This window comes from Micromonospora okii (genome assembly GCF_020884795.1).
Classification (GTDB): domain Bacteria; phylum Actinomycetota; class Actinomycetes; order Mycobacteriales; family Micromonosporaceae; genus Micromonospora; species Micromonospora okii.
This window is the reverse complement of the sequence record NZ_BBZF01000014.1, coordinates 340,624-568,510: the sequence shown is the minus strand read 5'-3', so window position 1 is coordinate 568,510 and position 227,887 is coordinate 340,624. Positions and strand designations below refer to the sequence as shown.

Below are 227,887 nucleotides of genomic sequence, written 5' to 3'. Positions count from 1 at the left end.
GCAGGAGATCGCGTTCACCCTGGCCAACGGCGTCGAGTACGTCCGCGCCGCGCTGGCCGCCGGGCTGGCCGTGGACGACTTCGCGCCCCGGCTGTCGTTCTTCTTCGTGGCCCGGACCACCCTGCTGGAGGAGGTCGCGAAGTTCCGCGCGGCCCGGCGGATCTGGGCCCGCCTCATGCGCGACGAGTTCGGGGCGAAGAACCCGAAGTCGATGATGCTGCGCTTCCACACCCAGACCGCGGGCGTGCAGCTCACCGCCCAGCAGCCCGAGGTGAACCTGGTCCGGGTCGCGATCCAGGGGCTCGGCGCGGTGCTCGGCGGCACCCAGTCGCTGCACACCAACAGCTTCGACGAGGCCATCGCGCTGCCCACCGAGAAGGCCGCCCGGCTGGCGCTGCGCACCCAGCAGGTCCTGGCGTACGAGACGGACCTGACCGCGACCGTCGACCCGTTCGCCGGGTCGTACGTGGTGGAGGCGATGACCGCCGAGATCGAGGCGGCGACGGTGGAGCTGATGGAGCGGGTGGCCGACCACGGCTCCGTCGTGGACGCCATCGAGGCGGGCTTCCAGAAGCGGGAGATCGAGCAGTCGGCGTACCGGATCGCCCAGGAGATCGACTCGGGCGAGCGGGTGGTGGTCGGGCTCAACCGGTTCACGATCGACGCCGAGGAGCCGTACGAGCCGCTGCGGGTGGACCCGACGATCGAGGCGGCCCAGGCCGAGCGGCTGGCCAAGCTGCGCGCGGAGCGCGACAACGGCGCCGTCGAGCGGGCCCTCGGCGAGCTGCGCGCCGCCGCCGAGGGCGCCGCGAACGTGCTGTACCCGATGCGGGAGGCGCTGCGGGCCCGCGCCACGGTGGGCGAGGTCTGCGGCACCCTGCGCCAGGTCTGGGGCACGTACCGCCCGAGCGACCGGTTCTGATCACATCCCCTGTTCCTCAGCCGCCGCGACCCCGGTTCCGCCCCTCGGAACCGGGGTCGCGCGCCGTTGCGCCCCGGACTACTGTCGGCGGCGGCGCGGGAGGCGCGGGCCCGGGTGGCCGCGAGGGGGCGCCCTCGACAGGTGTGTGCCACCCCGGGCGGTGGGTAAGCCAGTCCGGATGAACGGGACGGACAGCGTGTGCGGAGGCGTCCCGGCCCGTCGTGTCACCGTCGGGGATCGCCGGCCGCCGCGTGCGTCGGTTAATTGTCCGAGCGGCAGTTCGTTGAAGCGACCAATGCGACAATTCGGGTAGCGACGGCCCCGAATCGACGGCGATTTCGTGACCGCCGATCGGTTACGGGTTGTAGGAGGTGTGGGGCGGATGATGGCGTTCGACCGCGATCTACCTGCTGCCGCGCAGGTTGTCGGGACCGCCGACCAGGGCTTTCGTGACTCTGCGCGGTCCGATCACTACACGAATGATGTTGCACAGCGTCACCGGCGAAGGTCTAGGCTGTCTGCTGTCCTGCCCGATGATCCATCCATTCCTAGTGATCGAGAATTCGACGTGACGAGTGCGTTGACGCTGCCGCACGGCAGCCAACTGGCGCCGCCGGCCTGGCCGGATGCGCCCCCCGGGTCCGAGCCCCTGCCCTTCGAGCTGGACCATCTGCTCGCCCTACGGGTACCCGGCCTCGTCGCCACCCGCCGGCACCTGCACTCCCACCCGGAGCTCTCCGGCGAGGAGTTCGAGACAGCGGCCCTGATCGCCCGCGAGCTGTCGCTCGCCGGGCTGCACCCGCGCCTGCTGCCCAAGGGCAACGGGGTCATCTGCGACGTCAACGGCCGCCCGGACGGCCCCGTGGTCGCCCTCCGCGCCGACATCGACGCGCTGCCGCTGACCGACGTCAAGGACGTGTCGTACCGCTCCACGAAGGACGGCGTCTGCCACGCCTGCGGCCACGACGTGCACACCACGGTGCTGCTCGGCGTCGGGATGCTGCTGGCCCAGCTCGCCGACCTCGGCAAGCTGGACGGCCGGGTCCGGCTGATCTTCCAGCCGGCCGAGGAGATCCTGCCCTGCGGCTCGCTGGAGGTCATCGAGGCCGGCGGCCTGGACGACGTCGTGCAGATCTTCGCCCTGCACTGCGACCCCAACCAGCCGGTCGGCAAGGTCGGCCTGCGTGTCGGCCCGATCACCGCCGCCGCCGACAACGTCACGGTCCGGCTGACCGGCCCCGGCGGGCACACCGCCCGCCCGCACCTGACCGTCGACCTGGTCGACGCGCTCGGCCGGCTGGTCACCGAGGTCCCCGCCCTGGTCAGTCGCCGGGTGCCGGCCAACAGCGGGCTGCTGCTGGTGTTCGGCCACGCCTCGGCCGGCACCCAGTACAACGTCATCCCGTCCGAGGCGTGCGCCTCCGGCACCCTGCGGGTGATGGACCGCGCCACCTGGGACCAGGCACCCAAGATCGTCGCTCAGGTGGTCCGGGACGTCATCGCCCCGACCGGCGCCACGGTCGATCTGGAATACCTGCGCGGCCGGCCGCCGGTCACCAACGACGCCCTGGCGATCCAGGTGCTGACCGCCGCCACCCAGGCCGCGCTCGGCCCGGGCGGCGTCGCCGAGACGCCGCAGAGCATGGGCGGCGAGGACTTCTCCTGGTACCTGGAGCACGTCCCCGGCGCGCTGGCCCGGCTCGGCGTCGGCCGGTCCGGCCCCAACGTCGACCTGCACCGCGCGTCGTTCGACGTGGACGAGCGGGCCATCGGCGTCGGGGTCCGGCTCATGGTGCAGACCGCGTTGCGGGCACTCGCGGCGGCTCGCTGACGGTCGGCGGCACCGGCCGCCGCCGGCGCCGCCGACGCAGCACCACGAGCAGGACCGCCACCGGCAGGCCGAGCGCCACCGCGAAGGGCAGCAGCGCCCCGAGCGCGGTGAGCAGGACACCCACCGAAGCGACGAAGGCCGCCCAGCCGCCCCGCAGGCCCGCCAGGAAGCCGGTGCCGTCCTCGTCGCCCTGGGTCTCCGCCTGCGGCCCGACCAGGGTGAGGGTGATGGTGGAGAGCGCCGTCAGGTCCGCCAGGCGGCGCTTCTTCGCCTCCAGCGAGGCGAGGTCGGCCTCCCGCCGGGCCAGCTCCCGCTCGATCGTCACCAGGTCGGTGATCGAGTCGGCCTGGGACAGCAGCTTGCGGCCACTGTCGACCCGGGCCCGCTGGGTGGCGATCCGGGCGTCCAGGTCCACGGTCTCCTCGGTCACGTCCTCCGTACGGATCGACCGGAGCTCCTGCCGGCCCAGCTTCGCCAGCTCCTCCAGCACGGGGGCGAACCGGGCCGCCGGCACCCGCAGCTCCAGCTCCGCGCGGGCGTCGGCGCTGGAGCTGCTGCGCCGCTCGTCGCCGCCCACGAAGCCGCCGGCCCCGGTGGCCACGGCGACGGCCGACGCGGCGGCGGCGTCCACCTCGTCCACCCGCACGCGCATCGTTCCGGTGTAGACGATCGAGCGCTGGTCGACCCGCAGGTCGGGCGACCCGCCCCCGGCGCCGGCCTCGGCCGCGTCCTTCCCGGCGGCACCCTCCGGTCGGGCCTCGGGCGCGCCGGCCGGCGCCTCCTTCTGGGCCCGCACCCCCGCCGAGTCGTGCGCGCCGTCCCCGCCGTCCGAGCCACTGCACCCGCTCACCGCCAGCAACGCCACCAGGCCCGCCACCGCGAGCAGCCGGCCTCTCGAGTATCCGTGCATTCCCGCTCCGATCCTCCGCGCCCTCGTCGGGCGATACGTCAGACGTGGCGCGGCACCGCGCCGGTTCCGGCAGACTGCGCTGAAGGACATCACGATTCAGTCAATCGAGGAGTCACGATGCAGCTCACCAAGTACGCCCACTCCTGCCTCCGGGTCGAGCACGACGGCGGGGTCCTGGTCGTCGATCCGGGCGGGTTCAGCGACCCGGCGGCGCTGGACGGGGCGGACGCGGTGCTGATCACCCACGAGCACCCGGACCACCTCGACGTCGAGGCGGTCACCCGGCAGCTCGACCGCCGGCCGTTCCGCGTCCACGGCCCGGCGTCGCTGGCCCGCGCCCTCGGCGACGCGGCCGAGGTCCTCGACCCGGTCGCCGCCGGGCAGGCGTTCACCGCCGCGGGCGTGGCGGTGCGCGCGTACGGTGGGCGGCACGCCGTCATCCACCCCGACATCCCGGTGGTGGACAACCTGGGGTACCTGATCGGCGACGCCGTCTACCACCCGGGCGACGCGCTCGTGGTGCCCGACGACGTCCAGGTGGACACCCTCTTCGCGCCGATCCACGCCCCCTGGTCGAAGTTCTCCGAGGTGCTCGACTTCATCCGCGCGGTCGCCCCGCGCCGCGCCTACGCCCTGCACGACGGGCTGCTCAACGACAACGGGCTCGCCGTGCTCAACCGCCAGTACGCGGCCCTGTCCCGCACCGACTACCGGCGTCTCGAGCCGGGCAGCCGGCTCGACGCCTGACCGTGCCGCCCCCGCCGGACCTGGTCCGGCGGCTCTACTCCGAGCCGCCCGACCGGTTCGTCGCCACCCGGGACGCCGCCGTCGCCGACGCCCGCCGGGCGGGCGACCCCGCCGCCGCCCGGGAGATCGCCCGGCTGCGCCGCCCGACCGTCGCCGCCTGGCTGGTGAACCTCCTCGCCCTGCGCCGCCCCGAGCTGGTCGCCGACCTGACCTCGCTCGCCGAGGCCCTGCGCACGGCCCAGCGCGACCTGCGCGGCCCCCGGCTGCGGGAGCTCTCCGCCCAGCGGCGGGCGGTGGTCGCCGCCCTGGTCGCCGAGGCGCGCCGGCTGGCCGGGGAGGTCGAGGGCGCCCCGCCCCCCGGGAAGCTGCCGCTGGCCGAGGTGGAGGCGACGCTCAACGCCGCGCTCTCCGACGCCGACGTGGCCGAGCGGGTGCGCGCCGGCCGGCTGCTGCGGGCCACCAGCTACGCGGGCTTCGGCGAGGTGCCCCGCCCCCAGCTCCGGCTGGTCACCGGCGGCGACGAGGCCCCGCCGAGAGCCGGGCGGCCGGGCCGCGAGCAGGCTCCGCCGACGGCCGGGCGGCGCGACCGCGAACGGGCCGCCGGCAGGAAGGCCGACCGGGGGGCGGTTGCGGAGGAGAAGGCGGGGCGAAGGCCGGTTGCCGAGGAGAAGGCCGGCCCGGGGCCGGTTGCGGGGGAGAAGGCGGGGCGGGGCCGCGCCGCCGAACGGGAGGCCGAACCGAAGGCCGCGCGGGAGGAACGGCGGGCCGCCGAGCGCGACCGGGCGCGGCGCGAGCGCGCCGAGCGGGCCGCCCGCGCCGAGCGGGGCCGGCAGCGCAGGGCGCTGGAGCGGGAGCTGGCGAAGGCGCGTACCGGCCAGGAGCGGGCCGAGGCGGAGCTGGACGGTGCGGCGCGGGCCGAGCACGACGGCGCCGGGGAACTGGCCGACCTCGAACGGTCGCTGGCGGAGCTGGAGCGGCGGCGGGCCGACGCCGAGCAGGAACTCAGCCGGCGCAAGCTGGCCCGGCGCGCGGCGGAGCGGGCCCTCACCGCCGCCCGCCGGCGCACCGGGGAGGTGGAGGCGGCCATCGAGGCGGTCGACGCCGAGGAGGGGGCCGCGGACGGCGGTGCCGGCGGGACGCCGCCCCGACACCCGCCCGAGGCGTAAAAATGGGCGGCGCGCGACGAAGCGGGCTGTCAAGATCGGCCGGTGACCCTTCCCGTTGGCTGGAGCGCCCGCCGCCCCACTCTCGACGACGTGCCGGCGATCCTCGCGGTGGTGCACGCCGCCGACACCTTCGCCATCGGCCACCCCGACTTCGACGCCGACGATGTGCGCCTGGCCCTGACCGCGCCGTACGTCGACCCGGCCCAGGACTCCTGGCTCGGCCTGAACCCGCTGGGCGAGGTGGTCGCCTGGGCGATCCTGGACAACCACACCGGCACCGGGCGGGAGCTCGTCGACGTCTTCGTCGACCCGGAGACGGGGCGCGCCGCCCAGGCCCCGCTGCTGGACCGGCAGCTCGCCCGGGTCGCCGACCGCGCCGCCGAGCGGGGGCTGCCTGCACTCACCGTCCGCTGTCTCGTGTGCCCGCCGGAGCGGGAGTGGCTGGCCATCCTCACCGACCGGGGCTTCACCCACGCCAAGCGGTACGTCCGCATGCGCCGACCGCTGGCCGACCTGCCGGCGGAGCCGCCCGCCCCGCCCGCCGGGGTGACGATCCGCGAGGTGCGCGCGGGCGACGAGGCGGACCTGCGCACGTTCCACCGGATCTACGACGCGGCGTTCCAGAGCGTTCCCGACTACCAGCCGCTGCCGTACGAGCGGTGGCGGGCCCGCCTCGGCGACGGCTCCGCCTGGGACGAGTGGTTCGTGGCCGAGGTCGACGGCGCGCCGGCCGGCGTCCTCCAATCCTCCGACCAGGCGCGCGACCGGGACGAGGGGTTCGTCAAGAACCTGGCCGTGCTGCCCGGGCAGCGTCGGCGCGGGGTGGGCGGGGCGCTGCTGCGCCGGGCCTTCCACCGGTACGCCGCCAAGGGCCTCTCCTTCGCCGGCCTCGGCGTCGACCTGGCCAACCCGACCGCCCCGCTCTCCCTCTACCGCTCGGTGGGCCTGCGCGAGGTGCACAGCGTCGACATGTACGAGCTGGTCGTCCCCGCCCGCTGAGCCGCCGGGCGACCCGGTCGCCGTGTGGGATGGGCGACCCGGGGCGGGGCCGCCGGGCGGCCCGCTGGGCGGGCGGGTCAGACTGGGGGCGTGGGAGACGCGTTACGCCGAGGCGGTGCCGGTCGGGCGGGACCGCAGCTCGCTGACGTAGTCGTCGGGCGCGCCCGCCTTCTCGGCGGCATTCGCGATCTCCGACAGGTACCACGCCGTCGGCAGGCCGCCCTCGTACCCGTCGAAGACGTAGACCCACGCGGTGACGTCGCCGTCGAGGGTGGAGACCCGGACGTGCAGCTTCCGGTACGTCCCGGCGGTCACCCCCTCGATCTCGTCGAGCTGGGCGGCGTCGTACGGGTGGATGTCGTAGAGGGCCACGAAGACCCGGTCGCCGGGGGACTCGACGACGGTGCTGACCGCGCCCTCCCAGCCGATCGCGCCCTCGCCCGCGAAGGTGAGGCGCCAGCCTTCCAGCCAGCCGATGCCCACCATCGGCGAATGCGGACAGTAGGCGCGCATCCGGGCGGGGTCCAGGTTTGAGCCGTAGGCGGCGTAATGACGCACGGCGATGACGATAGCCCGGCGAGCGGGTGGGGGAGAATACGACGGTGCGTGTCGGACGCGCGGGAGAGAAGAAAGTCACCATGAGCATGGACGAGGGGCGGGAGCTGTGAGCCAGATCGTGATCATCGGCGGGGGGCCGGCCGGGTACGAGGCGGCCCTGGTCGCCGCCCAGCTTGACGCTGATGTCACCGTGGTGGAGGCCGAGGGGGCCGGCGGCGCCTGCGTGCTGTCCGACTGCGTGCCGTCGAAGACCTTCATCGCCAGCTCCGAGGTGGTGACCGGGTACCGGGACACCGAGGAGTTCGGGGTGCACTCCGACGGGCTGGAGGCGGTCACGGTCGACGCCCCCGCCGTGCACGAGCGGGTCAAGCGCCTGGCCCTGGCCCAGTCCGCCGACATCCACGCCAAGCTGGTGAAGGCCGGCGTCACCTTCGTCGCCGGCCGCGCCCGCCTCGGCGACGACATGCTCGGTCACACCCACCGGGTGCTCGTCACCCCGGCCGACGGGGCGGAGGAGTACTCGGTCGACGCCTCGACCGTGCTGGTCGCCACCGGCGCCACCCCGCGCCAGCTCCCCACCGCCCTGCCCGACGGCGAGCGCATCCTGACCTGGCGTCAGGTGTACGACCTGCCCGACCTGCCCGAGCACCTGGTCGTGGTCGGGTCGGGCGTCACCGGCGCCGAGTTCGCCAGCGCGTACCTGGCGATGGGGGTCCAGGTCACCCTGGTCTCCAGCCGGGACCGGGTGATGCCGCACGAGGACGCCGACGCGGCGATGGCGATCGAGCGGGTCTTCCGCTCCCGGGGCATGACGATTCTCAACAACTCCCGCGCCGAGGGCGTGCGGCGCACCGCCGACGGGGTCGAGGTCGAGCTGGCCGACGGCCGGCTGGTGCACGGCTCGCACGCGCTGATCGCGGTCGGCTCGATCCCGAACACCGCCGGCCTCGGCCTCGCCGAGTACGGCGTCGGGCTGGGCCGGGGCGGCTACGTCACCGTCGACCGGGTGTCCCGGACCAACGTCCCCGGCATCTACGCCGCCGGCGACTGCACCGGGGTGCTGCCGCTGGCCAGCGTCGCCGCGATGCAGGGCCGCATCGCGATGTGGCACGCCCTCGGCGAGGCGGTCCGGCCGCTGCGGCTGCGCACCGTCGCGGCGAACGTCTTCACCGACCCGGAGCTGGCCACCGTCGGCGTCTCCCAGGACGAGGTGGACGCCGGCCGCACCCCGGCCCGCCAGGTGATGCTGCCGCTGTCCGGCAACGCCCGCGCCAAGATGGACGACCTGGCCGACGGCTTCGTGAAGCTCTTCTGCCGGCCGGCCAGCGGCCAGGTGATCGGCGGCGTCGTGGTGGCCCCGAAGGCCAGCGAGCTGATCCTGCCGATCACCATGGCCGTGGAGAACAACCTCACGGTCAACGAGCTGGCGCAGACCATCACCATCTACCCGAGCCTCTCCGGCTCGATCACGGAGGCCGCCCGCCAGCTCATGCTGCACGAGCTGGAGTAGCCGGCGGCGGAGGTCAGCGGAAGGCGTCGGCGTGGTCGGCCGCCCACTGCCCGTACGGGCGGGCGGGGTGGCCGGTCACCGACTCGACCGTGGTGGTGACCTGCTCGGGGCGGTCGACGAAGGCGGCCCAGCCGTCGAGGGCGGCGTCGGCGAAGGCGGCGTCGCCGAACGCCCCCGCCAGCATGGCGTGAGCCTCGTCGCGGGGCATCTCCGCCCAGCGCAGCTCGCGGCCGATCACCCGGCCGATGGCGCGTACCTGCTCCTCCTGGATGACCGTCGCCGGGCCGCTGAGCAGGTGGCGGGCGCCGAGATGGCCGTCTGTGGTCAGCGCGGCGGCGGCCACCTCGGCGATGTCCCGTTCGTGGATCAGCGATCGGGCCGCGCCCCCGTACGGCCAGCGGACCACGTCGCCGGCGCGGATCTGATCCGCCCACGCCAGGGTGTTGGCGGCGAAGCCGGTCGGGCGCAGGAAGGCCCAGTCCGCCCCGGACTCCTCGACGGCCCGCTCGACGATTCCCCAGAACGACTCCGGCTGCTCGGCACCGGGCGCGGAGAGGTAGACGATCCGGGGCACCCGGGCGGCGAGCGTCCGGGCCACCTCGGGGGCGAGGCGGCGGGCCAGAACCGGGTCGGTGGAGGGCCAGATCAGGAAGGCCGCGTGGACACCGGTCAGGTGCGGGGCGAGCGACGCGGGTTCGGTGAGGTCGGCGGCCACCACCTCCACGCCGGCCGGCAGGCCGGCGGCGGCGGGATTCCGGCTGACCGCCCGGACCGGTTCGCCGCGGGCCGCCAGGATCGACACCAGCTCCCGCCCGACCGTGCCGGTCGCCCCCGTTACCAGGATCATCGTCGCCTCCCCGTCCGATCGGGCGTCGCTCGCCCGCTGTCCTGAGACGGTAGGACTTGAAGCGCGCTTCAGGTCAAGACGGAGAGTTCGATCAGTCGGTGGGGGCGTCGGCGCGGGTGTTGCGGGTGCCGAAGGCCGTCATCGCCCAGCCGGCCGCCGCGAAGCCGGCCGCCGCCGCCCCCGCGATCACCAGGAGCTGCCAGGCCGACTCGGTGAGCGCCCGGCCGCCCAGGTGCCCCACGAGCGCGCCGTACGCGGCCCAGGCCGACGCCGCCAGCGCCTCGTAGCCGAGGAAGAGCCGGTACGGGTAGCGGCTGCGGCCGGCGGCGAAGCAGGCGGCCATCCGGCCGCCGGGCACGAAGCGGCAGAGCAGGATCACCAGCGGCCCCGGGCGGCGCAGCCCCCGGGTGACCCGGCCGGCCATCCGGCGGGCCCGGCCCGGCTCGGCGCGCGGGGGCCGTCGGCGGTCCGGTACGCGCCGGCTGATCAGGTAGCAGGCCAGGTCCCCGACGAAGACGCCGAGCGCGCCGACGCCGATGGTCAGCGGCAGGCTCAGCCCGCCGTACACGGTGAGGGCCCCGCCGGTGATCATCACGGCCTGGGTGGGGATGACCGGGACGAACGCGTCGGCCGCGAGCAGCCCGAGCAGCACCAGGTACGCCCAGAGCGGCGACGCGACCCCGGTGAGGAGTTCAAGCACGACTGCCACCTCGCCGGATCCTGCTGCACGGGCGTACCGAGCCTGACGGCGTGTCCCGCGTCACCGGAGGCCGCCCCGGCCGGCGGTGACGGGCGCCACGGCGCGGCCACCGCGACGCGGGCCGGCGCATCCACCGGGACGCGGGCCGGCGCGGCCGAGGCCGATTTCCCTTCTCGACCTCGGCGTACGGGTGGGTGCGGGCGGCGGATCGGCGCGGTCCGGCGTACCGTTGTCGGCGCGCGGCCCCGAGCGCGTCGGGCCCCCCGTTCCCGACGACAGGGCCGCCATGGGCCGCCGGCAGGTCCCGTGCCGGCGGCCCACCCATCCTGGGCGCGGGAGCCCGTCCCGCATGACGGTCAGGCCTGGGCCGGCGCGGGCTGCGCCTCGGCGTCGAGCGCGACGACCGGGTCGGGCTGGGTGAACTGGGACTGGTAGAGGCGGTGGTACGCGCCCCGGGCGGCCAGCAGCTCCTCGTGGGTGCCCTGCTCGACGATCCGGCCGCTCTCCATCATCAGGATCAGGTCCGCGTCGCGGATGGTGGAGAGGCGGTGGGCGATGACGAAGCTGGTCCGGTCCGAGCGCAGGGCCGCCATCGCCCGCTGGAGCAGCACCTCCGTGCGGGTGTCCACCGAGCTGGTCGCCTCGTCGAGGATCAGCAGCGACGGCTCGGCCAGGAACGCCCGGGCGATGGTGATGAGCTGCTTCTCGCCCGCGCTGACGTTGCTGCCCTCCTCGTCGATCACGGTGTCGTAGCCGTCGGGGAGGCTGCGGACGAACCGGTCCACGAAGGTGGCCCGAGCGGCGGCGACGATTTCCTCCTCGCTGGCCCCCGGCTGGCCGTAGGCGATGTTGTCGCGGATCGTGCCGCCGAACAGCCAGGTGTCCTGGAGCACCATGCCGATCCGGCCGCGCAGGTCGTCGCGGGTCAGCGTGGTGACGTCGACGCCGTCGAGGGTGATCCGACCGGCGTCCAGCTCGTAGAAGCGCATGATCAGGTTGACCAGGGTCGTCTTGCCGGCCCCGGTCGGCCCGACGATGGCCACCGTGTGCCCCGGCTCGGCGACCAGCGACAGGTCGTCGATCAGCGGCTTGTCCGGCTCGTACCGGAAGCTGACGTGCTCGAACTCGACGCGGCCGTGCGGGTCGGTGACCCGGGCCGGCGTGGCCGGGTCCGGGCTCTGCTCGTCGGCGTCGAGGACGGCGAACACCCGCTCGGCGGAGGCCACGCCGGACTGGAGCAGGTTGGCCACCGCGGCGATCTGGGTGAGCGGCTGGGTGAACTGCCGGGAGTAGGCGATGAACGCCTGCACGTCGCCGAGGCTCATCGTGCCGGAGGCCACCCGCAGCCCGCCGACCACGGCGATCGCGACGTAGCTGAGGTTCCCGATGAACATCATCGCCGGCATGATGATCCCGGAGATGAACTGGGCGCCGAAGCTGGCCCGGAACAACTCCTCGTTCTTCTCGGCGAAGGCGGCCTGCACCTCGCGCTGCCGACCGAAGACCTTGACCAGCTCGTGGCCGGTGAACGCCTCCTCGATCTGGCCGTTCAGCTCGCCGGTGTGCGCCCACTGGGCGACGAACTTCTTCTGCGACCGCTTGGCGATCGCCCCGGTCACCACCACCGACAGCGGCACCGCGACCAGGGCGACCAGCGCCAGCAGCGGCGAGATCCAGAACATCATGGCCAGCACACCGACCACGGTGAGCACCGAGGTGAGGAGCTGGCTCAGCGTCTGCTGGAGGGTCTGCGAGATGTTGTCGATGTCGTTGGTGACCCGGCTGAGCAGCTCGCCCCGGGGCTGCCGGTCGAAGTACGGCAGCGGCAGCCGGTTGAGCTTGTCCTCCACGTCGGCGCGCAGCCGCAGCACGGTGCGCTGCACCAGGCTGTTGAGCAGCCAGCCCTGCCACCACATCAGGAGGCTGGCCGCCAGGTAGAGCCCGAGGGCCAGCAGCAGCGCCCGGGTCAGGGCGGTGAAGTCGATGCCCGCGCCGGGCACCACGTCCATCCGGGCCAGCATGTCGGCGAAGTTGTCGTTGCCGGCGGCCCGTGCCGCCGCGACGGCCTGCTCGGTGGTGGTGCCGGCCGGCAACTGCCGACCGATGACGCCGCTGAAGATCACGTCGGTGGCCTGGCCGAGCACCTTCGGCCCGTACACGCTGAACCCGACGCTGACCACCGCGAGGGCGATGATGACCACCAGCGCGAGCCGGTGCGGGCGCAGCCGGCCCATCAGCCGGCGGGCGGACGGGCCGAAGTTCATCGACTTCTCGGTCGGCATTCCGACCGGCATGCCGCCGCCGCGCTGGGCGCGCGTGGGCAGCCGCTCGGGCATCCGGTCGTCCGCCGCCGGCCGCGGGCCCGCCCCGGCGGGCTTCTGGTTCGGTACGGCGGTCACGCCGGCACCCCCGTCGTCTGCTGGGAGGCCACGATCTCCGCGTACGTCGGGCAGTCCTCCAGTAGTTCGGCGTGTCTGCCCATCCCGACGATTCCCCCGCCCTCGAGCACGATGATCTGGTCGGCGTCGATGATCGTGGAGACCCGCTGGGCCACGATCACCACGGCCGCGTCGGCGGTGACCGGCCGCAGCGCCGCCCGCAGCCGGGCGTCGGTGCCGAGGTCGAGCGCCGAGAACGAGTCGTCGAACAGGTAGATCTCCGGCCGGCGGACCAGGGCCCGGGCGATGGCCAGGCGCTGCCGCTGGCCGCCGGAGACGTTGGTGCCGCCCTGCGCGATCGGCGCGTCCAGCCCCTCGGGCAGCTCGGCGACGAAGTCGCGCGCCTGGGCGATCTCCAGGGCCGTCCACAACTCCGCGTCGGTGGCGTCCGGGTTGCCGTACCGCAGGTTGCTGGCGATCGTGCCGCTGAACAGGTACGGCCGCTGCGGCACCAGCCCGATCCGCCGCCACAGCTCGTCGGGGGCCAGGTGCCGCACGTCCACCCCGTCGACCAGCACCGCGCCGTCGGTGGCGTCGACCAGCCGGGGCACCAGCGACAGCAGCGTGGTCTTGCCCGATCCGGTGCTGCCGATGACGGCGGTGGTGCTGCCGGCCGTGGCTCGGAAGGAGATGGCGTGCAGCACCGGCGCGCTCGCCCCCGGGTACTGGAAACGGACGTCGCGCAGCTCCAGATCGCCCCGGGCGGCCACCTCGGTGACCGGGCTCGTGGGGGGGACCACCGAGGAGTCGGTGTCCAGCACCTCGACGATCCGCTCGGCGCAGACCGACGCGCGGGGGACGATCATCAGCATGAAGGTGGCCATCATGACGGCCATCAGGATCTGCATCAGGTACTGCAGGAAGGCGGTGAGCGCGCCGACCTGGATCTCGCCGGCGTCCACCCGCTGCGCGCCGAACCACAGCACGGCGACGCTGGAGACGTTGAGCACCAGCATGACCACCGGGAAGATCAGGGCCATCAGCCGGCCGGTGCGCAGGGCGGTCTCGGTCAGGTCGGCGTTCGCGGTGGCGAAGCGCCGCGTCTCGTACGGCTCCCGGACGAACGCCCGGACGACCCGGATGCCCGTGATCTGCTCGCGCAGCACCCGGTTGACCGTGTCGATGCGGGTCTGCATCAGCCGGAACCCGGGCACCATCCGGCGGATGATCAGCCCGAGCGCGACGGCCAGCGCCGGGACGCTGACCAGCAGCAGCCAGGACAGCCCGGCGTCCTCGCGCAGGGCCATCACCACCCCGCCGACGCTCATGATCGGCGCGGCGACGAGCATGGTGCAGCTCATCAGCACGAGCATCTGCACCTGCTGGACGTCGTTGGTGTTGCGGGTGATCAGCGACGGCGCGCCGAAGCGCGCCACCTCCCGGGCGGAGAAGCTGTTGACCCGGCCGAACACCGCCGCGCGCACGTCCCGGCCGAAGCCCATCGCGGTGCGCGCGCCGAGGTAGACCGCGGCGATCGAGCAGGCGATCTGCACCAGGCTGACCAGCAGCATCCAGCCGCCGATGCGCATGATGTAGCCCGTGTCGCCCCGGGCCACGCCCCGGTCGATGATGTCGGCGTTGAGGCTCGGCAGGTAGAGGGAGGCCATCGTGCCGACGAACTGGAGCGCCACCACCGCCGCCAGGGGTCGACCGTACGGGCGCAGGTGGGTGCGGAGGAGCCGGATCAGCACGCCCGACCCTCCGGCCTCGCGTCGGGACTCGTCACGTGTGGCTCCTCTCCGGTGCCGATGACCTCCAGCAGGAACTGCCGGATCACCTCGGCCTTCGCCGGGTCGGCGTCGACGGAGGTCATCGGGGCTCTGGCCTGCATGAGGGTGGTGAGTTCGGCGACTCGTGCCCGACCCGCCGGGGTCAGGGCGAGCCGTACACTACGCCGGTCGGCGTCGTCGCGGTGCCGCTCGACCAGGCCGTCGCGCTCGAGGGTGTCGACGATGCCCGTCAGGGTCGCCGGCCGGATGAAACAGCGCTCGGCGACCACGCGGTGGGGCAGCTCGCCGTGCCGGGCGAGGGTTATCAGCGTGCCCATGCCGGCCTGGGTGAGGCCGTGTTCGGCCAGGAGACGGTTCCAGCGCTGGCTGACGATGTGGCCGGCGGTGACCAGCAGCCGACCGAGCGGCACGTCCGCCAGCACGACAAGGTCCATGAATGGCATGTTAGCCCCCTGATGGTCAGGGCCCAAACGATTTGCCGACCGTCCGATGGAATCCGGCGGGAGGGGTGGCGGAGTCCCGGCCCGGCCTCCGTCGCTCCTTCCGGTCAGTGGGGCGAGCGCGACGGCCACGGCGGCGGCAACGAAGACCACCTGGAGTGCCGTCCGGAGGCCGAGCGGCGTCACCGGCCGGCCGGCGAACGTGAGCCGCCGGCGCGCGGCCGAGACGTTGGCCGGGAACATGGTCAGCATCAGCAGCACCAGCCCGGCCGCCGACCAGGGCGCGGTGGCCGGCACGAGCAGCGCGAGCGCGCCGACCAGTTCGAGCACGCCGGTCACGGTGACCAGCAGGCCGGGGCGGGGAAGCCAGGGCGGAACCATCGCGATCAGGTCGCCCCGGCGGGACGCGAAGTGCGCCAGGCCGGTCACCACGAACATCAGCGCCAGGCCGACCCGCAGGGCCGGGTGCCAGCCGTCGAGGGCGGCGACGCCGAGCAGGCCGGCGATCCGGGCCGCTGCGGCGCCGGCCAGCAGGGCGAACAGGGGTGCCATGAGCGTTCCTTCAGAAGAAAATCTTGTCAGTGGCAAGAATCGCCCCGGAGGTCACATCTTGTCAATGGCAAGTTAAAATGCCGGCATGACCCGTCCCTCCGCGTACCACCATGGCGACCTCCGCCGGGCCCTGCTCGACGCGGCGGCGGAGGCGATCGGCGAGTCGGGCCCCGCCGCCCTGAGCCTGCGCGACCTGGCCCGCCGCGCCGGTGTGTCGCACGCCGCTCCCGCCTACCACTTCGGCGACAAGGCGGGACTGCTCACCGCGCTCGCCGCCCAGGGCTTCGACCTGCTGACCCGGGCGCTGAGGGCCGCCGGGGACGACCTGCTCGAAGCCGGCGTGGCGTACGTGGGCTTCGCCGTCCGGCACCGTGCCCACTTCGAGGTGATGTTCCGGCCCGACCTGCACCGCGCCGACGACCCGGAACTCGTGGCCGCCCGAGCCCGGGCCGGCGGGGTGCTGCGCGGCGGCGTCGCCCGCCGCACGGACCGGGACCCGGACGCGGACGCCCTCGCGGCCTGGTCGATCGTGCACGGCTTCGCCACGCTCTGGCTCTCCGGCGCCCTGCCGCCCCGGGTCGGCACCGACCCCGAGGCCGCCGCCCGCGCCATCGCCGGCCGGCTCTTCCCCTGACCACCGCCGAGGGCGCGCCCCTCACCAGCTCGTCGGCAGGGGCATCCCCTCGGTGTAGCCGGCCGTGCTCTGCACCCCGACCAGCGCCCGCTCCGCGAACTCGTCCAGGTCGCGCGCGCCCGCGTACGTGAAGGCGCTGCGCACCCCGGCGATGATCTCGTCGATCAGGTCCTCCACGCCGGGGCGCTCCGGGTCCAGGTACATCCGCGCCGAGGAGATGCCCTCCTCGAAGACCGCCTTGCGGGCCCGGTCGAACGGGCTGTCGTCGGCCGTCCGGGCGCTGACCGCCCGCGACGAGGCCATGCCGAAGCTCTCCTTGTACCGCCGGCCGTCCGCGTCGGCGTACAGGTCGCCCGGGGACTCGTAGGTGCCGGCGAACCAGGAGCCGATCATCACGTTCGACGCGCCGGCCGCCAGGGCCAGCGCCACGTCGCGCGGGTGCCGCACCCCGCCGTCGGCCCAGACGTGCCGGCCCAGCTCCCGGGCCGCCGCCGCACAGTCGAGCACCGCCGAGAACTGCGGCCGGCCCACCCCCGTCATCATCCGGGTGGTGCACATGGCACCCGGCCCGACGCCCACCTTGACGATGTCCGCGCCGGCCGCCACGAGGTCGCGTACCCCCTCGGCCGTGACCACGTTGCCGGCCGCGACCGGGACGCCCGGGTCGAGCGCGCGGACCGCCCGCAGCGCGGCGAGCATCCGCTCCTGGTGGCCGTGCGCGGTGTCCACCACGAGGGTGTCCACCCCCGCCTCCAGCAGCGCGGCGGCCTTGCCGGTGACGTCGCCGTTGATGCCGACGGCCGCCGCGATCCGCAGCCGCCCCCGGTCGTCCACCGCCGGCCGGTACAGGGTGGCGCGCAGCGCGCCCTTGCGGGTCAGCACCCCGACCAGCCGACCCTCGCCGTCCACCACCGGCGCGAGCCGCCGCCGGCCCGCCGAGAGCCGGTCGAATCCGGTACGCGGGTCCGCGTCCGCCGGCACCGTGTGCAACTCGGTCGACATCACGTGCCGGAGCTGGGCGAACCGGTCCACCCCGACGGTGTCCGCCTCGGTCACCACGCCCAGCGGACGTCCGGCCTCGTCGACCACGACCACCGCGCCGTGCGACCGCTTCGGCAGCAGGTGGATCGCGTCGCCCACGGTCTCGGTCGGCCCGAGCGTGATCGCGGTGTCGTGCACCAGGTGCCGCTGCTTCACCCACGCGACGACGTTGGCCACCACCTCGATCGGGATGTCCTGCGGGATCACCGTGATGGCGCCGCGCCGGGCCACGGTCTCGGCCATCCGCCGGCCGGCCACCGCCGTCATGTTCGCCACCACCAGCGGGATCGTGGTGCCCGTGCCGTCCGAGGTGGCCAGGTCGACGTCCAGCCGGGAGCCCACCTCGGAACGGTTGGGCGCCATGAAGACGTCGTTGTAGGTCAGGTCGTGCGCGGGGACCGCGCCATGAAGGAACCGCACCCGGCCATCATTCCCTGCCCCGACCGCCTCCGGCCCCCGCAGCCGATGTAAGGAAGGGCACCTTATTAACGTTTCCGGTAGAGGAGGGGCCCCTTCCTAACGCCGGCCACGGACGAACCGCTCAGGAACCGGCCAGCAGCGTCACCGCCACCGCCGCCATCACGGCCGCGATCACGCCGTCGAGGATTCGCCAGGCGGTGGGACGCGCGAGCAGCGGCGCCAGCCGGTGCGCCCCGGCCCCCAGGGCGGTGAACCAGGCGATGCTGGCGACGATCGCGCCCGCCGCGAAGACCCACCGCTGCTCGTGCTGCTGCGCCACCCCGCCGAGCAGCAGCACGGTGTCCAGGTACACGTGCGGGTTGAGGTAGGTGAAGGCGAGGCAGGCCAGCAGGGTGGCCCGCAGCGTGGCCGGCGGCCGGTCGGTCGGCACGAGCACGTCGGGGCGCAGCGCGCGGCGGGCCGCCAGCACCGCGTAGCAGAGCAGGAAGGCGGCACCGCCCCAGCGGATCGCGGTCAGCAGCGCCGGCCGGCCGGCGACCACCGAACCGAGCCCGGCCACGCCGGCCGTGATCAGCAGCGCGTCCGAGGCCGCGCAGGTCACGACGACCTGGGCCACGTGTTCCCGGCGTAGGCCCTGGCGCAGCACGAACGCGTTCTGCGCCCCGATGGCGACGATCAGGGCGACGGCGACGGCGAAACCGGTCGCCGCAGAGGTGAGCACATCTGGCACGACGAAGACGCTACGAGCGAGGTCGCAACCGGTCCAACTAAACTTTCACGCCTTCCATAAGCTGACCTGATGGAGGGACTCGACGCCACCCAGCTCCGTACGCTCGCCGCCGTGGTCGGGGAGGGCAGCTTCGAGGCGGCGGCCCGGCTGCTGCACGTCACGCAGTCGGCGGTGAGCCAGCGCATCAGGGCGTTGGAGGAGAGCGTCGGCCAGGTGCTCGTACGCCGGAGCCGGCCCTGCGGGGTGACCGAGGCCGGTCGGCCGCTGCTGCGCCTCGCCGGCCAGCTCGTCCTGCTGGAACGCGAGGCGCTGGCCGAGGCGCGCGGCCCGCTCGCGGGGACGCGCACCCGTACCCGAATGGCCGTGGTCGTCAACGCCGACTCGCTCGCCACCTGGTTCGTCGGCGCGCTGGCCCGGCTGCCGGCGGACCTGGCGCTCTGCTTCGACATCCGGCAGGACGACCAGGACCACACCGCCGACCTGCTCCGCGACGGGACCGTGACGGCCGCGGTGACCGCGCGGCGCGAGGCCGTCCAGGGGTGCCGGGTACGTCGGCTCGGCGCGATGCGGTACCGCGCGCTGGCGACCCCGGCTCTCGCCGGGCGCTGGTTCAGCGAGGGGCTGTCCGCCTCGGCCCTGGCCGCCGCGCCGGTGGTCGTCTTCGACCGTAAGGACCGGTTGCAGCATCGTTTCCTGCGCGCGGTGACCGGGCGGGACCTCGATCCGCCGGTGCACTACGTGCCGTCCGTGCCGGCGTTCAGCGAGGCCGTCCGGCGCGGCCTCGGCTGGGGCCTGGTGCCCGAGCAGCTCGCCGGTGTCGACCTCGCCGCCGGGACATGCGTTGACCTCGATGTCGGTCGGGCGATCGACGTGCCGCTGTACTGGCAGCACTGGCGGCTGGACTCGGCGATGCTGGGCGCGCTGACCGAGGCGGTCCACGCTTCGGCGGCCGAGGCGCTGCGCTGACGGCACCCGCACCCGCCCCCGCCTTGCCGACGCCTGCTCCCGCGCGTGCCGGCGGTTAGGAAGGGGCCCTTCCTATACCGAAAGCGTTAACAAGGTGCCCTTCCTTGCTCAGGCGATGGTGCAGATGGGGGCCCCGGCGGTGATCACCGCGCCGACCTCGGCGGCCAGGCCGCTCACCGTGCCCGCCTTGTGGGCGTGCAACGGCTGCTCCATCTTCATCGCCTCCAGCACGACCACCAGGTCGCCCTCGGCGACGGTGTCCCCGTCCGCGACGGCGATCTTGACGATCGTGCCCTGCATCGGGGAGGTGAGCGCGTCGCCGCCGGCCGCCGCGCCGGCCCTGGCCCCGCCGCCCCGGCGGGCCGACCTCCGCGCGGCGGGCGCCGCAGCGGTCGTACCCGCGCCGAGGCCGGCGGGGAGGGTGACCTCCAGCCGCTTGCCGCCCACCTCGACCACGACGGTCTCGCGCTCCGCCGGCGCCTCGGCGGTGCCGGCGAGCGCGGTGAACGGCGCGACGGTGTTGTCGAACTCCGTTTCGATCCACCGGGTGTGCACGGTGAACGGCTCGGCGGTGAACGCCGGGTCGCGCACCACCAGGCGGTGGAACGGCAGCGCGGTGGCCATGCCGTCGACGACCATCTCGTCCAGCGCCCGGCGGGCCCGCTCCAGGGCCTCGGTGCGGGTCTCGCCGGTGACGATCACCTTCGCCAGCAGCGAGTCGAAGTTGCCGCCGACCACGTCGCCGGCCGAGATGCCGGTGTCCACGCGCACGCCCGGGCCGGTGGGCAGCCGCAGCGCGGCGACCGTGCCGGGGGCGGGAAGGAAGCTGCGGCCCGGGTCCTCGCCGTTGATCCGGAACTCGATGGAGTGCCCGCGCGGGGTCGGATCCTCGCTGAAGCGCAGCTTCTCGCCGTCGGCGATGCGGAACTGCTCGCGGACCAGGTCGATGCCGGCGGTCTCCTCGGTGACCGGGTGCTCGACCTGGAGCCGCGTGTTGACCTCCAGGAAGGAGATGGTGCCGTCCGCGCCGACCAGGTACTCCACGGTGCCGGCGCCGTGGTAGCCGGCCTCCCGGCAGATCGCCTTGGCGCTGTCGTGGATCTGGGCGCGCTGGGCGTCGGTGAGGAACGGGGCGGGAGCCTCCTCGACCAGCTTCTGGTGCCGGCGCTGCAGCGAGCAGTCCCGGGTGCCGACCACGATCACGTTGCCGTGCTGGTCGGCCAGGACCTGCGCCTCGACGTGCCGGGGCCGGTCCAGGTACCGCTCGACGAAGCACTCGCCCCGGCCGAACGCGGCGACCGCCTCGCGGGTCGCCGACTCGAAGAGCTGCGGGATCTCCTCCATCGTGCGGGCGACCTTGAGGCCGCGCCCGCCGCCGCCGAAGGCGGCCTTGATGGCCACCGGCAGGCCGTGGTCGACCGCGAACGCGATCACCTCGTCCGGGCCGCCGACCGGGTCCGGGGTGCCGGGGACCAGCGGAGCGCCGGCCCGCTGCGCGATGTGCCGGGCGGTCACCTTGTCGCCGAGGTCGCGGATCGCCTGCGGGGTCGGGCCGATCCAGGTGAGCCCGGCGTCCATGACGGCCTGGGCGAAGTCGGCGTTCTCCGACAGGAAGCCGTAGCCGGGGTGCACGGCGTCCGCGCCGGACTTCGCCGCCACGTCGATCAGCTTGTCGATCCGCAGGTACGTGTCGGCGGCGCTGTCCCCGGAGAGGGCGTACGCCTCGTCGGCGAGGGTGGCGTGCAGGGCGTCCCGGTCGGAGTCCGCGTAGACGGCGACGCTGCCCAGGCCGGCGTCGCGGCAGGCGCGGATGACGCGGACGGCGATCTCGCCCCGGTTGGCGATGAGTACCTTGCGCACCTTGTGACTCCTCCCCGGAGGTTACTGACCGGGAGTTTATCGGCCGACGCCGGCACCTTAACGACCGCTCAGTGTGGCATGGGGCACTGCCCACGTGCCCCGACAGCCAAACTCGTCCGAGTGAGCGGACCCGTTCGGGCAGCCGGCTTCGACCGGTATCTGCCTGTTTGCCGCCGTGCCGCCGTGCCGCCGCATCCTCTGCGTCGCCGTGCCGCCGCATCCGCCGTGTCGCCTTGCCTCTGCGGGTGTCTGCGGTCCGCCCTCAGCACACCCGGGCGAGCGTCAACCCGTCCGCGATCGGCAGCATCACCGTCTCCACCCGGACGTCGGCCATGATCTCGTCGTTGAATGCCGCGATGGCCCGGTCGTCGGCGCTCTGCGGGGCGAGCACCCGGCCCCCGCGCAGCGTGTTGTCCACCGCGATGATCCCGCCCGGGCGCATCCGGGGCACCAGCTCCGCCCAGTAGACCGGGTACCCCACCTTGTCCGCGTCGATGAATGCGAAGTCCAGGTGCCGCTCGTACGGCAGCTCGCGCAGCGTCTCCCCGGCCGGCCCGATGCGCAGCTCGATCCGGTCGGCCACGCCGGCCCGCGCCCAGTACCGCCGGGCGATGCCCGTGTACTCCTCCGAGATGTCGAAGCAGGTCAGCCGGCCGTCCTCGGCCATCCCGCGCGCGATGGCCAGGGACGATAGCCCGGTGAACGTGCCCACCTCCACGGCCCGCCGAGCCCCGACCAGACGGGTGAGGAAGGTCAGGAGTGCGGCCTGCTCCGGGGCGACCTGCATACTCGCCCGGGTGGGCAACGTCGCCAGGGTCTCCTCGGCCAGGTCGCGCATCACCTCGTCGGGGGCGGAACCATGGGCCACCACGTACGCGTGTAGTTCCGGCGTCAGAGGCAGGGGCTTGGTCGTCACGGCTGGACCGCCCCGAGGGCCTCGACCGCCTGACCCCCCGGCGTCACCTTCGCCCACAGGTCGATGATCCGCAGGTCCAGCTCGGCGAGGAGGCGGCGCAGCAGCGGCAGGGACAACCCGACCACCGTCCCCGGGTCGCCCTCGATGCCGTCGAGGAAGGCCCCACCCAGCCCGTCGATCGTGAACGCCCCGGCCACGGCGAGCGGCTCGCCCGTCGACACGTACGCGGCGATCTCGTCGTCGCTGATGTCGGCGAAGCGCACGGTGGTCGAGGCGACCGCCTCGGCCCGCGACCCACCCTCGATGTCGATCAGGCAGTGCCCGGTGTGCAGCACGCCGCTGCGCCCCCGCATCCGACCCCACCGCGCGACGGCGTCCGCCTCGTCGGCCGGCTTGCCGAGGATCTCCCCGTCGAAGGCGAGCACCGAGTCGCAGCCGAGCACGAGCGTCCGCTCGTCCGGGGAGGGCCGCAGGCGCCCGACGACCGCCTGCGCCTTGAGTCGGGCCAGCTCCAGGCACAGATCCTCGGCCCGGTCGCTGACCACCTGGGACTCGTCGACCCCGCTCACCAGCACATCGGGTTCGATGCCGGCGGCGTGGAGAAGCTTGCGTCGGGCTGGGCTCGCCGAGGCGAGCACGAGTCGAAGTGGAATCGAGTTCGGCACCCCGCCGACGCTACCGGCTGCGCCGTCGCTTGACCCGCGCCCCGGGCTGGTCACCGCCGTGTCGCCCACCCGCTCGTCCTGCTCCTCCTGCCCGGTTTGCTCGGGCTGGTCGGCTTGCTGGGGCTTGGCTTGCTGGGGCTTGGCTTGATCGACTCCGTGCCGGCGGCATGGCGGTATCCCACCGCTGTGAAGCCGCAATGTCGCCGACATGGTGAAACGCTCGCTCGGCTTACCGGCTGATCCGCGGCGGTGGGTCATCGCCGAGACGCCGACGTCGGGCGATCCACGCCCAGACGCCTGCGCCGGCAACGATCACCCCTAGCGTGGCCAGCCCCCGAACCGTTGCCCCACCGTCACCCTCATCGGCGGGCTCCGCGACCGCCGTCGTGGTCGGCCCCGGATCGGCGGGAACATCCGGTGTCGCCGACTCGAAACCCAATGGCGGTACGTCTGCCGTCAGCGCGGCCACCAGGTCGATGACGCCGTAGCCGTACTCGTCGTCACGACCGGGCGGCCCTTTGTCGACGGCGGTGGCAGTCAGGCGGTGCACCACTTCCGAGGCGGGGAGGTGAGGGTACTTGGACCGGACCAGAGCAGCGGCTCCAGCAACGATCGCCGTCGCATCGGAGGTGCCAGTACCTTTTCGATACTTGCCGCCGATACTAGTGCTGTAAATATCGACGGCCGGCGCAACAACATCAACTTCCGGGCCACTTACAGATACTTGGGCATGATATCCGTTCCTGCCTATTCCACCGACTGCTAAAACTGCTGACTCGCGGGCGGGGTATCCTACGATCTGCTCTAGCGGTTTATTTCCTGATCCGGCTACCACTACAATATTTGACGCCACTGCCGTGCTGATGGCTTGATTGAGTCGGGAGCTTGTTCCGCCGCTGCTGGATATGCTGATTATGTCGGCTCCGTGGGAAGTCGCAAACTCGACTCCTGCTGCCAAATCGTCGGCATCTCCGAGATTGCTGGCAGGGGAGGACATTATGGGAAGAATCTTCGCCTTTGGTGCAATTCCAAGAGCACCCAAATCCTTGCCACGCCCGTGGGCGGCAATCAGTCCGGCCATTCCGGTGCCATGGCTATTGCGATCACCTTGACCGCTTCCGTTGCCGCCCGGAACTATGTCTATCCCTGAAAGGATGTTTCTTCTGAGGTCCGGGTGTGGTGCCACCCCGGTGTCTGGAACGGCAACGGTTACCCCCTCACCCTGGCTGATTTGGTGTGCATCAGGGACAGCTAGATAGCGCAAATGCCATTGGTCGCCTCGCACTCGGGACGCCTCGACCAGCTCGCGATCCACATGGGCTGAATTGAGGTTCCTTACTGTCGATGCTGTGTTGAGTGGCATCGCCATGATTGACAAGACGGCGAGCAGGAGTGAGGCTTTCCTCAGCTTCACCGGTTGAAGCCGATGACAGGTCCAGGGTCGATCGGACCATCGCCTTCTGATGGTCGAACGATGGGGTCGACGCCTTCCTTCACCTGCCAGGGATGGTCCGGATCCCAAGAGTTTGCATCGTCGCAAGTGTTGTCTCGACAACCGTTTCGGTTTCCGATGTTCCCAAGAGCGTCCGGAACTGACGGGCCATGGCGGCCGGCGAGTTGAGGGGTTCGGCCGATTCTTGGGCGTGAACCGGCTGCACCAGATGGCGTCGTACCAGCCCCCCCGCCGGGGATTACTCCACCCACGGGGTTGACCCGACGTGGCGGTACACTGCCCGGCTGCCCAGTGAGGGCACCCGGCGAGCCTCCGATGAGCCCGCTGAATGGCGTTGGTCTAGCTGGGATCGGAGGGGTGGAGCTAGGGGGCACATTGCTGCCGATGACTGGAGGTTGGGCAGGTCGGCCGAATGGGTTTACTTTAGCTCCTGTTCCGCTGCCTTGGCCAGACGGATATGGCATTGGCGGAATTATTGACGGCATCCCGGCGGAGCTGCTACCTGAGCTGACAGATGGCAAAGCGGTCGCCGGTGAGCTGGTCCCGGAAGGCGTAAAGCTGCTCCCAATTCCACCTAAGATAGGGCCACCTCCACCTCCTATGACCGAACCAGTAGTCGGGGCGGTCGGAGCGGCCACTGGCTGAATAGTTGCTGGTCGTTGAGGTGAAGGCAACGTGTTGTTGCTGAACAAGGGGACTGGGGTGATTGGAGGAATGACTGGCGTGGCATTGCCATTGCTGTAGATATCCGGATCGGCTGGGTCGGTTCCCGGCCTCGCAGAGCGTGGTGGCTGGCGGAGCATTACTTGGGCCTGTTGGAGTTCGCCGCTGAGGCCGTACATCAGGTTTCGGGCTCGGGCGTTGATGCGCTCCAGGTCGGCGTCCGTCACCGGCTTGTCCGGCACCCGGCTGCCCATCGCGGCCTTCGGGTCGGCGAGCGTCGCCTCGTACGTCCGCTTCTGCTGGAGCTTGCCCACGTACTCGTCGTAGAGCGGCTTCAGCTCCGTGCGGGCGCTGCTGATGGCGCGGGTGGCGGCGGCCAGGGCGTCGTAGTTCGCGGCGGCGGCGTCGTGGGTGCGCTGCACCTTGTCGATGAGGTCGTCCAGCTCGGCCACGTATGCCCGCGCGGCGGCGTTGGTCGCCGGGGACCACGCCTCGCTCAGGCCGCGACGGTACTCCTTGAGCCGGCCCAGGTGCGCCTGGGCGAGCTCGCAGACCTTGCGCCAGCCGGCGACCTGCTTCCAGTGCCCGGTGGTGTCGTGGTCCTGGATGCAGGCCCACATGCTGAGCAGGTCCATCAGCCGCCAGTCGGTGAGGCCGGAGGTCCGGCCGCTGCCCCGCTCGATCACGGCAGCACCACCCGCCCGGGGCCGCTGTCGGGGCCGGTGGGGTCGGGCAGGGTCGGTGTGGGGCGGGTCGGGGCGACGGCGCCGGGGCCGGCGAGGGCGCGTTCCACGTCGGAGACGCGGGCGGCGGAGAAGGCGTCGGCGTCGGCGTACTGGGTGGCGATCCGCCCGGCTGCGGCGGCCAGGCGGCCGGTGGCGCCGCCGACGGACCAGACCATCGTGGCGGTGGCCTGCTGGGTCTCGTTGTGGGCCTTGAGGAAGTGCACCAGCTCGATGAAGGCGTCCGCCGGGTTGGGGATCTGGGCCTTCATGTCGTCCGCGATGTACGACAGGTGGGGCGCGTAGTTCCGCTCCACCTCGGCGTGGAGCTTGTCGGCGAACTCGCGCATCTGCCGGATGTCGGCCTCGATGGCGCCGTAGCCGCTCAGCCAGGGCGCTGGCCGGTCCTCCTCGGGGATCATCGGGCCTCCCTACCGTCACGGCACCGTTTCCCTGAGTGAGGTTAGCGGTTGTCCGTGCCTCCGGCAGCCCCGTCCGGGCCGTGCGTCAGCGGGGCAGCCCGGAGGCGCGCCACGCGCCGGGACCGGAAACCGCGGCGGCGCCGGCGGGGCGACCGCTGCGTGCCCAGGTCGACGGGGCGGGCCGCGTGGGGGCGGCGGCGGGGCGGGTGCGGGCGACGATGACGCCGACCAGCGCGGCCAACTCCTCCGCGGTCGGCGTGCCCCGGACCACCCGGAAAGCCGGCTCTTCGGCAGACATGACCCCCAGAGTACGCGCCCCGAACTTGATCTACGCCGCACAGTGGCGTGCCGGCGGTGTGCGACGCGCCGTCGCCGGGTACCGTCTCCCCCGATGTCGAACGCGCTTCCCCAACTCGTCGCCGACCGGTACCGGCTCATCTCGCCGCTCGGCCAGGGCGGCATGGGTCGGGTGTGGAAGGCGCGCGACGAGGTGCTGCACCGCGACGTGGCGATCAAGGAACTCGTCCCGCCGCCCAGTCTCACCCCGGAGGAGCGCCGCGAGATGCGGGAACGCTCCCTGCGGGAGGCCCGCGCCATCGCGCGGCTCAACCACATCAACGTGGTCCGTATCTTCGACGTGCTGCGCACCGACGGCGACCCGTGGATCGTCATGGAGTACGTCCCGTCGAAGTCCCTCCAGGACATTCTCGCCGAGGACGGGCCGGTCTCCCCGGCGAAGGCAGTCGAGATCGGTCTCGGCATGCTGGGCGCGCTGAAGGCGGCGCACAAGGCCGGCGTCATGCACCGCGACGTCAAGCCGGGCAACGTGCTGATCGGCACCGACGGCCGGGTCGTGCTGACCGACTTCGGCCTGGCCACGATCCCGGGCGACCCGAACGTCACGCGCACCGGCATGGTGCTCGGCTCCCCGGCGTACATCGCGCCGGAGCGGGCGCGGGACGGCACCGCCGGGCCGGAGGCCGACCTCTGGTCGCTGGGCGCGACGCTCTACGCGGCCGTGGAGGGCAAGTCGCCGTACGCCCGGCCGTCGGCGATCGCCACGCTGGCGGCGCTGGCCACCGAGCCGATGCCGCCGCCGAAGAACGCCGGCCCGCTCAAGGCGGTGCTGACCGGCCTGCTGCAGAAGGACCCGGCGCAGCGGATGGACGCCGGCACGGCGGAGCGGCTGCTGCGCCGGGCCGCCGGGCGCCGGTCGAAGAGCATTCCGCTGCTCGACGGCGTACGCCGGCCGGGGCCCAACGGGCCGCGCGAGCCGCGCCCCGCCGTGGTGCCCGCCCCGCGCCCGGCCGAGCAGCGCCCGGAAGGGACGGCCACGCCGCCCGCGCCCCGGGCCCCGCTGGCGGCGGCGGGCGCGACCGGTGCCGAGGACGCGACCGCGAAGGTGGCGGACGCCGCCCCGACGGCGAGGGTGGAGCCGCCGACGGCGCGCGTCGACGCCGACCCGACCGCGAAGGTGGCCGGGCCCGCGCCGGCCAACGAGACCCGTACCGAGGCCGGGGCCGGCGACCCGGTCCCGCCGGTCAACCCCACGTCGGTGCTGCCGGCCCCCGCCGGGTCGCCGGCGTCGTCCGGCCGGGCCACGGTCGTCGCGGGTACGAAGCCCGACAACCGCCGCCGCAACCTGCTCGTCGGCGCGCTGGTCGCGGTGCTGCTGATCGGCCTGCTGGTGGCGGTGCCGCTGCTCACCGGCGGCGGGGACGACGAGGACCCGGCCCCGGGAGGCGTCCCGCAGGGCGCGTCCACCACGGTCTCGTCGGCGCCGTCGGCCGCGCCGACCTCGGCCGCGCCGGCGCCCACCAGCGCCGCGCCGCCCAGCCCGACGCCCTCGGCCAGCCCGTCCGCCGACCCGAACGCCCTGCCGGAGGGCTGGGTGCTGCACAGGGACCCGGCCGGCTTCTCGCTGCCGATGCCGAAGGGCTGGGTTCGTCGCGGCGTCGGGAACAACACGGTGATCTTCGACGAGCGCAACGGCGTGGGCGAGCTGCTCATCCAGTGGACCAGCACCCCGAAGGACGACGCCTACGCCGACTGGAAGGAACAGGAGCCGAACCGGAAGAACCGGGTCAACGGCTACGAGTACCTCAGCATCAAGCGCTGCGACTACTACAAGACGTGCGCCGACTGGGAGTGGCGGGAGAACCGCGACGGCACCCGCATCCACGTCCGCAACCGGGGCTTCGTGACCGCCCGCAACCGGGGGTACGCCTTCCGCTGGGAGGTCGCCGAGCGGGACTGGCAGAAGCGGCTGCCCGACTTCGACCGGATCGCCAAGGGCTTCAAGCCGGACCGGGTCGACTGAGCACGGAAATCCCGCCGCGGCGAAATCGATTCGCATGGCCCTCCCTCGTACGGGGTATCTGAACCTCGTACGACGGAGGGAGGTACGACATGGGACACCGACGCAGGGACGGCAGGCCCCGGATGGCACTGTGGATGCTGGTCGCGCTCGGCGACGTGGTGCTGCTGCTGGTCAGCGCGGGCCTTCCGGCGCTCTTTGCACTCTTCGCGGTCGTGGCCGTCACCGTCGCCGGGGTGGCCGGGTGGCGGATGACCCGCCGGGCCGCGCTGGCCCGGGAGAACGAGCTGGCGGCGGCCGGAGCGAAGGTGACCGTACGGTCGTAGCCGGTCCCACCGCCGCAGGCGTTGCCGGCGCGGCGCGACCGTCCGCGCAGGTGGCCCGGCCGGGCCGGGGCCGGTAGGCTCGCGCCCCATGGTGTCGACCGCCGGGCTGACCGCGCTCTGGGACAGGCTCTTCTCCGCCCAGCCCGACCCGCCGCCACTGCTCGTCCTCGCCACCGCGGCGGTGGCGCTGGCGGTCGTCGCGACCCGGCTGCCCTGGCGGATCGCCCGCAACGCGGTCACCATCGCCCACGAGGGCGGGCACGCCCTGGCGGCCCTGCTCACCGGCCGCCGGCTGCACGGCATCCGGCTGCACTCGGACACCTCCGGCCTGACCCTGTCGGCCGGCCGGCCCACCGGCCCGGGCATGATCCTCACCCTGCTCGCCGGGTACGTCGCGCCGTCGCTGGTCGGCCTGGCCGGGGCCTGGCTGCTCGGCGGCAACCGGATCACGCTGCTGCTCTGGGTCGCCGTGGCGCTGCTGCTGGCCATGCTGGTCATGGTCCGCAACGTGTTCGGCGCGCTCTCCCTGCTGGTCACCGGCGGGGTGGTGCTCGCCGTCTCCTGGTACGCCTCCCCGCAGGTCCAGGCCGCGTTCGCCTGGACGGGCGTGTGGTTCCTGCTGCTCGGCGGCGTACGGCCGGTGGTCGAACTGCAGCGGCTGCGCTCCCGGGGCCGGATGCCGGAGTCGGACGCCGACCAGCTCGCCCGGCTCACCGGGTTCCCGCCGCTGTCCTGGGTGGCGCTCTTCGCGCTGGTCAACCTGCTGGCCCTGGTCGTCGGCGCGGCGCTGCTCGCCGGCGGAATCCTCACCGACGCCGGCCTGACCCCCTGACGACGACCGCGTGTCGGCCTGACCGCCCGACCCGACCGCGCGCCGGCCTGACCATCCGACCCGACCGCGTGTCGGCGAAACCCGGCGAGAGCCCTCGCCCGGTGCGGGCAACCGGAGCCCCCCTCCCGCGCGTGTCCCCTGCGACCGGGGCGGGGAGGTGGCGGATGCCGGACGTCGAGGAGTTCGACGAGTTCTACCGGGGCAGTCGACAGCGGCTGCTCGGCTTCGTCTACGCGCTCACCGGCAACCTCGCCGAGGCGCAGGACGCGGTGCAGGAGGCGTACATCCGGGCGTGGCAGCGCTGGTCGACGGTGCGCGGCTACGACGACCCGGAGGCGTGGGTCCGGGTCGTCGCCTCCCGCATCGCGGTCAGCCGCTGGCGCAGCCTGCGCAGCCGGGCCAGGGCGTACCTGCGGCACGGCGTCGCCGACAGCACGCCCGCGCCGAGCACCGACACCGTCGCCGTGGTGGCCGCGATGCGCCGGCTCCCCGAGGAACAGCGCACGGCCCTCGCCCTGTACTACCTGCTCGGCATGCCGGTCGCCGAGGTGGCGCGGGAGACTGCGGCCCCGGTGGGCACGGTGAAGGCCCGACTCTCCCGGGGGCGCGCCGCGCTCGCCGGGCTGCTCGCCGTCTCTGACCTGGAGGAGGCCGCCGATGCGTGAGGACCTGACGTTCGCCGAACGGATGCGCCGGGACCTGCTGGACGTCCGCTGGCCCGAGCCGGCGGAGCTCCGGGCGCGGGCGCGCCGCCGCAGCCGGCGTACGGCGATGGTGGCGGCGACCGCCGTGCTGGCCGTCACCTCGGTCGCCGCCGTGCTCGCCGGTCGCCCCGCCGCGCCACCCACGACGTCCTGGCCCGACCGGTGGCTGTCGGCGGCCGCGCCGGAGCCGTCCGGTCGCGTCGCGATGTCGGCGGCCGCGCCGGAGCCGTCCGGTCGCGCCGAGATGTCGGCGGTCGCGCCGGAGCGGTCCGGTCGCGCCGAGATTCCGCCGGAGGCCCTGCTGGCGTCGACCGACGTCCGCGTGTCGAGCAACGTGGTCCTGAGCGACACCGGGCTGCGGGAGCCGGTGCGGGTGGACCCGCTGCTGGAAGCCTGCGCCAACGCCAGGGGGCTCCGGGCCGTGCAGGCAGTGTCCCGCTACTCCCGCTCGCAGACCCTGCTCCAGGACGACACGCCCGGTTCGGACGGGCCGTCGGGCGTCATGGTCCTCACCCAGGACATCTACCGCCTCGCCGACGGGGCGGCCGCCGGGCTCTTCTCCGACCTGGACCGGGCGGTGACCGGCTGCGCAGGCTGGCGCGGCTCCGCACCGAGGGGCGGCGGCACCGGCACGACGGCGGTGTCGGTGGCGCACACCTGGGCGGCGGTCGCCCGCGACTTCGCCGGTGACCAGGCAGTCCTACTACGGCAGACCCTGTCGGAGCCGCTCGACGCGACGACGGGGAGGCCCGTCGACCGGCGCCTCGGCACCTGGACCTGGCTGCTGATCCGGGTCGGCGACCTGGTCACGGTCATCGTGCCGGCGAGCGGGCTCGGCGCCGACGGGCCGGGGGACATCGCGCGCCGGACCAGCGACGCGGAGCTGCTCGAACTGGGACAGGTGGCCGCCCGCCGGATGTGCTTCGCCGCCAACCCCTCCTGCTGACTCCGGCCCCGCGACCGGCGGGCCTGAGCCCGGCCCCGCCACGGCCCGGGTGCCGCCGCCCGGGGTGTTGAGAAGGGCACCCCGCTCTACCGAATGCGTTAACAGGGTGCCCTTGCACCGGCTACAGGGGGATGTTGCCGTGCTTCTTCGGAGGGAGGGTCTCGCGCTTGGTGCGCAGCACGCGCAGGGCGCGCACGATCTGCGTGCGCGTCTCGTGCGGCGGGATGACCGAGTCGACGTATCCGCGCTCGGCGGCGATGTACGGGTTGGCCAGCGTGTCCTCGTACTCGGCGATCTTCTCGGCCCGCACGGCCGCCGGGTCGTCGGCCGCCGCCAGCTCCTGCCGGTACAGGATGTTCACCGCGCCCTGCGCGCCCATCACCGCGATCTGCGCGGTCGGCCAGGCGAAGTTCAGGTCCGCGCCGAGGTGCTTGGAGCCCATCACGTCGTACGCCCCGCCGTACGCCTTGCGGGTGATCACGGTGACCTTGGGGACGGTCGCCTCGGCGTACGCGTAGATCAGCTTCGCGCCCCGGCGGATGATGCCGTCCCACTCCTGGCCGGTGCCGGGGAGGAACCCGGGAACGTCCACGAAGGTCAGCACCGGCACGTTGAACGCGTCGCAGGTGCGCACGAACCGGGCCGCCTTCTCCGACGCGGCGATGTCCAGCGTGCCCGCGAAGTGCATCGGCTGGTTGGCCACCACGCCGACCGGGCGGCCCTCGACCCGGCCGAAGCCGACCACGAGGTTCTGCGCGTAGAGGGGCTGGACCTCCAGGAACTCCCCGTCGTCGAGGACGTGCTCGATCACCCGGTGCATGTCGTACGGCTGGTTGGCCGAGTCCGGGATCAGGTTGTCCAGCTCCCGGTCCTCCTCGGTGACGTCGAGATCCACGTCGACGGGGAGGACCGGCGGCTCGTCCAGGTTGTTCGACGGCAGGTACGACAGCAGCGCCTTGACGTACTCGACCGCGTCGTCCTCGTCGGTGCCGAGGTAGTGCGCGTTGCCGCTGCGCGTGTTGTGGGTCCGCGCGCCGCCCAGCTCCTCCATGCCGACGTCCTCGCCCGTGACCGTCTTGATCACGTCGGGGCCGGTGATGAACATGTGCGAGGTCTGGTCGACCATCACGGTGAAGTCGGTGACCGCCGGGGAGTACACCGCGCCGCCCGCGCACGGGCCCATGATCAACGAGATCTGCGGGATGACGCCGCTGGCCCGCACGTTGCGGAAGAAGATCTCCCCGTAGAGGCCGAGGGAAGCCACGCCCTCCTGGATGCGGGCCCCGCCCGAGTCGTTGATGCCGACGACCGGGCAGCCGATCTTCATGGCCAGGTCCATCACCTTGACGATCTTCTCGCCGAAGACCTCGCCGAGGGAGCCGCCGAAGACCGTGAAGTCCTGCGCGAAGACGCAGACCTGCCGGCCGTCGACGGTGCCGTAGCCGGTGATCACCCCGTCGCCGTACGGGCGGGTGCGCTCCATCCCGAAGTTGGTGGACCGGTGCCGGGCCAGCCCGTCCAGCTCGACGAAGGACCCCTCGTCGAGCAGCAGCTCGATCCGCTCCCGCGCGGTCCGCTTGCCCCTGGCGTGCTGCTTGGAGACCGCGCGCGCCGACCCGGCGTGCACCGCCTCGTCGACCCGACGCTCCAGGTCCGCCAGCTTGCCCGCCGTGCTGTGGATGTTGATCCCGGTCTCGGTAGTCACCCCCGGAATATAACGATGGTTCAGGTGCCGCGCCGCTGTGCCGTGCGCCTCAGTCCCGCCCCCGCCCGGGGCCGTAGGCTGGCGCAATGCCCGGCTCGCCGTACACCGACCTGGACCGCCCGCCGCTGTCGGCGGCCCGGCTGCGCCGCGCGCTGGTCGCCCCGCACGGCCCCTGGCGCCGCCTCGACCTGCGGGCCGAGACCGGCTCCACCAACGCCGACGCCGGCGAGGCGGCCCGGCTGGGCGAGCCGGAGGGGCTCGTCGTGGTCGCCGAGCGGCAGACCGCCGGCCGGGGCCGACGCGGCCGGGCCTGGCAGTCGCCGCCCCGGGCGGGCATCGCGGCGAGCGTGCTGCTGCGCCCCGGCGAGGCGGACGACGACCGGGGCTGGCCGCCGGCCCCCGCCGCCGGGTACGGCTGGCTGCCGCTGCTCGCCGGGGTGGCCCTGGTCGAGGCGGTGGCCCGGCTGGCGGAGCTGGACGCCGCCCTGAAGTGGCCCAACGACCTGCTGATCGGCGACGCGAAGTGCGCCGGCATCCTGGCCGAGGCGATGCCCGGCCCGTCGCCGGACCGGCCGCCGGCCATCGTGCTCGGCATCGGCCTGAACGTCACGCTGCGCGCCGAGGAACTGCCCGCGAACCCGACCGGCCTGCCGGCCACCTCGCTCCAGCTCGCCGGGGCCACCGCCACCGACCGGGATCCGCTGCTGCGCGCCCTGCTCCGCTCGCTCGCCGACTGGTACGACCGCTGGCGCTCGGCCGGCGGGGACGCGGTGGCCGCCGGCCTGCGTGACGCCTACCTCGCCGCCTGCGCCACGGTCGGCCGCCGGGTGCGGGTGCTGATCCCCGGCGGGGAGGAGCTGACGGGCACGGCGACGGGCGTGGACGCGGACGGCCGGCTCGTCGTGGACACCCCGGCGGGCCCCCGCAGCCTCGCGGCCGGCGACGTGCTGCACCTGCGGTAAGGAAGGGCACCTTCCTAACGCCTGCGGTAGAGAAGGGTTCCCCTCTCACCACCGCGACGGCGGAGCGCGGCGTGGCGGACGGGCGACGGGCCTCGACCGGTTACCGTCAGCGCGTCCGGTTCTGCGAGGAGGTTCCCGTGGCGTTTCCCGAAGACGTGCTCACCGAGGACGAGCACGTCGTGCTGCACCTGCACCCGCACTGGAAGGCCGTGGTGCGGCCGGCCGTGGTGCTGGTGCTCGCCGTCGCGATGGTGGTGACGGGCTGGATCCTGCTGCCGGACGGCGAGGCCGCGACCATCGGCCTCTACGTCCTCGCGGGGCTCGCACTGCTGCTGGTGCTCTGGTTCGGGCTCTGGCCGTTCCTGGTCTGGCGCAGCACGCACTACCTGTTCACGAACGAGCGGGTGCTGCTCCAGCAGGGGGTGCTGGCCCGGGACCGGCGGGACATCCCGCTCAGCCGGATCAACGACCACGCCATGAGCCAGCGCTTCGTCGAGCGGCTGCTCGGCTGCGGCACCCTCACCATCGAGTCGGCGGGGGAGCGCGGCCAGTCGGTGCTCACCGACGTCCCGGGCGTGGACCGGGTGCAGACCAAGCTGTACGAGCTGGTCGAGGCGCACCACGACCGGCACTCCCTCGGCGACGGGGAGATGCGCGACATCCTCGCCGACATGCGCGAGGGGCGACCCCTCCGCGACCCCTCCGCCTGATGACCGGCGACCGACGCCCGGCAGCCTGACCCCCGAGGGCCCGGACGCGACGCCCGACATCCGAGCGCCGGGCGGGACAGGTCACCGTCCGGGAGGTTCGCGTCACCGGCGACCCGAACCTCCCCGGCGACTCACTCCTGGCCGGGGTCGACCGGGCGGAGCGCGAACCAGCCGCGGAAGCGGGTGCGCAGCACCTCCTGCTCCGGCTCGCCGTCCGGGCCGAGGCGGAACATCGTGCCGGTGAGGCTGACCGTGCCCAGCCCGGGGCGGGCGGTGGACGGGCGGCTGCCCATCACGTCCAGGCGGACGGCCAGGCGGTCGCCGGCCCGCACGGGGGCCAGCCAGCGCAGCTCCTCCAGGCCGGGAGAGGCGTCGGCCGCCGCCCGGGCGAGCACGTGGTCGACGTACGCGCGCATGAAGAGGCTGACCGTGTAGAAGCCGCTGGCGATCAGCCCGCCGTGGTGGCTCGCGGCGGCCCGCTCGGGGTCGACGTGGTACCACTGCGGGTCGAACCGACGGGCGAAGGCGACCATCTCGTCGCCGTCGACCCGCACCAGGCCCAGGTCGAAGGTGAGCCCGGGGGTCAGGTCCTCGAAGAAGAGCTCGGCCGGCGCGCCCGTGCCCGAGCGGACCGGGCCGGCGACCGCCCCACCGGTGCGGGGCCCGGGCACGGCCGGTGCGCCTCCTGCGGGGGTTGCCGGCAGCGCACCGCCCGCCTCGGCCGCTGGCGGGGCCGGCACGGCCCCTGCGGTCGCCCCGGCCGTCGGCTGAACGGGTACGGCGCCTCCGGCCGCCTCGGCCGATGAAGGGGCCGGTACGGCTCCTCCGGTCGTGCCGGCCAACGGCGGGGCCAGCACGGCTCCTGCGGTCACCTCGGCCGCTGGCAGGGCCAGCACGGCTCCTGCGCCCGCCTCGGCCGGTGCGCCTCCTCTGGCCGCGTCCGCCGCCGCTGGCGGGGCCGGTGCGCTCACGCCGGCCGGCGGCGGCCCGCCCGGCGCAGTCCTCGCCTCGGTCTCGATCTCCGGCATCGCCTTCACCTCCGGTGGTGCTGCCGCCTGCGCGTGGGGCCGCGCCGGTGACGCAGCCACGCCGCCTGCGGCGTGCGGGTTGTCCGGCGTCGCGACGCCGGTCTCCACGGCGCTCACCGCCGGCGTCGGCGGGTGCCGGCGTGCAGTTCGTCGGCGAGCTCCGCCGACAGCTCACCGTGGAGCGCGTCGCCGAGCCCGGCGTCGGCCGGGGCGGGCCGGCCCTGCACGGGCGTCGGACGGTACGCCCGGCCGCCGCGCCGTGCCGGTCGCTGCTTGCCCGGCCGCTGCTTGCCCGGCCGCCGCTCGTCCGCTCGGCGCTCGCCCGGCGGTGGCTGGGCCTCCTCCAGCTCGGTGACGGACTCGGCCAGCTCGGCGACCGGGTCCATCTCGGCCATCGTGTCCCACTCGTCGCGGGGGATGGTGTGCCAGGTGTCCGCCTCCGGCTGGGCCGGGGCGGGCTGGAAGACGAACGTCCGGTAGGACCAGAAGCGGAACAGGGTGGCCAGGAGCACGCCGCCGGTCTTCGCCACGTTCAGGGCGAGCAGGCTCGTCATGCCGAGGCCGTACTTGGCTGCGGCCAGGACGCCGAGTTCGATGAGCAGCCCGGTGGCGTTGAACAGGAAGAACAGGGCGTATTCGCGGCGCAGGGCCGCTTTTGGGCGATCCCGGTACGTCCAGTGCCGATTCATCAGATACGACGTGATCGTCGCCACGATGGTGGCGATGACCGTCGCCTTGAGCTGACCGTCCCGGAACACGGTGAGTGCCAGAGCGTTGAACACGGCGTAATTGATGACCGTGTTGATGCCACCGACGATGCCGAACTTGAGCGCCTCGTGGATGAACTTCTGCCAGCGCTCAGGCAGCAGACGGACAAGACGCATGCGGAACACCTTAGGCTCGGTGGGCGGACCGGTCGGCCCGGCCGTACGGGATGGGCGACGGGTCACGCGGGAGGGTCCCGGTCGGGTGTCGCCTCCGGAGCGGACTGCGTTCCCGCTGCGACGAAGACGAACCGCCGGTACGACCAGAACCGGAACAGCGTGCCGAGGCCGGTGCCCACGAGGTAGCTGGCGATGTTGTCGGCGACGGTGGTCTGGAACACCTCGGGCCAGATGGCGCCGAGGCCGTACCGGCTGATGGCGAGACAGGCCACCGCGATGCCCAGGCCGACGCCGTTGAAGAGGAAGAAGAGCGCGTACTCGCGGGCGGGGTTGGAGCGCTGGCGGTGCCGCCAGGTCCAGAACCGGTTGCCGAGGAAGGCGAGGGTCGCGGCGACCACCGTGGAGACGGTCTTCGCGGTCACCTGCTCGACGCCGCGCGCGTGCGTGAGGTAGTTGAAGAGGGCGAAGTCGACGACGAAGGCGATGCCGCCCACGGTGGCGAACTTGCTCAGCTCGCGGACCAGGTGGCCGAAGCGGTCGATCAGGGCACGGATCAGGCCCGGGCGGGTCGGCGGGAGCCCTGCCTGGTCCCCGGTCATCGTCGCGGCCACTCGCAGAGCGTACCGGTTGCGGGCACCCCGGAAGGGGATCCGCGGCCTCTGGCGCGGCCCCCGGAGGCCGCGTGAACGGATCGTAACCCGGAGTGCGCGAATTGCGGACAGTTTCGAAAATGCGCGTCCCCGCTCAGCTTCGCGCATTCCAGAATGGTTCCCTGCGGCCCCCGTCGCCGTTCGCCCCCGTCGGCGGGCCCGGGCCGCGCGGCCGTTCCCCCGACCCGCGCGCACCTCGGCGAACGGCGCGGTGACCCCGGTGAAGGTTCGTCGAAGGATTTGCGTGAAACTGCGCGCCAAAGCGGGTATCAGGTCGTGATGCCGCAGCGTACCCGTAGCTTGTGCAGTTCTTCACAACCTATCCCACTGACTTGCGACGTCGCCCGGTTTACGCTGAGGCCAATCCCAGGTTTCCACGAAGGCGACGCATCGCGCCGTCCCCACTCGTGCATCCCATAGATCGGTCAGCGTCGACCTCAAGGAGATGTGTCATGGTTGCTCCGGCTACCGTTCGGGGTATCGATCAGGCCCCGACGTCCCACCCCAAGCTGCTCGCCTGGGTCCGAGAAGTGGCGGAACTGACCACGCCGGACCGGGTCGTCTGGGTGGACGGGTCCGACGAGGAGTGGCGCCGCCTCACCGACGAGCTCGTCGACAACGGCACCCTGATCCGGCTCAACCCGGAGAAGAAGCCGAACTCGTTCTACGCCCGCACCGACCCGTCCGACGTCGCCCGGGTCGAGGAGCGCACCTTCATCTGCTCCGTCGACGAGGCGGACGCCGGCCCCACCAACAACTGGATGGCGCCGGACGAGATGAAGCGGACGATGACCGAGCTGTACCGCGGCTCCATGCGCGGGCGCACCATGTACGTCATCCCGTTCTGCATGGGCCCCGTCGAGGCCGAGAGCCCCATGTTCGGCGTCGAGATCACCGACAGCCCGTACGTGGTCGCCTCGATGCGGATCATGACCCGGATGGGCGCGAGGATCCTGGAGGCGATGGGCGACGACGCGGACTTCGTGCACGCCCTGCACTCCATCGGCGCCCCGCTCGCCCCCGGCCAGTCCGACGTGGCCTGGCCGTGCAACGAGACCAAGTACATCTCCCACTTCCCCGAGACCCGGGAGATCTGGTCGTACGGCTCCGGCTACGGCGGCAACTCCCTGCTCGGCAAGAAGTGCTACTCGCTGCGCATCGCCAGCGTCATGGGGCGCGACGAGGGCTGGCTCGCCGAGCACATGCTGATCCTCAAGATCACCTCCCCGGAGGGGCGGGTCTACCACGTCGCGGGGGCGTTCCCGTCGGCGTGCGGCAAGACCAACCTGGCCATGCTGGAGCCGACCATCCCGGGCTGGAAGGTCGAGACCATCGGCGACGACATCGCCTGGATGCGCTTCGGCCCCGACGGCCGGCTCTACGCGGTCAACCCCGAGTACGGCCTCTTCGGCGTCGCGCCGGGCACCGACTGGAAGACCAACGCCAACGCGATGCGGACGCTGGACCGGGGCAACTCCATCTTCACCAACGTCGCCCTCACCGACGACGGCGACATCTGGTGGGAGGGGATGGGCGAGCCGCCGGCGCACCTGCTCGACTGGAAGGGCAACGACTGGACGCCCGAGAGCGACAGCCTCTCCTCGCACGCGAACAGCCGCTTCTGCACCCCGATCACCCAGTGCCCGATCCTCGCCGAGGACTACTACGACCCCAAGGGCGTGCCGATCGACGCGATCCTCTTCGGCGGCCGGCGCCGGGACACGATCCCGCTGGTCACCGAGGCCCGTGACTGGGTGCACGGCGTGTACATGGGGGCGACGCTCTCCTCGGAGACCACCGCCGCCGCGTCCGGCGCGGTGGGCGTGGTGCGCCGCGACCCGATGGCCATGCTGCCGTTCATCGGCTACCACGCCGGCGACTACTTCCGGCACTGGATCGAGATGGGCAAGGGCGCCGACGGCGACGAGTCCAAGCTGCCCAAGGTCTACTACGTCAACTGGTTCCGCAAGGACGCCGAGGGCAACTTCCTCTGGCCCGGCTTCGGCGAGAACTCCCGGGTGCTCAAGTGGGTCATCGAGCGGCTGGAGGGCCGGGCCGACGCGGTCGAGACCCCGATCGGCATGGTCCCGGCGCAGGACGCCCTCGACGTCGAGGGCCTGGACATGACCCCGGAGGACGTCCGGATCGCGCTGAAGGTCGACCCGGAGGAGTGGCGGGCAGAGCTTCCGCTGGTCACCGAGTGGTTCGAGAAGATCGGCGACAAGCTCCCCGGCGTGCTCTGGGCCGAGCTGGACGCGCTGCGCGCCCGCCTCGACGCGGAAGCGCCGCGCCGGTAGGTGTGAGGCCCGCCCGCATCGGGCACCATCGGATTCCATGAGGACGGCCGCCGAGACCACGCAGGTCCGGCGGCCGTCCGCCGTCCGGGCGCTGACCACCCTGCTGGCCGTCACGGCGGCGGCCACCGTCGCCGTCGAGCTGCTCAACTGGTGGTACGCCCCGGAGCGCGGCTTCGGCCTGGCGGTACGCACCGGCTGGGCGATGCTCCGCTCGCTCGGCTTCCTGCTGCTGATCGGGCACGTCGACCGGGGCCGCGCCGTCGCCAAGCCGCTCGGGCTGATCCTCGCCGTCACCACCGTCTTCGCCGTGGGTCGGCTGATCGTGCCCCGGCAGGGCGTCCCGCCGCTGCCCGGCCTGCTCGGCTTCGCCCTGCTCACCGCGCTCTGCGGTGCCGTGGTCTGGCTGCTGTACCGCTCCGGCGTCGTCGCCGGCCACCTGGTCCGGCACCGCAAGGGGCTCGTCATCTCCGGCGGCACGATCTCCTGGCGCGAGGTCGCGCCGAAGCGCCCGCCGGTCACCGGGTGGCTGCTCACGAGCCGGGTCGCCGCGTTCACGTACAGCCCGCTCATGCTGGTGCCGGCCCTGGCGGCCGGCGGGGCCGTCCTGGACGGCCGGCCAGGCGCGGTGCCGGGGGTGCTGTTCTGGTTCGTCGCCGGGATCGCGGTCAGCTACCTGGTGCTGTTCTGCACCGCCTTCCTCATGCGCGGCAAGCTGTGGGCCCGCCGCCTGCTGGTGGCGATCACCCTGGGCGTGCTCGCCGTCGACCTGCCGCTGTGCTGGTGGCTCCTCGGCGTCGACGGCCTGATCCGCGACGGCGCCCCGTTGCTCGCCGCCGCCCTCCTGGCGTTGTACGGGTTGTGGCGCGCCGGCCGGGCCGAGGCCGCGACGACGCCGGGCTGAGCCGCGAGGGACCCGGGAGGCGGCATGACCGACGAGTACGACGTGGCCGTGGTGGGGGCGGGCCCGGCCGGGGCCGCCGCCGCGCTGGCCGCCCGCCGGGCCGGGGCCCGGGTGCTGCTGCTGGACCGGGCCGACTTCCCCCGGGACAAGGCGTGCGGGGACGGCGTCGCCGCGCACGCGCTGGACGTCCTCGCCCGGCTGGGCGTCACCGGCGCGGTCGACGGGTACGCCCCGCTGCCCCGCATCCGGCTGGTCGGGCCCGGCGGCGGCGCGGTGGCCCGGGCGCTGCCCCGCCCGGCGTACACGGTGCCCCGGGAGGTCTTCGACGCCCGGCTGGTGGCGGCGGCGGTCGCGGCCGGCGCGGAGCTGCGCCGGCACACGGTGCGCCGGGTCGAGGCCCGCGACGGCCGGGTGGTGCTCGACGGCGACCTCGCCGCGCGGGCGGTGGTCGGCGCGGACGGTGCCGGCTCGGTGGTCCGCCGGGCGCTCGGCGAGCCGGCGAACCCGGACCGCCACCTCGCGCTGGCCATCCGCGGCTACGCCCCGGCCCGGCCGGGCCCGCCCGAGCAGCTCATCGTCACCTCAAGGCCGCGCTGGCCGGCGTACGCCTGGTCGTTTCCCATCGGCGACGGGCGGGCGAACGTCGGGTACGGGGAGGTGCTGCGCGGCGAGCCGCTGACCCGCGCGCACCTGCTGGACCGGCTGGCCGCGCTGCTGCCCGGCACCGATCCGGCGGTGGTGACCGCGCTGCGCGCCCACCACCTGCCGCTCTCCACCCACCGCCCCGTGTCGGGGCGGGGCCGGCTGGTGCTCGCCGGGGACGCCCTGTCGCTGATCAACCCGTTCACCGGGGAGGGGATCTTCTACGCGCTGCTCTCCGGCGCGCTGGCCGGCGCTGCGGCGGCCGGCGACCCCGCCCACGCCGCCGGGCGGTACGCCGCCGCGCTGCGCCGCCGTCTCGGCACCCACCTGCGGCACAGCTCGGTCGCGGCCTGGCTGGCCCGCCGCCGGTGGGTGGTCGACGGCGCGGTGCGGGCGGCCCGCCGCGACGACCGGGTCTTCGGCACCGTCGTCGAGCTGGGTCTCGGCGACGGCCGGCTGGACGCGCGCACCCTCGCGATGATCGGCATCGGTCTCGCGGCGCGGGATCGGCCTCCGCGGGACTGAATCCCCGCCGGGGTCGCTACTCTGCAAGGTGATGACTGTGCGGAATCTCCTCTACTCCGTGTACGAGCGGCGGCTGACGGCCAAGCTCGCGGGCAAGCCGGTGCCCCGGCACGTGGGCGTGATGTGCGACGGCAACCGCCGCTGGGCGCGGGAGATGGGCTTTGTCGACCCCAACGACGGCCACCGCATGGGGGCGGAGCGCATCAAGGAGCTGCTGCGCTGGTGCGACGCCGCCGGCGTCGGCCACGTCACACTCTGGCTGCTCTCCACCGACAACCTCTCCCGCCCGGCGGAGGAGCTGGACCCGCTGCTCCAGATCATCGAGGACCTGTCGACCGAGCTGGCCGAGGAGGGCAACCCCTGGCGGCTGCGGATGGTCGGCGCGCTCGACGTCCTCCCGGCGCGCCACGCGGTCGCGCTCAAGGCGGCGGAGGAGCGCACCCGGGGGCGCACCGGCGGGGCCCAGGTCAACATCGCGGTCGGGTACGGGGGCCGGCGCGAGATAGCCGACGCGGTCCGCTCGCTGCTGCTGGAGCACGCGGCGGCCGGCGGCACGATCGAGGAGCTGGCCGAGACGCTGGACGTCGACGACATCTCCGAGCACCTCTACACCCGGGGCCTGCCGGACCCGGACCTGATCATCCGAACCAGCGGCGAGCAGCGCCTGTCGGGCTTCATGCTCTGGCAGTCGGCCCACTCGGAGTTCTACTTCTGCGAGCTGAACTGGCCCGACTTCCGCCGGGTGGACTTCCTCCGCGCGCTGCGCTCGTACGCCAACCGCCAGCGACGCTTCGGCGCCTGAGCCGGCCGGGCCGGGCCCGGCGGCTCACCGCAGGTGGGGGACCGCCTCGGTCAGGAAGGCGCCGAGCGCGGCGGGGGACTCGATGGTGAGGTCGGCGGCCTCGGCGACCTCGTGGCCGGTCTCCGGGTTGGCCACCGCCACGCAGACGGCGAGGAAGTCCGGGTCCCCCGCGCAGCGGGCGCGCAGCGCCGTGAACGCCTTGATGTCCGACACGTCGTCCCCGAAGTACCACGCGCCGGCGGCGTCGCGGATCACCTCGTCGATCACCATGCCCTTGTCCCGGTCGACGGGGGGCTTGATCTCCAGCACCATCCGGCCGGCCTGCACCCGCAGCCCGAGCCGCTCCGCCTGGGCCCGGCCCCACTCCTGCACCGCCGCGCCGAGCTGCGGGGCGGTGCGCCAGTGCAGCGCCACGGAGAGCCGCTTGAACTCGACCAGCGCGCCGGGCGGCAGCTCGGCGCGGGCGAGGTCGGCCAGCTCCTGCATGGTCGGCACCCACGGCAGGGCGGCCGGCTCGGTGACGGTCTCGCCGCCGGAGTGGCTGTGCTCCAGGCCGTAGAGGCCGTAGAGATCCACGCCCGCCAGCCCGCCGAGGTGGTCGCGGAGGAACTCCACCGGGCGGGCGGAGACGATGGCGACCCGGCGCACCAGCGGGGCGAGGGCCTCGATGGCGGCCAGCACCTTCGGCGCGGGCTGCACCGCCGTCGGGTCGTCGTCGACCGGCGCGAGCGTCCCGTCGAAGTCGAAGAAGAGGACGGTGTCGGCCGCCCGGTCGGCGGTCGCCCGCCAGGCGCGGTCGGCGTCCAGCGGGGTCCTCGGCTGCTGGTTGCCCAGATTCAACGGCGGCACGCGCGACAGCGTACCCCGGCGGGGGCGGGTCATTCGCCGGTCGAGACGTGACTCTCCTCCGGGCCCGGGTCAGCGTTCGGCGGCCCCCCGCCCGCGGCGGCCGAACGGGACGACGTCGGCGTCCCGGCCGTGGCTGAGCAGGTATCCCTCCACGAATCCCGCGTTCCGGTCGCCGGTGCGCGTCTCGATCTCGTCGAGTCGGGCGACCAGGAACTCGGAGAGCGCGCTGAGCCGCTCGTTGAGCCGCTCGTTCAGCTCGGCGACGACGGCCAGGACGACCGCGGTGCCGGCGGTGGTCAACGCGAGGAGGTTGGCGACCACGGGGAGCTGCCCGCCGCCGACCACGCCGATCACCACGTTGCCGGTCACGGCGGAGGTCAGCGCCACCGCCGCGACCAGGACTGCCAACCACTTCAGGGTCATGGACAGACCCCTCCTTCTGTCCCGCAGGGCTGGGTTCGGCCTTGTCCCGTCCCCCGCCGACGACGAGCCCAAGCAGTACGAGAGGGACGCTAGCGCGCCCGCCGCGCCCCGGAAGCGGAACAGGCGGACCCGTCCAGCCGTTCTTTCGCCATCTGAGGAACTACCCCGCCCGATTACCCCTTTTTCGGACATCGGCGGGGAGGGTTGGGCGATAAGCGAGGTAACGAATGGTTTCCCGAATGTGGAACTTTTCCGTGTCCGAGACGTTCGGATCCACCAGCCTGCGCAGCAGCGCCTCCACGTCCGGGTCCATCGGCGGCGGGGCGGTCGCCACCCGGGGGCCCGCGGTCCGGTCCCAGCCGAGCGCCGCGAAGGCCGCCGTGGGGTGGAGGCCCAGCCCCTCGCAGAAGGCCACCACCCGCTCGGCCTCGGGGTCGCTGGCCCAGTCGCCCCGCACCCAACGGTTGATGGTCTGCCGGGAGACGCCGGTGCGTCGGGAGACCTCCGTGCCGCTCCAGGCTCGCATGGCGCGGGCGTCGTCGAGGGCACGACGGACGAAGGCGGCGAAGGCGATCTTCCGGGAGGGGGCGCTCTCGGTCACCCCGTGACGGTACGACCACTCGGCCCCTCGGCGGGTGCCCGACGGGCTTATGTCACGTGAGCGGTATACACGTACGCTCTTGTGGTGGAGCTTCTGCAAGGCTTTGACCAGCGGATTTGACTGCGGATGATAGGTGGGCGTGAGTGCCGCTGTAATCAGACGAAAAGCTGATACTGTCACGTTCATGGGACAACTTACCGTGTGTCACGTGCTTGAGACGACTGGTGCTCGCGTGCGTCCCTCACCTGGTGCGAGGGGGGCGCGGTGACCGAACTCGCCACCCGCGCGCAGGCGTTCGGCCTGGTGGCGGAGGGGGTGGCCGCCGGCCTGAGCGCCCCGTGGCGCCTCTACCTCGCCCGGGGCTGCCGCCACCTGTCGCTGAGCGTCGGCGACCGCGCCGAGTGGAACGCCTGGCGGACCCACCTCGGCTGCCCGGAGCTGAGCGTCCGGGTCTACGACGCCGGCGGCGAGATCCGCCGCTCCTCCGTCGCCGAGGTGCTCCACGACGGCTGCCGGATCAGCGTCGAACTGATCGAGGAGGTCAGCACCGACGACCTGGACCGGCTGCCGGTCGCCGACCCCGCCTCCCCCGAGCCGGGGGAGCGGTGAACGCCCGGCCGCGCCGGCCCGACGCCGGCAGCGGGCGTCGTGCTGCTCCCGGCGGTGCCGGGCCTCGCCCGGGCCTCGGCGGGACACGGCGGTGCCCGGCTCCCGGCGGGACGCGGCGGTGCCCGGGAGGGGTGGCATGAGCCCCTTCCTCGCGGTCGTCCTCGTCCTCGTCCTCGGCTCGGCCAGCTACGCCGCCGGGCGGCTGCACGGCCAGCTCAGCTACCGCATCGGCTACCGGTTCGGCTACCGGCAGGGCTACTTCGACGGCGACCGGGGCGCCTGGAACCGGCGTCGCCGGGAGGCGCAGGCGGCCATCGCCTCGGCGCTGGCCGGCCCGCCGCCGGTCTCCCCGGGCGGCCGGGCCACGCGGCAGGGCACCACCTACACCGGCTCCTCCTTCGCCGCGCCCTCCTCCCTGGCCGCCGCGGCCTCCGCGCCGGGCTCCTCCCTGACCGCCGCGCCGCGCTCCTCCCTGGCCGCCCCGGCCGGCGTCGGCGTCGTCGCGGCCCGTGGCGGTGTCGTCGCGGCCTCGGCCCCGGCCACCGCCAGCGGCCGGCACCCCGCCGGCACCCTGGTCCGGTGGCGGAGCTGACCGGCCCGCCGACCCCCGCCGGCCGGCGGGCGGACCCGACCGCCGCCCCCGCCACGGGGGCACCACGAGCACGGTGCGCCGTCCGCGGCGGACGCGCACCGTCGGGGCCACGTCAGACCGGTGACGCGGGCCCCGCCGGCCGGGATGCGCGCAGGGGGCATGCATCCCGGCCGGTCCGCCGCGCCCGTCCACCCGTCGACTCCGGCATCCGACCTGGCGCGCCGGGCCCCGTTCGCCGGCCGGTTCCGGGCATCCCACCGGGCCGCCGCGCCCCGTCCACCGGCCCGCTCCGGAGATCCGCGAGCGAACCTCTAGCCGGGACGCCGTGGCGCGGCTAGCGTCTAGTCATGGCGCGGGGTTCTCCCGGGCCAGCCGGCAAGCCCGGATCTGCGACCTCGCGCACGGGGCCCGCATCCGACCCCGTGTCCCCGGGCACCGGACGAGGCGGAACGCGGATGGCCGGGTGCCCATCCGTCGGAGCAGGCCTGTGACGACTCGCCGTACCCTCGCCGGTGCCGACCAGAGCCCGGCCGCGACTGCCACGACCCGCCGCGCCACCCGGGGCCGCCGCACGGCCGCCCCGGTCGAGCCCGAGGAGCCCCGACCAGCCGGCCAGACGTTCGTCCTGGACACGTCGGTCCTGCTGTCGGACCCGGCGGCCTTCCACCGGTTCGCCGAGCACGAGGTGGTCCTGCCCCTCGTGGTGATCACCGAGCTGGAGGGCAAGCGGCACCATCCGGAGCTGGGCTGGTTCGCCCGGCAGTCCCTGCGGATGCTCGACGAGCTGCGCGTCCGCCACGACCGGCTGGACCGGCCGGTGCCCGCCAACGACGTCGGCGGCACCCTGCGGGTGGAGCTGAACCACACCGACGACGGCGTCCTGCCGCCCGGTTTCCGCACCGAGTCCAACGACGCCCGCATCCTCGCCGTGGCGCTCAACCTGGCGGCCGAGGGGCGCGACGTCACCCTGGTCAGCAAGGACATGCCGCTGCGGGTGAAGGCGGCCTCGGTCGGACTGCGCGCCGACGAGTACCGGCACGGCCAGGCCAGCGACCCCACCTGGACGGGGATGGCCGAGCTGGACCTGGGCGAGGACGAGATCGGCGCGCTCTACGCCGGCGAGACCCTCGACCTGGACGGTGCGGCCGGGCTGCCCTGCCACACCGGGCTGGTGCTGCACTCCGGGCGCGGCTCGGCGCTGGGGCGGGTGCTGCCCGACAAGACGGTCCGGCTGGTCCGGGGCGACCGGGAGGCGTTCGGCGTGCACGGGCGCTCCGCCGAGCAGCGGATCGCGCTGGACCTGCTGCTGGACGAGTCGGTCGGGATCGTCTCGCTGGGCGGCCGGGCCGGCACCGGCAAGTCCGCGCTCGCGCTCTGCGCCGGCCTGGAGGCGGTGATGGAGCGCCGCCGGCACAAGAAGGTGGTGGTCTTCCGCCCCCTCTACGCGGTCGGTGGGCAGGAGCTGGGCTACCTGCCCGGCTCCGAGACGGAGAAGATGTCCCCCTGGGCGCAGGCCGTCTTCGACACCCTCGGCGCGGTGGTGCACGAGAACGTCCTGGAGGAGGTCATGGCCCGGGGCGCCCTGGAGGTCCTCCCGCTCACCCACATCCGGGGCCGCAGCCTCCACGACGCCTTCGTCATCGTGGACGAGGCCCAGTCGCTGGAGCGCGGTGTGCTGTTGACCGTGCTCTCCCGGATCGGCCAGGGCTCGCGGGTGGTGCTCACCCACGACGTGGCCCAGCGGGACAACCTGCGGGTGGGGCGGCACGACGGGGTGACGGCGGTCATCGAGACGTTGAAGGGCCATCCCCTGTTCGCACACGTCACGCTCACCCGCTCGGAGCGTTCGCCCATCGCCGCCATGGTCACGGATCTGTTGGAGGACGCACCGCTCTGACCCAGCAATTGTGTCTACTATGAGGCCATTCATCCCGATTTCACCTGTGTCGCAGGTCACAAATTGCGCCGCTCGTTTCCCATCCGCCCCACTGTGCGCAATCGTGTCCAACGAGCGTCCACGCGCCGGAAAGATCGTCTGCCGTCGTTCGCCGTGCATCGGCGGAGGGCGGGCGGGCTCGGAGCGTCGGCTGCGACCGGCAGGGTCGGGGCGCTCGCGGCGCGGGCCGTGGCCCTCCTCGGGCCGGGGTCGCGCCGCGTCCGTGCCCCCGACGAAAGGGACCACTACGTGAGTCGGCTGTGGAGCCGGTTCGGTGCCCGTACCGCCGCCGTAGCACTGCTCTCCGTGGGCGTTGCCGGCGGCTTCTATCTGGGCGAGGACCGGGAAACCCAGCAACAGGGTCCGATTGCGCAGGTCGGCCGCGAGGCCGCCCTGGTCGACCAGGCCGAGTACGAGTACCAGCGCGAGCGGCAGGCCCAGCACCGGGTCACCTCCGCCAAGCAGCGCGCCGCCGAGCACCAGGCCCGGCAGCGCGCCGCCGAGGCGGCGAAGGAGGCCGCCGAGCGGGCCCGCGAGGCCGAGGCGGCGTCCCGCAAGCGCGACCGCGAGGCGAAGGAGAAGGAGGCCGCCGAGAAGAAGGCGGCGGCCAAGGCGTCGAAGCCGTACGACGGCCCGATCCCCGCCTCGTGCAGCGAGTACAGCGGCAACCGGAAGACCGGCTGCGCGCTGATGCTCGACGCGGGCTTCGGGATCGACCAGTTCCCGTGCCTGAACAAGCTCTGGAACAAGGAGAGCGGCTGGAACCACAAGGCCCGCAACCCCTCCTCCGGGGCGTACGGCATCCCCCAGTCCCTGCCCGGCAGCAAGATGGGCTCGGTGGCCGACGACTGGGAGACCAACCCGGCGACCCAGATCAAGTGGGGCCTCGGCTACATCAAGGGCCGGTACGGCAACCCGTGCGGCGCGTGGAGCCACTCGCAGAGCACCGGCTGGTACTGATCCCCTGACGCCGCGACGGCGGGGTGGGCGCGCCCACCCCGCCGTCGTCGTACCCGCCGTTGCACGCCGCCGGGTGGCGGACGCCCGCTTTTGCTGATAGCTGTTTGGGGCATGACCCTGCGCGACGGCCCCCGGGGCGACCCGCGACGCTTCGGCACCGAGGCCTTCTACGCCTCGATCGGCCGCGCCTTCGTCGCCATGTGCGCCGTCGTGCCGGCGCTCTTCCTGGTCGAGGCCCTCGACGTCGGGCTCGGCATCGACCTCGACCTGGCCGGCGGCATCATCCCCCGGCGGATCGAGGGGCTGGACGGGGTGATCTTCTCCCCGCTGCTGCACGCCGACTTCGACCACCTCTACAGCAACAGCGTGCCGCTGATCCTGCTCGGCACCTTCGTGCTCGCCGCCGGGTTCCGGCGGTTCCTCTGGTCCACCCTGGTCATCGTGCTGGTCAGCGGCCTGGGCGTGTGGTTCACCGGCGCGCCGAACTCGGTCGTGGTCGGCGCCAGCGGCGTCATCTTCGGATACCTCGGGGTCCTGCTCACCCGGGGCGTCGTCGAGCGGAGCTGGTGGAACTTCGGGGTCGTGCTGCTGGTCGGCCTGCTCTACGGCTGGCAGTTGCTCGGCATCCTCCCCACCGACGAGCGGATCTCCTGGCAGGGGCACCTGTTCGGGCTGCTCGGCGGCGTGGTCGCCGCGATCCTCTTCCGCCGCCGCGCCGACGCCGACCCGTACGACACGGAACCCGGGCTCACCCTGCCCTGACGCGCCGTTCGGCCGCGCGACTCGGGGCACGTTCGAGGCACTCTCGCGCCGCCCCGGTGCTTCGGTGGGATGTGCTTGCCCCGGGCGGACGGCCCGCCTACGGTCGGCATCAGCACGCGTTGATCCGTGAGCGGAAGGCGACAATACGTCATGCCCGAGGTCGATGTCGCAGTGATCGGTGCCGGCCCGACGGGGCTGTTCGCCGCGTACTACGCCGGGTTCCGGGGGCTCTCCGTGGCGGTGGTCGACGCGCTGCCCGAGGCCGGTGGCCAGATCACCGCCATGTACCCGGAGAAGCTCATCCTCGACGTGGCCGGGTTCCCCGCGGTCAAGGGCCGCGACCTGGTGGCCAACCTGGTCGCCCAGGCCGCCCCGTTCCACCCTCGGTACCTGCTCGGCACCCGGGCCGAGAAGCTCTCGCACGTCGACGGGCGGCCGGTGCTCGGCCTGGCCGGCGGCGAGGAGATCGCCTGCGGCGCGGTGGTCGTCACCGGCGGGCTCGGCAGCTTCACCCCGCGCCCGCTGCCGGTGGCCGACAGCTTCACCGGCGGCGGCATCGTCTACTTCGTCCCGGAGCCGACCGCGCTGGCCGACCGGGACGTGCTCATCGTCGGCGGCGGGGACTCGGCCTTCGACTGGGCGCTGGCGCTGCAACCGCTGGCCCGCTCGGTGACCCTGGTGCACCGGCGGGACAAGTTCCGCGCGCACGCGGCCACCGTCGCCCGGGTGCAGCAGCTTCCCGTCCGGGTCATCGTCAACGCCGAGGTCACCCGCCTGCACGGCGAGAGCACCGTGACCGGCGCGGAGATCACGGGGCGGGGCGGCGAGGCCGAGACGCTGCCGGTCGACACGGTGGTGGCCGCGCTCGGCTTCACGGCCGACCTCGGCCCGATCGCCGAGTGGGGGCTGCGGCTCGACCGCCGGCACATCGTGGTCGACAGCGCGATGGCGACGAACCTGCCCAGGGTCTTCGCCGCCGGGGACATCACCGAGTACCCGGGCAAGGTCCGGCTGATCGCCACGGGCTTCGGAGAGGCCGCCACGGCGGTCAACAACGCCGCCGTGGCGATCGACCCGTCGGCCCACCTCTTCCCCGGCCACTCCTCCGACGCCGGCTGAGGGGTGCAAGGAAGGGCACCTTGTTAACGCTTTCGGTAGAGGAGGGGCCCCCTCCTAACCCGAGGTGTCAGGAGGGGGCCCTGCCTTCCGGCGGGGCGGTGGGCCGAGGGCGGCGATCAGCACGGCGACCAGGGTGAGCGCGGCGCCCAGCAGGGTGGTCACGCCCGGGTGCGAGGCGGCGGTCGGCAGCACCAGGTCCAGCAGGACGGCCCCGACGACCTGCCCGGCGATGGTGGCCAGGCCGAGCAGCAGCACGCCGGTGAACCGCACGACGGCGGCGGCGATCGCGATGAAGACGATGCCGATGGGGCCGCCGAGGTAGAGCCACGGCTCGGCCGGGAAGCCCCCGCCGGGGCGGCCCCGGACGGCGACCTCGACCGCGAACGCGGCGAGCAGCGCCACCGTGCCGACGGCGAAGTTGACCAGCGTGGCGGCCAGGGCGCTGCCGGCGGCCACCCGTACCCGCCCGTTCACCGCCTGCTGCCAGGCGATGCCCAGCCCGGCCACGAGCGGCAGCAGCGCCAGGCCCAGCGTGCCGGGGTCGGCGAGCCGGTCGCCGACCGCCAGCAGCACGGCGAGCACGGTCAGCACCGCGCCGACCAGGCGGTTCGGGGTGACCGCCTGGCGGCCGGTGGGGCCGATCCCGGCCCGGTCGACCAGCAGGCTGCTGCCGGACTGCCCGGCGACCACCGCCACGGTGAAGACCGCCACGCCGAGCGTGCCGATGGTCAACCCCTGGGTGGCCACCAGGATCGCGCCGCACGCCCCGCCGAGGCACTGCCACGGCCGCAGCGAGCCGTCGGCGAGGGCCGCCCGCAGCGCGGCCAGGCCCCGCCGCCCGCCAGGGGTCGCGGGGACCAGCACCAGCAGCACCAGCAGGCCGACGCCGAACGAGACCACCGCGGCGGCGATCCCGTCGGCCAGCCGTACGCCCAGCTCGCCGTTGATCCGGGACTGCACGGCGACGGCGACCCCGGAGGCGGTGGCCAGCCCGACGCCCGCGATCCGGCGGGCGAGCGGCAGGGTCGGTGGGGCCGGAGCCTCGGTGGTGATCACTCCTGCTCGGCGAGGGGCCGGCCGTCGAAGTCGACCGCCGAGTAGAGGGCGAGCTTCTCCAGCCGGTGGTAGGAGTCGATGACCCGGATGGTGCCGCTCTTCGACCGCATGACGATCGACTGCGTGTACGCCCCGCCGGAGCGGTAGCGCACGCCGTGCAGCAGGTCGCCGGAGGTGACCCCGGTGGCCACGAAGAAGCAGTTGTCGCCGGTGACCAGGTCGTCGGTGGTGAGCACCCGGTCCAGGTCGTGCCCGGCGGCGAGCGCCCTCTCGCGCTCGGCGGCGTCGTGCGGCCAGAGCTTGGCCTGCAGCATCCCGCCCATGCACTTGAGGGCGCAGGCGGCCGTGATTCCCTCCGGGGTGCCGCCGATGCCCATCAGCACGTCGACGCCCGACTCGCCCCGGGCGGCGGCGATGGCGCCGGCGATGTCGCCGTCGGAGATGAACCGGATGCCCGCGCCGGCCCGGCGGATCTGGGCGACCAGGTCGTCGTGGCGGGGGCGGTCCAGTACGCAGACGGTTACCTCGGACACGTCCGTGCCCTTGACCTTGGCGATCCGGCGCAGGTTGTCGGCGACCCCGGCGTTGATGTCGACCACGTCGGCGTACGCCGGGCCGACCGCCAGCTTCTCCATGTAGAAGACCGCGCTCGGGTCGAACATCGCGCCCCGCTCGGCCACCGCGAGCACGGCGAGCGCGTTCGGCATGCCCTTACTCATCAGCGTGGTGCCGTCGATGGGGTCGACCGCGACGTCCACCTCGGGGCCGGTGCCGTCGCCGACCTCCTCGCCGTTGAACAGCATGGGCGCGTTGTCCTTCTCGCCCTCGCCGATGACCACGACGCCCCGCATCGGGATCGAGTTGATCAGCTTGCGCATGGCGTCGACGGCGGCCCCGTCGCCGCCCTCCTTGTCGCCCCGGCCGACCCACCGGCCGGCGGCCATCGCGGCGGCCTCGGTGACCCGGACCAGGTCGAGGGCGAGGTTACGGTCGAGGTTCTGGGGGTTCCGCGTGCTGCTGTTCGTCATGACGGCTTCCTCCTCGCGACGTTGCGGGGTGGACCGGCGGCATGCGGCCGTCGCCGCCGCCAGCTTTGTCGCTGATCCTCACACGATCGCCAACCTATCGTCGGTTCGGGGCCGCGAGGGCCTCCTTCCCGCCAACGGGGCGTGGGACGGATCACCACCGTGGCCCCGGCGGGACGACGTCGCCCGGCGGCGGAGGCGCGCGTTGTCGAACGGTGGGAGGGGACGGCCGGGGCGCAACGGGCAGGGACGCCGCGCGGCGGTGGCGACGCGCCGACCCTCGCCGGTGGTGGCCCGCCCGGCTCCGCGATCCGGGCTGGAAGAATGGAGAGGTGGAAGCCGCGCAGCCCGCCGATCGCACCCCCGTCGAGCCGACCCCGCCGACGCCCGTACCGCCGACGTCTGCGCCGGCGGCGTCCGCCCCGACACCGCCGGCGGCTCCCGGCCCCGAGGTGCCCGGCCCGGCGGCTCCCGGCCCCGAGGTGCCCGGTTCGGCGCAGCCCGCCGCGCCCGGCCCGACGGCGTCCGTCGTGCCGCCCGTCGGCGGCAAGAAGGCCCGGTCGGAGCGCTCGCCGAAGGACATGGCGATCTCGCTGCTGGTGTTGCTGGTCCCGATCGCCCTGCTGCTGGCCCTCTACCGGGGTTTCCTCGGCGGCGACCAGCCGAACGTCGTCGACCCGGCCCCCGCGCTGGAGCACGCCCGCGCGGCCAGCGCGTTCCCGGTGAGCCAGCCGGCCGGGCTCGGCTCCGACTGGAAGGCCGTCAGCGCCGGCTACCGCGACGTGGAGGGCGGCGGCTCCGCCCTGCGGATCGGCTACGTCACGCCGGAGGGGCGGGGCGCCCAGCTCGTGCAGAGCAACGTGCCGCCGGAGCGGCTGCTGCCCGCCGAGCTGACCGCCGAGGCGCGGCCCCAGGGCCCGACCGAGCTGGGCGGCCGTAGCTGGCAGCGGTACACCGCGCGGGGCAACGAGCAGGCGCTGGTGCTGCTCGAACCGACCCGCACGGTGATCGTCGTCGGCGACGCCCGGGAGAACGAGCTGCGCCGCCTCGCCGACGCGCTCCGCTAGGGCGGACGGGACGGCCGGTCGACGGGCCTCCGCCCCGACCCTCGCCGAGACCGGCAGTTGGTGAAGGTCGACGTGGCCGCCGCCGGGGGCCGGCTTCGTCCGGACCCCCGGCATCGGGGGCCTACTCGGCCGCCGGGCGCAGCCGCACCCGGCGCAGGAGTTGGGCGTTGAGCGCGACGACGATGGTGGAGGCGGACATCAGCACCGCCGCGACGGCGGGGCTGAGGGCGACACCGGTCCAGGCGAGCGCGCCTGCGGCCAGGGGCAGGGCTACCACGTTGTAGCCGGTGGCCCAGGCCAGGTTCTGGATCATCTTGCGGTAGGAGGCCCGGGACAGCCGGATGACCCCGGTGACCCCGCGCGGGTCGGAGGAGGCCAGGACCACCCCGGCCGACTCGATCGCGACGTCGGTGCCGGCGCCGATGGCGATGCCGACGTCGGCGCGGGCCAGCGCGGGGGCGTCGTTGACGCCGTCGCCGACCATCGCCACCCGCAGGCCCCGTTTCTGCAGCTCCGCGACGGCGTCGTCCTTGTCGGCGGGCAGCACCTCGGCGAACACCTCGTCCTCACCGGGGCGGAACCCCAGGTCGGCGGCGACCGCCTCAGCGACCGGCCGGGCGTCGCCCGTGATTATCACGATCTTGCGGACCCCCTGCTCGCGTAGCTCGGCGATGGCCTGCCGGGCCTCGGGGCGGACCTGGTCCTCCAGGGCCAGGGCACCGACCACGGTCGCCCTGTCGCCGTCGAGGCGCAGGAGGTGGAGCACCGCCGCTCCGCGCCGCGACCAGTCGTCCTGCCGCTGCCGCAGTTCGTCGGGGACGGTCGCCCGCAGCTCGCGCAGCAGGGCGGGGCCGCCCACGGCGTACGTGGTGCCGTCGACGTCGGCGCGCACGCCGCGTCCGGTCAGCGACCGGAAGCCGGTGGCCCGGCGGGTGGTGCCCCGGCCGGTGGCGGCGGTGACGATCGCGCGGGCCAGTGGGTGTTCGCTGTCCGCCTCGACCGCCGCGGCGGTGGCCAGGACCTCGTCGTCGCTGGCGGCGCCGGTCGCGGCCACGCCGGTGACGACGTGTTCGCCACGGGTCAGGGTGCCGGTCTTGTCGAACAGCACCGCGTCGACGGTGCGCATCCGCTCCAGCGCGAGCCGGTCCTTGACGAGGATTCCGCCCTTGGCCGCCACTGCGGTGGAGAGGGCGATCACCAGGGGGATGGCCAGGCCGAGGGCGTGCGGGCAGGCGACCACCAACACCGTGATGGTACGGACGACGGCCTGGTCGACATCGCCCAGCGCCGTCCAGGCCAGCACGGTCACCACGGCGGTCGCGGTGGCGATGTAGAACAGCCACGCGGCGAACCGGTCGGCGAGCACCTGCGCCCGGCCGCTGGACTGCTGCGCCTGCGTCACCAGGCGCTGAATGCCGGCCAGGGCGGTGTCCTCCCCGACCGCGTCGATGCGGACCCGGATCGCCGCGTCGGTGGCCACCGTGCCGGCGACCACCCGGTCGCCAGTGGTGCGGGGGACCGGCCGGGACTCCCCGGTGATCATCGACTCGTCCATCTCGGCGTCGCCGTCGACGACCGTGCCGTCGGCCGGCACCCGTCCGCCCGGGCGGACGAGGACCAGGTCCCCGACTGCCAGCTCGGCCACGGACACCCGCTGCGGCCGGCCCTGCGCGTCGAGGCGTTCGGCGTCGTCGGGCAGCAGCGCGGCCAGGGCCGACAGCGCGCCCCGGGCCTGGCCGATCGCCTTCATCTCCTGCCAGTGCCCCAGCAGCATGATCGTGACCAGGGCGGCCAGCTCCCACCAGAAGTCCAGGCCGAACGCGCCCAGCGAGGTGGCCAGCGACGCCACGTACGCCACGCTGATCGCCATCGCGATCAGCAGCATCATCCCCGGCACCCGGTCCCGGACCTCCCGCACCGCGCCCTGCAGGAACGGCCACCCGCCCCAGGCGAACACGACCGTGCCCAGCACCGGCGCGACCCAGCCGACGCCGGGGAAGTCGAGCCGGTAGCCGAACCAGTCCATCACCATGTGGCTGGTCGCCACGACCGGCACCGTCAGGACCAGGCTCAGCCAGAACCTGCGGCGGAACATCTCCGGATCGTGCCCGGCGTGCTTGTCGTGCTTGTCGTGCCCGCCGTGACCGGAGCTGTGGTGGACCCGGTGGTCGTGGTGGTCGCCGTGGCGCTCCTGCGGCCCGTCGGTGCCCGGGTGACTGCCTGCCGGCGTCGGCATGGCGTGGTGTTCGTGCGACATCGTCATCGCCTCCCTCAGGGCAATGAACATACCCCCTGGGGGTATCGGTCGGCTAGGTGTGTCGATGTCTCGTGGATCACTACGACTCGATCAGGTGGCCGCGCGGGCTCGGACCGCCTGCGGCTACCCTCCGTGCCGGGCTCCATGCGCCGTCGCAGCCGAAAAACCGCGGTGGGTGGCCAGCCGCCCTTCGCACGCGCGGAGTGTTCAGCCGTTTCGGTCGATGCTGCCGAGCAGGTCGGTGACTCGGATCTTGATGTCGTCGCGGATCGGGCGTACGGCGTCGAGGCCCTTGCCTGCGGGGTCTTCGAGCCTCCAGTCTTCGTAGCGCTTACCGGGGAAGACGGGGCAGGAGTCGCCGCAGCCCATGGTGACCACGACGTCGGAGGTTTCGACGGCGTCGTACTCAAGGAGCCTGGGGGTCTGGTCGGTGATGTCGATGCCGACCTCGCGCATGGCCTCGACGGCGGCGGGATTGATGCTGTCGGCGGGGGCGGAGCCTGCGGAGCGGACCTCGACGCGGTCGCCGGCGAGGTGGCGTAGCCAGCCGGCGGCCATCTGGGAGCGGCCGGCGTTGTGGACGCAGACGAACAGGACGGTGGGCTTGTCGGACACGAGGGTCTCCTATCCGCCGGCGGGCAGGGTGGTGGTTACGGTTCGGAAGAGGCGTCGGCGTAGGGCGAGGCTGACGTAGACCAGGGCGACGAGCACGGGCACCTCGATGAGGGGGCCGACGACGCCGGCGAGGGCCTGGCCGCTGGTGACGCCGAAGGTGCCGATGGCGACGGCGATGGCGAGTTCGAAGTTGTTGCCGGCGGCGGTGAACGCGAGGGTGGTGGTGCGTTCGTAGTTCAGGCCGATGGCCCGGCCGAGGGCGTAGGAGCCGGCCCACATGATCGCGAAGTAGGCCAGCAGCGGTACGGCGATCAGCACGACGTCCCACGGCTTCGAGGTGATGGCATCGCCCTGAAGGGCGAACAGGATGACGATGGTGAACAGCAGCCCGTAGAGGGCGACCGGCCCGATCTTCGGCAGGAGGCGGCTCTCGTACCAGGTGCGGCCCTTCGCGCGTTCGCCGAGGCGGCGGGTGAGGTAGCCGGCGAGCAGGGGGATGCCGAGGAAGATCAGTACGTTGACCGCGATGTCCCACCCGGACACCTGCAACCGCGCGCCGGAGAGGTTCAGCCAGTCCGGCAGCACGGACAGGTAGAACCAGCCGAGCAGGCCGAAGGCGAGGACCTGGAACACGGAGTTGAGGGCGACCAGCACGGCGGCGGCCTCGCGGTCGCCGCAGGCCAGGTCGTTCCAGATGATGACCATGGCGATGCAGCGGGCCAGGCCGACGATGATCAGGCCGGCGCGGTACTCGGCGTGGTCGGCGAGGAAGATCCAGGCGAGGGCGAACATCAGTGCCGGGCCGAGGATCCAGTTGAGCAGCAGCGAGGAGAGCAGCAGCCGCCGGTCGCCGGTGACGGTGTCGAGCCGGTCGTAGCGGACCTTGGCGAGCACCGGATACATCATGACGAGCAGGCCGAGGGCGATCGGCAGGGAGACGCCGCCGATCTTCACCGCTTCCAGGGCGGTGTTCAGGCCGGGGACGAGCCGGCCGAGCAGCAGGCCGGCGGCCATGGCCAGGCCGATCCACAGCGGGAGGAAGCGGTCGAGGCGTGACAGGCGCGCGACGACCGCTGGCGGTGCGTCGTCGGCGGGGGCGGTGTGCGTCATGTCAGCAGATCCTGAAGTTCTCGGAGTGGGCCCGGGCTCGCGCGGCGAGGTCGGCCAGGTGCAGCGCCGCACCCTGCAGGGCGTCGGGGATGAGCCGGTAGTAGGTGAAGCGGCCCCGTGACTCGGCGGCCACGACGCCGGCCTCGCGCAGCAGCTTGAGATGCCCGGACACGTTGGGCTGCTTCGCCCCGGTCTCCGCGACCAGGTGCGACGTCGTCGTGGGGCCCTCGGCGAGGATCCGCACGATCTGTGCCCGCAACGGGTCCGCCAACAACCGCACCACATCAGGATTCGCTGATGTCACCGTACCCCGATGTGATTCGGGACGGGCCTCCGTCGGCGACGAGGTGCCCGGCGTGGTGGCATCTCTGCTGGTCAGCAGGTTTCCCAGCAGGTCCAGCGCCTCCCTGCGCACCCAGTAGTACACCCAGGTGCCACGGCGCTCGCAGTCGACCAGGCCGGTTTCGCGCAGGACCCGCAGGTGATGCGAGATGGTCGCCCCGGTGACGTCGAAGGCGTCGGTCAGATCGCAGACGCAGATCTCCGTGGTGGAGGCGATCAGCGACAGCAGCCGCAGCCTGACCGGGTCACCCAACGCCTTGAACAGCGGTGCCAGCTCACCGGCGACCTGGGGTGCGAGAGCCTGCACCGACAGGGGAGGGCAGCAGCCCTGCGCCGCTGTGGCGTCCAGCACGGTTAGAACAGACATGCGTCTAGCTTGACAGGCATCTAATCTGGGTGCAAGGTGGGGGCGTTCGGTTCGACGCAGGTCGAGACACCGATCAGTCGGCGTTGATGCCGGTCGGCGCGACGCGGGACCGGGGGGCGTCGACCGGCGTGCGTGAGCGACGCGGGCACGTGCGCCCCGCGCCACGCGCCACGCGTTTGCCCACATCAGGAACTAACAGGGGGTCGTCACATGAGCGAGGACCAGAGCGCCGCACCGTGCTGCGGCACCGCCCAGGCCGCCGAGCGGGCCGACGCCTGCTGCGATCCGGGCGCGAGGACCGAGGCGGTCGCTACGGGCGGAGGCTGCGGCGGTGCCATCGACGCATCATCCGTAGCTGATGAAAGCGCGGCGGCGCTACCGCCCGGGGTGACCGACCGGGCCGGGCGGGTCGACGGACCGCACCCGGTCGTGGTCATCGGCGCCGGGCCGGTGGGGCTGGCCGCGGCGGCGCACCTGCACGAGCGGGGCCTGCCGTTCACCGTGCTGGAGGCCGGGCCGTCGGCGGGAGCGGCCGTGGCCGAGTGGGGGCACGTGCGGCTGTTCTCGCCGTGGCGGTACAACGTCGACCACGCCGCGCGCCGGCTGCTGGAGGCCGCCGGCTGGGCCGCCCCCGACGCTGAGGCACTGCCCACCGGCGCGGACCTGGTCGAGGCGTACCTGCGACCCCTCGCCGAGCTGCCGCAGCTCGCTCCGCACGTCCGCTACGACGCCCCCGTCGCGGCGATCGGCCGCGTGGGCGTGGACCGGATCAGGACCGCCGGCCGCGAGAACGCCCCGTTCGTCGTGCGGCTCGCCACCGGCGAGGACGTGCTCGCCGCAGCGGTGATCGACGCCTCCGGCACCTGGCGTACCGCGAACGTGCTCGGCGCCACCGGGCTGCCCGCGCACGGCGAGACCGACCCGCAGACCGCGACGCTGATCGACGGCGCGCTGCCCGACGTGCTCGGCGCCGACCGCGACCGCTTCGCCGGCCGGCACACCGTCGTCGTCGGCGCGGGACACTCCGCCGCGAACACACTGCTCGCGCTCGCCGAACTCGCCGAGCAGGAGCCCGGCACGACCATCACCTGGGCCACCCGCGGCGGCTCGATCGACCGCGCGCTCGGCGGCGGGGACGCCGACGCGTTGCCCGGCCGCGGGGCGCTGGGCACCGGGATCAAGCTGCTCGTCGACTCCGGCCGCGTCCGCTTGGTCACCGGCTTCGCCGTACACGCGGTTGCCGCCGTCGACGGGCACGCCGACCTGACCGCCGCTGACGGGCACGCCGACCTGACCGCCGCTGACGGGCGCACCCTGAGCGCCGACCGGATCGTCGCCGCCACCGGCTTCCGACCCGACCACACCATCGCCGCCGAACTGCGTCTCGACCTCGACCCCGTGCTGGGCTGCACCCGGGCCCTCGCGCCGCTGATCGACCCGAACGACCACTCCTGCGGCACCGTCCGCCCGCACGGCATCGACGAACTCACCCAGCCCGAGCCCGGCTACTTCGCCGTCGGCATGAAGTCCTACGGCCGCGCCCCGACCTTCCTCATGGCTACCGGCTACGAGCAGGTCCGCTCCATCACCGCAGCCCTCGCCGGGGACTGGACCGCCGCCCGCGACGTGCAGCTCGACCTGCCCGAAACCGGCGTCTGCTCCTCCGCGCAGGGCTACCAGGCGATGCTCGACGACGCCGCCGCCCGCCACGGCCTTGCCCCGGACGTCCCGGGCCGGCTCATCTCCGCGGCCCTGCGTCACCTGCCCACCGCCGGCACCGTCGCCGCCGCCACCCGCGCCGCCGCCGACGAACTCGGCGTCGACCCCGGCGTCGCGCTGCAACTCGCCGCCCTCGCCGGCAACCAGTTCGACACCACCGACCGGGGCGCGGCGGACGGCGACCTCCCGCCCGCCGAACTCGGCCTGGTCACCGTCTCCTCCGGCGGCGGCTGCTGCGGGTGACCACCCGCCCCACCATCGGCGTCCCCGCCGGCCCCACCAGGGCCGGCGGGGACCACCCGATGACGCGAGTCGGCTCACCCATCCAGATTGGCCGTTGCTTTCCGGAGTTGGCTCAGCCACTCGATGCCGATTCGCCGGCCGTCGGGGAACTGGTCGTCGCGATCCCAGCGCCACGCTGTGATCATTGCCAGCATGAGGGCCCGGCAATTCCGGAGCAGCTGGTGATCGGCACCCGGGTAGTGGTCCCCGACATCGTCGGGCGCGTGGGCCAGGTCGAACTCGATCGGCCCCCGGCAGCACGTCTCGAAGTCGATGAAAAGAGGGCCGGTCCGGGTCGAGATCAGGTTGCCGGGGTGGGGTTCGCCATGCAGGAGTTGCTCGGGCCGACCGCTCTCGGTGACCGCTCGTCGCATGCGGTGCAACGTGCTGGCGAGGAGGACCCGGTCCGAGGCGGCCAGTGCCGGCGTCCGGGCGTGGTCGGCCACCAGCGTCTGGGCTGCGGAAACCCGGTCCGTGAAGTGTGGGGCGGGCAAGTCGATCTCGCGCATTCCGGCGTGCAGACGTTCGAGCGCGGCCACGTATTCCGCGTTGGCGATCGGCTGATCAGTCGCCGGTTCGTAGTAGGTCCACAGGGTGACAACGTAGTCGCCTCGGACAAAGACTTGAGGTGATTCGAGCGCGGCCACCGGGCTTCCGGCCTTGGCCAGCCGGTGAGCGACATCCACTTCGAGCTGGGCGCATTGGTGCGCTGCCGGAGCCACCCGGGCGAGCACGTCGCAGGGCTGCAAACGCAGGGTGAGCGTGTTGGAGTTGTGCAGGACAGCGGCGTCGTGGGCGGTTAGGCCGAGAGAGGAGGCGCTCGAAATTGCTGCCCGTGTTGCCCGCTCAGTCTCATATGCCTGCATCGGAGCACCGTAGTCCAGTGTTCGTGGCGTAACAGCCGTACTTCGTGCCCTGTTCGCCACCCGCCACCGGCCGTGGATCCGCGATCACCGTGCTCTCGGCTCCCTCGGTCTCAACATGGACAGACTTCGAAAGCGCGTTGTCCAGACCGTGCCGCCGTGCCTCTGGCCGCAGCCGCCCCGGCTCCGGCCAGCCGTGACGACGGCTCGCCGTCGCTCCGGTGCGGAACCCGCGAACCCGGAGAACGGGCCAACCAGACCGGTCGATCGCGGGTGGCGAGTCGACGGGACCGGACAGGGATTGCGGAACACGGTCACAGGGAACAGAAGGGGTACGAGGCTCGCCGGGGCACTCCGCCAGTCGGTCGGGACTCGTGCGTCGGAGCCGGCACGGGGCTGCGGCGCCACGCCTCCGGCGCCCTCGCGGACCGGAACGACCCACCTGAGAGGTTCATGTGATCATTCGACGCTTCAGTGCGGCGGTCTTCGCGGCGACGCTGCTCACTCCCGCTCTGGCCGCCTGCGAGAACACCGGGACCGGCGAGGCGGGGGCCTCCGCGTCCCCGACGGCCTCCGGCAGCGCCGCCCCGGGGAGCGCGTCGCCCGGCACGGGCGACGCCAAGCAGGCCCTCCTGAACTCGACCAACGAGATCCGCAACGGCAACTTCCGGTTCACCATGGCCGGCGTCGGCACCACCGCCGAGGGGCAGGTGCACGAGCCCAGCCAGAGCGCTCAGATGAAGCTGAGCGTCGGCGACGCCTCCTCGGACGTCTCGATGAAGCTGGACGTGGTCCACTTCAAGCCGGACAGCTGGGTGAAGATCGACCTCGGCGGCCAGGCCGCCAAGCTGCCCGGCGTGCAGAACCTCAACCTCGGCAAGTACCAGCACCTCGACCAGACCCGGATCAAGGGCAACCGCAGCCTCGGCTTCGACTTCGAGAAGGTCGACCCGGCCGGCAGCGAGGTGCTGACCCAGGGCGTCACCGAGGTGCGGCAGACCGGCGAGGGCGCGTACGCGGGCACGATCGACGTCTCCAAGGCGGCCGAGGCCGGCTCCCTCAACGCCGAGATCATCAAGGCGCTCGGCCAGCAGGCCCGGTCGCTGCCGTTCACCGCGAAGCTGGACCCGCAGGGCCGGCTCAGCGAGCTGGTCATCCAGATCCCGGCGTCCGGCCAGACCAAGGCCCAGGACATCCGGATGACGTACTCCGACTACGGCGCGGCCACCGCCGCCCAGAAGCCCCCGGCCGACCAGGTCGTCGAGGCCCCGAAGGAGCTGTACAACCTGTTCAACTGAGCGCGTCCGGGTGCGGGGCGGCGACCGTCGCCCCGCACCCGCCGTAGAAGGTCACGCCCTCAGGCGTCGGACTGCTGCCGGCGGGCCGCGTCGATGCGGGCGCGGGCCCCGTCGAGCCAGCGCTGGCAGACCTCGGCCAGCTTCTCGCCGCGCTCCCAGAGCGCCAGCGACTCCTCCAGCGAGGTGCCGCCCGCCTCCAGCCGCTCCACCACCGAGGCCAGCTCGGCCCGTGCCTGCTCGTAGCTGAGCCGCTCGTCCGGCCCGGCCTTCTTCTCGTCACTCATCGGCCCCATCCCAGCACATCCCCGCCCGTCCGCCCCGCCGGGCTCAGCCGTCGACCGTGGCGGCCAGCTCGCCGTCGGCGAGGCGTACCCGCAGGGGGTCGCCCGCGTCCACCTCGCCGGCCGCCCGGACGACGTGCCCGTCGGCGCGCTGGACGATCGCGTAGCCGCGCTCCAGCGTCGCGGCGGGGGAGAGGGCGCGCAGCCGGGCCAGCGTGTGTCGCAGCTCGTCGGCCGCGGCGCCGAGCCGGTGGTCCAGGCAGCGGCTGGCCCGCTGGCGCAGGCCGGTCACGTCGGTGGCCCGCTGCTCGATCATCACCTGCGGCCGGGCCAGCACTGGCCGGGACCGCAGCCCGTCGAGGCGGTGCGACTCCCGGTCGACCAGGTTGCGCACCGCCCGCTCCACCCGGTGCCGGGCCTGCTGGATCAGGCGCAGCTCCTCGGCCAGGTCGGGCACCACCCGCTTCGCGGCGTCCGTCGGCGTGGAGGCCCGCACGTCGGCGACGTAGTCGACCAGCGGCGCGTCCGTCTCGTGGCCGATGGCGCTGACCACCGGCGTACGGCAGGCGAAGACCGCCCGGCACAGCGCCTCGTCGGAGAAGGGCAGCAGGTCCTCGATGCCGCCGCCGCCCCGGGCGATGACGATCACGTCGACGGTCGGGTCGGCGTCGAGCACCTTCAGCGCGTCGACGATCTGCGGCACGGCGCCCGTCCCCTGCACCGCCACGTTGATCGTGCGGAACTCCACGGCCGGCCAGCGCCGGCGGGCGTTGGTCAGCACGTCCCGCTCGGCGGCCGAGGCGCGGCCGGTGATCAACCCGATCCGGCCCGGCAGGAACGGCAGCCGGCGCTTGCGGGCCCGGTCGAACAGCCCCTCGGCGGCCAGCAGCTTCTTGAGCTTCTCCAGCCGGGCCAGCAGCTCGCCGAGCCCCACCTGGCGGATCTCGTCGGCGCGCAGGCTCAGCGTGCCCCGCGCCGCGTAGAACTCGGGCTTGGCGTGCAGCACGACCCGCGCGCCCTCCCGCAGCTCGGGCGCGCCCGCGTCCAGCACGTCCCGGTTGGTGGTGACGGTGAGGCTCAGGTCGGCCGAGGGGTCGCGCAGGGTGATGAAGACGGTGCCCGCCCCGGGGCGCCGGCTGATCTGCGCCACCTGCCCGTCCACCCAGACCCAGCCGAGCCGCGCGATCCAGGCCCCCACCTTCTGGCTGACGACCCGCACGGGCCACGGCTCCTCGGAGCTGCTCCGCCCACCCTCATCCGTACTCACGCCACCACCCTACGGACGCCGGGCGGGCGACCCGCGCAGCCGGTGCCGCCTGTCGGGGCGGCAGTACGATGGGCGGGTGACTCAGGCTGAGGCGACCCCCCCGACCGGCAAGCGCGTGCTCCTGGCCAAGCCCCGCGGCTACTGCGCGGGCGTCGACCGGGCGGTGCAGACCGTCGAGGAAGCGCTGCGGCTCTACGGGGCCCCGATCTACGTGCGCAAGGAGATCGTGCACAACAAGCACGTGGTGCGGACCCTGGAGGCCGAGGGCGCGATCTTCGTGGAGGAGAACGAGGAGGTGCCCGAGGGCGCCACCGTGATCTTCTCCGCCCACGGCGTCGCCCCGGAGGTTTACGAGCAGGCGCGGGCCCGCTCCCTCAAGGCCATCGACGCGACCTGCCCCCTGGTGACGAAGGTGCACCAGGAGGCGAAGCGGTTCGCCGCCGAGGACTACGACATCCTGCTGATCGGCCACGAGGGCCACGAGGAGGTCATCGGCACCGCCGGCGAGGCCCCCGAGCACATCCAGCTCGTCGACGGCCCGGACGGCGCCGACAAGGTCACCGTGCGGGACCCGAGCAAGGTGGTCTGGCTCTCCCAGACCACGCTGTCGGTCGACGAGACGCTGGAGACGGTGGCCCGGCTCAAGACGCGGCTGCCGCTGCTCCAGTCGCCCCCCAGCGACGACATCTGCTACGCCACCTCCAACCGGCAGCACGTGGTCAAGGAGATCGCCCCCGAGTGCGACGTGGTGCTCGTCGTCGGGTCGCGCAACTCCTCCAACTCCGTCCGGCTGGTCGAGGTCGCCCTGGACGCCGGTGCCCGCGCCGGCCACCTGGTCGACTTCGCGACCGAGATCGACGACGCCTGGCTGGAGGGGGCCCGCACGGTCGGCCTGACCTCCGGCGCGAGCGTCCCCGACGAGCTGGTCCAGGACGTGCTGGCGCACCTCGCCGCGCGGGGCTTCGCCGACGTGGAGGAGGTGGTTACCGCCAACGAGCGGCTCACCTTCTCCCTGCCCCAGGAGCTCAAGCGCGACATGAAGGCGGCGGCTGCCGCCGCCCGCGCCTGACCCGGGGCCGGGGAACGGATCATCGGGCCGCCGCGTCAGATGGGCATGAGAACTGTTCGGACCGCCCTCGTCGCGCTGGTCGCCGGCGCCGCCCTGAGCGCGTGCGCCGGCCAGGGCGCCGGTGACGGCACCCCCGCCCCCAGCCCCTCGGGAGGTTCTCCGGTGACCGACGCGCCCAGCACCGGCCCAGCCGACCCGACCGCCGTCGCCCCCTCCTCCACCTTCCCCCCGAAGGACCGCCCCGGCCGCCCGAGCCGCCCGCCGGGCCCTGGCGCGACCACGCTCACCGGCACGGTCGAGGCGGGGGTCGAGCCCGGCTGCCGCCTGCTGGACGGCTACCAGCTCATCGGCGGCCCGACCGACGTCCTGACCGCCGGCGCGAAGGTCACCGTCACCGGCCAGGCCAAGCCGGACATGATGACCACCTGCCAGCAGGGCACCCCCTTCGTCGTGGAGTCCGCCCGCCGCGCCTGACCCGCCGCGCCCGCCGTACCGGCCGGGCCGGGACGACGGGAGCCCGCCCCCGCGATGGGCGGGGACGGGCTCCCGGTGGTGGTGCTGGTCAGTCAGGCGGGTGCGATCAGTTGACCGCGCCGATCGCCACGGAGCCGACGCCGACGACCGCGCCCTCGGTGGTGGTGACGGCCAGGTCGCCGTAGAGCGACCGGCCGGCGGCCGGGGCGGACTGGGCGGTCACCGTGCCCGTGAGGGTGGCCCTGGCGCCGTTGGCCAGGGCGACCGGGGTGCTCGGGGAGGTCAGCGTGCCCAGCGACGCGGCCGAGAACGAGTCCCGGTAGTCGTAGGCGGTGCTGGTGCCCGGCCCGTTCACGCCGTACCCGTCGACCACCACACGGTAGGTGCCGGCCGCCGGGTTGGTCAGGGTCACCGCCTCCTCCGAGTCGCCGTCGGCCGACCGGCCCACCCGGGTCGTACCGAGGAAGACCGACAGGTCCAGGTCGGCGCCGACGTCCTCCGTGTTGCCGATCCGGGCCGTGAAGGTGGCGGCGCCGGCCGGGACCTCGACCAGGTACTCCTGGCTGGTGCCCTCGGCGATGGTCGGCCGCTGCGCGCGCACGCTGGCCAGCGGGCCACCCTGGCCGGTCACCGCGACCGGGCCGAAGGTGTTGGTGAGGCCCCAGTTGACGGCGGTCGGGGTGCCGGCGGTCACCGACGGCAGCTCGATCACGGCCGGCTCGACCGTGACGCCCTGCACCCGCACCTGGAGCTGGAACGGGTTGTCCAGCGCCGGCGAGGTGCGCCGCGCCTCCACCTCGAACTCCCAGACCCCGGCGATGGGGTTCCGGTAGTCCCGCTCCTGCGGCTTGCAGGCCGCCACGTTGGAGAAGTTGGTAAAGCAGGCGGTGCTCGCGGTGCTCTCGGCCGGCAGGCCGTACGGGTTGATCGCGATGAACCGGGTCTGCGAGCCGGTCGCGATGCCGGACAGGTCGACCTGGATCGCGCCCGTCCCCGGCGGCACCTCCACGAAGTACGAGCGGGAGGAGTTCCGCTCGACCGAGCCCTCGACGGTCGACGAGTACGCCGGCTTCGTCACCTGGTCGGCGGCGACCACGACGGTGGAGACCTCGAAGTCGACCACCGAGGTGGCCGGGTCGTCGACCAGCAGCAGCGCGCTGTGCGCCCCGGCGGTCTTCGGCTTGGCCTTGACCGGGATGGTGACGGTCTTGTTCAGCGGCAGCCACACCTCCTTCTTCGCGCTGAAGGTGCCGTCGTCGCCGCGCAGCGACAGGTCGTGCCGGATGCTCTTGTTCGGGCCGCTGGTCCGGGTGACCTCGATCTCGTACGTCTTGGACTTCTTCACCGGCTGCCCGCCCTGCAAGACGGCGCAGCGGTTGTACACGCCCGCGCCCCGGTGCGGGTTCGCCACGAAGGTGCCGGTGGCCCTGTCGTACCGGGTGAGGTTCTTCGACAGCTCCGTGCAGACGGGCGCGTCGGAGACGTACGACCGGGTCTGCACGCCCTGCTCCAGCAGCCGCCACGCGCCCGGCACGTCGAACATGCCGTAGCCCTGCGCGTACGTCGCCACGCCGGGGATCGGCTTGGCCGACGTGTAGACGGCCCGGCGCAGCGCGGCCGGGGTGACGCCCCGGTCGGTCGCCTTGGCGGCGGAGAGCAGCAGGGCGGCGGCGCCGGTGGCCTGCGGGGCGGCCATCGAGGTGCCGTTGAGCATCTGGTAGCCCGGCGGCAGCGGGTAGCCGGCCTCGGGGACCGCGTTGCCGGCCTGCCAGGTCGGCGCGGTGGAGATCGCCGAGCCGGGGGCCGCGATGTTCGGCTTGAAGCCGCCGTCCTCACGCGGGCCGCGCGAGGAGAAGTTGAACAGCGCGTTGTCCCGGCGGACGACCGAGCCGTAGTTCGCCAGCCAGGTGTCGTCGCTGATGCTGGCGGCGACGCTGACCACGTTCTCCGCCACCGACGGGTCGCCGACGGTGTTGACGCCGGGGCCGGAGTTGCCGGCCGAGATGAACAACTGCACGCCGTAGACGCTGATCAGCTCGTTGTAGAGCTGGGCGCGGGCGTTGGAGCCGTCGTTGAGCGCCGGCAGGCCGCCGATCGACATGTTGACCACGTCGACCTTGCGGTTGATCACCAGGTCGGCCATGCCGGTGGTGAGCGCCGCGGCGGTGCAGCCGCCGCCCCAGGAGCAGGCGCGGGCGGAGACGAGCCTAGCGCCGGGGGCCGCGCCGTCGAACGCGCTGTTGCCCAGCATGTCGTTGGCGGCGGTGATGCCGGCCACGTGCGTGCCGTGCGTGGACTCGACGATGCCGATGTTGACGAAGTCGTAGTACGGCCCCGGCTGGTTGTCGCCCGGGTTGGCGTCGACGTCCTCGCGGTACTCGACGACGAACGGGATCTGCTCGCGCACCGGGGTGGCCGGGTTGTCCGTGCCGAAGTGCCCGACCTGGAACTTCTCCCGGTACGGGCGCATCACCTCGTCGTCGGTGAAGTCCCGGTTCTGGTTGGCGTCGACCCGGATGTCGTGGGTCGTGGCGTCGTAGAGGATGCCGAAGACGTCGGTGGTGTCGCCGTCGCGGTTGACGTCACCGGCCGGGTCGCTGCCGGCCGTGGTCGACTCGCGGAAGGTCGAGAAGCGGTAGCTGCCGGCCGGGGCGGTCCAGGTCGCGCCGCCCACGGTGAAGCTGGGGCCGGCGACCTCGGTGATCATGGCGCGCCAGGTGGCGTCCTCCAGCGGGTCCGTGGCGGTGACCCAGTCGACGATCTTGCGCTCGCCGGTGGTGGTCCGCTGGAGCGCCGGCTGGTCGAGGTCCACGCCGGAGTCCATGATGCCGATGGTCACGCCGCGACCGTCCCACTCGGGGTGGGTGGCCTTGAACGCCTCCGCGCCGGTCTCGCTGGTCGGCATGTACGGGTTGACCGCGCCGGTGTCGGCGCCCGGCCCGGCCAGGGTCCGTCCCTGGGCGGCGGCCTTCGCGCCCGAGGGCGCCGCCTCCGGGGTCGGGTCGGGGAGCTGGATCGTCTCGTCGAGGTCGACCGCGGCGACGCCGGGCAGGGTCGCCGCCCGGAGCACCTGCGCGGTGGGGACCTTCGCCAGCACGTACCCGATGGTGTCGAAGCGCCGGCTCACCGTGCCGCCGAGGCGCTGCACGGCGTCCGCGACGTCCTTCGCCTCGCCCTTGTCGGTGGCGACGATCAGGGTGACGGTGCTGGCCTTCTTCGCCTCGGCCTCGGCCAGCAGCTTCGCGTCGTGCGCGCCCAGGGTCTCCACGGCGGTGGACTGTGGAGCCTCGGGCTCGGCGGGGGCGGCGCTCGCGGTGGCGGCGCCGCCCGCGCCGGTCATGGCACCGGCGGCCACGACCGACGCGAGGAGCCCGGCCGACGTGCGCCGGCTCCGGTTGCGGGGTGTCGTCACGTCTTTGATTCCTCCGGAGAACAGGCCCTCAGAGGCAGGGCGCGGGTGTGACCAGATCCTTGGCTTCGGGAAGGGTCGATGTCACTAGCGCCGGATCAGTTGTGACCACCTCGTGACGTGTTGGGTCAACGTGGACACGCCGCAGGTGCTATTGGTCGCTCCGCGTCGACCGTTCGGCCACTGTGCTGCCCGGCTCCACCAGCTCCGGGGCCTGCGGCTGCCGGGGCGCGACCTCCACCTGCGCCGGCGTGGTCAGCTCCCGGTCGGAGACGCCCAGCTCCGCGAGCTTGCGGGCGCTGACGAGGACCCGCGCCTCCAGCGAGCCGACCGCCCGGTTGTACGCCGTCACCGCCCCGCCCAGCGACGCGCCGAGCTTGCCGACGTGGTCGCCCAGGGTGGACAGCCGTCCGTACAGCTCGCGGGCCAGCGAGTGCACCGCTACCGCGTTGCGGGCCAGCACCTCCTGCCGCCACGAGTACGCCACCGTGCGCAGCAGCGCCACCAGGGTCGCCGGGGTGGCCAGCACCACGTTGCGGGCGAACGCGTGCTCCAGCAGCGTCGGGTCGCGCTGCAACGCCACGTCGAGGAACGGGTCGGCCGGCACGAAGAGCACCACGAACTCGGGCGTCGAGTCGAACGCCGCCCAGTAGGTCTTCGCGGCCAGCGCGTCGACGTGCGCCCGCAGGTGCCGGGCGTGGGCGTCGAGGTGGGTGTCCCGGCCCCGCTCGTCGCGCGCCTCCATCGCCGTCAGGTAAGCGTCGAAGGGCGCCTTCGCGTCCACCACCACCGTCCGGCCGCCGTGCAGCCGGACCACCAGGTCGGGGCGTACCCCCTGGTGGTCCGTCGCGGCCGTGACCTGCTCGTTGAAGTCGCAGTGCTCCACCATGCCGGCGGCCTCGACGATCCGGCGGAGCTGGTGCTCGCCCCAGCGGCCCCGCACCTGGGGCGCGCGCAGCGCCGCCACGAGCTGCTTGGTCTCGGTACGCAGCTCGCCCGAGACCGCCCCCATCGCCCGGACCTGCTCGCGCAGCTCGGCGTACGCGTCGACCCGGGCGTGCTCCAGCTCCGCCACCCGGGCCTCGTAGCGGCGCAGGGTGTCGTGCAGCGGCGCCACCGCCCGCGCGACCGCCTCCTGGGACTGCGCGGTCGCCTCGTAGCTCAGCGCCCGCATCGACTGCTCCAGCCGCCCCTCGCCCTCCCGGGTGGCGGCGAGCGTGGCCTCCAGCCGGGCGATCTCCGTCGCCGACCGGGACCGGGCGGCGAACCAGCCCAGCGCGCCGCCCGCGGCGAGGCAGAGCAGCACCACGGCCAGGGTCGAGAAGCTCATCACCTGAGCTTGCCAAACGCGTATGACGTGCGCTCGCTGGGTACGTTCGGCGGCATGGAACTTCTGCTCGTGGTCGTCCTCGTCGCGGTGCTGGTCGGTGGCCTGATCTGGTGGCGTCGGGACAGCGCGGCGCGGGAGGCACGCAGCCTGGCCGACGCGCGCGCCGACGCCCAGCGCTGGTACGAGCGCCTCGGCGGCCAGGTGATGAACCTGCACGGCGACGCCCCGGCCGTGCGGCAGGCCCTGGTCGACGCCGGCGAGCGGTACAACGCGGCGGGCAGCCAGTTGGAGCAGGCCCGCACGGCGCACCAGTACCGGCTGGCCCGGGAGACCGCGCTGGAGGGGCTGGCGTACGCGCGGGCGGCCCGGGTGGCGCTGGGCCTCGACCCCGGCCCCGAGCTGCCGCCGCTGGCCTCCGCGCAGGGCGCCGGCCAGCTCACCCGGGAGCGCGAGGTCAACGTGCAGGGGCAGACCTTCCGGGCCGGCCCCCGGCCGGGCCAGGGCACGCCCTACTACTACCCGGGTGGGCGGTACCAGGGGCGGCCGGTGCCGGCCGGCTGGTACTCGACGCCGTGGTGGAAGACGGCGCTCGGGGCGGGCGCGGGCGTGCTCGGCGGCATGCTGATCGCCGACGCGCTCTTCTCCCCGGCGTTCGCCGACCCCGGATACGGGTACGGGGCCGGCTACCAGGAGGGCTTCGGCGATGGCGCGGAGTACGGCGAGGGCTTCGGCGGCGACCAGGCCGGCGACTTCGGCGGCGGTGGAGACTTCGGCGGCGGGGATTTCGGCGGCGGCGACTTCGGTGGGGGTGACTTCGGCGGCGGCGACTGGTGACCGCCGCCGCCCGCCACGCTGCTGCCCCGCCGTGCGCTGCTGCCCCGCCGCTGCCGCACCGTGCGCCGCCCGGCGCGCTGCCGCCGGTTTGGGGCGTTAGGAGGGGGCCCCTGCTATGCGGAAAGCGTTAACAGGGGTCCCCTCCTTACACCTCAGCCCGTGTTGCGCATACCGGCGGCGATGCCGTTGACCGTGGTGAGCAGCGCCCGCTCCAGCGCCGTGCCGTCGTTGGGGGCGCGCCGGCCGCCCGGGGCGGTCACCACGGCCCGACCGGCCGCGCCCGACTCCCGGTACTGCCGCAGCAGCGCCACCTGGAGGTGGTGCAGCGGCTCCAGGTAGGTGTCGCGCACCGCTAGGGTGCGCTGGAGCACCGGCGAGTTCTCCAGCAGGGCCGGCGAGGCGGTGACCGCCAGTACCTCCCGCTTGGTCAGCTCGTACTCCTCCTCGATCGTCGAGAAGATCGGGTGCAGCTTCTTCGGCACCAGCGTCTCGACGTACCGGCGGGCGATGCTCAGGTCGGTCTTGGTCAGCATCATCTCGACGTTCGACAGGAACGTGCGGAAAAAGTGCCAGTTGCGGTGCATCTCGGCGAGCACGTCCTCCAGGCCGGCCTCGCGGGCCGCCGCCAGGCCGGAGCCCACCCCGAACCAGCCGGGCACGATCTGCCGGGTCTGCGTCCAGCCGAAGACCCACGGGATGGCCCGCAGCCCGGCCAGCCCGGCCCCGGTGTTCGGGCGCTTCGCCGGCCGGGAGCCGATGTTCAGCGCGCCGAGCAGCTCGGTCGGCGTGGACGCCCAGAAGTACTCCGGCAGGTCCGGGTTCTCCACCAGCGAGCGGTAGGAGCGGAACGCCGAGTCGGAGACCACGTCCATCGCCGCGTCCCAGCGCTCCAGCATCTCGGCGGGCTGCCGGGGCGCGGTGTGCAGCAGGGTCGCCTGGAGCACGGCGGCCATCGTCAGCTCCAGGTTCTCCCGGGCCAGCGCCGGCAGCGTGTACTTGTCGGAGATGACCTCGCCCTGCTCGGTGACCTTGATCGCGCCGTCCAGCGTGCCGTACGGCTGGGCCAGGATCGCCTCGTGGGTGGGGCCGCCGCCGCGCCCGACGGTGCCGCCCCGGCCGTGGAACAGCCGCAGGTGCACCCCGTGCCGGGCGGCCACGTCGCGCAGCGCCCGCTGGGCCCGGTGGATCGACCACTGGCTGGTGGTGATGCCCGCCTCCTTGTTCGAGTCGGAGTAGCCCAGCATCACCTCCTGCACGTCGCCCCGGGCCGCCACGAGCGCCCGGTACGCGGGCAGCGACAGCAGCTCGTCGAGCAGTTCGCCGCCGGAGTTCAGCTCGGCCGGGGTCTCCAGCAGCGGCACGAAGCCGACCCGGGCCCGGCCGCTGTGCACGTCCACCAGCCCGGCCTCGCGGGCCAGCAACACGGCGGCGAGCACGTCGTCCACGCCGAGGGTCATCGAGATGATGTACGACTCGATGACCTCGGAACCGAAGCGGTCCTGCGCCTCGCGGATCGTGGTGAACACGTCGAACGTCTTGCGGGCGCTCTCGGTCAGCGGCGTGTCCAGCGTCGACAGCGGCCGGCGGCCGGTCAGCTCGTCGGCGAGCAGCTTCGTGCGCTCCAGGCGGGTCAGCGCCGGGTAGTCGGAGACCTCGCCGACCGCCGCGTACAACTGGGTGAGCACCTCGTGGTGCTTCTCGGCGTGCTCGCGCACGTCCATCGTCGCCAGGTGCAGGCCGAACGCGGACACCGTACGGATGGTGGAGGCGAGCCGGCCCACGGCGGTGAGCTGGCCGGCGTTGCGGGCCAGCGAGGCGCGCAGCAGCTCCAGGTCGGCGATCAGCTCGGCGGAGCCCTGGTAGTCCCGCCCGGGCACGTGCGGGGTGCCCAGGCGCAGCCGCTCCCGGGTGTTGGCCAGCTTCGCCTTCACGCATCGGGCCTTGAGCCGGTACGGCTCCTCGGCGTTGACCCGGCGGAACCGGGGGGCCACGTCGGGCAGCGCGTCCAGGTCGGCGGCGAGGCTCGCGGAGAGGTCCAGCGACACCCCGCGCAGCCGGCGGGAGACGGACACCTCGGTGATCAGGTGGTCCATCGCCGCCTCGGTGGCCGAGATGCCGTGCTCGTGCTGGATGCGCAGCACCTCGCCGGTCACCTGCGGGGTGACGAACGGGTTGCCGTCCCGGTCGCCGCCGATCCAGGTGCCGAAGGTCAGCGGGCGGGAGGTCGGCGACGTCTCCACCCCGAGGGTGCGCAGCGTGTCGGCGAGGTCGTCGAGCACCTGCGGGGCGGCCTCGGCGTACAGGTCGCGCAGGTAGTAGATGGCGTTGCGGGCCTCGTCGGTGGGGTCGGGCCGGTCGAGCCGCAGCTCGTCGGTCTGCCACATCAGGTCCAGCAGCTCGGCCAGGCGCCGGTTCGCCGGCCCCTCGTCGCTGGCCCCGTAGAGGATCGCGTTGGCGGTCTCGGCGTCCAGTTGGTCGGCGACCGCGCGCAGCTTCGACAGGATCGACCGGCGGGCCGCCTCGGTCGGGTGGGCGGTGAAGACCGGCCGTACGGCGAGCCGGCGGGCCACCGCCGCGATCTCCTCGGCGGGCACCCCGCGCTCGGCGATCATCTTGGCCGCCTGGTCGAGCCAGCCGCCCTGGGCCGCCCGGCGGCGGCGCAGGTCCCGGGCCCGGTGCACCTGCTCGGTGATGTTGGCCAGGTGGAAGTAGGTGGAGAAGGCGCGGGCCAGCTTGGTGCCGGTGGTGACGTCCAGCCCGCCGAGCCGCTGGGCGGCGGTGGGGGCGTCGGAGCGCACCAGGGCGCGGATCTCCTCGACCAGGTCGAGCAGGGGGCGGCCCTCCTGCCGGGCGAGGGTCTGCCCGAGCAGGGTGCCGAGGCGGCGGATGTCGGCCCGCAGTGCGGCGTCGGGGCCGTCGTGGTCGTGGTGGTCGGTCACGGGTGCGCTCCTTGCGCCGAGGGACGAAGGACCGCGCTGTCCGACTCCCTGGATCGTATCCGCGCCGACCCCTTCGAAAGGAGGGGCCCCTTGTTATCGCTTTTTGTCGTACAGGGGGCCCCTGCAAACGCCCGTCACCCGGCCCGGCGCGCATCTTCCCTGGTGGGAGGCGTGCGCCGGGCGGCGGCCCGCCGGCTGCGGAACAGGGTGGCCGTGAGCAATCCCACGACGCCGAGCACCGTCCAGAGGGCGAGGGCGCCCAGCGGCCAGCGGACCGACCGGCGGTCGAAGTAGACCGCCGACTTGATCAGATCGGTGGCCAGCCCGGGCACGTTCCACCGGTGCATCCCGCGCAGCCAGCCGGGCAGGAACTCCGGGGCGTAGACGCCGCCGGAGCCGGGGTTGCCGAGCACCACGAGCAGCAGGATGACGAGCCCGGTGCCGAGCAGGCCGAGCCACCCCTGCACGGCGGCGGCGACCATCCCGGCGGCGAAGACCACGAGCGCCCCGACCGCCGCGACCGCCGGCACGTCGTGGTCGTACACGTCCAGCACCGGGCCGACGATCAGCGCGCCCACCACGCCGAGCACCACCGCGTACGCGGCGAGGGCGGCGATCCGCAGCCCGGCGCGTGCCAGGCTGCGGGGCGCGGTGCCGGTCTTCAGCCCCAGCGCCGTGGACGCGAGGTAGCCGCCGAGCACGTAGCCGACCGCGAGGTAGAACGGGACGAGGCCGCGCGGGTCGCCCGCCGCCACGGGCACCTCGTCGGTCACCTCCAGCGGCAGGTTCGCCTCCCGGGCGGCCTGGCCGAGCACCTGCTCGATCAGCTCGGTGGCGGCCGGCGCGGAGGCGCTCGCGGCGGCCAGGCGCAACCCGCCCTGCGGCGTGGAGGTGAGCACCCCGTACACGTCCCGGGTGAGCAGGCCGTCGTCGGCGGCTGCGGCGTCGTCGTACTCGACGGCTTCGATCGCGTCGGTCCGGCCGCGCACGGCGGCCAGGACCGCCTCGGCGCGCTGGTCGCCGAAGACCACCCCGACCGGTACGTCGCGGGGGGTGGGCTGGTGCAGCGCTCCCACGTACGCGGCGATGAACGCGGCTGCCAGCGCCAGCGTGCCGACCAGCAGGGCGGCGGTGCGGGGCAGCCAGTCGCGCAGCGGAAGATCCGCCTCCTCGTCCACGTGGCCAGCCTAGGGGGCGTTATGCCTGGCTTGCGGCGTTTCGCGGGTGCGCGGTCGGGCGCGTTCAGGCGCGGTCGTGCGTGGTCGGGCGGGGCCGGGCGTGGTCGGGCGCGGAAAAGCGGTTGGGGCCGCCGGTAGCGTCGGACCATGGAGTCGTTGAGGTATCCGCCCAAGCCGAGGCCGGGGGACCGGGTCGCGGTCGTCTCACCCTCCGCCGGGCTGCCGGCGATCTTCCCCCACGTGTACGAGATGGGCCTGCGCCGGCTGCGCGACGAGTTCGGCCTGGAGCCGGTCGAGTACCCGACCACCCGGGTCATGGGAGCCGACCCGCGCCACCGGGCCCGGGACCTCACCGCCGCCTTCGCGGACCCGTCGATCACCGCCGTCCTCGCCACGATCGGCGGGGACGACCAGATCACCGTCACCCCGCACCTGGACGACGCCGTCCTCCGGGCCAACCCGAAGCCCTTTTTCGGCTACTCCGACAACACGAACCTGCTCCATCACCTGCACCGGCTGGGGATCGTGGCGTACCACGGCGGGTCCGTGCTGGTGCACCTCGGCCGGCCGGGCGCGCTCCACCCGCTGACCGCCGACTCGCTGCGCGCCGCCCTGTTCACCTCCGACTGGTACGACCTCGTCCCCGCCCCCGAGTGGGGCGACCAGCCGAACGACTGGCGCGACCCGGCCACCCTCGCCGACGAGCCGGTCATGTTCCCCGGAGCGGGCTGGCGCTGGCAGGGTCCGGCGACGGTGGTGCGGGGCCGGACCTGGGGCGGCAACCTGGAGATCCTGCACTGGCTGCTGGCCGCCGACCGGGTCGGGGCGGTCGCCGACCACGCGGGCGAGGTGCTGATCGTCGAGACCTCGCAGGAGCTGCCGTCGGGCACCGAGGTGTACCGGATGCTGCGCAACCTGGGGGAGCGCGGGCTGCTCGCCGGCTTCCCGGCCGTGCTCGTCGGCCGGGCCAAGGCGTGGGACTTCGCCCACCCGCACACCTCTGAGCAGCGGCGGGCGTACGCGGACGAGCAGCGGGCGGCGGTGACCCGGGCGCTGGCGGAGTACGCCCCGGATGCGGTGGCCGTCTTCGACGTCGACCTCGGCCACACCGACCCGCAGGTGGTCGTTCCGTACGGCGGCGAGGTGATCGTGGACGCGGTGGAACGCCGCATCACCGTCCGCTACTGACCGCCGGCGTGCTCATCGGGCGTCCTGGTCCCGCACGAAGACGCCGGCGCCCGGGACGCCCTCCAGCAGGCCCCGGGCCTTCAGCCAGTCGATGGCCGAGCGGACCACCTGGCGGGAGACGCCGAACTCGGCGCACAGCTGGGTGCCGGAGGGCAGCTTGCCTCCCGGCGGGTACTCGCCGGACTCGATGCGGCCGGTCAGGGTGTCGATGAGTCGCTGTTTCTTCGTGTACGCAGGCATGGGCCTACTTCCGCCGATCGCGTCCTACTGGCCGTCCCGACTGCGTACGAAGACCCCCTCGCCCTGCCTGCCCTCGATGAGCCCTTCGGCCTTGAGGATGAGCAGGGCGGTGCGGACCGACCCGTAGGAGACCGAGTACTGCTCGATCAGGCCCTGGGTGGTGGGGAGCTGGTCGCCGGGTTTGAGCACTCCGCTCCGGATCTGTTCGCGGATCGCCGAGGCGACCTGCTCGTATTTGGGTGTGTTCATGGTGTCTCCCTGGCTCGCGGAACCAAGTAGATCACCAGAGATTGACACTGTCTATAACGGCGACAATGTCGAAACCGAACCCCGCCCATCCACCCTGGTGTCTGCGCGGCCCGGACTGCGCCGCGCCGAACGACCTGCACCTGTCCCGCCTGACGAGCGTGGCTGTCCGAGGTGACGAGGTGATCCAGGTCGGAATCGGCCTGTGGCGGATGGACGTCGGCCCGACTCCGCCGTCCGGCCTGCTGCTGGAGCTCTCCGCAGGGGCGGACGTCGAGCGGTGGCCGATCGACCTGGCGCAGTCCCGTGCCCTGGCACACCTGGCCCCGCGGTTGCTGCGTCAGCTCGACCCGGGCTCGCTTCGCGTCGCCTGATCGGGGTCGCGCCGCCCGGGCCGCCTCCAGGTCGCCGACATGGCGGTGTCCGGGGCCCTGGGATACCGCCATGTCGGGGACCTGGTGTTGATCTTGGCCGCGCGGCGCCGCGCCGCGAACGTGCCCCGTCCGGCCCGCCCGGCCCCGCCCCCGTCGGCCCGCCGTCTCCAGGTCGCCGACATGGCGGGGTCCGGGGCGCTGGGATGCCGCCATGTCGGGGACCTGGTGTCGATCTTGCCGCGCGCCGGGCAGGATCAGTGGTGGGCGGAGATAGGCTGGCGGGGTGCACCCCCGTGTCCCGCCGGACGCGGGGTCGTCGTCGTGCGTCGACCCGCTGGAAGTGATCTCGAATGCTCACCGGACTCTTCGCCGCCGCCCTGGCCGACCCCGGGCTGGCCCGGGCGCGTGACCTGGCACGCTCCGGTGCCGCGCAGGTCGACGGGCTGGACCTGACCGCCCCGGCGGCGCTGCGCCCGTTCGCCGTCGCCGCCGTGGCCGCCGACCCCACGGGCGAGGGAGTCGACGGCGCGCCCGGCGGGGGCGCGGGGCGGCCCGTGCTGGCGGTCACCGCCACCAGCCGGGAGGCCGACGACCTGGCCTCGGCGCTGGGCAGCCTCCTGCCGGCCGAGCAGGTCGCCGTCTTCCCCTCCTGGGAGACGCTGCCGCACGAGCGGCTCTCGCCCCGGTCCGACACCGTCGGCCGGCGGCTGGCCGTGCTGCGCCGGCTCGCCCACCCCGACGCCGCCGACGCCCGGGGGCGCACCGGGCCGCTGCGGGTGGTCGTCGCGCCGGTCCGGTCGCTGCTTCAGCCGCAGCTCAAGGGGCTCGGCGACCTGGAGCCGGTGCGGCTGGCCGCCGGGGACGAGGCCGACCTGGAGGAGGTCGCCCGCCGGCTCACCGACATGGCGTACGCCCGGGTGGACCTGGTCACCAAGCGCGGCGAGTTCGCGGTGCGCGGCGGCATCCTCGACGTCTTCCCGCCCACCGACGAGCACCCGTCCCGGGTCGAGTTCTGGGGCGACGAGGTGGAGGAGATCCGCACCTTCGCCGTCGCCGACCAGCGGACCATCGAGGCCGTACCGCTGCTCTGGGCGCCCCCGTGCCGGGAGCTGCTGCTGACCCCGGCCGTGCGGCGGCGGGCCGCCGCGCTCGCGGCCGAGCACCCCGAGCTGGCCGAGATCCTGGACAAGCTGGCCGAGGGCATCCCCGTCGAGGGGATGGAGTCCCTGGCCCCCGCGCTGGTCGGCGCGGACTCGCTGGAGCTGCTGCCGGACTGCATGCCGGCCGGCACCCACGTGCTGCTCTGCGACCCCGAGCGCATCCGCACCCGCGCACACGACCTGGTCCGTACCTCGGAGGAGTTCCTCCAGGCGAGCTGGGCCGCCGCCGCCGTCGGCGGCCAGGCCCCGGTGGACCTCGGGGCCGCCGCCTTCAAGACCCTGGCCGACGTACGGGCGCACGCCCGCGCCCTGGGCCAGCCCTGGTGGACCCTCGCGCCGTTCGGCCTGGTCGAGGCGGACGCGGCGGCTTCGGCGCGGCAGCCCTGGGAGGACGCGCCCGCCGAGGTCGACGTCACGCCCGACGACGCCATCGCGGTGACCCTGGCCGCCCAGCCGGCCCCGCTCTACCACGGCGAGACCGACCGCGTGGTCGAGGACCTGAAGCGGTGGGCCGGCGAGGGCTGGTCGGTGGCGCTGGTCTTCGAGGGCCACGGCCCCGCCCAGCGGGCCGTCGAGGTGCTGCACGACGCGGGCCTCGGCGCGCGGTTCGCCGAGCGGGTGCCGACCGCGCCCGAGCCGGGCGTGCCGCTGGTCACCTGCGGCGGCCTGACCAGCGGGTTCGTGGACGAGGCGTCCCGGTTCGCGCTGCTCACCGGCAACGACGTCACCGGCGGGCGGGGCACCTCGACCCGGGACATGCGCAAGATGCCGAGCCGGCGGCGCAACACCATCGACCCGCTGGAGCTGCGGGCCGGCGACCACGTGGTGCACGAGCAGCACGGCATCGGCCGGTACGTCGAGCTGGTCCAGCGCACCGTCAACGGCGCGTCCCGCGAGTACCTGGTCATCGAGTACGCCGCGAGCAAGCGCGGCCAGCCCGGCGACCGGCTCTTCGTCCCCACCGACCAGCTCGACCAGCTCTCCCGGTACGTCGGCGGCGAGCAGCCGACCCTGCACAAGATGGGCGGCGCGGACTGGCAGAAGTCGAAGGCCCGCGCCCGCAAGGCGGTCCGGGAGATCGCCGCCCAGCTCATCCAGCTCTACGCCGCCCGAAAGGCGTCCAAGGGGCACCCGTTCGGGCCGGACACCCCGTGGCAGCGGGAGCTGGAGGACGCCTTCCCCTGGCAGGAGACGCCCGACCAGCTCGCCGCCATCGAAGAGGTCAAGCGGGACATGGAGCAGACCGTCCCGATGGACCGGCTGATCTGCGGCGACGTCGGGTACGGCAAGACCGAGATCGCGGTGCGGGCGGCGTTCAAGGCGGTGCAGGACGGCAAGCAGGTCGCCGTGCTGGTGCCGACGACCCTGCTCGTGCAGCAGCACTACAACACGTTCGCCGAGCGGATGAGCCAGTTCCCGGTGACCATCCGGCAGCTCTCCCGCTTCCAGACGCCGAAGGAGTCCGAGCGGACGATGGAGATGGTCGCCGACGGCACCGTGGACATCGTCATCGGCACCCACCGGCTGCTCCAGTCGGCCACCCGGTTCAAGTCCCTCGGGCTGGTCATCATCGACGAGGAGCAGCGCTTCGGCGTCGAGCACAAGGAGCACCTGAAGACGCTGCGCGCCTCGGTCGACGTGCTCGCCATGTCGGCCACCCCGATCCCGCGCACGCTGGAGATGGCGATCACCGGCATCCGCGAGATGTCGACCATCGCCACCCCGCCGGAGGAGCGGCACCCGGTGCTGACCTTCGTCGGCGCGCACGACGAGCGGCAGGTGGCCGCCTCCATCCACCGCGAGCTGCTCCGCGACGGCCAGGTCTTCTACCTGCACAACCGGGTCGAGTCGATCGACCGGACGGCGCGGAAGCTCCGCGAGCTGGTGCCCGAGGCGAGGGTGGCGGTGGCGCACGGCCAGATGGGCGAGGAGGCCCTGGAGAAGGTGATGGTCGGCTTCTGGGAGAAGGAGTTCGACGTCCTGGTCTGCACCACCATCGTGGAGTCCGGCATCGACATCCCGAACGCCAACACCCTGATCGTGGAGCGGGCCGACCTGCTCGGCCTGGCCCAGCTCCACCAGATCCGCGGCCGGGTCGGCCGGGGCCGGGAGCGGGCGTACGCGTACTTCCTCTACCCGCCGGAGAAGCCGCTCACCGAGCACGCCCACGAGCGGCTCGCCACCATCGCGCAGCACACCGAGCTGGGCGCGGGCATGTACGTGGCCATGAAGGACCTGGAGATCCGGGGCGCGGGCAACCTGCTCGGCGGCGAGCAGTCGGGCCACATCGAGGGCGTCGGCTTCGACCTGTACGTCCGCATGGTCGGCGAGGCCGTGCAGGCGTTCAAGGGGGAGCGGCCCGAGGAGGAGGCCGACGTCAAAATCGACCTGCCGGTGGACGCGCACCTGCCGCACGACTACGTCGGGGTGGAGCGGCTGCGCCTGGAGATGTACCGCAAGCTCGCCGAGGCCCGCGACGAGGAGCGGCTGCGCGAGGTCGTGGCCGAGATGACCGACCGGTACGGCGAGCCGCCCGCCCCGGTGCAGAACCTCGTGGCGGTGGCGCGGTTTCGGCTGCTGGCCCGCCGGTACGGCCTCACCGACGTCTCCATGCAGGGCAAGCACCTGCGGTTCGGCCCGCTGCCGCTGCCCGACTCCAAGCAGCTCCGCCTCAAGCGGTACCACCCGGACTCGGTCTACAAGGCCGCGCTCGACCAGGTCAGCGTGCCCCGCCCGAGCACCCGTCGGATCGGTGGCGAGCCCCTGCGCGACCAGGCCCTTCTGGAGTGGTGCGCGCAGCTCCTCTCCGACGTCCTCGGCGCACCTGCGGAGCCGGCCGGGGCGGGTGCCCGGTGAGGGGTAGCGCCCGGTGGGCGGCGTCGCCGCCGGTGGGGACGCATGAGAGAGTGACAATCATGCGTACTCGCCGTCTCATCGCCGCCGCCAGCGTCGCGGCCCTCGGTGTCCTCTCCCTCGGTGCGTGCGGGAAGTCCGCGCCGGACGTCGCCGCCTACGTGGGCGACGCGAAGTTCTCCGTGGACCGGGTGGACGAGATCTACGACAACGCCCAGGGGTTGTACGCCGCCGCGGTGAGCGCCGAGGCCGCGCAGGCCGGGGCCACCCCGGGGCCGGCGCAGCTGCGCTCGGACGTGACCCGGCAGGACGTGCTGGACCTGCTGGTCAGCGTCGAGTTGGGCAAGCGGGTGGTGGCCGCGCAGGGCATCCAGGTGCCCGACGAGGTCAAGCCGGAGCAGTTGGAGCGGCAGCTCCGGGTGCCGGCCGCCGCCGAGTACACCCGGCTGTGGAGCGAGTGGGTGGACATCTCCGCCGCGTTGGGCGCGCGGCTGCCCACGGCCGAGGTGAACGACGAGGCGGTCATGGCCGTCTACCGGGCCATCGAGAAGACCGGGGCGATCCAGTCCGGAATGACCGTGTCGCAGGTGCGGCAGGCGTTCGGCGAGAGCGGCGGCGCGGGCACCCCGGGCGGCTTCGTGCGCGGTGCCACCGCGCTCAGCGCGGCCCTCCAGGCGGAGGCGGAGAAGGCCGGGTCGTCGGTCAACCCCCGCTACCGGCCGGTCGGCGTGCCGTCGGTGGTCAGCACCGGCCAGTCGCTGATCTTCTACTCGCTGCCCTTCATCGACGAGGACGGCCCGGTCACCGACATCTCCACCCCGCAGGCCCCGTCGGGCGAGCCGAGCGCCCCGGCTGCTCCCGGGGTATGACCGCCCGGATCGTCCTGCTGGTCACCTCGCCCCGGCTCCCGGCCGGGCTGCTGACCGCCGCCGCCTGGGACGCCGTACGCGCGCACCCGGTGCTGGCCGGGGCGGAGAGCGAGCTGGCGACGGCCGTGCGGGCGACGGGCGCCGAGGTGACCGTGCCGGACGGCCCGGCGGTGCCGGCGCTGCTGGCCACGGCGGCGGCGCACGGCGCGGCGGTCTGGCTGGCCGGGCCGGCCGGCGACGAGGCGCTGGCCCGGGAGCTGGGGCTGCGGCTGGCCCGGGAGCCGGGGCTGGCCGAGCTGGAGCTGATGCACGGCTCGTGGGACCCGCCGGGTGCCCGGCTGCTCGACGCGGTCGAGGTGATGGACCGGCTGGTCTCGCCCGGCGGTGACCCGTGGAAGCGGGCGCAGACCCACCGCAGCCTCGCCGGCTACCTGATCGAGGAGTGCTACGAGGCGTACGACGCGATCGACGCCGACGACACCGACGCGCTCCGCGAGGAGCTGGGTGACGTGCTGCTCCAGGTGGTGCTGCACGCCCGGCTGGCCGAGGGGCTGCCGGAGGGCGAGCGGTGGAACGTCGACGACGTGGCCGGTGGCCTGGTCGACAAGATGATCCGGCGCAACCCGCACGTCTTCGCCGGCGACCAGGCCACCACCCTGGACGAGATCACCGCCAACTGGGACCGGATCAAGCGGGCCGAGAAGGCCCGGGCCTCGGTGCTGGACGGCATCGCGCCGAGCCTGCCCGCGCTGGCCCTGGCGGCCAAGATCCTGGAGCGCGCCGGCCGCGCCGGGCTGGCCGTCCCGCCCCCGCTGGCGCAGACGCAGGTCGACCCGGAGGCGCGCCTGGGCGCGAGCCTGCTGGCCACGGTCGCGGCGGCCCGCGAGGCGGGCATCGACCCGGAGGCCGCCCTCCGCCGCGCTGCCCGCGCCTATGCCGAGGCGGTCCGCGCCGCCGAACGGGCCGCCGACGCCGGCTGACCCGCCGTCCACGGGGCCGGCCGGGTGCCACGGGCCGACCCGCGCCCCGGGTCGGTTCCGGCGAGGCCGACCCGCGCCCCCGGATCGGTTCCGGCGAGGCCGTTCCGCGTCCCGGGTCGGTTCCGGTGGGAACCCGCCCCGGCGAGCGGACAGAGAAGGGTGTGGACAGTTCATATCGGGCCCGGCTGCGGGCCGGCGACGCGGCGGCGTTCGGGCAGCTGTTCGACGACCACGCCCGCGCCGTGCACCGGCACGCGTACCGTTCGACGAGCTGCTGGGGCACCGCCGAGGACGTGGTGTCGCTGACCTTCCTGGAGGCCTGGCGGCTGCGCGGCAGGCTGCGGCCCGACGGTGACAGCGTCCTGCCGTGGCTGTTGGGGATCGCCACGAACGTGCTGCGCAACACGAACCGGGCGGCCCGGCGGCACCGGGCCGCGCTGGCCCGCGTCCCGCGCGCCGACACCGTCCCCGACTTCGCCGACGAGCTGAGCGACCGGATGGACGACGTCGGCCGGGTGGCGGCGGCCGAGGCGGCGCTGGCCGCCCTGCGCCCGGCGGAACGGGAGGTCTTCACCCTCTGCGTCTGGTCGGGGCTGGACTACGCCGCCGCAGCGGAGGCGCTCGGTCTGCCGATCGGCACGGTCCGGTCCCGGTTGTCGCGGGCCCGGACGAAACTGCGTGCCCTCGCCGAGCGGGCGCTCAGCGCGGGGCCGCCGGACCGGGAACCCGCTCCGCCTCATGGACAGGTACAGGGTGGCCGCGCGACCGCGGCCCGGTCGAACCAGGAGATGAACCGATGATCCCACGGCTTGATCCTGCCGAGCGCGCCGCCCTCGCCCGGTCGGTGCCCCCACCGCCCGGTGGGGAGCTTCCCGCCGACCGCCATCGCGTCCTGAAGGAAGCCTTCATGAACGAGATCACCCCCACCCCGGCGGCGGCGTCCGCCCGCCCGGCGGCCCGGTTCCGCCGCCGGCTGGCCTGGATCGCCGCGCCGGTGGCCGCCACCGCCCTGGCCGCCGCGCTGGTCGCCACCGTCGGGCTGCCCGGCTCGGACCCCGCAGCGGGCACCCGCGCGCAGCAGTACGTCACCGTGCTGGCCGGGGACGCCGCCGGCGTGGCCCCGCTGATGGAGCGGGCCGCCCTGGTGGCCGCCGCGAAGCCGGTGACGCCGGTGGTCGGCGGCGGCTTCGTCTACGTCCGCAGCAAGGTCGCCTGGCTCACCTTCCCCGAGGGCGGCGACGGCCCGAAGGAGGCCGGGGTGAACGCACAGGTGCTCGACGAGGTGCACGACCGCGAGATCTGGGTGCCCCAGAACGGCGGCGACGCGCTCGTCCGCGAGCGGGGCGAGACGTTCAAAAGTGTGGGCGGCCCCCCCAACGCCAGGTACGCGAACCTGCCGACGGACCCGGAGGCGCTGCTGCGGCACGCCTACGCGGTGGCGGATCGGGAGGACCAGCCTCGCGACTACGGCGCTTTCGACTTCATTGGCGGGGCGTTGCGGGAGAGCCTGCTGCCGCCCGAGGTCAACGCCGCCCTCTACCGCGCGGCGGCGAAGATCCCGGGGGCGGTCCTGGTGCCGGAGTCCGTCGACGCTGCCGGGCGGACCGGGGTGGCCGTGGGCTTCACCGACGAGTTCGGCCAGCGTACGGAGTGGATCTTCGACCGGAGCACCTACGAGTACCTCGGCGAGCGCTCCTACCTCGTCCGGGACAACGAGACCGGCAAGGCCGGGATGCTCACCGCCACCACCGCCGTGCTGACCCGTGCCGTGGTGGACGAGGCGGGCAAGCGCCCCGCCTGACGCCCGACGCGGGTGCCGGCTCCCCGCTAGGGTCGTCGCATGTCATCCTTCGCACCCCGTGCCGAACGGATCGTCGACGCCCTGCTGGAGAGCCGGCCCGGCCTCGCCTCGTCCGCCGGCGACCACCGGTACGACGACCGGTTGCCGGACCTGTCGGCCGACGCCGTCGCCGCCGACCGGGCGATGCTCCGGGACGCCGCCGACGCCCTCTCCGAGGTCGACCCGGACGCGCTCGACGTCGAGGAGCGGGTCGACCACGCCCTGCTCAGCGCCCTGGTCGACCGGGGGCTGTTCGAGGCCGACGAGATCCGGGCGCACGAGTGGGACCCGCTGCGGCACAACCCGGCCCCGCTGCTGCACGCCCTGGTGGCCCGCCCGTTCGCCGCGGCGGAGGTGCGGCTGACCGCCCTGGCGGGTCGGCTCGCGGCCGTACCGGACGCCCTGGCGACCGCCCGCGCGACGCTGCGTGACATGCCCCGGGTCCACGCCGAGACGGCGGTCGGGCAGTTCACCGGCGCGGCGGCCCTGGTCCGCGACGAGGTGCCCCGGCTGCTCGCCGAGGCGCCCGCCCTGGCCGACCGGGTGGAGCCCGCCGCGACGGCGGCGATCGCCGCGCTGGAGGAGTTCGTGGGCTGGCTGCGCGCCGGCCTGGCCGCCGACGGCGGCGCGGGGCGCGACCCCCGGCTGGGCCGGCGGCGCTGGGAGGCCCGGCTCTGGCACACCCTCGACACCGAGCTGGGCGCCGCCGAGGTGCAGCGTCGCGCCTGGGCCAACCTGGAGCGGGTCACCGCCGAGATCCGCGAGGCGGCCGTCGAGCTGGTCGGCGGTCCGGCCGACGACGAGACGGTACGCCGGGCGCTGGACCTGCTGGCCGCCGAGCACCCCGACGACGCCACCGTCGTGGAGCTCGCCTCGATCACCCTCGACGAGGCGACCGGCTTCGTCCGGGCGCACGACCTGGTCACGCTGGTCGACGACCCGTGCGTGATCCAGGAGATGCCGGAGTTCGCCCGGGGCGTGGCGGTGGCGTACTGCGACGCGCCGGGCCCGCTGGAGACGGCGGCGTTGCCGACGTTCTACTGCATCGCCCCCACCCCGCGGGACTGGCCGGCGACGCGGGTGGACTCGTTCTACCGCGAGTACAACGACCACATGATCCGCAACCTCACCGTCCACGAGGCGGTGCCCGGGCACTTCCTCCAGCTCGCCCACGCCCGCCGGTACGTCGGCCCCACCCGGGTCCGGGCGCTCGCCCGGTCCGGGCCGTTCGTGGAGGGCTGGGCGGTCTACACCGAGGAGCTGATGGCCGGCCTCGGCTTCGGTGGCCTGCCGGTGCGGTTGCAGCAGCTCAAGATGCAGCTCCGGATGACCATCAACGCGCTGCTCGACCAGCTCGTGCACTGCGACGACCTGCCCGAGGCCGAGGCGATGGCGCTGATGACCGGCCGGGGCTTCCAGGAGGAGGGCGAGGCGGCCGGCAAGTGGCGGCGGGCGCTGCTCACCTCCACGCAGCTCTCCACGTACTTCGTCGGGTACAGCGAGGTCGCCGAGATCGCCGCGCTGCGCCCGTCGGGGGTGCCGCTGCGCGAGTGGCACGACGCGATGCTGGCCCACGACTGCCCGCCCCCGCGCCACCTCCGCACCCTGCTGGGGGTGTAAGGAGGGGCCCCCTGTTAACGCATTCCGTTGTACAGGGGCCCCTTCCTAACCCGCCGGGGCGGGGCCCGTCGCCGGGGCGGGGCCCGTCGGCGGGGCGGAAGTCGTCGGGCGGGCGGTCAGGAGCCGGCGGAGCGGCGGTCCACCACGCCGGCCCCGGCCGGCAGCTCGAAGCTCGCCCCGTCGACGGTGTCGGCGTACCGGCTCAGCGCCAGCTCCGTCGGGGTGCCGTCCAGCTCGCCCGTGAAGCTGCCGAGCACGCCCTCGTTGGTCACGCAGGCGGTGAAGTCGTCGCCCGCGCGGCGCACCTCGACGCAGGTGGCGAGCCGGCCGGCGACGGTGGTGTCGCTCTGCCGGATCTCCGCGTCCGGGTCCAGGGCGGCCTCGGTGAGCAGCCCCACCACCACCGGCGGGGTGACCAGGCCGCGCCGCTTCGCCGCGGTGAACAGCTCCACCGAGGGGCGCGCGTTCGGCGGGGGCGGGGCGAGCAGCGTGCAGACGGTCTTCGCCGCGCCGGTCTCGCACCGGGCGGTGGCCTCGGTGGTGACGGTCAGCCGCCCGCCCGGCCACGTGTACGCCGAGCGGTCCGGGTCCTGGGCCTGCACGATGGAGGCGGTCCGGCCGCCGGGAAGCTGGTAGTCGGCCGAGTAGGTCAGTTCCAGCGCCCGGTCCAGTCGGGCGGCGAGGTCGTTGACCAGCTCCGACCGCCCGATCGCCCGTCCGGCGTCGTCGAGGGCCTGGCAGCCGGTGACCGAGAGCGACGCGATGACGGCCAGTGCGAGCGCGCGGAACGTGGTCGAGGCGGCGGGCATGGCGACCAGCCTTGTCGATCGGGTCCACGTCACGCAAACCGGTTGCCGGTTGCGGGGGCGAGAATCCGGGAATGTCCGACGTGCGCCCCGGTGGACCGGGCGACGCGGTGCGTCGGGGCGCGGCCCGATACGCTGCGTTCAACGCCTGCCTCAGCCGCACCGTCGCGGCCCATGCCGGACCGGAAACACACAAACGAGGAGCGACTCAGTGGCAACCATCGAGGGAATCGTCGCCCGGGAGATTCTCGACTCGCGGGGCAACCCGACGGTCGAGGTCGAGGTCGGGCTCGACGACGGCACGATCGCCCGCGCCGCGGTGCCGTCCGGCGCCTCCACCGGCGCCTTCGAGGCGGTCGAGCTGCGCGACGGTGACAAGGACCGCTACCTGGGCAAGGGTGTCGAGAAGGCCGTCGCCAACATCGAGGACAAGATCGTCGACCAGCTCATCGGCTACGAGGCCAGCGAGCAGCGGCTCATCGACCAGAAGATGCTGGACCTCGACGGCTCGGACAACAAGGGCGAGCTGGGCGCGAACGCGATCCTGGGCGTCTCCCTGGCCGTGGCCAAGGCCGCCGCCGGCAGCGCCGAGCTGAGCCTGTTCCGCTACCTGGGCGGCCCGAACGCGCACCTGCTCCCGGTGCCGATGATGAACATCCTCAACGGTGGGGCGCACGCCGACTCCAACGTCGACATCCAGGAGTTCATGATCGCGCCGATCGGCGCGCCCAGCTTCCGCGAGGCGCTGCGCTCCGGTGCGGAGGTCTACCACGCGCTGAAGTCCGTGCTGAAGAAGAAGGGCCTCTCCACCGGCCTCGGCGACGAGGGCGGCTTCGCGCCGAACCTGCCCACCAACGCCGCCGCGCTGGACCTGATCGGCGAGGCGGTCGAGAAGGCCGGCTACCGGCTGGGCAGCGACATCGTCTTCGCGCTCGACGTGGCGGCCACCGAGTTCTTCGACAACGGCACGTACACCTTCGAGGGCGCGTCGAAGTCCGCCGAGGAGATGAGCAACTACTACACCAAGCTCATCGGCGACTACCCGATCGTCTCGATCGAGGACCCGCTCTCCGAGGACGACTGGAGCGGCTGGGCCACCCTGACCGCCGCCGTCGGCGACCGCATCCAGATCGTCGGCGACGACCTGTTCGTCACCAACCCGCAGCGCATCGCCCGGGGCATCGCCGAGAAGTCCGCCAACGCCGTGCTGGTGAAGGTCAACCAGATCGGCTCGCTGACCGAGACCTTCGACGCGGTCGAGCTGGCCCACCGCGCGGGCTTCTCCTGCATGATGAGCCACCGTTCCGGCGAGACCGAGGACACCACGATCGCCGACCTGGCGGTGGCCACCGGTTGCGGCCAGATCAAGACCGGCGCCCCGGCCCGCTCGGACCGGGTGGCCAAGTACAACCAGCTCCTGCGCATCGAGGAGGAGCTGGCCGACGCGGCACGGTACGCCGGCGCGGGCGCCTTCCCGCGCTACCGTTCCGCCTGAGTCCACAGCGAGCCTCCCAGGAGGGTGTGACGATGCAGCAGCGCCGCACACCGGGTGGTCAGCGCCCCGTCCGCCGGCCGGGTCAGTCCGGCCGGCCGGGCGGGGCCCGCGCCCGGGTCTCGGTCCGCGACGGCGTCCGCGCGGAGGCGCGCGCCGCCGGCCGCTCGCCCGGCTCGGCGCGGCCCACCGATCCGGTACGCTCCGCGAACCGTCCCGCCGCGGCCCGCCGCGCGGCGGCCGGCGGCACGGTCAAGCGGCTCTCCGCACCCCGCCCCCGACGCATCACGGGGCGGGCCACCGTGCTCTTCGCCGTGCTGATCGCGCTCGCCCTCGCGTACACCTATCCCGTCCGGGTCTACCTGGACCAGCAGGCCGACATCGAGCGGATGGAGGCGTCCCAGGCGGCGCAGCGCGAGCTCATCGCCGAACGCGCCGCCGAGGCGGCGAAGTGGCGGGACAACGAGTACATCAGCATCCAGGCGCGGGAGCGGTTCTACATGGTCTACCCGGGTGAGGTCCCGGTGATCGTGCTGAACGACCCGGCCGGCGCGGCCCGGGACGCGGGCGGCGACGCGCCCCCCGCCCAGCCGCCGGCCCCCGACCCGTGGTACGACACCCTGTGGTCGAGCGTGCGGGCCGCGAACGGCGACCGCCCCGGCCAGTGAGCCCCCCGCCGAGCACCGACGAGAGATGAGCACCGTGACTGTCGTACCCCCACCGGACCCGGCGGCCGACTCCGTACCCCCGCCGGTGCGGGAACCGGCCACCGAGCGTGACCTGGCGGCGGTGGCCGCCCAGCTCGGGCGCGCCCCGCGCGGCACCCGGGCGGTGGCCCACCGCTGCCCCTGCGGCCTGCCCGACGTGGTGGAGACGACCCCGCGCCTGGCCGACGGTACGCCCTTCCCGACGCTGTTCTACCTGACCTGCCCCCGGGCGACCGCCGCGTGCAGCCGGCTGGAGTCGGCCGGGCTGATGAAGGAGATGGCCGAGCGGCTGGCCGCCGACCCGGAGCTGGCCGCCCGCTACCGGGCCGCGCACGAGGACTACCTGGCCCGCCGGGAGGCGATCGGCGAGGTGCCGGAGATCGCCGGCATCTCGGCCGGCGGCATGCCCGGCCGGGTGAAGTGCCTGCACGTGCACCTCGGCCACGCGCTCGGAGCCGGTCCGGGGGTCAACCCGTTCGGCGACGAGACCCTCGCGCTGGTGGAGCAGTGGTGGGCGGCCGGCCCCTGCGTCGACGTGCCGGCGGGCGAGTGACCACGCCGGACGAGGTCGTGGTGCGCCGCGCCCGCACCGCCGACGTGCGCGGCATCCGGCGGCTGGTGGACACCTACACCGACGACCGGCGGCTGCTCGGCAAGGCCACCGTCACCCTGTACGAGGACGTGCAGGAGTTCCGGGTCGCGGCCGACGGCGACGCCGTCGTCGGCTGCGGGGCGCTGCACGTGATGTGGGAGGACCTGGCCGAGATCCGCACCGTGGCCGTGGACCCGGCGTACCGGGGGCGCAGGCTCGGGCACCGGATCGTCGGCGAGCTGATCGACGCGGCCCGGGAGATCGGGGTGGCCCGCATCTTCGTGCTCACCTTCGAGACCCGGTTCTTCGGCTCCTTCGGCTTCACCGAAATCGACGGCGCGCCCGTGCCGCATCCCGTCTACGAGCAGCTCCTGCGCTCGTACGACGAGGGCGTGGCCGAGTTCCTGGACCTGGAGCGGGTCAAGCCGAACACCCTGGGCAACACCCGGATGCTGCTGCGCCTCTAGCCCGGCCGCGACCGGGGAGCCCGGCCGCTCGGGAAGCCCGACCTGGAGCGGGGAGCCCGGCCCGGCCCGGGGAGCCCGCCTCCGGTCGGGAGCCCGGTCCCGGGCGCGTGGCCGGTCTTGATCGCGGTTGCGACGCTGGCGCGATGAGGACCGCCCGCCGCGTCTGCGCGGTGCTGCTGACCGCCGTCGCCCTCCTCGGGGCGGTACGCCTCGTCGCCCCGGCCACCGGCGGCGTCGACGGCGAGCCGCCGGGGGTGGCCCGGCAGCTCGCCTTCCTGCGCGCCGCCCTGGCCGACGGGGCGGGCACCGACGCCCAGGGGCTCTTCCCCGAGGGGTACTTCTTCGCCCACGCCCTGTACGGGCTGGCCCGGGTCGAGCTGGGCCTGCGCCGGCCCGCCGGCGAGCGGGCGGAGGAGCTGCGGGAGGCCCGCCGGGCGCTGGCCCGGCTGGAGTCGCCGGCCGGCACCGGCGTGTTCGACCCCGGCCTGACACCCGCGTACGGGATCTTCTGGCAGGGCTGGACGAACTGGCTGCGCGGCGGAATCCTCGCCCTGCAACTGGCCGACCGGCGCGACCCGGCGGAGGTGGCCCGGTTCGTCGAGGCGTCGGCCGGGATCGGGGCGGCGTTCGACGGCTCCGCCTCGCCGTACCTGCCCGCGTACCCGGGGCAGGCGTGGCCGGTGGACTCGACGGTGGCGGTCGCCTCCCTGCGGCTGCACGACGCGCTGCTGCCGCCCCGCTTCGGCGGCACCGTGACCCGCTGGCTGGACGGCGTGCGGCAGCGCCTCGACCCGCGTACCGGGCTGATGCCGCACCGGGTCGACCTGGCCACCGGCGCGCCGGCCGAGGTGGCGCGGGCCACCTCGCAGAGCATGATCCAGCGCTTCCTGGTCGACGTCGACCCGGCGTTCGCCCGCGAGCAGTACCTCCGCTTCCGGGCCGCCTTCGTCGCCACGCCGCTGGGGCTCGGCCCGGCCGTGCGCGAGTACCCGGACGGGATGGACGGGCCGGGCGACGTGGACTCGGGCCCGCTGCTGCTCGGGGTGAGCCTCTCCGCCACCGTGGTCACCCTCGGCGCGGCGCAGGTCCAGGGCGACGACGCCCTGGCCGGGGCGCTGGCCAACTACGGCGACCTCGCCGGCGTGCCCGTCGACACCCCGTGGACCCGTCGGTACGCCCTCGGGGTCCTCCCGGTCGGCGACGCGTTCCTCGCCTGGTCGAAGACCGCGCGCCCGTGGGTGGCCGACGCGCCGCCCCCGCCCCCGGCGACCGTGCGTTGGTGGTGGCGGCTGCCCCTGCTGTCGCTGCTGCTCCTCGCCGGTGCCGTCCTGTGGCTGCCGGACCTGCGCCGTCGCCGGGGCCGCCTGGCCGCCCTCGCCACCGCCCCGCCGCCTCCGGCCGGGCGGGGCGGGCGGCCCGGCCGAGCCGACGCGCCCCCGGCTGAACAGGCCGGGTCGCGTCGGCTGCCGTAGGGTTGCTGCCGTGACGACGCGCGTGGCCGCCATCGACTGCGGCACCAACTCGATCCGCCTGCTGGTCGCCGACCTGCCCGACGCCTCAGCCGGGCCGGACGCGCCGCTGGTCGACCTGGCCCGCCGGATGGAGATCGTCCGGCTCGGCCAGGGCGTCGACCGCACGGGCCGGCTCGCCCCGGAGGCGATCGAGCGGACCCGGGTCGCGCTGGCGTCCTACGCCGCCGAGATCGAGGAGCTGGGCGCGGAGCGGGTGCGGATGTGCGCCACCTCGGCGTCCCGGGACGCCTCCAACGCCGCGGAATTCCGGGCGATGGTCGAGCGGACCCTCGGCGTCGCACCCGAGGTGGTCACCGGCGACGAGGAGGCCCGGCTCTCCTTCACGGGGGCGGTGCGCGGCCTGCCCGCCGACGCGAAGGAGCCGTACCTGGTGATCGACATCGGCGGCGGGTCGACCGAGTTCGTGGTCGGCACCCGCTCCGGCGGCGTCGAGGCCGCGATCTCGATGGACATCGGCTGCGTCCGGATGACCGAGCGGCACCTGCACGGCGACCCGCCCGGGGCGGACCAGGTCGCCGCCGCGCAGGCCGACATCACGGCGGCCGTGGACCGCGCGCTGGAGGCCGTGCCGGGGCGGCAGGCCGCCACCCTGGTCGGGCTCGCCGGCTCGGTCACCACCGTCGTGGCGCTGGCCGAGGGCCTCACCGGGTACGACCCGAGCCGCATCCACCACGCCCGGGTGTCGTACGACGCCGTGGCGCAGGTGACCGCCGACCTGCTCGGCAAGACCCGCGAGCAGCGGCTGGCGATTCCGGTCATGCACCCGGGCCGGGCCGACGTGATCGGCGCGGGCGCCCTCGTGCTCCGGGTGATCATGGAGCGCGCGGGCATGCCCTCGGTGGTCGCCTCCGAGCACGACATCCTCGACGGCATCGCCTGGAGCCTCCTGCCCACTGCCGGCTGACCGGTCCCCGGCCTCGCCGCCACCCCTCCGTCGCCAGATTCTCGGCGTCGTCGCCTCCCCGGGCCCGGCGTCCGCCGGCTGTCGCCGGTGTGATCAACCGGGCCCGTCGTTCCGGCGTCAGCGACTCAGGCGCTGGTAGCGGCGCACCGCCAGCGGAGCGAACGTCGCGATCAGGAGCACCGGCCACGCCACCGCCAACAGCAACGCGTGCTCCGCCGGCCACGAGTCGGCGCCCAGGCCCGGATTGCCGAAGAGTTGGCGGGTCGCGGCGACGGTCGCCGACAGCGGGTTCCACTCCGAGATCGCACCGAGCCAGCGCGGCATCAGGTCGGGGGAGACGAAGACGTTGGAGAGCGCGGTGAGCGGGAAGACCGCCGGGAAGACGATCACGCTGACCGTGTCCGGGTTCGGGACCAGCAGCGCCAGGTAGATCCCCAGCCAGGTGATCGCGACCCGCAGCAGCAGGAGGAGCCCGACGGCGAGCAGTGCCCGTCCCACGCCGTCGCGCCACTGCCAGCCGACCAGCAGGCCGCAGACCAGCAGGGTGGACATCTCCAGCAGGGCGCGCAGCAGGTCCGCGGCGCTGCGCCCGGTCATCAGGGCGGAACGCGCCATCGACATCGACCGGAACCGGTCGACGACGCCCCGGCTGAGGTCGAACGCCACGCCGCTCGCGGTGGCGCCGAGGCCGTTCAGCATCGTCATCACGAAGATCCCGGGCAACAGGAACTCGCGGTAGTTGCCGCCGCCCGGCACCTGCATACCGCTGCCGAACACGTACCCGAAGACGAGCACGAACATGATCGGCAGCGAGAAGTAGAGGATCAGCTCCTCGGGCGCGCGGACCACGTGGGTCATGTTCCGCCTCGTCATCGTCCAGCCGTCGACGATCGCGCGGCGCAACCGCGCCAGCGGCGTCCGCGCGGAGACCGGCGGAGCCGGGACGGCCGACCGGGTTGCGGTCGTCATGCCGGCACCACCTTCCGCACCGCGCCGACGGGCTCGCCGGCTTCCTCGGGACGGCGTCCGGTGAGATGCAGGAACGCCTCGTCGAGCGTCGCGCGGCGCAGGCCGATGTCCTCGACCGCGATCCCCGCGTCCCTGAGCGCCTGCACCACGCCGATCAACCCGGCGACCCGGTCGGCCACCGGCGCGCTGATCCGCCGCAGCTCCGGATCGCACTCCGGCTTCCCGGCACAGATCCGCGCGAAGATCCCTTCGGCCCGGGGCAGATCGGCCGCGTCGCGCACGACCACCTCGATCCGGTCACCGTCGATCATGGACTTCAGCTCGTCCGGGGTGCCCTCGGCCACCACCCGACCGGCGTCGATCATCGAGATCCGGTCGGCGAGCTGATCGGCCTCCTCCAGGTACTGCGTGGTGAGCAGCACCGTGGCCCCGTCCGCCACCAGGGCGCGGACGATGTCCCACACCTGGTTGCGGCTGCGCGGGTCCAGGCCGGTGGTCGGCTCGTCGAGGAAGAGCACGCGCGGCGGGCGGACCAGGCTGGCGGCCAGGTCCAGCCGGCGGCGCATCCCACCCGAGTACCCACCCGCGGACCGGTTCGCCGCCCCGTCGAGCCCGAACTGTCCCAGCAGTTCGGTGGCGCGTCGGCGGGCCGCCCGACCGCCGAGTCCGGACAGCCGGCCGAACATCTCCAGGTTCTGCCGGCCGCTGAGGGTCTCGTCGACCGCGGCGTACTGCCCGGTCAGCCCGATGCGGGCGCGCACCTCGTCCGGCTGGCGCGCCACGTCGAATCCGGCCACGGTGGCCCGGCCGGCGTCGAAGCGCAGCAGCGTGGCCAGGATCCGCACGGCCGTGGTCTTCCCGGCGCCGTTCGGCCCCAGCAGCCCGTGCACCGTGCCCGTCGGCACGGCCAGGTCGAAACTGTCGAGCGCGCGGGTCGGGCCGTACCGCTTGCCCAGTCCCTCCGCGCGCACCTCGAATGCGGTCATGCCCCCACGGTGCGCGCGGGCGCTGACGGGTCACGCACCGGCCGCTGACGGCGGCGCACCGCCCGCTGCGGTCCGGGCCGCGACCCGCTCCGCCTCGGCGATCTGATCGAGGACGAGGACGATCTCCGAACGCATGGTCTCGCCGAGGTACCAGCCGGAGAGCCCGCCGGTCGACGCCGCCTCGCACAGCCGCCGGGCCTCGACGAGATCTCCGCCCAGCCGCGCCACCTGGGCGAGGCCGAGGCGGGCACCGGACACGAACTCCGGTGCGCCGCCGCGCTGAGCGAGCAGCAGCGCGCGGGTGAAGTCGTCCTGCGCCGCCGCGAGGTCACCGGCGCGCAGCCTGATCTCGCCCCGGGTACGCCGCATGTCGGCCTCGTCGACGGCCGATCCGAGTTCCTCGGCCAACTCCATCGCCCGGTCCAGGAACGCGCCCGCCGCTGTCAGATCACCCTGCCAGGCGGCGACTTCGCCGATCGCGCCGAGCGTGATCATCGACCCCCAGCGGTCGCCGATGCACTGGAAGCCGGCGAGCGCGGCGAGCAGCGCGGTCCTCGCCTGGTCCCACTCGCCACGCCACATCCGCGCGGAGCCGAGCCCCATCGCGCCGAGGGCGTCGATCCACGGGTCCGGGCCGACCAGCAGCCTCAGCTCCCGCAACAGCTCGCCAATGTCCTCGGTGACCCCGGTCGGCGGTCCGATCGAGATCCCCGACAGGTACAGCAGGAAGGGCTGTCGAGGGGGCCGGTCGAGGCTGTCGATCAGGGAGCGCTGCGATGCGAAAGGCGGCGGACGGCCGGAACCGTCGAGCGAGGCGTTGTAGGCGCAGAGGGCGAACTCCTCGCGCAGACCGGGTGACGCCTCGGTGCCGAGCACGTCGAGGACGTCGCCGGCCAGCCTGGCCCCTTCGCCGCGCATACCACGCAGCCACCAGTAGAACGACAGAGCCGCGACCAGCCCGGCCGCGTCAGGCGCGTCACCGGGCACGGTGGCGCGACGCAGCGCCGCGTGCAGGTTGTCCCGCTCGGCGTCGAGCCGGCGCAGCCACTCCAGCTGCTCCGCGCGGCGAAGGTGGCCGTCGGCGGTCCAGGCGAACTCCAGGAAGTACGCGGCGTGCGCGCGGCGCAGCCGGTCGGCCTCGCCGGCTTCGGTGAGTCGCTCGGCGCAGAAGGCGCGCACCGTCTCGAGCATCCGGTACCGGCCGGCACTCAACTCGACGAAGGACTTGTCGGCCAGGCCGGTCAGCGCGTCGACGAACTCGACGGTCGGCAGGCCACAGATGCGCTCGGCCGCCTCCAGGGTGGTGCCACCGACGAACACGGTCAGCCGTCGGGCCAGCTTCCGCTCGGCGTCGTCGAGCAGGTCCCAGCTCCACTCGACCACCGCGCGGAGCGTCCGGTGCCGGGGCGTCGCCGCCCGGCTGCCCATCGACAGCAGCCGGAGCCGGTCGTTGAGACGGGCGGCCACCTCGGCGACCGGCAGCGCCCGCAGCCGCGCGGCGGCGAGCTCGATCGCCAGCGGCAGACCGTCGAGGGTGCGGCAGATCCGCAGCACCATCCCGACGTTGGCCGACGTGACCGTGAAGTCCGGGGCGACGTCGGCGGCCCGCCGGGCGAACAGCTCCACCGCGGCGTAGGCGCGGGCCTGCGGCACCGACGCGTCGGGCGGCGGCAGGCTGAGCCCGGACACCGGGCACAACGCCTCGCCGGGCAGCCCGAGCGGCTCGCGGCTCGTGGTGAGCACGCGCAGCGCCGGACACGCGCTGAGCAACCGGGCGACCAGCCGGGCCGCGTCGGCGACGACGTGCTCACAGTTGTCGAGCACGAGCAGCAGCCGCCGCTCGGCCAGGGCCGCGACCAGCCGGTCGGTGGGGCTCCGGCCCGCCTCGGCCGGGGCGCGCAGGCCCGCGTCGCGCAGGCCGAGCGCGCTCAGCACCGCCTGCGGTACGTCCGAACCGTGGGCCAGCGAGGCCAGCTCGACGAGGCGGACGCGGCCGTCGAGGCGGCCGGCGGCCTCGATCGCCAACCGCGTCTTGCCCACTCCTCCGGGGCCGACCAGAGTGGTCAGCCTTCGCTCGCCGAGCAGCTCGCCGACGCGCCTGAGCTCCTCCTCCCGCCCGACGAAGGTGGTGAGCTGGCTCGGCAGCCCGTGCCCGGGTTCGTCGCGCCCCTGCGGGTGTGCCTCGCCACGCAGCACGGCCAGGTGGAGCGCGGCCAGCGCGGGCGACGGGTCGACGCCGAGTTCCCCGGCCAGCGTGCGCCGGGCCTCCTCGAACTCGGCGAGCGCCTCGGCCGGCCGGCCCGAGGCGGACAGGGCGCGTATGAGCTGGCCCCGGAGCCGCTCCCGCAACGGATGCGCGGCGACCACCTGCCGCAGCTCCGCGACCAGGGCGGTGTGCCCGCCCAGCGCCAGCTCCGCCTCGATGCGGTCCTCGACGGCGACCAGCCGCACCTCGTCCAGCCGGGCCGCCTGCGGGTGGGCGCCGGTCACGTCGATCACGTCGGCCAGGGCCGGGCCGCGCCACAGGTCCAGCGCCTCACGCAGCACGGCGGTGGTCCGCGGCCAGTCGCCGTCGGCGAGGGCGCGGTGCCCCGCCTCGGCGAGGCTCTGGAACCGGTGGGCATCGACGTCGGCGGGATTCACGGCGAGGCGGTAACCGGCCGGGTGGAATTCGACCGGGTGCTCCGGGGGCAGGGTCTGACGCAGCCGGGACACCTGGGACTGAAGCGCGTTGGCCGCGCCGCGCGGCGGTTGCTCGCCGTACAGGCCCGCGATCAGGCGATCTGCGGACACCACCCGGCCCGGGTCGAGCAGGAGCAGCGTCAGCAGGACGCGAAGGCGTGGACCGCCCAGGCGGAGCTCGCGCCCGTCGGTCAGCAGCACCTGGGTCGGGCCCAGGATGCGGAAACGCATGACGCGATTGTCGCCTACGGCCGGGCCGTTCCTTTGACGGTACTGCGCATTGCGTACTAGTGTGCGGTGCGTGGATACCACGCAGCTTCTGAAAGGCGTGCTGGACCTCGCGGTCCTGGCCGTGCTCCGCGAGGAGGACGGCTACGGCTACGACATCCTGCGCCGCCTGCGCGAGGCCGGCCTGGACGAGGTCGGGGACGCCTCCGTGTACGGCACGCTGCGCCGGCTCTTCGCCGCCGGCCTGCTGACCACGTACGTCGTGCCGAGCGAGTCCGGCCCGCACCGGAAGTACTACTCGCTCAACACCGCCGGCCGGGAGCACCTGACCCGCTCCGGCAAGCTCTGGCGCTCGTTCGCCACGACCATGGACGCTCTGCTCGACGATCGGGGGGTGGCGGCGTGACCGTCATGGAGCAGGAGATCGCGGACTACACGGCCCGGGTCCGGGCCGCCCTGGCGGACCTACCGCCGACCGTCCGGGACGAGTTGACCGAGGACCTGCCCGAGCACCTGGCCGAGGTCGCCGCCGAGGGGGACGGGCCGCTGGCCGACCGGCTGGGCACGCCCGAGGCGTACGCGGCGGAGCTGCGGGTGGCGGCCGGCGCGGGTGGCCCGGCCACCGTCCGCAACCTGGACCAGCGGGCCGCCGCCGTCGCCGCCGCGCTCCGCACCCGGCTGAGCGCGGCCGACGCCCGGATCGGCCCGATCCTCGGGTACGCCTCGGCGAGCGAGTACCTGCGCCTGCTCCGCCCGGCGTGGTGGGTCCTGCGCGGCTACCTGGCCGCCATGCTGATCACGGTGGTCACCACGGGCGCGCCGATCGGGCTGCTGCCGAGGCTGGGCGGCAGCACGCTCGCCGCGCTGCTGCTCCTGGGCGTCTGCGTCATCGCCTCGGTGTGGCTGGGCCGGCGCACCCCGACCCTGCGGCGCTGGCCCCGGATCGCGCTGCGCGCCGGCACGGCGGTCCTCGCGATCTTCGCGTTCGCCGGCTTCGTCGACGCGGACGACCGGCTCGGCTGGAACGAGTCCGGCTACCAGCCGACCTCGGTGGAGGAGACGTACATCAGCGACGTCTTCGTCTACGACGCCGACGGCCGGCTGGTGCAGAACGCCCGCCTCTTCGACCAGGACGGCAACCCGATCCGGCTCGGGTACCCGGAGTGCGAGCGCGACGGGCCGGTCGAGCCGAAGCCGGTTGCGCCGGTGTACCCGTACTGCCCGGAGCACGCGCCGTTCCGCGCCGCACCGGGCGGGCAGCCCCCGGCCCCCGCCGCGCCGACGCCCGGCCTGACGCCGCCGACCGCGCCGAGCCCCAACCCGACCCTCTCGGCCGCCCCGGCCCCCGCTCCCACGCCGCCGCCGGGCCCGACGCCGTCGACCGCGTCGACGCCCGTCCCGCCCCCCTCGCCTGCACCGACGCCCACCCCGACCTCCTGACCCGACCTCCTGACCCGAGCCCTCCGAGCACGCCCAAGGGCCTCATGATCCGCTCAACTTCAGGGAAGTTGTCGCCTCCCCGCGCTTGGAGGCCGCAACTTCCCTGAAGTTGCGAGAACCGGTGCGGCCCATGAGGTCGCGGAAATTGGCTGAACGGACGAGCCTTCCGGGACAACGTCTTTCGATCATGGTCGCTACGGTGTCGCCTGCTCGTTGACTCGCCCGGAAGGAACCTCAGTGCCAGAGCAGGTCGCCCCGCCCCCCGCCCCGCAGTCCCCGGACGCGCCGCGACCCACCGACCCGCCCGCCGCCGAGGGAGCCGAGGAGCCAGCGACCGAGAAGCCAGCGAGCGAGAAGCCAGCGAGCGAGGAGCCGACGAGCGACAAACCGACCTCCGAGGAGCCGACGAGCGGCAAGCCGGCGACCGAGAAGCCGACGAGCGCGGAACCGGCGGCCGACGAGGCGACGTGCGCGGAACCGGCGGCCGAGGGTCCGGCGGCCGACGAGGCGACGAGCGCGGAACCGGCGGCCGAGGGGCCGGTGGCCGGCGCGACGCCACCGGCGGGGGAGGACGACCCCGAGGCCGACGGGTCCCAGGCGGATACCGGCGAGGCCGAGCAGCCCGAGACGGAGCAGCCCGAGACGGAGCAGGCGGAGGCGGAGGAGCCCGAGCCCCGGCGCTCGGCGGCCCGCAAGGTGCTCGGGGTCGTCGCCGCGCTGCTCGCCGTCGGGGTGGTGGCGGCGCTCAAGTTCGGCCTCGGCGCGAGCGTGGCGAACGCGCTGACCCCGGACGGCACGGCCAAGGCGAAGGCCGGCGACTGCCTCGCCGAGCTGCCGGACGTGGCGCAGGGCGAGAGCAGGGACGCCCGTGGGGCCGAGGTGGTCGCCTGCACGTCGACCGAGGCGGTGTACACGGTGGTCGGACGGGTGGACGGGCAGACCGAGGCCGAGGCGCGCACGGGCCGCTCCTGCGAGCAGTTCCTCAAGCCGGAGCAGGAGGGCTACTTCTTCTACAACATCAAGCCGGGCAGCACCGGCTACCTGCTCTGTCTCATCCGGCGGGCCTGACCGGCCCGGTACGACGTGCCGGGCCCGGACCCGAACGGGCCCGGCGCCGGGTGCCGGCGGCGGCGGGGAGGCAACCGCGCCGCCGCCGGCCTGCCCGGGGCGGGTCGGCGACCGCGCCAGGTGGGCAGCCTGGCGACCGCGCCAAGTGTGGCGGCCCGTCGACCGCGCCAGGTGGGCAGCCCGGCGATCGCGCCGAGCGGGCAGCCCGGCGACCGCGCCAAGCGGGCAGCCCGGCGGGACAGACGGCGACATACCAGCAGTGACCGGTCGGGAAACAGGAGGTGAAGGCCACTGTTCCGGCGTCTTCCCGGCGGCGGGCGCGGCGTGGCAGGCTACCGGCACGTAGGAACACCCTGCGACCAGCCAACGATGACTGACCGCTAGGAGGACGGGCCGATGGGCGAGATGGTGAGCTTCGCCAGCAACGGAGGGACGAGCGAGGGGTATCTCGCGATACCCTCCAGCGGTGCGGCCAGCCCGGCGGTCATCGTCATCCAGGACTGGTGGGGCCTCGTCCCCCACATCCGGTCGGTCGTCGACCGGTTCGCCGACGCGGGCTTCGTCGCCCTCGCCCCGGACTTCCGGCACGGCCAGCCGGCCAGCCGGCCCAGTGAGCCCCGGCAGATGTTGAACAGCGGGCAGATGGACGAGGCGGCGGCGGACATCGCCGTCGCGGCGGAGTACCTGGCCGGGCGGCCCGAGGTCGCCGACAAGGTCGGCTGCGCCGGGTTCTGCGCCGGCGCCAGCCTGGCCCTCTGGGCGGCCGGCCGCTCCGAGCGGATCGTCGCCACCGCCGCCTTCTACCCCCGGCTGCCCTGGGACGGGATGACCCCCGAGTGGGACGGGTACGCGGGCAAGGCCGCCGTCATCCACTGCTCGGAGGCGGACGGCACCTCCACGGCCGACGGCGTGCAGACCGTCCGCCGGGCCGTCGAGAACGCGGGCGGCACCTGCCAGACGTACGACTACGCGGGCACCGCGCACGCCTTCTTCAACGAGGACCGGCCGGAGAACTACGACCAGCGGGCCGCCGCCACGGCCTGGGCCCGCACCCTCGAACTGTTCCGGGCGAAACTTGGCTGAGCCCCGTACCCCCGGTGAGGTGGTCGCCCGCGCCGCGCGGGCGACCGACCTGGCCGACCTCGACGGCGCGGTCAGCGACTGCTTCGCCTGCCCCCGCCTGGTCGCCTGGCGGGAGGAGGTGGCCCGGACGAAGCGGGCGGCCTTCCGCGACCAGGAGTACTGGGGGCGGCCGGTGCCCGGCCTCGGCACCTCCGACGCGCGCATCGGCATCCTCGGGCTGGCCCCCGCCGCGCACGGCGGCAACCGCACCGGGCGCATCTTCACCGGCGACCGCTCCGGCGACGTGCTCTTCGCCGCGCTGCACCGCGCCGGCCTGGCCAACCAGCCGACCAGCGTGGCCGCCGACGACGGGCTCGCCCTGCGCGACACCCGGATCTTCGCCGCCGTGCGCTGCGCGCCGCCGGACAACAAGCCCACCCCGGCCGAGCGGGACACCTGCGCGCCGTGGCTGCACCGCGAGGTGGCGCTGATCCGGCCCACGCTGCGCGTCGTGGTCGCCCTGGGCGCGTTCGCCTGGGCGGCGTGGTGGCCGACGCTGCGCGAGGTGTACGGCGTCCGGCCGCCCAGCCCGCGACCGGCGTTCGGCCATGGGGCACACTGGTCCGGCACGACCGCACCGGCGCTGCTGGGGTGTTACCACGTCAGCCAGCAGAACACGTTCACCGGGCGGTTGACCCCGGGGATGCTGGACGACGTGTTCGCCCGGGCGAAGCAGTTGGCCGGAGTGGACTGACGCGTGGGGCGGTGGCGATGGACCTCGGCGTGCTGCGCAGGTGGTGGCCCGTCGGCGCGGTGACCGCCCTGCTCGCCGTCGCCGCGTTGGCCGCTGGCCACTCCTCGATCGGTGCCAGCCGTATCCCGCCGGCCGCCAAGAACATTCCGTACGCGCCGGAGTATCCGCCGGACGCTCCGCCGTCCATCCCGGTCGAGCCGCGCGACGCCGGGGAGGCCACCCGGTGGCAGTTCCCCGACTGGCTCGGCACCGCCGCGCTGGTCCTGCTCGGCCTCGCCGTCGCCGTCGCGCTCGGCTACGTGGGCTGGACGCTGCTGCGGGGCGCGGCCCGCCGCACGACCCGGGCGCTGCCGGTGGACCGGGCCCGGCGCACCGCCGAGGGCACCGCCCGCGAGGTGGTCGCGGCCCTGGACGCCGGCCTGGTCGAGCTGGACGACGCCGACGTCGACCCGCGCACCGCCGTCATCGCCTGCTGGGTGCGCCTCGAGGAGGCCGCCGCCGCGGCCGGGGTGGCCCGGAAGGTCGGCGACACCCCGACCGACCTGGTCACCCGCCTGCTGCGGGGCGACGCCGAGGCGGGCGTCCCCGCGATCGTGAGCGCCGACGTGCTGGCCGAGTTCGCCCACGTCTACCGGGAGGCCCGGTACGCCACCCGGCCCGTCGACGAGCGCACCCGCGACCAGGCCCGTGCCGCCCTGCGCCGGCTGCGCGGCGAGCTGACCGCCGTGGCCGCCGGCGCACCGTCGGGGGAGGCGTCGGCGTGAGCAGCAGCATCGAGGACCTGCTCGCCTTCGACGAGGAGCCCGCCGCGCGGGAGGGGGCCCGCCGGGGCGGGCGGGTCAAGGCCCTGCTGAAGACCCTCGCGGTCGCCGGCGCGCTGGCGGCGGTGGTGCTCGCCGGGCTGCGCGCAGTCGGGCTCCAGGTCTCGGTGTGGGTGGTCGTCGCCGGGGCGCTCGCCCTGCTCGCCGTCCGCCGGGTCACCGCCGCGCTCTCCCCGCCGCCCCCGCCCCGGGCCGGGGCCCGGACGCCCACGGGCGAGGAGGACGGCCAGTACCACTGGGGCGCCCGGGACGCGCTGCGCGCCGCGATCAACGGCTGGGAACGGCCGCTGGACTGGTCGGGAGGCAACCCGGAGCGGTTCGCCGAACGCATCCTGCCCCGCCTCGGCGAGCTGGCCGACGAGCGCCTGCGCCAGCGGCACGGCGTGACCCGCGAGACCGAGCCGGCCCGCGCCCGGGCGCTGCTGGGGGACCGGCTCTGGACCTTCCTCGACACCCCACCCCGCCGCACCCCGTCGCCGCGCGACCTCGCGGCGATCGTCGCCGAACTGGAGAAGATCTGATGAAGGACGTGGACCCGACCGTGCCCGCCGCCGAGGTCGGCCGCCTGGCCCGGGCGGTGCTGGACGCGGTCGGCTCGGTCGTGGTCGGCAAGCGGGACGCCCTGGAGCTGGTCCTCGCCGGCATCCTGGCCGGCGGCCACGTGCTGCTGGAGGACCTGCCCGGGCTGGGCAAGACGCTGACCGCCCGCTCCTTCGCCCAGGCCCTCGGGCTGGACTTCCGCCGGCTCCAGTTCACCCCCGACCTGCTGCCCGCCGACGTGACCGGCTCCTTCCTGTACGACCAGCGCAGCGGCGACTTCTCGTTCCGCGCCGGCCCGCTCTTCACCAACCTGCTGCTCGCCGACGAGATCAACCGGACGCCGCCGAAGACCCAGTCGGCGCTGCTGGAGGCGATGCAGGAGAAGCAGGTCTCGGTGGAGGGCGTCACGTACCGGCTGGACGAGCCGTTCCACGTCCTGGCCACCGCCAACCCGATCGAGTACGAGGGGACGTACCCGCTGCCGGAGGCGCAGCTCGACCGCTTCCTGCTGCGGGTGTCGTTCGGCTACCCCGACCACGACGAGGAGTGGGAGGTGCTGCGCCGGCGGATCGGCCGCCGCCGCGAGGAGGCCGAGATCAAGCCGGTCGTCGACGCCGCCACCCTGCGGGGGATGCAGGCGGCGCTGGAGGACGTGGTGGTGGAGGACTCCGTCGGCCGGTACATCGTGGCGCTCACGGCGGCCACCCGGGAGCACCCGTCGGTGCTGGTCGGTGCGTCGCCGCGCGGCTCGCTGGCGCTGCTGCTGCTGGCCCGCGCCCGCGCGGTCCTCGCCGGCCGGGAGTACGTGGTGCCGGAGGACGTCAAGGACGTGGCCGCGCCCGCCCTGGCGCACCGGATCACGCTGCGCCCCGAGATGTGGCTGCGGCGGGTCGACCCGTCCTTCGTGGTCGGTGAGGTGCTCGACCAGACGCCGGCCCCGGCCAGCGGCGCCCTGCCGAGCCACGCCGCCGGTCGACCGGGGCACTGACGGCCGTGCCCACCTCCGAGGGGCAGGGGCCCGCGACGGGCTGGGCGCCCACCCGGGCGCTCGGCCGGGCGGTGCTGCTCACCGGCGTGCTGCTGATCGCCGGGGTGCTGCTCGGCCGGGTCGACCTGGTCGTCCTGGCCGTCCCGTTCGCGCTGGGCACCGCGTACGCGCTGCGCCGCCGGCCGACCGCCGGTCCGCAGCTCTGGGTCGCCGCCGACGACGGGCACCTCGTCGAGGGCGGCGAGTTCACGGGCACGGTCACGGTCGGCAACCCGGACACGGTCGGCTACGACGTGGCGGTGGTGCGCACCCGCGTCTCGCCCTGGCTGCCGGTGGAGCGGGCCAACATCGGCGGGGCCCGGGTGGACCTGTCGGGCAGCGGGGTGGACCGGCCGTTCGTGACCGTGGTCGACGCCGGCACCGCCGTCGACCTGGAGCTGGCCGGGAAGGCCCGGCGCTGGGGCCGGCACCCGGTCGGCCCGGCGGGCGCGCGGGTGGCCGCCGCCGGCGGCCTGCTGGTCTCCCGGGCCGCGTACGCCGAGCCGCTCCGGGTGCGGGTCTACCCGAGGACGGAGCCGTTCGAGGCGGTGGAGGCGATGCCCCGGGCGGCCGGCCTGGTCGGCGCGCACCACTCCCGCCGGCCGGGCGAGGGCGGCGAGCTGGCCGGCGTGCGGGTCTTCGGCCCCGGCGACCGGCTGCGCCGCATCGACTGGCGGGTGTCGCTGCGGGCCCGGCAACTGCACGTCGCGGCGACCCTCTCCGACCGGGACGCCGAGGTGGTGGTCCTGCTCGACGTGCTCGCCGAGGCGGGCCACTCCGGCGGCGTCGGCGGGGCCGCGTCGGTGCTGGACACCACCGTCCGGGCCGCCGCCGCGATCGGCGAGCACTACCTGCACCGGGGCGACCGGGTGTCGCTGCTGGAGTACGGGCCGGCGGCCCGCCGGCTGCGCCCCGCCACCGGCCGGCGGCAGTACCTGACGCTGCTGGAGTGGCTGCTCGACGTGCGCGCCGAGGCGTCCACGCACGAGCCGTACGACCAGGTCTTCGGCCCGCACCTGCTCTCCTCGGACGCGCTCGTGGTGGTGCTCACGCCGCTGCTGGACGAGCGGTCCGCCCAGATGTTGGCCCGGATGGCCCGGTCCGGGCGGTTCGTGGTGGCCGTGGACACGCTCCCGGCCGACCTCCCGCCGCCCGGCCGGCAGGGCTGGGCCGAGGTGGCCTTCCGGCTGTGGCGGCTGGACCGGGACACGATGATCGGGCAGCTCCGCGAGCACGGCGTGCCCGTGGTCCGCTGGGCGGGCGCGGGCAGCCTGGACCAGGTGCTGCGCGACGTGGCCCGCCTCGCCACCGCCCCGAGGGCGGGCACGCGATGAGCGTCGGGCGCGCGGTGACGGGCGGGCACGCGGTGAGCGGCGGGCACGCGGTGACGGGCGGGCAAACGGTGACGGAAACGGCGACGGGAGGGCGGAACCGGTGAACCCGGTCGAGGCGGTGACCGAACGCGCCCGCGCCGCACGCTCGGCGGTGCACCGGGTCAGCGCGGTGCCGCTGCTGGTGCGCGGTGGGGTCTTCGTCACGGTGCTGGCGGGGCTGCTGCTGGCGTACCCGGCGCAGGTGCTCACCGGGCGGCCCCTGGCCGCCCTCGCGGTGGTGGCGCTGCTGCCGTCGCTGGGACCGGGCCGGGTGTGGTCCACCTTCGCGGCCCTGGTCACGGTGGGCGGCTGGCTGCTCGCCACCGAGGGGTACGACCGGCCGATCGCGCTGTGGCGGCTGCTCGCCGTGGCGGCGGCGCTCTACCTGGCCCACTCGCTGGCCGCGCTGGCGGCGCTGCTGCCGTACGACGCGGTGGTCGACCCGGAGCTGGTCGTGCGCTGGCTCACCCGGGCCGGCGCGGTGCTGCTCGCCTCGGCGGTGCTGGGGGTGCTGCTGATGCTGGTGGCCACCGTCGGTGGGGACCGCGGTTTCCTCGCCGCGACGATCGCGGGGCTGCTCGTCGCGGTCGCGCTCAGCGCGCTGCTGGGCTGGTTGTTCCGTCGCAGATAGCGGGACAAGGGTCACGTTGTGCAGCTCACAGCGCTTGTGCTCGGTCACAGAAGGGGGTCTCGGACGGGATTAGCCGAGCCGCCCGGGGAAAGATGGGAGACGTGAATCCGAAGCGGATCCTTGTCGTCGGTGCCGGGCACGTCGGTCTCTACGCCGCCCTGCGCCTGTCGAAGAAGCTCTCCTCGCGTGAGGCCGAGGTCGTCGTCGTCGACCCGCAGCCCCACATGACGTACCAGCCGTTCCTCCCGGAGGCGGCGGCCGGCAACATCTCCCCCCGGCACTCCGTGGTGCCGCTGCGGCGGGAGTTGCGGCGGTGCAAGGTGGTGGCGGGCACGGTCACGCGGATCGAGCACGACCGCAAGGTGGCCACGGTGCAGCCGATCAGCGGCCCGGCCCGGGAGATCCCCTACGACCACGTCGTGGTGGCCCCCGGCTCGGTGTCCCGCACGCTGCCGATCCCCGGCCTGCACGAGCAGGGCATCGGGTTCAAGACCATCGGCGAGGCCATCTACCTGCGCAACCACGTGCTGGACCGGCTCGACGTGGCGGCCGCCACGGCCGACCCGGTGGTCCGGCGCAGCGCACTGACCTTCACCTTCGTCGGCGGCGGCTACGCCGGCATCGAGGCGCTCGCCGAGATGGAGGACATGGCCCGGGACGCGCTGCGGTACTACCCGGAGCTGAAGCCGGAGGACATGCGCTGGGTGCTGGTCGAGGCCACCCAGCGGGTGCTTCCCGAGGTCGATCGGGACATGGGCGCCTACACGGTGCAGCAGTTGCTGAAGCGGAACATGGACGTCCGGCTGGACACCCGGCTGGAGTCCTGCGTGGACGGCGTGGTCACGCTCTCCGACGGCGACAGCTTCCGCTCCGACACCATCGTCTGGACGGCCGGCGTGAAGCCGTCGCCGATGCTGGACGCCACGGACTTCCCGCGCGACGAGCGCCGCCGGGTCACCTGCCTGCCGACGCTCCAGGTCGTCGACGGCGACCGGGTGGTCGAGGGCGCGTGGAGCGCGGGGGACTGCGCGGCGGTTCCGGACCTGACGAAGGAGCCGGGCAACTACTGCTCGCCGAGCGCCCAGCACGCGGTGCGCCAGGCCGCCCGGATGGCCGACAACATCGCCAACGTGATCCGCGGGCGGGAGCCGGTCGCCTACAAGCACAAGCACTCGGGCAGCGTCGCCAGCCTCGGCCTGCACAAGGGCGTCGCCCAGGTGTACGGCATCAAGATGACCGGCTGGCCGGCGTGGTTCATGCACCGGACGTACCACATGTCGCGCATCCCGTCGTTCAACCGCAAGGTCCGGGTCGTGGTCGACTGGACGCTGGCGTTCGTCCTCAAGCGCGAGGTGGTCGCCCTCGGCCAGCTCCACGACCCGCGCGAGGAGTTCGTGGAGGCCTCCCGGTAAGGAAGGGCCCCTTCCTAACCGTTTCGGTAGAGGAAGGGCCCCTTCCTAACAGGGCGTCCGCCGGGGCGCGGCGGCCGGCTCAGGCGGGCCGACGCCAGACCCAGGCGTCGGCGATCCGCTCGGACGGGCCGTAGAGCTGGTCCAGGACGGCCCGCAGGTCGTCGACGTACGGCGTGTTGTCGGCCACCACGAAGCAGGACGCGCCCCAGCTCTCGGCGTCCTGCGTCGCCTGCCACCGCTCCTGGTCCCCCACCACCGGCCGGCCGCCGCGCGTCGCCACCTCGGTGAGCAGGGCGGACGTGGGCCGTTTCCAGGTGCCCATGGCGGCGGTCCCGTCCTGGCCGTACGGGCCGATGAAGAAGCCCTCCGGCAGGCCGAAGGCCGCGTCGGCGGCGGCGGCCCAGCGCATCGGCCACGGCTCCTGGGGCGTGGGCAGCGGCACCGGCACCAGCACCCCGCCGGGCCGGACGCACTGCCGCCAGTGGCCGCCCGCGATGAACTCCGGCAGCGCCGGACGGGGGGCGGTGGGCAGCGGCGCGGGCAGGATCGGCAGCAGCGCGAGCCCCACCGCCGCCGGGACCAGCCAGCGGGCCGGCCCGGTGTGGCGCAGCGCCCGGTCGACGGCGAGCACGAGCAGCGTCGCGACGAGCGGCAGCACCGCCAGAGCGAACCGCATCGGCAGCGCGCCGTCGACCACGGGCACGCCGTCGAGCAGGGCGTACGGGCCGGACACGGTGGTCCGCTCACCATTGACGATCAGCTCGGGGCCGAGCGAGAGCGCCCCCATCGCCAGCGCCCCCACCGCACAGGCGACGGCCAGCGGGCGGCGGCCCAGCCAGACCGCGCAGCCGACGGCGACCACGAGCAGCGGCCAGCCGAAGAACGTGTTGTACTCCGCCGGCCCGGTGCTGAGCCGGGCCGCCTCGTCGCCGCCGAACAGCGACAGCGGGGAGACCGCCCACCAACTGGCGAGGTCGGCCGAGAAGTAGTACGGGCTGAACATCCCGTCCGCCACGCCCATCGGCCCGGCGAACTGGAACCACAGCGGGTACGCCAGCACGAGCGCCGCGAGCCCGGCGGCGAGCAGCATCCCCCCGGCGAAGCCCGGCAGGGCCCGGCGCAGCAGTCCCAGATCGGCCCCGGCGTACGCGACGGCCATCACCAGCAGCGTCAGCGCGCTGAGGAAGAGCACCTCCTCGCCGACGAAGACCTGGACGCTGACCACGGCGGCGAGGCCGAGGGCGGAGGTGAGCACCCGCCGCCGGTCCCGGCCGGTCCCGGCGCGGCCCGAATCGCCCGCGCGGGCCAGGGGGTCGCCCGCGCCGGCCAGGGGGTCGGCCGCGCGGGCGAGGGGGTCGGCCGCGCGCAGCAGCCGGACCACCAGCCAGATGATCACCGGCACCAGCCACTGGGCGGTCATGTGCAGGTGGCTGTTGGTCTGCGAGATCATCCCCGGCCCGAAGCCGCACAGCCCGGCCCCGAGCGCGGCGGCCAACCGGTGGGCGCCCAGGACGCGGACGAAGAGCAGGTGCCACGCGATTGCGGTGCCGGCCAGGTTGAGCCCGGCGAGCAGGGCGAAGGTGACCGGCGCGCCGAGCAGCAGGGTGACCGGGGCGAACAGCACGCCGAGTGCGATGACCGTGGTGTTGGCCATCATGTTCACCCCCTCGGGGGCGTTGAGCCGGTCGGTGAGCAGGCTGAAGTCGCCGAGCAGGGCCCGCGCGTCGACGGCCAGGAACCATTCGTAGAGGGCCTGGTCCGCCGGGTTGAGCGCCAGCACCCGGCCGGCCGGGTCCGGCCAGAGACCCCGGGTGATCCAGACCGCGAGGGCCAGGAAGAGCAGCGCGACGGGGAGGTCGTCCTCGTACCGGGCGGCGGCGCGCTGGAGCCGGGCCCACCGGGAACCGGACGCGGGCGGGTCGTCGGAGCCGAGGGCTTCGTCGGGGGCGGCGTCGAGGGCTTCGTCGGAAGCTGTGTCGGGGGCGGCGTCGGGGGCCGGGGGGGCTGCGCTGCTCACGCACTGACCCTAGTGCCGGGAGCGCCGGCGGGGTACGCCCTACTGTCGCGAAACCGCTACGGTGACAACTGCACGGGCGCGCGGCGACGCGCGTCCGCCCGCCCGGGTGGTGGAACGGCAGACACGGCCGCCTTAAAAGCGGCTGCCGCAAGGCGTGCGGGTTCGACCCCCGCCCCGGGCACGCGAGGACAGGCCGGCGACGAGCCCACGGCAGCGCCGTCGGGCGGGCCGGAGCGGCACACTCTCAGCTTCCCTTCAGCTTGACGATCACCGGGGATTCGTCCCCGGGCCGTACCCTGGAAGGGCACGTACCTGTGCGACGACCCCCTGAGGGAGGCCAGACAGTGAAGACTTCGAACCCGGTGCTCTCCCGGCTCGGCCAGGCGGCCGAGCGGGAACGGGCCACCGGGTACGCCCCGCCCGGGCCCTACGGGCAGCCCGGCTACCCACAGCAGTACCCGGGCGCGACCGGCTACCCGGCCGCTCCGCCCAGCGTCACGCCGATGTCGATCGACGACGTGGTGGTCAAGACCGTCACGCTGCTCGGCATCCTCGGCGTGTCCGCCGCCGCCGCCTGGGTGCTGGTCCCGGACGCCCTGCTCGGCGTCGCCTGGATCGGCGCGGCGGTGGTCGGCCTGGTGCTCGGCCTGATCATCTCGTTCTCCCGGATGGCGAACCCGGCGCTGGTCGTCGCGTACGCCGTCGTCGAGGGCGTCTTCGTCGGCATGGTCAGCAAGACGTTCAACTCGCTCTACGACGGCATCGTGCTCCAGGCCGTGGTGGCGAGCTTCGGCGTGTTCTTCCTGATGGCCATGCTCTACAAGGCGCGGGTCATCCGGGCCACCCCGAAGTTCGTCCGGGGCATGGTCGCGATCATGGCCGGCCTCTTCGCGGTGATGCTGATCAACCTGGTGCTGGCGCTCTTCGGCGTCAACACGGGCCTGCGCGACGGCAGCCCCCTGGCGATCAGCTTCAGCCTGGTCTGCATCGTGGTCGCGTCGCTGAGCTTCGTGCTGAGCTTCGCGGAGATCGAGGAGGGCGTCCGGATGGGGCTGCCCCAGCGCTACTCCTGGACGGCCGCGTTCGGCATCCTGGTCAGCCTGGTCTGGCTCTACATCGAGATCCTGCGCCTGCTGAGCTACTTCCAGGGCGACGACTGACGCCCGTCGCCGACGGCGCCCGCCCCGCGATCGACGCGGCGGCGGGCGCCGTCGTTTAGGCCCCGCCCGCCGCCCGCCAGGCCCGCCTGCCAGGCCCGCCACCGCCCAGGGCCGCCACCGCCCAGGCCCGCCGCCCGCCCAGGCCCGTCGGCCTCGGCCCGCCGCCGACCGGGGCCGGCGTTTGTCCGCCGCCGCCGACCAGGCCGGGGGAGAGTGACTGCGAGGGGTACGTCGGCGGAGGGGGTGACGGTGCGCAGTGCCAACCCGGTGCTGACCCGGCTGGACGACACCCGCCGGCGGGAACGCCAGGTGCTCGGGGTGGGCGACGCCGACGCGATGACCGTCGACGACGTGGTGGCGCGTACCGTCGGGTTGCTCCTGCTCACCCTCGCCACGGCGGCGGTGGCCTGGTTCGTGGTCCCGCAGGCGGTCTGGAACTCCGCCGCGCTGGCCGGCTCGGCGCTGGCCGTGCTCGCCCTGGCGCTGGTCATCTCGCTGCGCGGCAGCACCAACCCGGCCCTGATCGCCGGGTACGCGGTGCTCCAGGGGCTGCTGCTCGGGGTGGCGAGCCGGGCGTTCGAGCTGGTCTACCCGGGGATCGTGGTGCAGGCCGTGGCGGGCACGGCCGGTGTCTTCATCGGCATGGCGCTGCTGTACCGGGCGCGGGTGGTGCGGGCCACCCCCCGGCTGGCCCGGCTGGTGGCGGGCACGCTCCTGGGGATCCTCGCGATCAGCGTGGTGAACCTGGTCGCCTACCTGCTCACCGGCCGGCAGGGCCTGGAGGTCTACAGCCTCACCGCCGGGGTCGGCTGGCTGCCGTACGTCTTCTCGGTGGTGGCGATCCTGGCCGGCGCGTTCAGCTTCGTCCTCGACTTCGACCTGATCGAGCGGTCCGTCCGGGCGGGCCTGCCCCGCCGGTACGCGTGGTACTGCGCATTCGGGCTGGTAGCCGGCCTGATCTTCCTCTACTGGCAGCTCCTGCGCCTGCTCAGCTACCTGCGCCGCTGACCGGGCGGGTGTCTCCTAGACTCGGCGCGGTGAGCGCAGCGGAACTGGGCCGTACGGTGGAACTGCTGGTCCGTCAGGTCGGGCACTGGCAGCCGCCGCGCTGGGCGGCGACCGCCGAGGGCGGCAACGTGTCCCGGGCCGACCTGGTGCACCGGCTAGTGCAGGAGATCGCGAACCTGGGGGCCGACGCCGAGGGGCTGACCCGTCGGTCGGTGCCCCGCCTCGACAACGACCTCGCCCTGCCCGACCAGCTCCGGGTGGTCGCCGCCGACCTGCTGGCCGCCGACCCGCCCGCCGGGGCCCTGGAGCGGGCCGCCGCCGAGGTGACGGCGACCCGCAGGGCGCTCTGACGGGCGGCCCGAACCGGGGGCCGGGCCGCCGGCCCCGGCGCGGCCGGGCCGGTGGCGCGGCGGCTCAGCTCAGGCGTTCGAGGACCATGGCCATGCCCTGGCCGCCGCCGACGCACATGGTCTCCAGGCCGATGCTCTTGTCGTGCCACTCCAGGGCGTTGAGCAGCGTGCCGGTGATCCGGGCGCCGGTCATGCCGAACGGGTGGCCGACGGCGATCGCCCCGCCCATCACGTTCAGCTTCTCCTCGGGGATGCCGAGCTGCCGGTAGGAGGGGATGACCTGGGCGGCGAACGCCTCGTTGATCTCGACGAGGTCGACGTCGTCGATGGTCATCCCGGCCCGCGTGAGCGCCTGCTTCGACGCCTCGACGGGGCCGAGGCCCATGATCTCGGGGGAGAGGGCGGTCACGCCGGTGGAGACGATCCGGGCCAGCGGGGTGAGGCCGAGGTCCCGGGCGCGCTGGGCGCTCATGATCACCACGGCCGCCGCGCCGTCGTTGAGCGGGCAGCAGTTGCCGGCGGTGATCCGGCCGTCCGGGCGGAACACCGGCTTGAGCCCGGCCACGCCCTCCAGGGTCACCCCGGGGCGCGGGCCGTCGTCGGCGCTGACCACGGTGCCGTCCGGCGTGGTGACCGGGGTGATCTCCCGGGCCCAGAAGCCGTCGGCGATCGCCTTCTCGGCGAGGTTCTGGCTGCGCACGCCGAAGGCGTCCATGTCGGCGCGGCTCACGTCGTACGCCTGGGCCAGGTTCTCGGCGGTCTGCCCCATGGTCAGGTAGATGTCGGGCAGCTCGCCGGCCTCACGCGGGTCGGTCCACGTCTCCGCGCCGCCCTGGGCGCGGCGCTGCGAGCGCTCCCGCGCGGCGGCGAAGCGCGGGTTCTCCCAGCCGCCGCCGACCAGCTCCTGCGCCTGCGGCGGCAGCGCGTCGGAGTTGCCGCGCGCGTACCGGGAGACGGTCTCCACCCCGGCGGAGACGAACACGTCGCCCTCGCCGGCCCGGATCGCGTGCATCGCCATCCGGGTGGTCTGCAAGGAGGAGGCGCAGTAGCGGGTCAGGGTGGCGCCGGGCAGGCCGTCCAGGCCGAGCAGGGTGGCGACCACCCGCGCCATGTTGAAGCCCTGCTCGCCGCCGGGCAGGCCGCAGCCGAGGTAGAGGTCGTCGATCTCGGTGGGGTCGAGCTGGGGAACCTTCTCCAGGGCGGCCCGGACGATGGTGGCGGCCAGGTCGTCGGGGCGCACGTTGCGCAGGGAACCCTTGTGTGCCCGGCCGATGGGGGAGCGGGCGGTGGCGACGATGACGGCGTCGCGGGACGGCTCAGTCGACATGAACCAACGTTAACTCGCCGGTAACTTGGGGCGGAAGGAGCCCCACCGGCGGCCCGGTCGATCGCCTCCATGTCGGCGACGGCTGATCGCTCCGTGTCGGCGACATGGCGGCATCCGTGGCCCGGGGATGCCCCCACCTCGCTGACACGGGAGATGTCGTCTCCCGGCGGGCCTCAGTGGGGAGAGGTCACGTTCGCGGCGGCGGCGACGGCGGGCAGCAGCGCGTGCGCCCAGACCCGGTACCCGTCGGCGGAGGGGTGGAAGCCGTCGTGGCAGAGCGTGCCGGCGTCGGCCCGGAACACCGGCCCGGTCTCGGCGCACAGGTCGACCACGGTGGCCCCGGCGTCGAGCGAGGCGGCGGTCTGCGCCCGCGCGATCCGCCGGCCGGACCAGCCGACCACCTGTCGCAGCGGCGGCGCGAGCGCCCGCGCCGCGCCGAGGTCGGGGCAGGTGCCGACGACGACCTCCACGTCGGCCTCGCGCAGCCGGCGCACCGCCGCGCCCAGGTAGGCCGCCGCCTCCGCCGGCCGGCGCAGCGCGGTGGCGTCGTTCGCGCCGATCAGCACCACCGCCACGTCGGGGCGCGGGCCGAGCAGGGCCCGGGCCACCTGGGTCGCCAGGTCGGTGGAGCGGGAGCCGGAGACCCCCACGCTGGACAGGTGCACCTGGCGGCCCGCCGGCCCCTCGGCGAGCAGGTTGGCGAGCTGGCCGCCGACGGTGTCGCCGAGCCGGCCCACCCCCACCCCGAGGGAGGAGGAGTCGCCGAGCAGGACCAGCCGCAGCGGCGGCGCGCCGACCCGCCCGATCGTGGCCCGCAGGGCCAGCCCCAGCTCCGGCTGGGCGTACGGGCGGTGGCGGGCGACGAATGCCTCCCCGACGAGGACGGCCGCACCGCCGATCGTCCCGGCGATCAGGGACAGGGCGGCGGCCCGGCCCAGCCGGACGGCGACCTGCGTGCCCTCGCCCTGCCTCCCGCTGCGCTCGCTCATGGCCGTCCCTCCAGGGTGGGTGAGTCGGCGGCCGGGCCGGGTTGCGGCACCGCGCCGACGCCGAAGAAGCCCCGCCTGCGCAGTTGCGCCCACCGCCCGGCCGGGCCGCGGTCGCGCCCCCGGACCTGGGCGGCACTCACCTCCGTGCCGGCGTGCCGGGCCGCCTCCTGCGCGGCCTCCGGCAGCGACCGTACGCCTTCGGCGGCGGTGAGGCCAGAGCCACGTTCCTGGCCGCCGCCGAGCGCGGAGAGCACCGTCGGCAGCAGCGCGGCGGCGGCCATCGCGTACCCCTCAGCCGAGGGGTGGAAGCGGTCCCAGGCGAACATCCGGAGCGGGTCGGCGGCGAACCGGGGGCCGAGCATGTCGCCGAGGGAGACCGTCCGGCCGCCCGCCTCGACCACGGCAACCGTCTGCGCGGCGGCGAGCTGCCGGCTCCACCGCCGGGCCAGCCAGCGCAGCGGCGGGTGGATCGGCTGGATCGTGCCGAGGTCGGGGCAGGTGCCGACCACGACCTCGCAGCCGGCCCCGCGCAGCGCGCGGACCGCGTCGACCAGGTGGCGCACGGCCAGCCCCGGCGGGGTGCGGTTGGTGATGTCGTTGCCGCCGACCAGGATCACCGCGACGTCCGGTTCGACCTCCAGCGCGGCCTCCACCTGCGGCCTCAGCCCGGGGGAGATCGTGCCCACCACGGCGAACCGGTGCAGCCGCACCGGCCGGCGCAGCCGCCGGGACAGCCCGGTGGCCAGCAGCGCGCCCGGCGTCTCCCGGCGGCGGTGCACGCCGTAACCGGCGGCGACCGAGTCGCCGAGGACGACCACGGTCAGCGGCGGGCCGGGGAACTTCGGGCCGTAGACGCCGTCGCAGCGGGGCGGGGGCGCCTCGGCCGTCGGGATGGTGCGCCGGGCCTGCCTGGCTTGGCCGATCAGGACGCCGGTGGTCGCCACGGCCGCGGCGGCGGTGGCGCCCGTGCCGATCGCCGCGACGAGGGCGGCCCGCCTGGCGCGCTGCCAGCGCGGGCCGAGCTGCCCGTGCGGAACGAACGGCACGACCGGACCAGCACTCCCCATACCCCGACATTATCGCGCCGTCACGACGCTTCGCTGTCGTCGAGCCGGCCGCCGGACGGCTGGGACCCGACCGTTTCGGGTACCACTTGCGTGGACACCGCAAGCTGTGGGCTCGGAGAGGGGCGTGGAGATGGGGAAGACACTGAAGCGGGGCGCGGCGTTCGGGGCGCTGGCCCGGGCACTGACCGCCGGGGCGAGGGGCGGCCCGGCGCTGGGCGCCCGGCTGGCGGCGCTGCCCCGGATGATCCGGGCCACCAGCCGGGGCGAGTACGACGGCGGCCTCCGGCTGGCCCTGATGACCGCCGCGACGGCGTACATCGTCTCCCCGATCGACCTGCTCCCGGAGATCCCGCTGGCGATCTTCGGCCTGGCCGACGACGCGGTGATGGTGACCTGGCTGGCCGGCGCGGTGCTCTCCGAGACCGAGCGGTTCCTGGAGTGGGAGGCGCGGCGCAGCTCCGTCATCCCGGGCCATGTGGTGCCCTGAGGGCACGTACCCTGAGAATCCCATGCCCGGCCGCCGTCGCCGGAGCGCCGCAACGAAGGGCACAACGAGGTGCAGTACTACGACAACGTCGTCGAGCTGATCGGCAACACCCCGCTGGTGCGGCTGCGCAACGTCACCGAGGGCATCCAGGCGACCGTGCTGGCGAAGGTGGAGTACCTCAACCCGGGCGGTTCGGTGAAGGACCGCATCGCGATGCGCATGGTCGAGGACGCGGAGGCGGCCGGCATCCTGCGCCCGGGCGGCACCATCGTCGAGCCGACCAGCGGCAACACCGGCGTCGGGCTGGCCCTGGTGGCCCAGCTCAAGGGCTACCGGTGCGTGTTCGTCTGCCCCGACAAGGTCAGCCAGGACAAGCAGGACGTGCTGCGGGCGTACGGTGCCGAGGTGGTCGTCTGCCCGACCGCCGTCGCGCCGGAGGACCCGCGCTCCTACTACAACGTCTCGGACCGGCTGGCCCGGGAGATCCCCGGCGCGTGGAAGCCCGACCAGTACAGCAACCCGGCCAACCCGCGCTCGCACTACGAGACCACCGGCCCGGAGCTGTGGAAGCAGACCGGCGGGCAGCTCACCCACTTCGTGACCGGGGTGGGCACCGGCGGCACGATCTCCGGCATCGGGCGGTACCTCAAGGAGGCGTCCGAGGGGCGGGTCAAGATCGTCGGCGCGGACCCGGAGGGCTCGGTCTACTCCGGGGGCACCGGGCGGCCGTACCTGGTCGAGGGCGTCGGCGAGGACTTCTGGCCCGAGACGTACGACCGGGGCATCGCCGACCAGATCGTGGAGGTCTCCGACAAGGCGTCGTTCGAGATGACCCGGCGGCTGGCCCGCGAGGAGGGGCTGCTGGTCGGCGGCTCCTGCGGGATGGCCGTGGTCGCCGCCTTGGAGGTGGCCCGCGCGGCCGACCCGGACGACGTGATCGTGGTGCTGCTGCCCGACAGCGGCAAGGGCTACCTGTCCAAGATCTTCAACGACTCGTGGATGGCCCGGTACGGCTTCCTCGACAACTCCGGCAGCGAGCCGACCGTGGCCGACGCGCTGGCCGGCAAGCCGGGCGGGCTGCCCGAGCTGGTGCACGTGCACCCCACCGAGACGGTCCGCGACGCCATCGACTACATGCGCGAGTACGGCGTCTCCCAGCTCCCGGTGCTCAAGGCCGAGCCGCCCGTGGTCACGGGCGAGGTGGCCGGCTCGGTCGCCGAAAAGGACCTTCTCGACGCCCTGTTCACCGGCCAGGCGCACCTGCACGACACGATCGAGCGACACACCTCCGACCCGCTGCCGATGATCGGCGGCGGCCAGCCGGTGAGCGAGGCGGTCGCGCTGCTGGAGAAGTCGGACGCGGCGCTGGTGCTGGTCGACGGCAAGCCGAAGGGCGTACTGACCCGACAGGACCTCCTGGCCCACCTCGGAGCCCGCTGACCCGACGACGTGCCGCAGGGCCCCGTCCCGGTAACGGGACGGGGCCCTGCGCGCTGACGAGGAAGCCCTCTCCGGGCACCGAGTGGCCGGGTTCCTCAGTCGGGTGCGGGCCGGCCGCGCCCGCGACCGGACCGGGTCCTGGCCGCCAAGGCGTACGCAACCAAGCCCTGGCCCATCCGGTACGACAAAATCGCCGTTTGCTACCACGTCACCATGCGCAGCGCCACGATCAACGAATGGCTCCGACCAGGGCTCATGAAACAGGGCCTAGAAGCGCTGTGCTATTTTCCGCGCCACGATGTTGGCGTAGTAGACCTGGAGGCGGGCTCCGTTGGATGGCGTATTGATGTCGTGCAGGCACTGCGCGTTGATTCGATCCGGAGTGGTCAGGGTGACCAGCACAGAGATGCTGGTGCTTTCGTAGGAGCTGGTGGGCATCGAAACGGCGTCACCCCTCAGCAATCCGCCGGCTCCGTTGTAAAGGCCGCATCTCACGACGTCCGACTGTGCAGTGGGGTTGATGAGCATGGTTCCCAGGGTGACGTCGTAGTGGCCGGCCGGCAGGACCGGTCCCGGGAGGACGGTGGTGACACCGCCGCCGCCCAGCACCAGGAGAACCGGTGCGGATGTCTGGTACTGGGTGGCCGCAGTGCCCGCCGACGGCCAACCCAACGGCCGCTCAGTAGCGTCGCACGTCTGGCCGGCCTCGGTGTCGATCACGCGGATCGCACCAGAACTGATGGTGTAGCAGGCATTGATCTGGCCGGTGGCGGAGTGAGGAATCGCTGCCGAAGCGATCGTGGGCACCATGGCCACGGTCATCGCCAGCAGTGCCGCGCCCGTCAGCACGCGCCTCGTTTTGTGGGGCCGAGTGGACCGGAGGTTCATCACGTACTCCTTCTGTCGTGATCGGATTCTGAACCGGTCTGCAATGGCTCACGGTGTTCAAGGGGATCGCCAAGGCGCGCTCGTACGTCGGTGGTCTTGAAGGCGTTTGACGACCCCTGGGATATATCCCACGTCTAGCATGATCGGGTCAACAGCGAGATGGGCCTATTCGCGTGTATCGAATTGAATCGAGACGTCTGCCCATCTGGCTGGCTGGCCGCAGCTACCCCAACCGGTCCAGGACGATGCTCAGTCGTGCTTCCAAAACAAGGCCCTGCATCCTGACCGGATCACCCCCGCGTGTGCGGGGAGCAGCGTGGGCCAGAATGGCCATGGGTCAGGACTCGCGGATCACCCCCGCGTGCGCGGGGAGCAGGGCCAGGCCGGATGGTTCTACACGCACTCCACCGGATCACCCCCGCGTGCGCGGGGAGTAGCCCGACTCCGGGGCGCCCATGTCGCGGAGCATCGGATCACCCCCGCGTGCGCGGGGAGCAGCCGCTCGACCAGTACAACGTTCCCTCCTCCGCGGGATCACCCCCGCGTGCGCGGGGAGCAGCCCGTGCTGTTGACGGTCAGGGCGGTTCGGCAGGGATCACCCCCGCGTGCGCGGGGAGCAGTACGCGCCCACCGTTGGGGCGAAGTCGTCGGCCGGATCACCCCCGCGTGCGCGGGGAGCAGTCAATCTGCTCCGACTGGGCGCCGTCGGGGTTGGGATCACCCCCGCGTGCGCGGGGAGCAGGAACTTGGGCACCTCCCCGTAGGGGATGGAGCGGGATCACCCCCGCGTGCGCGGGGAGCAGTACGCGGATGGCCGGCTCATGACCGCGATCCAGGGATCACCCCCGCGTGCGCGGGGAGCAGCGACAAGAGCGACCCGAAGGAATCGCCTGCCGTGGATCACCCCCGCGTGCGCGGGGAGCAGGTCCACGCCTTCGCGGTTACGGTCGGGTTCACGGGGATCACCCCCGCGTGCGCGGGGAGCAGCGTCCGGTGCGCGGCCGGGTGATCGAGGGCGCGGGATCACCCCCGCGTGCGCGGGGAGCAGACTTCTTGACCTGGGGTGCTAAAGATCAACTTCCTTGTTTTCCTTCACTTTGCGGTGCAAGGTCATCTCCTGGTGGCGTTTCCTCCCGCGATCCACAGCAGTCTAATTAGCCTCTGCTACGAAGACGCCCTTGCCCTGCTTGCCGTACACCAGGCCGCGATCGTGCAGCAGACCGAAGGCCCGGTTCACCGTGGCCAGCGAGACATGGTGCTTCTCGGCGAGTTCGGCGGTGGAGGGCAGCTTGTCGTGTGCCTTCAGCTCGCCGGACCTGATTTGCCCGGCGATGCCGTCAGCAATGCGGCGGTACTCAGCCTGCTCGTATGGCACGAGCAAAAGTCTAGGTCGGCAAGGTCATCACTAACCACAAGCCCTCGCTTGCTACGACACCACCCCCGCCGACCCCGATGCCCCGACCTCGACGCTCGTGCGGGAACTGGCCGGGCGGGTCGGACATGCCTGGCTGACGTACGACCATGCCGACTACCCCGGACTGCTGCGGGCGCTGCCCGGCCTGCTCGGCGACGTCCAACAGGCCCACACCGCCAGCGGGGACGGCGAGGCGACGGACCTGCTGGTACAGGCATACCGGATCACCGCGTCCGTGCTGGTCAAACTCGGCGAGGCCGACCTCGGCTGGCTGGCCGCCGACCGGGCGATGGCCATAGCCAGCGGTGACCCGCCCCTGTCCGCGTCGGCCGTCGTGCCGCTCGCCCGAGCACTACGCGACCTCGACCGTCCCCGACTCGCCCTGGCCGCCACCCTCCCCGCCGCACACCGCATCACCACGCACCGGCCGCCCTACGACGCCCCCGACATGATGCCGCTACGCGGCGCACTGCTGCTCGAAGCCGCCCACGCCGCCGCAGCCTGCGCAGACTCCGGCGGCGCACGCGAACTCCTCGACCAGGCAGCCCAGATCGCCGCGCAGGTGGACGACACCAACGACCCGCACCGAATGGGCTTCAGCCCGGTCGCCGTCGCGCTGGCGCGGGTCACCACCGCCGCCGACCTCGGCGACATCCACGAGGCGATCACCGGACATACCGAGGTCGTCAGCTTCGGGCAGTGGCGGCGGCTACCGGTCGAGCACCGCGCCGCGTACCTGCTCGACATCGCACGGGCCTATCTCCAAGTGGGCGACCTGCTGGCGGCGGGACGGGCCTTGGTCCAGGCAGACCGCGCCGCACCTGCCGAGGTCCGGCTACGGCCGGCGGCGCGTACCGTCCTCGCCGACCTGGAGCGCGGCGGAGCACTCCCGGCCGACGTGGCGGCCCTCGCCAGAGCCGTCGGCCTCTCGTCTTGAGTCGCGTTCCACCACGACATGACCGCCGATCCACGCGGTTCACCCGCAGAGATCACCGCCGCGTACGCGGGGAGCAGTCGCTTGTGGTCTCGGCCGCCCGGATTCCGGCGGCGTCGGCGGATCACCCCTGGGTTCGAGGGGAGCAGCGACCGCGCCGCGCCGTGGTCGTCGTCGGGATCACCCCCGTGTGCGCGGGGAGCAGGACGCCGACGGGGGCGAGTACGACACCGTCTACGGATCACCCCCGCGTGCGCGGGGAGCAGATGTTCGCGTGGGAGAAAGTCATCCAGCCGGCGGGATCACCCCCGCATGCGCTGGGCGCCCTGTTCACCGGCCAGGCGCACCTGCACGACACGATCGAGCGGCACACCTCCGACCCGCTGCCGATGATCGGCGGTGGGCAGCCGGTGAGCGAGGCGGTCGCGCTGCTGGAGAAGTCGGACGCGGCGCTGGTGCTGGTCGACGGCAAGCCCAAGGGCGTGCTGACCCGACAGGATCTCCTGGCCCACCTCGGGGGCCGCTGACCCGACGACGTGCCGCAGGGCCCCTTCCTGGTAACGGGACGGGGCCCTGCGCGCCAGTCAGCCAGTTGATCGACTCCATGCCGGCGACATGGCGGTGTCCAAGATCGACGGATGCCGCTCTGTCGCCGACATGGAGTCGATCATGGAGTCGACCAAAGCGTGGCCAGTCATGAGATGCCCTCACGACAGGGCCTTGACCTCGGCGGGGGCGGCATCTACCTTCCTTGATCAGGAAAGTTTGTTCACTATTTAGCAACCGCCCGGGAGGGCACATGCGCGGAACGTTCCCCCGCCGCCTCGCCACCTTTGCCACCGCTCTGACCGTTCTCGCCGCCGGCACCCCGATCGCCGCCGCCCAGGCATCGCCGTCCAGGGCCCAGCGGGACGGCTTCTACCAGGTCGGCTACTTCACCCAGTGGGGCATCTACGGCCGGGGCTACACGGTCAAGAAGCTCGACACCTCCGGGGCCGCCGCGAAGCTGACCCACATCAACTACGCGTTCGGCGACGTCACAGCCGAAGGGCTCTGCGCATCGAGCGACGCCTTGACGGACTACCAGCGCCTGGTGCCGGCCGAGGAGAGCGTCGACGGGGTCGCCGACAAGGCCGGCGAGTCGCTGAACGGCAACTTCGACCAGCTGCGCAAGCTCAAGAAGAAGCACCCCGGTCTGCGGGTGCTCCTCTCGCTCGGCGGCTGGAGCTGGTCGACGTACTTCTCCGACGCGGCCCTGACGCCGGAGTCCCGGCGGGCCTTCGTCACCTCCTGTGTGGACCAGTTCATCAAGGGCAACCTGCCGAAGGCCGGCGGGGCCGGCGGGCCCGGCTCGGCCGCCGGTGTCTTCGACGGCATCGACCTGGACTGGGAGTGGCCCGGCTCGGCGGGTGATTCCGACAACATCATCCGCCCGGAGGACAAGCAGAACTTCACCGCGCTGGTCGCCGAGTTCCGCCGCCAGCTCGACGGCTACGGCCGGGTCACCCGCAAGCACTACGAGCTGACCGCGTACCTGACGGCCAACCCGGCCGCGATGGACGCCGGCTTCGAGGCCAAGAAGATCTTCAAGGACTTCGACTTCGCCACCGTCCAGGGCTACGACTTCCACGGCACCTGGGAGTCGGTGACCAACCAGCAGTCCGCGCTGCGCCGGCCGGCCGCTGCCCCGGACAACCCGGACTTCACCGCCGATCGAGCCATCAACGCCTGGATCGACCGGGGCGCGCCGCGCAGCAAGCTGGTGCTCGGCATCCCGTACTACGGCCAGGGCTGGACCGGCGTCACCGGCGGCGGCAACGGCCTGTACAAGCCGGCCACCGGCCCGGCGCAGGGCACCTTTGGGCCCGGCACCGAGGACTACAAGGTCCTGAAGAACCTGCCCGCGCAGGGCTACCGGATGTACCGCGACCTGCGTAGCGGGCACGCCTGGCTCTTCAACGGCACCACCTTCTGGACCTACGACGACCCGGCCACCGTGCTGCAGAAGGCGCTCTACATCCGCAAGGAGCGTCTCGGCGGGGCGATGGCCTGGTCGCTCGACGGTGACGACGACAGGGCCACCCTGACCAAGACGATCGCCACCGGCCTCTGGACTCCCTGACCTACCCGCACCACCGCGCCGCCGCGTTTCCCCGAGCTGGGACGCGGCGGCGCGGCCGTGTTGGGTCCCGCCTCCTTCAGGTACGAGTCCATCCGTGGGCGGCTATGTGGTCCGCGTGACCGGCGGGCGGGGTGGGGCCGATGTCCTCGCGGTGGAGTTGAGCCATCGCAGCCCCGCCGGCCGGACGTAGAGCGAGCGACGTTTCACGGCATCTCCGTTGGCGCCCATCTGGTAGCCGTCGAGCCAGAGCCAGCCGTGATAGGTGTGCCAGTCGTCGTGGACGCGGATGACGCGGAAGAGGACGGGCCGGACGAACTGCACGCTGGCGGCACGGGTGACGTGCAGAAGGTCGCCCGGCACGGGCCTTCTGGGCGGCGCGGCCTCAGACATCGCCGCTGCGCTGCTCGCCCTGCGCGGGCAGGACCATGTCGAGCCACCCCAGGTGCCGCAGCTCCATGCCCGGGTCGGGCGGCAGGCCGCGCCGTCGGCGCTCCTCGACCCCCAGGCGGTACCAGTCACCCATGTACGCCACGAGCAGTTCCCCCCGACCGGCGAACTCGGCGAGAGTCGACAACTGCCGCTCGAAGCACGGCCACGGCTCGCCGCAGACGAAGCACGGGCCGCCCGCGTACCTCGGTGGGTGTGCCCCCATCACCGACCCCGCGTCTCTGGCCCCGGACGGGCCGGCGGGTCGTCGATGATCGCCTGCACCCGGACCATCACGATGCGCTCGCGCCACGGCGTTCCGTCGGGGCGCAGCTCCAGCCCTTCGAGCCGCACCCACCGCGACGCCAGGAAGTTCGCGTACCGGGGAACGTAGGTGACCTGCAACGACAGCACCGTCTGCCCGATGCAGTAGTCACAAGGTTGGAGGGTGAGCACGTCGCCGGCGGTGACCAGCGGGTTCACTCTCGACGCCTGCCCCTGTTCAGGGTCCACTCTCTTTCCCTCCTCGCGGCGTAGGTGGGGGTCGCCAGTTCCTGAAAGGACCGGGCGACCCCCGGCGCAGAACCCGCCTCCGCCTCCGGGCCGAAAGCGGGTCCGCGTGGTGACAGTCTGGTGAGAGTGCCGTTACTCTCGATGCGTGCTCGCTCGGTCCGCGCAGGTCAGCGGCCTGACCGGGCGGCCGTGCCGGACACGCCGATGAGGACGAGCCGAAACTGGGGGATGGATGGGCACTGCCACGAACTACGTGCTCGGGGAACTGCGCCTGTTCCGAGCGTCACTCGGGACCAGCCAGGAGGAGTTCGGCCGGGCCATCGGTTACTCCGGCTCGCATGTCAGCTCCGTCGAGACGGGGGGACGCCCGCCGACGAAGGAGTACATGAAGGCGGTCGACGACCACTACAAGCTCGGTGACCGGTTCGGTCGGATGCTCCGCGAGCTGGCCAAGCTGGACGCCGAGCCGGTCTGGCTGCGCGAATGGATCGAGTTCGAGCGGGAGGCGACCACGCTGCGGTGGTTCGAGCTGTCGTACCTCCCGGGCCTGCTCCAAACCGAGCGGTACGCGCGGGCGACGCTCGCGGGCGGCCGGTTCACCGCCGACGAGGTCGAGCGGATCGTCGCGTCCAGGCTCAACCGGCAGGAGATCCTGGAGCGCGAGCGCCCGCCGCAGTTCATCGCCGTCGTGGACGAGAGCGTGCTCCGCCGGCCGGTGCTCGACCAGCCGGGGCTGATGGCGGAACAGCTCGACCACCTCGCCGAGCAGTCGATGCGGGAGCACGTCCAGGTACACGTCGTGCCCGTCGACGCCGGGATGTACCTGGGGCTGGCCGGTCAGTTCATCATCGCCGAGCTGCCTGACGGCGCGCGGGTGGCCCATGCCGACAACCAGCTCAACGCGCAGATCGTCGATGCGCCCGCCGACGTTGCTAGGCTCGCGAAGACGTGGGAGATCGTGCGGAACGAGGCGCTTTCCCGCCGGCAGTCCATCGAACTGATCAAGGAGGTGGCCAAGTCATGGAGCCGATGACCCCACAGTGGCGGAAGTCGACCAGGTCCGGCGGCAACGGCGGTTCCTGCGTCGAGGTCGCGGACAACATGCCGGGCGTGGTGCTGGTGCGCGACACCAAGGACCGCGACGGCGGCACTCTCCGCTTCACCCCCGGCACCTGGCAGTCCTTCGTCGACCTGGCGAAGAGGACCGGCCCGCTGGGCTGACTCCCCCCTCAACAAACGCGGAAGAAGGTCCCCGGCTGATGCTGGGGACCTTCTTCGTACGGGGAACACCGCCCGTCGCCTGCGCGGCTGTCCGGCTCGACCGTCAGGGCCGATCCGGGTACGTCATGGACAGTCCCGCCGGACCGCCGCGTTCGGAATCACCCCCGCATACGCGGGGAGCCGACGGCCGCGATCGGCAGGCCGCTTCCGAGGCTCGGATCACCCCCGCATGCGCGGGGAGCAGACGATGCTGAAGACGGGCATGGCGAAGAACGCGGGATCACCCCCGCATGCGCGGGGAGCAGTGGCTGGCGTCGTACGCCTCCGCGCTCGTCGGGGGATCACCCCCGCATGCGCGGGGAGCAGTCATGCGGGCGAAGGCGACGTCGCCGGAGACAGGGATCACCCCCGCATGCGCGGGGAGCAGTCATGCGGGCGAAGGCGACGTCGCCGGAGACAGGGATCACCCCCGCATGCGCGGGGAGCAGTTCATCGCGGCATCGAGCCCCACCACACCCACCGGATCACCCCCCGCATGCGCGGGGAGCAGCTCGCCGCCAGGTGCCCGCGCCGCCGGCCGAGCGGATCACCCCCGCATGCGCGGGGAGCAGCGCTGATTGGCGCCGGCCGTCAGCCGGATGTGCGGATCACCCCCGCATGCGCGGGGAGCAGCCGGCCGGTGGGCAGATCGTCCACCGCTACTGGGGATCACCCCCGCATGCGCGGGGAGCAGGCGTCATTCAAAGGGGCCCCGGCTACCGTCGTTGGATCACCCCCGCATGCGCGGGGAGCAGGCGCTCACGATGGGCGCTGTGGTCGCGGGGCTGGGATCACCCCCGCATGCGCGGGGAGCAGCACCCCCCGTTCGGAGAGCCCGCCACGTTCGACGGATCACCCCCGCATGCGCGGGGAGCAGGGTGGCGCGGACGTCACGATGCGCGGCGTCGACGGATCACCCCCGCATGCGCGGGGAGCAGGACGCCCCCGCGACCGGCGCGAAGATCACCGCCGGATCACCCCCCGCATGCGCGGGGAGCAGACGACCATCCACATCCGGTCGAGCCAGCCCAGGGGATCACCCCCGCATGCGCGGGGAGCAGGGTCTCGACCTTGCCGCAGTCGATCCAGCGGGCGGATCACCCCCGCATGCGCGGGGAGCAGCTGGCCGGCGAGGCAACCGACACCACCCACACCGGATCACCCCCGCATGCGCGGGGAGCAGTCGTACGGCGGCAACGCACCCGACGTGCTGGTGGGATCACCCCCGCATGCGCGGGGAGCAGAGCCGGACACGGCCCACCCGGACGCCCCGGTGGGGATCACCCCCGCATGCGCGGGGAGCAGGCCAGGTACGCGTCCACCCACCGCCGCACGGTGGGATCACCCCCGCATGCGCGGGGAGCAGCGCCTCCCGGACGCGGTCGTGCTCGCGCAGCAGGGATCACCCCCGCATGCGCGGGGAGCAGACCGCATAGGTCACCCAGTCGGCCTTCGGCGCGGGATCACCCCCGCATGCGCGGGGAGCAGGCAAGCACGCTGCCCCGGGCGTCAATGAGAAGGGGATCACCCCCGCATGCGCGGGGAGCAGGTAGCAATACGGGTCGCCGCCCGCAGTGCAGTGGGATCACCCCCGCATGCGCGGGGAGCAGTGGCAGCGGCGGGCCTTGTCGGACGCCCAGTCCGGATCACCCCCGCATGCGCGGGGAGCAGCACTTCGCCAGGGACTCGATGTAGGGGATGGCCGGATCACCCCCGCATGCGCGGGGAGCAGTCCAGCACAGCCAACCGGGCGACCGCCGCCGAGGGATCACCCCCGCATGCGCGGGGAGCAGGGACTGGTAACCGAGGAACCTCCATAAGCTTTGGGATCACCCCCGCATGCGCGGGGAGCAGGCGGCTTCCAGGCGTGCTTGCCGCTCGGGGCCGGGATCACCCCCGCATGCGCGGGGAGCAGGGCGGCAGGTCGGCGCGCCACGCCGAGGGAGCGGGATCACCCCCGCATGCGCGGGGAGCAGCCCGCCGGCCGCCGCCAGAGCGACGAGTACCCGGGATCACCCCCGCATGCGCGGGGAGCAGTGTATGTGGCCCTCATTCCGCGTGACGACGGAGGGATCACCCCCGCATGCGCGGGGAGCAGACTTCTTGACCTGCGGCGCTAAAGATCAACTTCCTCGTTTTCCTTCACTTTGCTGCGCAAGATTATCTGTCGAATGCCCCTTCCTCCGGCGCGTTCCGAGGGCGAGCACAGCCTAATGTCGGCAGGCGCTGATTTGAAGGAAGCAATCGCTGATCCGATGAACTTGAAGGTGCTGCGTCCCGGATACGCGAGGAGCGGCTCGACCGGTGCAGCGAGCCCGTCGGCGGGCAAGCTCGCCGTCACCGCGTACGTCTTTTGCTCGGCCGCCTGACCGCGCACCCGGGGCGGGGAGTGAGAGGGGAACCCTTCTCTACCGTATGCGTTAACAGGGGGCCCTTCCTTACAACTTCACGCCGTAGCGGAGCTGCGGCACACGCACGGTGCCGATCTGCTCCTCACGGCGTTCCCCGGTAGGCAGCCAGCCGCCGCGCTCGTAGAACTCGCGGGCACGCCTGTTGGACTCCAGCACCCACAGGACTCCCCGCCTCCAGCCCCGGCCGCGCATCGTGGCCAGCGCGTCAACCATCAGCGCCCGGCCGGTGCCCCGCCCCCGCTCGTCCGGCTCCAAGTGGATGGCGTTGAGCAGGCCGGTCGCCGGGTCGTCGGCGTCGTCCGGGCCGAGGTAGCTGAAGCCGACCAACCGGCCGTCCCGTTCGGCGACGGTCATCAGGTGGTCGTCGCGCTCCCACGCCCACCGCTCGGCCCAGTACGCCCCCATCGCCTCCGCCGTCGGGTCCGCCAGCGCCTCCGGCGGCAGGAACGACGAGTACGCCGCCACCCGGGACCGCTGGTGCAGCGCGCCCACCGGGAGCAGGTCGTCGCCGGTCGCACGGCGAAGAATGATCGTCACCCCGGCGAGGCTACCCGCCGGGGCGGGACCGGCACGGTGAGCAGGTCCTCCGCGATGACCAGGTCACCGGCGAAGTGCTCCCGGGCCTCCTCGGCGAAGCGCCGCGCGTCGGAGTAGCGCTGGGAGAAGTGGGTCAGCACGAGGGTGCGCACCCCCGACTCGGCCGCCACCCGCGCGGCCTGGCCCGCCGTGAGGTGCCCGACCTCGGCGGCGAGCGCGGCCTCCGACGCCAGGAACGTCGACTCGATGACCAGCAGGTCGGCGTGCTCGGCGAGGGCGTACACCCCGTCGCAGAGCCCCGTGTCCATCACGAAGGCGAAGCGCTGGCCCGGCCGGGTCACGCTCACCTCGTCGCGGGTGACGCGACGCCCGTCGACGTCCAGGTGGCCGGCGCGGAGCAGCTCCCCGACGGCGGGCCCGGCGATGCCGTACGCGGCCAGCTTCTCCGGCAGCATCCGGCAGCCGTCGGGCTCGACGAGCCGGTAGCCGTACGTCTCGATGGGGTGCCGCAGCCGGCGGGCCTCCAGCGTGCCGGCGCGCAGGGCGATCCGCTGCCCGTCGGCGGTGATCGGCTCGACGGCCAGCTCGGCGGTCTCGTGGAAGCTCGACGCGTGCCGCAGCCGGGCGAAGTAGTCGGCGCCGCCGGCCGGGAAGTGCACGGCGACCGGGTGGGGGACCCGGTCGAGGGAGAGCCGTTGGATGGTGCCGGGCAGGCCGAGGCAGTGGTCGCCGTGGAAGTGGGTGACGCAGATCCGGGTCAGGTCGGTGGCGGTGACGCCGGTGTGCAGGAGCTGCCGCTGGCTGCCCTCGCCCGGGTCGAAGAGGATCACCTCGTCGTCCCAGCGCAGCACGTACCCGTTGTGGTTGCGCGCCCGGGTCGGCGCCTGGCTGGCCGTTCCCAGCACCACCAGCTCGCGCATGGACACAGCGGCCTCCGGTCGGGCGGGGTCCGGCGGGGCCGGACATGAAGCGACCCCCGGGGCTTCCGCGCTCGCGCGCGGGCCGGCTGGACTTGGCCGGCACCCCGGGGGTCGGGTGGCTGTCGTGGATTCGCCGTACCGCTGCCACACGGTCTCGACGATGGTGCATTGCCCGCCTCGCGGCGGACGAGTTTTCACTGTCGAGGACAGCGGCTAGCGGACAGCCACCTCACGAGTCCGATTGCTATACAAGTCTGGACCACCTCCTTTCCCGTGTACCGCCACGCTAACCACTCGCCGGGGGCAGCGGCAACGGAATTTCCCTCACAGGCCGGGCGGGAACAAAACCCGCGCGGCTCAGTCGCCGATGCCGATGGGGCCCTCGCGCGGGCCGTCCTCCTGGGCGGGCTGCACGGCCAGCGACGGGAAGTCGGCCAGGTCGCCCTCGGGCTCGGCGTCCCACTCGGGGAAGACCAGGTCGCTCTGGAGGTAGAGGCAGAGGAGCTGGGTCAGGTGGCCCAGCCCGTCGAGGTGGGTGCGCTCGTGGCCGTGGGTGGCGTCCACCCCGAAGCCGAGCAGGGCCACCCGGGCGTGCGCGCCCGCCTCGACCGCCGCCGCCACGTCGGAGCGGTAGTACTCGAAGACGTCCCGGACCAGGTCCACCCCGTGCTCGCGGGCGATGGCGGCCAGGTTTCGGGTGAGGTGGTAGTCGAACGGGCCGACCCCGTCGCCCATCGCCAGGGTCGCCGCGTTCTCCCGGGACTGCTGGCCGGGAGCGACCACCGCGGCGTCCACCGAGACGATCTCCGCCACGTCCGGGTCGAGGCCGTGGCTGGCCCCGTGCCCGATCTCCTCGGTGACCGTGACCAGCAGGTGCGCGGTCACCGCCGGGGTGATCCCCGCGTCGACCAGCGCCTTGAACGCGGTCAGCACCGCCGCCACCCCGGCCTTGTCGTCGAGGTGCCGGGACTTGACGTACCCGCTGGGGGTGACCGTCGGGTTGGGCAGGAACGCCACGAAATCCCCGGCGTCGATGCCGAGCGCGCGGAGCCCGGCGATGTCCTCCACCGGCTCGTCGACCCGGACCTCGACCTGCTCCCAGCCGACCCCCTGGGAGTCCACGTCCTCGTTGTAGCGGTGCCCGCTGGCCTTGAGCGGCAGCACCTGCCCGGTGATCACCCGGTCCAGGTCGTCGGTGAAGACCCGCACGTGCGCGCCCTCGGCGAACCGGGCGCTGTGCGTGCCGATCTGCATCAGCTCCAGCCGGCCGTTCTCCTTGAGCCGCTTCACCATGCCGCCGATGGTGTCCGTGTGCACCACGATCGCCCGGTCCGCGCCGGTCTGCCGGGGCCCGGGGAGGCAGGCGCCGAGCGCGCCGCGCCGGGTCAGCGTGGAGGAGATCCCGAGCGCGGAGAGGCGCTCGCCGACGTACTGCTGCACGTGGTCGGTGCGCCCGGACGGGCTCGGGATCTCCAGCAGCTCCACCAGCACCTGACGGAGGTAGTCCAGGTCGATCTTCAGCGGGGCGGGTTTACGTGCGGTCATGCCTGAGAGCTTGCCGCACCGGCCGGGGTCCAGAGGCGTCGCGGTGCCCGCGTGCCGGGGAAGAGCAGGTCGACGAAGCGCTCGGCGGTCGGCTGCGGCTCGTGGTTGGCCAGGCCGGGCCGCTCGTTGGCCTCGATGAAGACGTGCTCCGGGTGGTCCGGGGCCCCGACCAGCAGGTCCAGCCCGGTGACCGGGATGTCCAGCGCCCGGCTGGCCGCCACGCACGCCTCGGCGATCTCCGGGTGCAGCTCGCCGGTGACGTCGTGGATGGTGCCGCCGGTGTGCAGGTTCGCGGTCCGGCGGACGACCAGCACCGTCCCCTCGGGCAGCACGTCGTGCAGCTCGTACCCGGCCTCGGCGATCACCTCGCGGGTCATGTCGTCCAGCGGGATGCGGGACTCGCCCCCGGTGGCGGCGGCCCGGCGGCGGCTCTGCCGCTCGATCAGCTCGGCGATGTCGTGCACGCCGTCGCCGGTCACCTGCGCGGGCCGGCGGACGGCCGCCGCGACCACCTCGTGGTCGATCACGATGACCCGCAGGTCCTCGCCGTCGCGCATCTCCTCGATCAGCACGTCCGGGCAGAACCTGCCGGCTAGCTCGACGGCGGCGGCCAGCGCCTCCGGGGTGCGCACCCCGACGGTGATGCCGTTGCCCTGCTCGCCCCGCGCCGGCTTGACCACCACCCGGCCGACCTCGGCCAGGAACGCGGCGTCGGCGTCGTCGCCGGTGGCGGTCCGCCCGCGCGGCACCGACAGGCCCGCCTCGGTGAGGATGCGCCGGGTGACCCGCTTGTCGTCGCACCGGCTCATCGCCACCGCCGTGGTCAGCTCCGACAGAGACTCGCGGGTGACGACCGTCCGGCCGCCGTTGCTCAGCCGCAGCTCGCCCCACTCCGGGTCGGTGACCTCCACCCGGATGCCCCGGCGCATCGCCTCGTCGGCGATGATCCGCGCGTACGGGTTGAGCCGGTCGTACCCCTCCGGGCTGGCGGGCAGGAAGAGCGGCGCGTTGATCGGGTTCTTCCGCTTCACGCAGAGCGTGGCCGTGCGGTAGAAGCCGAGCCGCTCGTACAGCCGGATCGCCCCGGTGTTCTCGGCCAGCACCGACAGGTCGACGAAGGCCCGGCCGCGCTCGGTCAGCCGGGCGGCCAGCTCGGTGAGCAGCGCCTGGCCGGTGCCGGGCGGCGCGGTGTTGAAGTCCACCGTGAGGCACCAGAGGCTGGCCCCGCCGTCCGGGTCGCCGAAGACCGCGACGTGGTCCACGCCGGTGATCGTGCCGACCACCTCGCCGGTGACGTCCTCGGCCACCAGGTGCAGGAACCGGTCGGTGCGGGCGTTGGCCACCAGCACGTCGACCGGGGCGGTGACCATGCCGTTGCGGGCGTAGATCCGGTTCACGGCGTCCGCGTCGTCGGCGTCGCGCAGCGTGCGGATGCGCAGGCCGGGCAGCTCCCCGCGCCCGTCGCCGGCCGCCGTGGCGGCGGGCAGCCGCAGCCGGTACGTCAGCGACGGGTCGATGAAGAGCTCGTCCGGCAACCGGGACACCAGCACGTGCGGGTCGCGCAGGTAGATGCAGATGTCCCGGGCCCCGTCGGCCTCCGAGCGCAGCACCGCCGCCACCGCCGCCTGGTCGGTGAACGTCTGGCCGAAGACCAGCCGCCCCCAGCCGCAGTCGAGCACCACGCCGTCGCGCCCGGCGGGCCGCCTTCCGTCCCCGGCGGGCCGCTCCGCGTCGACGACGCCGGGGGCCACCGGGTCGCCGCCCGGCCCCACCCGCTCGCGCCGCCGGCCGAGCACGCGTTCCCGGTCGGTCGGCGCCGTCCCGGTCGCCAGGTTGTTGCTCACGCTCAGTCGATTCCGTGGCTCTGGAGCCACATTTCCAGGAGTCCCAGTTGCCACAGCTTGTTTCCGTTCAACGGAGTGAGTTCGGCGTTCGGGTCGGCGAGCAGCGCGTCGACGTACTCGGTGCGGAACAGGTTGCGGCGGCGGGCCGCCGGCGCGTGCAGCGCGTCGCGTACCCGGTCGAGGAGCTTGCCCTCCAGGTGGGTGAGGCCCGGCACGGGGAAGTAGCCCTTCGGCCGGTCGATGACCTCGTGCGGCAGCACCCGGCGGCCGATCTCCTTGAGCACGCCCTTGCCGCCCTGGGCCAGCTTCAGCTCCGGCGGGCAGGTCGCGGCCAGCTCCACGAACTCGTGGTCGAGGAACGGCACCCGGGCCTCCAGCCCGTGCGCCATCGTCATGTTGTCGACCCGCTTCACCGGGTCGTCGGTCAGCATGACCTGGGTGTCGATCCGCAGGCCGGCGTCGACGGCGGTCTGCGCGCCGGGCCGGGCCAGGTGGGCGGCGACGAACTCGCGCGCCGGGTCGCCGTCGGCCAGCCACGCCGGGTCCAGGACCCGGGCCAGCCCAGCCGCGTCCCGGTCGAAGAACGCCTTCGCGTACGTGTCGACGGCCCGCTCCCGGTCGACCCCGGCCAGCGGCGGGTACCAGTGGTAGCCGCCGAGGATCTCGTCCGCGCCCTGCCCGGACTGGACCACCTTGACGTGCTTCGAGACCTCCTGGCTGAGCAGGTAGAACGCGACGCAGTCGTGGCTGACCATCGGCTCGCTCATCGCCGCGACCGCCGCCTCCAGCGGGGGCAGCAGGTCCCGGGCGGCCACCCGGATCTGGTGGTGGTCGGTGCCGAACTTCTTCGCCACCAGGTCCGAGTAGACGAATTCGTCGCCCTCCCGCCCGCCGACCGCGTCGAAGCCGATGGAGAACGTCGACAGGTCGCGCTGGCCCTCGTTGGCGAGCAGCGCCACCACCAGGCTGGAGTCCAGCCCGCCGGAGAGCAGCACGCCCACCGGGACGTCGGCGACCATCCGGCGGCGCACCGCCGTGGTCAGCGACTCCAGCAGGGCGTCCTCCCAGTCGCGGGCGGACCAGCCGGCCCGCTCCTCGCGCCGGTTGAACGCCGGGTCCCAGTAGACGTGCTCGCGGCTGCTGCCGTCGGCCTCGTACACCCGCACGGTGGCCGGCGGGAGCTTGGCGACGCCGCGCAGGATCGTGCGCGGCGGCGGCACGATGCTGTGGAAGCTCAGGTAGTGGGCCAGCGCCACCGGGTCGATGCTCGTGTCCACCCCGCCGGCGGCCAGCAGCGCGGGCAGGGTGCTGGCGAACCGCACCACGCCCGGCGTCTCGGCCACGTAGAGCGGCTTGATGCCGAGCCGGTCCCGGGCCAGCACCAGCCGGCCGGTGTCGCGCTCGCTGATCGCCACGGCGAACATGCCGACCAGGTGGTCGACGAAGTCGAGCCCCCACTCGGCGTACGCCTTGACGACCACCTCGCTGTCGCCGGAGGAGAAGAAGCGGTGCCCCTTCGCCTGCAACTCCTCGCGCAGCTCGCGGTAGTTGTAGACGCAGCCGTTGAAGACGCCGGTCAGCCCCGAGGCCGGGTCGACCAGCGGCTGGCAACTGGCGGCCGACAGGTCGATGATCTTCAGCCGCCGGTGCCCGAGGGCCGTGGCCCCCTGGGACCACACCCCCGCGTCGTCCGGGCCCCGGTCGCTCATCGTGGCCGCCATGCGCTCCACCGCCGCGACGTCGGCCCGCGAGCCGTCGCGGCGGAACTCCCCAGCCAGTCCGCACATGGAAAGAAATGGTGCCAGAGGCCAGTGGGGTTCGCCTGTTGAGATGATGTTGGTGATACCGCTTGCTTGCTAGAATGCTCGCCCTCGCGTCGCTGGGACCTTCGACGGAGGGTGTTCTCCTCCCGTAGCGGCCCGCCCGACCGGGTTGGCGCGGCGGTTCGATGTGACAAAACCCGCATTGCCGGACGACGCCGAGACCCGGGCTGGGCGGGCGCGTCGGGCGCCACTGGGGCGGGCTGGTTGATCCACTCCAGGCCGCCGACATGGCGGTATCCGGGGAGGTGAGAAGCCGCCATGCCGCCGACATGGCGGGGGCTAGGCCGGGAGACGCCGGGCCCCGGGCCGGCCACCCCCGTGGGACGGCCGGCCAGGTCGGCGGTCAGGCGGTGCGGGCGACGCCCACCGGACAGCTCAGCCCGTTCGGCCCGTGGTTGCAGTACCCGTTCGGGTTCTTCGTCGGGGCCAGGTACTGCTGGTGGTAGTCCTCGGCGAAGTAGTAGTCGCCGAGCCGGTCGATCTCCGTGGTGATCTCGCCCTTGCCCGCCCGCGCCACGATCGGCGCGAACGCGTCCCGGGACGCGACGGCGGTGGCGAGCTGGTCGTCGGTGGTGGCGTAGATCGCCGAGCGGTACTGGGTGCCCACGTCGTTGCCCTGGCGCATGCCCTGGGTCGGGTCGTGGTTCTCCCAGAAGACCTTCAACAGGTCCTCGTAGCTGATCCGGGTGGGGTCGTAGACGACCTGGACCACCTCGGCGTGCCCGGTCCGGCCCGAGCAGACCTCCTCGTACGTCGGGTTCGGGGTGCTGCCGCCCGCGTAGCCGGCGGAGGTGGTGAGCACCCCGGGCAGGGTCCAGAACAGCCGCTCGGCACCCCAGAAGCAGCCCATCCCGAAGACGGCGACCTGCGAGCCCGCCGGGAACGGCCCTTTCAGCGACGACCCGAGGACCTCGTGCCGGTCGGCGATCGGCATCGCGATCGGGCGGCCGGGCAGGGCCTGGTCGGGGCTGGGCAGTTCGGCGGACATGCGGCGAAGGAACACGGTGAACTCCTCTCGTACCTCTCCCCGCGTGCAACACCGGCGGGCGCTGGTTCCTTACCCGCCCGGCCGGTGATCAGCCCGGCGCGAGCGCGGCGGCCACCCGGTCCGCGTACCCCCGCGCCTCGACGTCGTCGGCGTAGCGGGTGCGGGGCCAGAAGAAGCCACGCAGGCCGTCGCCCTTCGTGCGCGGCACCACGTGGGTGTGCAGGTGCGCCACCGACTGGGACACCCGGTTGTTCATCGCCACGAACGTGCCGCCGGCCCCCAGGCCGGACTCCACGGCCACGGCGAGCCGCTGGACCAGCCCGAAGTAGCCGGCCAGGGCCTCCGCCGGCAGGTCGGCCAGGGTGACCAGGTGGGCGCGCGGCACCACCAGCACGTGCCCCCGGAACACCGGCCGGGTGTCGAGGAACGCGACCCCGTCCGGCTCGTCGGCGACGACGAAGGCCGGCACCTCGCCGGCCACGATCCCGCAGAACACGCACGCCCCCATCCGCTCAGGCTAGCCTCGCGCCCCGCACCCGATGAGGTGCGGTGAGAAGGGGACCTTTCTCTACCGTAGGCGTTGACAAGGTGCCCTTCCTCTCCTCCGCACCCGCTAACGTCACGGGCATGAGTCACGGCTTCGAGACGCTCGCCATCCACGCCGGTCAGGCCCCCGAGGCCCGCACCGGCGCGGTGATCCCACCGATCTACCAGACCAGCACCTACGCCCAGGACGCCGTCGGCGCGCCCCGGCAGGGTTACGAATACTCCCGCTCCGGCAACCCCACCCGCGACGCCCTCCAGGAGTGCCTCGCCGCGCTGGAGGGCGGCCAGGTCGGGCTCGCCTTCGCCAGCGGGCTGGCCGCCGAGGACACCCTGCTGCGGACCGTCTGCAAGCCCGGGGACCACGTGATCATCCCCGACGACGCGTACGGCGGCACGTACCGGCTGTTCGCGAAGGTGGCCGAGCGGTGGGGGCTGACGTACACCCCGGCGAAGGTCTCCGACGTCGACGCCGTGCGGGCCGCGGTCCGCCCCGGCGCGACCCGGATCGTGTGGGTGGAGACGCCGACCAACCCGCTGCTCGGCATCGCCGACATCGCCGGCCTGGCCGCCGTCGCGCACGACGCGGGCGCCCTGCTGGTGGTGGACAACACGTTCGCCTCGCCCTACCTCCAGCAGCCGATCGCCCACGGCGCGGACGTGGTCGTGCACTCCACGACCAAGTACGTCGGCGGGCACTCCGACGTGGTGGGCGGCGCGCTGGTCGCCGCCGACCGGGGCCTCGGCGACGAGCTGCGCTACCACCAGAACGCGATGGGCGCGATCAACGGCCCGTTCGACGCCTGGCTCACCCTGCGCGGCATCAAGACCCTCGGCGTACGGATGGACCGGCACTGCGACAACGCCGAGCGGATCGCGGCCTACCTGGACGGGCACGCCAAGGTCGGCCAGGTGCTCTACCCGGGCCTGCCGTCGCACCCGGGTCACGAGGTGGCCGCCAAGCAGATGCGCCGGTTCGGTGGCATGATCTCCTTCCGGGCGGCGGGCGGCGAGGAGCACGCCGTGGAGATCTGCAACCGGGCGAAGCTCTTCGTGCTCGCCGAGTCCCTCGGCGGGGTGGAGTCCCTGATCGAGCACCCGGGCCGGATGACACACGCAAGTGCTGCCGGCTCGCCGCTTGAAGTTCCCGGCGATCTCGTGCGACTGTCTGTCGGCATCGAGACGGTCGACGACCTGCTCGCCGATCTGGAGCAGGCGCTGGGCTGACCGCTGGCTGGGGAGGGTGGCCGTGCAGGACATCATGCCGACCTGGGTGGGCGCGACCGCGAAGCAGATCGCCCGGGGCGTACGGCGGGGTGACGTCTCGGCCACCCAGGTCGTGGCCGACCACCTGGACCAGATCGCCCGGACCGACGCCGACCTCGCCGCGTTCCGCGCGGTGCGCGGCGGGGAGGCGATCACCGAGGCGGAGAAGGTCGACGAGCAGGAGGACCTGGCGAACCTCCCGCTGGCCGGGGTGCCGGTCGCGGTCAAGGAGAACACCCCCGTCGCCGGCCTGCCCACCTGGAACGGCTCCGCCGCCGCGCGCACCGCCGTGGCGGAGGCCGACCACGAGGTGGTCCGGCGGCTGCGCGGCGCGGGCGCGGTGATCCTCGGGGTGACCCGGATGCCCGAGCTGGGCCTCTGGGCGCTCACCGACGGCCCCGACGCCGTCACCCGCAACCCGTGGGACCCCCGGCGCACCCCCGGCGGCTCGTCCGGCGGGGCGGCGGCGGCGGTGGCCGCCGGGCTCGTGCCGATCGCGCACGGCAACGACGGCCTCGGCTCCATCCGCATCCCGGCGGCCTGCTGCGGCCTGGTCGGGCTCAAGCCCGGCCGGGGCGTGGTCCCCGCCCAGCTCGGCGCGGAGGACTGGTTCGGCCTGGCCGAGCACGGGATGCTCACCACCACCGTCGCCGACGCCGCCGTCGGCTTCCAGGTGCTCGCCGGCCGGCCGCAGGAGAAGCTGGTCCCGCCACCCCGGCTGCGGGTCGGGGTGTCGCTGCGCTCCCCGGTGCGCGGCGTCCGGGCCGACGCGCCGAACCGGGACGCGGTGGCCGCCGCCGGCCGGCTGCTCGCCGCCGCCGGCCACGACACCGTCCCCGCCGACCCGGTCTACCCGACCCATCTCGGCCTGGCGGCCGTCGCCACCTGGTTCGCCTCGGCCGCCGCCGACGTGCGGGCCTGCGGGCTCGACCGGCGCGACCTCCAGCGGCGCAGCCGCCGGCACGTCGCGCTGGGGGAGTGGGCGCAACGCCGGGGGTACGTCCGGGAGGCCGACCGGGCCGGCTGGCGCGAGCGCTCCATCGGCTTCTTCGCCGACCACTCGGTCGACCTGCTGCTCACCCCGGCGCTGGCCGGCCCGCCGCCGGAGGCCGCCGGCTGGTCCGGCCGGTCCTGGGCCGCGAACATGAAGGCCAGCCTCCGGTACGCCCCGTACGCCGCGCCGTGGAACCTCGCCGGCCTGCCCGCGATCGTGGTGCCGGTCGGCCGCCGCCCGGACGGCCTGCCGGTGGCCGTGCAGCTCGTCGGCCCGCCCGGCTCGGAGCTGCTGCTGCTCGGCGTCGCCGGCCAGTTCGAGATGCAGGCCCCTTGGTCCCGGCACGCCCCCGGTCACCCCCGCGTCGGGGCGGGCTCGCCGACCCCTGGCACGATCACCGCATGACGGAACTGGTCGGTCTCGCCGAGGTGCGGGCCGCGCGGGAGCTGCTCGCCGGTGTCACCCGCACCACCCCCCTGGAGCCCTCCCGCCCCCTGAGCGCCGCGCTCGGCGGGCCGACCTGGCTCAAGTGCGAGAACCTCCAGCGCGCCGGGTCGTACAAGGTGCGCGGGGCGTACGTGCGGATCTCCCGGCTCTCGGCGGCCGAGCGCGAGCGCGGCGTGGTGGCCGCGAGCGCCGGTAACCACGCGCAGGGGGTGGCGCTGGCGGCCGGGCTGGTCGGCGCGCGCGCCACCGTCTTCATGCCGGTGAACGCGCCGCTGCCGAAGGTCGCCGCCACCAAGGGGTACGGCGCGCGGATCGAGCTGGTCGGCAACACCGTCGACGAGTCGCTGGTCGCGGCGCAGGCGTTCGCCGAGCGGACCGGGGCGGTCTTCATCCACCCGTTCGACCACCCGGACGTGATCGCCGGGCAGGGCACCGTCGCGCTGGAGATCCTGGAGCAGTGCCCCGACGTCAGGACGATCGTCACGGGGGTCGGCGGGGGCGGGCTGGTCTCCGGGATGGCGGTGGCCGTCAAGGCGCTGCGGCCCGACGTGCGGCTGATCGGGGTGCAGGCGGCCGGCGCGGCGGCGTACCCGCCCTCGCTGGCCGCCGGGGAACCGGTCCGTCTCCCCACGTTCAGCACCATCGCCGACGGCATCGCGGTCGGTCGGCCGGGGGAGATCACCTTCCACCACGTCCGGGAGCTGGTCGACGAGATCGTCACCGTCTCCGACGAGGACATCTCCCGGGCGCTGCTCATGCTGCTGGAGCGGGGCAAGCAGGTGGTCGAGCCGGCCGGGGCGGTCGGCGTCGCGGCGCTGCTGGCCGGGGCGGTGGAGGTCGAGGCGCCGGTGGTGGCGGTTCTCTCCGGGGGCAACATCGACCCGCTGCTGATGCTGCGGGTGATCGAGCACGGGCTCGCGGCGGCCGGGCGCTACCTGCGGGTCACGGTGCGCTGCTCGGACCGGCCCGGCCAGCTCGCCTCGCTGCTGCGCGAGATCGCCGAGCACCGGGCGAACGTGGTCGACGTGGAGCACCAGCGGGCCAACCCGCACCTGCGGCTCGGCGAGGTGGAGGTGGCGCTGTCCGTGGAGACCCGGGGCGTCGAGCACTCCGACACGCTCATCAGCGCCCTGCGGGCCAGCGGCTACCAGGTGGTCTTCGCCGCCGAGCGCTGAGATGCAAGGAAGGGCCCCTTGTTAACGCATTCCGTTGTACAAGGGGCCCTTCCTAACGTCGGGCGGGCCGACGGGTCAGCCGGCGAACGGCTCGAAGCTGACCACCGTGACCTTGATGTCCGCGCCGCTCGGCGCGGTGTAGGTGACGGTCTGGCCGGGCCGGGCCCCCAGGATCGACTTGCCCAGGGCGGACTCGGGGCTGTAGACCGTCAGTTCCGTGGTCGACGCGATCTCCCGCGAGCCGAGCAGGAACGTCTCGGTGTCGTCGGTGTCGTCGTCGAAGTAGATCGTCACGACCATGCCCGGGGACACGGTGTCGGCGCTCGGCGCCTCGCCGACCTTGGCGGTGCGCAGCAGCTCCTTCAGGTAGAGGATGCGCCCCTCCTGCTTGCCCTGCTCCTCGCGGGCGGCGTGGTAGCCGCCGTTCTCCCGCAGGTCGCCCTCCTCGCGCCGGGCGTTGATCTCGGCGGCGATGACCGGCCGGTTGTCGATCAGCTCGTCGAGCTCGGCCTGAAGGCGGTCGTGCGCGTCCTGGGACAGCCAGGTGGCGGGCGCCTCGTTTCCGGTGTTGGACACAGGCGTTCTCCTTGGTAGTGCGGACTGGCTGACAGTGAACTACCAAGCTACCAGTGCTCCGCCCCTCCGGGTGTGATCCATCACCGTGAGTGCCGGTGACGGGACTCACGGTGCGCCTGGCGAGGGGCGTCCCGGTAGCCTAGCCGGCCGGGCGGCAGCGCATCACCTCGCCGATGAAGGGGCGGGAGGTGGTGGTCACCGGGTGCCCGGCCGTGATCCGGGTCGCGCCCGGCTCGGCGGTCACGGTCACCTCCGCGCGGCCGACCTCCGCGCCGTCGCGCGACCGGGCCCGCAGCGCGCAGGTCGCCGACCCGCCCTCCGGCACGGTCACCCGGAAGTGGACCACCACCTGAGAGTCGGTGACGTCCGTGTAGGTGATCATCTGGGCGTCGTAGTCGGGGTCGCCGTACCTGCCGTACAGGGTGACCGAGATCAGCCCGAGCGCCGCCGCGAGGGCCACGGCGAGCAGGGCGACCAGCGCGGGTCGACGGCGCCCCGGCTCGCGCCGCCGGCCGTAGCGGCCCGGCGGGAACGCCGGCGCGTCGGTGGTGATTGTGGCGTGCGTCTCGGTCACCGGCGGGTATCTCCTGGCGTCGTTGTCGGGGGCATCGGCAAGAATGGCAAGTCAAGGATGACAGGTCGGCACGGGCGCCGGCAGGTCACCGCGCTGGGCACAGACGAGGAGCGCCGCAAGTGGCAGAGCAACTGCGTCTCATGGCCGTGCACGCGCACCCGGACGACGAGTCGAGCAAGGGTGCCGCGACCATGGCCAAGTACGTCGCCGAGGGGGTCGACGTGCTGGTCGTGACGTGCACGGGCGGCGAGCGCGGCAGCGTGCTCAACCCGAAGATGGACCGCCCGGACGTCTGGGCCAACATCGGCGAGATCCGCCGCGCCGAGATGGACGCGGCCCGCGCGATCCTCGGCGTCGAGCAGGCGTGGCTCGGGTTCGTCGACTCCGGGCTGCCGGAGGGCGACCCCCTGCCGCCGCTGCCCGAGGGGTGCTTCGCCCTGCAGGACGTCGACGTCGCCGCCGGCCCGCTGGTCCGCCTGATGCGGCAGTTCCGCCCGCACGTCGTCACCACGTACGACGAGGAGGGCGGCTACCCGCACCCCGACCACATCATGACCCACAAGATCAGCGTCGCCGCCTTCGAGGCCGCCGGTGACCCGGAGCGCTACCCCGACCTGGGGGAGCCCTGGCAGCCGCTCAAGCTCTACTACGACGTCGGCTTCTCGCGGGGCAAGGTCCTCGCGCTGCACGAGGGCAGCCTCGCCGCCGGCCTCCCCTCCCCGTACGAGGAGTGGCTCAAGCGCTGGGAGGACCGCCCCGACAAGGGGGTCCGGATCACCACCCGGGTCGAGTGCGCGGAATACTTCCCGGTCCGCGACGACGCGCTGCGCGCCCACGCCACCCAGATCGACCCGGACGGCTTCTGGTTCCAGGTGCCGATGGAGTTGCAGAAGCAGGCCTGGCCGACGGAGGATTTCCAGCTCGCCCGCTCGGCGGTCGACAGCCCGCTGCCCGAGTCCGACCTCTTCGCCGGGGTGCGCGAGACGGCCCATGCCCGCTGAGCGGAGGCCGGGCTACCCTGGTCTCCTGTCGCACTTCGGAGGAACACCATGTTGACCGCTGCCCAGGTGCTCGCGGAGAACAACTTCGGGGACACCCGCACGGGTGGCCTAGCCGGTCCGATGGGTCTCTTCCTCATCCTGGTCCTGGGCACCGCCACCGCGCTCCTGATCCGCAACATGAACACCCGGCTGCGCCGGCTGCCCGACCGCTTCCCGGCGGCGGGCGACCCGGCCGAGGTCGGCCGCGCCGACGCCACCGTCCTCGATCCGGCAGACGGGACGTCGGAGCGGGACTCACGCGGAACCGCCCCGAAGGGCCAGGAGCAGCGCCGGGAGGGATGATCCGCGCGTGAATCACGCCGAAGTCGGTCATCGCCCCCTGTTGCGGGCACCGGCTTTGGCTTAGCCTTCCCGCCGGGGGCCAGATTGCCCTTCGAGCCGCGCGCGGGAGGGGGCGCCGATGACCGGGTCAGCGAGGGCTGCCCGCCGTGCCGGGCTTCGACCGGCGGACGGGGGAGGCCGATGACCTCCGGCCGGGCCGGCGGTCCGCTCGACCGGCTCGGCGTGCGCGGCACCCCGTACCGGGTGGTCCTGCTGACCGCCGCCGTGGCGCTGGTCGCGCTGGTGGCCGCCGCGGTCGGCCTGATCCTGCCCACCCACCTGCCGCCCGACGACCCGCTCCCGGCGCCCGCCCGGTTCGGCCTCGGCGCCGCCGTCGTCGCGGTCGCGCAGCTCGCCCGGCTGCGGTTCCGCACCGCCAGCGGCATGGTCAGCATCACCTGGGGCGAGGCCGCGCTCGTCGTCTGCCTCCACCTGGTCCCCGCCGGCTGGCTCCCCGCGGCCACGCTGCTCGGCGCCGGCGCGGCGTGGGTGGTGCTCTCCCTGGCCGCCGACCACCGATCGCCGCTGGAGACCGTCCGCATCGCGGCCTCGCTGACCGTCGCCACGGCCCTGGCCGCGACGGTCGCCACCGCCCTCGGCGCGCCGCTGCTCGCGCCCCTCACCCCGGAACTCGCCCTGGCCCTGGCGGCGGGCTCGGTGGCGTACCTGCTCGCCACCGCCTGGCTCGGCGGGGCCGGCGTGGCGCTGCGGCACGGCGTGTCGATCGGCCCGCCGGCCGCCGCCGCGCTCCGCAGCAAGCCGCTCATGTTCATCGGGAACGTGGCCGTCGGCCTGTCGGTGGTGGCGCTGCTGGAGGTCGACGCCCGCTGGCTGCTGCTGTTCCCGCCCGGGCTCTGGCTGCTCCAGCAGACCTACCGGCACCAGCTCCGCGCCGACCAGGAACAGCGCACCTGGCGGACGTTCGCCGAGACGACCGCCACGCTCAACCGGCTCGACGAGCGCGGCGTCGCCACCGCCGCCGTCACCGGCGCGCTGACCCTCTTCGGCGCCGAACTGGTCGACGTGGACGTGGCCCGGGGCGACGGCCGCTGGCGGCGCTACCGGGGCGAGCGCGGCGGCCAGGTGGTCGACCAGGAGATCGACCCGCCCGCCCGGGCCGTCTCCGACCGGCACGTACTGGTCCGCCCGCTCTCCGTCGACGCGAACCGGGTCGGCGTGCTGCGGGTCCGCTTTCCCCGCTCGGCGCCGCCCAGCGCCTGGGAGCAGGACGCCGTCGCCGCGTTCTCCGACGCCCTCGCCGCCGCCCTGCACGACGGCGCCACCCACCGCGAGCTGCGGCTGGTCACCGCCCGGTCGTCGTACGACGCGGTCCACGACCCGCTCACCGGCCTGCTCAACCGGGCTGCCCTGCTCGGCAGGGGCGACCAGGCGCTGCGGCAGCGCCCCCACGACCACCCGGTGGCCCTCCTGCTGCTCGACCTCGACCAGTTCAAGGAGGTCAACGACACCCTCGGCCACGCGGCCGGCGACGAGCTCCTGCGGCTCGCCGCCAACCGGCTCGGCCCGCTGACCCGCTGCGGCGACCTGCTGGGCCGGCTCGGCGGCGACGAGTTCGCCCTGCTGCTGACGTCGGTCCCGGTCCTCGGCGGCCGGACCGCCCCGATGGCGTACGCGCTGCGCCAGGCCCGGGAGATCGCCGAGCGGCTGGCCGCCCCCACCGAGGTGGCCGGCGTGCGGATGTCCGTCGAGGTCTCCGTCGGGGTGGTGGTCGCCGACGCCGGCACCGCCGACCTGACCGAGCTGCTGCGCCGGGCCGACATCGCCATGTACCAGGCCAAGGAGGGCGGCGGCAACGTCGCCGCGTACGACAGCTCCCGGGACGCCGCGAGCACCGACCACCTCGCGCTGCTCGCGGAGCTGCGCGAGGCCCTCGCCGCCGACGACCAGCTCGTGCTGGCCCTCCAGCCGGCGGTGGACCTGGCCACCGGCGCGCCGACCGGGGTGGAGGCGCTGATCCGCTGGCGGCACCCACGCCGGGGCTGGCTCGGCCCGAACGACTTCATCCGGCCGGTGGAGCACAGCGAGCAGCTCGGCACGTTCACCCGGTACGTGCTGGACAAGGCCCTCGCGGTGGCCGCCGACTGGGCCCGGCAGGGGCTGGACGTGCCGATCTCGGTCAACCTCTCGGCCCGCAGCCTGCTCGACCCCGGGCTGCCCGCCGAGATCGGCGACGCGCTGCGCCGCCACCAGGTGCCGCCGCACCGGCTGGTGCTGGAGATCACCGAGACCGTGGTGATGAGCGAGCTGGAGGTCATCGACGACGTGCTCGCCGCGCTGCGGGGGATGGGCGTGCAGCTCGCCGTGGACGACTTCGGCACCGGCTTCTCGTCGCTGGCGTTCGTGACCCGGATCGCCGTGGACGAGCTGAAGGTGGACCGCTCGTTCGTGATCCGGATGGCCGACTCGCCGGAGGCGGCGGCGATCGTCCGGGCGACCGTGCGGCTCGCGCACGAGCTGGGCCTGCGGGTGGTGGCCGAGGGCGTGGAGACCGCCGAGCAGCGGCTCGCGCTGGCCGAGCTGGGGTGCACGGCGGCCCAGGGGTACCACTTCTTCAAGCCGATGCCGGCGGACAAGATCGGCGCGGTGCTCGGGACGCTGCTCGACACCGCCCGGCCGAACGTCCTCCCGCTGCGCGCCGACGGCGCCTCCTGACGCGTCCGGCCGCTCCGGTGACCGCCCTCGGGGCATGGGAATCGATGGATTCGGGCGGGGGAGGAGCTCCGGGGGACGCCGGGTGGGAGCGGCCCGGACTGGATATGGTCGACCGGTGAACCGACTCGCGAGCGCCACCAGCCCGTACCTGCTCCAGCACGCCGACAACCCGGTGGACTGGTGGCCCTGGTGCGACGAGGCGTTCGCCGAGGCGAAGCGGCGCGACGTGCCGGTGCTCGTCTCGATCGGGTACGCGGCCTGCCACTGGTGCCACGTCATGGCCCACGAGTCCTTCGAGGACGCGGGCGTCGGAAAGCTGGTCAACGAGGGCTTCGTGGCGATCAAGGTGGACCGCGAGGAGCGGCCCGACGTCGACGCCGTCTACATGACCGCCACCCAGGCCATGACCGGGCAGGGCGGCTGGCCCATGACGGTCTTCGCCACCCCGGACGGCACCCCGTTCTTCTGCGGCACGTACTTTCCGAAGCCCAACTTCGTGCGGCTGCTGGAGTCCGTCGGCACCGCCTGGCGGGAGCAGCGCGACGCGGTGCTGCGGCAGGGCTCCGCCGTGGTCGAGGCGATCGGCGGGGCGCAGGCCGTCGGCGGGCCCACCGCCCCGCTCACCGCCGAGCTGCTCGACTCCGCCGCCGCCCAGCTCGCCCGGGAGTACGACGCGACGAACGGCGGCTTCGGCGGGGCCCCGAAGTTCCCGCCGCACATGAACCTGCTCTTCCTGCTGCGCCACCACCAGCGCACCGGCTCCGCCGAGAGCCTGGAGATCGCCCGGCACACCGCCGAGGCGATGGCCCGGGGCGGGCTCCACGACCAGCTCGCCGGCGGCTTCGCCCGCTACTCGGTGGACGAGCACTGGACCGTGCCGCACTTCGAGAAGATGCTCTACGACAACGCCCTGCTGCTGCGCCTCTACACCCAGCTCTGGCGGCTCACCGGCGACCCGCTCGCCCGCCGGGTCGCCCGCGACACCGCCCGCTTCCTCGCCGACGAGCTGCACCGGCCCGGCGAGGGCTTCGCCTCCGCGCTCGACGCCGACACCGAGGGCGTCGAGGGGCTCACCTACGCCTGGACCCCGGCCCAGCTCGTCGAGGTGCTGGGCGAGTCCGACGGGCGCTGGGCCGCCGACCTCTTCGCCGTCACCGAGTCGGGCACCTTCGCCCCTCATTCCGCCTCCGCGCCGCAAGGCGGCGCTCCGGACGGAAGGAGGGGCGTCGAGCACGGCACGAGCGTGCTGCGGCTGGCCCGCGACGTCGACGACGCCGACCCGGAGGTGCGCGGCCGGTGGCAGGACGTCGTCCGGCGGCTGCTGGCCGCCCGGGACGCCCGCCCCCAGCCGGCCCGCGACGACAAGGTGGTGGCCGCCTGGAACGGCCTGGCGATCACCGCGCTCGCCGAGTTCGTCCGCCTCGTCGAGGCGCGGGGGCTCGGCGAGGACGAGGCCGACGCCAACCTGCTGGAGGGCGTCACCATCGTCGCCGACGGCACCCTGCGGGAGGCCGCCGAGCACCTGGCCCGGGTCCACCTGGTCGACGGCCGGCTGCGCCGCGTCTCCCGGGACGGGGTGGTCGGCGAGCCGGCCGGCGTGCTGGAGGACTACGGCTGCGTGGCCGAGGCGTTCTGCGCCATGCACCAGCTCACCGGCGAGGGGCGCTGGCTGGAGCTGGCCGGCGGGCTCCTCGACACCGCCCTGGCCCGGTTCGCCGCCCCCGGCGGCGGCTTCTACGACACCGCCGACGACGCCGAGCGCCTCGTCGCCCGCCCGGCCGACCCGACCGACAACGCCACCCCGTCGGGGCGGTCGGCGATCGTCGCCGCGCTCGTGACGTACGCGGCGCTGACCGGCGAGACCCGGTACCGGGAGGCCGCCGAGTCCACCCTCGCCACCGTCGCGCCGATCGTCGCCCGGCACGCCCGGTTCACCGGGTACGCGGCCACCGTCGGCGAGGCGCTGCTCTCCGGGCCGTACGAGATCGCCGTGGTGACCGACGACCCGGCCGGCGACCCGCTCGTCGCGGCGGCGTACCGGCACGCCCCGCCCGGCGCGGTGCTGGTCGCCGGCCGACCCGACCAGCCCGGCGTGCCGCTGCTCGCCGACCGCCCGCTGGTCGACGGCCGGCCCACCGCGTACGTCTGCCGGGGCTTCGTCTGCCAGCGCCCGGTCACGACGGTCGAAGACCTGCTCGCCCAGTTGTAAGGAAGGGCCCCTTGTTAACGCCTGCGGTAGAGAAGGGTTCCCCTCTCACCCCGCCTGGGGCGGCGGGGCCGCCTCGCCCGGGCGGTGCCCACCTCGGCCCCGGGCCCGAGGTGGGCCGCCGCTAGGCTGGTGGGCGAGATGGATACCCGAACCGGTCTGCCTGTTGTCGGCATGGTGGGGGGCGGCCAACTGGCCCGCATGACCCACCAGGCCGCGATCGCCCTCGGTCAGTCGCTGCGCGTGCTCGCGCAGGCCCCGGACGACGGCGCGGCCCTGGTCGCCGCCGACGTCCAGTACGGCGACCACACCGACCTCGCCGCCCTGCGCACCTTCGCCAAGAACTGCGACGTGGTCACCTTCGACCACGAGCACGTGCCGACGGAGCACATCCGCGCCCTCGCCGCCGAGGGGGTGAAGCTTTTCCCGCCGGCCGACGCGCTGCTGCACGCCCAGGACAAGCGGGTCATGCGGGAGCGACTCGGCGAGCTGGGCGCGCCGATCCCGGCGTGGCGGCCCGTCGCCGACCCCGCCGACCTGGTCGCCTTCGGCGACGAGCGGGGCTGGCCTGTGGTGCTCAAGGCGGCCCGGGGCGGGTACGACGGCCGGGGCGTCTGGATGGTCTCCGACGCGGCGCAGGCCAGCGAGTTGGCCGCCACCCTGCTGGCCGGCGGGACCACGCTGATCGTCGAGGAGCGGGTGGCGCTGCGCCGGGAGCTGGCCGTGCAGGTGGCGCGCTCGCCGTTCGGGCAGGTCGCCGCGTACCCGGTGGTGGAGACCGTGCAGGTCGACGGCATCTGCGTCGAGGTGCTCGCCCCGGCCCCCGACCTGCCCGAGGAGCGGGCGGTCGCCGCTCAGCAGCTCGCCATCGACCTGGCCACCGCGCTCGGCGTGGTCGGCCTGCTCGCCGTGGAGCTCTTCGAGACCCCGGCCGGGCTCGTGGTCAACGAGCTGGCGATGCGCCCCCACAACTCGGGGCACTGGACCATCGAGGGGGCCCGGACCTCGCAGTTCGAGCAGCACCTACGGGCCGTCCTCGACTACCCGATGGGGGACACCTCGCTGGCCGCCCCCGTGGTGGTCATGGCGAACGTGCTCGGCGGGGAGCCGGGCGGCATGTCCATCGACGAGCGGCTGCACCACCTCTTCGCCGCCGAGCCGGGCGCCAAGGTCCACCTGTACGGCAAGCAGGTGCGCCCCGGCCGCAAGATCGGGCACGTCACGGTGCTCGGCGACGACCTGGACGACGTACGGAAGCGGGCCGCGCGGGCCGCCCGCTGGCTCCGGGAGGGGACCCCATGAGTACGGTCGGGCTGATCATGGGCAGCGACTCGGACTGGCCGACGATGCGGGCGGCCGGCGAGGCGCTGGACGAGTTCGGCGTCGCCTACGAGGTCGGCGTCGTCTCGGCGCACCGCACCCCCGGCAAGATGATCGAGTACGGCCGCACCGCCGCCGACCGGGGGCTCAAGGTGATCATCGCCGGGGCCGGAGGGGCCGCCCACCTGCCGGGCATGGTCGCCTCGGTCACCCCGCTGCCGGTGATCGGCGTGCCGGTGCCGCTGAAGCACCTCGACGGGATGGACTCCCTGCTCTCCATCGTGCAGATGCCGGCCGGCGTGCCGGTGGCGACCGTGTCGATCGGCAACGCCCGCAACGCCGGGCTGCTGGCCGTCCGCATCCTGGCCGCCGCCGACGCCGACCTGCGGGCGCGCATGGTCGCGTACCAGGAGGGCCTGGAGAAGCTGGTCGCCGAGAAGGAAGCCGCCCTGCACGCCTCCCTCGGCTGAGCCGCCCCGCCGGGGTGGGCGCCGCCGGAGCCCGCCCGCCGGGTTCCGGGTGGTTAACAGGGGGCCCCTGCTCTACCGGAAGCGTTAACAAGGGGCCCTTCCTTGCACCTGTCAGCGCATGCCGCGCAGGGCGGTCTGGAGGCGTTCCTGGGCGCGGCGGCGGCGTTCGTTGCTCGCCCCGAGGACCAGCAGCACCAGCCCGACGGGGATCAGCACCAGCCACGGACCGAGGCTGAACAGCGCGTGCACCGCCGTGACGGCGGTCACCACTGCACCGACGATCACCGGGGCCTGCTGCTGGCTGGTCGTGCCGAAGATCAGCACCGCCACCGCGCCGAGCAGCAGCAGCACCTGGCGCAGCGTGCTGGAGTCGGTGGCCAGCACGATCGCCAGGGTGGGCACGAACGCGGCGACGAGCGCCGGCCCGTACGCCACCCAGCTCGACAGGTCCGCCCGCTGCCGCAGCTCCAGCACCCCCACGAGCAGGGCCAGCGCCGCGAACGGCAGCGTGTACGCCTCGGGCAGCGCCACGTCGGCGACCCGCATCAGGATCCACCAGGCGACGATCTCGCAGAACACCACCGCCCAGAACAGGATGCGCCGCTCCACCGGCCGGCGGTTCGGCCGGGTGGCCGCCACCCCGAGCACCGCGCCCCAGGCGGCCAGCAGCGCGGCGATGTGCCGGGGCGAGTCGAAGGCCAGCGCCAGGGCGATCAGGGCGGCGGCGTACCCGCTCCACTCCACGGTGGCCGCCTCCCGCTGCGCCTCGGGACGGCGCAGCCGGGGCAGGGTCGCGGCGAACACCTGGAGGGCCGCCCCGACGGCCAGCACCCCGAACGCGGCCCAGACGGCCGCGAGCCCGGCCACTAGGCTCGCCACGAGGACGAAGAGCTGCGCCGACAGCGACGCGAACAACCAGCCCAGGATGCGGGCCCGCTGGGTGACGCCGTACAGGGCGGCGACGGCACCGACGCCCACGGCGCCGCCCAGGGTGAACAGGGTCAGCTCCCGGGTGGCCAGGCCGCCGAGCAGCCCCGCCCCGCCTCCGGCGAGCCCGATGACGAAGACCACCACCCGGGCGGCCCGCAGCGAGCGGGCCTGCTCCGCCAGCGGAGGGGGCGGCGTGAGCGCCAGCCCCAGCATCGCGACGGTGAAGACCGACAGGGCGGCGAGCACACTCTCCGGCCAGCCCCGGCCGAGGGCGATGGGGGCGATCAGCAGCGTCACCGCCACGCCGGGGAGCACCACCGGCACGGCCCGGGACCGCCGGCCGCCGCTGAGCCCGACCGCGGCCAGCGCCGCCGTCACGGTGAGCAGCAGCGCGGTCAGCACGTGCGTCGGGTCGACCGCGTCGGCCGACGGCGTGACCAGCTCCGGCGGCGGCCCCTGCCAGACCCGGCCCAGCGAGCGGTACGGCTCGACCAGCGCCGCCTCCAGCGCGGGGGCGAGCGACGCCACGGCCAGCAGCGTCGGCAGCGCGGCGGCGGCCAGCGCCCCGATCCCCGGGCTGACCCGCCAGCGCACCTCCGTCCCGTCGTCGTCGGGCGCCCGGCGCAGCGCGCCGTCCAGCAGCACCGTCCAGCGCCGGACGGGCCGGGCCGAGCCGGCGGGCGGCACGGTGGCGGCGCGGACCATCTCGGCGAGCACCCCGAGCAGGGCGCCGGCGGCGGCGTACACCCCGAAGGGCAGGCCGCAGACGATGGCGGCCACCGCGCTGATCGTCGCGCCGCCCACCACGGCCGCGCTGGCGTAGGGGAGGTACTGCGGAGCCTGCCGGCGGGCTGCGGCCATCGCCGCCAGACCCAGGCTGGAGGCCGCCAGCGCGGCGGTCAGCACCACCTCGGGCGGGCGGCCGTACCCGGCGGCCAGGGCGGCCACCGCGCCGGGGAACGCGAGCAGCGCCCCGCCGACGGCGGCGCCGCCGATCTGCACCAGGTGCGGCGGCAGCCCGTCGGCCTCGACGTCGGAGACGAGCGGGGCCGCGAAGACCCGGGCCAGCACCGCCACGACGACGCCGATCAGCGCGATGCCGCCCAGCGCCAGCGCGGTCGTCCACGGCCGGACCAGGCCCGCGCCGGTCGCGTGCAGGGCGACCGCCCCGGCCACGACCGCCCGGGACAGCCCGGCGCGCGGGTCGACCGAGGCCGCAGCGGCCGTGCCGAAGGCCGTGGCGACCGCCAGGCCGACCAGCACCGGCGACCACCACGGCAGGTCGAAGGCGGCCGGCACGCCGATGGTGGCGAGGACGGCGGCGACGCCCGAGACGTCGTACTTCCACGGGGGCGGCAGCAGCACCCCGGCCGCGAGCCCGAGCAGGACCAGGGCGACCGGCCCCTGCCAGGTGGACCCGCCGGTCGGCGCGGCCGGCCAGCCGGAGAGGTCGCCGGCCCAGATCGGGCCGGGCGTGGCCAGCGCGCCCCAGCCCCCGCGCAGCGCGCTCCAGCCGGCGATCAGCCCGATCAGGACGCCGCCCACGGTGAGGCCCACGATCGGCCCGCGCCGCCACTCCTCGGGCATCGCCCGCGCCGCGACGGCGACCACCGCCACCAGGGCGGCGGCCACCACGAGCTGCCCGCCGGGGGTGAGCACGGCCGCGATCCGGACCAGGGTGGCGACCAGCGCCGTGGTGACGGCGGCGGCGGCCAGGTCGGAGCCGTCCAGCGTCACGTCCGAGCGTCGCCCCGCGTCGATCGACGGGGCCAGGAAGACCAGCGTGCCGGCCACGAACAGCAGCGCGCCGACCCAGGCGTCGGCGGCGGTGGCGCCGGGCGCGACGAACGCGGCGGCGGTCACCGTCACCGCGCCGAGCCCGGTCCCCAGCGCCAGCGGCGTCGGGATGCGCCGCTCGGAGACCTGCACGATGGCGGCGTACCCGAGGGTGACGCAGACGGCGAGGAAGCTCGCCGCCAGCACCGGCACGGTGGCCTCGCGCAGGCTCGCCGGGGTCGGCGTCGGGTCGGTCGGCACGGTCGCGGCGACGAACGCGGCGACCGCGCCCGGCAGCGCGAATGCCGCGCCGCCGGCCGCCCACGTGGAGACGACGTCGGCGGTCGCGGGGGTGATCCGGACCCGGGGCGCCACCGCGACCAGCCCGCCGGCCACGAAGATCGCCAGCAGCACGGCGGCGGTCAGCCCGGGCCGGGCCAGCCCCGCGCCCGCGCCGAAGAGGCCCACGACGGCGGCGGCGACCGCGTGTGCCGTGGCGGCCCGCCGCGTGGTCGCGGTGAGCCCGGCCGCGCCGATGCCGATCGCGGTCAGCACCATCGGCCACGGCGCCGCCGCCCAGCCCAGCCCGAACGACGCGGGGACGGCGAGCGCGGTCAGCGCGGCCCCGGCCACCGCGAACTCGCGGCGGATCTCCCGGGGCAGCGCCAGCACGGCGGCGACGGTGAGCAGGAAGGCGCTCGCGGCGAGCTGCCAGGCCGCCGGCCCCACGGCGGCGGCCAGCTCCGCGGCGTACCGGCCCAGCTCCGCGTCCCAGGCCGGGGTGGCCGCCCTGACGGGGGCCAGTCCCGCGCGCAGCGCCCCGCCGGCGACCACCAGGCCGCAGACCGTGAGCGCCGCGGCGGCGGCGAGCTGCGGCCCGCGCCGGGCCGTCTCCGGTACGGCCCGGACGGCCAGCCCGGTGAGGGTGATGACGGCGGCGATCAGCAGCAGCGACCGGCCGGGGAAGGCGACCGAGGCGACCCGGCCCAGCGCGCCGATCACCGCGAGGGTGAGGATGCCGGCGGCCACGTCCGGCAGCGGCGCCCGGCGCAGCGCCAGCGCCCCGACCAGCCCCACGAGCGCGGCCAGCACCAGGGCCGCGCCCGCGCCCGAGGCCGCCGGCACCGTGCCGGCGCGCAGCAGCGCGGTCAGCGCGTACGCCAGGGCCAGCGCCACCGCGACGCCGTGCAGCAGCCAGGTCAGCTCGCGCAGCGCCGGGACGGGGCGGGCCGGCGCGGCGGCCGGCGCGCGGCCGGTGGGGTCGAGGACCTCGCCGGCCTCCTCCGGCGCGCCCTCCGGCCGGCCGTCCCGGGCGGGCCCGGGGCCCTCCGTCGGCCCGTCGCTCCGTGGCGGGTCGGCGTCCCCGGTGGCGCGTCGGGGCGGCGGGGCCGGGGTGACCGGCAGGTCCCGCCGCACCGGCCGCTCCACCGTCACCGGGGAGCGGGCCAGCCAGAGGTCGAGCACGGCGACCAGGGTCAGCACCAGCGCCCAGCCGGCCGGCCCGTCGACCCGCTCGTACGCCAGCAGCGGCAGCACCGGCTGCGCGGCCAGCACGGTGGCGAAGCGGGGCGCGCGCAGCCCCGTCCAGAGGGCGTAGCCGAAACCGACGGCGGCGGTGATCGCGAAGATCACGGCGGCGAAGACCGCCCCGGACGCGCCGCCGCCGATCCGGTCCACCGCCCAGAGGGCGTACCCGGCCAGCGGGACCAGCAGCAGGCCCACGGCGGCGACCGTCTCGCCGGTCGAGGTGAGCCCCCGCCGGGCCAGCACCGGCGGGGCGAGCAGGAGCAGCACCGTCGCGACGAGCAGGATGCCCAGCCGGGACAGGGCGTCCATCGAGCTGGTGGCCACCGCGGCGAAGACCACGGCGGCCACGGCGAGCAGCAGCGCCCCCAGCCCGAGCGGGATGTTCTGCACCTCCCGGGAGGACGCCTCGGGCGGGTGCTCCGGGTCGTCGGCGTCGAGCCAGCGGGCCGCCGAGGGCGGGGGCGGCGGGGGCGGCGGCGGGCCCTCCGGGCCGGGCGGGGCGGCGCCCTGCCGGGGCACGCGGGGCGGCGCGCCGGGGGCGGCGGTCGGCGGGCGGCGGTGGGGCTTGCGGCGCAGCACCCTCCGGGGGCGGGTGGCCTGCTTGATCCGCTCCTCACCGGCGTGCGTCAGGACGTCCCGCTGGAAGAGCGCCGCCTGCATCTTCGCGGCGATCTGCCGCTGCTCGGCGGCGATGGCCGCCTCGCGGGCCTTCATCTCCGCGATCGAGCGCTCGACCTCCGCGAGGTGCCCGGCCCACTGGGGTTGGTGCGCGCCGCAGTGCGGGCACTGGGCGGCGGGCTTGATCTCCCGGCCGCACGAGGAGCACTGAAAGGTCTGCACGACACCCCTCCACCCGGCTGGCCCGCACTGTGGACCGTCCCACTGTCGCAGCATGCCCTGCGCCGGCCCGGATTTCGACTCCTGTCGGCGGTTTGCCGGTGACGAAAAGACCACAGCCGGTCGATGTCACACCCGCAGTGCGAGGGAGGGGACCGTGAGCCGCGGGGAAAGGGGGGAGACGCGCGGCGGCGGCGGAGGGAGGGGCAGAGGCGGACGGCCGGCCGCGGAGGGGTCCGCAGCCGGCCGTCGAGGGTGTCGCCGGTGGGGTCAGGGGCGGCCCATGCCCCGGTACTCCCAGCCGGCCTGCGTCCACAGTGTCGAGTCCAGGCAGTTGCGGCCGTCGACCACCCGCCGGCCGGCGACCAGCTCGCCGAGGGCCACCGGGTCGGCGTTGCGGAAGTCGGCCCACTCGGTGAGCACGCAGACCAGGTCCGCCCCGGTCACCGCGTCGGCCATGCTCGGCTCGTACGTCAGCTCGGGGGCCACCCGGCGGGCGTTCTCGGCGCCCTCCGGGTCGTACACGTGCACCTGGGCGCCGGCCTTGCCGAGCAGCCCGGCGACGGCGAGGGCCGGCGCGTCGCGTACGTCGTCGGTGTTGGGCTTGAAGGTCGCGCCGAGCACGGCGATCCGGGTGCCCGACAGGTCCGGCCCGGCGGGACCGGAGCGGCGGCCCAGCAGCTCGGCGGCGAGCGCGATGACCCGGGTACGGCGGCGCAGGTTGATCAGGTCGACCTCGTGCAGGAAGCGCAGCGCCTCCCCGGCGCCCAGCTCCTGCGCCCGGGCCTGGAAGGCGCGGATGTCCTTGGGCAGGCAGGCCCCGCCGAAGCCGAGGCCGGCCTGGAGGAACCGGTTGCCGATGCGCGGGTCGTACCCGATGGCCTTGGCGAGCTGGGTGACGTCGCCGCCGGCGGCCTCGCAGACCTCGGCCATCGCGTTGATGAAGGAGATCTTGGTGGCCAGGAACGCGTTCGCGGCGACCTTGACCAGCTCGGCGGTGGCGAAGTCGGTGACCACCAGCGGGACCTCCCGGTCCTCGGTGGCGGCCAGGTCGAATACGCCCTTGTGGGCGGCGTACAGCATCCCGTTGGCCCACTCGCTCTTGACCCCGACGACGATGCGGTTGGGGCGCAGCACGTCGTCGACGGCGAAGCCCTCCTGGAGGAACTCCGGGCTCCAGGCCACCTCGACGCCCAGGTCGGCGGGGGTGTGCTTGCCGACGAGCTGCTCCACCCACTCGGCGGTGCCGACGGGGACGGTGGACTTGCCGACGATCAGCGCCTTGCGGGTGAGGTGCTGGGCGAGGGCGGTGACCGACGCCTCGACGTACGACAGGTCGGCGCCCATCCCGTCCGCCCGCTGCGGGGTGCCCACACAGATGAAGTGGACGTCGCCGAACTCGGCGGTCTCGGCGATGTCGGTGCTGAACCGCAGCCGCCCGGCGGCCAGGTTGCGCCGCAGCAGCTCGTCGAGGCCGGGCTCGTGGATCGGCACCTCGCCCGCGTTCAGCTTGGCGATCTTGTCGGTGTCGACGTCGAAGCCGAGGACCTCGTACCCCAGCTCGGCATAGCAGATGGCGTACGTCGCACCGAGGTACCCGGTGCCGAGGAAGGTGACCCGGGGCCGGGCCGCGCCCGACGGCGGCGTCACCGCGGCGATGGCGGGCATCGGTTGGGTGTTCGGGTACGGGATCGTCACGCCTGTCTTCTCCGCTCGCGCTGGCGGCGCTTCCTCGCGTCGCATTCGGCTGCGGCGCCTGGCCGGGGCACCGAAGGGGATGTGGGTCGTTTACTGCTCGCCGTGCCGCGTCGACGCCTCCGTCAGGCCAGAGCCTACGCGGCGGTAAGGATCACCCGAGCGCTGGTCGCTATCCTTCAGTCTGCGCGGTCGGCGGTTCCGAGACGGTACAGACTGCGCATGATAGCGGTGAAGGGGAGGGGTCGACATGGCCGCAGAGCAGTCGTTCGACGTGTACCGGTTGCCCGAGGAGCACGAGGCGGTCCGGGAGGCGGTGCGGGAGGTCTGTGCCGCCAAGGTCGCTCCGCACGCCGCCGAGGCGGACGAGTCCGGCGAGTTCCCGAAGGCGTCGTACGACGCGCTCCGGTCCGCCGACTTCCACGCCCCGCACATCCCGGCGGAGTACGGCGGCGCCGGGGCGGACGCCCTGGCCACGGCCATCGTGATCGAGGAGGTGGCGCGGGCCTGCGCGTCGTCGTCGCTGATCCCGGCGGTGAACAAGCTGGGCACGATGCCGCTGCTGCTGGCCGGCTCGGAGGAGCTGAAGCGGCGCTACCTCACCCCGGTCGCGGCCGGGGAGGCCATGTTCTCGTACTGCCTGTCGGAGCCGGAGGCGGGCAGCGACGCCGCCTCGATGACCACGAAGGCGGTCCGCGACGGCGACCACTGGGTGCTCAACGGCGTGAAGCGGTGGATCACCAACGCCGGCGTGTCGGAGTACTACACCGTCTTCGCCGTGACGGACCCCACAGCCCGATCGAAGGGCATCTCGGCGTTCGTGGTGGAGAAGTCCGACCCGGGCGTCAGCTTCGGCGCGCCGGAGAAGAAGCTCGGGATCAAGGGCTCGCCGACCCGCGAGGTGTACTTCGACAACGTCCGCATCCCGGCCGACCGCATGATCGGCGCCGAGGGCACCGGCTTCGCCACCGCGATGAAGACCCTGGACCACACCCGGGTCACGATCGCCGCGCAGGCCGTCGGCATCGCCCAGGGCGCGCTCGACTACGCCAAGGGGTACGTCCAGGAGCGCAGGCAGTTCGGCAGGCCCGTCGCCGAGTTCCAGGGCATCCAGTTCATGCTCGCCGACATGGGCATGAAGCTGGAGGCGGCCCGCCAGCTCACCTACACCGCCGCCGGCAAGTCCGAGCGGGGCGACGCCGACCTGACGTACTTCGGCGCGGCGGCCAAGTGCTTCGCCTCCGACGCGGCCATGGAGATCACCACCGACGCGGTGCAGCTCCTCGGCGGGTACGGCTACACCCGCGACTACCCGGTCGAGCGGATGATGCGCGACGCCAAGATCACCCAGATCTACGAGGGCACGAACCAGGTGCAGCGCATCGTCATGGCCCGGCAGCTCCTGAAGGGCTGATCGAGAGCGGTCGGCGCAACTCGTGGCGGTCGTGGAGGTGCCTGGTGGATGCGTTGCCGGCGGTCGCCCGGGAGCGCTCGGGCGCGGGAGCAGTTGCCCTCGGCCTGACGCGCGGGCCTTCGATCTCACGCCGGCTACACCATCGGCTTCGCCCGGTCGGGCAAGGAGGACTGAGGCCGGCGCGTCGATCATGGGGGGGCGTCGCGCGTTCCGCTCGCCGCGAACCCATGACCGACGACGTACCGGCTAGCGGAGTTCCTGCGTGGTGTCCTCGGAGCGGCTCGCCGCGCGCGGCGGGGCCGACCAGGGCGACTCCCCGGCCGTACGCCTCGGCAGCGGCTCGGGCGGGGTCCGGTCCGGGTAGCCCAGGCCGAGCAGGGGGGTGTCCCGGTCGTCCCCGCCGCTGCCGGCCGGGGGCCAGTCGGTGAGCGTGACGTCGTTCTCCTCCGGCCCGCCCGCCGGTGGGCTCGCCGGCTCGGCGACCGGCCGGGGCCAGCGCCGCCACCGCTGCCCGCTGAACGTGGCCATCACCAGCAGCGCGCCGATCAGGAAGAGGGTGCCGTTGTGCACCGGCAGGTGCAGCGGCAGCGGGTCGCCCAGCACCTTCCAGCCCTCGGGCACCCGGTCGCGCACCTCGAACGGCGCGACGAACGTCCCGACGTACGGGGCGATGAGCAGCAGCCCGGCGACCAGCGGGCCGAGGGGCGAGACGCGCAGGGTGCCCAGCAGGCCGAGCAGGATGCCGGCGACCGCCAGGTAGACGGCCGGCTCGATCAGGTTGGCCGTGTTGAACGTGCCGATCTCCACCCACCGGCTGATCGTGCGGGTCGACCCGTCCTGCCCGAGGGTGACCAGCACCCAGGTGACGGGCGCCACCACCAACCCGGCGAGGAAGCTCCAGAGATGTCGCATTGGCGCACCGTACCGTTTCCGGCATGACAGATCATCCCTCCGCCCCGCCGCAGGGCAAGGCCACGTCCTACTCCCGGGTCACGCTGAGCCGGATCATGACCGCCGTCGATGTCAACCTGTACGGGACCGTGCACGGAGGGGTGTTGATGAAGTTCGTCGACGACGTGGCGGGCGCGGCGGCGGCCCGGCACAGCGGCGGCACGGCGGTGACCGCCGCGATCGACGAGATCGTCTTCTCCGAGGCGGTGCGGGTGGGTGACCTCGTGCACGCCCACGCCCAGGTCAACTGGACGGGGCAGACCTCGATGGAGGTCGGCGTGCGGGTCGTCGCCGAGCGCTGGGACTCGGCCGAGGAGGAGCCGGTCCGGGTGGCCACCGCGTACCTGGTCTTCGTGGGGGTCGACGTGGGCGGCGCGCCCCGCGCGGTCCGGCCGGTGCTGCCGGAGACCCCGCAGGACGAGCGCCGCTACCGGGAGGCGGAGATCCGCCGCGCCCACCGGCTGGCCCGCCGTCGCGCCATCCAGGCCCACCGCTCGCTCTAGCCCGCGCCCGCCTCCTGCGCCGCCGCGCCGGCGCACGCGGGCGCGGGTTGGGGTGAGAAGGGAGCCCTTCTCTACCGTATGCGTTAACAAGGTGCCCTTCCTTCCGGGCACCCGGAGGAGGGTGGAGCTGTGGGTGACGTGCTGTGGACGCCGCCGGCGGACGTGCGCGAGCGGTCCCGGATCGGTGCCTACCTGCGCTGGCTGGCCGAGCACCGAGGGCTGGAGTTCGCCGACTACGACGCGCTGTGGCAGTGGTCGGTCACCGACCTCGACGCGTTCTGGCGCTCGATCTGGGACCACTTCGCCGTCGTCGCGCACGCCGAGCCGACGGCCACGCTGACCGACCCGGCGATGCCGGGCACCCGCTGGTTCCCCGGGGCCACCCTCAACTACGCCGAGAACGTGCTGCGGATGCCGGGGCTGGGCGACGACGACCCGGTGGTGGTCGCGCACGGGCAGACCCGCGCGCCGGAGACGCTGACCGCCGCCGAGCTGCGCGAGCGGGTCCGCCGGGTGGCGGCCGGGCTGCGCCGGCTCGGCGTCGGCCCCGGCGACCGGGTGGCCGCGTACGCGCCCAACATCCCCGAGACGTACGTGCTGCTGCTGGCCACGGCCAGCCTCGGCGCGATCTTCTCGTCCTGCGCCCCCGAGTTCGGCACCCGCAGCGTCACCGACCGCTGGCAGCAGACCGAGCCGAAGGTCCTCGTCGCCGTCGACGGCTACCGGTACGGCGACAAGCCCGTCGACCGGCGCGCCGAGGTGGCCGCCATCCGGGCCGCGCTGCCGTCGCTGGAGCACACCGTCGCCGTCGCGTACCTCGACCCGGCCGGCGACCCCCCGGACGGGGCGATCGGCTGGGCGGAGCTGGCCGCGCCGACCGACGAGCCGCTGACCTTCGCCGCCGTGCCGTTCGACCACCCGCTCTACGTGCTCTACTCCTCCGGCACCACCGGGCTGCCCAAGCCGATCGTCCACGGCCACGGCGGCATCCTGCTGGAGCACCTGAAGATGCTCGCCCTGCACCACGACCTGGGGCCGGGCGACCGGTTCCTCTGGTTCACCACCACCGGCTGGATGATGTGGAACTTCCTCGTCTCCGGGCCGGCCGTTGGCGCGGCGATCGTGCTGTTCGACGGCAACCCCGGCCACCCCGACCTGGGCGCGCTGTGGCGGCTGGCCGCCGAGACCGGCACCACGTACTTCGGCACCTCCGCGCCGTTCCTGCTGGCCTGCCGCAAGGGCGGGCTGGTGCCGAGGGACGTCGCCGACCTGTCCGCGCTGCGCGGGGTCGGCTCGACCGGCGCGCCGCTGCCCGCCGAGGGCTTCACCTGGGTGTACGACAACGTCGGCGGGCGGCTCCAGCTCCAGTCGCTCTCCGGCGGCACGGATGTGTGCACCGGCTTCGTCGGCGGGGTGCCGCTGCTGCCGGTGCACGCGGGGGAGATCACCTGTCGGGCGCTCGGGGCGCGGGTGGAGGCCCGCTCCGCCGACGGCACGTCCGTCGTCGGCGAGCTGGGCGAGCTGGTGATCACCGCCCCGATGCCGAGCATGCCGGTGGGCTTCTGGAACGACCTGGACGGCGAGCGTTACCGGGAGGCGTACTTCGACGTCTACCCGGGCGTGTGGCGGCACGGCGACTGGATCACGATCAACTCCCGGGGCGGCTGCGTGATCACCGGCCGCTCCGACGCCACCCTCAACCGGGGCGGCGTCCGGCTCGGCACCGCCGAGTTCTACTCGGTCGTCGAGGGCCTGGACGAGGTCGTCGACTCGGTGGTGGTGCACCTGGAGGACGACGAGGGCGGCGCGGGGGAGCTGCTGCTGTTCGTGGTGCTCGCCGAGGGGCTGGAGCTGGACGACGAGCTGCGCCGCCGGATCTGCCGCGAGCTGCGTACCGCCCTGTCGCCGAGGCACGTCCCCGACGAGATCCACCAGGTGCGGGCCGTCCCGCGCACCCTGAGCGCGAAGAAGCTGGAGGTGCCGGTGAAGAAGATCCTCACCGGCGTCCCCGTGGACCGGGCGGCGGCCAAGGGCGCGCTGGCCAACCCGGAGTCGCTGACGGCCTTCGCCGCGTTCGCCCAGCGTCGCCCGTCCTGAGCCGACGCCCCGCGCCCTGGGGCCGTGGTCGCCCGCGCCCCGAGCCGGTCACGGCTCGCGGCCTGAGCCGGGGGCGCCCGCGCCCCGAGCCGGGGTCGCCCGCGCCCCGGCCGCAGCGCCGCTCGCGTCCCGGGCCGGCGTCAGGCCAGGGTGCGGGTGACCCGCTCGGTCTCCGCGCGGGCGGCGACGCGGGCGTGGTCCAGGTTGGCGCAGAGGACCGTGCTCGCCCCCGCCACGAGGGGGGCCAGCAGCCAGTCGACCGGGTCGGGGTGGGTGGCGGTGTCCAGCAGGACCCGGTCGCCCCGGGCGATCCCCAGCTCCGTGGCGCGGGCCGCCGCGCGGGCCAGCAGCTCCGTGTCCTGCGGCCCACCCCCGCCGTACGGGGCGAAGTGGTCCCCGTGCGCGCGGACGGCCACCACGTAGTCGGCGAAGCCGGCGGGCACCTCGCGCAGGGGCAGGGCGAACGGGGCGAGCGCGAGGGCGTACCGCTCGCCGGCCGGCCAGGCGTCCGCCTCGGCGACCAGGTCGGCGGCGGCGAAGAGCACCTCGACGGGGCCCGGCCGGTCGGCCACGGCCAGCCCGGCGGACCAGCAGCCGAGCAGCACGGCGGCGGTCTGCCAGTGCGGCGGGAGCAACACGCCGGCCGACTCGCCCGGGCCGGCAGCCGCCTCGTCCACGAGGAGGTTGGCGGTCTTGGCCACCCAGTTCGCCAGCGTCGCCCCGGAGAGCTCGGTGCGCTCGCCGGTGGCGTCGTCGTACCAGGTCAGCAGCGGTCGGGCGGGGTCGGACGCGATCGCGTCGGCGAACGCCCGGGCAATGTCGTCGGCCATCGCCGCGACGATACGCCCCCGGAGCAAAGGCACGTGACGGTGACAAGTCGGCCAACGGTCGGGTCGCAGTCAGCGACCGGGCGGGGCGCGGGCGTAGGCTTGCCCGAAGTGTTGTTCCCCACATTCGCGCCATCTCAAGGAGTCGCCCCGTGACCGCCGGTCGCCCGCCCCGCGTACTCATCGACGCCACGAGTGTCCCCGCCGATCGCGGCGGCGTCGGTCGATACGTCGACGGCCTCCTCGGCGCTCTCGGCAAGGTGTGCGGCCAGGGGGTCGACCTGGCCGTGGTCAGCCTCCGCACCGACCTGGAGCGCTATTCCCGGATGCTGCCGGGCGCGGAGATCGTCGCCGCCCCCGCTGCCGTGGCCCACCGCCCGGCGCGCCTGGCCTGGGAGCAGACCGGCCTGCCCCTGCTGGCCCAGCAGGTCGGCGCGCAGGTGCTGCACTCGCCCTTCTACACCTGCCCGTTGCGGGCGGGTTGTCCGGTCACGGTGACCGTGCACGACGCGACGTTCTTCACCGAGCCGGAGCACTACGACAAGTCCCGCCGCACGTTCTTCCGCAGCGCGATCAAGACCTCGCTGCGTCGGGCGAGCCGCGTGATCGTGCCGAGCAAGGCCACCCGGGACGAGCTGATCCGGCTGCTCGACGCCGACCCGACCCGGATCGACGTGGCGTACCACGGGGTCGACCACGCCGCCTTCCACGCCCCGGGCGAGGAGGAGAAGGCCCGGGTCCGGGCCCGGCTGGGGCTCGGCGACAGCAGCTACATCGCCTTCCTCGGGGCCAAGGAGCCGCGCAAGAACGTGCCGAACCTGATCCGGGGCTGGGCCCGCGCCGTCGCCGACCGGGCCGACCCGCCGGCCCTGGTCGTCGCCGGCGGGCAGGGGCACGACGACGACATCGACCGCGCCGTCGCCGAGGTGCCGTCGCACCTGCGGCTGCTCCGCCCGGGCTACCTGCGCTACGCCGACCTGCCCGGCTTCCTCGGCGGGGCGCTGGTCGCCGCCTACCCCTCGTACGGCGAGGGCTTCGGGCTGCCCATCCTGGAGGCGATGGCCTGCGCCGCGCCGGTGCTGACCACCCCCCGACTGTCGCTGCCGGAGGTCGGCGGCGACGCGGTGGCCTACACCAGCGAGGACCCGGAGCAGATCGCCACCGACCTGGCGGCCCTGCTCGACGACGAGCAGCGCCGCTCCTCACTGGCCAAGGCCGGTTTCGACCGGGCCAAGGAGTTCACCTGGGAGTCCAGCGCCGAGGTGCACATCGCGGCGTGGAGCCGGGCCCGCGCCTGATGCTTCGGTCGGAGCGAGTTCTCAACACCAGACATGCCCTATTTTCGGTTTCAGGCATGATGGTCGGATGCTTCACATCGTGATTCCCGCCGGGGGCAGCGGCACGCGTCTGTGGCCGCTGTCGCGAGCGAGTAACCCGAAGTTCTTGCACGCGCTCGGTGGCACGTCGGCGACCCTTCTGCAGAGCACGGTCGATCGGCTCGCCCCGGTGACCTGCCCCGAGCGCACGTACGTGGTGACTGGCACCGCCCATGCGGCGGCGGTGGCCCGGCAGCTTCCCATGTTGGCCGAGTCGAACATCCTCATCGAGCCCTCCGGGAAGGACTCCTGCGGGGCGATCGGGCTGGCCGCCGCGCTCATCGCTCGGATCGATTCGACCGCCCTGATGGGTGCTTTCTCGGCGGACCACATCGTTCGAGACAACCAGCGGTTCGTCGAGTGCGTGCGAGCAGCAGAGCGGGGGGCGCGGGACGGTCGGCTCATGGTCTTCGGCATCACTCCGACTCACCCAGAGACTGGCTACGGATACGTGGAGTGCGCCGAGCCGGTCGGAGACGGCACGATCCGGCGGGTGACGCACTTCAAGGAAAAGCCCACCGCAGACGTCGCGGCAGAGTACGTTCGCTCCGGCCGCTACTTCTGGAACGCGTCCATGTTCGTCTGGCGGGTCGACGTGTTCCTTGACGAGTTGCGGCGTCAGCAGCCGGCGTTGCACGAGGGCCTGTTGAGGATTGCTGACGCCTGGGACCAGCCCGAGCGCGACGCGGTGCTCGATGAGGTGTGGCCCGGGCTGCCGAAGATTTCCGTCGATTTCGCCGTGATGGAGGGGGCAGCAGAGGCGGGCCTGGTAGCGGCCGTTCCCTCCGACTTCGGCTGGCACGACGTGGGCGACTTCCACACGCTCGGCGAGGTGCTGCGCCAGCAGGGCGACCAGAACACGGTGATCGGGGGCGGCGAGGAGGGGACGACGGGCAAGTCCCGGGTGCTCCTGCAGGACAGTGAGAGGCTGGTCGTGCTCCCACAGTCCGGGCGGCTCGTTGCCAGTCTCGGCGTCCGGGACCTGATAGTGGTCGACACGCCGGACGTGCTGCTGATCGCCGACCGTAGCCGGGCGCAGGAGGTCAAGAGCCTGGTCGGAGCGTTGCAGAGCGACGGAGGCGAGGCCTTCCTCTGAGCAGGCCGGACACCGGCCGGCCCGGCTGTCACCAAGCGTGGTCTTGACGCGGCCGATGGTGTCGGCGACGCTGGCGAAACGTTTTCGTCCTGCGGAGGTCCGGATGCCGGTGAACGTTCGACGCGTCGTGGTGCGGTAGGCCGCCGTGCGGGGCGGCCGGTCACCGACCTCGTTCGTGTCGGCTTCAGCACCCCTGCGGGTGGACTGCGGAAACGCCCTTGATCTGCCAGATATCGCCGTCGCTTCTCGCTGTGCCGCCCCCTGCACGGTGAACATAGCGATCGATCGCAGGGTCGGCGTGACCCTCGCCGCCCGGATCGACAACCGCGTGGAAATCATCGACGAGATGGGCGGTGAGCTGTTCGACTCGCCGGACGAGGTGCCCCACAACCCGCGGTACCGGCTCTTCGTCGCGGCGCTGTCGCATTTCGGGCTGACCGGTGTCACAGTGCGGATGGTGCCTTCTCTTCCACCCGGTATGGGCCTGGGCGGTTCGGGGGCGGCGATGGTGGCGTTGGTGACCGCCGCCGACGCCTTCGCGAACTTTCCGCACCGGTCGCTGACCAGATCGGCCGGCGCCCTCCTCGCGCATCGGCTGGAGGCGGCGACCAGCCCCACTCCGGTCGGCCTGCAGGATCACCTCGCCGCCGCCTTCGGCGGCGTGTCCCTGTGGAACTGGCATCCGCCATCGCGGGAGCCGCCATTCGAGCGGTCGGAGCTGACCGACCCCGCGCTCTGCGCCCAGCTCGACCGGCGTCTTCTCCTCGCTCTCACCGACGAGGCGCATTCCGACGGCGGGATGACCGCGGTCTGGGTGCGCTCGGCGCGGAAGGAACCGGCCCGGGTCTGGTTGGAGAGCGCGCTGGTAACCCGTGCGTTCGGCGTGTCAATGAGCCTGGACGATTGGAGGGACGCGACGGAGCACCTCCGGCGCGAGTGCCGGCTCCGGCTGGACCGCTGGCCCGAGACGTTGACCCCCGTCGGGCACGCTCTCGCCGGGGCGGTTACACCCGAGGCAGGCGCCGCGCGGTTCTGTGGGGGCGGCGCGGGCGGCGCGGTCTGGGCACTGGTCGATCCGCGGTGCCGGGATGACGTACGAGCCCGGTGGCACCGCATCGTGGGCGACGAGAGCCGTGTGTTCACACCGAAGGTCGACCGGGAAGGACTAGTGGTGCGATGCCGGGGACAATGGACGTCACGCTGAGGTTCGAACGACCCTCGACATGCCGACTGGTCGTGCACCGGGGAGCCGTCTCCTCCGCCGGGCCGGTCCTACACGGGCTCACCTCGGCCGACCGGGTCGTGTGGATCAGTGACGAGGCGGTCGCCGCGAAGCTCGGGGGACAGGTCGAGTCAGCGTTGTCCGCAGCGTTCCGACACGTCGACCAGTTGACCATCCGTGTCGGCGAGAACGCCAAGACGCTGTCCGACTTCGCCGACCTCATCGCGAGACTGCACGCGCTGGGAGCGGATCGCACCACGCCCCTCGTCGCCGTGGGCGGGGGGAGCACGACCGACTCCGTCGGGTTCGTCGCCGCGTGCTATCTGCGCGGTGTGCCGTACGCCTCAATCCCTACCAGCCTCTGCGCCCAGGTCGACGCGGCCATTGGTGGGAAAGTCGCGGTGAACACCGCGGTTGGCAAGAACATGCTCGGTACCTTCTACCATCCCCGGCTAGTGCTTGTGGATCCCGACCTACTCGACACGTGTCCCGACGGGGCCTGGCGGGACGGCATGGCGGAGATCGTCAAGGTGGCCCTCGTTGCCGACGCCGACCTGTTCGCGCTGATCGAGTCCACCGGGGGCAGGTTGCGGGGAGACGACGAAACCACGGATCGGGTGATCCGGCGGGCGATCCGCGCCAAACTGCGGCTGCTGACACCGGATCCGTTCGAGGCGAATCTCGACCGGCTGTTGAACTTCGGGCACGAGACCGCACACGCCATCGAGACCACCACCGAGCACACCGTGAGCCATGGGGCGGCCGTCGCCATCGGCGTGGCGACCGCCACCCGGATTGCTGTGCGACGGGGATTGCTGGATGCCGCGAGCGGCGACCGTGTCTCCGCCGTTCTCCGCGCGCATGGCCTGCCCACTGGCCACGCCTTCTCGCCGGCCGGCCTCCGGGCGTACCGAACGGCGTTGCGACAGGTCGCCCTGGTTCGGGCCGGATCCATGCGGGTGGTGCTGCCAACGACCATCGGAGCGGCGGTGGTGGCGAACGATGTGGGAATCGATGATTTGGTGGGTCTCGTCGGCTCGGATGGTTCCGCGTGAGCGGCCACGCTCCGGTCGCCATCGTCACCGGTGCGGGCGGTGCGATCGGCGGTGCGATCTGCCGGACGCTCGCCAACCGATCAGGGCATCTGGTCGTCGCCACCTTCCGACCCGGCGGGAACGCGCCGACCGTCGCTGCTCCGGGTCTCACCGTCCAGCCGCTCGACGTACGGGACGGCGGCGCGGTCGCGGAACTGGTGGACCGGGTGATGCGCGAGCACGGCCGCATCGATGTGCTCGTCAACAACGCCGGAGTGTGTCGGTGGGGCGATCCGGACGCCTGGCGGCACACCTTCGACGTCAACCTCTTCGGAGCCGTTGAACTGAGCCACGCCGTCACTGCCCCGATGCGGCGCCGCGGAGCCGGCAGCATCGTCAACATCTCCTCCCAGGCCGCTCGGGTTCCGGAACGCGGGAACGCGGCCTACTGTGCGGCCAAGGCGGCGTTGGTCATGTTCACGCGGGTGTGTGCGCTGGAGTTGGCCGACAGCGGTGTGCGGGTGAACGCGGTCTCGCCGGGGCCGGTGGACACCGCGATGCTGCGCCGCTCCGCCCGGACGGCGGCCCAGGCCGCCGGATGTACCGAGGCGGAAGTGCTGGCCGGATATGCGGCCAGCACCGCCGCCCGACGTCTGCTGGCGCCGGAGGAGATTGCCGCGGCGGTCGAATTTCTCATCAGCGACGCCGCGTCGGGGATCACGGGCGCGGACATACCGGTGACGCTGGGGGCGACGACATGGTGAATCCGCGAGCGGCGCACCGGCCGGCACGATGGCAGGTCGCCGGCACGCGCCTGTCCGACGCCGTCGTCGTCCTCCTGCTGGTGGCCTCGGCGACGATTTCCACCATCGACCTGACCGTGGGTCTCGACAGATTTGCCTGGTTGGCCCAGCGGATACCGCAGATTACGTTGCTCGCGCTGTCGCTGTTCTTCGCCTCCGCGCTGCTGGAGCGGAAGAGCCTGCTAGAACGCACCCACCGAGCCGTGGAGGCCAACGGCGCCGACCTGGCGCGGCGGATGGACGAGTTCAGCGAACTCCTGGCCGCCCGCTCCCGGTTTCCGGTCGAGGTCGCCACCCTGGTGCGCAGCACGCGCCGGGAGATCCCGCTGCTGCCGCTGCTCAAACCCGCCCGCGAGTCCATCCTCGTCGGTGGGACCACGCTGATTCATTTCGCCGAGCACTACCGGGCACTTCTGATCGAGAAGTCCATGACCTGCCATGTTCGGATCCTGCTGCTCGACGGCGGCAACGGAATGCGGCAGGTGCATCTCGCCGCGGGGCGACTCTTCGGCGAGGAGGATTCGTTTCACCGCGAACTGCGGAGAAGCCAGGAGGCGATGATCGCCCTCGCCAGAGAAGCTCGACAGCAGGGCGGCAGGTTCGACGTGCGTTCCTACGACATCATCCCGACGGTTAATGTCATCATGGTCGACACCAAGGCTCCCGACGGCCGGATTCAGGTCGAGCTACTGCCGTACCGAGCCTCGGCGAATCTTCGCCCCGGCCTGGTGCTGCGCCCCGGAAACGGTGCGGAAGACGATGACCTGTTTGCATACTTCCTCCAACAGTACGAACTTCTCTGGAGCGTCAGCCGCGATGTCGTCGGTTGACGGGCCGATCCGGCTCTGGGCCTCGGCGGAGTCTGCCCCGTGGACGCGCCACTCCGCCGAAGAGGTGCTACGCACGCCCTGGATGACCGTCGAGAGGGTCGACTTCGCCGATCCGGCGGGACGCCGACTGACCGATTACTACCTGGTCCAGCGGGCCGATGTCTCGCTGACCTGCGCCGTCACCGAGGAAGGCGAGATCGTCCTCGTGCGCCAGTACCGCTGCGGCATCAATCGGAGCGACTGGGAACTCCCGGGCGGCGGCGTGGAACCCGGCGAGGACCCGGCTGCCGCCGCCCGGCGGGAACTGTTCGAGGAGGCGGGATTCGTCGCGTCCGCCGTCACCCGCATCGGCGTACTCGACCGAGACGCCGCCGGCTCGGCGGCCCGAATCTTCGTCTTTCTCGCCCGGGGGCGACTGGTCGATCCCTTGCGCCGGCCGAAGGCGGACGAACCCGATCAACCCGCCGTCGGATTGGTGGCCCCGACGGGGGCGCTCAAACTGGTTCTCGACGGCGCGGTCACGGAGCAGTCCTCGGTGGCGGCGATCTTCCTCGCGTTGGCCTTCCTGGGCGCATCCCCCGGCGGCACTGCCCCGGCCTAGCTCAGCCGCGTCCGGCGGCGCAGGGCGGCCAGTGCGGGGGCGACGAGCCGGGCGGTGCCGCCGGCCAGCGGCTCGGGCAGCCGGTCCGGCGGGAACCAGCCCAGCGCCTCGGACTCGTCGCTGACCCGTTCGACCGCGCCGGCCGGGGCGAACACCGCGAACCGCACGTCGTGGTGCAGCGACCCGCCCCCGCAGGCCACCGGGTGGACGTCCACGTCGATCGGAGTCGGATCGATCACCAGGCCGGAGATGCCGGACTCCTCGACCGCCTCGCGCAGCGCCGCCCCGGCCAGGGTCCGGTCGCCGGGCTCGCAGTGCCCGCCGAGCTGCACCCACTTGCGGAACTTGCCGTGCAGGCACAGCAGGACCCGCCCGCCGGTGGGGTCGAGGACCAGGGCGCTGGCGGTGACGTGACCGACCCGGTGCTCGCGGGCCAGCGCGACGGGGCCGGCCGCCAGCAGGTCGAGGGTGCGGTCGCGGGCCAGGCCGGCCGCCGCGCCGGTCGGCGTCCACCCGGCCAGTACGGCGGTCGCGTCGGCGTGCAGGTCCGCGTACGCCCCGGCGGGAGCGCTGTTAAGAGGGGGCCCCTGCTCTACCGGAGGCGTTAACCGGGGGCCCTTCCTTACCTCTGGCACGCGATCAGCCTATGTGCGCGGGCCGGCGGGCGGGCGGCACCCCTGCGGAGCGATGGGCCGCAGGCCCTCGTGGTGCCGCCCGACCGCTGGATCTCGCCCGGCCGGGCGCCCCGGGCCGCGTCGGCGGACCGGCGGCGTGCCGGGGCACCCCCAGAGCTTGCCGAAGTCCGGCGGGGTGGTCGAGGTTTTTCAGTCCAGGCTTAAAAGTGGAGATATCTGCCGCCCGGGTACAGTGCAGACGGTCGGCAGGCACGCCTTCGGCCCGCCGGCGCGGGAGCGCTCCGATGCTGAGGATCCACTTTTCGCCCGACGACGTTCTCCGTACCCGGGTGGCCCCGGGCGCGGACCCGCTGTGGGAGCTGACCCTCAGCGTGCACGCGCTCCAGGCACGCAGCCGCGACCCGCTGACCTCCGGCTGGCACCGGGGCGTCCTGCGGGAGCTGCGCCGCCATCCCGGCACCGACCAGGTCCGGCTGCTCTTCGCGGTCAACCCCGGCCGGGGCTACTTTCCCGACTTCCTCACCCCGTACGAGAGCGTCCAGGGCGTCGAGGCGGGGTTGGAGGCCGTACGGAGCACTCCCGCGCCGCTGCTGCGCCGGGACCTCACCCGGCTCTCGGCGGAGCATTCCGTGCCCTCCTGGGCGGCGGCCCTGGCCCGGGGCGAGCCCGAGATGCTGCGCCGCCTGACCGACTCGATGGAGCAGTACCGGTCGCTGGCGGTGGGCCCGTACTGGCCGCACGTCCAGGCCGCGGTGGAGGCGGACCGGATGCGCCGCGCCCGGGTCCTGCTCGACGGGGGCGTCGAGGGGCTGCTCGCCAGCCTGCGCCCGCTCGCCCGGTGGCACGCGGGGGTGCTGGAGATACACGACTACCCGGACAGCCGGGAGCTGCACCTGGACGGGCGGGGGCTGCTGCTGGTGCCCTCGTTCTTCTGCGCGGGCACGCCCGTGGCGCTGCTCGACCCGGCCCTGCCGCCGGTGCTCGTCTACCCGGTGGACCGGCTGGGCGGGCTGGTCCGCGCGCCCGGGGCCGGGCCCGAGGGCGCGGCGGGGGCCGGGGGCGGCCGGGAGGCGCTGGCCGCCCTGCTCGGCCGGACGCGGGCGGCGGTGCTGGAGGCCACCGACGACGGCTGCACCACCGGCGAGGTGGCCCGCCGCCTGCGCATCTCGCCGGCTGCGGCCAGCCAGCACGCGACGGTGCTGCGCAACGCCGGCCTGCTGGTCAGCCACCGGGACCGCAACACCGTCCTGCACACCCTCACCCCGCTGGGCCGCGCGGTCCTCGACGGCTGAGGGCAGCCCCTCCACGGCTGAGGGGGCGCGCCGGCCGGCTGCCGGGGAGCCGGTGGGCGCAGCAGAGAGCCAGGGTGCCGTCAGATGGCGAGGGCGGCCTCAGAGGGCCAGGGCTGCGCCGGCCGTGCCGCCAGCCGGGGCCGGCAGCAGGGCCGACGGGACGCCCTCGGCGGCCAGCGCGGTGCGCAGGCGTTGCACATCGGCGCCGAAGCGCACCAGGTCGGCCCGGTCCGCCGGGGCCGGCGGCTCGCCGAGCACCAGGTCGGCGGCCCGCTCGGGCCAGCCGGGGACGGCGGCGACCAGCGCGGCGCGTACCTCGTCGTCGGTGACGTGGGTGAAGACCGTGCCGGGGGCGACCACGTCGGCCACGGCGGCGATCGCCCGCCGCACCGCCGCCGGGTCGGCCGGCGCGTCGCCGGGCGCGTCGGGCAGCACCGCCGCGGCGGCCAGCCCGGCGGCCATACCGGCAGCCCTGGCCTCGGCGGTGCCGAGCGAGAAGAGGTCCAGCTCGGTGTCGCGGACCAGCGCCCGCGCACCGAGGTCGTCGTCCCAGGTGGCCGGGAGGTAGCCGCGCACCACGGCGACGGGCACCTGTTCGCACTTGCCCTTGATCAGTTCACCCGCGCCGGCCAGCTCGTCCACCACGGCCATCTGGGTGAGCTGGAGTTCGTTGCCGTACGGGTCGATCTCCCCCCGGTGGTCGCGGATAGCCGGCATCCCGGCCACCCCGAGCGCCACGTCGGTGAGCCCGTTGCGCCACGGCCGGCCCATGGTGTCGCTGACGATCACCGCGACGTCCAGGTCGTAGCGCTCGCGCAGCGCCGCCCGCAGGGCCCGCGCCGAGGCGTCCGGGTCCTTCGGCAGCAGCACCAGCCGGGTCTTGTCCACGTTCGACGCGTCGATCCCGGCCGAGGCCATCACGAAGCCGTGGTGGGTCTGCACGATCCGGGTCGCGCCCCGGCTGGCGACCACCCGGGCCGTCTCGGCGGCCAGCGCCTCGTCCCGGGCGGCCAGCCGCTGCGGCCCGTCGGCCGGCACGTCCACCAGCCGCCCCTCCGCCTTGGAGACGATCTTGCTGGTCACCACCAGCACGTCGCCGTCGTGCAGCCACGGTGCCGCGGTGGCGACCATCGCCGCCAGGTCGTCGCCCTCGGTCACGTCGCCGATGCCCAGCACCGGCAGGATCTCCAGCCTCACACCAGCTCCAACGCGGCCCGGACCATCGCCGCCGTGGCCGTCTCGTCCGTCATCAACAGGGGGGCCGACCCGACGGTCACGCCCGGCACCACGGCCCCCGCGTCCTCGGGGGCCACCAGCCAGCCGTCCAGCAGCCCGCCGGAGGACCGGCTGCCGTACAGGCCGCCGACCCCGGCCGCGTCGCACTCCACGCCGACCACGGCCAGGCAGCGGTCGGCCATCCCGCGCACCGCCGCGCCGCCGATGATCGGGGAGACCCCGACCACCGGGGCCGGCCCGCCCGTGACCGCCTCGCGCAGCCCCGGCACGGCCAGCACCGGGGCGACGCTCACCACCGGGTTGCTCGGCGCGACCAGCACCACGTCGGCCGAGGCGAGCGCGTCGAGCACGCCGGGCGCGGGCCTCGCGGCCTCCGCGCCCACGAAGACGAACCGGTGGGTGGGGATCTCCGCCCGGTACCGCACCCACCACTCCTGGAAGTGGATCGCCCGCTGGACGTCGCCGTCGGGGTCGCTCACCACGACGTGCGTCTCCAGCCGGTCGTCGGTCGCCGGCATCAGCCGTACGCCCGGCTGCCAGCGGGTGGCCAGCGCCTCGGTGACCGCCGACAGCGGGTACCCGCCGGTGAGCATGGTGGTGCGGACCAGGTGGGTGGCGATGTCGCGGTCGCCGAGCCCGAACCAGGTCGGCTCCGCGCCGTACGCGGCCAGCTCCGAGCGCACCGCCCAGGTCTCCCCGGCCCGGCCCCAGCCCCGCTCGGGGTCGGCCCCGCCGCCGAGGGTGTACATGACGCTGTCCAGGTCGGGGCAGACCTTCAACCCGTGCACGTAGAGGTCGTCGCCGACGTTGACCACGGCGGTCACCGCGGCGCCCACCTCGCGGGCGTAGGCCCGCACCCCGAGCAGGAACCGGGCGCCCCCGATGCCGCCGGCCAATACGACGATGCGCATGTCGTCCATCCTCGCGCACGCCCCGCCGCCGGGCTGCCGGTGATCGAAGAGACTAGGCTCACGTCGGCAACTGTCCGTTACCGCCCCGAGGGGGAGTCCGTGACCAGCCCTGCCGAGCCCGTGTCCGGCGACGCGCCGCCCGCGTCCCAGGCCGCCACCCCGGCTCGTCAACTCACCGATCCGCTGCGCGAACTGATCGCGTTCGTGCTGCTCGGCGCCAACGCCGTGCTGTTGTTCGTCGGCCTGATCCGGCTGCTCGCCCCGACCCAGTACAGCACCTTCTACAGCCGGGCGGGCAGCGGCTTCTTCTCCTTCGCCGGCCTGGAGGCGGCCGTGCTTCCCGTGCTGGCCGTGCTGCTCGCCGCGCACGTCGCCCCGGTCGCCCGGCGGGCGAAGGTGATCACGCAGGTGGCGCTGGCCGAGTACGCCTTCGGCGCCCTCTTCGGCGCGCTGACCCTGTTGATCTGGACGGTCGACCGGCTGGCCAAGGCGGAGGTGCTCGACGCGTTCCTGGGCCTGCTGATGCGGGCCGCGTGGCTGGCGATCTTCGCGGCCGGCGCGTTCGTCGTGTTCCGCATCTGGCGCGTCCTCTACTACACCCCGAAGCCCAAGCCGGCCCCCGGCGTGTACGGCCAGCCCCAGCCGGGCTGGCCGCAGCAGCCTGGCCAGCCCGGTCAGCAGGGCGGCTGGGGTGCCCCGGGGCAGCAGGGCGGATGGTCTGGCGGCGGGTACCCCGCCCAGGGCCAGCCCGGTACCGGCCAGTTCGGCCAGCCCACCGCCCCGTACGGCCAGCCGGGCGCGCCGTTCGCGCCGGCCCCGGCGTCGGCTCCGCCGTTCGCCGCCGCGCCGCAGTCGAGCCCTCCGTTCGCCGCGCCGCAGTCGAGCCCTCCGTTCGCCGCGCCGCAGTCCAGCCCCCCGTTCGCCGCCGCGCCGCAGTCCGCACCGCCCGCGCCGCAGCCGGGATCTCCGTTCGCTGCCACCCCGCAGTCTGCGCCGCCCGCCCCGCAGTCCGCGCCGCCGTTCCCGGCGGCGCAGCCGCAGTCGGCGCCGCCGTTCGGGCAGCCGCCGTCGGCGGAGCCGACCCAGGCCATCCCGCAGCAGCCGACCGGGCCGGGCGCGTCCGACGGGCACCAGGACGGCGACGCCGAGCGCACCGAGCGCTTCCGGCGCGAGGACTGAGTCACCGCGCCCCGGGTGCGGTCGTCGTCGCCCCGATACCGACGACCGCACCCGGGGAGGCCGGCCGCCGCAGCGCATAGGCTGGGCGGATGGTTGATGGCACCGAGCACCGTCCCACCGCGGCGAGCATCGAGCGCGCGCTGCGCCGGGCCGCCTCCGGCCGGGCGTTGGACGTCGACGAGGCGGTGGCCCTGCTCGCCGCCCGGGGGCCCGCCCTGGACGAGCTGCTCCGCGTCGCCGGTGACATCCGCGACGCCGGCCTGCGCGAGGCCGGCCGCCCCGGCGTGGTCACCTTCTCCAAGAAGGTCTTCATCCCGCTGACCCGGCTGTGCCGGGACCGTTGCCACTACTGCACCTTCGCCACCGTGCCGCACCGGCTCCCCGCCGCGTTCCTCGACCGCGACGAGGTGCTGGCCATCGCGCGCGAAGGCGCCGCGCAGGGCTGCAAGGAGGCCCTGTTCACCCTCGGCGACCGGCCGGAGGAGCGCTGGTCGGCGGCCCGGGAGTGGCTGGACGCCCGCGGCTACGACTCCACCCTCGACTACCTGCGCGCCTGCGCGGTGGCCGTGCTGGAGGAGACGGGCCTGCTGCCGCACCTCAACCCGGGCGTGCTCTCCTGGTCGGAGTTGCAGCGGCTCAAGCCGGTCGCGCCGAGCATGGGCATGATGCTGGAGACCACGGCGACGCGGCTGTGGTCCGAGCCGGGCGGCCCGCACCACGGCTCGCCGGACAAGGAGCCGGCGGTCCGGCTGCGGGTCCTCGACGACGCCGGCCGGGTCGGCGTGCCGTTCACCACCGGCATCCTGATCGGCATCGGGGAGACCCCGGCCGAGCGGGTCGACGCGATCTTCGCGATCCGCCGGGCCCGGCGCGGGTACGGCCACCTCCAGGAGGTGATCGTGCAGAACTTCCGCGCCAAGCCGGACACGGCGATGCGCGGGATGCCCGACGCCGAGCTGCACGACCTGGCGGCGACGGTGGCGGTGGCCCGGGTGCTGCTCGGCCCGGGGGCCCGCATCCAGGCCCCGCCGAACCTCATCGCCGGCGAGTACGGCCTGCTGCTGCGCGCCGGCATCGACGACTGGGGCGGCGTCTCGCCGGTGACCCCGGACCACGTCAACCCGGAACGCCCCTGGCCGCACCTCGACGAGCTGGCCCGGCGCACCGCCGAGGCGGGCTTCACGCTGCGCGAGCGGCTGACGATCTATCCCGAGTACGTCCGGGCCGGCGACCCGTGGCTGGACCCGCGCCTGCTGCCGCACGTCTCGGCGCTGGCCGACCCGGCGACCGGGCTCGCGGTCGAGGCGGCCCGCCCGGTGGGCCGCCCCTGGCAGGAGCCGGACGAGGTCTTCGGCGGCGGCCGGACCGACCTGCACGCCACGATCGACACCGCCGGCCGCACCGGCGACCGGCGCGGCGACTTCGACAGCGTCTACGGCGACTGGTCGCAGGTCGCCGCCGAGGCCGACGCCAGCGTCGCGGCCGGGGGCGGCGGGGCGGGGGCGACCGGCGCGGGCGGGGGCGGTGGGGTGCGGGCGGGGGCGACCGCCGGGGCCGGGGAGCACGCCCTGCGTACCGGGCTGCGGTTGGCCGCCGACGACCCGGCGGCGCTGCTCGACCCCCGGCACACCGACGCGGCCCTGGCGCTCTTCGCCGCCGACGGGCCGGCGCTGGACGCGCTGTGCCGCGCCGCCGACGACGCGCGCCGCGACGCCGTCGGCGACGACGTGACCTACGTGGTCAACCGCAACATCAACTTCAGCAACGTCTGCTACGTCGGCTGCCGCTTCTGCGCGTTCGCCCAGCGGGAGCGCGACGCCGACGCGTTCCGGCTCTCGGTGGACCAGGTCGCCGACCGCGCCGAGGAGGCGTGGGCGGCCGGGGCCACCGAGGTCTGCCTCCAGGGCGGGATCGACCCGAAGCTGCCGGTGACCGGGTACGCGGACCTGATCCGGGCGATCAAGGCCCGGGTGCCGGGGATGCACGTGCACGCGTTCTCCCCGATGGAGATCGTCACGGCGGCGGCGAAGGCCGGCGTGCCGGTGCGGGAGTGGCTGACCGGGCTGCGGGAGGCGGGCCTGGACACCATCCCGGGCACGGCCGCCGAGATCCTCGACGACGAGGTGCGCTGGGTGCTCACCAAGGGCAAACTGCCGGCCGCCGCCTGGGTCGAGGTGGTCAGCACGGCCCACGAGCTGGGCATCCGCTCCAGCTCCACCATGATGTACGGCCACGTCGATCACCCCGGACAGTGGCTGGCCCACTTCCGGGTGCTGGCCGGGGTGCAGGACCGCACGGGCGGCTTCACCGAGTTCGTGGCGCTGCCCTTCGTGCACACCAACGCCCCGATCTACCTCGCCGGCATCGCCCGGCCCGGCCCGACGTGGCGGGAGAACCGGGTGGTGCACGCGATGGCCCGGCTGCTGCTGCACGGCCGCATCGCCAACATCCAGTGCTCCTGGGTGAAGCTCGGCGACGCGGGCACCGTGGCGATGCTCGGCGGAGGCTGCAACGACCTGGGCGGCACCCTGATGGAGGAGACGATCTCCCGGATGGCCGGATCGGGCAACGGCTCGGCGCGGACCGAGGAGCAGTTGCGGGCCATCGCGGCGGCTGCCGGGCGGCCGGCCCGCAAGCGGACGACCGCGTACGGTCACGCGCGGCCGTAGCGTCGAGTCGGGCCCCGTACCGTCTGGTGGGACGCCGGCGCATCCATCGCGGCGATCGGCGTCCTCTGTGGAGTCGGGGCGGCGTTCGCCGGTCGAACAGCGGTTCTCCGTGGCGCGACTAATCTACTGATCAGTTGCGGACGCCGCGTCCCGCCCACATCGTGGACGGAGAATTCCCGCCGCTTCCCGCCGGACGGGCGGTCCCGGCCGAGTCGCGTTAACCTGTGCCCCACCAAGATCAGCATTGGTGGGGCGATGCCGTCGGGCCCCTCGCCGACGTGTCCGGGGGTGCCGGTCGGTGGACCGCCACAGCAGAAAAAGCGGGCAACTCGCCGAGGAGGGCGTTACTCGTCCGGGGTCTGAATCGATAGGGCAGGTTGCGAGGCCGGGCGCCGAAGTGGTCGCCCGCAGCGTGTCGGGAGGGCGACTCCATTATCAAGTTCGGCTTGACGGCGCACGTATTACACGCGTGTAATTTGAATGGGGTTGTTCGCGCGGAACGCAACAAATCGCGACGGAACGGACAGGTACGCCTTTCGTGTGGGGGGTTGCAGCGGCGACGACGCCGGTGCGCGACAAGGAGGCATCTTTCGATGGACGGCCAGCTTGAGGTGGCCGACCTGCTCGGGAACGCGCCGGAGTGGCAGGAGCAGGCACTCTGCTCCCAGACCGATCCGGAGGCGTTCTTCCCCGAGAAGGGCGGCTCGACCCGCGAGGCGAAACGAATCTGCTCGCGGTGCGAGGTCAAGACCGAATGCCTGGAATACGCCCTGGGTCACGACGAGCGGTTCGGGATCTGGGGTGGGCTCTCGGAGCGGGAGCGGCGCAAGCTCAAGCGGCGGGCCGCCTGAGCGTTGCCGGGCCGGGGCGGTGGGGGCCGCCCGGCTCGGGCGTCCGGGGCGGCCGAACCCGGCCGGCCCGGCTCAGGCCAGCTCGTCCGGGTCGACCCCGAGCAGGTTCGCCACCTGCTCGATGATCACGTCGTGTACGAGGTCGGCCAGGTCCTCCCGGTCCATGGCGCGGAACTCCAGCGGCCGGCGGTAGAGCACGATCCGTGGGGGCACCTCCTGCCGGCCGGGGCGGCCGGGCAGCAGCCGCGCGAGCGGCACCTCGCCGTCCTCCAGCACGTCGGAGTCGTAGACGTTCAGGTCCGGCGGCACGTCCTCCACGGCGAACTCGACGCCGGCCAGCTCCTTGGCGAACCGCCGTTCGAGGGTCTCCACGGTGTCGAGCACGAGATCGTCGAAGACCTCGGCCTTCGTCCGGGCCAGCGGCACGGTCGCCGGCACCAGCCGCCCGCGCAGGCCCCGCCCGTGCCGGTCACGGTGGGCGCGCCGGCCGGAGCCGGGGCGGCGGTGTTCCGGACTGGTCATGACGCACAGGGTAGCCCGCCGCGCGGCCCGGCCGATGGCTGTGCCGCGCGCGCGGCGCGCCGACACCCACCGTGACCGTCTCGATCGTCGGATGTTGCGAATTGTGATCTCGATGACGGGCGTGTCGCAACGCGAACCGGTGCGCCGGACCCGGTAATGGAGATACCCTCCCGCCGTGAGGTCAACACGGCGCTGCTCCCGGAACGGCTGCCCCCGGCAAGCGGTCGCCACGTTGACCTATGTCTACAACGAGTCGACAGCGGTCGTCGGGCCCCTCGCGGCCTTCGCGGAACCCCACACGTACGACCTCTGCGAGCCGCACGCCCGCAACCTCACCGCCCCCCGGGGCTGGAACGTGGTGCGTCACGAGGGCGAGTTCGATCCGCCGCCCCCCAGCACCGACGACCTGGTGGCGCTCGCCGAGGCCGTCCGCGAGGCGGCCCGTCCCGCTCCGCCCCGCCCCCCGGACGAGCAGCGGCAGCAGCAGCCGCCGAACCCCCAGACGGGCCGCCGGGGCCACCTGCGGGTGATCCCCCCGAACCACCACTGACGGCCGCCCGCCGCGGCCGCGCCTCGCTGAGGCGGCGGGCGCGCGGGCGGGCATTGCCAGGGCGTTTGGCGGGCGTACGGGGCGCACCTCGAATGCGCGAAAAAGGTCCCGCCGCCACCCGCCGTTTCGGGGCCGCCGCCACCACTCGGCGTCGCTATCGTGCGCACTGCACGCGACCGACGCCGGGAGGGCCGATGAGCAACGAGGCGCTGCGCACAGCGATGTCCGCCAGGGGGGAGACCGCCGACTCGCTCGCGGAGAAGGTCCGGGTGGACCCGAAGACGGCGGCCCGGTGGGTGGGGGAGGGCCGGATCCCCCACGCGCGCACCCGCTTCGCGGTCGCCCGGGTGCTCGGCAAGGAGGTCGTGGAGCTGTGGCCGTCGCCGCTGCGCCGCCGCAACGTGTCCTGGTTCCACCGCTGGGCCGAGCTGGAGCAGGTCGCCGTCTCGTTCCGGTCGTACCAGCCGCTGCTGGTGCCGGGGCTGCTCCAGACCGAGGCGTACGCGCGGGCCGTGCTGGGCACCGGCGGGCTGGTCCCGCAGGGCGAGGTCGAGCGGATCGTGGCCGGCCGGCTCGACCGGCAGGCGATCCTGGCCGCCGAGGCCCCGCCGCAGCTCGTCGCGGTGATCGACGAGGTGGTGCTGCGCCGGATGGTCGGCGACCGGGCGGTGATGGCCGGCCAGCTCGCCCACCTCGCGGCGATGGCCGAGCGGGAGCACGTGCAGGTCCGGGTGATCCCCGCCGAGAACCCGTGGCACACCGGCCTGGCCGGGCCGTTCGTGCTCGCCGGTTTGCCCGACGGGACGGAATTGGCGTATCTCGACAACCAGCTCCGCGGTCAGATCGCGACCGATCCCGTCGACGTTGCTAGCCTGGGGCGACGCTGGGAGAGCGTCACCGGCGAGGCGCTGCCCTCCCGCCGGTCGGTCGCCCTGATCAGGGAGGTGGCGGCGACGTGGAGCTGACCGAGGCCCGGTGGCGCACCGCGACCCGCAGCAGCAACAACGGCGGGGACTGCGTCGAGGTGGCCGACAACCTGCCCGGGCGGGTGCTGGTGCGCGACAGCAAGGACCGCGACGGCGGCACCCTCACCTTCGCCCCGGCCGCCTGGCGCTCCTTTCTCGACCTCACCCGCCGGGCCGCCTGACCGCTGACCGCCCGGGTCGCCTGACCGCCGGGCGGGGCGGGGGAGAGCGGCGGGCGAGACTCAGGCCGTACCCCAGCTCTGGGTCTGCCTGTGGAGCTTGAGGTAGACGAACGCCTCCGTGGCGAGCACGCCCTCAACGGCGCGCAGCCGTTGCAGCACCTCCAGCAGGTGGGCGTCGTTGCGGCAGGCCACCTCGGCGAGCAGGTCGAACGACCCGGCGGTGATCACCACGTAGTCGACCTCCCCCAGGCCGGCGAGCCGGTCGGCCACCCCCTCCAGGTCGCCGTCGGTGCGCAGGCCGATCATGGCCTGGCGGGGGAAGCCGAGCTGGAGCGGGTCGGTGACCGCGACGATCCGGATGATCCCGGCGTCGAGCAGCCGCTGCACCCGCTGGCGCACCGCCGCCTCCGACAGGCCGACCGCCCTGCCGATCGTCGCGTACGGCCGGCGGCCGTCCTCCTGGAGCTGCTCGATGATCTGCCTGGCCACGTCGTCGAGGAGAGCGTGGCTGGCCCCTTCGCGGACGGCGACGCGCCGCCCCACGTCTCCGCGTTCCTGCTGCCGGATGGCCATCGTCAGTTCCCCGCTTCCGGTTTCCGCCGGGGATCGTAGGCCCCCAGCGCAGTGTGGCGTAATTCGTGGTGTATGGCTATCACGGCAACGGAATCGCTTGTGAGCCCAGTTGCCTCATGTCAGGATCAGTCCCCGTCGCCTGAAGAACCCCTCCTAGGAGTCGGCAATGCGCACCCCCCTCCGGCCCCTCACCCGGCGTGGTCTGCTCCGCGGCGCCCTCGGTTCGGCCGCGCTGCTCGCCACGGCGGGCGCGACGGCCGGCTGCGGCACCGAGGGTGCCCAGCAGACCGAGGCCGGCTGCGTCAGCGAGGACCTCTCCGGCGCGGAACGGAAGCTGACGTTCTCGAACTGGCCGCAGTACCTGGACGTCGACGAGTCCGACGCGTCCAAGCGGCCCAGCCTGGACGGGTTCGTGGCGTCGACCGGCATCCAGGTCACCTACACCGAGGACATCAACGACAACAACGAGTTCTTCGGCAAGGTGCAGAACCAGCTCGCCGCCTGTCAGGGCATCGGGCGGGACGTCATCGTGCTGACCGACTGGATGTCGGCCCGGATGATCCGGCTCGGCTGGATCCAGAAGCTCGACCCGGCGCGGATCCCCAACGTGGCGGCCAACCTGCTGCCGTCGCTGCTCGACCGCTCCTTCGACCCGCAGAACCGGATCTCCATCCCCTGGCAGTCCGGCCTGGCCGGCCTCGCCTACCACGGCGGCGTCACCAGGGAGATCCGCACGGTCGACGAGCTGTTGACCCGCCCCGACCTCAAGGGCCGGGTGACCGCGCTGGCCGAGATGCGCGACACCATCGGCCTGCTGCTCCAGTCGAACGGGCACGACCCGGCCAACTTCACCCCCGCCCAGTTCGACGACGCGCTGGCCAAGCTCAAAAGGGCCGTCGACTCCGGGCAGATCCGCCGGTTCACCGGCAACGACTACGCGCCCGAGCTGGCCAAGGGCGACATCGCGGCGTGCCTCGGCTGGTCCGGCGACATCATCCAGCTCGCCGCCGAGAACGAGAAGATCAGGTTCGTGGCGCCGGACTCCGGCGTGATCCTGTACAGCGACAACATGATGGTGCCGAACAAGGCGACCCACCGGGCGAACGCCGAGGCGCTGATCGACTACTACTACCAGCCGGCGGTCGCCGCGAAGGTCGCCGCGTACGTCAACTACATCTGCCCCGTCCGGGGCGCGCAGGCCGAGATGGAGAAGATCGATCCGAAGCTGGCCGCCAACCCGCTGATCTTCCCGGACGACGCCCTGCTGGCCAGGTCGAAGGTGTTCATGACCCTGGACGAGAAGCAGGAGAAGGAGTACGAGGGCAAGTTCCAGCAGGTCATCGGGGCATGAACGGCATGGTCAACGAGTCACCCGGCGGCGACCTGCGGCTGGACGGGCTGACCAAGAGGTTCGGCCGCATCACCGCGGTCGACGGTCTCGACCTCACCGTCGCGCAGGGCTCGTTCTTCGCCCTGCTCGGGCCGTCCGGCTGCGGCAAGACCACCACCCTGCGGGCGGTCGCCGGGCTGGAGGAGCCCACGAGCGGGCGGGTGCTGCTCGGCGACCGGGACATCACCCGGCTGCGCCCGCACCGGCGGCCCGTCAACACCGTGTTCCAGAGCTACGCACTCTTCCCGCACCTGAACGTCCACGAGAACGTGGCGTTCGGCCTGCGGCGGCGCGGCATCCGCTCCGTCGACGCCGAGGTCGCGCGGATGCTGGCGCTGGTGCGGCTCGACGGCTTCGGCCCCCGCCGCCCCGCCCAGCTCTCCGGCGGGCAGCAGCAGCGGGTCGCGCTCGCCCGCGCCCTGATCAACCAGCCGCAGGTGCTGCTGCTCGACGAGCCCCTCGGCGCGCTCGACCTGAAGCTGCGCCGGCAGATGCAGGTCGAGCTGAAGCGCCTCCAGATCGAGGTCGGCACCACCTTCGTGCAGGTCACCCACGACCAGGAGGAGGCCATGACCATGGCCGACACGGTCGCGGTGATGAACGCGGGGCGCATCGAGCAGCTCGGCGGGCCGGCCGACATCTACGAGTACCCGGCCACCGCCTTCGTGGCGAACTTCCTCGGCCAGTCCAACCTGCTCGCCGCCGAGGCCGCCGGCCCGGCCGGCTCCGAGGTGCCCGTCACCGCCCACGGCGCGCGCTTCTCCGTGCCCGCCGACCGCGCCCGCGCCGACCGGGGCGCGGTCCACCTGGGGGTACGCCCCGAGAAGCTGCACCTGGCCGGCACCGACGCCGGGCTGCCTGCCGGCCACCAGCACGTCGCCGGCGTGGTCACCGACGCCTCGTACGTGGGCGTCAGCACCCAGTACCTGGTGCGCACCGCGTGGGGCGGCGAGCTGTCCGCGTTCGTGGCGAACAGCGGGCTCGGCGGGCAGCTCCCGATCGGCGCGTCGGTGGTGGCGCACTGGGACCCCCGCCACGCGTTCCTGCTGCCCCGCGAGCCGGGCCACGGCGACCGGGCCGCCGGCCGGCTCGACGCGCCGGTGGGGGCGGCCCCGTGACGGCACGCGGGCGGCACCGGCTGCTGCCGTACCTGCTGCTGCTGCCCGGCGTGGCCTGGCTGCTGCTGTTCTTCGCGGTGCCGCTGCTCCAGCTCGCCGCCGCGAGCCTCTACGACCCCGGCGGCTCGCTCTCCACCGGGTACGCGATGACGTGGGCGTTCGGCAACTACCCCGACGCGCTGCGGGCGTACTGGCCGCAGTTCGCCCGCTCCTTCATGTACGCGGGGGCGGCGCTCGCGCTGGCGCTGCTGATGGGCTACCCGCTGGCGTACGCGATCGCCCGCAAGGCCGGCCGGTGGAAGAACCTGCTGCTGGTGGCCGTGGTCGCCCCGATGTTCACCAGCTTCCTGGTGCGCACGCTGGCCTGGAAGACGATCCTGTCCGACAACGGTTGGCTGGTGGGGCTGCTGCGCGACGTGCACCTGCTCGGCCCCGACGGGCGGCTGCTGGCCACCCCCGTCTCGGTGGTCCTCGGCCTGACGTACAACTTCCTGCCCTTCCTGGTGCTGCCGCTGTACGCGAGCCTGGAGCGGCTCGACCCGCGCCTGCTGGAGGCGGCCGGCGACCTGTACGCGAGCCCGGCGCAGACGTTCCGCCGGGTGACCCTGCCGCTGTCGAGGCCCGGCCTGGTCGCCGGCACGCTGCTCTTCTTCATCCCGGCGACCGGCGACTACATCAACGCCGAGCTGCTCGGCACCCCCAACGAGTACATGATCGGCAACGTCATCGACTCGGCCTTCCTGGTCCGGCTGGACTACCCGCAGGGCGCGGCGCTGTCGTTCCTGCTGATGGCGGCGATCCTCGCGGCGGTCTTCGGCTACCTGCGCCGCGCGGACCCTTCGCAGGGGGTCCTGTGAGCGCCTTTCGCTGGCTCGCCGAGCGGTGGGTGATGGGCGTGGCCCTGCTGGTGCTCGGCTACCTCGCCCTGCCGGTCCTGGTCGTCGCCGCCCTGTCCTTCAACCGTCCGTCGAACCGCCTGTCGTACGATTTCGCCGAGTTCACCCTGGACAACTGGCGGCAGCCCTGCGCGACCCCCGAGATGTGCGACGCGGTGCTGCGCAGCGTCCAGATCGGCTTCGTCTCCACCGTCGTCTCCACCGTGCTCGGCACGCTGATGGCGTTCGCGCTGGTGCGCCACCGCTTCGCCGGCCGCTCCGGGACCAACCTGCTGGTCTTCCTGCCGATGGCCACCCCCGAGCTGGTCATGGGCACCTCGCTGCTGGCCCTGTTCGTCTCCGCCGGGGTGCCGCAGGGCTTCTGGACCGTCGTCGTCGCGCACGTCATGTTCTGCCTGTCGTTCGTGGTGGTGACCGTCCGGGCGCGGCTCGCCGGGATGGACCGGCGGCTGGAGGAGGCGGCGGCGGACCTCTATGCCGGCCCGTGGCAGGCGTTCCGGCTGGTCACCCTGCCGCTGGTGCTCCCCGGCATCGTGGCCGCCGCGCTGCTGGCGTTCTCGCTGAGCTTCGACGACTTCATCGTCACGAACTTCAACTCGGGCACCACCGTCACGTTCCCGATGTACGTCTGGGGCGCCGCCCAGCGGGGCATCCCGCCGCAGGTCAACGTCGTCGGCACGGCGATGTTCGCGATCGCCCTGCTGCTCGTGCTGCTCACCAGCGTAAGGAAGGGCACCTTGTTAACGCATTCGGTAGAGGAAGGGCCCCCTGTTAACAACACCTGACGCCAGCGCCGTCGTGGCGGGATGCCCGTCGTGGAGTGATTACCCGACCACCGATTACCGCTTCGGCCACCTGCCGCAGGACGACGCGGGCCTACCGCTGGCGAAGCGGCAGACGTCTCACCCGTAGGTGACCTCTGGCGAAACTGACCACCGCACCCGCGTGGAGGTCCTCGACGACCGACGGCAGGTTCGCGATCAGCAGCTCCGCCTGCTCCATTGGGGTCTGCTTGTCCGTCGAGCGCATCAACACCAACGACGGAGCGGTGTTTCCGCTGAGCGCGAGCATCGTCGCGAAGTCGCTGTCCGCCGAGATGATCACGTACTGGCCGGCGACGGCGAAGGCGGCGATCTTCTCGTCAGAGGCGGCGAGTAAGCCATGATCCATGACATGGGACGCCTGGTGCCCTACCTCAGCCAGCCGGACTGCGATCCGGGGCGACAGGTTGGCATCGATCAGCAGCTTCATGCGGCTGCAGGTCGGATCGGTAGTTCCCGTTCCGAGACGGCGGCTGCGGCGAACTCCAGTGCCGCGAGCACGTCCTCGCGTTCCAGGTAGGGGTAGTCGCTCAGCACGTCGTCGACGCTGCGGCCGGCCGCGAGCTGGCCGAGTACGGCGGTGGCGGTGACCCGGGTGTCCCGGATACAGGGCAGCCCGCCCATGCGTCCGGGATCGACGGTTATCCGCTCAAGAGGCATGCCTGGATTCTACGGCTGGTCGGGGCATCACCGCCGGTCCCGCGCCAGCCGTCGGCGCGATCCATCGTTCGGGAGCAGTGTCGGTGCCCTCGTCGCCTTGGCCCTGCTCACCGCCTACCGCCCGCCGAGCGATGCGGGAGCGGTGACGGAAGGCTGACCGTCGCCTGGGGCGTACGTCATCGATGCGGCTACGGGTGGACGGGACGCATCGATCCGGACGTGGTTTCCGCGAGAACGTCCGGCTCCCCGCCCCCACCGTCCGTGCCGAGCGGGAAGCCGATCGATGTTGGTGAGAGCCGCCACGGCGGTTACCCCCGCAGCGGGTGGCGGTGAGACTCGGTGCCGTGACGCATCAGCCGCCGTACCACCCCGGCCAGCCGCTTCCCGGCCCGATCGCCCCGGCCGCCGCCCGCCCCGGCTGGTTCGGCCGGCTCCCGGCGGGGCAGCGCGTCGGCGTGGTCCTCGGCGGGGTGCTGCTGTCGTCCGTCCTGCTGTGCTGCTCGGGCGTGGCGGTCCTCGGCGCCTTCGTTGACGAGCCCCCGGCGGCCAGGAAGGCGACCGCCGGGGCCGGGTCGGGTGACGCGCCGGCCGCTGCCGCCGAACCGGTCGTGTCCGACGGGGCGCCGCAGGCGTCCGACGGTCCGTCGGCGGCCTCCGAGCCGTCGCCCGTCCCCACCACGGCCTCGCCCTCGCCGACCCCCGCCGCCCCGACGGTCTCGCCGACCTCCGCCGCCCCGGCGATGGAGACCCGCACCGAGACGAAGACGCAGGCGATCCGGCACGGCGAGCGGACCGTCAAGGACTCGTCCCTGGCGGAGGGGAAGCGGGTCGTCCGGACCCGGGGCGTCGACGGGGTGCGCACGCTGACGTACGAGGTCACCCTCACCGACGGGGTGCCCACCGCCCGGACGCTGGTCCGCTCGATCGTGACGAAGCAGCCGGTCACCCAGGTCGTCGCGGTGGGCACGAAGCAGCAGCGCCGGTGCGACCCGAACTACAGCGGGTGCGTGCCGATCGCCAGCGACGTCGACTGCGCCGGAGGCGGCGGCAACGGCCCCGCGTACGTCACCGGCCCGGTCAAGGTGATCGGCGTGGACATCTACGACCTGGACCGGGACAACGACGGGTACGGCTGCGACGACTGACGCGGCCCGCCCACCTAGCCCGGCCCACCCACCTCGCCCGGTCCGTTCTCGGTGGCGAGGCGGGAGCGGGTCAGGAAGCGGACGCCGTCCGGGGCCTCCAGGGAGAAGCCGCTGCCCCGCCCCGGGACCACGTCGACCGTCAGCGTGGTGTGCCGCCACAACTCCCACTGGTTCGCCGACATCCAGAACTCGACCGGCTCGGGGACGCCCTCCACGACGAGGGACGCGAGCAGGACGTCCGCGCCGCCGGTGCGGAACTCGCCCGCCGGGTAGCACATCGGCGCGCTGCCGTCGCAGCAGCCGCCGGACTGGTGGAACATCAACGGCCCGTGCCGCCCCCGCAGCGACCGGAGCAGCTCGGCCGCCGCGGGGGTGAGGGTCACCACGGGCGTCGGCATCAGAAGAGGCCGAGCTTGGTGGGGGAGTAGCTGACCAGCAGGTTCTTCGTCTGCTGGTAGTGCTCCAGCATCATCCTGTGGTTCTCCCGGCCGATGCCGGACTGCTTGTACCCGCCGAAGGCGGCGTGCGCCGGGTACGCGTGGTAGCAGTTCGTCCAGACCCGACCGGCCTGGATGGCCCGACCGGCCCGGTAGGCGGTGTTCATGTCCCGGGTCCAGACGCCCGCCCCGAGCCCGTACAGCGTGTCGTTGGCGATCTTCACCGCGTCGGAGAGGTCCGCGAAGGAGGTCACGGAGACCACCGGGCCGAAGATCTCCTCCTGGAAGATCCGCATCCCGTTGTGGCCCTCGAAGATGGTCGGCTCGACGTAGTACCCGCCCGACAGCTCGCCGCCCAGGTCCGCCCGCGCGCCGCCGGTCAGCACCTTCGCGCCCTCCTGCCGCCCGATGTCCAGGTAGGAGAGGATCTTCTCCAGTTGGTCGTTGGACGCCTGCGCGCCGATCATCGTCTCGGTGTCGAGCGGGTGCCCCTGGCGCACCGCGCGCGTCCGGTCCACGGCGGCGGCGAGGAAGTCGGCGTAGTGCCCCTGCTGGATGAGCGCCCGGGACGGGCAGGTGCAGACCTCGCCCTGGTTGAGGGCGAACATGGTGAAGCCCTCGAGCGCCTTGTCGAGGAAGTCGTCATCGGCGGCGCTGACGTCGTCGAAGAAGATGTTCGGGCTCTTGCCGCCCAGCTCCAGGGTGACGGGGCGGATGTTCTCGCTGGCGTACTGCATGATCAGCCGGCCCGTGGTGGTCTCGCCCGTGAACGCCACCTTCGCCACCCGGGGCGAGGACGCCAGCGGCTTGCCCGCCTCGACGCCGAAGCCGTTGACGATGTTCACCACGCCCGGCGGCAGCAGGTCGGCCACCAGCGACAACCAGTAGTGGATCGAGGCCGGGGTCTGCTCGGCCGGCTTGAGCACCACCGCGTTGCCGGCCGCGAGCGCCGGGGCGAGCTTCCAGGTGGCCATCAGGATCGGGAAGTTCCACGGGATGATCTGCCCGACCACGCCGAGCGGCTCGTGGAAGTGGTAGGCGACGGTGTCGTCGTCCAACTCGCCGAGGGAGCCCTCCTGCGCCCGGATCGCGCCCGCGAAGTACCGGAAGTGGTCGATGGCCAGCGGGATGTCGGCGGCCAGGGTCTCCCGCACCGGCTTGCCGTTCTCCCAGGTCTCGGCGATGGCCAGCGACTCCAGGTGCTCCTGCATCCGGTCGGCGACGCGGTGGAGGATCAGCGCCCGCTCGGCGACGGGGGTGCGGCCCCACGCGTCGGCGGCGCCGTGCGCGGCGTCGAGCGCCCTCTCGACGTCCTCGGCGGTGCCCCGGGCCACCTCGCAGAAGGTCTGCCCGGTGACCGGCGTCGGGTTCTCGAAGTAGCGGCCGTGGTGCGGCTTCACGTACTCGCCGCCGATGAAGTGGTCGTAGCGGGACTGCCAGTGGGTGGGCGCGTCGTGGCGCGTCATGGTTACCTCCGCCGTCCAATCTCGGGTGACGGCGGGAACGCTAGGCCCGGCGACGTTGCAGCGACGTTGCGCGCGGCAGGTCGTACTCCAGGGCGAGCTGGTGGACGCGCGCGAGGGCGAGCGGCCGGCGCGGCGCGCCCGGCGGCAACGCCAGGGCCAGCGCCTGCCAGGCGGCGAGGTCGTCGACGCCTGCGGGCGTGCCGGTCCAGGCCGCGAGCAGCGCCGGGTCGCGGGCGGCCAGCGCCGCCGCGCGGAGCTGCCCGTCGACCAGCCGGCGCAGTCGCGCCACCCCCGGCGCGTCGGAGGAGGGCAGCAAAGGCCCCGGGTACGCGTCGAGCGCCCCCGTCACCTCACCCCGTTCCAGCAGCTCGGTGACCGTGCGGAAGTCCGCCCGCACCGGCCCGCGCAGCCGGTACGGGCGGGAGTCGAGCAGCTCCGCCCCCAGTGCCCGGCGCAGCCGGGACAGCTCGGCGCGCAGGGTGACCGGGCGCAGCCGGTCGTCGCCGTACAGGTCCAGGCCGAGCTGCTCGCCGGTGCGCCCCTCGGGGTGGTCGAGCAGCAGCACCAGCAGCTCGCTGTGCCGGCGGCCGAGCCGCAGGGCCCGCCCCCCGACGCGCAGCTCCGCCTCGTCCCGGCCGAGGGCGTTCACGGTGACCGCGCCCGGGTCGACCGGGCGGGCGGCGGCGAGCTGGGCCTCGGCGGCGCGGGCGGTGGCGCGGACCAGGGCGAGGCTCTGCGGGTGGGCCAGGTGGTCGCCGCCGGTGATGTCGACCGCGCCGAGCAGCCGGCCGGTGGCCGGATCGTGGACCGGGGCGGCGGCACAGGTCCAGCGCTGCACGGGGCGGCTGAAGTGCTCGGTGGCGAAGATCTGCACACTGTGGTCGACGGCGAGGGCGGTGCCGGGGGCGTTGGTGCCGGCGTGCGCCTCGTCCCAGCGTGCGCCCGGCACGAAGTTCATCCGCTCGGCGTGCCGCAGCACACCCGGGTGCCCCTCCACCCAGAGCAGCCGCCCGTGCGCGTCGCAGACGGCCATCAGGTGCGCGCCGTCGTGGGCGACGCCGCCGAGCAGGTCCCGGAACAGCGGCAGCACCCGGGCGAGGGGGTGGGCGGCCCGGTAGCTGGCCAGCGCGTCGTCGGTCAGCTCGACCGGCGGGGTGACCTCGGGGTCGAGCAGCGCCGAGCGGCGCCAGGACCGGCGCACCACCTCGCGCACCCGGCGCGGCTCGGTGCCGGCGGCGAGGAACGCCTCGTGGGCGGCACCGACCTGCGCGATCCGTTCCGCCGGATCGGCGCCGAACTCCAGGGCGAGCCACGGGTCGGCCATCGGCGACCTCCTCGCGACCATCGTGACGCAGCTCACCGTCGACCGCCATCCCGGGTCGGCGGGCGTGCTGGCCCACCGCAGGTGTTTCCGGGAGACAGCCGGGGTGGGTTAGCGAAGCGTGGAGGCCGTTTCCCCACCGAATCCGCGGCGGCCACGGGATCGCGCGACAGTTTCCGTGCGGAGGAGGTCGTCTAGGCTGCCGGTGTGGAATCCAGGGCCTTCTTCGTCGCCGGCCGACCCGCACACGGCGAGGGCGAGCTGACCGTCAGCCACCCGTACGACGGCCGGACGGTGGGGCGTACCACGCTCGCCACGGCCGACCAGGTCGAGGCCACCGTCGCCGCGGCGGCCGGGGTGGCGGCGGAGGCCGCGGCCCTGCCCGCGCACGCCCGCGCGGCGGCCCTCGACCACGTCTCCCGCCGGCTCGCCGAGCGCGCGGAGGAGGTCGCGGCGCTGATCACCGCCGAGAACGGCAAGCCGGTCAAGTGGGCGCGGGCCGAGGTGGGGCGGGCCGTGTCGACGTTCCGCTGGGCGGCCGAGGAGGCCCGGCGGTTCTCCGGCGAGCTGCAACGCCTCGACACCGACCCGGCCGCCACCGGCCGGATCGCCCTGGTCCGGCGGGTGCCGAAGGGGCCCGTGCTCGGGATCACGCCGTTCAACTTCCCGCTCAACCTGGTGGCGCACAAGGTCGCCCCGGCCATCGCCGTCGGCGCGCCCATCGTCGTGAAGCCGGCCCCGGCCACCCCACTGTCGGCGCTGCTGCTCGGCGAGCTCCTCGCCGAGACCGGGCTGCCCGAGGGGATGTTCTCGGTGCTGCCGCTGCCCAACGAGCGCGCCGCCGAACTGGTCGCCGACCCGAGGCTGCCGGTGGTGTCCTTCACCGGGTCCGGGCCGGTCGGCGCGGCCATCCGCCGGTCCGTGCCCGACAAGCACGTCACCCTGGAGCTGGGCGGCAACGCGGCGGCCGTGATCTGCGAGGACTGGAACACCGACGAGGACCTCACCTTCGCGGCGCGACGGATCGCCACGTTCGCCAACTACCAGGCCGGGCAGTCGTGCATCGCCGTGCAGCGGGTGTACGTCCACGAGTGGCTCTACGACGCGTTCCTGCCCCGGCTCGTCGCCGCCGTGACGGCGCTGCGCACCGGCGACCCGGCCGACGAGCTGACCGATGTCGGGCCACTGGTGGACGTCGACGCCGCCGAGCGGGTCGAGGCGTGGGTCGACGAGGCGGCGGTGGCCGGGGCGACGATCGAGGTCGGCGGCCGGCGCGACGGCGCGACGTACCCGCCGACGGTGCTCTCCGGCGTGCCCGGCGACGCGAAGGTCTGCACCGAGGAGGTCTTCGGGCCGGTGCTCGTCGTCGCCCGGGTCGAGAACGACGCCGCCGGGTTCGCCGCCGTCAACGACTCCGCGTACGGCCTCCAGGCCGGCGTCTTCACCCACCGCCTCGACGTCGCCTTCGCCGCCCATCGGACGCTGGAGGTCGGCGGCGTGATCGTCGGCGACGTGCCGTCGTACCGGGCGGACCAGATGCCGTACGGGGGCGTGAAGGGCAGCGGCGTCGGCCGCGAGGGCCTGCGCAGCGCGATGGACGACTACACCGACCCCCGGGTCATGGTGCTCACCGGGATGCCGCTGTAGCGTCGGTCTCCGCCGAGGTGCCGGCGGAGCGCCGGTTTTCGCCGAGGTGCCGGCGTAGCGGCTACCAGGTGCCGTCGTCGCGCACCCGGGCCGGGGCGCGGCCGAGCAGCAGGGTGGTCAGCGCGGCGTCGATGTCCTCGCCGAGGAACCACTCGCCGGCCTGGTCCAGCGCGAAGACCCGGCCCCGCTCGTCGATCGCGATGAGGGTCTCCTCCCGCTCCGAGCCGAGCGGGAACAACCGGACGCCGAGCACCGCGCCGAAGTCCGCGAGCGTGTCCGCGTTGTGGGCGTGCAGGTGCGGGAGGATGTCGAACCGGGAGATCCACACCTGTTCGCCCGGGCCGCACCTGGCCCCGATCAGCCCCGGAAACTGGGTGATGGCCCGTACGGCTGCCGGAAAGGCCACATGGGAATGGGTGGCCCCGGCGACGGCGGTGATGTCCCGGACGGCGGCGGCGGCCATGATCTCGTCCGCCGGGTGAGGCTCCCAGCCCGCCTCGACGAGGGCGTGCGCCACCTTGTCCGGGAATCGGCCCGGCTCGGGCGCGGGCACTGGCTTCGCCTCCCGGGTCCAGGGTTGGCTGAACCCCAGGTCGGACCAGGGCAGCACGTTCATGTGCACCAGCAGCCTCGTGCAGGAGTCGCACGGCCCCCTGGCCGGGCGCTTCGCCGGGCCGCCCGAGGGATCGCCCGCCTCGCGCACCCAGAACAGCTCGAACAGGCTGCCCGCCAGCAGGGCCCGCGCCTCGTCGAGGGCGAGTGGCGCCCGGCCCTCGGCGGCGCGGCGGTGGTCGTGCTCGTGCAGCACGTCGGACACAACGATCACCTCGGCGTGCCGGTCGCTTCCCCGGACCAGGTGCCCGGGGGGCTGCGCGTCCAGGTAGTCCCCCACGAGCCGATGGTGTCGCAGGGTCACCTCCCCCTTGGCTCCGAACGCCCGGTGCAACCTGCCCTTTACGGTCAGATGGGCGGCCGTGTTGGGGGTCGGCAGGCGGCGGATCTCGCGCAGGAGCTGGCTCGCCGGGTCGATCGTGCGGGGCGCGGGCCGGGCGGGGCGGTGGCGTCGGTACATCTCCCGCACGGCGGGAAAGGGCAGGCGGGGCCAGGTGGAGACCTCGCCGGTCTCCTTGTCGACGACGGTGGTGGGCAGGTCTCCGGGGAGGACGGTGGCGGCCTGGGCCACGGTGGACGTGATCAGGTAGCCGAGGTCGAACTCCTCGATCAGGGGGGTGCACTCGTGCCCGAGGCGCTGGGAGTCCCGCTGGGCCCAGGCGGTGGCGAGTTGCTCGGCCTGTCGACGGTCGATCACCCGGTCCAAATTACCGGACCCCCACGGAATCCGTGGCACCCGGTATGGTCTGCCCTACCGACGGTGACGGGGAGGCGCGGTGGTCGAGAGCGCGGACCGGGACGCCAACCGGGCGCTGCGGGCCCGGTTCGACGAGGTGTACGGCCAGTACCGGCGGCTCCGCTCCGGGTTGGACGAGCTACAGGCCCGGCTCGCGGGGCTCAGGGTCACCGAGCGGTCCGAGGACGGGCAGGTCACCGTCGTCGCCGGCGCCCGAGGCGAACTCGTCTCGGTGGACGTGCACCCCTCGGCGTTCCAGGACCGCGACGCGAAGGCGCTGAGCCGGAAGATCACCGCGACCGCCCACCGGGCCACCGCCGCAGCCGTCGCCGCCACCCAGGAACTGGTCGCCGGTTACCTGCCGGCCGGGTCGGGGTCGGTGGAGTTCCTCCGTACCGGCGACTTCGGCGACCTGCTGGGCCGGGCCGACGCCGTGCTGCGGCGCGGGGAGTGAGCGCCGTGTCGGGCGGGCAGCTCTGGCTGGACCCGGGCCGCGCGCGGCGCGGCGGCGCCGACCTGACCTCGGCCGGCGAGGCGGTGACCGCCCGGCGACAGCAGGTCGGCGGCGCGATCGCGGCGGCCAGCGCCGCCCGCCCCTGGGGCCGCGACGACATCGGCGCCGCGTTCGAGAAGCAGTACCGCGGGTTCGAGGAGATCCTGCTGCGGGTGTGGGCGGGCGTCGGGCGCGCCGTCGAGGGCCTGGGCGAGGACGTCGTCCGCTCCGTCGACAACTCGACGCAGACGGACGCGCGGAGCGCCGGACGATTCGACCGCATCTCCGACCAGCGGCCCGCCGGGCGCTGAAGCCCGGAGGATCGCCGTGAGCCTGCTGCCGAGCCCGATCCCCCACCCGCTGGACTACTCGCCGTGGGAGCTGCCCGGCTGGGTCCACGAGGCCCTCGACTGGGTGGTCGGCGTGGAGTGGCCGGAGGGGAACGAACGGGCGGTCTGGGATCTCGCCGACCAGTGGTACGGCGTGGCAGAAGCCCTGGCCGGGCCGCACGGGGACGCGGTCGCCGCCGCCGGTGAGGTGCGTGGCGGGTACGGCGGCATCGGGGCGGTGGCCGAGGCGTTCGACGCGGCCTGGCGGCGGGTCGCCGACGGCGACGAGGCCCCGTTGCCCGTCCTGCTCGCCGTCAGCGGTGACATCGGCCGGTTGGTCGAGGAGTGTGGCTGCGACATCGAGGGGGCGAAGCTCGAGGTCTGGATCGAGCTGGGCATCCTCGTCGTCGAGCTGCTCTCGCTGGCCGTCGCCACGGTGCTCACCGCCGGCGCCGCCTCGCCCGCCGCCGGGGCCGCGATCGCCGCGAGCCGCTACGTCGTCCAGCAGATCTTCAAGCGGCTGCTGGCCCAACTCGCCCGCAAGACGCTCAAGCAGGGTTTGAAGGAGGCCGGCGAGCGCGCCGCCAAGCGGGTCGCCGAGGGCGGTGTGCGGGGCCTGGCCCGCAGGGCGGCGCGCGGCGGGCTGGAGGAGGCCGCAGAGGAGGGCGGGATCACGCTCGCCACGCAGGCGTACCAGAACTCGACCGGCCGCCGCAACGGCCTGGACCTCGCAGACGCGGGCATGTCCGCCCTCGGCGGCCTGGCCGGCGGGGCGGCGGCGCCGCTGGCCGGTCTCGGCAGGCACGCGACCGGGCGGTTCTCCCGGGTCGGGGAGCACCTCGGCCGCGAGATGACCGGCGAGATGATCGCCGATCAGGCCGCAGCCCTGGCCACCGGCCAGGGCCCGATCTCGCTGGAGGACGCGGCCCGCGCTGCCGCGTCGGGCGCCACCGGGTCTGCCACCGGCCAGGCCGACGCGGCGCTGCAACACCGGCTCGACGGCCGGATGGCCGCCCTCGCCGGAACCTCCTTCGCACCGGCTGATCTCGGCGGCGCACTCCCCGCGACGCAGGCGGGGGACGCTGGCCCCTGGGCGCCCCAGCCCGGCCCGGACCGTCAGCCCGGCCCCGCCGTGCTCTCCGGCGGAAACGACTCGGGCCCCGCACCGGGCGGTGCCGGGCCTGCCGAGGCCAGGGGACCGGGAACGGGCCCGGACCTCGCTCCGTCCCGTCAGGGCGTGGACACCGGACAGCCGACCCTCCAGCCGTCCACCGTGGCGGAAACGCACGTTACGGCGGCACCGGTGATGCCGGCGGAGGTGACTGCGGCGGCACCGGTGGTGTCGGCGGAGGCGACCGGCGGCGGGGTGACGGCACAGCCGGTGGCGGGGGAGGGATCGGCGTCGGTTCGCGCGGGGGCTGACCCGACGCTGTCGTCCGTGGCCACCGCCGACGCCCCGCAGCCGGAGGCACGCGGAGCGACGCCGGCGCCCCCGTCGACCGTCGGCGGCCCCGCTGTCGGAGGCACCGTCCCGCACGCTGGGCCGCCCTTGACGCCGCCCCCGGCCCTACCCCCGACGCCGATGCCGACGCCACCGGCCGTGCTGACACCGGCGATGACAGGCAGCGGCTCGCCCGCGCTCGTGCCCTCGCCGTCCGGCCCGAACGCGGGAGGCCCGAGCACGCCCACCGAGGCGGACGCGCCCCGCCCGCCTGCCCCGCCCCAGTTTCCTCCGCCCGAGACTCCGACCGGGGGGCGGCACCGGGCACCCGAACCGACCGACCCCCACAGACCCACGAATCCGGTGCCGGGTCGCATTCCGCGCCCGAGGCGTCCCGAGTGGCCCGACGCCGCGCAGAGGGCCGACCGCGAGGCGTACGACCGCTACCGCTACGAGAGCCGCTTCAGGCAGCAACGCGCCTGGTATGAGAGCAACCGCCGGCAGGGCAAGGCCCACGAGTTGTGGAGCCAGGCCGACTTCCTGCGACGCCGCGCCGGCGAGTCGGCCGTGACGGCGTCGCGCCTCGAACGCGAGGGCAGGGGTCACCTCGCGACGCCGTGGCGGGCGATGGTCACGGCGGACCTGCGGGCGAGCCAGGAGACGCGGGAGTTGGGTGGGGAGGTACTCGCGGGCACCGTCGTTCCGAACTACGTCGAGGTCAGCAACCTCCACGACTTCTACCTGATCAACACCGACGACCCCACCCTGGTCCTGCCCGTCGTGGAGACCGGCGGGCCCTCGGGGCTGACCGGCGACGACGACCCACCGCCGATCGACCGGTCCCGCCGGTACGGGCAGTGGGGCGGGCTGCGCCCGCCGCTGGCGCTGCACCAGACGGACCTCGAAGGGGCGATGCCCCGGGACGCCAGCGGGCGGGTGCTGCGCACCGCCGACCCCCGACGGGGTGACTGGTTCGGGCTCGCCAACGACGGTGGGCCAGCGGCCGACCCCACCCGGGGCATCAACTGCCTGGACTGCACCCTGTCGCTGTACGAGACGTGGGTGCACGGTCGTCCCCGGGTCTCCGCGCCCCGCACCTTCGACGCGTACGCCGCCGGGGACATCGACCGGCCGTTCGGCGGTGAGATCGACGGCCCGGGGCGGGTGGAGGACATCACCGGCGGGCGCTTCCAGCAGCTCGCCGTGGCCGACCCGGACGCGCCGCCCGACGAGTCCTGGAGCACGGTCAACCGGGGGTTCGGCAGCCTGGAAGGCCAGCTACGGGCTGGCGGCCACGGCAGCTACGCGTTCCTCGTCACCACCTACGAGGGAGGCGGATCGCACGCCTGGGTGGCGCTGAACCAGAACGGCGGCGTGCTCTACCTGGACCCGCAGCGCGGCACCGTCTCGGACATGCCGATCTACACGCACAGTGGATGGCCGGCCCCGCACAACGTGACCGGCATCGACGCCCTGATCCTCGGCCCGGACGGTCACCCCATGCCGCTGGCGGGCGCCAGGCCGGGGAGGTTCAGTCAGCGCGACGGCGTGACAACCGAAGAGCCGCCCGAGGAGCGGCCGGACGAACCCTCCGACGACGAGTTGTACGTCAACCGCCTCCACCTGCTCGAAGGCCCGGGCTCGGCTGCCCCGGCGGCCTGGGAGCCCGAAGCACCCGGGCGGCGGGGGGACACCGCCGCACCCGGTCCGGCCGACATCGTGGCGACCGGTGCCGACCTCGACCAGATCCTCGCCGCCGGCGTCACGCCGGTCGAGCTCGTCGGCCACCTGGACCCTCCGACGCTGCGTCGGCTCGTGCCGCACCTCGACGACGCCGAGGCCCGGGACGTGGCGAGCCTGTTCGAGGACCATCGCGTCCGTCGCATGCTCGACGAGACCTGGCGGGAGCCGCCACCAGGTGAGTCACGGCTCGCCGAAACGCTGGTGAAGCAGTTGGCGGGCGCTCCCAGCCTGGCGCGGATCATCCTGACGACGCCGGAGCTGGCGAAGTCGTTGACCGCCCGTCCGGTGACGCTGCACCATCTGGCCAGCCATCAGCGCGCGATCGAGGTGCTGGAGTCGGTGGTGCGCGAAATTGACGAGGGTGTGCTGGATGTGGACGCCCCCCGGGTTGCTCCCACCCCGCAGCCGACACCCCTGACGCCCCGCCAGCGGGAGATCAGTGCGGGGGTCGCTGCCGAAGAAGCCGGCAAGGTCAAGCAGCCGGGGTTCGACAAGACGCGGCGCACGGATGCGGCATACCGATCCGCGTACCTGGACGGTCTCTACGAGGCTGCGGCAGTCGCGCAGGAAGAGTTGGTCGTGCTGGCGAAGGGGCTCGCGTACGACGGCGACCGAGAGGTCGGGCGGGCTGGCTGGCGGACGCAGCCGAAGTCGAGGCAGCGTGCGGAGGACAAGACAAGAAAGTATGACGGCAACCCGTCCCGGCTGCTTGATCTCGCCGCCGCAAAGGTCGAGTTCCACTCGCTGGAGCACCTGTACGATGCTCTCGACCGATTGCGCAATGACCCGGTCGTGCGGATCGTCAGGTTCGAGGATCGCTTCCAGACCCCGGAGAAGGGCGGCTATCGCGACGTCCAAATGGTGCTCAGAGCCTCCAACGGACACCTGGCGGAGTTCCGGCTGCACCTGGCGGCACTGGACGAGGTGGCGGTCTGGGAGCATGCCCTCTATGAGGTCAGGCGGGACGTGGAGGCCGTGGCGCGCCAGGAGGGGCGGGAGTTGACAATCCGGGAGCAGGCGATAGTCGACAACATCCTTCGGCGGCAGCAGCAATTGTTCTGGGACGCCCTGGTAACGACACTGAGGGATGATCATGAGTGAAATGCCTGGCCTGGTCCTGCCTTCATACCACCTTTACTACGCCTCTCCGGTCAAGCTGGTGAGGATGCCCAGCGGCGGGGTTGCGGTCTGGCGTGTGTCAATTGACACGGGAGGTTGGACCTCCCGTTTGGATATTTTCTACGAGGTTGTCTTCCCCAAGCCGAGCGACGACGTCTTCACCATTCGGCCCGAGCGATTCGTGCAGGAGGTGGAGGCGTACCGGGGGCACTACCTCACGGGAGAGGGGCCGATCTTCGCGCTCTACGAGACCGTCGAGGGCATCTTCGACGCGGCGGACCGAGAGGACCGGCGGCTGAACGAGCGGGAGGTGGCATTGGTGCGCGGCATCCGGCGCAAGACCTTCGTCATGTTCGAGGAGCAGTTGCAGCGCGAGGGTGACCCCGGCGCGGACCCGACGATCGTCGACGAGTCCTCCTGACCGTGCCCGCCCTCAGGGCCCTGGTGCGCAAGAGCGCACGGAAGCCGCCGGGGAACCCGGTGGACGCAGGCGGTGGGGGTGTGGCTATGATTAGTCCGCACCGCCCGGTCCTGCCGGCGCGGAGAGCATGGTGGCTGTAGCTCAGTTGGCAGAGCACCGGGTTGTGGTCCCGGTTGTCGTGGGTTCAATTCCCATCAGTCACCCTCGCACGAAGGCCCCCTCCGTTCGGAGGGGGCCTTCGTCGTTGCGGGGTGTCCGTCAGGCGGTCGGCTCCGCGCTGGGGCTCTCCCCGGCGTCGCCGCCATCACCCGTGGCGCCCTCGGCGTCCGGGTCGTACGGCAGGGCGCTGCCCTTCACGTACTCGTCCCAGCTCATGTTCCAGTCGGTCCAGCCGTTGCCGTTGGCGAGCTTGCGCTCGGTGCCCTTGACGACGATCGGGTCGCCGATGCGGGTGTTGTCGAACAGCCAGGCGCCGTTCTTCATCGAGACGTTGACGCAGCCGTGCGAGACGTTGACGGTGCCCTGCTGCCCCTCCGACCAGGGGGCGGCGTGGATGAACTCGCCACCCCAGGTGAGGCGCTGCGCATAGTCGATCTTCGTGCGGTAGCCCTCCTCGGGGCCCAGCTCCTCGAAGGTGTCGAAGACCGTCTTGCGCAGCTTCTCGATGACGACCATGGTGCCGCTGGACGACGGGGTGCTCTTCTTGCCCAGGCTGACGGGGATGGTCTTGATCGCCTTGCCGTCCCTGGTGACGGTCATCCGCTTCGTCTTGTTGTCGACCGTCATCAGTAGCGCCGGGCCGGTCTTGATGTCGACCGTCAGGTCCGCCCGGCCGTACCAGCCGCCGCCGAGGGGGAGGCCGCCGGCCTGCACCCGGTACGAGATGGCGCTCCCGGCCTTCCAGAACTCCTTCGGCCGGTACCGGATCTCGGTGGGGCTGACCCAGTGCCAGATGCCCTCCTGGGCCGGGGTGGAGGTCACCCGCATTCGGCGCTGGACGTCGTCCCGGTACTCCTCCGGAACGGCCCGGCTGAACTTCACGATCAGCGGCATGCCGACGCCGACGACCTGGTCGTCGCCGAGGAAGCTGGTGACGCGTACCTGCTTGGCGGGCTTGGCCATGGTGGTGAAGGTGCTTGTGGCCTGGGCCGGCCTGCCGTCGTCCCCGGTGGCCGTGACGGTTGCCGTGTAGGTCTCGCCGTACTTCAGGGCACCCTTGGGCAGCCAGCTCCCGCCGTCGGCGGCGAGCGTGCCCTCCACGGCCTCGCCGGCCGCGTCCTTCAGCTCGACGGTGGCGTCCTTGGCCTCCTTCGTCGTGAAGGTGATGCCGGTGGACGCCGGCACGTCCTTCGCGTCGGCCGCCGGCTCGGTGATGGTGGCCGTGGCCTTCGGTGCGCTCTCGCCGCCGCCCTGCCACGCCGACGGCTTGTCTCCGCCGCCGTCGGTGCAGGCGGAGGTGAGCGTGAGTGCGGCGGCGAGCAGCCCCGCCGCGAACGCGCGGCGTCGACCACCGCGCCGGGTCAGCTGGTCCTGGGTTGCGCGCATGATTCCCTCACTGTCGTGGTGCCCCGGTTGCCCATCGTCCCCTACCGACGTGTGGGGGCAGGTACCCGTTGCGAGGGGTGAAGAGAAACACCCGGACCATCATGTCCGAATATTGCTAGGATCGCGAAATTTGCGAGCAGCCTTCGCAAAGAGAAGGGGCGGGGAGCCGGAACCTGGCTCCCCGCCCCTCGGCGGCTGTCGCGTCAGGCCAGGGCCGGCCCCGCCCCACCATCGGGTACGGGCAGCGCGCTGCCCTTGACGAACTCGGGCCAGCTCAGGTCCCACGCCGTCCAGCCGTTGCCCTGGGCGAGCTTGCGCTCGGTGCCCTTGACGGTGATCGGGTCACCGATCTTGGTCTGGGAGAAGAGCCACTTGCCCATGGCCAACGAGACGTTGACGCAGCCGTGCGAGACGTTCTGCCGCCCCTGGACGTGCTCCGACCACGGTGCGGCGTGGATGTACTCGCCGCCCCAGGTGAGGCGCTGCGCGAACTCGATGTCGGTGACGTACCGGTTGGCCGGGTTCGGGTCGTCCCGGGTGTCGAAGACCGTCGCCTCCTTCTTCTCCATGACGACCAGCGTGCCGCTGGAGGAGGGGGTGCTCTTCTTGCCGAGGCTGACGGGGATCGTGCGGACGAGCTGGTCGTTCTCGTAGACGCTCATCTTCTTGGTGGCGTTGTCGACCTTCATGACGAACGACCGGCCGATCTTGGCCGTGGCGCTCCGGTCGACGTTGCCGTACTTGCCGTTGCTCAGCGGGATGCCGGCCAGCGCGATCCGTACGTCGATCGTGGTGCCCGGCTTCCAGTACTCGGGCGCGCGGTAGTAGGCCTGCGTGCCGTTGGCTACCCAGTGCCACGCCCCCGGCTGCGGCGGGTCGGTGCGGACGAACATCCGCTTCTGCACCGATGCCCGGTCCTTCTTCGGGATGCCCGGGTGGAACTCGGCGACCACCGGCATGGCGACACCGTACGTCCGGTCGCTGAACAGGTAGAGCCCCGAGGTGATCATCGACTTCGGCTTGGCCATCGTCGTGAAGGTGCTGGTGCCCTGCCGGGTCCCGCCGCCCTCGCCGGCGGCCGTGACGGTCGCCGTGTAGCGGGTGCCGAACTTCAGGGGACTGTTCGGCACCCAGGACGAGCCGTCGGCGCGCCAGCGGCCCTCGACCTTGCCGCCCTTGGCATCGGCCAGGGTGACGTCCGTTACCTTCGTGCCGTCGGGGAGCTTCGCGGAGACCTCCGTGCTGACCGGCCGGTCCTTCGCCCCGTCCGACGGGTTGAGCTTGAACGTCGGACCCGTGCTCGTGCCCGGGTCGGCGGGCGCGACCCCCGCCTCGGCGGCGACGCTGCTGCCGACGGCGGGAGTGCCGCCGACGAACTCCGCCTTCTCCTGGTCGTCACCGCACCCGGTCAGTGCCAGCGACGCCGTCAGGGTCAGGGCGCCCACCATCGCCCCGGCCCGCGCGAACCTGCCCATTGCCACCTCTGCTTCTCGCGTGCCTGGCGCCCATCGTGCCCCATGCCGGCGACGCGCCACGGCCCGTAACGGCGACTGGTGGGGTTTTCGGGCGCTTCTGTCCGATAAGCGTGCCCGAAGAGGGGAGGGGGGTATCGGATTGGAACCCCGCTCACGGGCCGTGCTAGTGTTCTCTCCGTTGCCAACGAGCGCCGCTAGCTCAACTGGCAGAGCAGCGGACTCTTAATCCGCGGGTTCGGGGTTCGAGTCCCTGGCGGCGCACCAGCAGCAAGGCTCTGACCTGGGATTTCATCCCGGGCCAGAGCCTTTTTGTGTTCCTGCTGGTTGCTCGGTGTCTCGGTGGGTGCTCGGGAGCCGTTGGACCGGTCGCCGTTTGGCGGGACGGGGCGTCGTGTTCGTGGACGTCGGCGGCTGTCACGGCGTTCGTCGCGGTGTACCTGATGAGGGCTTCCGGCGGGGTGCCACTGGCGGCAGCGGGCGTTGGTCAGGACCGGCCCGGCCATCGGTGTCGCCCGCCTGATATCGATGTTTGCGGTCCGGTCATAGGATGCGCGCGTGTTGCCGATCGACAGGGAGCAGTTCGCCGCCGGGGTCCGGTGGTGGCAGACGAAAACGAGTTGGCCGAACGACTTCCACAACAGCGACTACGAGGTGTTGGCCGCCCAGAACCCGGATGGAGATTTCCGGGACAGTTGGTGGGCGGGCGTCCTGCCCCGGTTGACCGCGTGGAAGGCGTTGCGACCGCTCTCTCAGGCCGATGTGACCGGTCGGTTCACCGAACACCGGGACGAGCTGTCCCGGACCTGGCATCAAGCGTGCGCGCCGGTCAAGGACCTGGACATCACCGGTGTGACCTGGGATCAGGTACGGACGTTTCCGGAAGTGGTCGCGCGGCTCAAGCCGACGAGGTCGGGATCTGCGGTGTTCCCGTCGAAGTTCTGCCACTTTCTGCTTCCCCGGATCTTTCCGGTCTTCGACAACGCGGCGGTCGGGGGATCGTGCACCTATGAGACGTACTTCAACGTGATCAAGTGCACCTGGGAGGCCACGCCCGCTGCCCTTCGCGCCGAGTTGGAAGCGGAGCTGTCGCGCATCGTCGAAGCCCGTGGCCGGGGTCCTCTTTGCGAGGGTTTCCCGATGGCGACCAAGATCGTCGAGCTTGCGCTCATCGGGCGTCGCCACCCTTGAGGTCATCTGCGGGTTGTGCACAGCGTCGTGAGGGCATCGAGGTGCGCGCAGTGTTCCAGGACCTCGCGGTCGAGGGTGCCGGGATGCCGTACTCGTGCAGGAAGCTGTCGTGAACCGCCCCGGATCTTGTAGAGACTTCCCCGCTTGGGAAGGATCGAGAGATGGCAGGAACGAAGCCGTATCCGCAGGAGCTGCGGGAGCGGGCGGTGCGGATGGTCGCGGAGGTGCGGCCAAACATGAGTCGGACTGGGCGGCGATCACGGCGGTGGCGGCTCGGCTGGGGATCGCCACGGCCGAGACGTTGCGTAAGTGGGTCCGTCAGGCGCAGGTCGACGAGGGTCGGCGGCCCGGGGTGACGTCGGAGGAGTCGGCAGAGCTGAAGCAGCTGCGGCGGGAGAACGCCGAGTCGCGGCGGGCGAATGAGATATTGAAGGCCGCGTCGGCTTTCTTCGCGGCCGAGCTCGACCGGCCTACGACATGCTCGTGAACTGATAAATTGAGCGTTTAGGTGGCAAATACCGGGTGATGTATGACTTGAAAGCGGTGCTGGCGCACGCAGAGCGGGTTTGGGGATGCGGGTAGCAGAATGGCCTGTAGGTGAACTTTGGTCGGCCCACGACGCTCCTCCGGGCTCTCTCCTCCGGTTCGCGCCTGCAGATAAGGAATGATCTTCGTACGAAACAGGAACCAGGCGAGCGACACCTTCGAGTGATTCGATATCTGGTGTCTCGCCTCGGAGCGGTTGTTCTCTGACTCCACTCGCTGACCCGAGTGCCACTCCGGCTGCGAGCCTATGCTGGCTGGGGGAGACTTTTGCGGCGCACGCGCATCGAGTAGGACGTTCCGCCACGCTCCGAACTGCTGCCCCAGCCGCCTGTCGTGGCGATGTCCCAGCCCTGCTGCGATCGCATGTGTTTTGCGAATGCACCAAGATCGCGAACCATGCACCCGCAATCGAGCCACACCCTTACGGAGATGTAGCTTGCCGTCGGGTTGCGCTCAGACTCGCTGAGTCGCCACCGGACCTGGTGCTCATGCTCGGCCAAGCCTGTGCTGGCCTCGTCATGGACCCATCCCATGCCGCGGGCGTACTGGTCGAGATCATCGATAGCGAACAGGTCACTGCGATAGCTGCCCGGCCAGACCGCGAACAGCCGCGACTGCCCCGATAGGGCCCGCTGGTAGGCGGCCGCATCAACGCCCTGCGACACCGACCCGTCGGCGGTCACCTCGATGTAGCACATCGTGCCGAGCCGGTACGGAAACTCGGAGCCTATCGCCCTAGCGCTGCGCGGACTGGCCAATGCGCAACCTCCCACTCGCTTCGATGCACCCCGTCGGCCACAAGTTTCAACCCTTCCGTGCAGTCGAGCAAGCCATGCTCGACCTGATGGAAGCCGGCGTCTAGACCACACGGCGAGCCCGTGCAGCGCTTTTGACCGCCGGCGTGCAGATAGAGGCCATCTCCAACCGGCACCGTCACTCCAGCCCACAACTTCATCGCCAAGTTCTACGGTGACGTCCTGCCGGAGCTATCCCATGCCGCCGCCGAAGCAACCGCATCTGTCGTCCCTCGGAGGCACGGCTCGACGCGGCCGGCGTAGACCCGGAGGCTGCAACCCGTCGTTGGCAGCGGCGGCCAGCCGGCACCTCGTCGGCTGCCTTGAGCCGGGCAGCACCCGGTACGGTGGATCCCTTTGCCGAGCGGGGAACCGTTCGACTCGGAGGGCCGGAGACATCGGCGGCCAATCGTCGATGGGGCGTTAACCAGCGCCCCGGGCTCCGCCACCGTCGGTGTGGTCGGCGGGCGTCGTCTCCGGTCAGTCGAGCAGGTCCCGCATAGCGGAGATGAACCGTTCCTCGCGATTCCGGCCGCGTTGCCGTTCCCTCTGGATCCATTCCTTGCCCTCAGCGGCGACACCCTCGAGGACGTGGAGGGTGGTCGTGAGGCCGCTGGCGTCCAGGGCCGCTTCCGACAGAGTCAGCGGGCTCTCACCGTCCTGCAGCTTGTCCGTGCTGGCCTCGGTCACGTTGACCGTGGTGAGTTCGCCGTTGACCAGCGCCAACTCGAAGGTCCGGGCGTACTTGTCCGACTCGGCCACCCGTACGGCGGCCACGGCCTCGAACCGGTAGTTGGCCCGGCGCAGGTTGTGGAAGGTCGCCTGCTCGAAGTCGAGCTGGGCACTCATCTGCCGCACGCCGTCAGGGGTGAGCAGGAACACCAGCAGTTCGTATCGGCCGTACCGCCAGGGGCCGTTACGGACCCGTCCCCTTTTCATGTAGGGCTTGGCGGGTGCCTCGATGACCGCGTAAGCGATCACGTCGGTCGGGCAGAGCTTGTAGTGCGCCATCGCCTTGTCGATCAGGAGTCGGCAATCGCAGTCCAGCCAGGCCGCCATCTCCGCGTCCTCGGGCTTACTGGCAAGTTTGCGCGTCCACCGCTCGTGGGCCGCCCAACTGTCGGCCATCCGCTGGTCGTACTCCGTCTGGTCGGCGGCGAAACGTCGACACTCGAGCATGATCCGCGACCAGCCCCGCACTGCGGGCCAGGCGGCGGCGAGCAGGACAACCGTGGCGGCCACACCGGTGAGAGGTTTCTGGGGCAACGCGGTGACGATCACCAGCAGCCAGCACGCCGCCGCGACGAGGCCGCCAAGGACGACGAGCGCACGGGTACGGACCGGGGTGCGCAGCTGTTCACGGTATGCCCAAAGGGTACCGTTGGTCCACCGGGTCTTGAGGTCGCCGACGCGGTGGCGGATCAGCCAGGCGATCTCCTTGTCACCAACCCGGGTCTCCCGGTAGACCTCGACGATTTCGTCCCTGAGGTGGCGGCGAATGCCGGCGGTCAGGTTCAGCCACTCGGCCCGGTCGATTCCCTCGGGGACGTACCGTCCAGCGTACTGCTTGAAGAGCCGGTCGACCCGGTTGGTGAAGCCGCCGGACGGGGCCGCCTTTCGTTGCTGGGGAGGCCGGTGCACGGCGTCCTTGGCCCGCCGCCGTTCCACGTTGAAGCGCCACACGGCACCGTGGACCGCGCAGAGGTAACCAGCTCCGATCGACAGCAGCGGCGCCATCATCGGTCCGACCCGGCCGGATGTGAAAACGACCCAACAGAGCCAGCCAGCCGCCGTGGCGGCGATCACTGTCGTGACGACCGCCAGGGCAATGTCCCGGCCGGTCGTGGCCACGGGAACGGGCTGCCGGGCGCGTGGGTTCGCGGGCGCCGGGTAGAAGAAGCGCCACACCCGCTCAGAGCGAGCGTTGGCGCGTTGGGCTTTCTTGGCGTCGGCCACGCTGATCGTCCACATCTCGTCCTCGACCGGGCCGCTGAGGAACAGCTGGAGATGCCGCACGATCTTTTCCCGGAGCAGCGGGTCCAGACTGGCGAGCTCCTTGCGGACGAGCCGGCGCAGCTCCGGTTGCTGGGAGTCCAGGGCGTCCAGTAGCCGGCTGATGACCCGTAGACCGTCGGCCCAGACGTCCTGCCTGTGCAGCGGGAGCCGGCTACGGGCCGCGCTCAGTTTGGCGATGTCCTCGTCGGATAGTTGACGCAGGGTTCGTCCGCTCATTACGGCCAGCAGCCAATGAAACCAAGCCTCACTGCTGGTGTGTCCGCTCATCAGGACGTCGTAGATGAGCTCTCCCGCCTTGTGGGGCATTCCACCGTTGAGGTAGTTCACGCCGACCCGCAGCTTCTCCTCTGGCCCCGCGCCAGGTGGGAGGAAATAGACGGTGATGTCGCCGTGCACCGATTCCGCCTGGACGCCCACGTTCGGGGCGTTGTCGTGGACGGGCATGCTGACATGCCGCGCCGTCACAGCGTGCCCTGGCTCATCGCGATGACGGCGGCGACCTTCGCGGCCAGATCGGCCACGTCCCCGACCAGCCCGCGGAGCCGCTTGAGTGCCACCACCAGCTTGCTGCCGTCGCGCGGGTCGTCGAGCGCTTTGTCGACGGCGGTGAGTTCGGTCTCGGCCGCCTCGTAGGTCGGCTGGTCCAAGTGCCCCAACCGGTGCGCCCGCCACAGCTCGTCCCGCAGCTCGGCGAGCTGACTGGGCAGATCCGAGGGTGCCGACGGCGGCGCGCCACCCACCCAGACATCGCCGTGAATATGGCCGGCCTGTACGCCCACCTGTGCTGCACCGCTGGCGGTATTGCTTACTGCGGAGCTCATCGTCGGGTTCCTCCTCGTGTCGACCTGAGTTCGGGGTGAGCTGGTAGGGGCCTCCCGTACCAGCTCGACGGCGAGGGTGATGGCGAAGGCTGCGGCGTTGGCCACCGCCTTCGGCTGCCAGCTGGCGCCATCAGTCGTGGTCTTCGTGCCGTCGGCGCGGTCGCTGATGCCCCGCACCACGACGACCGGTGAGCCGTTGAGGTGACCCGCCTGTGCGACCCCGGCCGCTTCCATCTCGATGGCCAGCGCGTCGTTGTAGTGCTGCCGCACCCAGCGGGCGTGGTCGGACACCGTGGAGTCCTGTACCACCTCGCCGGCGGCGATCGGCCCGAAGTGCACTCGCGGAGTCGTCCCGCCCTGGGCCAGCTGTGTAGTCCAGGCGCCGGTGCGGACCAGGTGTCGCGCGATCTGGTCCGGGCCGTGGGCAATCTCCCACACCCGGGGCCGGGCCTTGAGACCGTCGTCTTCGCTCGTGCCGCCGTGGTAGGCGTAGACGTGGGTAGCGACGACGACGTCGCCGAGCGCGAGTTTTCCCCGCAGCGCGCCCGCCACACCGACGAACAGCACCGCGACCGGATCGAACTCGGCGATTGCCCGCTCGGCTAGCACGGCCGCCGGATGGTTGCCCTTGCCGACGAGGCCGAGGGCGACCCGGCAACGACGGTCGGCCAGCCAGCCGATCTCGAACCTAGTCCCCGCCCGGTGCCGGTGCAGCTGTGGGTCGGTTAGTTTCTCTCGGACCGCCTCGTACTCGAGATCCAGTGCGGTCAGGATTACTACGACGTCGTCTGTCACTGGTCTTCTCCTCGTTCAGTCCGGTCCGGGCGGACCATGGGTGGATACAGGACAGTGGTAGGACCGGCACGGAAAAGCCGGGCCGGTCGCCCGCCTTCTGTCTTCCTGGTGGGTCCCGCCGGAATAACGAAACCGCGTACTCCCTGCACCTTGCGGTAGAAATTGCGGGCGTCGAGGCGGGTGTCCCACACGGCTTCGTAGACCCGTTGCAGCTCGGAAAGGGTGAAGGTCGGTCCGCAAAAAGCGGTGGCGAGGGCGGTGCTCTCCAACTTGGCGCAGGCGCGTTCTACCCCGTCGATCACGATCCGCAGATGGTCGAAGGCGAGGGGAAGGGAGGTGTCGAGCACCTGGTCGACCGGTGTCCAGCGGGCGTCTGCAGCATCTGTACCCGCCACTGGTTCTGGAAGCCGGGGAGCGATCGCCAGGTGGGCCACGGAGACAACCCGACCACGTGGGTCACGGCCCGGGTCGCCATACACCGCGAGTTGCTCGAGGTGCAGCGTCCCGGCGTCGAGACCGGCCTCCTCGGACAATTCCCTCGCCGCCGCGGCCAGGATGTCCTCCGAGCGGTCCCGGAGGAAGCCGCCGGGCAGGGAGAACGCCCCCTGGTGCGGCTCGTGACCGCGCTCCACCAGCAGAACATGGAGACGGTCCTCGCGCAGGGTCAGGATCACCAGGTCCACCGTGAGCAGCACGCTTGATGACTGCCATAGATCTCGCATACCACTCACGCTACCTTCTTGTCTGATCGACAAGAAGTGCCTGTGTTCGGAAAATTTTCTTCGCCTCGCCGAGCGCCTTTGTCGACGTTGGGTGCCAAGGCTTGAGGCTGGTGATCCGAGGATCTTGCAGTTTCGGTGGTCGAGGGGTCGCGAGGCATCTGGCTCTGGGTGGATTGGGCAGGCGCTGACCAGGGGCGCTCACTGGGCGCGGCTGCGTACCTTCCCGGCTGGCTGCCTACTACCATTGAGGCGCCGCCCAGCGTCCACTTGGCTGGTCCAGCCGCACCGATCCGGCTTGCTGTTCGGCTTCGGTTGGGGATTTGGTGCGTAGCAGCGCCAGTACCAGCCCTGAGCCTTGCTGCGGCGAAGGTCGACTTGGGCGCCGCCGCACCGCTTGCAGGCCGGCGGATGCGCGAACGGCGCAGGGCTGGGTGAGGAACCTGTGTCTGAGCTGAGTCCTGGCCTCCGCGTCGGTGAGCTGCGTCAGGCGACGTTGAGGGCGACGAACTCCCCGTCCCAGACTGTCTGTCGGCGCCCCCGGCAGTGGCGGTCCGCGCATCGGAAGCGGTTGGAAGGCGCAGTATCGCTGAGCGGGTCAGCACCGGCCTGGGTGGCAGGTGCTCGCCGGTACTCGGTCCCCACAACGGAAGTTGTCCCTACGGAACCACCAAGATCGCTCGGTGTGGCTGTCTGCCACGTGGCGCTAGATAGACAGCCTTACACCTGGCTCGATGGGATGCCTCGGGGCGCAAATGTCAGCGTCCTGACACTTCCGCTATCTGATCCGAGCATTCGGGAATGGCCCGATGGTGATCGTGAGTGTCCGGGCGGACACCGCTGGGTGCCATAGAGCCTTCATCCCTTCCCTGGGTGTATCCGAGAGCCGACGGCTACGAGGATGTGGCGACGATCACCACGTCGCTACACTTCGCTCTCCAATGGACGAAGTGGAGCGATGTCGCATGATCACATTCCCGGAGGGGCGTGGTCGTCGAATGGGGGGGCGATGACACGTCCGTTTTTGGATCTTGTTTCCACCGATGAGGCGAAGGGCCTTCTTGCGCTCGGAGCCGAGCATCGGTACGCGAGCCGGGCCACCCTCTTCCATCAGGGTGAGCCCACCCACCACGTGGCCCTGCTTCTTTCCGGTTGGGCCAAGGTCTCCGCCCAGTCCCGCCGGGGAGACGAGGTGCTGCTGGCGATCAGGGGACCGGACGACATCCTCGGTGAACTCTCCGCGATCGACGACCGGCCCCGCTCGGCGACGGTCACGGCTCTCGTGCCGGTCTGCGCGCGAATCATCCCGGAGCAGCAGTTCCTCCAGCACCTTCAGGCCTTTCCGGGGGCGATGTTCGCGATGCTCCAACACGTCACCACCCGCCTGCGGGAGTCCGACGCCGAGCGCCTGCGATACGTCTCTACGTCGAGTTCGGGCAGGGTCGCCGCGCTGTTGCTCGACCTCGCCGAGCGGCAGGGCCTGCGCACGCCCGACGGGGTCGTCATCGACCTGCCCCTGACGCAACAGGAGTTGGCCAAGGCGGCAGCGACGTCGCGCGAGGTGGTGGCCCGCACGCTGCGCATGCTGCGGGACCGCAGGCTCGTCCGAACGAGCCGACAGCGCATCGTCCTGGTGCAGGTGCCGGTCCTGCGATCCCTCGTCGACTCTATGTCGGATGACGCATAGGGGGTGTGTCCGGGGCCGTCGATCCCCGCCCTAAAGAGGTGGACCCTGTCCAGTATGGAAGAGCAGCGACTCGCAGAGCGTCTCCTCGCGCACAACCGAGAAGAGATCGACAGGGCGGACGGCAAGGCCGTTCACGGGCTGGCCATCGGAGGGACGGCGGTCGGTGCCGCCGTCGGCTTCGTACTCGGGGAAGCCGGATCACGGCAGCCCCTCGCGCCGGTCGACACCTGGTGCTGGTGGGCGGCGGGCACCCTGTGGATCGTCGGCACCGTGAGCATGCTGCTGGCCCTCTACCCCCGGTTGCGTGGCGACCGCGACGTCGACCAGGTGGCCTTCTTCGGTCACGTCGGCGCGGTCGACCGCCAGGAGTTGACCGCTGCTCTGCGACACGCCGCCACTCAACCGCTGGTCGGCCTGATCAGCGAACTCCACTGGACCAGCCAGATCGTGATCGTCAAGTACCGCTTCGTCAGGGTGGGCCTGGCGTGCCTGTGCCTGTCGTTCGTGAGCCTGGCGGCACTCGCTCTCTGAGGCACGCCGACTCTCGTAGCTCAATTGACCACGTGGCGAGCGCCGATCGCCACCGATCCGCGCCTCACCAGAGATGGGAGAAGTAACGGATGTACCTTCCAGCCCATTCGTACTCGGTTATCTCAATCGACATCGCGAATTCGAGCGCCGGTGGATCCTGGCGGCACCGGCGGCTCGCCGGCGACCTGCGTGCCACGGTGGCGGCGGCGTTGAAGGAGTGCCCGCTCGGAAGCCAGTGGTTGGTCCGCAAGGACGGCGACAGCATGACCATCGTCGTGCCCTCGGTGGTCAGCAAGGAAGAGATCATCGGGGAGTTCCCGCCCCGGGTCGACCGGGAGCTGCGCAGGTCCAACGCCGGGCTGCTGCCGGAGGCGCAACTCCGGATCCGGATGGCTGTCACGCACGGCGACGTCGTGGTCGAGGAGGACGACCTGATGGGCGGCCCGGCGCTGGTTGAGGCGGCGCGGATCCGGGACATCGCACCGCTGCGCCGGGCGATGGCCGCCGCGCCGGAGGCGTTCCTCGGTCTCGTGCTCGCCGACCACGTGTACCGGACGTCGGTGCGGGACGGCGACCCGGCGCTGCTGCCGCGCGCCTACCGGCGGGTCGTCGCGGCGGACAAAGACTACCTGGAGCCGGCGTGGATCCGGCTGTGGGGCGTCGAGCTGCCGGGGGATACGGCCACGGTCGACGCGGGCACGAACCCCACCGGCCCCACCGAACCGCCCAGCCCCACCGCCTCTACCAGCCCCCCGGGCCCCGACCGTGCCACGGCCACCCCTGAAGAGGTCGAACGGGGCGCGGACGGGCGAGGCGCGGGCGACACGTACGACATCTCCGTCGGCGTCGTCCAGGGCGGTTTCGCCGTCGGCAGGAACGCCACCTCCCACCACTACGGGGCGCGGCATGACCGGCGATGACGACCTCGACCAGGTCGGCGTCGCGGCGCCGCCGCCGGAGGCCGGCGTGGCCGACGTAGCCCCGTCGGCGGACGAGATCGGAACCGCCGACCCGGCGGACGGCGACGACCGTCCCGGGGCGTCGTCCGACGCGCCGGTGGACCCGACGCCGCAGGAGCAGGCGGCGGCCCGGAAGGACGTCGCCGACGGCGGCCCGGGTGCGGCCGACAGCCGTAGGCCGGAGACGTTGCACGAGTGGCTGCCCAAGCAGCAGTTGGGCAAGCCGTCGTCGGGCAAGACGCCCGACGAGGCGGAGTCCCCGGCGGAGGCCTTCAACCTCCAGCGGGGTGACCAGTACCGCACGCGCGTGCACACGGTCGACGGCCCGGCGGCCTTCGGGACGAACGCGGTCTCGGTCCAGGTCAAGCTGGGCGGCCAGCAGATCACCCTCACCCGCTACGAGCTGACGGACGTCGACCTGCAGCAACAGCGCCGACGGTATGTGCAAGGGCCGAACTTCCCATCGGCTCTCGCCACGCTTCGTACCGAAGGGCTGGTGATCGTCCGGGGCCCCGACGGCAGCGGCCGGCGGGGCGTGGGTCACGCCCTCCTGGAGCGGATGTACGCCGAGGGGCGGATCGTCGCGGTCGGCGGGCTGGTGATGCCCGACGGTGTCGTCGCGGGTGAGGTGCTGTCCCAGTCCGAGGCGATCTTTCCAGCCGGCTGGGGTCTGGTCCTCGAAGTCCGCGACGGTGCGGATCTCGCCGACGAGTCGACCGTGGAGGCCTACCGCACAGTGGTGGGGCACGGCGGCCGTGGGTACGTCGTGCTGCTCGGGCCGTCGGCGGGTGAGGCCGAGACCAGCCGGTACGCCGTCACCCACGACTGGCCGGACCCGGCGGCGGTGCTCGAACGCTACCTGGAGACGGAGCTGCCCGGATTTCCTCCCGACGCGCTGCGGACGGTGCTGACCGACGAGGCGACCACGGAGTACCTCGCGATCAACCGCCGTCCCGGCCGCGTGGTGAAACTGGCCCGGGCCCTGGTCGAGGGCCTGCGGCAGGGAAAGGCGGCCGAGGAGGTGGTGGCCGCCCTGGAGCCGGACTGGCGGACGGTGGCCCGGGCGGCGTTCGAGGACGCGCTCGTGGCCTCGTCGGCCGCCGACCCCTTCGGGGGCCCGCGACGGCAGGCCCTGCGCACGGCGTACGCGATCTTCGACGGCATCGAGCTGGTCGACGTGCTCTCCGCCGCCGAGCAACTGCTCGGCATGCTGCGGCTCGTCGAGGCACCGGATTCCACACCCGCCCGGCCGGTCTTCGACGACGGCTTGGAGAAGCTCTTCTATCCCGACATGCTGGGCGACCTCGGCGCCGGCAAGGAGGCGTCGCCGCGCCGCGCCCAACTGCGCAACGCCGCGCTCTCGGACGCCTTCCTCGATGTCGCGTGGAACGACTACGACACGACGCGGGAGGTCCTGCTGTACTGGCTTGACCGGGTCGTCACGAGCGGTCGCCCCGCGATGAGGCTCCGCGCCGCGCAGGCCGTGGGGAAGCTCGCCGTGTACGACTTCGAAAAGATCATGGCGGACCTGATCCGGCCGTGGGCGCTGGACACCAACGGCATGCGCCGGCAGGCGGCGGCATGGGCGCTGGAACAGGTCGGCCGCAACGACCGATTCGTCATCCGGGTGCGCCGGCGGGTCGGCGACTGGGTGTCGAGCAACGACCCGGAGTTGCACGACACGGCAGCCAGGGTCTACGGCACGGAGCTGGGCGTGGCCATCCCGGATGTGGCCCTGCGCGACCTGCGGGTCATCGCCGCCGATCCGCGACAGCGGGCGTACCGGAGCGTCGGCCGTGCGGTGGCGGGCATCTACCAGGAGGCCGGCTCGGCGGAGCTGGTCTTCGACCACGTCGACGCCTGGTTGACCGATGACGCGGCGGACGTCAGGACCCACGCCACCTGGGCGGTCCTCTTCCTCGCCCGGCTGCTCGGCCGCGACCGCCCGGAGTGGCCGCAGCTCCTGGTCGACGCGACCGTCGTACCCGAACGGCTGCCGGCGCTGGTGCGGATGTGGAAGGCCGCCCTCGCCGACCCGACGACCGCGTACCCGGCCTGGGACCTGATGCGGCAGTGGCTGGAGCTGCCGTACCGCCCCGGTGGCCCGCACGAGGACCTCTCCGAGGCGCTCTCCGGCCTGGTGCGCAGGACGCTGGTCGACCGGCGGCTGCGCAAGCGTGGCCTCTGGCACCTGCGGCTGTGGCACGGCCGCCGCCCCGAAGACCTGTTGCTGAAGGAACTCATCGACCGACCCACGGAGGACTGAAGCCGATGACGACGTACGAATCCGACCGGAAGCCCGGCTTCTGGCGCCGACTCTGGAACCGGCTGACCGGGGGACGTCCGGAGGCACGTTCGGAGGCACGTTCGGAGCAGCCCGCGACTTCGCCGGCCGCCAGCGTCCCGATCACCCCGCTGACCGAGTCGATCGACGCTGGGACGCCGCTGGCGATCCCGGCGATGGGCGAGGCGTACGACTTCCAGGTGCAGGTGGAGGCGACCTGGTCGGCCGCGGTGACCGACCTCGACGACCTCAGGACCCGCGCGGACCGGCACTCCGAGAGCGTCCGCCGCGCGGTGCGGGACGTGGTCTGGCAGGTGGGACGGGCCTTCGCGCCGCACCGGGCACTCGACGCGGAGCGGGCCATGGTCGAGGCGCTGCCCGCCGATTTCTGCTTCACCGACGCCGGGGTCTCACTGCGCTGCCAGGTGAAACTGCGGGTGCGGCCGGACGCGCGGGTGGTCGACGTGCTGCTGGCCTACTCGCTCATGCGGGTGCGGGCGGACAACGTGGAGGAGGCGGCGGCCCGTTGGCGGGAGATCCTCACCGGGTTCACCGGCCAGGACGTCGGCGACCTGGTCCTGCCGTACGCCGCGCAGCTGACCGACAAGCCGTTCGCGGCGTCGGTGACCGGGTTGGAGAACGCCCGCCACCAGGCCCGTACCGACCTGGCGGACGTGCTCGACCGGGCCGCCAAGAGCCACACCCGCGTGGGCCTGTTCGAGTTCGCCGAGTCGTACGAGGCCGCGCTGCACGCGTTCCGGCGCAGCCAGGGCCTGCCCGTCGGAAGTGGTGACGACTCATGAGGCCGGCGGTACGCCGATGGCTCGTACCGGTGGTCGTCGCAGTCCTGGCCGCACCGTCGCTGGTCGGGTGCCGGCCGCCAAGCGGCCCGAAGCCCTGCGAGTGGATGGGCGAGCCCGGGGAGGCGACCGGGCGGACGGCACTCCTGGTCGACGTCAGCAACTCGACCCGGGCCACCGGCCCCGCTGCGCCGGACTACCGCAACGCCCTCGACGAGTTCATCCGACGGGCGGTCGAGGGGCGGGACACCGTAGCCGTGGCCCCGTTCAGCGGCACCACGGCGGGCCTGTCGTGGAGCGCCTCCGAGCGGTCGACGGACTGGAAGAAGGACGACGACAACCCGGACAACCAGAAGGACCGCCGCCAGGAGGCCGAGGGGTGCCTCGGGAACTGGCTCGACGCGGCCCGGACGACCAACCCGGCCGCGCCGGGCACCGACATCCTGCGCCCCGTGGCCGTTGCGGCCGACTGGCTCCGTCAGGGCGAGGGCACCAAGCGCCTGGTCGTCGCCACCGACGGCTTGGTCACGTCGGGCTGCGCCAGCCTGGTGAAGTCGGATTTCGGCGGCGGTGACGAGATCGCCGCGCTGACCGCCGCGTGCTCGGCGGAGGCGGCGCAGGAACTCCGACGGGACGTGTTCGTCGGCATCGAGGTGAGCTTCGTCGGCATCGGCCATCCCGCCGCCGGTCAGCCGTTGCCGACGCCGGCTCAGGTGCAGTGGCTGACCCGGCTGTGGAAGGAGTTCTGCGAGTTCCAGGGGGGTGACTGCGACGTCCGAGCCGCCTCGTTCGGCGGCAACCCGGAGGATCCCGGCTCGCAGCCCGGGCCCGTGACCGGGGTTGGGGATCCGGTGGTGCGGTACGGCACCGCAACGCAGCGGTACAGCCTTCCGGCAGCCGCGCTCTTCGACACGGGCGAGGTCGTGCTCCGGCCGGCCGCCACGCCGCTGCTCACCGAACTCGCGGTGACGTTGCGGACCGGCGCGACGACGCGGGTGCAGGTGATCGGCTTTGCCGACCCGCGCGGCGACGACAGCGCCAACCGCGACCTCTCCAGGCACCGCGCGGAGGCGGTCGCCCAGTTCCTCCGGGGGGAGGGCGTGCCGAACGTCGTGGCCGAGGGAAGGGGCGAGATCAACACGTGCGTCGACGGGACCAGCTTTCCGGTCACCGCGACGGCCGACGATGAGACCCAGTGCGCCCGTCGGGTCGACATCCTGGCTTCTCGATCGTGAGGAGAGACATGGTGATGGATGAGGTAGCGAGCAACGGCCGGCGTTGGCAGGCGCCGACGCCCTGTCCGGCCTCCACTGTCCTGCTCGGCAACCCGGTCGTGCGGGCAGGGGAGCAGCGACCGGAGGACCTGGAGGCGGCTGCCCTGTTGCGCGCGTTCGGCAGCGGCAACGCGGCCCTCCTGGCATCCCAGGCCGCACTGGACAGCACCGGCGATCAGGTGGTGGAGCGGTACCACGCGGCGCAGGCGGCGATCGACGCGATCGACCGCTTCGTGTCTCGGGAGCGGGTCGTGGAGGCACGTCGCGCGGAGCAGACGGTCACTCAGTCGCACGCGAACGACGGGGCGGAGAACCTGCGCCGCCGGGTCCTTCCGAAGTGGGCGGTCTGGGTGGTGCTGGCACTCGCGGCGGTCTTCGACGTGGCGTTCGTGGCGAACGTGGTGCAGCGGATCTTCGGGGCCGGCCCGTCCGAGATCGTCTACTACATCGCCTACCTGCCCGGCATCGGCATGGCCCTCTGCCTGCTGGCCGCCGGGCAGAGTCTGGCGGAGCACTTGTTCCGACACCGGGTCCGGGTGACCCGTGCCCGCCGTCGTGGGCCGCTCAACCCGTGGCTGCTGCTGCGCCGGGCGCTGTGGCACTGGCGACCCGAGGAACAGACTCGGCAGGAGCACGACCTGCCGTGGCCTCGGCTGGCCGGGCCGGTGATCCTCGCCGTCCTGACCGTCAGCGTGCTCGCCGCAGGCGCCTACGTGCGGTCCACGCAGGCGAAGTCCTTCGCCGCCCTGGTCAGTTTCCAGCCGGTCTTCGTGGGCCTGCTGGTGCTGCTGAGCGTCTCCGCCATCGCCGTCAAGGTCCTGTCCCACAACCCGTACGCGGACCGGGCGAAGGAGGTGGCCAAGGACATCACCGATCTGGAGGAGCAGGCCAAGGAGTTGACCGATGCCGGCCGGAGCGAGTTGGTGGCGCACAGGAAGGCGTGGAACAACCTGAAGTCCGCGATCGCCTCGGCGGAGGGCGAGGCGGTGCGGGTGGTGGAGGAGGAGTGCGCCCGCATCCTCGACGATCGCGGCCGGCGCGGTGCGGAGGGGCCGATTCGGCTGCCGCTCACCGTGCTGCGGTGGCCCGAGGACGGTACGGAACCGTCGGCGGAGCCGGTGCTGCCCGCGCTCCGCCTCGACATCCTCCAGCACGCCCGGGAGGTGGCCGCGCAGCACGACCCGCAGAGCTTGCAGAAGGCGTTCGACACGCTGGTGGCCGCGCTCCACCAACAGTTCCGGCCGGTGACCGCCGGCACGCGTTGACGCCCCGACGTCACCTGGCCTCGGCGTTGGGCGTGGCGCGGCATGAGAACGGCCACCGCATGATCATCGATGGTCTGTGCTGACAAGCGAGGATCGTGCGGTGGCCGCGTGTCACGGCTTGGGTGAGGCGGCTCGGCCCGGCGAGGCGGCTCAGGCGGCGATGCGGTCGGCGAGCCCCGCGCCGGCCGCCACCGCTGCCTCCTCGGTGCTGTCCTGGTTGGCGTATCCGAGCCGCACAAACGACCAACATTGACAAACCTTGATTAATTTCGGCGTTGTGGCTGGTGGGACCCCATGAGGCTGCTCTACCGTCAACACATGGTCTCGCGTCGATCGATCCTGCGGGCGGTGCCGCTCGCGGCCGCTGCCGTTGCCGCCGCCCCGGGTAGTCCCGGTTGGCTGGGCCCGTCGTCCACCTCGACGGATACGGTTCGCCTGCCCCCCGACCCGGCCACGATGCAGGCCGCCGCTGCCGCCGTGCGCGGCTTCACGGCCGACCTCTACCGCACGCTGGCTTCGACCCCCGCCGGCGGCAATGTGGCGTTCGCGCCGTACTCGATCGGGCTCGCGCTCGCGATGACCCGGGCGGGCGCCGGCTCGACCACGGCGGACGAGATGGACGCGGTGCTCCACGCGCCGTATCCGCGACCCACCGCGCTCGACAGCGGGCTCAACACCGTCGACCAGTCGCTCGCCGGCCGGTACCAGGACGGCGACGGAACCAAGAAGCCTCGGCTGACCACGGCCAACGCCCTGTGGACGCGGCTCGACCTGGGGCTGCGACCCGGGTTCCGGGACACCCTGGCCGGCCACTACGGTGCCGCGCCGCGCCCGGTCGACTTCGGGGGCGCGCCGCAGGTGGCCCGCCAGGAGATCAACACCTGGGTGTCCGAGCGGACCAACGCGAAGATCCCGGAGCTGCTGCGGTCGGACGCCGTGAGCCCCAGCACCAGGCTGATACTGACCAACGCGACCTACCTCAGGGCGGCCTGGAAGTACCAGTTCACCCTGGCGGCCACGGCGCTCGGGCCGTTCACCAGGGACGACGGCACCGTCGTCGACGTCCCGATCATGCGCGGGCCGTTCGACAGGATGGGCTACCTGGAGGGGGACGGGTGGCGTGCGGTCGACGTGCCGTACGCGGGCGACGGGCTCGCCATGGCCATCGTCATGCCGACCCGGGGCAACCTGGCAGCGGTCGAGGCGAAGCTCGACGCGACGTGGCTGGGCGCGCTGCTGACCGGGTTCCGGAGCGTCGACGTCCAACTGCGCCTGCCCCGGTGGACGTTCCGCCTGCCGGTCGAGTTGGGTGCCGCGCTGAGCGGCCTCGGCATGCCGACGGCGTTCACGTCCCAGGCCGACTTCACCGCCATGAGCACCGAACCGGCCCTGCGCATCGACAACGTGGTGCACGAGACGTTCATCGCGGTGGACGAGAAGGGTACGGAAGCCGCAGCCGCGTCGGCCGTCATCGTCCGGCCGCCGTCGATCCCGCAGGGGCCGCAGTTCTTCGTCAACCGGCCGTTCCTGTACGTCATCCACGACCGGCTCACCGGCGTACCGCTGTTCCTCGGCCGGGTCCACAACCCGCTGGTCACCGGCCCGGCCTGACCGGCGCGGCTTCGTTCTCGGCAGCGGGGGAGCCGCGCAACGCGGTGGTCGGCTAGCGCGAAGACCCGACCGGGCCCCGCTGTGGCCGGGCCGAGATGGCGAGGAGGTCCTGAGCCGGCCCGCGCGGTCGTTGGCCTGCCCGCCAGACCGCGCGCAGCGGGCGGCTGAGGTCCACGCCGGTCACCGGGACCCGCACGAGGCGTCCGGCGGCCAACTCGTCGTCGATCGCGAGGTTGCTCAGGACGGCGGGGCCGGCGCCGGCGGCCACCGCCGCGCGCAGCGCGCTGGTGGTGGAGAGTTCCAGCAGCGGCGCGGCGAGCGGCGCGTGGGCGCGCAGGGCGGTTTCCAGGGCGTGCCGGGTGCCCGAGCTGGGTTCCCGCTGCACGAGTCGGGTCGCGGCGAGTTCGGCCGCCTCGATCGGGTGTCGTCGCCGCGCCCACCGGTGCCCGGGATGGGTCACGACGGTGAGTTCGTCATGGGCGACGATGCGCGAGTCCAGCCCCGGGGGCACCTGCGGCCCCTCCACGAAACCGAGGTCCACCGCGCCGTCACCGACCGCTCGGGCGACGTCGGTGGAGTTCATCGCGTGCAGGCTGACCGCCGTCTGGGGCCGCTGCGCGGCGAGCCGGACGAGCCACGTCGGCAACAGGTGCTCCGCCACGGTGAGGCTCGCGGCGACCCGCAGCCGTACGTCCCGCTCGGCGCGCAGCGACCGGATTCCGGCGTCGAGTGTCGCAGCCGCCTGGAGCACGTCGCGCGCCCAGTCGGCGACCAGCCGACCCTCGGGCGTCAGCGTGGATCCGCGCGGGCCCCGCTGGATCAGGGGGAACCCGACGAGCCGCTCCATGGTGCGGACCCGGGCCGTGACGGCGGGCTGTCCGACCCCGCGCGCCTGTGCCGCCCGACCGAGGCTTCCGGTGGCATCGACGAGGAGCAGCAACTCCAGCGCCTCCAGATCAGGAACTCGTGACAAATCCACGCCAACAACCCTACGTCGACCCATCAGTCGTCCTGATGACCCCATCACCCCGAGACGCCTACTGGCCCGGCTGCCGCTGCCGCATTGTCAAGGGCATCTCACTTCTCGGGAGGCGTCGTGGTCAACGGAGTCCGGAGCAGGCCCAACCTGGCCCTGCGCCTCGCGCATCGCCGGCCCGCACGCCCTCGGCCGCAGCCACGGCGCCGGACGCCGGGCGTTGTTCCCGGCCTGCTCGTGGTCGCCGCGTCCACCGGGGTGGCGTTCGCCGTGTCGTGCCTCCTGCCGGCCGTGCCCACGTCGACGGTCGCCGTGGCGCTGGGGCTGCTCGTGGTCAACCTCGGACTGCACCGCCCGGTGCTGCACGCCGGCACCCGGGTGGCCTCCCGACACCTGCTGCAATTCGCGGTGGTGCTCCTCGGCCTGCAACTGAGCCTCCGCCACCTGGCGCAGATCGGCGTGCCGGGGCTCGCCGTGGTCGTCGGCACGGTCGCGGTCACGTTCACCGGCACCCGGCTGCTCGGGCGGATGCTGAAGGTGCCCCGCGCCCGCTCGCTGCTGGTCGCCACCGGCTTCTCCATCTGTGGGGCCTCGGCCATCGCGGCCATGGAGAAGGTGACGGACCGCCACGACGACGACGTCCCCGCCGCCGTCGCGCTGGTCACGCTGTACGGCAGCCTCGGCATCGCCCTGCTGCCGCTGCTACGCGGTCCGCTGGGCCTGGACCCGTTCGCGTTCGCCGAGTGGGTCGGTGCCAGCGTCAGCGACATCGGGCAGACGGTCGCCACCGCCGGCCACGCCCCCGGCACGCTCCAGACCGCCGTCACGGTGAAACTGGCCCGGGTCGCGCTCCTCGCGCCTCTGGTGGCCGCCGTGGCCGTCGCCGCGCGTCGCACCGCCGCGCAACCGGAGACGGCGGCCCGTCGACCACCCGGGGTGCCGCTGTTCCTCGTCGGGTTCCTCGTCGCGGTCGTCCTGGCCAGCACCGACCTGATCCCGGAGCGACCGGCGCTCGCCCTGCGCCACGTGCAGGACGTCCTGCTGGTCGCCGCCCTGTTCGGGCTCGGCACCGGCATCCACCTGCCGACCCTGTGGCGTACCGGTGGCCGCACCCTCGCGCTGGGGCTGGCCAGTTGGCTTCTGGTGACCAGCACCGCCTACGCGGGCGTGCGGCTCCTCGGCCACTGACGTCGCCCGGCCGTGAAGACCCCCGTCGCGGCGGGTGAGGCCGTCGCCCCCGTCCACCGGTTGTCGAGGCCCTGGCCGCCCGCTTCAGAAGAGGGTCGCCGGTTCGGCGGGCAACGGCTCGGGCAGGGCCTCGACGCCGGGCACCGCCGCCCGTACCGCGTCGTAAAAGCGGCGGGCGAGCACCGGCGCGTCGGCGTTGTCCGGGGTGTGGATGAAGACGGTCGGCGAGCGGCCCTCGCGCAGCCATCCGGCGGTGACCTCGACCCAGTGCCGCCAGCCCTCGACCGTGAGCGCGGGGTCGTCGCGGCCGAGGTAGCGGACGACGGGCCGGTCGGTCAAGGCGACCGTCCGCAGCGGCAGGCGCGGTTTCCTGGCCCACGCCTCCCGCTCCGCGTCGCTGGTCGGCGGGGTGCGGAAGAAGGCGGTGGTGTCGAACGGGACCCACTCGGTCTCCGTGCCGGCGAGGGCCGCCTCCAGCAGCCGCGTCGCGCGGGGGTCGGCGAAGAACGCGGGGTGGCGGACCTCCACGGCGTACCGGTGGGAGGTGGGGAGCCGGCGCAGGAAGCGGGCGAGCACGCCGACGTCGGCGGGGCCGAACGAGCCGGGCAGTTGGATCCAGAGGGCGTGGGCCCGCGGGCCGAGCGGCTCGATCGCGTCCAGGAAGCCGCCCAGCGCCTCGTCCGCGTCGGTGAGGCGGCGTTCGTGCGTGACGAGCTTCGGCAGCTTGAGCACGAACCGGAAGTCGGGGTCGGTCTGCCGCGCCCACGAGGCCACGGTCTCCCGGGCCGGGGTCGCGTAGAAGGTGGTGTTCCCCTCGACCGCGTTGCACCAGCCCGCGTAGTGCCGCAGGCGCTCGTGGGACGGCAGCGAATGGGCCAGCAGCCGCCCCTGCCAGGAACGGTGGGCCCACATCGCGCATCCCACGTGCAGGCGCATGGCCACGGAGCCCTCCCACCGGCGACGGCGACCCGCCCGGGCGCGCCCGTCGCGTCCCGGCCGCCGGCCGCACCGGACACCGTATCCAAGGCGGCGTCGCCCTCCTGGGCGGGCCGCTCGCCGCAAACCCCGGGCTGTCGCGAGCTGAACCTGATCGTCAACCCGGGGTTGACGCGAGGAGATGCGTCAACCTATGGTTGACGAATGACGAATCCCGTCCAGATGCCCAGTTCGATCCGTCTCGACGAACTCATCGCGGCGATCAAGAAGGCCCACGAGGACGCGCTCGACCAGCTCGCCGGGGCGGTCGTGGTCGCCGACCACCTCGGCGACCTCGCCGACCACCTCGTCGGCCACTTCGTCGACCAGGCCCGTCGCTCCGGCGCGTCCTGGACCGACATCGGGCGCAGCATGGGGGTGAGCAAGCAGGCCGCGCAGAAGAGGTTCGTGCCCAAGGCGTCCGCCGAGCCGTCGACCCTCGACCCCGACCGGGGGTTCGGCAACTTCACGCCGCGCGCCCGCAACGTGGTGGTGGCCGCCCAGGAGGAGGCCCGCACGGCGGGCAACACCGAGATCGGCACCGCGCACCTGGTGCTCGGGCTGCTCAGCGAGCCCGACGGCCTCGCGGTGCGGGCGATCGGCGCGCAGGGTGTACCGCTGGAGCGGGTCCGCGAGGCCGCGACCGCGAACCTGCCGGCCGGGGCCGACGCGGTGCCCGCCCTGATCCCGTTCGACCCGGCGGCCCAGAAGGCGCTCGAACTCACCATGCGGGAGGCGCTGCGGCTCGGCCACCGGCACGTCGGCACCGAGCACGTCCTGCTCGGCCTGCTGGAGCTGGAGGACGGCGCCGGCGTGCTCAACGGCCTCGGCATCACCAAGGCGGGCACCGAGACCGCCGTGTCCGAGGCGCTCGCGGCGATGTGAGGAAGGCGCCCTCGTCAACGCCCCCGGTGGAGAAGGTGCCCCTTCTCACCGAGGGCGTTGGGCGGCGCGGGGCGGCGGCTCCGGGCGGGTGACCCGGGGTGGCGCGGCGGTCAGTCGGCGGCGGGGAAGCCGTACCGCTCGGCGTGCTCGGGGTCGGCCGGGTCGATCTGGCGGACGCCGGCGTCGGCGAGCCGCTTGTTCACCTCGTCGAGCCGCTCGCGGACCAGCCGGGCCTCCTCCTCGGTGACCCGTCCCCGGTGCGGCTTGCCGGCGTGCTCGATGGTGCCGTAGTCGATCTTCTCGGCAGCCTTGCGCGCCTTCGGCGGGCGGACCCGCTCGGCGGTCTTCAGCAGTTGGGCCATCGGCACGTCGGTGGCCATCGCGTCGAACTCGCTGGCGGTTAGCACCACCCGGCGGGGCTCGCCGCCGCCGTGCCGGTCGTGCACCTCCACCACCGCGACGTCCAGCGCGGCGTCGTCGATGCTCTCCACCTCGGCGGGGGTGGCGTCCAACTGCACGGGCCCGGCCACCAGGTCGGGGTGCTCCAACACCACGACGCGGACCGTCTCGTCCTCCGGCCGCAGTACGGTGCCGCTGAAGTCGGAGACGTGGATCGTCTTCTTGCCCATGCGCGGAGCTTCTCCTGTCGGTGGCCGGGATCTCGGGACCACAAGAAATTACCCGACAGGTGTGCGAAAGCCGCGGTTGGACCGGGCGGGTGTGTCGCGCCGGAAGGCCGGGGCGCGGTTCCGTCCGGCGGCGCAACGCCCGGCGTCGATCCCGCCGTCGTAGGAACCGTCGCACCGGAACCGTTGCATAGGATCGGCCGATGCCCGAACGGACCGCGACCGGGGCGGCGGCGGGGCCGACCGGGGGGCCGCCGCGCACCGAGGCCGAGGCGCTCGCCGTACAGGACCGGTTGCGCCGGCTCGTGGACCCGGTCGGACCGGGCCCCGCCGCGCCCGCGACGGTGGCCGGTCTCGACGTCGCGTACGCCGAGGACGGCGACCGCCTCGCGGCGGCCGTCACCGTGCTGGACGCCCGGACGCTGGCCGTGGTGGACCAGGCCGTCGGCATCGGCCGACCCGCCTTCCCGTACGTCCCCGGGCTGTTCGCCTTCCGGGAGGCACCCGCCCTGCTCGCGGCGCTGGACCGGCTGGCCGTCCGGCCGGAGGTGCTGGTCTGCGACGGGCACGGGCTGGCCCACCCGCGCCGGTTCGGGCTCGCCTGCCACCTGGGCGTGGTCACCGGCCTGCCGGCGATCGGGGTGGGCAAGACGCCGCTGGTCGGCGCGTGGCAGCCGCCGGGGCCGGCGCGGGGCGACTGGTCGCCGCTGCGCGACGGCGACGAGGTGGTGGGCCGGGTGCTGCGTACGCGGGACGGGGTGAAGCCGGTCTTCGTCAGCGTCGGGCACCGGATGAGCCTGGACGACGCCTGCGCGCGGGTGCTCGACCTGACGCCCCGGTACCGGCTGCCGGAGACCACCCGGACCGCCGACCGGCTCTGCCGCGCCGCCCTGAACGCCGCCTGAACCGCCCCGCGCCGCCCCGCTGGGGCGGGCGGGTGAGAGGGGTGCCCTTCTCTACCGCAGGCGTTAAAAGGGTGCCCTTCCTTGCCCGGGTAGTACCCTGACCGCGGACCCGAGCAGGGAGAAACGGCAGGTGATCATGGCGATACGTCGGCAGGCGACGCGGCTCGCGGCGATCTGCGTGACGCTGGGCGGCCTGCTGGCCGCCGGGGCGTCGCCGGCCCTGGCCGCGACCGACTCGGTGCGCGTGGGCGCCGCGGACAGCTTCCGGCCGGGCGACTTGCCGGGCGCGGTCAACGTCACGGTGCGCAAGCGCACCAAGGGCTGTGTGGTGCTCCGCACCGGGTTGGGCCTGCGGCTCGCCGGGCTCTCCGCCGACCAGGTCGCCGTGCGGGTGAGCGTCGGCGGACGCTGGTGGCCGGTGCCGGTCTCCGGCGGCGGGGGAGCGGTGACCACGGGCCGGACGACGCCGGTCAACCCGACCCTGTGCAAGGGCAGGGGCCTCACGGTGCGCTACCAGGTGACCTTCACGGCGGGCACCACGGGCGGCCGGCTGACGGTGGTCGGCGAGGCGACGAGTTCCCTCGGCCGGGCGATCGGCCGGGACGCCACCGCCGCCCGGGTGCTCGGGCAGGCGCGGGCGACCCCGTCGCCGACCCCGACCCGCTCGCCGTCACCGTCACCGAGCCCGAGCCGGACGGCCGAGCCGACCGAAGCGGCGGGGGGTGCCGCGACGCCGACCCTGGCCGCCGTCGGACCGGCGGGCGCGGGCGCAGTCGACGCCGCCCGGGAGGGCTCCGGCGGCGGCCTCTCCTGGCTCATGGTCGTGGGCGTCGGCCTGGTCGTGGCGGGCCTCGGCCTGATCGTGCTGCTGGTGCGCCGGTCCCGGACGGACCGGGAGCCGGCCGACGACGCGGGCGCGTTCCCGGGTGTGCCGCTGCCCCGCAATCCCGGCGGCACGACCTACCGCTCGGGGACCGGGGCGTCCACCCCGGGGGCCGGCGGGGTGCCCGGCCCGGTGCCGCCGCCCGCGCCGGGGGTGTACGGCCGGCCGGCCGCGCCCCCGTCCGGCGCGGTCTACGGCAGCCGCCCGCCCGCCGGTGGCGGTGACCAGGGCGACGGCGGCGCGCAGGGCCCCGGCGAGCCGCCCGCCCCCGCCGGCGGGGGCGACGCGACGACGATCATGCCGAGGCTCCCCGGCTGAGGCGGGCCGCGTCGGGCCGCTCCGATACGCTCAGGGCGTTGACGACCTGCGGCCAAGGAGCGAAGCGCGTGTCTGATCTGTCCCGGATCGTGAAGGCGTACGACGTCCGGGGAACGGTTCCCGACCAATGGGACGAGCGGACCGCCGAGGCGCTCGGTGCGGCCTTCGGCCAGGTCCTCGCCGCCGCCGGTGAGCCCGGCGACGCGGTCGTCGTCGCGCACGACATGCGGGCCTCGGGGCCGGGCCTCGCGGCGGCGTTCGCGGCCGGGGTCCGCGCCGAGGGGCGGTCGGTGATCGAGCTGGGGCTCGCGTCGACCGACATGCTCTACTACGCCTCCGGCACCCTCGGGCTGCCCGGGGCCATGTTCACCGCCAGCCACAACCCGGCCGCGTACAACGGCATCAAGCTGTGCCGGGCCGGCGCCCGCCCGATCGGGCAGGACAGCGGCCTGGCCGAGATCCGGGACCGGGCCCAGGCGCTGCTCGACTCCGGCGCGGCACGCCCGGCCGGCGAGCCGGCGCGGCCCGCGCAGCGGCGCGACCTGCGCCCCGAGTACGCCGCCCACCTGCGCAAGCTGGTCGACCTCTCCGGCATCCGGCCGCTGAAGGTCGTGGTGGACGCCGGCAACGGGATGGGCGGCTGGACGGTGCCCAGCGTGCTCGGCGACGCCGTGCTGCCCGCCCTGCCGCTGGAGATCGTGCCGCTCTACTTCGAGCTGGACGGCACCTTCCCCAACCACGAGGCGAACCCGCTGGACCCGGCGAACCTGGTCGACCTCCAGCGGGCCGTCCGCGAGCACGGCGCCGACCTGGGGCTGGCCTTCGACGGCGACGCCGACCGCTGCTTCGTGGTCGACGAGCGCGGCGAGCCGGTCTCCCCGTCGGCGATCACCGCCCTGGTGGCGGTGCGCGAGCTGGCCCGGTGCCCCGGCTCCACGGTGATCCACAACCTGATCACCTCGCGGGCCGTGCCGGAGATCGTCCGCGAGCACGGCGGCGAGCCGGTGGTGACCCGGGTCGGCCACTCCTTCATCAAGGCCGAGATGGCCCGCACCAACGCCGTCTTCGGCGGCGAGCACTCCGCCCACTACTACTTCCGGGACTTCTGGTTCGCCGACACCGGGATGCTGGCCGCGATGCACGCCCTCGCCGCGCTCGGCGGGCAGGGCCGGCCCCTGTCCGAGCTGGCCCGGGAGTACGAGCGCTACGTCGCCTCCGGTGAGATCAACTCCACGGTGGCCGACCAGGCGGCGAAGGTCGCCGAGGTGCGGGCCGCGTACCCGCAGGCGGCGGCGGACGAGACGGACGGGCTCACCCTGACCTTCCCCGACGGCGCCTGGTTCAACCTGCGTGCCAGCAACACGGAGCCGCTGCTGCGGCTCAACGTCGAGGCGCCGACCGGGGAGCGGATGATCTCGCTTCGCGACGAGGTGCTCGACCTGGTTCGCCGATAAGATCCCCTGCGCCGGTCGGCACCGCCGGCCGCCGCCTACGCACCCGTGGAAGGAGCCGCACCGTGGCCCTGGACCCGCAGTTGCTCGAGATCCTCGCCTGTCCGGACACACATCACGCCCCGCTCGACTACGACGCCGGGGCGCAGACGCTGACCTGCACCGAGTGCGGGCGGATCTTCGAGGTGCGCGACGACGTGCCGGTGCTGCTGCTCGACGAGGCGCGCGGCGGACCCGCGCCCCGGCGATGATGGACGGCACGGCCGGGGTCCGGGGGCACCGGCACGCCGACGAGGCGCTGCTGGACGACTCCGACGCGCTGGCCGAGCACGACCCGGGCGGAATGCTCCGGTTCACCGCCTCGGCCGGGGCGCAGGTGCGCGAGTCCGCCGCCCTGGCCGCCGAGGCCAACCTGAGCGTGCTCGCCGACGAGGGCCGCCCCCGGGCGGTCGTGATCGCCGGCATCGGCACCGCCGGGCGTACCGGGGACGTGCTGGCCACGGTCGCGGGGCCGCGCTGCCCGGTCCCGGTCATCCCGCACCGCAGCGCCGGCGTGCCCGGCTGGGTGGGTGCCGCCGACGTGGTGATCGCGGTGAGCGCCTCCGGCCGCAGCCCCGAGGCGCTCGGGGCCGCCGAGGCCGCGCACCGCCGGGGGGCCCGCCTGGTCGCCGTCGGCGCGCCCGACTCGCGGTTGCAGTCGGTGGCCGAGCGGGCCCGCGCGCCGTTCATCCCGGTGCCCCGCCGCGCCCCGGCCCGGGCCAGCCTCTGGGCGCTCACCGTGCCGGTCCTGCTCGCCGCCCGTACGCTCGGGCTCGTGAAGGTCAACGAGGCGGATCTCGCGGAGACGGCGGCCCGGCTCGACGCCGACGCCGACCGCTGCCGCCCCACGGCCGAGTCCTTCGTCAACCCGGCGAAGTCGCTGGCCCTGGGGCTGGCCGGCTCGGTGCCGATCGTCTGGGGCTCGTCACCGCTGGCCACCGTCGCGGCCCGCCGCTTCGGCGACACCCTGTCGGCCAACGCCCGCTACCCCGTGGTCAGCGGGGCGCTCGGCGAGGCCGGCCGGGGCCGCGTCGGCCTGCTCGACGGGGTGTTCGGCGGGCTCGCCGAGGGGGAGCGGGACATCTTCGCCGACCCGGGCGACGGTGACGATGACGGCGACGGCACCCGGCTGCGGCTGGTGCTGCTGCGCGACGGCGGGCTCAACGCCGAGGACGACACCGACGAGCCGTTCGCCGTCGAGGAACGCCGGGCGGACGCCGTGCAGACCCTCGCCGAGCGGCGCGGGGTGCGCTGCGACGTGGTGACCGCCGAGGGCGGCTCCGCGCTGGAGCGGCTGGCCTCACTGGTGGCGGTACCGGACTTCGCGGCCGTCTACCTCGCACTGGCACACGGGCTGGACCCGATGGCGGTTCCGGCGATCACCGAGATGAAGGAGCTGGCGAACCAGTGAGCACCTGCGGCATCGTACGGGCGGCGCGGATCGGGGTGGGGCGATGAGCGCCAACGGCGGCACGAAGGCGATCGTGGCCGCCCTGCTGGCCAACATGGGCATCGCGGTCACCAAGTTCATCGCGTTCCTGCTGACCGGCTCCTCGTCGATGCTGGCCGAGTCGATCCACTCGGTGGCCGACTCGGGCAACCAGGGGCTGCTGCTGCTCGGGGGCCGGCGGGCCAAGCGCCAGGCCACCCCCCAGCACCCCTTCGGGTACGGCCGTGAGCGCTACATCTACGCCTTCATCGTCTCGATCGTCCTGTTCAGCCTCGGCGGCCTCTTCGCGCTCTACGAGGCGTGGCACAAGGCCGCCGACCCGCACCCGATCGAGAGC

The 227,887-nt window shown here is 73.5% G+C and carries 202 protein-coding genes, 3 tRNA genes, 5 pseudogenes and 2 CRISPR repeat arrays (2 of these 212 running past the window's edge); of the genes and pseudogenes, 124 read left to right on the top strand and 86 right to left on the bottom strand.

Annotated features, from left to right (window positions below; all coding sequences use genetic code 11):
- Together LPU43_RS09180 and LPU43_RS09175 are read left to right on the top strand one after the other, a co-directional pair.
- Nucleotides 1-922, top strand: the 3' portion of a protein-coding gene (locus LPU43_RS09180) for an acyl-CoA mutase large subunit family protein (protein ID WP_229399814.1). Its footprint begins 662 nt before the window's first position; 922 of the gene's 1,584 nt are visible here — the last part of the coding sequence; its start codon lies beyond the left edge, outside the window; it ends in the stop codon at nucleotides 920-922.
- A gap of 568 nt (nucleotides 923-1,490) precedes the next feature.
- A complete protein-coding gene (locus LPU43_RS09175; RefSeq protein ID WP_229399813.1) occupies nucleotides 1,491-2,753 on the top strand; it encodes an amidohydrolase in 1,263 nt (420 codons plus the stop codon).
- On the opposite strand, the gene LPU43_RS09170 is transcribed toward LPU43_RS09175, so the two are convergent.
- Nucleotides 2,710-3,663: a DUF4349 domain-containing protein gene (locus LPU43_RS09170; protein WP_229399812.1), complete on the bottom strand. Its 954-nt coding sequence runs from the start codon at nucleotides 3,661-3,663 to the stop codon at nucleotides 2,710-2,712. The genes LPU43_RS09175 and LPU43_RS09170 overlap by 44 nt on opposite strands.
- A gap of 117 nt (nucleotides 3,664-3,780) precedes the next feature.
- Between LPU43_RS09170 and LPU43_RS09165 the strand changes: the two genes are divergently transcribed.
- The 3 genes from LPU43_RS09165 to LPU43_RS09155 are packed head-to-tail and all read left to right on the top strand — an operon-like array spanning nucleotide 3,781 to nucleotide 6,575.
- Nucleotides 3,781-4,410 (top strand): MBL fold metallo-hydrolase, encoded by a 630-nt coding sequence (locus LPU43_RS09165; protein ID WP_229399811.1) that lies wholly within the window; start codon nucleotides 3,781-3,783, stop codon nucleotides 4,408-4,410.
- Nucleotides 4,411-4,412: 2 nt separating this feature from the next.
- The gene (locus tag LPU43_RS09160; RefSeq protein ID WP_229399810.1) at nucleotides 4,413-5,576 is read left to right on the top strand and encodes a hypothetical protein; all 1,164 of its coding nucleotides are present in this window, start codon (nucleotides 4,413-4,415) and stop codon (nucleotides 5,574-5,576) included.
- Nucleotides 5,577-5,618: 42 nt separating this feature from the next.
- Nucleotides 5,619-6,575, top strand: coding sequence for a GNAT family N-acetyltransferase (locus LPU43_RS09155; protein WP_229399809.1), 957 nt, complete (start codon nucleotides 5,619-5,621; stop codon nucleotides 6,573-6,575).
- Nucleotides 6,576-6,677: 102 nt separating this feature from the next.
- On the opposite strand, the gene LPU43_RS09150 is transcribed toward LPU43_RS09155, so the two are convergent.
- On the bottom strand, nucleotides 6,678-7,133 hold the full coding sequence (locus LPU43_RS09150) for a gamma-glutamylcyclotransferase (RefSeq protein WP_229399808.1): 456 nt from the start codon (nucleotides 7,131-7,133) through the stop codon (nucleotides 6,678-6,680).
- 106 nt (nucleotides 7,134-7,239) lie between these two features.
- Between LPU43_RS09150 and LPU43_RS09145 the strand changes: the two genes are divergently transcribed.
- Complete coding sequence (locus tag LPU43_RS09145; protein WP_229399807.1) at nucleotides 7,240-8,643, top strand: NAD(P)H-quinone dehydrogenase; 1,404 nt, start codon at nucleotides 7,240-7,242, stop codon at nucleotides 8,641-8,643.
- A 13-nt stretch (nucleotides 8,644-8,656) separates the two neighbouring features.
- On the opposite strand, the gene LPU43_RS09140 is transcribed toward LPU43_RS09145, so the two are convergent.
- The 6 genes and pseudogenes from LPU43_RS09140 to LPU43_RS09115 all read right to left on the bottom strand — a co-directional run.
- A complete protein-coding gene (locus tag LPU43_RS09140; RefSeq protein ID WP_229399806.1) occupies nucleotides 8,657-9,490 on the bottom strand; it encodes an SDR family oxidoreductase in 834 nt (277 codons plus the stop codon).
- Nucleotides 9,491-9,581: 91 nt separating this feature from the next.
- Nucleotides 9,582-10,190, bottom strand: a complete 609-nt coding sequence (locus LPU43_RS09135; RefSeq protein WP_229399903.1) for a DedA family protein — start codon at nucleotides 10,188-10,190, stop codon at nucleotides 9,582-9,584.
- Nucleotides 10,191-10,546: 356 nt separating this feature from the next.
- The gene (locus tag LPU43_RS09130; protein ID WP_305073810.1) at nucleotides 10,547-12,526 is read right to left on the bottom strand and encodes an ABC transporter ATP-binding protein; all 1,980 of its coding nucleotides are present in this window, start codon (nucleotides 12,524-12,526) and stop codon (nucleotides 10,547-10,549) included.
- A gap of 59 nt (nucleotides 12,527-12,585) precedes the next feature.
- Complete coding sequence (locus tag LPU43_RS09125) at nucleotides 12,586-14,319, bottom strand: ABC transporter ATP-binding protein (RefSeq protein WP_229399805.1); 1,734 nt, start codon at nucleotides 14,317-14,319, stop codon at nucleotides 12,586-12,588.
- The gene (locus tag LPU43_RS09120; RefSeq protein ID WP_255684493.1) at nucleotides 14,313-14,792 is read right to left on the bottom strand and encodes a MarR family winged helix-turn-helix transcriptional regulator; all 480 of its coding nucleotides are present in this window, start codon (nucleotides 14,790-14,792) and stop codon (nucleotides 14,313-14,315) included. Before LPU43_RS09120 ends, LPU43_RS09125 begins: the two co-directional genes overlap by 7 nt.
- A 117-nt stretch (nucleotides 14,793-14,909) precedes the next feature.
- Nucleotides 14,910-15,350 (bottom strand): annotated as a pseudogene (locus tag LPU43_RS09115) (DoxX family protein); the annotation flags it as partial.
- 85 nt (nucleotides 15,351-15,435) lie between these two features.
- Here LPU43_RS09115 and LPU43_RS09110 point away from each other — a divergent pair.
- Complete coding sequence (locus LPU43_RS09110) at nucleotides 15,436-15,984, top strand: TetR/AcrR family transcriptional regulator (RefSeq protein WP_229399804.1); 549 nt, start codon at nucleotides 15,436-15,438, stop codon at nucleotides 15,982-15,984.
- A gap of 21 nt (nucleotides 15,985-16,005) precedes the next feature.
- On the opposite strand, the gene LPU43_RS09105 is transcribed toward LPU43_RS09110, so the two are convergent.
- Nucleotides 16,006-17,445, bottom strand: a complete 1,440-nt coding sequence (locus LPU43_RS09105; RefSeq protein ID WP_229399803.1) for a GuaB1 family IMP dehydrogenase-related protein — start codon at nucleotides 17,443-17,445, stop codon at nucleotides 16,006-16,008.
- 121 nt (nucleotides 17,446-17,566) lie between these two features.
- Nucleotides 17,567-18,166, bottom strand: coding sequence for a LysE/ArgO family amino acid transporter (locus LPU43_RS09100; RefSeq protein ID WP_229399900.1), 600 nt, complete (start codon nucleotides 18,164-18,166; stop codon nucleotides 17,567-17,569).
- A gap of 78 nt (nucleotides 18,167-18,244) precedes the next feature.
- On the opposite strand from LPU43_RS09100, the gene LPU43_RS09095 reads away from it, so the two are divergent.
- Entirely contained in the window at nucleotides 18,245-19,141 is an 897-nt protein-coding gene (locus LPU43_RS09095; RefSeq protein WP_229399802.1) for a LysR family transcriptional regulator ArgP, read from the top strand.
- Nucleotides 19,142-19,249: 108 nt separating this feature from the next.
- Here the strand turns inward: LPU43_RS09095 and LPU43_RS09090 are convergent, their stop codons facing one another.
- From LPU43_RS09090 to LPU43_RS09060, 7 genes are all read right to left on the bottom strand, one after another.
- On the bottom strand, nucleotides 19,250-21,001 hold the full coding sequence (locus LPU43_RS09090; protein WP_229399801.1) for an acetyl/propionyl/methylcrotonyl-CoA carboxylase subunit alpha: 1,752 nt from the start codon (nucleotides 20,999-21,001) through the stop codon (nucleotides 19,250-19,252).
- Between the two features lie 262 nt (nucleotides 21,002-21,263).
- Complete coding sequence (locus LPU43_RS09085) at nucleotides 21,264-21,917, bottom strand: O-methyltransferase (protein WP_229399800.1); 654 nt, start codon at nucleotides 21,915-21,917, stop codon at nucleotides 21,264-21,266.
- On the bottom strand, nucleotides 21,914-22,582 hold the full coding sequence (locus tag LPU43_RS09080) for a Maf family protein (protein WP_229399799.1): 669 nt from the start codon (nucleotides 22,580-22,582) through the stop codon (nucleotides 21,914-21,916). The genes LPU43_RS09085 and LPU43_RS09080 overlap by 4 nt, the downstream gene beginning before the upstream one ends.
- 229 nt (nucleotides 22,583-22,811) lie before the next feature.
- Nucleotides 22,812-23,996 (bottom strand): S8 family serine peptidase, encoded by a 1,185-nt coding sequence (locus LPU43_RS09075; protein ID WP_229399798.1) that lies wholly within the window; start codon nucleotides 23,994-23,996, stop codon nucleotides 22,812-22,814.
- Nucleotides 23,993-25,333 carry a hypothetical protein gene (locus LPU43_RS09070; RefSeq protein ID WP_229399797.1) on the bottom strand — a complete coding sequence of 447 codons (1,341 nt, stop codon included), beginning with the start codon at nucleotides 25,331-25,333 and terminating at the stop codon, nucleotides 23,993-23,995. Before LPU43_RS09070 ends, LPU43_RS09075 begins: the two co-directional genes overlap by 4 nt.
- Before the next feature lie 47 nt (nucleotides 25,334-25,380).
- Nucleotides 25,381-25,842, bottom strand: coding sequence for a hypothetical protein (locus LPU43_RS09065; RefSeq protein ID WP_229399796.1), 462 nt, complete (start codon nucleotides 25,840-25,842; stop codon nucleotides 25,381-25,383).
- Nucleotides 25,843-25,927: 85 nt separating this feature from the next.
- Nucleotides 25,928-26,140, bottom strand: a complete 213-nt coding sequence (locus LPU43_RS09060) for an acyl-CoA carboxylase subunit epsilon (protein WP_229399795.1) — start codon at nucleotides 26,138-26,140, stop codon at nucleotides 25,928-25,930.
- Between the two features lie 93 nt (nucleotides 26,141-26,233).
- On the opposite strand from LPU43_RS09060, the gene LPU43_RS09055 reads away from it, so the two are divergent.
- From LPU43_RS09055 to LPU43_RS09035, 5 genes are all read left to right on the top strand, one after another.
- Nucleotides 26,234-28,162 carry a serine/threonine-protein kinase gene (locus LPU43_RS09055; protein ID WP_229399794.1) on the top strand — a complete coding sequence of 643 codons (1,929 nt, stop codon included), beginning with the start codon at nucleotides 26,234-26,236 and terminating at the stop codon, nucleotides 28,160-28,162.
- Nucleotides 28,163-28,251: 89 nt separating this feature from the next.
- Entirely contained in the window at nucleotides 28,252-28,485 is a 234-nt protein-coding gene (locus LPU43_RS09050; protein WP_229399793.1) for a hypothetical protein, read from the top strand.
- 88 nt (nucleotides 28,486-28,573) lie between these two features.
- Nucleotides 28,574-29,317, top strand: a complete 744-nt coding sequence (locus tag LPU43_RS09045; protein WP_229399792.1) for a M50 family metallopeptidase — start codon at nucleotides 28,574-28,576, stop codon at nucleotides 29,315-29,317.
- 164 nt (nucleotides 29,318-29,481) lie between these two features.
- Entirely contained in the window at nucleotides 29,482-29,982 is a 501-nt protein-coding gene (locus LPU43_RS09040; RefSeq protein WP_229399791.1) for a SigE family RNA polymerase sigma factor, read from the top strand.
- Complete coding sequence (locus tag LPU43_RS09035; RefSeq protein ID WP_229399790.1) at nucleotides 29,975-30,967, top strand: hypothetical protein; 993 nt, start codon at nucleotides 29,975-29,977, stop codon at nucleotides 30,965-30,967. Before LPU43_RS09040 ends, LPU43_RS09035 begins: the two co-directional genes overlap by 8 nt.
- A gap of 121 nt (nucleotides 30,968-31,088) precedes the next feature.
- On the opposite strand, the gene LPU43_RS09030 is transcribed toward LPU43_RS09035, so the two are convergent.
- Nucleotides 31,089-32,672: an acyl-CoA carboxylase subunit beta gene (locus tag LPU43_RS09030; protein WP_229399789.1), complete on the bottom strand. Its 1,584-nt coding sequence runs from the start codon at nucleotides 32,670-32,672 to the stop codon at nucleotides 31,089-31,091.
- 86 nt (nucleotides 32,673-32,758) lie between these two features.
- On the opposite strand from LPU43_RS09030, the gene LPU43_RS09025 reads away from it, so the two are divergent.
- On the top strand, nucleotides 32,759-33,634 hold the full coding sequence (locus LPU43_RS09025; protein WP_229399788.1) for a biotin--[acetyl-CoA-carboxylase] ligase: 876 nt from the start codon (nucleotides 32,759-32,761) through the stop codon (nucleotides 33,632-33,634).
- A 137-nt stretch (nucleotides 33,635-33,771) separates the two neighbouring features.
- Entirely contained in the window at nucleotides 33,772-34,344 is a 573-nt protein-coding gene (locus tag LPU43_RS09020; RefSeq protein ID WP_229399787.1) for a PH domain-containing protein, read from the top strand.
- Nucleotides 34,345-34,475: 131 nt separating this feature from the next.
- On the opposite strand, the gene LPU43_RS09015 is transcribed toward LPU43_RS09020, so the two are convergent.
- The 3 genes from LPU43_RS09015 to LPU43_RS28760 all read right to left on the bottom strand — a co-directional run bounded on the left by LPU43_RS09015 (nucleotide 34,476) and on the right by LPU43_RS28760 (nucleotide 36,855).
- The gene (locus LPU43_RS09015; protein WP_229399786.1) at nucleotides 34,476-35,015 is read right to left on the bottom strand and encodes a MaoC/PaaZ C-terminal domain-containing protein; all 540 of its coding nucleotides are present in this window, start codon (nucleotides 35,013-35,015) and stop codon (nucleotides 34,476-34,478) included.
- Nucleotides 35,016-35,485: 470 nt separating this feature from the next.
- Nucleotides 35,486-36,256: a GtrA family protein gene (locus tag LPU43_RS09010; RefSeq protein WP_229399785.1), complete on the bottom strand. Its 771-nt coding sequence runs from the start codon at nucleotides 36,254-36,256 to the stop codon at nucleotides 35,486-35,488.
- 62 nt (nucleotides 36,257-36,318) lie between these two features.
- Entirely contained in the window at nucleotides 36,319-36,855 is a 537-nt protein-coding gene (locus LPU43_RS28760; RefSeq protein WP_306416124.1) for a GtrA family protein, read from the bottom strand.
- Nucleotides 36,856-37,358: 503 nt separating this feature from the next.
- Here LPU43_RS28760 and LPU43_RS09000 point away from each other — a divergent pair.
- The 4 genes from LPU43_RS09000 to LPU43_RS08985 are packed head-to-tail and all read left to right on the top strand — an operon-like array spanning nucleotide 37,359 to nucleotide 42,073.
- A complete protein-coding gene (locus LPU43_RS09000) occupies nucleotides 37,359-39,203 on the top strand; it encodes a phosphoenolpyruvate carboxykinase (GTP) (RefSeq protein WP_229399784.1) in 1,845 nt (614 codons plus the stop codon).
- A 37-nt stretch (nucleotides 39,204-39,240) separates the two neighbouring features.
- The gene (locus tag LPU43_RS08995; protein ID WP_229399783.1) at nucleotides 39,241-40,104 is read left to right on the top strand and encodes a hypothetical protein; all 864 of its coding nucleotides are present in this window, start codon (nucleotides 39,241-39,243) and stop codon (nucleotides 40,102-40,104) included.
- A 24-nt stretch (nucleotides 40,105-40,128) separates the two neighbouring features.
- Nucleotides 40,129-41,271, top strand: a complete 1,143-nt coding sequence (locus tag LPU43_RS08990) for a geranylgeranyl reductase family protein (RefSeq protein ID WP_229399782.1) — start codon at nucleotides 40,129-40,131, stop codon at nucleotides 41,269-41,271.
- A gap of 31 nt (nucleotides 41,272-41,302) precedes the next feature.
- Nucleotides 41,303-42,073 carry an isoprenyl transferase gene (locus tag LPU43_RS08985; RefSeq protein WP_229399781.1) on the top strand — a complete coding sequence of 257 codons (771 nt, stop codon included), beginning with the start codon at nucleotides 41,303-41,305 and terminating at the stop codon, nucleotides 42,071-42,073.
- Between the two features lie 24 nt (nucleotides 42,074-42,097).
- Here the strand turns inward: LPU43_RS08985 and otsB are convergent, their stop codons facing one another.
- The 3 genes from otsB to LPU43_RS08970 all read right to left on the bottom strand — a co-directional run bounded on the left by otsB (nucleotide 42,098) and on the right by LPU43_RS08970 (nucleotide 43,946).
- Nucleotides 42,098-42,922 carry a trehalose-phosphatase gene (gene otsB, locus LPU43_RS08980; protein WP_229399780.1) on the bottom strand — a complete coding sequence of 275 codons (825 nt, stop codon included), beginning with the start codon at nucleotides 42,920-42,922 and terminating at the stop codon, nucleotides 42,098-42,100.
- Nucleotides 42,923-42,991: 69 nt separating this feature from the next.
- Nucleotides 42,992-43,345 (bottom strand): hypothetical protein, encoded by a 354-nt coding sequence (locus LPU43_RS08975; RefSeq protein WP_229399779.1) that lies wholly within the window; start codon nucleotides 43,343-43,345, stop codon nucleotides 42,992-42,994.
- Nucleotides 43,346-43,505: 160 nt separating this feature from the next.
- Nucleotides 43,506-43,946, bottom strand: a complete 441-nt coding sequence (locus tag LPU43_RS08970; RefSeq protein WP_229399778.1) for an XRE family transcriptional regulator — start codon at nucleotides 43,944-43,946, stop codon at nucleotides 43,506-43,508.
- 264 nt (nucleotides 43,947-44,210) lie between these two features.
- Here LPU43_RS08970 and LPU43_RS08965 point away from each other — a divergent pair, with 264 nt between their 5' ends.
- From LPU43_RS08965 to LPU43_RS08940, 6 genes are all read left to right on the top strand, one after another.
- Nucleotides 44,211-44,555 (top strand): hypothetical protein, encoded by a 345-nt coding sequence (locus LPU43_RS08965; protein WP_229399777.1) that lies wholly within the window; start codon nucleotides 44,211-44,213, stop codon nucleotides 44,553-44,555.
- 136 nt (nucleotides 44,556-44,691) lie between these two features.
- Nucleotides 44,692-45,147 (top strand): hypothetical protein, encoded by a 456-nt coding sequence (locus LPU43_RS08960; RefSeq protein WP_229399776.1) that lies wholly within the window; start codon nucleotides 44,692-44,694, stop codon nucleotides 45,145-45,147.
- Nucleotides 45,148-45,634: 487 nt separating this feature from the next.
- Entirely contained in the window at nucleotides 45,635-47,044 is a 1,410-nt protein-coding gene (gene phoH2, locus LPU43_RS08955; RefSeq protein WP_229399775.1) for an RNA 5'-3' helicase PhoH2, read from the top strand.
- A 288-nt stretch (nucleotides 47,045-47,332) separates the two neighbouring features.
- Nucleotides 47,333-48,043: an aggregation-promoting factor C-terminal-like domain-containing protein gene (locus tag LPU43_RS08950; RefSeq protein WP_229399774.1), complete on the top strand. Its 711-nt coding sequence runs from the start codon at nucleotides 47,333-47,335 to the stop codon at nucleotides 48,041-48,043.
- A gap of 111 nt (nucleotides 48,044-48,154) precedes the next feature.
- Nucleotides 48,155-48,805, top strand: a complete 651-nt coding sequence (locus LPU43_RS08945; RefSeq protein WP_229399773.1) for a rhomboid family intramembrane serine protease — start codon at nucleotides 48,155-48,157, stop codon at nucleotides 48,803-48,805.
- Nucleotides 48,806-48,955: 150 nt separating this feature from the next.
- Nucleotides 48,956-49,924, top strand: a complete 969-nt coding sequence (locus tag LPU43_RS08940) for an NAD(P)/FAD-dependent oxidoreductase (RefSeq protein ID WP_229399772.1) — start codon at nucleotides 48,956-48,958, stop codon at nucleotides 49,922-49,924.
- A gap of 54 nt (nucleotides 49,925-49,978) precedes the next feature.
- Here LPU43_RS08940 and LPU43_RS08935 read toward each other — a convergent pair whose 3' ends face one another.
- On the bottom strand, nucleotides 49,979-50,977 hold the full coding sequence (locus LPU43_RS08935) for a DMT family transporter (RefSeq protein WP_373321678.1): 999 nt from the start codon (nucleotides 50,975-50,977) through the stop codon (nucleotides 49,979-49,981).
- Nucleotides 50,977-52,008, bottom strand: a complete 1,032-nt coding sequence (glpX, locus tag LPU43_RS08930; protein ID WP_229399771.1) for a class II fructose-bisphosphatase — start codon at nucleotides 52,006-52,008, stop codon at nucleotides 50,977-50,979. Before glpX ends, LPU43_RS08935 begins: the two co-directional genes overlap by 1 nt.
- Nucleotides 52,009-52,337: 329 nt before the next feature.
- Here glpX and LPU43_RS08925 point away from each other — a divergent pair, with 329 nt between their 5' ends.
- Nucleotides 52,338-53,072 carry a DUF4245 domain-containing protein gene (locus LPU43_RS08925; RefSeq protein WP_229399770.1) on the top strand — a complete coding sequence of 245 codons (735 nt, stop codon included), beginning with the start codon at nucleotides 52,338-52,340 and terminating at the stop codon, nucleotides 53,070-53,072.
- Between the two features lie 121 nt (nucleotides 53,073-53,193).
- Here the strand turns inward: LPU43_RS08925 and LPU43_RS08920 are convergent, their stop codons facing one another.
- The 5 genes and pseudogenes from LPU43_RS08920 to LPU43_RS08900 form a co-directional block, all read right to left on the bottom strand.
- Nucleotides 53,194-55,308 (bottom strand): copper-translocating P-type ATPase, encoded by a 2,115-nt coding sequence (locus tag LPU43_RS08920; RefSeq protein ID WP_373321677.1) that lies wholly within the window; start codon nucleotides 55,306-55,308, stop codon nucleotides 53,194-53,196.
- Between the two features lie 228 nt (nucleotides 55,309-55,536).
- Nucleotides 55,537-55,944, bottom strand: a complete 408-nt coding sequence (locus LPU43_RS08915) for an arsenate reductase ArsC (protein ID WP_229399769.1) — start codon at nucleotides 55,942-55,944, stop codon at nucleotides 55,537-55,539.
- 9 nt (nucleotides 55,945-55,953) lie between these two features.
- Nucleotides 55,954-57,054 carry an ACR3 family arsenite efflux transporter gene (gene arsB, locus LPU43_RS08910; protein WP_229399768.1) on the bottom strand — a complete coding sequence of 367 codons (1,101 nt, stop codon included), beginning with the start codon at nucleotides 57,052-57,054 and terminating at the stop codon, nucleotides 55,954-55,956.
- Between the two features lies 1 nt (nucleotide 57,055).
- The gene (locus LPU43_RS08905) at nucleotides 57,056-57,334 is read right to left on the bottom strand and encodes an ArsR/SmtB family transcription factor (RefSeq protein WP_255684478.1); all 279 of its coding nucleotides are present in this window, start codon (nucleotides 57,332-57,334) and stop codon (nucleotides 57,056-57,058) included.
- Between the two features lie 75 nt (nucleotides 57,335-57,409).
- Nucleotides 57,410-57,763, bottom strand: a pseudogene (locus tag LPU43_RS08900) (ArsR/SmtB family transcription factor); the annotation flags it as partial.
- 210 nt (nucleotides 57,764-57,973) lie between these two features.
- Between LPU43_RS08900 and LPU43_RS08895 the strand changes: the two are divergent.
- Nucleotides 57,974-59,725: an NAD(P)-binding domain-containing protein gene (locus LPU43_RS08895; RefSeq protein WP_229399767.1), complete on the top strand. Its 1,752-nt coding sequence runs from the start codon at nucleotides 57,974-57,976 to the stop codon at nucleotides 59,723-59,725.
- A 74-nt stretch (nucleotides 59,726-59,799) separates the two neighbouring features.
- Here the strand turns inward: LPU43_RS08895 and LPU43_RS08890 are convergent, their stop codons facing one another.
- Nucleotides 59,800-60,630 (bottom strand): phosphotransferase, encoded by an 831-nt coding sequence (locus LPU43_RS08890; RefSeq protein WP_229399766.1) that lies wholly within the window; start codon nucleotides 60,628-60,630, stop codon nucleotides 59,800-59,802.
- Nucleotides 60,631-61,082: 452 nt separating this feature from the next.
- Between LPU43_RS08890 and LPU43_RS08885 the strand changes: the two genes are divergently transcribed.
- Complete coding sequence (locus LPU43_RS08885; RefSeq protein WP_229399765.1) at nucleotides 61,083-61,925, top strand: hypothetical protein; 843 nt, start codon at nucleotides 61,083-61,085, stop codon at nucleotides 61,923-61,925.
- 59 nt (nucleotides 61,926-61,984) lie between these two features.
- On the opposite strand, the gene LPU43_RS08880 is transcribed toward LPU43_RS08885, so the two are convergent.
- Nucleotides 61,985-62,209 (bottom strand): exodeoxyribonuclease VII small subunit, encoded by a 225-nt coding sequence (locus LPU43_RS08880; protein WP_229399764.1) that lies wholly within the window; start codon nucleotides 62,207-62,209, stop codon nucleotides 61,985-61,987.
- Between the two features lie 43 nt (nucleotides 62,210-62,252).
- Nucleotides 62,253-63,473 (bottom strand): exodeoxyribonuclease VII large subunit, encoded by a 1,221-nt coding sequence (xseA, locus tag LPU43_RS08875; protein ID WP_229399763.1) that lies wholly within the window; start codon nucleotides 63,471-63,473, stop codon nucleotides 62,253-62,255.
- Between the two features lie 76 nt (nucleotides 63,474-63,549).
- On the opposite strand from xseA, the gene LPU43_RS08870 reads away from it, so the two are divergent.
- Both LPU43_RS08870 and LPU43_RS08865 read left to right on the top strand, forming a co-directional pair.
- Nucleotides 63,550-64,542 (top strand): 4-hydroxy-3-methylbut-2-enyl diphosphate reductase, encoded by a 993-nt coding sequence (locus LPU43_RS08870; RefSeq protein WP_229399762.1) that lies wholly within the window; start codon nucleotides 63,550-63,552, stop codon nucleotides 64,540-64,542.
- Between the two features lie 45 nt (nucleotides 64,543-64,587).
- On the top strand, nucleotides 64,588-65,016 hold the full coding sequence (locus LPU43_RS08865) for a hypothetical protein (protein ID WP_229399761.1): 429 nt from the start codon (nucleotides 64,588-64,590) through the stop codon (nucleotides 65,014-65,016).
- 106 nt (nucleotides 65,017-65,122) lie between these two features.
- Here LPU43_RS08865 and LPU43_RS08860 read toward each other — a convergent pair whose 3' ends face one another.
- Nucleotides 65,123-68,428, bottom strand: a complete 3,306-nt coding sequence (locus LPU43_RS08860; protein ID WP_229399760.1) for a S8 family serine peptidase — start codon at nucleotides 68,426-68,428, stop codon at nucleotides 65,123-65,125.
- 148 nt (nucleotides 68,429-68,576) lie between these two features.
- Nucleotides 68,577-69,755, bottom strand: coding sequence for a DNA recombination protein RmuC (locus LPU43_RS08855; protein ID WP_229399759.1), 1,179 nt, complete (start codon nucleotides 69,753-69,755; stop codon nucleotides 68,577-68,579).
- A gap of 54 nt (nucleotides 69,756-69,809) precedes the next feature.
- Here LPU43_RS08855 and LPU43_RS08850 point away from each other — a divergent pair, with 54 nt between their 5' ends.
- Nucleotides 69,810-70,589: a hypothetical protein gene (locus LPU43_RS08850; RefSeq protein WP_229399758.1), complete on the top strand. Its 780-nt coding sequence runs from the start codon at nucleotides 69,810-69,812 to the stop codon at nucleotides 70,587-70,589.
- 152 nt (nucleotides 70,590-70,741) lie between these two features.
- On the opposite strand, the gene ppc is transcribed toward LPU43_RS08850, so the two are convergent.
- The gene (gene ppc, locus LPU43_RS08845; RefSeq protein WP_229399757.1) at nucleotides 70,742-73,528 is read right to left on the bottom strand and encodes a phosphoenolpyruvate carboxylase; all 2,787 of its coding nucleotides are present in this window, start codon (nucleotides 73,526-73,528) and stop codon (nucleotides 70,742-70,744) included.
- 134 nt (nucleotides 73,529-73,662) lie between these two features.
- Nucleotides 73,663-74,706 (bottom strand): hypothetical protein, encoded by a 1,044-nt coding sequence (locus LPU43_RS08840; protein ID WP_229399756.1) that lies wholly within the window; start codon nucleotides 74,704-74,706, stop codon nucleotides 73,663-73,665.
- Between the two features lie 147 nt (nucleotides 74,707-74,853).
- Here LPU43_RS08840 and LPU43_RS08835 point away from each other — a divergent pair, with 147 nt between their 5' ends.
- Nucleotides 74,854-75,894, top strand: a complete 1,041-nt coding sequence (locus LPU43_RS08835; RefSeq protein WP_229399755.1) for a S66 family peptidase — start codon at nucleotides 74,854-74,856, stop codon at nucleotides 75,892-75,894.
- A gap of 12 nt (nucleotides 75,895-75,906) precedes the next feature.
- Here LPU43_RS08835 and LPU43_RS08830 read toward each other — a convergent pair whose 3' ends face one another.
- Nucleotides 75,907-76,134 (bottom strand): winged helix-turn-helix domain-containing protein, encoded by a 228-nt coding sequence (locus LPU43_RS08830; protein ID WP_229399754.1) that lies wholly within the window; start codon nucleotides 76,132-76,134, stop codon nucleotides 75,907-75,909.
- Between the two features lie 24 nt (nucleotides 76,135-76,158).
- Complete coding sequence (locus tag LPU43_RS08825) at nucleotides 76,159-76,383, bottom strand: FadR/GntR family transcriptional regulator (protein ID WP_229399753.1); 225 nt, start codon at nucleotides 76,381-76,383, stop codon at nucleotides 76,159-76,161.
- 179 nt (nucleotides 76,384-76,562) lie between these two features.
- Here LPU43_RS08825 and LPU43_RS08820 point away from each other — a divergent pair, with 179 nt between their 5' ends.
- From LPU43_RS08820 to LPU43_RS08790, 7 genes are all read left to right on the top strand, one after another.
- The gene (locus LPU43_RS08820) at nucleotides 76,563-76,754 is read left to right on the top strand and encodes a hypothetical protein (RefSeq protein ID WP_229399752.1); all 192 of its coding nucleotides are present in this window, start codon (nucleotides 76,563-76,565) and stop codon (nucleotides 76,752-76,754) included.
- 350 nt (nucleotides 76,755-77,104) lie between these two features.
- Complete coding sequence (gene mfd / locus LPU43_RS08815) at nucleotides 77,105-80,770, top strand: transcription-repair coupling factor (RefSeq protein ID WP_229399751.1); 3,666 nt, start codon at nucleotides 77,105-77,107, stop codon at nucleotides 80,768-80,770.
- 59 nt (nucleotides 80,771-80,829) lie between these two features.
- Complete coding sequence (locus tag LPU43_RS08810) at nucleotides 80,830-81,636, top strand: SurA N-terminal domain-containing protein (protein ID WP_229399750.1); 807 nt, start codon at nucleotides 80,830-80,832, stop codon at nucleotides 81,634-81,636.
- Nucleotides 81,633-82,616, top strand: coding sequence for a nucleoside triphosphate pyrophosphohydrolase (locus LPU43_RS08805; protein WP_229399749.1), 984 nt, complete (start codon nucleotides 81,633-81,635; stop codon nucleotides 82,614-82,616). The genes LPU43_RS08810 and LPU43_RS08805 overlap by 4 nt, the downstream gene beginning before the upstream one ends.
- A 161-nt stretch (nucleotides 82,617-82,777) precedes the next feature.
- The gene (locus LPU43_RS08800) at nucleotides 82,778-83,416 is read left to right on the top strand and encodes an RNA polymerase sigma factor (protein ID WP_229399748.1); all 639 of its coding nucleotides are present in this window, start codon (nucleotides 82,778-82,780) and stop codon (nucleotides 83,414-83,416) included.
- On the top strand, nucleotides 83,413-84,417 hold the full coding sequence (locus LPU43_RS08795) for a CU044_5270 family protein (RefSeq protein WP_255684287.1): 1,005 nt from the start codon (nucleotides 83,413-83,415) through the stop codon (nucleotides 84,415-84,417). Before LPU43_RS08800 ends, LPU43_RS08795 begins: the two co-directional genes overlap by 4 nt.
- A gap of 39 nt (nucleotides 84,418-84,456) precedes the next feature.
- A complete protein-coding gene (locus LPU43_RS08790) occupies nucleotides 84,457-86,076 on the top strand; it encodes a DUF885 domain-containing protein (RefSeq protein WP_229399746.1) in 1,620 nt (539 codons plus the stop codon).
- Between the two features lie 116 nt (nucleotides 86,077-86,192).
- On the opposite strand, the gene LPU43_RS08785 is transcribed toward LPU43_RS08790, so the two are convergent.
- The gene (locus tag LPU43_RS08785) at nucleotides 86,193-86,885 is read right to left on the bottom strand and encodes a hypothetical protein (protein ID WP_229399745.1); all 693 of its coding nucleotides are present in this window, start codon (nucleotides 86,883-86,885) and stop codon (nucleotides 86,193-86,195) included.
- A gap of 208 nt (nucleotides 86,886-87,093) precedes the next feature.
- Between LPU43_RS08785 and eno the strand changes: the two genes are divergently transcribed.
- The 6 genes from eno to LPU43_RS08755 all read left to right on the top strand — a co-directional run bounded on the left by eno (nucleotide 87,094) and on the right by LPU43_RS08755 (nucleotide 92,576).
- Nucleotides 87,094-88,377: a phosphopyruvate hydratase gene (eno, locus tag LPU43_RS08780; RefSeq protein ID WP_229399744.1), complete on the top strand. Its 1,284-nt coding sequence runs from the start codon at nucleotides 87,094-87,096 to the stop codon at nucleotides 88,375-88,377.
- Nucleotides 88,378-88,409: 32 nt separating this feature from the next.
- A complete protein-coding gene (locus LPU43_RS08775; RefSeq protein ID WP_229399743.1) occupies nucleotides 88,410-89,042 on the top strand; it encodes an FtsB family cell division protein in 633 nt (210 codons plus the stop codon).
- A 34-nt stretch (nucleotides 89,043-89,076) separates the two neighbouring features.
- Nucleotides 89,077-89,634: a DUF501 domain-containing protein gene (locus LPU43_RS08770; protein ID WP_229399896.1), complete on the top strand. Its 558-nt coding sequence runs from the start codon at nucleotides 89,077-89,079 to the stop codon at nucleotides 89,632-89,634.
- Nucleotides 89,631-90,140, top strand: a complete 510-nt coding sequence (locus tag LPU43_RS08765) for an amino-acid N-acetyltransferase (protein ID WP_229399742.1) — start codon at nucleotides 89,631-89,633, stop codon at nucleotides 90,138-90,140. Before LPU43_RS08770 ends, LPU43_RS08765 begins: the two co-directional genes overlap by 4 nt.
- A 143-nt stretch (nucleotides 90,141-90,283) precedes the next feature.
- A complete protein-coding gene (locus LPU43_RS08760) occupies nucleotides 90,284-91,612 on the top strand; it encodes a hypothetical protein (RefSeq protein WP_229399741.1) in 1,329 nt (442 codons plus the stop codon).
- Between the two features lie 22 nt (nucleotides 91,613-91,634).
- Complete coding sequence (locus LPU43_RS08755) at nucleotides 91,635-92,576, top strand: Ppx/GppA phosphatase family protein (RefSeq protein ID WP_229399895.1); 942 nt, start codon at nucleotides 91,635-91,637, stop codon at nucleotides 92,574-92,576.
- Between the two features lie 117 nt (nucleotides 92,577-92,693).
- Here the strand turns inward: LPU43_RS08755 and LPU43_RS08750 are convergent, their stop codons facing one another.
- The 3 genes from LPU43_RS08750 to LPU43_RS08740 form a co-directional block, all read right to left on the bottom strand.
- Entirely contained in the window at nucleotides 92,694-93,449 is a 756-nt protein-coding gene (locus LPU43_RS08750; protein WP_229399894.1) for an ABC transporter permease, read from the bottom strand.
- Nucleotides 93,450-93,541: 92 nt separating this feature from the next.
- Nucleotides 93,542-94,531 (bottom strand): ATP-binding cassette domain-containing protein, encoded by a 990-nt coding sequence (locus LPU43_RS08745; RefSeq protein ID WP_229399740.1) that lies wholly within the window; start codon nucleotides 94,529-94,531, stop codon nucleotides 93,542-93,544.
- A gap of 30 nt (nucleotides 94,532-94,561) precedes the next feature.
- Entirely contained in the window at nucleotides 94,562-97,444 is a 2,883-nt protein-coding gene (locus LPU43_RS08740) for an AfsR/SARP family transcriptional regulator (protein WP_229399739.1), read from the bottom strand.
- 70 nt (nucleotides 97,445-97,514) lie between these two features.
- On the opposite strand from LPU43_RS08740, the gene LPU43_RS08735 reads away from it, so the two are divergent.
- The 11 genes from LPU43_RS08735 (at nucleotide 97,515) to LPU43_RS08685 (ending at nucleotide 107,569) form a co-directional block, all read left to right on the top strand.
- Nucleotides 97,515-97,847 carry a PadR family transcriptional regulator gene (locus LPU43_RS08735; RefSeq protein ID WP_229399738.1) on the top strand — a complete coding sequence of 111 codons (333 nt, stop codon included), beginning with the start codon at nucleotides 97,515-97,517 and terminating at the stop codon, nucleotides 97,845-97,847.
- On the top strand, nucleotides 97,844-98,881 hold the full coding sequence (locus tag LPU43_RS08730; protein ID WP_229399737.1) for an HAAS signaling domain-containing protein: 1,038 nt from the start codon (nucleotides 97,844-97,846) through the stop codon (nucleotides 98,879-98,881). Before LPU43_RS08735 ends, LPU43_RS08730 begins: the two co-directional genes overlap by 4 nt.
- Before the next feature lie 237 nt (nucleotides 98,882-99,118).
- Nucleotides 99,119-99,949: an LppU/SCO3897 family protein gene (locus LPU43_RS08725; RefSeq protein WP_229399736.1), complete on the top strand. Its 831-nt coding sequence runs from the start codon at nucleotides 99,119-99,121 to the stop codon at nucleotides 99,947-99,949.
- Between the two features lie 396 nt (nucleotides 99,950-100,345).
- A complete protein-coding gene (locus LPU43_RS08720; RefSeq protein WP_229399735.1) occupies nucleotides 100,346-101,032 on the top strand; it encodes a dienelactone hydrolase family protein in 687 nt (228 codons plus the stop codon).
- Between the two features lie 19 nt (nucleotides 101,033-101,051).
- On the top strand, nucleotides 101,052-101,765 hold the full coding sequence (locus LPU43_RS08715) for a uracil-DNA glycosylase (protein ID WP_229399893.1): 714 nt from the start codon (nucleotides 101,052-101,054) through the stop codon (nucleotides 101,763-101,765).
- Between the two features lie 17 nt (nucleotides 101,766-101,782).
- On the top strand, nucleotides 101,783-102,529 hold the full coding sequence (locus tag LPU43_RS08710; protein ID WP_229399734.1) for a DUF4129 domain-containing protein: 747 nt from the start codon (nucleotides 101,783-101,785) through the stop codon (nucleotides 102,527-102,529).
- The gene (locus LPU43_RS08705; RefSeq protein WP_229399733.1) at nucleotides 102,526-103,107 is read left to right on the top strand and encodes a hypothetical protein; all 582 of its coding nucleotides are present in this window, start codon (nucleotides 102,526-102,528) and stop codon (nucleotides 103,105-103,107) included. Before LPU43_RS08710 ends, LPU43_RS08705 begins: the two co-directional genes overlap by 4 nt.
- Nucleotides 103,107-104,114 carry an AAA family ATPase gene (locus tag LPU43_RS08700; RefSeq protein WP_229399732.1) on the top strand — a complete coding sequence of 336 codons (1,008 nt, stop codon included), beginning with the start codon at nucleotides 103,107-103,109 and terminating at the stop codon, nucleotides 104,112-104,114. Before LPU43_RS08705 ends, LPU43_RS08700 begins: the two co-directional genes overlap by 1 nt.
- Nucleotides 104,111-105,487, top strand: coding sequence for a DUF58 domain-containing protein (locus tag LPU43_RS08695; protein WP_229399892.1), 1,377 nt, complete (start codon nucleotides 104,111-104,113; stop codon nucleotides 105,485-105,487). Before LPU43_RS08700 ends, LPU43_RS08695 begins: the two co-directional genes overlap by 4 nt.
- A gap of 100 nt (nucleotides 105,488-105,587) precedes the next feature.
- Nucleotides 105,588-106,157, top strand: coding sequence for a hypothetical protein (locus tag LPU43_RS08690; protein WP_229399731.1), 570 nt, complete (start codon nucleotides 105,588-105,590; stop codon nucleotides 106,155-106,157).
- Nucleotides 106,158-106,258: 101 nt separating this feature from the next.
- Entirely contained in the window at nucleotides 106,259-107,569 is a 1,311-nt protein-coding gene (locus LPU43_RS08685; protein ID WP_229399730.1) for an NAD(P)/FAD-dependent oxidoreductase, read from the top strand.
- A gap of 79 nt (nucleotides 107,570-107,648) precedes the next feature.
- Here the strand turns inward: LPU43_RS08685 and LPU43_RS08680 are convergent, their stop codons facing one another.
- On the bottom strand, nucleotides 107,649-109,586 hold the full coding sequence (locus LPU43_RS08680; protein WP_305073733.1) for a hypothetical protein: 1,938 nt from the start codon (nucleotides 109,584-109,586) through the stop codon (nucleotides 107,649-107,651).
- Nucleotides 109,587-109,686: 100 nt separating this feature from the next.
- Here LPU43_RS08680 and LPU43_RS08670 point away from each other — a divergent pair.
- The 4 genes from LPU43_RS08670 to LPU43_RS08655 all read left to right on the top strand — a co-directional run bounded on the left by LPU43_RS08670 (nucleotide 109,687) and on the right by LPU43_RS08655 (nucleotide 112,104).
- Nucleotides 109,687-109,767 (top strand) — tRNA-Leu (locus tag LPU43_RS08670).
- A 163-nt stretch (nucleotides 109,768-109,930) separates the two neighbouring features.
- On the top strand, nucleotides 109,931-110,746 hold the full coding sequence (locus tag LPU43_RS08665) for a Bax inhibitor-1/YccA family protein (protein ID WP_229399729.1): 816 nt from the start codon (nucleotides 109,931-109,933) through the stop codon (nucleotides 110,744-110,746).
- Nucleotides 110,747-110,995: 249 nt separating this feature from the next.
- Nucleotides 110,996-111,754: a Bax inhibitor-1/YccA family protein gene (locus tag LPU43_RS08660; protein WP_229399728.1), complete on the top strand. Its 759-nt coding sequence runs from the start codon at nucleotides 110,996-110,998 to the stop codon at nucleotides 111,752-111,754.
- Between the two features lie 29 nt (nucleotides 111,755-111,783).
- Nucleotides 111,784-112,104: a hypothetical protein gene (locus tag LPU43_RS08655; RefSeq protein WP_229399727.1), complete on the top strand. Its 321-nt coding sequence runs from the start codon at nucleotides 111,784-111,786 to the stop codon at nucleotides 112,102-112,104.
- Nucleotides 112,105-112,168: 64 nt separating this feature from the next.
- On the opposite strand, the gene LPU43_RS08650 is transcribed toward LPU43_RS08655, so the two are convergent.
- From LPU43_RS08650 to LPU43_RS08640, 3 genes are all read right to left on the bottom strand, one after another.
- A complete protein-coding gene (locus tag LPU43_RS08650; protein WP_229399726.1) occupies nucleotides 112,169-113,431 on the bottom strand; it encodes an acetyl-CoA C-acetyltransferase in 1,263 nt (420 codons plus the stop codon).
- 173 nt (nucleotides 113,432-113,604) lie between these two features.
- Entirely contained in the window at nucleotides 113,605-114,420 is an 816-nt protein-coding gene (locus tag LPU43_RS08645; RefSeq protein ID WP_229399890.1) for an SGNH/GDSL hydrolase family protein, read from the bottom strand.
- A complete protein-coding gene (locus LPU43_RS08640; protein WP_373321672.1) occupies nucleotides 114,417-115,487 on the bottom strand; it encodes an SGNH/GDSL hydrolase family protein in 1,071 nt (356 codons plus the stop codon). Before LPU43_RS08640 ends, LPU43_RS08645 begins: the two co-directional genes overlap by 4 nt.
- A gap of 130 nt (nucleotides 115,488-115,617) precedes the next feature.
- Between LPU43_RS08640 and LPU43_RS08635 the strand changes: the two genes are divergently transcribed.
- A complete protein-coding gene (locus tag LPU43_RS08635; protein WP_229399725.1) occupies nucleotides 115,618-115,974 on the top strand; it encodes a YkvA family protein in 357 nt (118 codons plus the stop codon).
- Between the two features lie 69 nt (nucleotides 115,975-116,043).
- Complete coding sequence (locus LPU43_RS08630) at nucleotides 116,044-117,414, top strand: cystathionine beta-synthase (protein ID WP_229399724.1); 1,371 nt, start codon at nucleotides 116,044-116,046, stop codon at nucleotides 117,412-117,414.
- 267 nt (nucleotides 117,415-117,681) lie between these two features.
- On the opposite strand, the gene LPU43_RS08625 is transcribed toward LPU43_RS08630, so the two are convergent.
- On the bottom strand, nucleotides 117,682-118,263 hold the full coding sequence (locus LPU43_RS08625; protein WP_229399723.1) for a hypothetical protein: 582 nt from the start codon (nucleotides 118,261-118,263) through the stop codon (nucleotides 117,682-117,684).
- Between the two features lie 325 nt (nucleotides 118,264-118,588).
- Nucleotides 118,589-119,350: a CRISPR direct-repeat array (repeat unit 29 nt; unit sequence GGGATCACCCCCGCGTGCGCGGGGAGCAG).
- 102 nt (nucleotides 119,351-119,452) lie between these two features.
- Nucleotides 119,453-119,677, bottom strand: a complete 225-nt coding sequence (locus LPU43_RS08620; protein ID WP_229399722.1) for a GntR family transcriptional regulator — start codon at nucleotides 119,675-119,677, stop codon at nucleotides 119,453-119,455.
- A 97-nt stretch (nucleotides 119,678-119,774) separates the two neighbouring features.
- On the opposite strand from LPU43_RS08620, the gene LPU43_RS08615 reads away from it, so the two are divergent.
- The 3 genes and pseudogenes from LPU43_RS08615 (at nucleotide 119,775) to LPU43_RS08605 (ending at nucleotide 122,772) form a co-directional block, all read left to right on the top strand.
- Nucleotides 119,775-120,653 (top strand): XRE family transcriptional regulator, encoded by an 879-nt coding sequence (locus LPU43_RS08615; protein WP_229399721.1) that lies wholly within the window; start codon nucleotides 119,775-119,777, stop codon nucleotides 120,651-120,653.
- 314 nt (nucleotides 120,654-120,967) lie between these two features.
- Nucleotides 120,968-121,177, top strand: a pseudogene (locus tag LPU43_RS08610) (CBS domain-containing protein); the annotation flags it as partial.
- Nucleotides 121,178-121,449: 272 nt separating this feature from the next.
- The gene (locus LPU43_RS08605; RefSeq protein WP_229399720.1) at nucleotides 121,450-122,772 is read left to right on the top strand and encodes a glycoside hydrolase family 18 protein; all 1,323 of its coding nucleotides are present in this window, start codon (nucleotides 121,450-121,452) and stop codon (nucleotides 122,770-122,772) included.
- A gap of 102 nt (nucleotides 122,773-122,874) precedes the next feature.
- Here LPU43_RS08605 and LPU43_RS08600 read toward each other — a convergent pair whose 3' ends face one another.
- Genes LPU43_RS08600 through LPU43_RS08590 form a run of 3 tightly spaced genes read right to left on the bottom strand, consistent with a single transcriptional unit; the run spans nucleotide 122,875 to nucleotide 123,711 of the window.
- Nucleotides 122,875-123,162: a hypothetical protein gene (locus tag LPU43_RS08600; protein WP_229399719.1), complete on the bottom strand. Its 288-nt coding sequence runs from the start codon at nucleotides 123,160-123,162 to the stop codon at nucleotides 122,875-122,877.
- Entirely contained in the window at nucleotides 123,155-123,424 is a 270-nt protein-coding gene (locus LPU43_RS08595; RefSeq protein WP_229399718.1) for a hypothetical protein, read from the bottom strand. Before LPU43_RS08595 ends, LPU43_RS08600 begins: the two co-directional genes overlap by 8 nt.
- A complete protein-coding gene (locus tag LPU43_RS08590) occupies nucleotides 123,424-123,711 on the bottom strand; it encodes a hypothetical protein (protein ID WP_229399717.1) in 288 nt (95 codons plus the stop codon). The genes LPU43_RS08595 and LPU43_RS08590 overlap by 1 nt, the downstream gene beginning before the upstream one ends.
- Before the next feature lie 232 nt (nucleotides 123,712-123,943).
- Between LPU43_RS08590 and LPU43_RS08585 the strand changes: the two genes are divergently transcribed.
- Both LPU43_RS08585 and LPU43_RS08580 read left to right on the top strand, forming a co-directional pair.
- Complete coding sequence (locus LPU43_RS08585; RefSeq protein WP_229399716.1) at nucleotides 123,944-124,744, top strand: helix-turn-helix domain-containing protein; 801 nt, start codon at nucleotides 123,944-123,946, stop codon at nucleotides 124,742-124,744.
- Nucleotides 124,741-124,932 (top strand): DUF397 domain-containing protein, encoded by a 192-nt coding sequence (locus tag LPU43_RS08580; protein WP_229399889.1) that lies wholly within the window; start codon nucleotides 124,741-124,743, stop codon nucleotides 124,930-124,932. The genes LPU43_RS08585 and LPU43_RS08580 overlap by 4 nt, the downstream gene beginning before the upstream one ends.
- Before the next feature lie 155 nt (nucleotides 124,933-125,087).
- A CRISPR array of direct repeats spans nucleotides 125,088-127,069; the repeat unit is 28 nt; unit sequence GGATCACCCCCGCATGCGCGGGGAGCAG.
- A 340-nt stretch (nucleotides 127,070-127,409) separates the two neighbouring features.
- On the opposite strand, the gene LPU43_RS08575 is transcribed toward LPU43_RS08580, so the two are convergent.
- From LPU43_RS08575 to LPU43_RS08545, 7 genes are all read right to left on the bottom strand, one after another.
- Nucleotides 127,410-127,919, bottom strand: coding sequence for a GNAT family N-acetyltransferase (locus LPU43_RS08575; RefSeq protein ID WP_229399715.1), 510 nt, complete (start codon nucleotides 127,917-127,919; stop codon nucleotides 127,410-127,412).
- The gene (locus tag LPU43_RS08570; protein ID WP_229399714.1) at nucleotides 127,916-128,845 is read right to left on the bottom strand and encodes a ribonuclease Z; all 930 of its coding nucleotides are present in this window, start codon (nucleotides 128,843-128,845) and stop codon (nucleotides 127,916-127,918) included. The genes LPU43_RS08575 and LPU43_RS08570 overlap by 4 nt, the downstream gene beginning before the upstream one ends.
- A gap of 351 nt (nucleotides 128,846-129,196) precedes the next feature.
- Nucleotides 129,197-130,384, bottom strand: coding sequence for an osmoprotectant NAGGN system M42 family peptidase (locus tag LPU43_RS08565; RefSeq protein ID WP_229399713.1), 1,188 nt, complete (start codon nucleotides 130,382-130,384; stop codon nucleotides 129,197-129,199).
- Nucleotides 130,381-132,228, bottom strand: a complete 1,848-nt coding sequence (ngg, locus tag LPU43_RS08560) for an N-acetylglutaminylglutamine synthetase (RefSeq protein ID WP_229399712.1) — start codon at nucleotides 132,226-132,228, stop codon at nucleotides 130,381-130,383. The genes LPU43_RS08565 and ngg overlap by 4 nt, the downstream gene beginning before the upstream one ends.
- A gap of 2 nt (nucleotides 132,229-132,230) precedes the next feature.
- Entirely contained in the window at nucleotides 132,231-134,015 is a 1,785-nt protein-coding gene (locus tag LPU43_RS08555) for an N-acetylglutaminylglutamine amidotransferase (protein ID WP_229399711.1), read from the bottom strand.
- A 379-nt stretch (nucleotides 134,016-134,394) separates the two neighbouring features.
- Complete coding sequence (gene msrA, locus LPU43_RS08550) at nucleotides 134,395-135,054, bottom strand: peptide-methionine (S)-S-oxide reductase MsrA (RefSeq protein ID WP_229399710.1); 660 nt, start codon at nucleotides 135,052-135,054, stop codon at nucleotides 134,395-134,397.
- 73 nt (nucleotides 135,055-135,127) lie between these two features.
- Nucleotides 135,128-135,547, bottom strand: a complete 420-nt coding sequence (locus tag LPU43_RS08545; protein ID WP_229399709.1) for an HIT family protein — start codon at nucleotides 135,545-135,547, stop codon at nucleotides 135,128-135,130.
- 119 nt (nucleotides 135,548-135,666) lie between these two features.
- Between LPU43_RS08545 and LPU43_RS08540 the strand changes: the two genes are divergently transcribed.
- Genes LPU43_RS08540 through ilvA form a run of 3 tightly spaced genes read left to right on the top strand, consistent with a single transcriptional unit; the run spans nucleotide 135,667 to nucleotide 139,464 of the window.
- Nucleotides 135,667-136,809: a cystathionine gamma-synthase gene (locus tag LPU43_RS08540; protein WP_229399708.1), complete on the top strand. Its 1,143-nt coding sequence runs from the start codon at nucleotides 135,667-135,669 to the stop codon at nucleotides 136,807-136,809.
- Between the two features lie 16 nt (nucleotides 136,810-136,825).
- Entirely contained in the window at nucleotides 136,826-138,247 is a 1,422-nt protein-coding gene (locus tag LPU43_RS08535) for an amidase (protein WP_229399707.1), read from the top strand.
- On the top strand, nucleotides 138,244-139,464 hold the full coding sequence (gene ilvA / locus LPU43_RS08530) for a threonine ammonia-lyase (protein ID WP_229399706.1): 1,221 nt from the start codon (nucleotides 138,244-138,246) through the stop codon (nucleotides 139,462-139,464). The genes LPU43_RS08535 and ilvA overlap by 4 nt, the downstream gene beginning before the upstream one ends.
- 75 nt (nucleotides 139,465-139,539) lie before the next feature.
- Here ilvA and greA read toward each other — a convergent pair whose 3' ends face one another.
- Nucleotides 139,540-140,040 (bottom strand): transcription elongation factor GreA, encoded by a 501-nt coding sequence (gene greA, locus LPU43_RS08525; RefSeq protein ID WP_229399705.1) that lies wholly within the window; start codon nucleotides 140,038-140,040, stop codon nucleotides 139,540-139,542.
- Nucleotides 140,041-140,179: 139 nt separating this feature from the next.
- Nucleotides 140,180-140,614, bottom strand: coding sequence for a DUF4307 domain-containing protein (locus LPU43_RS08520; protein ID WP_229399704.1), 435 nt, complete (start codon nucleotides 140,612-140,614; stop codon nucleotides 140,180-140,182).
- A 119-nt stretch (nucleotides 140,615-140,733) separates the two neighbouring features.
- On the opposite strand from LPU43_RS08520, the gene mca reads away from it, so the two are divergent.
- From mca to purE, 6 genes are all read left to right on the top strand, one after another.
- Nucleotides 140,734-141,615 carry a mycothiol conjugate amidase Mca gene (mca, locus tag LPU43_RS08515; protein WP_229399703.1) on the top strand — a complete coding sequence of 294 codons (882 nt, stop codon included), beginning with the start codon at nucleotides 140,734-140,736 and terminating at the stop codon, nucleotides 141,613-141,615.
- A 48-nt stretch (nucleotides 141,616-141,663) separates the two neighbouring features.
- Nucleotides 141,664-141,957, top strand: coding sequence for a hypothetical protein (locus LPU43_RS08510; RefSeq protein ID WP_229399702.1), 294 nt, complete (start codon nucleotides 141,664-141,666; stop codon nucleotides 141,955-141,957).
- Between the two features lie 180 nt (nucleotides 141,958-142,137).
- Nucleotides 142,138-144,669, top strand: coding sequence for a putative bifunctional diguanylate cyclase/phosphodiesterase (locus tag LPU43_RS08505; RefSeq protein ID WP_229399701.1), 2,532 nt, complete (start codon nucleotides 142,138-142,140; stop codon nucleotides 144,667-144,669).
- Between the two features lie 115 nt (nucleotides 144,670-144,784).
- Nucleotides 144,785-146,878, top strand: a complete 2,094-nt coding sequence (locus tag LPU43_RS08500) for a thioredoxin domain-containing protein (protein ID WP_229399700.1) — start codon at nucleotides 144,785-144,787, stop codon at nucleotides 146,876-146,878.
- Nucleotides 146,879-147,016: 138 nt separating this feature from the next.
- The gene (locus tag LPU43_RS08495; RefSeq protein WP_229399699.1) at nucleotides 147,017-148,177 is read left to right on the top strand and encodes a 5-(carboxyamino)imidazole ribonucleotide synthase; all 1,161 of its coding nucleotides are present in this window, start codon (nucleotides 147,017-147,019) and stop codon (nucleotides 148,175-148,177) included.
- Nucleotides 148,174-148,665 (top strand): 5-(carboxyamino)imidazole ribonucleotide mutase, encoded by a 492-nt coding sequence (gene purE, locus LPU43_RS08490; protein ID WP_229399698.1) that lies wholly within the window; start codon nucleotides 148,174-148,176, stop codon nucleotides 148,663-148,665. Before LPU43_RS08495 ends, purE begins: the two co-directional genes overlap by 4 nt.
- Before the next feature lie 111 nt (nucleotides 148,666-148,776).
- Here the strand turns inward: purE and LPU43_RS08485 are convergent, their stop codons facing one another.
- Complete coding sequence (locus LPU43_RS08485; protein ID WP_229399697.1) at nucleotides 148,777-153,738, bottom strand: SCO7613 C-terminal domain-containing membrane protein; 4,962 nt, start codon at nucleotides 153,736-153,738, stop codon at nucleotides 148,777-148,779.
- A gap of 267 nt (nucleotides 153,739-154,005) precedes the next feature.
- Nucleotides 154,006-155,433 (bottom strand): UDP-glucose dehydrogenase family protein, encoded by a 1,428-nt coding sequence (locus LPU43_RS08480; RefSeq protein WP_229399696.1) that lies wholly within the window; start codon nucleotides 155,431-155,433, stop codon nucleotides 154,006-154,008.
- Nucleotides 155,434-155,680: 247 nt separating this feature from the next.
- Here LPU43_RS08480 and LPU43_RS08475 point away from each other — a divergent pair, with 247 nt between their 5' ends.
- Nucleotides 155,681-156,844 carry an acyl-CoA dehydrogenase family protein gene (locus LPU43_RS08475; RefSeq protein ID WP_229399695.1) on the top strand — a complete coding sequence of 388 codons (1,164 nt, stop codon included), beginning with the start codon at nucleotides 155,681-155,683 and terminating at the stop codon, nucleotides 156,842-156,844.
- A 246-nt stretch (nucleotides 156,845-157,090) separates the two neighbouring features.
- On the opposite strand, the gene LPU43_RS08470 is transcribed toward LPU43_RS08475, so the two are convergent.
- The gene (locus LPU43_RS08470) at nucleotides 157,091-157,756 is read right to left on the bottom strand and encodes a hypothetical protein (protein ID WP_229399694.1); all 666 of its coding nucleotides are present in this window, start codon (nucleotides 157,754-157,756) and stop codon (nucleotides 157,091-157,093) included.
- A gap of 23 nt (nucleotides 157,757-157,779) precedes the next feature.
- Between LPU43_RS08470 and LPU43_RS08465 the strand changes: the two genes are divergently transcribed.
- Both LPU43_RS08465 and LPU43_RS08460 read left to right on the top strand, forming a co-directional pair.
- Nucleotides 157,780-158,298, top strand: a complete 519-nt coding sequence (locus tag LPU43_RS08465; protein WP_229399693.1) for an acyl-CoA thioesterase — start codon at nucleotides 157,780-157,782, stop codon at nucleotides 158,296-158,298.
- Nucleotides 158,299-158,427: 129 nt separating this feature from the next.
- Nucleotides 158,428-160,395 (top strand): acetoacetate--CoA ligase, encoded by a 1,968-nt coding sequence (locus LPU43_RS08460; protein ID WP_229399692.1) that lies wholly within the window; start codon nucleotides 158,428-158,430, stop codon nucleotides 160,393-160,395.
- Nucleotides 160,396-160,535: 140 nt separating this feature from the next.
- Here LPU43_RS08460 and LPU43_RS08455 read toward each other — a convergent pair whose 3' ends face one another.
- Entirely contained in the window at nucleotides 160,536-161,225 is a 690-nt protein-coding gene (locus LPU43_RS08455) for a TIGR03089 family protein (RefSeq protein ID WP_229399691.1), read from the bottom strand.
- Nucleotides 161,226-161,374: 149 nt separating this feature from the next.
- On the opposite strand from LPU43_RS08455, the gene LPU43_RS08450 reads away from it, so the two are divergent.
- From LPU43_RS08450 to LPU43_RS08420, 7 genes are all read left to right on the top strand, one after another.
- Nucleotides 161,375-162,520 (top strand): glycosyltransferase family 4 protein, encoded by a 1,146-nt coding sequence (locus LPU43_RS08450; protein ID WP_229399690.1) that lies wholly within the window; start codon nucleotides 161,375-161,377, stop codon nucleotides 162,518-162,520.
- Nucleotides 162,521-162,587: 67 nt separating this feature from the next.
- Entirely contained in the window at nucleotides 162,588-163,694 is a 1,107-nt protein-coding gene (locus tag LPU43_RS08445; protein WP_229399689.1) for a mannose-1-phosphate guanylyltransferase, read from the top strand.
- A gap of 298 nt (nucleotides 163,695-163,992) precedes the next feature.
- A complete protein-coding gene (locus LPU43_RS08440) occupies nucleotides 163,993-164,898 on the top strand; it encodes a GHMP family kinase ATP-binding protein (RefSeq protein ID WP_229399688.1) in 906 nt (301 codons plus the stop codon).
- Nucleotides 164,883-165,971: a 3-dehydroquinate synthase family protein gene (locus tag LPU43_RS08435; protein ID WP_229399687.1), complete on the top strand. Its 1,089-nt coding sequence runs from the start codon at nucleotides 164,883-164,885 to the stop codon at nucleotides 165,969-165,971. Before LPU43_RS08440 ends, LPU43_RS08435 begins: the two co-directional genes overlap by 16 nt.
- Nucleotides 165,968-166,714, top strand: coding sequence for an SDR family NAD(P)-dependent oxidoreductase (locus LPU43_RS08430; RefSeq protein ID WP_229399686.1), 747 nt, complete (start codon nucleotides 165,968-165,970; stop codon nucleotides 166,712-166,714). The genes LPU43_RS08435 and LPU43_RS08430 overlap by 4 nt, the downstream gene beginning before the upstream one ends.
- Nucleotides 166,708-167,583 carry a DUF5919 domain-containing protein gene (locus tag LPU43_RS08425; RefSeq protein WP_229399685.1) on the top strand — a complete coding sequence of 292 codons (876 nt, stop codon included), beginning with the start codon at nucleotides 166,708-166,710 and terminating at the stop codon, nucleotides 167,581-167,583. Before LPU43_RS08430 ends, LPU43_RS08425 begins: the two co-directional genes overlap by 7 nt.
- A gap of 82 nt (nucleotides 167,584-167,665) precedes the next feature.
- A complete protein-coding gene (locus LPU43_RS08420) occupies nucleotides 167,666-168,184 on the top strand; it encodes an NUDIX hydrolase (RefSeq protein WP_229399684.1) in 519 nt (172 codons plus the stop codon).
- On the opposite strand, the gene LPU43_RS08415 is transcribed toward LPU43_RS08420, so the two are convergent.
- On the bottom strand, nucleotides 168,181-168,729 hold the full coding sequence (locus LPU43_RS08415; protein ID WP_229399888.1) for an NUDIX hydrolase: 549 nt from the start codon (nucleotides 168,727-168,729) through the stop codon (nucleotides 168,181-168,183). The genes LPU43_RS08420 and LPU43_RS08415 overlap by 4 nt on opposite strands.
- 374 nt (nucleotides 168,730-169,103) lie before the next feature.
- Between LPU43_RS08415 and LPU43_RS08410 the strand changes: the two genes are divergently transcribed.
- Nucleotides 169,104-170,111, top strand: a complete 1,008-nt coding sequence (locus tag LPU43_RS08410; protein WP_229399683.1) for a winged helix-turn-helix domain-containing protein — start codon at nucleotides 169,104-169,106, stop codon at nucleotides 170,109-170,111.
- A gap of 99 nt (nucleotides 170,112-170,210) precedes the next feature.
- Here LPU43_RS08410 and LPU43_RS08405 read toward each other — a convergent pair whose 3' ends face one another.
- Together LPU43_RS08405 and cofD are read right to left on the bottom strand one after the other, a co-directional pair.
- Nucleotides 170,211-171,308, bottom strand: coding sequence for a coenzyme F420-0:L-glutamate ligase (locus LPU43_RS08405; protein ID WP_229399682.1), 1,098 nt, complete (start codon nucleotides 171,306-171,308; stop codon nucleotides 170,211-170,213).
- Nucleotides 171,305-172,258, bottom strand: coding sequence for a 2-phospho-L-lactate transferase (gene cofD / locus LPU43_RS08400; protein WP_229399681.1), 954 nt, complete (start codon nucleotides 172,256-172,258; stop codon nucleotides 171,305-171,307). The genes LPU43_RS08405 and cofD overlap by 4 nt, the downstream gene beginning before the upstream one ends.
- A gap of 99 nt (nucleotides 172,259-172,357) precedes the next feature.
- On the opposite strand from cofD, the gene LPU43_RS08395 reads away from it, so the two are divergent.
- The 3 genes from LPU43_RS08395 (at nucleotide 172,358) to LPU43_RS08385 (ending at nucleotide 176,957) form a co-directional block, all read left to right on the top strand.
- Nucleotides 172,358-173,437 (top strand): hypothetical protein, encoded by a 1,080-nt coding sequence (locus LPU43_RS08395; protein ID WP_229399680.1) that lies wholly within the window; start codon nucleotides 172,358-172,360, stop codon nucleotides 173,435-173,437.
- Nucleotides 173,438-173,526: 89 nt separating this feature from the next.
- Nucleotides 173,527-176,106, top strand: coding sequence for a bifunctional FO biosynthesis protein CofGH (locus tag LPU43_RS08390; RefSeq protein ID WP_229399679.1), 2,580 nt, complete (start codon nucleotides 173,527-173,529; stop codon nucleotides 176,104-176,106).
- 593 nt (nucleotides 176,107-176,699) lie between these two features.
- A complete protein-coding gene (locus LPU43_RS08385) occupies nucleotides 176,700-176,957 on the top strand; it encodes a WhiB family transcriptional regulator (protein WP_007074725.1) in 258 nt (85 codons plus the stop codon).
- Between the two features lie 72 nt (nucleotides 176,958-177,029).
- Here LPU43_RS08385 and LPU43_RS08380 read toward each other — a convergent pair whose 3' ends face one another.
- Nucleotides 177,030-177,479, bottom strand: coding sequence for a metallopeptidase family protein (locus LPU43_RS08380; RefSeq protein WP_074316962.1), 450 nt, complete (start codon nucleotides 177,477-177,479; stop codon nucleotides 177,030-177,032).
- 175 nt (nucleotides 177,480-177,654) lie between these two features.
- Here LPU43_RS08380 and LPU43_RS08375 point away from each other — a divergent pair, with 175 nt between their 5' ends.
- The 3 genes from LPU43_RS08375 (at nucleotide 177,655) to LPU43_RS08365 (ending at nucleotide 179,176) form a co-directional block, all read left to right on the top strand.
- Nucleotides 177,655-178,029 (top strand): DUF3499 domain-containing protein, encoded by a 375-nt coding sequence (locus LPU43_RS08375; RefSeq protein WP_229399678.1) that lies wholly within the window; start codon nucleotides 177,655-177,657, stop codon nucleotides 178,027-178,029.
- 194 nt (nucleotides 178,030-178,223) lie between these two features.
- A complete protein-coding gene (locus tag LPU43_RS08370) occupies nucleotides 178,224-178,994 on the top strand; it encodes a helix-turn-helix domain-containing protein (RefSeq protein WP_229399677.1) in 771 nt (256 codons plus the stop codon).
- Nucleotides 178,991-179,176 carry a DUF397 domain-containing protein gene (locus LPU43_RS08365; protein ID WP_229399887.1) on the top strand — a complete coding sequence of 62 codons (186 nt, stop codon included), beginning with the start codon at nucleotides 178,991-178,993 and terminating at the stop codon, nucleotides 179,174-179,176. Before LPU43_RS08370 ends, LPU43_RS08365 begins: the two co-directional genes overlap by 4 nt.
- Nucleotides 179,177-179,236: 60 nt before the next feature.
- Here the strand turns inward: LPU43_RS08365 and LPU43_RS08360 are convergent, their stop codons facing one another.
- Nucleotides 179,237-179,749, bottom strand: a complete 513-nt coding sequence (locus LPU43_RS08360; protein WP_229399676.1) for an Lrp/AsnC family transcriptional regulator — start codon at nucleotides 179,747-179,749, stop codon at nucleotides 179,237-179,239.
- Between the two features lie 166 nt (nucleotides 179,750-179,915).
- Between LPU43_RS08360 and LPU43_RS08355 the strand changes: the two genes are divergently transcribed.
- The 4 genes from LPU43_RS08355 to LPU43_RS08340 are packed head-to-tail and all read left to right on the top strand — an operon-like array spanning nucleotide 179,916 to nucleotide 183,938.
- Nucleotides 179,916-181,100: a polyamine ABC transporter substrate-binding protein gene (locus tag LPU43_RS08355; protein WP_229399675.1), complete on the top strand. Its 1,185-nt coding sequence runs from the start codon at nucleotides 179,916-179,918 to the stop codon at nucleotides 181,098-181,100.
- Nucleotides 181,097-182,257, top strand: a complete 1,161-nt coding sequence (locus LPU43_RS08350) for an ABC transporter ATP-binding protein (protein WP_229399674.1) — start codon at nucleotides 181,097-181,099, stop codon at nucleotides 182,255-182,257. The genes LPU43_RS08355 and LPU43_RS08350 overlap by 4 nt, the downstream gene beginning before the upstream one ends.
- Nucleotides 182,254-183,114: an ABC transporter permease gene (locus tag LPU43_RS08345; RefSeq protein WP_229399673.1), complete on the top strand. Its 861-nt coding sequence runs from the start codon at nucleotides 182,254-182,256 to the stop codon at nucleotides 183,112-183,114. Before LPU43_RS08350 ends, LPU43_RS08345 begins: the two co-directional genes overlap by 4 nt.
- A complete protein-coding gene (locus tag LPU43_RS08340) occupies nucleotides 183,111-183,938 on the top strand; it encodes an ABC transporter permease (protein ID WP_229399672.1) in 828 nt (275 codons plus the stop codon). The genes LPU43_RS08345 and LPU43_RS08340 overlap by 4 nt, the downstream gene beginning before the upstream one ends.
- 91 nt (nucleotides 183,939-184,029) lie before the next feature.
- On the opposite strand, the gene LPU43_RS08335 is transcribed toward LPU43_RS08340, so the two are convergent.
- The gene (locus tag LPU43_RS08335; protein ID WP_229399671.1) at nucleotides 184,030-184,404 is read right to left on the bottom strand and encodes a DUF5615 family PIN-like protein; all 375 of its coding nucleotides are present in this window, start codon (nucleotides 184,402-184,404) and stop codon (nucleotides 184,030-184,032) included.
- Nucleotides 184,401-184,634: a DUF433 domain-containing protein gene (locus LPU43_RS08330; protein ID WP_229399670.1), complete on the bottom strand. Its 234-nt coding sequence runs from the start codon at nucleotides 184,632-184,634 to the stop codon at nucleotides 184,401-184,403. Before LPU43_RS08330 ends, LPU43_RS08335 begins: the two co-directional genes overlap by 4 nt.
- A gap of 344 nt (nucleotides 184,635-184,978) precedes the next feature.
- Between LPU43_RS08330 and LPU43_RS08325 the strand changes: the two genes are divergently transcribed.
- A complete protein-coding gene (locus tag LPU43_RS08325) occupies nucleotides 184,979-185,779 on the top strand; it encodes a G5 domain-containing protein (RefSeq protein ID WP_229399669.1) in 801 nt (266 codons plus the stop codon).
- Nucleotides 185,780-185,793: 14 nt separating this feature from the next.
- Here the strand turns inward: LPU43_RS08325 and LPU43_RS08320 are convergent, their stop codons facing one another.
- From LPU43_RS08320 to LPU43_RS08310, 3 genes are read right to left on the bottom strand one after another with little or no spacing between them, the layout of a single operon-like run.
- On the bottom strand, nucleotides 185,794-186,177 hold the full coding sequence (locus tag LPU43_RS08320; RefSeq protein ID WP_229399668.1) for a DUF779 domain-containing protein: 384 nt from the start codon (nucleotides 186,175-186,177) through the stop codon (nucleotides 185,794-185,796).
- Nucleotides 186,177-187,682 carry an aldehyde dehydrogenase gene (gene adh / locus LPU43_RS08315; protein WP_229399667.1) on the bottom strand — a complete coding sequence of 502 codons (1,506 nt, stop codon included), beginning with the start codon at nucleotides 187,680-187,682 and terminating at the stop codon, nucleotides 186,177-186,179. Before adh ends, LPU43_RS08320 begins: the two co-directional genes overlap by 1 nt.
- 40 nt (nucleotides 187,683-187,722) lie before the next feature.
- Nucleotides 187,723-189,006, bottom strand: coding sequence for a GAF domain-containing protein (locus LPU43_RS08310; protein ID WP_229399666.1), 1,284 nt, complete (start codon nucleotides 189,004-189,006; stop codon nucleotides 187,723-187,725).
- A 204-nt stretch (nucleotides 189,007-189,210) separates the two neighbouring features.
- Between LPU43_RS08310 and LPU43_RS08305 the strand changes: the two genes are divergently transcribed.
- A complete protein-coding gene (locus LPU43_RS08305; protein WP_229399665.1) occupies nucleotides 189,211-190,650 on the top strand; it encodes an aldehyde dehydrogenase family protein in 1,440 nt (479 codons plus the stop codon).
- A gap of 61 nt (nucleotides 190,651-190,711) precedes the next feature.
- Here LPU43_RS08305 and LPU43_RS08300 read toward each other — a convergent pair whose 3' ends face one another.
- Nucleotides 190,712-191,959 carry an SUKH-3 domain-containing protein gene (locus LPU43_RS08300; protein WP_229399664.1) on the bottom strand — a complete coding sequence of 416 codons (1,248 nt, stop codon included), beginning with the start codon at nucleotides 191,957-191,959 and terminating at the stop codon, nucleotides 190,712-190,714.
- A gap of 79 nt (nucleotides 191,960-192,038) precedes the next feature.
- Between LPU43_RS08300 and LPU43_RS08295 the strand changes: the two genes are divergently transcribed.
- From LPU43_RS08295 to LPU43_RS08275, 5 genes are all read left to right on the top strand, one after another.
- Entirely contained in the window at nucleotides 192,039-192,452 is a 414-nt protein-coding gene (locus tag LPU43_RS08295) for a YbaB/EbfC family nucleoid-associated protein (protein WP_229399663.1), read from the top strand.
- Nucleotides 192,449-192,802: a hypothetical protein gene (locus LPU43_RS08290; protein ID WP_229399662.1), complete on the top strand. Its 354-nt coding sequence runs from the start codon at nucleotides 192,449-192,451 to the stop codon at nucleotides 192,800-192,802. Before LPU43_RS08295 ends, LPU43_RS08290 begins: the two co-directional genes overlap by 4 nt.
- A 16-nt stretch (nucleotides 192,803-192,818) precedes the next feature.
- Nucleotides 192,819-197,105 (top strand): toxin glutamine deamidase domain-containing protein, encoded by a 4,287-nt coding sequence (locus tag LPU43_RS08285; RefSeq protein ID WP_229399661.1) that lies wholly within the window; start codon nucleotides 192,819-192,821, stop codon nucleotides 197,103-197,105.
- Between the two features lie 127 nt (nucleotides 197,106-197,232).
- Complete coding sequence (locus tag LPU43_RS08280; protein WP_229399660.1) at nucleotides 197,233-197,544, top strand: hypothetical protein; 312 nt, start codon at nucleotides 197,233-197,235, stop codon at nucleotides 197,542-197,544.
- Nucleotides 197,545-197,674: 130 nt separating this feature from the next.
- A tRNA-His gene (locus LPU43_RS08275) sits at nucleotides 197,675-197,747 on the top strand.
- 55 nt (nucleotides 197,748-197,802) lie between these two features.
- On the opposite strand, the gene LPU43_RS08270 is transcribed toward LPU43_RS08275, so the two are convergent.
- Both LPU43_RS08270 and LPU43_RS08265 read right to left on the bottom strand, forming a co-directional pair.
- A complete protein-coding gene (locus LPU43_RS08270) occupies nucleotides 197,803-199,089 on the bottom strand; it encodes a L,D-transpeptidase (RefSeq protein ID WP_229399659.1) in 1,287 nt (428 codons plus the stop codon).
- Between the two features lie 203 nt (nucleotides 199,090-199,292).
- Nucleotides 199,293-200,564: a L,D-transpeptidase gene (locus tag LPU43_RS08265; protein WP_229399658.1), complete on the bottom strand. Its 1,272-nt coding sequence runs from the start codon at nucleotides 200,562-200,564 to the stop codon at nucleotides 199,293-199,295.
- Between the two features lie 188 nt (nucleotides 200,565-200,752).
- On the opposite strand from LPU43_RS08265, the gene LPU43_RS08260 reads away from it, so the two are divergent.
- The 3 genes and pseudogenes from LPU43_RS08260 to LPU43_RS08250 form a co-directional block, all read left to right on the top strand.
- Nucleotides 200,753-200,828: transfer RNA gene (locus LPU43_RS08260), tRNA-Lys, on the top strand.
- A gap of 291 nt (nucleotides 200,829-201,119) precedes the next feature.
- Nucleotides 201,120-201,752: a hypothetical protein gene (locus tag LPU43_RS08255; RefSeq protein ID WP_229399657.1), complete on the top strand. Its 633-nt coding sequence runs from the start codon at nucleotides 201,120-201,122 to the stop codon at nucleotides 201,750-201,752.
- Between the two features lie 161 nt (nucleotides 201,753-201,913).
- Nucleotides 201,914-202,238: pseudogene (locus LPU43_RS08250) on the top strand (transposase); the annotation flags it as partial.
- A 305-nt stretch (nucleotides 202,239-202,543) separates the two neighbouring features.
- Here the strand turns inward: LPU43_RS08250 and LPU43_RS08245 are convergent.
- Nucleotides 202,544-202,996, bottom strand: coding sequence for a hypothetical protein (locus tag LPU43_RS08245; RefSeq protein WP_229399656.1), 453 nt, complete (start codon nucleotides 202,994-202,996; stop codon nucleotides 202,544-202,546).
- Nucleotides 202,997-203,187: 191 nt separating this feature from the next.
- On the opposite strand from LPU43_RS08245, the pseudogene LPU43_RS08240 reads away from it, so the two are divergent.
- Nucleotides 203,188-203,356: pseudogene (locus LPU43_RS08240) on the top strand (site-specific integrase); the annotation flags it as partial.
- A 216-nt stretch (nucleotides 203,357-203,572) separates the two neighbouring features.
- On the opposite strand, the gene LPU43_RS08235 reads toward LPU43_RS08240, so the two are convergent.
- Genes LPU43_RS08235 through LPU43_RS08225 form a run of 3 tightly spaced genes read right to left on the bottom strand, consistent with a single transcriptional unit; the run spans nucleotide 203,573 to nucleotide 207,419 of the window.
- Nucleotides 203,573-205,552, bottom strand: a complete 1,980-nt coding sequence (locus tag LPU43_RS08235) for a hypothetical protein (RefSeq protein WP_229399655.1) — start codon at nucleotides 205,550-205,552, stop codon at nucleotides 203,573-203,575.
- Nucleotides 205,553-205,569: 17 nt separating this feature from the next.
- Entirely contained in the window at nucleotides 205,570-206,724 is a 1,155-nt protein-coding gene (locus LPU43_RS08230; protein ID WP_229399654.1) for a 5'-methylthioadenosine/S-adenosylhomocysteine nucleosidase, read from the bottom strand.
- Nucleotides 206,721-207,419: an NUDIX hydrolase gene (locus LPU43_RS08225; RefSeq protein ID WP_229399653.1), complete on the bottom strand. Its 699-nt coding sequence runs from the start codon at nucleotides 207,417-207,419 to the stop codon at nucleotides 206,721-206,723. The genes LPU43_RS08230 and LPU43_RS08225 overlap by 4 nt, the downstream gene beginning before the upstream one ends.
- A 1,033-nt stretch (nucleotides 207,420-208,452) precedes the next feature.
- Between LPU43_RS08225 and LPU43_RS08220 the strand changes: the two genes are divergently transcribed.
- The 8 genes from LPU43_RS08220 to LPU43_RS08185 all read left to right on the top strand — a co-directional run bounded on the left by LPU43_RS08220 (nucleotide 208,453) and on the right by LPU43_RS08185 (nucleotide 217,854).
- On the top strand, nucleotides 208,453-209,130 hold the full coding sequence (locus LPU43_RS08220; protein ID WP_229399652.1) for a Crp/Fnr family transcriptional regulator: 678 nt from the start codon (nucleotides 208,453-208,455) through the stop codon (nucleotides 209,128-209,130).
- Nucleotides 209,131-209,184: 54 nt separating this feature from the next.
- Nucleotides 209,185-209,661 (top strand): Pycsar system effector family protein, encoded by a 477-nt coding sequence (locus tag LPU43_RS08215; RefSeq protein WP_229399651.1) that lies wholly within the window; start codon nucleotides 209,185-209,187, stop codon nucleotides 209,659-209,661.
- A 263-nt stretch (nucleotides 209,662-209,924) separates the two neighbouring features.
- Entirely contained in the window at nucleotides 209,925-210,581 is a 657-nt protein-coding gene (locus LPU43_RS08210; RefSeq protein ID WP_229399650.1) for a hypothetical protein, read from the top strand.
- Nucleotides 210,568-212,886, top strand: coding sequence for an NACHT domain-containing protein (locus LPU43_RS08205; RefSeq protein WP_229399649.1), 2,319 nt, complete (start codon nucleotides 210,568-210,570; stop codon nucleotides 212,884-212,886). The genes LPU43_RS08210 and LPU43_RS08205 overlap by 14 nt, the downstream gene beginning before the upstream one ends.
- A 5-nt stretch (nucleotides 212,887-212,891) precedes the next feature.
- Nucleotides 212,892-213,707 carry a hypothetical protein gene (locus LPU43_RS08200; protein WP_229399648.1) on the top strand — a complete coding sequence of 272 codons (816 nt, stop codon included), beginning with the start codon at nucleotides 212,892-212,894 and terminating at the stop codon, nucleotides 213,705-213,707.
- 104 nt (nucleotides 213,708-213,811) lie between these two features.
- Nucleotides 213,812-214,939: an OmpA family protein gene (locus LPU43_RS08195; protein WP_229399647.1), complete on the top strand. Its 1,128-nt coding sequence runs from the start codon at nucleotides 213,812-213,814 to the stop codon at nucleotides 214,937-214,939.
- A 14-nt stretch (nucleotides 214,940-214,953) separates the two neighbouring features.
- Nucleotides 214,954-216,243 (top strand): hypothetical protein, encoded by a 1,290-nt coding sequence (locus LPU43_RS08190; RefSeq protein ID WP_229399646.1) that lies wholly within the window; start codon nucleotides 214,954-214,956, stop codon nucleotides 216,241-216,243.
- Nucleotides 216,244-216,561: 318 nt separating this feature from the next.
- Nucleotides 216,562-217,854: a serpin family protein gene (locus LPU43_RS08185; RefSeq protein ID WP_229399645.1), complete on the top strand. Its 1,293-nt coding sequence runs from the start codon at nucleotides 216,562-216,564 to the stop codon at nucleotides 217,852-217,854.
- Nucleotides 217,855-217,906: 52 nt separating this feature from the next.
- Here the strand turns inward: LPU43_RS08185 and LPU43_RS08180 are convergent, their stop codons facing one another.
- Nucleotides 217,907-218,833, bottom strand: a complete 927-nt coding sequence (locus LPU43_RS08180) for a LysR family transcriptional regulator (protein ID WP_229399644.1) — start codon at nucleotides 218,831-218,833, stop codon at nucleotides 217,907-217,909.
- A 117-nt stretch (nucleotides 218,834-218,950) separates the two neighbouring features.
- On the opposite strand from LPU43_RS08180, the gene LPU43_RS08175 reads away from it, so the two are divergent.
- On the top strand, nucleotides 218,951-220,018 hold the full coding sequence (locus LPU43_RS08175; RefSeq protein ID WP_306416119.1) for a YeiH family protein: 1,068 nt from the start codon (nucleotides 218,951-218,953) through the stop codon (nucleotides 220,016-220,018).
- 84 nt (nucleotides 220,019-220,102) lie between these two features.
- On the opposite strand, the gene LPU43_RS08170 is transcribed toward LPU43_RS08175, so the two are convergent.
- Nucleotides 220,103-220,954: a DUF72 domain-containing protein gene (locus LPU43_RS08170; RefSeq protein WP_505845360.1), complete on the bottom strand. Its 852-nt coding sequence runs from the start codon at nucleotides 220,952-220,954 to the stop codon at nucleotides 220,103-220,105.
- A 204-nt stretch (nucleotides 220,955-221,158) separates the two neighbouring features.
- On the opposite strand from LPU43_RS08170, the gene LPU43_RS08165 reads away from it, so the two are divergent.
- Nucleotides 221,159-221,878: a Clp protease N-terminal domain-containing protein gene (locus LPU43_RS08165; protein ID WP_229399643.1), complete on the top strand. Its 720-nt coding sequence runs from the start codon at nucleotides 221,159-221,161 to the stop codon at nucleotides 221,876-221,878.
- 110 nt (nucleotides 221,879-221,988) lie between these two features.
- On the opposite strand, the gene LPU43_RS08160 is transcribed toward LPU43_RS08165, so the two are convergent.
- Entirely contained in the window at nucleotides 221,989-222,507 is a 519-nt protein-coding gene (locus LPU43_RS08160) for a hypothetical protein (RefSeq protein ID WP_229399642.1), read from the bottom strand.
- A 200-nt stretch (nucleotides 222,508-222,707) separates the two neighbouring features.
- On the opposite strand from LPU43_RS08160, the gene nfi reads away from it, so the two are divergent.
- The 6 genes from nfi to LPU43_RS08130 all read left to right on the top strand — a co-directional run.
- Nucleotides 222,708-223,409 (top strand): deoxyribonuclease V, encoded by a 702-nt coding sequence (gene nfi / locus LPU43_RS08155; RefSeq protein WP_305073700.1) that lies wholly within the window; start codon nucleotides 222,708-222,710, stop codon nucleotides 223,407-223,409.
- Nucleotides 223,410-223,545: 136 nt separating this feature from the next.
- Nucleotides 223,546-224,610, top strand: coding sequence for a hypothetical protein (locus tag LPU43_RS08150; RefSeq protein WP_229399641.1), 1,065 nt, complete (start codon nucleotides 223,546-223,548; stop codon nucleotides 224,608-224,610).
- Between the two features lie 68 nt (nucleotides 224,611-224,678).
- Nucleotides 224,679-226,064, top strand: a complete 1,386-nt coding sequence (locus LPU43_RS08145) for a phosphomannomutase/phosphoglucomutase (RefSeq protein WP_229399640.1) — start codon at nucleotides 224,679-224,681, stop codon at nucleotides 226,062-226,064.
- A gap of 62 nt (nucleotides 226,065-226,126) precedes the next feature.
- The gene (locus LPU43_RS08140) at nucleotides 226,127-226,312 is read left to right on the top strand and encodes a Trm112 family protein (protein ID WP_229399639.1); all 186 of its coding nucleotides are present in this window, start codon (nucleotides 226,127-226,129) and stop codon (nucleotides 226,310-226,312) included.
- Complete coding sequence (locus tag LPU43_RS08135; RefSeq protein ID WP_229399638.1) at nucleotides 226,309-227,511, top strand: SIS domain-containing protein; 1,203 nt, start codon at nucleotides 226,309-226,311, stop codon at nucleotides 227,509-227,511. Before LPU43_RS08140 ends, LPU43_RS08135 begins: the two co-directional genes overlap by 4 nt.
- A gap of 43 nt (nucleotides 227,512-227,554) precedes the next feature.
- On the top strand, nucleotides 227,555-227,887 hold the 5' end (the start) of the coding sequence (locus LPU43_RS08130) for a cation diffusion facilitator family transporter (protein ID WP_229399637.1). Its footprint extends 684 nt past the window's final position; the window shows 333 of its 1,017 coding nt (coding positions 1-333); it begins with the start codon at nucleotides 227,555-227,557; its stop codon lies beyond the right edge, outside the window.

Bases quoted from the DNA above. Each gene is read 5' to 3' on its own strand.
- LPU43_RS08850 (WP_229399758.1), top strand. From the start codon at position 69,810: ATGGAACTTCTGCTCGTGGTCGTCCTCGTCGCGGTGCTGGTCGGTGGC.
- LPU43_RS08360 (WP_229399676.1), bottom strand. From the start codon at position 179,749: ATGGCCATCCGGCAGCAGGAACGCGGAGACGTGGGGCGGCGCGTCGCC.
- LPU43_RS09045 (WP_229399792.1), top strand. From the start codon at position 28,574: ATGGTGTCGACCGCCGGGCTGACCGCGCTCTGGGACAGGCTCTTCTCC.
- LPU43_RS09165 (WP_229399811.1), top strand. From the start codon at position 3,781: ATGCAGCTCACCAAGTACGCCCACTCCTGCCTCCGGGTCGAGCACGAC.
- LPU43_RS08190 (WP_229399646.1), top strand. From the start codon at position 214,954: ATGGATGAGGTAGCGAGCAACGGCCGGCGTTGGCAGGCGCCGACGCCC.
- LPU43_RS09130 (WP_305073810.1), bottom strand. From the start codon at position 12,526: ATGCCCGAGCGGCTGCCCACGCGCGCCCAGCGCGGCGGCGGCATGCCG.
- LPU43_RS08220 (WP_229399652.1), top strand. From the start codon at position 208,453: ATGACACGTCCGTTTTTGGATCTTGTTTCCACCGATGAGGCGAAGGGC.
- glpX (WP_229399771.1), bottom strand. From the start codon at position 52,008: ATGACGAACAGCAGCACGCGGAACCCCCAGAACCTCGACCGTAACCTC.
- LPU43_RS28760 (WP_306416124.1), bottom strand. From the start codon at position 36,855: ATGACCGGGGACCAGGCAGGGCTCCCGCCGACCCGCCCGGGCCTGATC.
- LPU43_RS08235 (WP_229399655.1), bottom strand. From the start codon at position 205,552: ATGCCCGTCCACGACAACGCCCCGAACGTGGGCGTCCAGGCGGAATCG.
- LPU43_RS08245 (WP_229399656.1), bottom strand. From the start codon at position 202,996: ATGTGCTACATCGAGGTGACCGCCGACGGGTCGGTGTCGCAGGGCGTT.
- LPU43_RS08350 (WP_229399674.1), top strand. From the start codon at position 181,097: ATGAACGGCATGGTCAACGAGTCACCCGGCGGCGACCTGCGGCTGGAC.
- LPU43_RS08975 (WP_229399779.1), bottom strand. From the start codon at position 43,345: ATGACCCTGAAGTGGTTGGCAGTCCTGGTCGCGGCGGTGGCGCTGACC.
- LPU43_RS08445 (WP_229399689.1), top strand. From the start codon at position 162,588: ATGCTTCACATCGTGATTCCCGCCGGGGGCAGCGGCACGCGTCTGTGG.
- LPU43_RS08385 (WP_007074725.1), top strand. From the start codon at position 176,700: ATGGACGGCCAGCTTGAGGTGGCCGACCTGCTCGGGAACGCGCCGGAG.
- LPU43_RS09065 (WP_229399796.1), bottom strand. From the start codon at position 25,842: ATGATCCCCGAGGAGGACCGGCCAGCGCCCTGGCTGAGCGGCTACGGC.
- LPU43_RS09000 (WP_229399784.1), top strand. From the start codon at position 37,359: ATGGTTGCTCCGGCTACCGTTCGGGGTATCGATCAGGCCCCGACGTCC.
- LPU43_RS08150 (WP_229399641.1), top strand. From the start codon at position 223,546: ATGGCGATACGTCGGCAGGCGACGCGGCTCGCGGCGATCTGCGTGACG.
- LPU43_RS08270 (WP_229399659.1), bottom strand. From the start codon at position 199,089: ATGCGCGCAACCCAGGACCAGCTGACCCGGCGCGGTGGTCGACGCCGC.
- LPU43_RS08645 (WP_229399890.1), bottom strand. From the start codon at position 114,420: ATGAGCGAGCGCAGCGGGAGGCAGGGCGAGGGCACGCAGGTCGCCGTC.
- LPU43_RS08265 (WP_229399658.1), bottom strand. From the start codon at position 200,564: ATGGGCAGGTTCGCGCGGGCCGGGGCGATGGTGGGCGCCCTGACCCTG.
- LPU43_RS08475 (WP_229399695.1), top strand. From the start codon at position 155,681: ATGGCCGCAGAGCAGTCGTTCGACGTGTACCGGTTGCCCGAGGAGCAC.
- LPU43_RS08635 (WP_229399725.1), top strand. From the start codon at position 115,618: ATGGGGAAGACACTGAAGCGGGGCGCGGCGTTCGGGGCGCTGGCCCGG.
- LPU43_RS08205 (WP_229399649.1), top strand. From the start codon at position 210,568: ATGACCGGCGATGACGACCTCGACCAGGTCGGCGTCGCGGCGCCGCCG.
- LPU43_RS08510 (WP_229399702.1), top strand. From the start codon at position 141,664: ATGTTGACCGCTGCCCAGGTGCTCGCGGAGAACAACTTCGGGGACACC.
- LPU43_RS08880 (WP_229399764.1), bottom strand. From the start codon at position 62,209: ATGAGTGACGAGAAGAAGGCCGGGCCGGACGAGCGGCTCAGCTACGAG.
- LPU43_RS09170 (WP_229399812.1), bottom strand. From the start codon at position 3,663: ATGCACGGATACTCGAGAGGCCGGCTGCTCGCGGTGGCGGGCCTGGTG.
- LPU43_RS08700 (WP_229399732.1), top strand. From the start codon at position 103,107: ATGAAGGACGTGGACCCGACCGTGCCCGCCGCCGAGGTCGGCCGCCTG.
- LPU43_RS08420 (WP_229399684.1), top strand. From the start codon at position 167,666: ATGACCGTCGAGAGGGTCGACTTCGCCGATCCGGCGGGACGCCGACTG.
- LPU43_RS08580 (WP_229399889.1), top strand. From the start codon at position 124,741: ATGACCCCACAGTGGCGGAAGTCGACCAGGTCCGGCGGCAACGGCGGT.
- LPU43_RS09035 (WP_229399790.1), top strand. From the start codon at position 29,975: ATGCGTGAGGACCTGACGTTCGCCGAACGGATGCGCCGGGACCTGCTG.
- LPU43_RS08945 (WP_229399773.1), top strand. From the start codon at position 48,155: ATGACCCTGCGCGACGGCCCCCGGGGCGACCCGCGACGCTTCGGCACC.
- LPU43_RS08605 (WP_229399720.1), top strand. From the start codon at position 121,450: ATGCGCGGAACGTTCCCCCGCCGCCTCGCCACCTTTGCCACCGCTCTG.
- LPU43_RS08920 (WP_373321677.1), bottom strand. From the start codon at position 55,308: ATGCCGACGCCGGCAGGCAGTCACCCGGGCACCGACGGGCCGCAGGAG.
- LPU43_RS09120 (WP_255684493.1), bottom strand. From the start codon at position 14,792: ATGGACCTTGTCGTGCTGGCGGACGTGCCGCTCGGTCGGCTGCTGGTC.
- LPU43_RS09095 (WP_229399802.1), top strand. From the start codon at position 18,245: ATGGAGGGACTCGACGCCACCCAGCTCCGTACGCTCGCCGCCGTGGTC.
- LPU43_RS08600 (WP_229399719.1), bottom strand. From the start codon at position 123,162: ATGTCTGAGGCCGCGCCGCCCAGAAGGCCCGTGCCGGGCGACCTTCTG.
- mfd (WP_229399751.1), top strand. From the start codon at position 77,105: ATGCTCACCGGACTCTTCGCCGCCGCCCTGGCCGACCCCGGGCTGGCC.
- purE (WP_229399698.1), top strand. From the start codon at position 148,174: ATGAGTACGGTCGGGCTGATCATGGGCAGCGACTCGGACTGGCCGACG.
- LPU43_RS08985 (WP_229399781.1), top strand. From the start codon at position 41,303: ATGACTGTGCGGAATCTCCTCTACTCCGTGTACGAGCGGCGGCTGACG.
- LPU43_RS08940 (WP_229399772.1), top strand. From the start codon at position 48,956: ATGCCCGAGGTCGATGTCGCAGTGATCGGTGCCGGCCCGACGGGGCTG.
- LPU43_RS08335 (WP_229399671.1), bottom strand. From the start codon at position 184,404: ATGAAGCTGCTGATCGATGCCAACCTGTCGCCCCGGATCGCAGTCCGG.
- LPU43_RS08210 (WP_229399650.1), top strand. From the start codon at position 209,925: ATGACCATCGTCGTGCCCTCGGTGGTCAGCAAGGAAGAGATCATCGGG.
- LPU43_RS08990 (WP_229399782.1), top strand. From the start codon at position 40,129: ATGACCGACGAGTACGACGTGGCCGTGGTGGGGGCGGGCCCGGCCGGG.
- LPU43_RS08380 (WP_074316962.1), bottom strand. From the start codon at position 177,479: ATGACCAGTCCGGAACACCGCCGCCCCGGCTCCGGCCGGCGCGCCCAC.
- LPU43_RS08710 (WP_229399734.1), top strand. From the start codon at position 101,783: ATGGACCTCGGCGTGCTGCGCAGGTGGTGGCCCGTCGGCGCGGTGACC.
- LPU43_RS08835 (WP_229399755.1), top strand. From the start codon at position 74,854: ATGGAGTCGTTGAGGTATCCGCCCAAGCCGAGGCCGGGGGACCGGGTC.
- LPU43_RS08355 (WP_229399675.1), top strand. From the start codon at position 179,916: ATGCGCACCCCCCTCCGGCCCCTCACCCGGCGTGGTCTGCTCCGCGGC.
- LPU43_RS08410 (WP_229399683.1), top strand. From the start codon at position 169,104: ATGCTGAGGATCCACTTTTCGCCCGACGACGTTCTCCGTACCCGGGTG.
- LPU43_RS08890 (WP_229399766.1), bottom strand. From the start codon at position 60,630: ATGCAGGCATATGAGACTGAGCGGGCAACACGGGCAGCAATTTCGAGC.
- LPU43_RS08370 (WP_229399677.1), top strand. From the start codon at position 178,224: ATGAGCAACGAGGCGCTGCGCACAGCGATGTCCGCCAGGGGGGAGACC.
- LPU43_RS08825 (WP_229399753.1), bottom strand. From the start codon at position 76,383: ATGAACACACCCAAATACGAGCAGGTCGCCTCGGCGATCCGCGAACAG.
- LPU43_RS08585 (WP_229399716.1), top strand. From the start codon at position 123,944: ATGGGCACTGCCACGAACTACGTGCTCGGGGAACTGCGCCTGTTCCGA.
- arsB (WP_229399768.1), bottom strand. From the start codon at position 57,054: ATGACGCACACCGCCCCCGCCGACGACGCACCGCCAGCGGTCGTCGCG.
- LPU43_RS08960 (WP_229399776.1), top strand. From the start codon at position 44,692: ATGAGCCCCTTCCTCGCGGTCGTCCTCGTCCTCGTCCTCGGCTCGGCC.
- LPU43_RS09060 (WP_229399795.1), bottom strand. From the start codon at position 26,140: ATGTCTGCCGAAGAGCCGGCTTTCCGGGTGGTCCGGGGCACGCCGACC.
- adh (WP_229399667.1), bottom strand. From the start codon at position 187,682: ATGACGCGCCACGACGCGCCCACCCACTGGCAGTCCCGCTACGACCAC.
- LPU43_RS09040 (WP_229399791.1), top strand. From the start codon at position 29,482: ATGCCGGACGTCGAGGAGTTCGACGAGTTCTACCGGGGCAGTCGACAG.
- LPU43_RS08830 (WP_229399754.1), bottom strand. From the start codon at position 76,134: ATGCCTGCGTACACGAAGAAACAGCGACTCATCGACACCCTGACCGGC.
- LPU43_RS08435 (WP_229399687.1), top strand. From the start codon at position 164,883: ATGGACGTCACGCTGAGGTTCGAACGACCCTCGACATGCCGACTGGTC.
- LPU43_RS08650 (WP_229399726.1), bottom strand. From the start codon at position 113,431: ATGTCGACTGAGCCGTCCCGCGACGCCGTCATCGTCGCCACCGCCCGC.
- LPU43_RS08785 (WP_229399745.1), bottom strand. From the start codon at position 86,885: ATGCCCGCCGCCTCGACCACGTTCCGCGCGCTCGCACTGGCCGTCATC.
- LPU43_RS08750 (WP_229399894.1), bottom strand. From the start codon at position 93,449: ATGACGAGGCGGAACATGACCCACGTGGTCCGCGCGCCCGAGGAGCTG.
- cofD (WP_229399681.1), bottom strand. From the start codon at position 172,258: ATGCGCATCGTCGTATTGGCCGGCGGCATCGGGGGCGCCCGGTTCCTG.
- LPU43_RS08170 (WP_505845360.1), bottom strand. From the start codon at position 220,954: ATGCGCCTGCACGTGGGATGCGCGATGTGGGCCCACCGTTCCTGGCAG.
- LPU43_RS08595 (WP_229399718.1), bottom strand. From the start codon at position 123,424: ATGGGGGCACACCCACCGAGGTACGCGGGCGGCCCGTGCTTCGTCTGC.
- LPU43_RS08195 (WP_229399647.1), top strand. From the start codon at position 213,812: ATGGGCGAGCCCGGGGAGGCGACCGGGCGGACGGCACTCCTGGTCGAC.
- LPU43_RS08215 (WP_229399651.1), top strand. From the start codon at position 209,185: ATGGAAGAGCAGCGACTCGCAGAGCGTCTCCTCGCGCACAACCGAGAA.
- LPU43_RS08855 (WP_229399759.1), bottom strand. From the start codon at position 69,755: ATGAGCTTCTCGACCCTGGCCGTGGTGCTGCTCTGCCTCGCCGCGGGC.
- LPU43_RS08310 (WP_229399666.1), bottom strand. From the start codon at position 189,006: ATGGCCGACCCGTGGCTCGCCCTGGAGTTCGGCGCCGATCCGGCGGAA.
- LPU43_RS08810 (WP_229399750.1), top strand. From the start codon at position 80,830: ATGCGTACTCGCCGTCTCATCGCCGCCGCCAGCGTCGCGGCCCTCGGT.
- LPU43_RS08640 (WP_373321672.1), bottom strand. From the start codon at position 115,487: ATGGGGAGTGCTGGTCCGGTCGTGCCGTTCGTTCCGCACGGGCAGCTC.
- LPU43_RS08330 (WP_229399670.1), bottom strand. From the start codon at position 184,634: ATGCCTCTTGAGCGGATAACCGTCGATCCCGGACGCATGGGCGGGCTG.
- LPU43_RS08995 (WP_229399783.1), top strand. From the start codon at position 39,241: ATGAGGACGGCCGCCGAGACCACGCAGGTCCGGCGGCCGTCCGCCGTC.
- LPU43_RS08805 (WP_229399749.1), top strand. From the start codon at position 81,633: ATGACCGCCCGGATCGTCCTGCTGGTCACCTCGCCCCGGCTCCCGGCC.
- LPU43_RS08760 (WP_229399741.1), top strand. From the start codon at position 90,284: ATGAGGACCGCCCGCCGCGTCTGCGCGGTGCTGCTGACCGCCGTCGCC.
- LPU43_RS08895 (WP_229399767.1), top strand. From the start codon at position 57,974: ATGAGCGAGGACCAGAGCGCCGCACCGTGCTGCGGCACCGCCCAGGCC.
- LPU43_RS08455 (WP_229399691.1), bottom strand. From the start codon at position 161,225: ATGGCCGACGACATTGCCCGGGCGTTCGCCGACGCGATCGCGTCCGAC.
- LPU43_RS08775 (WP_229399743.1), top strand. From the start codon at position 88,410: ATGCAGCAGCGCCGCACACCGGGTGGTCAGCGCCCCGTCCGCCGGCCG.
- LPU43_RS08470 (WP_229399694.1), bottom strand. From the start codon at position 157,756: ATGCGACATCTCTGGAGCTTCCTCGCCGGGTTGGTGGTGGCGCCCGTC.
- LPU43_RS08320 (WP_229399668.1), bottom strand. From the start codon at position 186,177: ATGCCGACGCCCGTGGTGACCCTCACCCCCGCGGCGGCCGAGCTGCTC.
- LPU43_RS09070 (WP_229399797.1), bottom strand. From the start codon at position 25,333: ATGGACCTGCTCAGCATGTGGGCCTGCATCCAGGACCACGACACCACC.
- nfi (WP_305073700.1), top strand. From the start codon at position 222,708: ATGCCCGAACGGACCGCGACCGGGGCGGCGGCGGGGCCGACCGGGGGG.
- LPU43_RS08495 (WP_229399699.1), top strand. From the start codon at position 147,017: ATGGATACCCGAACCGGTCTGCCTGTTGTCGGCATGGTGGGGGGCGGC.
- LPU43_RS09025 (WP_229399788.1), top strand. From the start codon at position 32,759: ATGCCCGGCTCGCCGTACACCGACCTGGACCGCCCGCCGCTGTCGGCG.
- LPU43_RS08555 (WP_229399711.1), bottom strand. From the start codon at position 134,015: ATGTGCGGACTGGCTGGGGAGTTCCGCCGCGACGGCTCGCGGGCCGAC.
- LPU43_RS08795 (WP_255684287.1), top strand. From the start codon at position 83,413: ATGATCCCACGGCTTGATCCTGCCGAGCGCGCCGCCCTCGCCCGGTCG.
- LPU43_RS09140 (WP_229399806.1), bottom strand. From the start codon at position 9,490: ATGATCCTGGTAACGGGGGCGACCGGCACGGTCGGGCGGGAGCTGGTG.
- LPU43_RS09110 (WP_229399804.1), top strand. From the start codon at position 15,436: ATGACCCGTCCCTCCGCGTACCACCATGGCGACCTCCGCCGGGCCCTG.
- LPU43_RS09010 (WP_229399785.1), bottom strand. From the start codon at position 36,256: ATGCGTCTTGTCCGTCTGCTGCCTGAGCGCTGGCAGAAGTTCATCCAC.
- LPU43_RS08185 (WP_229399645.1), top strand. From the start codon at position 216,562: ATGGTCTCGCGTCGATCGATCCTGCGGGCGGTGCCGCTCGCGGCCGCT.
- LPU43_RS08505 (WP_229399701.1), top strand. From the start codon at position 142,138: ATGACCTCCGGCCGGGCCGGCGGTCCGCTCGACCGGCTCGGCGTGCGC.
- LPU43_RS08545 (WP_229399709.1), bottom strand. From the start codon at position 135,547: ATGGGGGCGTGCGTGTTCTGCGGGATCGTGGCCGGCGAGGTGCCGGCC.
- LPU43_RS08465 (WP_229399693.1), top strand. From the start codon at position 157,780: ATGACAGATCATCCCTCCGCCCCGCCGCAGGGCAAGGCCACGTCCTAC.
- ilvA (WP_229399706.1), top strand. From the start codon at position 138,244: ATGACGGAACTGGTCGGTCTCGCCGAGGTGCGGGCCGCGCGGGAGCTG.
- LPU43_RS08165 (WP_229399643.1), top strand. From the start codon at position 221,159: ATGACGAATCCCGTCCAGATGCCCAGTTCGATCCGTCTCGACGAACTC.
- LPU43_RS08565 (WP_229399713.1), bottom strand. From the start codon at position 130,384: ATGACCGCACGTAAACCCGCCCCGCTGAAGATCGACCTGGACTACCTC.
- LPU43_RS09055 (WP_229399794.1), top strand. From the start codon at position 26,234: ATGTCGAACGCGCTTCCCCAACTCGTCGCCGACCGGTACCGGCTCATC.
- LPU43_RS08540 (WP_229399708.1), top strand. From the start codon at position 135,667: ATGAGTCACGGCTTCGAGACGCTCGCCATCCACGCCGGTCAGGCCCCC.
- LPU43_RS08865 (WP_229399761.1), top strand. From the start codon at position 64,588: ATGAGAACTGTTCGGACCGCCCTCGTCGCGCTGGTCGCCGGCGCCGCC.
- LPU43_RS08135 (WP_229399638.1), top strand. From the start codon at position 226,309: ATGATGGACGGCACGGCCGGGGTCCGGGGGCACCGGCACGCCGACGAG.
- LPU43_RS08425 (WP_229399685.1), top strand. From the start codon at position 166,708: ATGGTGAATCCGCGAGCGGCGCACCGGCCGGCACGATGGCAGGTCGCC.
- LPU43_RS09050 (WP_229399793.1), top strand. From the start codon at position 28,252: ATGGGACACCGACGCAGGGACGGCAGGCCCCGGATGGCACTGTGGATG.
- LPU43_RS08740 (WP_229399739.1), bottom strand. From the start codon at position 97,444: ATGCGTTTCCGCATCCTGGGCCCGACCCAGGTGCTGCTGACCGACGGG.
- LPU43_RS08790 (WP_229399746.1), top strand. From the start codon at position 84,457: ATGTCATCCTTCGCACCCCGTGCCGAACGGATCGTCGACGCCCTGCTG.
- LPU43_RS08160 (WP_229399642.1), bottom strand. From the start codon at position 222,507: ATGGGCAAGAAGACGATCCACGTCTCCGACTTCAGCGGCACCGTACTG.
- LPU43_RS08390 (WP_229399679.1), top strand. From the start codon at position 173,527: ATGGTTGATGGCACCGAGCACCGTCCCACCGCGGCGAGCATCGAGCGC.
- LPU43_RS08745 (WP_229399740.1), bottom strand. From the start codon at position 94,531: ATGACCGCATTCGAGGTGCGCGCGGAGGGACTGGGCAAGCGGTACGGC.
- LPU43_RS08720 (WP_229399735.1), top strand. From the start codon at position 100,346: ATGGGCGAGATGGTGAGCTTCGCCAGCAACGGAGGGACGAGCGAGGGG.
- LPU43_RS08200 (WP_229399648.1), top strand. From the start codon at position 212,892: ATGACGACGTACGAATCCGACCGGAAGCCCGGCTTCTGGCGCCGACTC.